173 protein-coding genes, 5 tRNA genes and 5 pseudogenes are annotated in these 211,224 nt (G+C 47.8%); 85 read left to right on the top strand and 98 right to left on the bottom strand.

Going from position 1 to position 211,224, the window contains the following annotated elements:
* On the top strand, nucleotides 1-352 hold a 352-nt coding region (locus M3089_RS04165), incomplete at its 5' end, for a hypothetical protein (protein ID WP_249081885.1).
* Nucleotides 353-429: 77 nt separating this feature from the next.
* Here M3089_RS04165 and M3089_RS04160 read toward each other — a convergent pair.
* The 11 genes from M3089_RS04160 to M3089_RS04110 form a co-directional block, all read right to left on the bottom strand.
* On the bottom strand, nucleotides 430-1,200 hold the full coding sequence (locus tag M3089_RS04160; RefSeq protein ID WP_249081884.1) for an agmatine deiminase family protein: 771 nt from the start codon (nucleotides 1,198-1,200) through the stop codon (nucleotides 430-432).
* Nucleotides 1,201-1,314: 114 nt separating this feature from the next.
* The gene (locus M3089_RS04155; protein ID WP_249081882.1) at nucleotides 1,315-1,704 is read right to left on the bottom strand and encodes a hypothetical protein; all 390 of its coding nucleotides are present in this window, start codon (nucleotides 1,702-1,704) and stop codon (nucleotides 1,315-1,317) included.
* A 174-nt stretch (nucleotides 1,705-1,878) separates the two neighbouring features.
* The gene (locus M3089_RS04150) at nucleotides 1,879-2,430 is read right to left on the bottom strand and encodes a hypothetical protein (protein WP_249081880.1); all 552 of its coding nucleotides are present in this window, start codon (nucleotides 2,428-2,430) and stop codon (nucleotides 1,879-1,881) included.
* Nucleotides 2,431-2,435: 5 nt separating this feature from the next.
* The gene (locus M3089_RS04145) at nucleotides 2,436-3,068 is read right to left on the bottom strand and encodes a hypothetical protein (protein ID WP_122103760.1); all 633 of its coding nucleotides are present in this window, start codon (nucleotides 3,066-3,068) and stop codon (nucleotides 2,436-2,438) included.
* Nucleotides 3,065-3,727, bottom strand: a complete 663-nt coding sequence (locus M3089_RS04140) for a PP2C family protein-serine/threonine phosphatase (RefSeq protein WP_249081878.1) — start codon at nucleotides 3,725-3,727, stop codon at nucleotides 3,065-3,067. The genes M3089_RS04145 and M3089_RS04140 overlap by 4 nt, the downstream gene beginning before the upstream one ends.
* A complete protein-coding gene (mads8, locus tag M3089_RS04135; RefSeq protein ID WP_249081877.1) occupies nucleotides 3,727-9,174 on the bottom strand; it encodes a methylation-associated defense system ATP-binding protein MAD8 in 5,448 nt (1,815 codons plus the stop codon). The genes M3089_RS04140 and mads8 overlap by 1 nt, the downstream gene beginning before the upstream one ends.
* Nucleotides 9,175-9,185: 11 nt before the next feature.
* Nucleotides 9,186-10,757, bottom strand: a complete 1,572-nt coding sequence (gene mads7 / locus M3089_RS04130) for a methylation-associated defense system protein MAD7 (RefSeq protein ID WP_244055635.1) — start codon at nucleotides 10,755-10,757, stop codon at nucleotides 9,186-9,188.
* A 9-nt stretch (nucleotides 10,758-10,766) separates the two neighbouring features.
* Entirely contained in the window at nucleotides 10,767-14,918 is a 4,152-nt protein-coding gene (gene mads6 / locus M3089_RS04125; protein ID WP_249081875.1) for a methylation-associated defense system protein kinase MAD6, read from the bottom strand.
* A 26-nt stretch (nucleotides 14,919-14,944) separates the two neighbouring features.
* A complete protein-coding gene (gene mads5, locus M3089_RS04120) occupies nucleotides 14,945-16,309 on the bottom strand; it encodes a methylation-associated defense system restriction endonuclease subunit S MAD5 (protein WP_249081874.1) in 1,365 nt (454 codons plus the stop codon).
* Nucleotides 16,306-18,318 carry a methylation-associated defense system DNA methyltransferase MAD2 gene (gene mads2 / locus M3089_RS04115; RefSeq protein ID WP_249081873.1) on the bottom strand — a complete coding sequence of 671 codons (2,013 nt, stop codon included), beginning with the start codon at nucleotides 18,316-18,318 and terminating at the stop codon, nucleotides 16,306-16,308. Before mads2 ends, mads5 begins: the two co-directional genes overlap by 4 nt.
* Before the next feature lie 64 nt (nucleotides 18,319-18,382).
* Nucleotides 18,383-18,595: a helix-turn-helix transcriptional regulator gene (locus M3089_RS04110; protein WP_249081872.1), complete on the bottom strand. Its 213-nt coding sequence runs from the start codon at nucleotides 18,593-18,595 to the stop codon at nucleotides 18,383-18,385.
* Nucleotides 18,596-18,801: 206 nt separating this feature from the next.
* On the opposite strand from M3089_RS04110, the gene M3089_RS04105 reads away from it, so the two are divergent.
* Entirely contained in the window at nucleotides 18,802-19,308 is a 507-nt protein-coding gene (locus M3089_RS04105; RefSeq protein WP_249081871.1) for a hypothetical protein, read from the top strand.
* A 74-nt stretch (nucleotides 19,309-19,382) separates the two neighbouring features.
* Here M3089_RS04105 and M3089_RS04100 read toward each other — a convergent pair whose 3' ends face one another.
* The 29 genes from M3089_RS04100 to kdsB form a co-directional block, all read right to left on the bottom strand.
* Nucleotides 19,383-19,913 carry a glycoside hydrolase family protein gene (locus M3089_RS04100; RefSeq protein ID WP_249081870.1) on the bottom strand — a complete coding sequence of 177 codons (531 nt, stop codon included), beginning with the start codon at nucleotides 19,911-19,913 and terminating at the stop codon, nucleotides 19,383-19,385.
* Entirely contained in the window at nucleotides 19,910-22,096 is a 2,187-nt protein-coding gene (locus M3089_RS04095; RefSeq protein WP_249081869.1) for a type IV secretory system conjugative DNA transfer family protein, read from the bottom strand. Before M3089_RS04095 ends, M3089_RS04100 begins: the two co-directional genes overlap by 4 nt.
* 16 nt (nucleotides 22,097-22,112) lie before the next feature.
* Entirely contained in the window at nucleotides 22,113-22,760 is a 648-nt protein-coding gene (locus M3089_RS04090) for a DUF1566 domain-containing protein (protein ID WP_149944515.1), read from the bottom strand.
* Between the two features lie 5 nt (nucleotides 22,761-22,765).
* Nucleotides 22,766-23,281 (bottom strand): hypothetical protein, encoded by a 516-nt coding sequence (locus tag M3089_RS04085; RefSeq protein ID WP_009275704.1) that lies wholly within the window; start codon nucleotides 23,279-23,281, stop codon nucleotides 22,766-22,768.
* Between the two features lie 3 nt (nucleotides 23,282-23,284).
* Nucleotides 23,285-24,142: a conjugative transposon protein TraN gene (traN, locus tag M3089_RS04080; RefSeq protein WP_009275705.1), complete on the bottom strand. Its 858-nt coding sequence runs from the start codon at nucleotides 24,140-24,142 to the stop codon at nucleotides 23,285-23,287.
* An 18-nt stretch (nucleotides 24,143-24,160) separates the two neighbouring features.
* A complete protein-coding gene (gene traM / locus M3089_RS04075) occupies nucleotides 24,161-25,354 on the bottom strand; it encodes a conjugative transposon protein TraM (RefSeq protein WP_018667730.1) in 1,194 nt (397 codons plus the stop codon).
* Nucleotides 25,332-25,751: a hypothetical protein gene (locus tag M3089_RS04070; protein WP_009275707.1), complete on the bottom strand. Its 420-nt coding sequence runs from the start codon at nucleotides 25,749-25,751 to the stop codon at nucleotides 25,332-25,334. Before M3089_RS04070 ends, traM (M3089_RS04075) begins: the two co-directional genes overlap by 23 nt.
* A 1-nt stretch (nucleotide 25,752) precedes the next feature.
* Nucleotides 25,753-26,367: a conjugative transposon protein TraK gene (traK, locus tag M3089_RS04065; protein WP_008781805.1), complete on the bottom strand. Its 615-nt coding sequence runs from the start codon at nucleotides 26,365-26,367 to the stop codon at nucleotides 25,753-25,755.
* Nucleotides 26,368-26,390: 23 nt separating this feature from the next.
* Nucleotides 26,391-27,521, bottom strand: a complete 1,131-nt coding sequence (locus M3089_RS04060) for a membrane protein (RefSeq protein ID WP_009275709.1) — start codon at nucleotides 27,519-27,521, stop codon at nucleotides 26,391-26,393.
* Between the two features lie 33 nt (nucleotides 27,522-27,554).
* Nucleotides 27,555-28,286: a DUF5045 domain-containing protein gene (locus tag M3089_RS04055; RefSeq protein WP_062695345.1), complete on the bottom strand. Its 732-nt coding sequence runs from the start codon at nucleotides 28,284-28,286 to the stop codon at nucleotides 27,555-27,557.
* A 24-nt stretch (nucleotides 28,287-28,310) separates the two neighbouring features.
* Entirely contained in the window at nucleotides 28,311-29,054 is a 744-nt protein-coding gene (locus M3089_RS04050; RefSeq protein ID WP_249081868.1) for a hypothetical protein, read from the bottom strand.
* On the bottom strand, nucleotides 29,029-31,587 hold the full coding sequence (locus tag M3089_RS04045; protein ID WP_249081867.1) for a hypothetical protein: 2,559 nt from the start codon (nucleotides 31,585-31,587) through the stop codon (nucleotides 29,029-29,031). The genes M3089_RS04050 and M3089_RS04045 overlap by 26 nt, the downstream gene beginning before the upstream one ends.
* A gap of 9 nt (nucleotides 31,588-31,596) precedes the next feature.
* A complete protein-coding gene (locus M3089_RS04040) occupies nucleotides 31,597-34,155 on the bottom strand; it encodes a TraG family conjugative transposon ATPase (RefSeq protein WP_249081865.1) in 2,559 nt (852 codons plus the stop codon).
* 154 nt (nucleotides 34,156-34,309) lie between these two features.
* A complete protein-coding gene (locus M3089_RS04035; protein ID WP_062695337.1) occupies nucleotides 34,310-34,612 on the bottom strand; it encodes a DUF4133 domain-containing protein in 303 nt (100 codons plus the stop codon).
* A 27-nt stretch (nucleotides 34,613-34,639) separates the two neighbouring features.
* Complete coding sequence (locus M3089_RS04030) at nucleotides 34,640-34,996, bottom strand: DUF4134 domain-containing protein (RefSeq protein ID WP_018667712.1); 357 nt, start codon at nucleotides 34,994-34,996, stop codon at nucleotides 34,640-34,642.
* A 70-nt stretch (nucleotides 34,997-35,066) separates the two neighbouring features.
* Nucleotides 35,067-35,363, bottom strand: coding sequence for a DUF4134 domain-containing protein (locus M3089_RS04025; RefSeq protein WP_050541679.1), 297 nt, complete (start codon nucleotides 35,361-35,363; stop codon nucleotides 35,067-35,069).
* 37 nt (nucleotides 35,364-35,400) lie between these two features.
* On the bottom strand, nucleotides 35,401-35,874 hold the full coding sequence (locus tag M3089_RS04020) for a hypothetical protein (RefSeq protein WP_018667710.1): 474 nt from the start codon (nucleotides 35,872-35,874) through the stop codon (nucleotides 35,401-35,403).
* Nucleotides 35,875-36,152: 278 nt separating this feature from the next.
* Nucleotides 36,153-37,091, bottom strand: coding sequence for a toprim domain-containing protein (locus M3089_RS04015; RefSeq protein ID WP_018667709.1), 939 nt, complete (start codon nucleotides 37,089-37,091; stop codon nucleotides 36,153-36,155).
* A gap of 75 nt (nucleotides 37,092-37,166) precedes the next feature.
* Nucleotides 37,167-38,282 (bottom strand): AAA family ATPase, encoded by a 1,116-nt coding sequence (locus M3089_RS04010; RefSeq protein ID WP_009275718.1) that lies wholly within the window; start codon nucleotides 38,280-38,282, stop codon nucleotides 37,167-37,169.
* Complete coding sequence (locus tag M3089_RS04005) at nucleotides 38,260-38,403, bottom strand: hypothetical protein (RefSeq protein WP_009275719.1); 144 nt, start codon at nucleotides 38,401-38,403, stop codon at nucleotides 38,260-38,262. Before M3089_RS04005 ends, M3089_RS04010 begins: the two co-directional genes overlap by 23 nt.
* A gap of 16 nt (nucleotides 38,404-38,419) precedes the next feature.
* The gene (locus tag M3089_RS04000) at nucleotides 38,420-38,749 is read right to left on the bottom strand and encodes a helix-turn-helix domain-containing protein (protein WP_018667707.1); all 330 of its coding nucleotides are present in this window, start codon (nucleotides 38,747-38,749) and stop codon (nucleotides 38,420-38,422) included.
* A 168-nt stretch (nucleotides 38,750-38,917) separates the two neighbouring features.
* Nucleotides 38,918-39,643, bottom strand: a complete 726-nt coding sequence (locus M3089_RS03995) for a hypothetical protein (RefSeq protein WP_004309761.1) — start codon at nucleotides 39,641-39,643, stop codon at nucleotides 38,918-38,920.
* 213 nt (nucleotides 39,644-39,856) lie between these two features.
* Nucleotides 39,857-40,237, bottom strand: a complete 381-nt coding sequence (locus M3089_RS03990; protein WP_008781816.1) for a helix-turn-helix domain-containing protein — start codon at nucleotides 40,235-40,237, stop codon at nucleotides 39,857-39,859.
* Between the two features lie 11 nt (nucleotides 40,238-40,248).
* On the bottom strand, nucleotides 40,249-40,941 hold the full coding sequence (locus M3089_RS03985) for a hypothetical protein (RefSeq protein WP_249081863.1): 693 nt from the start codon (nucleotides 40,939-40,941) through the stop codon (nucleotides 40,249-40,251).
* A 140-nt stretch (nucleotides 40,942-41,081) separates the two neighbouring features.
* The gene (locus tag M3089_RS03980) at nucleotides 41,082-42,257 is read right to left on the bottom strand and encodes a site-specific integrase (protein WP_227198602.1); all 1,176 of its coding nucleotides are present in this window, start codon (nucleotides 42,255-42,257) and stop codon (nucleotides 41,082-41,084) included.
* A 110-nt stretch (nucleotides 42,258-42,367) separates the two neighbouring features.
* Nucleotides 42,368-43,876, bottom strand: a complete 1,509-nt coding sequence (locus M3089_RS03975; protein ID WP_004309764.1) for a helix-turn-helix domain-containing protein — start codon at nucleotides 43,874-43,876, stop codon at nucleotides 42,368-42,370.
* A 314-nt stretch (nucleotides 43,877-44,190) separates the two neighbouring features.
* Nucleotides 44,191-45,615, bottom strand: a complete 1,425-nt coding sequence (mnmE, locus tag M3089_RS03970) for a tRNA uridine-5-carboxymethylaminomethyl(34) synthesis GTPase MnmE (RefSeq protein WP_249081861.1) — start codon at nucleotides 45,613-45,615, stop codon at nucleotides 44,191-44,193.
* A 366-nt stretch (nucleotides 45,616-45,981) separates the two neighbouring features.
* Nucleotides 45,982-46,677: a tRNA1(Val) (adenine(37)-N6)-methyltransferase gene (locus M3089_RS03965; protein ID WP_249081858.1), complete on the bottom strand. Its 696-nt coding sequence runs from the start codon at nucleotides 46,675-46,677 to the stop codon at nucleotides 45,982-45,984.
* A 2-nt stretch (nucleotides 46,678-46,679) separates the two neighbouring features.
* The gene (gene kdsB / locus M3089_RS03960) at nucleotides 46,680-47,441 is read right to left on the bottom strand and encodes a 3-deoxy-manno-octulosonate cytidylyltransferase (protein ID WP_249081857.1); all 762 of its coding nucleotides are present in this window, start codon (nucleotides 47,439-47,441) and stop codon (nucleotides 46,680-46,682) included.
* Between the two features lie 165 nt (nucleotides 47,442-47,606).
* Here kdsB and M3089_RS03955 point away from each other — a divergent pair, with 165 nt between their 5' ends.
* The 4 genes from M3089_RS03955 (at nucleotide 47,607) to M3089_RS03940 (ending at nucleotide 52,659) form a co-directional block, all read left to right on the top strand.
* Nucleotides 47,607-48,716: a phosphatidylinositol-4-phosphate 5-kinase gene (locus M3089_RS03955; protein ID WP_205110568.1), complete on the top strand. Its 1,110-nt coding sequence runs from the start codon at nucleotides 47,607-47,609 to the stop codon at nucleotides 48,714-48,716.
* Between the two features lie 53 nt (nucleotides 48,717-48,769).
* Nucleotides 48,770-49,216 carry a YhcH/YjgK/YiaL family protein gene (locus M3089_RS03950; RefSeq protein WP_249081855.1) on the top strand — a complete coding sequence of 149 codons (447 nt, stop codon included), beginning with the start codon at nucleotides 48,770-48,772 and terminating at the stop codon, nucleotides 49,214-49,216.
* 6 nt (nucleotides 49,217-49,222) lie between these two features.
* Entirely contained in the window at nucleotides 49,223-51,298 is a 2,076-nt protein-coding gene (locus M3089_RS03945) for an alpha amylase C-terminal domain-containing protein (protein WP_205110564.1), read from the top strand.
* Between the two features lie 200 nt (nucleotides 51,299-51,498).
* Nucleotides 51,499-52,659 (top strand): DUF6057 family protein, encoded by a 1,161-nt coding sequence (locus M3089_RS03940; protein ID WP_249081854.1) that lies wholly within the window; start codon nucleotides 51,499-51,501, stop codon nucleotides 52,657-52,659.
* Nucleotides 52,660-53,033: 374 nt separating this feature from the next.
* Here the strand turns inward: M3089_RS03940 and hisC are convergent, their stop codons facing one another.
* The 3 genes from hisC to hisG are packed head-to-tail and all read right to left on the bottom strand — an operon-like array spanning nucleotide 53,034 to nucleotide 56,278.
* A complete protein-coding gene (gene hisC / locus M3089_RS03935; protein ID WP_249081853.1) occupies nucleotides 53,034-54,074 on the bottom strand; it encodes a histidinol-phosphate transaminase in 1,041 nt (346 codons plus the stop codon).
* 55 nt (nucleotides 54,075-54,129) lie between these two features.
* Nucleotides 54,130-55,419 carry a histidinol dehydrogenase gene (gene hisD, locus M3089_RS03930; RefSeq protein WP_249081852.1) on the bottom strand — a complete coding sequence of 430 codons (1,290 nt, stop codon included), beginning with the start codon at nucleotides 55,417-55,419 and terminating at the stop codon, nucleotides 54,130-54,132.
* Nucleotides 55,420-55,426: 7 nt separating this feature from the next.
* Nucleotides 55,427-56,278, bottom strand: coding sequence for an ATP phosphoribosyltransferase (gene hisG / locus M3089_RS03925; protein ID WP_249081851.1), 852 nt, complete (start codon nucleotides 56,276-56,278; stop codon nucleotides 55,427-55,429).
* Between the two features lie 185 nt (nucleotides 56,279-56,463).
* Here hisG and M3089_RS03920 point away from each other — a divergent pair, with 185 nt between their 5' ends.
* Nucleotides 56,464-57,642: an MltF family protein gene (locus tag M3089_RS03920; protein WP_249081850.1), complete on the top strand. Its 1,179-nt coding sequence runs from the start codon at nucleotides 56,464-56,466 to the stop codon at nucleotides 57,640-57,642.
* A 70-nt stretch (nucleotides 57,643-57,712) separates the two neighbouring features.
* Here M3089_RS03920 and M3089_RS03915 read toward each other — a convergent pair whose 3' ends face one another.
* A complete protein-coding gene (locus M3089_RS03915; protein WP_249081849.1) occupies nucleotides 57,713-59,371 on the bottom strand; it encodes a putative transporter in 1,659 nt (552 codons plus the stop codon).
* 655 nt (nucleotides 59,372-60,026) lie between these two features.
* Here M3089_RS03915 and M3089_RS03910 point away from each other — a divergent pair.
* Together M3089_RS03910 and M3089_RS03905 are read left to right on the top strand one after the other, a co-directional pair.
* The gene (locus tag M3089_RS03910) at nucleotides 60,027-61,088 is read left to right on the top strand and encodes a hypothetical protein (protein ID WP_249081848.1); all 1,062 of its coding nucleotides are present in this window, start codon (nucleotides 60,027-60,029) and stop codon (nucleotides 61,086-61,088) included.
* Nucleotides 61,085-62,734 (top strand): glycoside hydrolase family 43 protein, encoded by a 1,650-nt coding sequence (locus M3089_RS03905; protein ID WP_249081847.1) that lies wholly within the window; start codon nucleotides 61,085-61,087, stop codon nucleotides 62,732-62,734. The genes M3089_RS03910 and M3089_RS03905 overlap by 4 nt, the downstream gene beginning before the upstream one ends.
* A 114-nt stretch (nucleotides 62,735-62,848) precedes the next feature.
* Here the strand turns inward: M3089_RS03905 and M3089_RS03900 are convergent, their stop codons facing one another.
* Complete coding sequence (locus M3089_RS03900; protein WP_249081845.1) at nucleotides 62,849-65,467, bottom strand: glycosyl hydrolase; 2,619 nt, start codon at nucleotides 65,465-65,467, stop codon at nucleotides 62,849-62,851.
* Between the two features lie 60 nt (nucleotides 65,468-65,527).
* A complete protein-coding gene (locus M3089_RS03895) occupies nucleotides 65,528-66,769 on the bottom strand; it encodes a rhamnogalacturonan acetylesterase (protein WP_249081844.1) in 1,242 nt (413 codons plus the stop codon).
* An 826-nt stretch (nucleotides 66,770-67,595) separates the two neighbouring features.
* Between M3089_RS03895 and M3089_RS03890 the strand changes: the two genes are divergently transcribed.
* The 3 genes from M3089_RS03890 (at nucleotide 67,596) to M3089_RS03880 (ending at nucleotide 70,361) form a co-directional block, all read left to right on the top strand.
* Nucleotides 67,596-68,243, top strand: coding sequence for an HAD family hydrolase (locus M3089_RS03890; protein ID WP_205110547.1), 648 nt, complete (start codon nucleotides 67,596-67,598; stop codon nucleotides 68,241-68,243).
* Between the two features lie 104 nt (nucleotides 68,244-68,347).
* Nucleotides 68,348-69,169 (top strand): 3-methyl-2-oxobutanoate hydroxymethyltransferase, encoded by an 822-nt coding sequence (panB, locus tag M3089_RS03885; RefSeq protein WP_249081842.1) that lies wholly within the window; start codon nucleotides 68,348-68,350, stop codon nucleotides 69,167-69,169.
* 34 nt (nucleotides 69,170-69,203) lie between these two features.
* Nucleotides 69,204-70,361 carry an MFS transporter gene (locus M3089_RS03880; protein ID WP_249081841.1) on the top strand — a complete coding sequence of 386 codons (1,158 nt, stop codon included), beginning with the start codon at nucleotides 69,204-69,206 and terminating at the stop codon, nucleotides 70,359-70,361.
* An 18-nt stretch (nucleotides 70,362-70,379) separates the two neighbouring features.
* On the opposite strand, the gene M3089_RS03875 is transcribed toward M3089_RS03880, so the two are convergent.
* From M3089_RS03875 to M3089_RS03860, 4 genes are all read right to left on the bottom strand, one after another.
* Nucleotides 70,380-73,283, bottom strand: coding sequence for a PD-(D/E)XK nuclease family protein (locus M3089_RS03875; protein WP_249081840.1), 2,904 nt, complete (start codon nucleotides 73,281-73,283; stop codon nucleotides 70,380-70,382).
* A complete protein-coding gene (locus tag M3089_RS03870) occupies nucleotides 73,280-76,489 on the bottom strand; it encodes a UvrD-helicase domain-containing protein (RefSeq protein WP_249081839.1) in 3,210 nt (1,069 codons plus the stop codon). The genes M3089_RS03875 and M3089_RS03870 overlap by 4 nt, the downstream gene beginning before the upstream one ends.
* Before the next feature lie 253 nt (nucleotides 76,490-76,742).
* Entirely contained in the window at nucleotides 76,743-78,719 is a 1,977-nt protein-coding gene (locus tag M3089_RS03865; RefSeq protein ID WP_249081838.1) for a DUF5686 family protein, read from the bottom strand.
* A 102-nt stretch (nucleotides 78,720-78,821) separates the two neighbouring features.
* Nucleotides 78,822-79,694, bottom strand: a complete 873-nt coding sequence (locus M3089_RS03860; protein WP_205110535.1) for a sigma-70 family RNA polymerase sigma factor — start codon at nucleotides 79,692-79,694, stop codon at nucleotides 78,822-78,824.
* 217 nt (nucleotides 79,695-79,911) lie between these two features.
* On the opposite strand from M3089_RS03860, the gene M3089_RS03855 reads away from it, so the two are divergent.
* The 3 genes from M3089_RS03855 to nifJ all read left to right on the top strand — a co-directional run bounded on the left by M3089_RS03855 (nucleotide 79,912) and on the right by nifJ (nucleotide 85,566).
* The gene (locus tag M3089_RS03855; protein ID WP_249081836.1) at nucleotides 79,912-80,556 is read left to right on the top strand and encodes a hypothetical protein; all 645 of its coding nucleotides are present in this window, start codon (nucleotides 79,912-79,914) and stop codon (nucleotides 80,554-80,556) included.
* A gap of 195 nt (nucleotides 80,557-80,751) precedes the next feature.
* Nucleotides 80,752-81,939 (top strand): ATP-binding protein, encoded by a 1,188-nt coding sequence (locus M3089_RS03850; protein ID WP_249081835.1) that lies wholly within the window; start codon nucleotides 80,752-80,754, stop codon nucleotides 81,937-81,939.
* Between the two features lie 48 nt (nucleotides 81,940-81,987).
* The gene (gene nifJ / locus M3089_RS03845; protein WP_249081834.1) at nucleotides 81,988-85,566 is read left to right on the top strand and encodes a pyruvate:ferredoxin (flavodoxin) oxidoreductase; all 3,579 of its coding nucleotides are present in this window, start codon (nucleotides 81,988-81,990) and stop codon (nucleotides 85,564-85,566) included.
* Nucleotides 85,567-85,669: 103 nt separating this feature from the next.
* Here nifJ and M3089_RS03840 read toward each other — a convergent pair whose 3' ends face one another.
* The 5 genes from M3089_RS03840 to M3089_RS03820 all read right to left on the bottom strand — a co-directional run bounded on the left by M3089_RS03840 (nucleotide 85,670) and on the right by M3089_RS03820 (nucleotide 91,252).
* Complete coding sequence (locus M3089_RS03840) at nucleotides 85,670-86,077, bottom strand: DUF4112 domain-containing protein (protein WP_249081833.1); 408 nt, start codon at nucleotides 86,075-86,077, stop codon at nucleotides 85,670-85,672.
* Nucleotides 86,078-86,514: 437 nt separating this feature from the next.
* Complete coding sequence (locus M3089_RS03835; RefSeq protein ID WP_249081832.1) at nucleotides 86,515-88,140, bottom strand: dipeptidase; 1,626 nt, start codon at nucleotides 88,138-88,140, stop codon at nucleotides 86,515-86,517.
* A 61-nt stretch (nucleotides 88,141-88,201) separates the two neighbouring features.
* Nucleotides 88,202-89,848 (bottom strand): M23 family metallopeptidase, encoded by a 1,647-nt coding sequence (locus M3089_RS03830; protein ID WP_249081831.1) that lies wholly within the window; start codon nucleotides 89,846-89,848, stop codon nucleotides 88,202-88,204.
* Nucleotides 89,842-90,690 (bottom strand): carboxylating nicotinate-nucleotide diphosphorylase, encoded by an 849-nt coding sequence (gene nadC, locus M3089_RS03825; RefSeq protein ID WP_249081830.1) that lies wholly within the window; start codon nucleotides 90,688-90,690, stop codon nucleotides 89,842-89,844. The genes M3089_RS03830 and nadC overlap by 7 nt, the downstream gene beginning before the upstream one ends.
* A 79-nt stretch (nucleotides 90,691-90,769) precedes the next feature.
* Nucleotides 90,770-91,252, bottom strand: a complete 483-nt coding sequence (locus M3089_RS03820; protein ID WP_205110521.1) for an outer membrane beta-barrel protein — start codon at nucleotides 91,250-91,252, stop codon at nucleotides 90,770-90,772.
* Nucleotides 91,253-91,475: 223 nt separating this feature from the next.
* Here M3089_RS03820 and M3089_RS03815 point away from each other — a divergent pair, with 223 nt between their 5' ends.
* Complete coding sequence (locus M3089_RS03815; RefSeq protein ID WP_249081829.1) at nucleotides 91,476-93,254, top strand: glycoside hydrolase family 10 protein; 1,779 nt, start codon at nucleotides 91,476-91,478, stop codon at nucleotides 93,252-93,254.
* A 667-nt stretch (nucleotides 93,255-93,921) separates the two neighbouring features.
* Complete coding sequence (locus M3089_RS03810) at nucleotides 93,922-94,716, top strand: EFR1 family ferrodoxin (RefSeq protein WP_249081828.1); 795 nt, start codon at nucleotides 93,922-93,924, stop codon at nucleotides 94,714-94,716.
* Between the two features lie 386 nt (nucleotides 94,717-95,102).
* Here M3089_RS03810 and M3089_RS03805 read toward each other — a convergent pair whose 3' ends face one another.
* Complete coding sequence (locus tag M3089_RS03805) at nucleotides 95,103-95,720, bottom strand: OmpH family outer membrane protein (RefSeq protein ID WP_205110515.1); 618 nt, start codon at nucleotides 95,718-95,720, stop codon at nucleotides 95,103-95,105.
* A 252-nt stretch (nucleotides 95,721-95,972) separates the two neighbouring features.
* Here M3089_RS03805 and M3089_RS03800 point away from each other — a divergent pair, with 252 nt between their 5' ends.
* The 16 genes from M3089_RS03800 to M3089_RS03725 all read left to right on the top strand — a co-directional run bounded on the left by M3089_RS03800 (nucleotide 95,973) and on the right by M3089_RS03725 (nucleotide 110,784).
* Complete coding sequence (locus tag M3089_RS03800) at nucleotides 95,973-97,430, top strand: aminoacyl-histidine dipeptidase (protein ID WP_249081827.1); 1,458 nt, start codon at nucleotides 95,973-95,975, stop codon at nucleotides 97,428-97,430.
* A 4-nt stretch (nucleotides 97,431-97,434) separates the two neighbouring features.
* The gene (locus tag M3089_RS03795) at nucleotides 97,435-97,803 is read left to right on the top strand and encodes a hypothetical protein (RefSeq protein WP_205110511.1); all 369 of its coding nucleotides are present in this window, start codon (nucleotides 97,435-97,437) and stop codon (nucleotides 97,801-97,803) included.
* Between the two features lie 107 nt (nucleotides 97,804-97,910).
* Nucleotides 97,911-97,998 (top strand) — tRNA-Ser (locus M3089_RS03790).
* 16 nt (nucleotides 97,999-98,014) lie between these two features.
* Nucleotides 98,015-98,086, top strand: a tRNA-Glu gene (locus M3089_RS03785).
* A 52-nt stretch (nucleotides 98,087-98,138) separates the two neighbouring features.
* A tRNA-Glu gene (locus M3089_RS03780) sits at nucleotides 98,139-98,210 on the top strand.
* Nucleotides 98,211-98,261: 51 nt separating this feature from the next.
* A complete protein-coding gene (locus tag M3089_RS03775) occupies nucleotides 98,262-98,981 on the top strand; it encodes a tRNA threonylcarbamoyladenosine dehydratase (RefSeq protein WP_249081825.1) in 720 nt (239 codons plus the stop codon).
* Between the two features lie 427 nt (nucleotides 98,982-99,408).
* A complete protein-coding gene (locus M3089_RS03770) occupies nucleotides 99,409-100,152 on the top strand; it encodes a hypothetical protein (RefSeq protein ID WP_249081823.1) in 744 nt (247 codons plus the stop codon).
* Nucleotides 100,153-100,172: 20 nt separating this feature from the next.
* Nucleotides 100,173-101,006: a DUF6377 domain-containing protein gene (locus tag M3089_RS03765; RefSeq protein WP_249081821.1), complete on the top strand. Its 834-nt coding sequence runs from the start codon at nucleotides 100,173-100,175 to the stop codon at nucleotides 101,004-101,006.
* 178 nt (nucleotides 101,007-101,184) lie between these two features.
* The gene (locus M3089_RS03760) at nucleotides 101,185-101,709 is read left to right on the top strand and encodes a DUF5004 domain-containing protein (protein ID WP_249081819.1); all 525 of its coding nucleotides are present in this window, start codon (nucleotides 101,185-101,187) and stop codon (nucleotides 101,707-101,709) included.
* Between the two features lie 61 nt (nucleotides 101,710-101,770).
* Entirely contained in the window at nucleotides 101,771-102,937 is a 1,167-nt protein-coding gene (locus M3089_RS03755) for a hypothetical protein (RefSeq protein WP_249081817.1), read from the top strand.
* 21 nt (nucleotides 102,938-102,958) lie between these two features.
* Nucleotides 102,959-103,378: a carboxypeptidase-like regulatory domain-containing protein gene (locus M3089_RS03750; protein WP_249081815.1), complete on the top strand. Its 420-nt coding sequence runs from the start codon at nucleotides 102,959-102,961 to the stop codon at nucleotides 103,376-103,378.
* Nucleotides 103,272-105,935, top strand: a complete 2,664-nt coding sequence (locus M3089_RS03745) for a SusC/RagA family TonB-linked outer membrane protein (protein ID WP_317236393.1) — start codon at nucleotides 103,272-103,274, stop codon at nucleotides 105,933-105,935. Before M3089_RS03750 ends, M3089_RS03745 begins: the two co-directional genes overlap by 107 nt.
* A 45-nt stretch (nucleotides 105,936-105,980) precedes the next feature.
* Nucleotides 105,981-107,519, top strand: coding sequence for a RagB/SusD family nutrient uptake outer membrane protein (locus M3089_RS03740; RefSeq protein ID WP_249081813.1), 1,539 nt, complete (start codon nucleotides 105,981-105,983; stop codon nucleotides 107,517-107,519).
* Nucleotides 107,520-107,532: 13 nt separating this feature from the next.
* On the top strand, nucleotides 107,533-107,979 hold the full coding sequence (locus tag M3089_RS03735) for a glycoside hydrolase family 71/99 protein (protein WP_249081812.1): 447 nt from the start codon (nucleotides 107,533-107,535) through the stop codon (nucleotides 107,977-107,979).
* Nucleotides 107,967-108,749: a glycoside hydrolase family 71/99 protein gene (locus M3089_RS03730; protein WP_249081811.1), complete on the top strand. Its 783-nt coding sequence runs from the start codon at nucleotides 107,967-107,969 to the stop codon at nucleotides 108,747-108,749. The genes M3089_RS03735 and M3089_RS03730 overlap by 13 nt, the downstream gene beginning before the upstream one ends.
* Before the next feature lie 10 nt (nucleotides 108,750-108,759).
* Complete coding sequence (locus M3089_RS03725) at nucleotides 108,760-110,784, top strand: glycoside hydrolase family 97 protein (protein ID WP_249081810.1); 2,025 nt, start codon at nucleotides 108,760-108,762, stop codon at nucleotides 110,782-110,784.
* Between the two features lie 246 nt (nucleotides 110,785-111,030).
* Here the strand turns inward: M3089_RS03725 and M3089_RS03720 are convergent, their stop codons facing one another.
* Entirely contained in the window at nucleotides 111,031-113,238 is a 2,208-nt protein-coding gene (locus M3089_RS03720; protein WP_249081809.1) for a RelA/SpoT family protein, read from the bottom strand.
* 116 nt (nucleotides 113,239-113,354) lie between these two features.
* Here M3089_RS03720 and M3089_RS03715 point away from each other — a divergent pair, with 116 nt between their 5' ends.
* Entirely contained in the window at nucleotides 113,355-114,872 is a 1,518-nt protein-coding gene (locus M3089_RS03715) for a DUF4301 family protein (protein ID WP_249081807.1), read from the top strand.
* Nucleotides 114,873-114,937: 65 nt separating this feature from the next.
* On the opposite strand, the gene M3089_RS03710 is transcribed toward M3089_RS03715, so the two are convergent.
* Genes M3089_RS03710 through M3089_RS03700 form a run of 3 tightly spaced genes read right to left on the bottom strand, consistent with a single transcriptional unit; the run spans nucleotide 114,938 to nucleotide 118,450 of the window.
* Nucleotides 114,938-116,425, bottom strand: a complete 1,488-nt coding sequence (locus M3089_RS03710) for an MBOAT family O-acyltransferase (protein ID WP_249081805.1) — start codon at nucleotides 116,423-116,425, stop codon at nucleotides 114,938-114,940.
* Nucleotides 116,426-116,429: 4 nt separating this feature from the next.
* On the bottom strand, nucleotides 116,430-117,821 hold the full coding sequence (locus M3089_RS03705; RefSeq protein WP_249081802.1) for a GDSL-type esterase/lipase family protein: 1,392 nt from the start codon (nucleotides 117,819-117,821) through the stop codon (nucleotides 116,430-116,432).
* On the bottom strand, nucleotides 117,818-118,450 hold the full coding sequence (locus M3089_RS03700) for a TetR/AcrR family transcriptional regulator (protein WP_249081800.1): 633 nt from the start codon (nucleotides 118,448-118,450) through the stop codon (nucleotides 117,818-117,820). The genes M3089_RS03705 and M3089_RS03700 overlap by 4 nt, the downstream gene beginning before the upstream one ends.
* 404 nt (nucleotides 118,451-118,854) lie before the next feature.
* Here M3089_RS03700 and M3089_RS03695 point away from each other — a divergent pair, with 404 nt between their 5' ends.
* From M3089_RS03695 to M3089_RS03650, 11 genes and pseudogenes are all read left to right on the top strand, one after another.
* Nucleotides 118,855-121,152, top strand: a complete 2,298-nt coding sequence (locus M3089_RS03695; RefSeq protein ID WP_249081799.1) for an NADP-dependent malic enzyme — start codon at nucleotides 118,855-118,857, stop codon at nucleotides 121,150-121,152.
* A gap of 317 nt (nucleotides 121,153-121,469) precedes the next feature.
* Nucleotides 121,470-122,807, top strand: a complete 1,338-nt coding sequence (locus M3089_RS03690; RefSeq protein ID WP_249081796.1) for an NADP-specific glutamate dehydrogenase — start codon at nucleotides 121,470-121,472, stop codon at nucleotides 122,805-122,807.
* Nucleotides 122,808-123,133: 326 nt separating this feature from the next.
* A pseudogene (locus M3089_RS15960) lies at nucleotides 123,134-123,673 on the top strand (ATP-binding cassette domain-containing protein); the annotation flags it as partial.
* 33 nt (nucleotides 123,674-123,706) lie between these two features.
* Nucleotides 123,707-124,753 (top strand): ABC-F family ATP-binding cassette domain-containing protein, encoded by a 1,047-nt coding sequence (locus M3089_RS15955; RefSeq protein ID WP_421930560.1) that lies wholly within the window; start codon nucleotides 123,707-123,709, stop codon nucleotides 124,751-124,753.
* A gap of 52 nt (nucleotides 124,754-124,805) precedes the next feature.
* Nucleotides 124,806-125,396 (top strand): nucleotide exchange factor GrpE, encoded by a 591-nt coding sequence (locus tag M3089_RS03680; protein ID WP_249081794.1) that lies wholly within the window; start codon nucleotides 124,806-124,808, stop codon nucleotides 125,394-125,396.
* 24 nt (nucleotides 125,397-125,420) lie between these two features.
* Nucleotides 125,421-126,572: a molecular chaperone DnaJ gene (gene dnaJ / locus M3089_RS03675; protein WP_205110483.1), complete on the top strand. Its 1,152-nt coding sequence runs from the start codon at nucleotides 125,421-125,423 to the stop codon at nucleotides 126,570-126,572.
* A gap of 53 nt (nucleotides 126,573-126,625) precedes the next feature.
* Nucleotides 126,626-127,942, top strand: coding sequence for a bifunctional folylpolyglutamate synthase/dihydrofolate synthase (locus M3089_RS03670; protein ID WP_249081793.1), 1,317 nt, complete (start codon nucleotides 126,626-126,628; stop codon nucleotides 127,940-127,942).
* A 105-nt stretch (nucleotides 127,943-128,047) separates the two neighbouring features.
* Nucleotides 128,048-129,139, top strand: a complete 1,092-nt coding sequence (locus M3089_RS03665; RefSeq protein WP_205110479.1) for an aldose epimerase family protein — start codon at nucleotides 128,048-128,050, stop codon at nucleotides 129,137-129,139.
* Between the two features lie 54 nt (nucleotides 129,140-129,193).
* Nucleotides 129,194-130,432, top strand: a complete 1,239-nt coding sequence (locus M3089_RS03660) for an MFS transporter (protein WP_249081792.1) — start codon at nucleotides 129,194-129,196, stop codon at nucleotides 130,430-130,432.
* A gap of 23 nt (nucleotides 130,433-130,455) precedes the next feature.
* A complete protein-coding gene (galK, locus tag M3089_RS03655; protein WP_249081791.1) occupies nucleotides 130,456-131,616 on the top strand; it encodes a galactokinase in 1,161 nt (386 codons plus the stop codon).
* Between the two features lie 201 nt (nucleotides 131,617-131,817).
* The gene (locus M3089_RS03650; protein WP_249081788.1) at nucleotides 131,818-133,089 is read left to right on the top strand and encodes a type IX secretion system plug protein; all 1,272 of its coding nucleotides are present in this window, start codon (nucleotides 131,818-131,820) and stop codon (nucleotides 133,087-133,089) included.
* A 349-nt stretch (nucleotides 133,090-133,438) separates the two neighbouring features.
* Here M3089_RS03650 and dapA read toward each other — a convergent pair whose 3' ends face one another.
* A complete protein-coding gene (gene dapA, locus M3089_RS03645) occupies nucleotides 133,439-134,326 on the bottom strand; it encodes a 4-hydroxy-tetrahydrodipicolinate synthase (RefSeq protein WP_249081786.1) in 888 nt (295 codons plus the stop codon).
* A gap of 698 nt (nucleotides 134,327-135,024) precedes the next feature.
* On the opposite strand from dapA, the gene M3089_RS03640 reads away from it, so the two are divergent.
* The 3 genes from M3089_RS03640 (at nucleotide 135,025) to M3089_RS03630 (ending at nucleotide 138,679) form a co-directional block, all read left to right on the top strand.
* Nucleotides 135,025-135,423, top strand: a complete 399-nt coding sequence (locus tag M3089_RS03640) for a hypothetical protein (RefSeq protein ID WP_249081785.1) — start codon at nucleotides 135,025-135,027, stop codon at nucleotides 135,421-135,423.
* Nucleotides 135,424-135,876: 453 nt separating this feature from the next.
* Nucleotides 135,877-137,916, top strand: coding sequence for a histidine kinase (locus M3089_RS03635; protein ID WP_249081784.1), 2,040 nt, complete (start codon nucleotides 135,877-135,879; stop codon nucleotides 137,914-137,916).
* A gap of 10 nt (nucleotides 137,917-137,926) precedes the next feature.
* A complete protein-coding gene (locus M3089_RS03630; RefSeq protein ID WP_249081783.1) occupies nucleotides 137,927-138,679 on the top strand; it encodes a LytR/AlgR family response regulator transcription factor in 753 nt (250 codons plus the stop codon).
* Between the two features lie 86 nt (nucleotides 138,680-138,765).
* On the opposite strand, the gene M3089_RS03625 is transcribed toward M3089_RS03630, so the two are convergent.
* The 4 genes from M3089_RS03625 to truA form a co-directional block, all read right to left on the bottom strand.
* Nucleotides 138,766-139,710 carry an SPFH domain-containing protein gene (locus M3089_RS03625; RefSeq protein ID WP_205110002.1) on the bottom strand — a complete coding sequence of 315 codons (945 nt, stop codon included), beginning with the start codon at nucleotides 139,708-139,710 and terminating at the stop codon, nucleotides 138,766-138,768.
* Nucleotides 139,711-139,718: 8 nt separating this feature from the next.
* The gene (locus M3089_RS03620; RefSeq protein ID WP_249081782.1) at nucleotides 139,719-140,168 is read right to left on the bottom strand and encodes an NfeD family protein; all 450 of its coding nucleotides are present in this window, start codon (nucleotides 140,166-140,168) and stop codon (nucleotides 139,719-139,721) included.
* Between the two features lie 177 nt (nucleotides 140,169-140,345).
* Nucleotides 140,346-141,263, bottom strand: coding sequence for a DMT family transporter (locus M3089_RS03615; protein WP_205110006.1), 918 nt, complete (start codon nucleotides 141,261-141,263; stop codon nucleotides 140,346-140,348).
* 8 nt (nucleotides 141,264-141,271) lie between these two features.
* On the bottom strand, nucleotides 141,272-142,000 hold the full coding sequence (truA, locus tag M3089_RS03610; protein ID WP_249081781.1) for a tRNA pseudouridine(38-40) synthase TruA: 729 nt from the start codon (nucleotides 141,998-142,000) through the stop codon (nucleotides 141,272-141,274).
* A 563-nt stretch (nucleotides 142,001-142,563) separates the two neighbouring features.
* Here truA and M3089_RS03605 point away from each other — a divergent pair.
* The 6 genes and pseudogenes from M3089_RS03605 to M3089_RS03580 all read left to right on the top strand — a co-directional run.
* A tRNA-Lys gene (locus M3089_RS03605) sits at nucleotides 142,564-142,636 on the top strand.
* Between the two features lie 28 nt (nucleotides 142,637-142,664).
* A tRNA-Lys gene (locus M3089_RS03600) sits at nucleotides 142,665-142,737 on the top strand.
* Between the two features lie 135 nt (nucleotides 142,738-142,872).
* On the top strand, nucleotides 142,873-145,320 hold the full coding sequence (gene lon, locus M3089_RS03595; protein ID WP_205110012.1) for an endopeptidase La: 2,448 nt from the start codon (nucleotides 142,873-142,875) through the stop codon (nucleotides 145,318-145,320).
* A complete protein-coding gene (tgt, locus tag M3089_RS03590) occupies nucleotides 145,320-146,447 on the top strand; it encodes a tRNA guanosine(34) transglycosylase Tgt (RefSeq protein WP_205110014.1) in 1,128 nt (375 codons plus the stop codon). Before lon ends, tgt begins: the two co-directional genes overlap by 1 nt.
* A 36-nt stretch (nucleotides 146,448-146,483) precedes the next feature.
* A complete protein-coding gene (locus M3089_RS03585; RefSeq protein ID WP_249081780.1) occupies nucleotides 146,484-147,704 on the top strand; it encodes an LptF/LptG family permease in 1,221 nt (406 codons plus the stop codon).
* A pseudogene (locus tag M3089_RS03580) lies at nucleotides 147,704-148,853 on the top strand (DEAD/DEAH box helicase); the annotation flags it as partial. The gene M3089_RS03585 and the pseudogene M3089_RS03580, both read left to right, overlap by 1 nt.
* A 208-nt stretch (nucleotides 148,854-149,061) precedes the next feature.
* On the opposite strand, the gene M3089_RS03575 reads toward M3089_RS03580, so the two are convergent.
* From M3089_RS03575 to M3089_RS03565, 3 genes are read right to left on the bottom strand one after another with little or no spacing between them, the layout of a single operon-like run.
* On the bottom strand, nucleotides 149,062-149,715 hold the full coding sequence (locus M3089_RS03575) for a trimeric intracellular cation channel family protein (protein WP_205110020.1): 654 nt from the start codon (nucleotides 149,713-149,715) through the stop codon (nucleotides 149,062-149,064).
* Nucleotides 149,715-150,668, bottom strand: coding sequence for a D-2-hydroxyacid dehydrogenase (locus M3089_RS03570; RefSeq protein WP_249081779.1), 954 nt, complete (start codon nucleotides 150,666-150,668; stop codon nucleotides 149,715-149,717). Before M3089_RS03570 ends, M3089_RS03575 begins: the two co-directional genes overlap by 1 nt.
* Before the next feature lie 20 nt (nucleotides 150,669-150,688).
* Nucleotides 150,689-151,963 carry a replication-associated recombination protein A gene (locus M3089_RS03565; RefSeq protein WP_205110024.1) on the bottom strand — a complete coding sequence of 425 codons (1,275 nt, stop codon included), beginning with the start codon at nucleotides 151,961-151,963 and terminating at the stop codon, nucleotides 150,689-150,691.
* A 495-nt stretch (nucleotides 151,964-152,458) separates the two neighbouring features.
* Between M3089_RS03565 and M3089_RS03560 the strand changes: the two genes are divergently transcribed.
* Both M3089_RS03560 and M3089_RS03555 read left to right on the top strand, forming a co-directional pair.
* Nucleotides 152,459-153,253 (top strand): hypothetical protein, encoded by a 795-nt coding sequence (locus tag M3089_RS03560; RefSeq protein ID WP_249081778.1) that lies wholly within the window; start codon nucleotides 152,459-152,461, stop codon nucleotides 153,251-153,253.
* Nucleotides 153,254-153,351: 98 nt separating this feature from the next.
* Nucleotides 153,352-155,553: a sodium-translocating pyrophosphatase gene (locus tag M3089_RS03555; RefSeq protein ID WP_249081776.1), complete on the top strand. Its 2,202-nt coding sequence runs from the start codon at nucleotides 153,352-153,354 to the stop codon at nucleotides 155,551-155,553.
* A 184-nt stretch (nucleotides 155,554-155,737) separates the two neighbouring features.
* On the opposite strand, the gene M3089_RS03550 is transcribed toward M3089_RS03555, so the two are convergent.
* Nucleotides 155,738-156,496: a DUF5715 family protein gene (locus M3089_RS03550; protein WP_394802240.1), complete on the bottom strand. Its 759-nt coding sequence runs from the start codon at nucleotides 156,494-156,496 to the stop codon at nucleotides 155,738-155,740.
* A gap of 263 nt (nucleotides 156,497-156,759) precedes the next feature.
* Between M3089_RS03550 and M3089_RS03545 the strand changes: the two genes are divergently transcribed.
* From M3089_RS03545 to M3089_RS03480, 14 genes are all read left to right on the top strand, one after another.
* Complete coding sequence (locus tag M3089_RS03545) at nucleotides 156,760-157,755, top strand: PhoH family protein (RefSeq protein ID WP_205110030.1); 996 nt, start codon at nucleotides 156,760-156,762, stop codon at nucleotides 157,753-157,755.
* On the top strand, nucleotides 157,733-158,680 hold the full coding sequence (locus tag M3089_RS03540; protein ID WP_249081775.1) for a phosphoribosylaminoimidazolesuccinocarboxamide synthase: 948 nt from the start codon (nucleotides 157,733-157,735) through the stop codon (nucleotides 158,678-158,680). The genes M3089_RS03545 and M3089_RS03540 overlap by 23 nt, the downstream gene beginning before the upstream one ends.
* 41 nt (nucleotides 158,681-158,721) lie before the next feature.
* Nucleotides 158,722-159,456, top strand: coding sequence for a bifunctional demethylmenaquinone methyltransferase/2-methoxy-6-polyprenyl-1,4-benzoquinol methylase UbiE (gene ubiE, locus M3089_RS03535; protein WP_205110034.1), 735 nt, complete (start codon nucleotides 158,722-158,724; stop codon nucleotides 159,454-159,456).
* A gap of 11 nt (nucleotides 159,457-159,467) precedes the next feature.
* The gene (locus M3089_RS03530) at nucleotides 159,468-160,220 is read left to right on the top strand and encodes a shikimate dehydrogenase family protein (protein WP_205110036.1); all 753 of its coding nucleotides are present in this window, start codon (nucleotides 159,468-159,470) and stop codon (nucleotides 160,218-160,220) included.
* A gap of 47 nt (nucleotides 160,221-160,267) precedes the next feature.
* Nucleotides 160,268-161,440: an AIR synthase-related protein gene (locus M3089_RS03525; protein WP_249081774.1), complete on the top strand. Its 1,173-nt coding sequence runs from the start codon at nucleotides 160,268-160,270 to the stop codon at nucleotides 161,438-161,440.
* Between the two features lie 5 nt (nucleotides 161,441-161,445).
* Nucleotides 161,446-162,558: a peptide chain release factor 1 gene (prfA, locus tag M3089_RS03520; RefSeq protein ID WP_249081773.1), complete on the top strand. Its 1,113-nt coding sequence runs from the start codon at nucleotides 161,446-161,448 to the stop codon at nucleotides 162,556-162,558.
* A gap of 22 nt (nucleotides 162,559-162,580) precedes the next feature.
* The gene (pyrF, locus tag M3089_RS03515; RefSeq protein WP_249081772.1) at nucleotides 162,581-163,402 is read left to right on the top strand and encodes an orotidine-5'-phosphate decarboxylase; all 822 of its coding nucleotides are present in this window, start codon (nucleotides 162,581-162,583) and stop codon (nucleotides 163,400-163,402) included.
* 387 nt (nucleotides 163,403-163,789) lie between these two features.
* Entirely contained in the window at nucleotides 163,790-165,010 is a 1,221-nt protein-coding gene (locus M3089_RS03510; RefSeq protein ID WP_249081771.1) for an HD domain-containing protein, read from the top strand.
* A 50-nt stretch (nucleotides 165,011-165,060) separates the two neighbouring features.
* A complete protein-coding gene (gene lpxD / locus M3089_RS03505; protein WP_249081770.1) occupies nucleotides 165,061-166,092 on the top strand; it encodes a UDP-3-O-(3-hydroxymyristoyl)glucosamine N-acyltransferase in 1,032 nt (343 codons plus the stop codon).
* Nucleotides 166,093-166,101: 9 nt separating this feature from the next.
* On the top strand, nucleotides 166,102-167,487 hold the full coding sequence (locus tag M3089_RS03500) for a bifunctional UDP-3-O-[3-hydroxymyristoyl] N-acetylglucosamine deacetylase/3-hydroxyacyl-ACP dehydratase (protein ID WP_205110049.1): 1,386 nt from the start codon (nucleotides 166,102-166,104) through the stop codon (nucleotides 167,485-167,487).
* 11 nt (nucleotides 167,488-167,498) lie between these two features.
* On the top strand, nucleotides 167,499-168,269 hold the full coding sequence (lpxA, locus tag M3089_RS03495) for an acyl-ACP--UDP-N-acetylglucosamine O-acyltransferase (RefSeq protein WP_205110051.1): 771 nt from the start codon (nucleotides 167,499-167,501) through the stop codon (nucleotides 168,267-168,269).
* Nucleotides 168,269-169,189, top strand: a complete 921-nt coding sequence (miaA, locus tag M3089_RS03490; protein ID WP_249081769.1) for a tRNA (adenosine(37)-N6)-dimethylallyltransferase MiaA — start codon at nucleotides 168,269-168,271, stop codon at nucleotides 169,187-169,189. The genes lpxA and miaA overlap by 1 nt, the downstream gene beginning before the upstream one ends.
* Entirely contained in the window at nucleotides 169,186-171,729 is a 2,544-nt protein-coding gene (locus M3089_RS03485; RefSeq protein ID WP_249081768.1) for a transglycosylase domain-containing protein, read from the top strand. Before miaA ends, M3089_RS03485 begins: the two co-directional genes overlap by 4 nt.
* A gap of 17 nt (nucleotides 171,730-171,746) precedes the next feature.
* Nucleotides 171,747-173,465 (top strand): AAA family ATPase, encoded by a 1,719-nt coding sequence (locus M3089_RS03480; protein ID WP_249081766.1) that lies wholly within the window; start codon nucleotides 171,747-171,749, stop codon nucleotides 173,463-173,465.
* A gap of 329 nt (nucleotides 173,466-173,794) precedes the next feature.
* Here the strand turns inward: M3089_RS03480 and M3089_RS03475 are convergent, their stop codons facing one another.
* The 3 genes from M3089_RS03475 to M3089_RS03465 form a co-directional block, all read right to left on the bottom strand.
* Nucleotides 173,795-174,829 carry a YeiH family protein gene (locus M3089_RS03475; protein ID WP_249081764.1) on the bottom strand — a complete coding sequence of 345 codons (1,035 nt, stop codon included), beginning with the start codon at nucleotides 174,827-174,829 and terminating at the stop codon, nucleotides 173,795-173,797.
* A 349-nt stretch (nucleotides 174,830-175,178) separates the two neighbouring features.
* Nucleotides 175,179-175,757, bottom strand: coding sequence for a manganese efflux pump MntP (locus tag M3089_RS03470; RefSeq protein ID WP_249081762.1), 579 nt, complete (start codon nucleotides 175,755-175,757; stop codon nucleotides 175,179-175,181).
* Between the two features lie 1,011 nt (nucleotides 175,758-176,768).
* The gene (locus M3089_RS03465; RefSeq protein WP_057099064.1) at nucleotides 176,769-176,963 is read right to left on the bottom strand and encodes a hypothetical protein; all 195 of its coding nucleotides are present in this window, start codon (nucleotides 176,961-176,963) and stop codon (nucleotides 176,769-176,771) included.
* Between the two features lie 301 nt (nucleotides 176,964-177,264).
* On the opposite strand from M3089_RS03465, the gene M3089_RS03460 reads away from it, so the two are divergent.
* The 10 genes from M3089_RS03460 to M3089_RS03410 all read left to right on the top strand — a co-directional run bounded on the left by M3089_RS03460 (nucleotide 177,265) and on the right by M3089_RS03410 (nucleotide 181,422).
* Nucleotides 177,265-177,612, top strand: a complete 348-nt coding sequence (locus tag M3089_RS03460; RefSeq protein WP_249081889.1) for a molybdenum ABC transporter ATP-binding protein — start codon at nucleotides 177,265-177,267, stop codon at nucleotides 177,610-177,612.
* A 236-nt stretch (nucleotides 177,613-177,848) separates the two neighbouring features.
* Nucleotides 177,849-178,067: a hypothetical protein gene (locus tag M3089_RS03450; protein ID WP_013619456.1), complete on the top strand. Its 219-nt coding sequence runs from the start codon at nucleotides 177,849-177,851 to the stop codon at nucleotides 178,065-178,067.
* A gap of 18 nt (nucleotides 178,068-178,085) precedes the next feature.
* Entirely contained in the window at nucleotides 178,086-178,343 is a 258-nt protein-coding gene (locus M3089_RS03445; RefSeq protein ID WP_005650248.1) for a DUF6926 domain-containing protein, read from the top strand.
* Nucleotides 178,344-178,350: 7 nt separating this feature from the next.
* Complete coding sequence (locus M3089_RS03440; protein ID WP_022217992.1) at nucleotides 178,351-178,761, top strand: PcfK-like family protein; 411 nt, start codon at nucleotides 178,351-178,353, stop codon at nucleotides 178,759-178,761.
* A gap of 1 nt (nucleotide 178,762) precedes the next feature.
* Nucleotides 178,763-180,043 carry a PcfJ domain-containing protein gene (locus tag M3089_RS03435; protein WP_249081761.1) on the top strand — a complete coding sequence of 427 codons (1,281 nt, stop codon included), beginning with the start codon at nucleotides 178,763-178,765 and terminating at the stop codon, nucleotides 180,041-180,043.
* A 26-nt stretch (nucleotides 180,044-180,069) separates the two neighbouring features.
* The gene (locus M3089_RS03430; protein WP_005650240.1) at nucleotides 180,070-180,327 is read left to right on the top strand and encodes a hypothetical protein; all 258 of its coding nucleotides are present in this window, start codon (nucleotides 180,070-180,072) and stop codon (nucleotides 180,325-180,327) included.
* 12 nt (nucleotides 180,328-180,339) lie between these two features.
* Nucleotides 180,340-180,561, top strand: a complete 222-nt coding sequence (locus tag M3089_RS03425; protein ID WP_249081760.1) for a DUF3873 domain-containing protein — start codon at nucleotides 180,340-180,342, stop codon at nucleotides 180,559-180,561.
* A complete protein-coding gene (locus tag M3089_RS03420) occupies nucleotides 180,531-180,797 on the top strand; it encodes a DUF6956 domain-containing protein (RefSeq protein WP_239484174.1) in 267 nt (88 codons plus the stop codon). The genes M3089_RS03425 and M3089_RS03420 overlap by 31 nt, the downstream gene beginning before the upstream one ends.
* Before the next feature lie 62 nt (nucleotides 180,798-180,859).
* Nucleotides 180,860-181,063 (top strand): hypothetical protein, encoded by a 204-nt coding sequence (locus tag M3089_RS03415; protein WP_204482179.1) that lies wholly within the window; start codon nucleotides 180,860-180,862, stop codon nucleotides 181,061-181,063.
* A gap of 53 nt (nucleotides 181,064-181,116) precedes the next feature.
* Nucleotides 181,117-181,422 carry a hypothetical protein gene (locus M3089_RS03410; protein WP_005650230.1) on the top strand — a complete coding sequence of 102 codons (306 nt, stop codon included), beginning with the start codon at nucleotides 181,117-181,119 and terminating at the stop codon, nucleotides 181,420-181,422.
* Nucleotides 181,423-181,540: 118 nt separating this feature from the next.
* Here the strand turns inward: M3089_RS03410 and M3089_RS03405 are convergent, their stop codons facing one another.
* From M3089_RS03405 to M3089_RS03310, 20 genes and pseudogenes are all read right to left on the bottom strand, one after another.
* Nucleotides 181,541-181,885 (bottom strand): hypothetical protein, encoded by a 345-nt coding sequence (locus M3089_RS03405; protein ID WP_022232581.1) that lies wholly within the window; start codon nucleotides 181,883-181,885, stop codon nucleotides 181,541-181,543.
* Between the two features lie 121 nt (nucleotides 181,886-182,006).
* Entirely contained in the window at nucleotides 182,007-182,531 is a 525-nt protein-coding gene (locus M3089_RS03400; RefSeq protein WP_249081759.1) for a lysozyme, read from the bottom strand.
* A complete protein-coding gene (locus M3089_RS03395; RefSeq protein ID WP_204482231.1) occupies nucleotides 182,528-183,043 on the bottom strand; it encodes a DUF3872 domain-containing protein in 516 nt (171 codons plus the stop codon). Before M3089_RS03395 ends, M3089_RS03400 begins: the two co-directional genes overlap by 4 nt.
* Before the next feature lie 4 nt (nucleotides 183,044-183,047).
* Nucleotides 183,048-183,935, bottom strand: coding sequence for a toprim domain-containing protein (locus M3089_RS03390; protein ID WP_249081758.1), 888 nt, complete (start codon nucleotides 183,933-183,935; stop codon nucleotides 183,048-183,050).
* Between the two features lie 7 nt (nucleotides 183,936-183,942).
* Nucleotides 183,943-184,518 carry a conjugal transfer protein TraO gene (locus M3089_RS03385; protein WP_204482233.1) on the bottom strand — a complete coding sequence of 192 codons (576 nt, stop codon included), beginning with the start codon at nucleotides 184,516-184,518 and terminating at the stop codon, nucleotides 183,943-183,945.
* Nucleotides 184,519-184,520: 2 nt separating this feature from the next.
* Complete coding sequence (traN, locus tag M3089_RS03380) at nucleotides 184,521-185,540, bottom strand: conjugative transposon protein TraN (RefSeq protein WP_235302268.1); 1,020 nt, start codon at nucleotides 185,538-185,540, stop codon at nucleotides 184,521-184,523.
* 46 nt (nucleotides 185,541-185,586) lie between these two features.
* Entirely contained in the window at nucleotides 185,587-186,918 is a 1,332-nt protein-coding gene (gene traM, locus M3089_RS03375; RefSeq protein ID WP_249081757.1) for a conjugative transposon protein TraM, read from the bottom strand.
* Nucleotides 186,908-187,219: a TraL conjugative transposon family protein gene (locus M3089_RS03370; protein WP_449566840.1), complete on the bottom strand. Its 312-nt coding sequence runs from the start codon at nucleotides 187,217-187,219 to the stop codon at nucleotides 186,908-186,910. Before M3089_RS03370 ends, traM (M3089_RS03375) begins: the two co-directional genes overlap by 11 nt.
* A 4-nt stretch (nucleotides 187,220-187,223) precedes the next feature.
* Entirely contained in the window at nucleotides 187,224-187,847 is a 624-nt protein-coding gene (gene traK, locus M3089_RS03365; RefSeq protein ID WP_204482185.1) for a conjugative transposon protein TraK, read from the bottom strand.
* Between the two features lie 33 nt (nucleotides 187,848-187,880).
* Nucleotides 187,881-188,885: a conjugative transposon protein TraJ gene (traJ, locus tag M3089_RS03360; RefSeq protein ID WP_204482186.1), complete on the bottom strand. Its 1,005-nt coding sequence runs from the start codon at nucleotides 188,883-188,885 to the stop codon at nucleotides 187,881-187,883.
* Nucleotides 188,886-188,888: 3 nt separating this feature from the next.
* Nucleotides 188,889-189,518, bottom strand: a complete 630-nt coding sequence (locus tag M3089_RS03355) for a DUF4141 domain-containing protein (protein ID WP_249081756.1) — start codon at nucleotides 189,516-189,518, stop codon at nucleotides 188,889-188,891.
* A 35-nt stretch (nucleotides 189,519-189,553) separates the two neighbouring features.
* Nucleotides 189,554-189,952: a DUF3876 domain-containing protein gene (locus M3089_RS03350; RefSeq protein WP_204482190.1), complete on the bottom strand. Its 399-nt coding sequence runs from the start codon at nucleotides 189,950-189,952 to the stop codon at nucleotides 189,554-189,556.
* A gap of 51 nt (nucleotides 189,953-190,003) precedes the next feature.
* The gene (locus tag M3089_RS03345; protein ID WP_249081755.1) at nucleotides 190,004-190,633 is read right to left on the bottom strand and encodes a hypothetical protein; all 630 of its coding nucleotides are present in this window, start codon (nucleotides 190,631-190,633) and stop codon (nucleotides 190,004-190,006) included.
* Between the two features lie 37 nt (nucleotides 190,634-190,670).
* Nucleotides 190,671-193,181 carry a TraG family conjugative transposon ATPase gene (locus tag M3089_RS03340; RefSeq protein WP_217770915.1) on the bottom strand — a complete coding sequence of 837 codons (2,511 nt, stop codon included), beginning with the start codon at nucleotides 193,179-193,181 and terminating at the stop codon, nucleotides 190,671-190,673.
* The gene (locus M3089_RS03335; RefSeq protein WP_217770921.1) at nucleotides 193,178-193,510 is read right to left on the bottom strand and encodes a DUF4133 domain-containing protein; all 333 of its coding nucleotides are present in this window, start codon (nucleotides 193,508-193,510) and stop codon (nucleotides 193,178-193,180) included. The genes M3089_RS03340 and M3089_RS03335 overlap by 4 nt, the downstream gene beginning before the upstream one ends.
* An 8-nt stretch (nucleotides 193,511-193,518) precedes the next feature.
* A complete protein-coding gene (locus M3089_RS03330) occupies nucleotides 193,519-193,836 on the bottom strand; it encodes a DUF4134 domain-containing protein (protein WP_205096150.1) in 318 nt (105 codons plus the stop codon).
* A 174-nt stretch (nucleotides 193,837-194,010) separates the two neighbouring features.
* The gene (locus tag M3089_RS03325) at nucleotides 194,011-194,739 is read right to left on the bottom strand and encodes a conjugal transfer protein TraD (protein WP_249081753.1); all 729 of its coding nucleotides are present in this window, start codon (nucleotides 194,737-194,739) and stop codon (nucleotides 194,011-194,013) included.
* Between the two features lie 84 nt (nucleotides 194,740-194,823).
* Nucleotides 194,824-195,132, bottom strand: a complete 309-nt coding sequence (locus M3089_RS03320) for a DUF3408 domain-containing protein (protein WP_235302281.1) — start codon at nucleotides 195,130-195,132, stop codon at nucleotides 194,824-194,826.
* A gap of 60 nt (nucleotides 195,133-195,192) precedes the next feature.
* Nucleotides 195,193-195,615: a DUF3408 domain-containing protein gene (locus M3089_RS03315; RefSeq protein WP_235325988.1), complete on the bottom strand. Its 423-nt coding sequence runs from the start codon at nucleotides 195,613-195,615 to the stop codon at nucleotides 195,193-195,195.
* 2 nt (nucleotides 195,616-195,617) lie between these two features.
* Nucleotides 195,618-196,667: pseudogene (locus M3089_RS03310) on the bottom strand (ParA family protein).
* Between the two features lie 420 nt (nucleotides 196,668-197,087).
* Between M3089_RS03310 and mobA the strand changes: the two are divergent.
* The 5 genes and pseudogenes from mobA (at nucleotide 197,088) to mobC (ending at nucleotide 203,417) form a co-directional block, all read left to right on the top strand.
* Nucleotides 197,088-197,573 (top strand): conjugal transfer protein MobA, encoded by a 486-nt coding sequence (gene mobA / locus M3089_RS03300; RefSeq protein WP_249081749.1) that lies wholly within the window; start codon nucleotides 197,088-197,090, stop codon nucleotides 197,571-197,573.
* Nucleotides 197,573-197,896 (top strand): annotated as a pseudogene (locus tag M3089_RS03295) (relaxase/mobilization nuclease domain-containing protein); the annotation flags it as partial. The gene mobA and the pseudogene M3089_RS03295, both read left to right, overlap by 1 nt.
* Before the next feature lie 638 nt (nucleotides 197,897-198,534).
* Nucleotides 198,535-200,340 carry a reverse transcriptase/maturase family protein gene (locus M3089_RS03290; RefSeq protein WP_249081748.1) on the top strand — a complete coding sequence of 602 codons (1,806 nt, stop codon included), beginning with the start codon at nucleotides 198,535-198,537 and terminating at the stop codon, nucleotides 200,338-200,340.
* 113 nt (nucleotides 200,341-200,453) lie between these two features.
* Nucleotides 200,454-201,377 (top strand): annotated as a pseudogene (locus M3089_RS03285) (relaxase/mobilization nuclease domain-containing protein); the annotation flags it as partial.
* 33 nt (nucleotides 201,378-201,410) lie between these two features.
* A complete protein-coding gene (gene mobC / locus M3089_RS03280) occupies nucleotides 201,411-203,417 on the top strand; it encodes a conjugal transfer protein MobC (protein WP_249081746.1) in 2,007 nt (668 codons plus the stop codon).
* Nucleotides 203,418-203,496: 79 nt separating this feature from the next.
* On the opposite strand, the gene M3089_RS03275 is transcribed toward mobC, so the two are convergent.
* From M3089_RS03275 to M3089_RS03250, 6 genes are all read right to left on the bottom strand, one after another.
* On the bottom strand, nucleotides 203,497-204,114 hold the full coding sequence (locus tag M3089_RS03275) for an RteC domain-containing protein (protein ID WP_249081744.1): 618 nt from the start codon (nucleotides 204,112-204,114) through the stop codon (nucleotides 203,497-203,499).
* A 219-nt stretch (nucleotides 204,115-204,333) separates the two neighbouring features.
* Complete coding sequence (locus M3089_RS03270) at nucleotides 204,334-204,777, bottom strand: dihydrofolate reductase family protein (RefSeq protein WP_025893092.1); 444 nt, start codon at nucleotides 204,775-204,777, stop codon at nucleotides 204,334-204,336.
* A gap of 293 nt (nucleotides 204,778-205,070) precedes the next feature.
* Nucleotides 205,071-206,381: a sigma-54-dependent transcriptional regulator gene (locus tag M3089_RS03265; protein WP_249081742.1), complete on the bottom strand. Its 1,311-nt coding sequence runs from the start codon at nucleotides 206,379-206,381 to the stop codon at nucleotides 205,071-205,073.
* Nucleotides 206,369-208,777, bottom strand: coding sequence for a hybrid sensor histidine kinase/response regulator (locus M3089_RS03260; RefSeq protein ID WP_249081740.1), 2,409 nt, complete (start codon nucleotides 208,775-208,777; stop codon nucleotides 206,369-206,371). The genes M3089_RS03265 and M3089_RS03260 overlap by 13 nt, the downstream gene beginning before the upstream one ends.
* An 88-nt stretch (nucleotides 208,778-208,865) precedes the next feature.
* Nucleotides 208,866-209,732 (bottom strand): helix-turn-helix domain-containing protein, encoded by an 867-nt coding sequence (locus tag M3089_RS03255; protein WP_249081739.1) that lies wholly within the window; start codon nucleotides 209,730-209,732, stop codon nucleotides 208,866-208,868.
* A gap of 177 nt (nucleotides 209,733-209,909) precedes the next feature.
* Nucleotides 209,910-210,305: a sodium transporter gene (locus tag M3089_RS03250; protein ID WP_249081737.1), complete on the bottom strand. Its 396-nt coding sequence runs from the start codon at nucleotides 210,303-210,305 to the stop codon at nucleotides 209,910-209,912.
* Nucleotides 210,306-211,224 lie beyond the last annotated feature (919 nt).

The following is a 211,224-nucleotide window of genomic DNA, read 5'->3' as shown; positions in this document are numbered from 1 at the left end:
TGATGTCAGCTATGTTGATGTAAAAGGGCAGGTTGGACGAGTAATGCATTCTGGAGTAAAGTATATTGACAGAAATTCTTCTCAGCCTTCCACTACAATACCTAAAGGAGCAAGTATAAGTGATATTCTATTACCTACAGATAATGTATATTATATCTCGGGTCAATATGGAGGATGGAGAGAAAGTTATCTGGTTCCTTGTGTCTATAAAACGCCTGAAGCATTTAATTCTGAGGCGCCTGCATTAGTTGGCAAGAAACTGACAATCATGATGCCGATTATGATTGAGAATGTACAGAATGATTATACATTTACATTCAATATTGATGAACTAACAAATGAAGCAAAATGATAAAATGGCTGCCGCAGGGATAGTTCTCCCGCCCGGTAGCCATTACCATATAATTTTGTTACTTCATAGGAGTAGAATCAGGGGTTGAAGATATTCCATGTTATGCAATGTAATGCTCCTCCATCTTTCGCAATTGCATTACAGTCTATTTGTCGTACTCGACAATAGGGAAACGCTGTTTGTATAAAACGTTTTGCCTGTTCATCTTCATTGATGCCAAACTTCGGTAATATAATGTTGTTACCGACTTGAAGGAAATTGATATATGCCCAATTTAAGTCGTATCTGGGCTCTTGTACTGTAAATAACATCTCAGTTACTACATAACCGTTTTCTTCAAGTACTTGGCGAATCATAATAGCTTCTTCTTCATCAGAATCACGATGATTGCCCATGAGAATACGATTCCCTCCACAGTATTTTATAAAACCATCTGCATGTCCATAAACATCAGCTTTTTCATCATCTAATGCTCCAGTAGCGTGCCATGGTATAATAATTACCTTATGCCCGAAAGTGTTTTCTAATTGTTTGAGAAAGTCTACATCATTTTTATCCCTGTTGTTTTCTGCAAAAACTTTATCGGTCATAATAACATTATCACCACATAGTACAACATTACCTCCATCAATTACTATGTCAGTCTCTCGATATTGTATGCCTAATTTTCGACACGCTTCCGTACAATCTGTTATGTATGACTTTCTCTTTTCAATTTTGACTAGGTAATCCGGTGCATATTGGTATTTTAAGAAAACATTTTCTTCTATCTGAATAGGCATGAAATCTCTTGCCCAAATATCTTTTGCATCATAGATTTTTCCATAAGGAATTTTCAATTCATCCATGACTGACATCAATTCATTGCAAAACGTACTATAGTTTTTCCAAAGACTCAACTTGTTCGATATGTAAACGAAATTAGTATCTTTATCTTGTATCATATTATACATGTAATTGGTTTACAATATATTAATGCTATTTTTGAAGCATATATCATTGTAATGCGCTTCTAATGATTCTTGGAGCATGGCAGCTAATTGGGTTTCTGAAAATTCGTCTAATCCATGGAATCCAGTAGAATATGGATCTTCACCTCTAAGGTACAAGAAATAGTATGCTAATGTATCCTTTAAGGATGTTATGGTGACAGGTGAACGATTTTCTATATATTTTTCAATTTCAGAAACAAGATCCAGACCATTAATAACTAATTCTGATAGAATTTCTAATTTCTCATCTACAGTCTTTTCGGTATATTCAAAACACAAATTGTCAAAGAACACTTTAGGCCGATAAACGAATACACTTCCGTCAGAGTTTTTAAAATTATCTAAATTGATTTTAACCATAATTTTAAGTGTGAAAGATGAAACATTTTATAAGTCTTTCATAATTTTTGCATCTTCCTTTAAGAAACAGCAAAAGATGATGCTTCCTTTATATTTGTCCACTACTTGTTTTTTTCAACGCATCTGTCATAACTCGTTATTTTTTTCTTTTCCTCACTTGACAAGAAATAATACCTACTCATTAATAACTTCCATCTCCAAAATTTCACCATTAGTACGATAGTTACCTATTTTGTCTCCTCTGTAGACAACTTTTGATTCGAGAATTTCTCCTCTTCTTAAATGTTCTACAAATAGAATGTCATCTGCTTTCAAACTACTGTTGGTTGCTTCTATTACTTTAAGAGCCTGAATCCCTTTAAATGTGATAACTTGAAATATAATCGTGCGATTCAAGTACTTAATCTTAATAGTAGAGCCTAAATGTAAATCTTGAACATATACTGTATCATCAGAATAATTCCACTCACTATCTAAACGAAAGGCTCCATACATGTCATTCCAACACTGAAACCCCATATACATTGCTACAGTATTCAATGTATATTCATTCGTTTTTCGGTCATCTACTATATATCCCATTAGCCGCTTAATAGTATTAACGCCTATTGTTCTATTTGTTGATGAAAATATTTTATCACATAAGATATCATAGTCCTTTGCCTTGTCAAAACATAGTCCTGACTTTTTCTTTATTGCATCAATTATCAGACTGTTTAGAATCATAATATCTACTTGATTTTAACTAATTTCTTTGTAAAATCTATCCGTTTCATATCTACTTCCATACTTGAACCGTAAACAAGATAAACGTTTTCTTCATCGATATCTTGTTTGATTAAATAGGCGTTTCTTACAAGATTACATGCAGGGAATTTATCAATGCTTGATAGTCCATATGAGCAGTCACCTTTTTTTATAAGCACTGCACCATTATGTATAGATTCTATACTTTCCCACATTGGCCATGTGTATCGTTCATCAATAGGCATCAAATTGCTTGTGTCGATTATTGTCAATCCAATAACTTGTTTGTGAAGATCGACATTCCTATAGCTGCGTTTTACGACTGCGAAAATCCTATCTTTGTCTTGAAATAAGTATGGTGCTGCATCGACATAACAATCTGACTCAAAACCGTCTTGGGTTGAGATATAACATTCTGGTAAGACTCCATCATACTTAAAACCAATCATAATTCCAGTGCTTTCGAACAAATATATTGTGTCAAAATAGCGAGAATGTATACCTGGCTGACTAACTTTTATGTATTCTCCCATGACGGTCAATGTTCGGCCCTGCCACATAGAATATTTCTCATCAAAATCATCTGTGGTTATGACTTTGTCACATTCAATTCTCATAACAATATGTATATAAATGAGTGATTATCCGTAAAACTATCATTTTTTTTCTCTATGTCAAGTTTATCCATGCGGATTGATTCTATTAAATAATCAATAGGATATTCATTATACATACCATCCGTACATATTAGAATTTCGTCCCCAAAGCATAATTCGAAGTTATCATGATCAACCTTGTCGTCAGCATTGCCCATGATAGAGCGTGTTATTATATGCTTGTACCGTTTTTTTTCGTCAAAAGTGAGTTCTCTTACACGGCTTAATTCATTCAATAATGAGTGATCTTCTGTTTGATATAAAAGATGTTTATCCCTAAAGACATATACTCTTGAATCTCCAGCCCAAAAAATTGAAGCTTGTAAACCATTCAGGAATACAGCAGCAACAGTGCTCCCCATCTTGGAGACGCCTAAGTTCCTGCATTCTGTTTGAATATTTCTTGAAACCTCCTTAGTCACTTCATCTATAGACAGATTATTGACTAATCCATGAATATAACTTTCACATACTATCTTTGAGGCTATCTCTCCACAGTCATATCCACCTATACCATCTGCTACAATATGAATACTTTTATCATGATCGAACGACAGTGATGCGAGACAGTCTTGATTTATTTCACGACATCCTATATTACTATATTTAATTATTTCCATTATACAGCTTTAATTGTATCACCTCCATGTTTGGTCACTCTTGGTCTTGTACTTATTTTCATAGGACGGCTCGTTACTCCTTTGTCGGTAGATTTAGTTGCCCATAAATAAGCTTCTCCAGGCATTAATGTAGCCATATCTGAAGATGATAATGTTTGTAGTTGGGTTATAGATTTTTGTACATGTTTAACCCATTGAGGGCTATTGAACTTGTGCATCAGCATTATCGACGAAAGTTCAATTATCTCTGTTGGTAGGCTCATTGGATCCTGACTTGCTATCATCATTGACACTCCTTTATGTCTCATTTCTCGTATAGCAGTGACAATAGTACTTGTCAACTCCTTGTTGTCCATGTATTTATGAGCTTCATCAAAAACAATGAATTTATTGAATCTTATTCCTTGATATTCCTTAACACCAGCGAATATATTCAACATTATTACGAAAAGGCCAAGGGCATCATCTTTGTCAATAAACTCATCTCTCAAATCCACAATAATCAAGCGACCTGGACGGAGTAAAGAACCCAGTTTTCGACTATCATCAATATATTCTTCAGCAAAAGATAAACGTTGTTGTGCTAATGCTTTTTGTGAAGCAGAAAGTAATGGAGACGCATCAACACTCTGCTTTAAGCTATTAAGGTTGAGATTTTTTCGGTTCGCTCTCATTATAGCACGAAGCTGATTTATATAAGTGGACTCATTTCCAACAGCTTTCAGTAGGAACATCCAATCTTGAACATTTAAGTCTGTAGAGTGGAATGCAATAGGATGAATTTCTATTGAAGGATACTCTTCCTGCCTTTCCTCCAATTTGTCAATAGGACAAAGCATAATGACATCATTAATATTATCAGGCTCTGCTCCATAAATATCCTTAAGCTTCTTCAACTGACCAGCTTCGTCATTCGGATAAATCATCGAGGTAAATTCAGGTGCATAATCCATGCTTTCGCTGTAGTGGAAGATGACACTGGCCATAGGTGCCGGCAAGAGGTTTATATTGGGGAACTGCTTTAGGGTCATCTCCGTGATAGTTCCGATTGTATAGCTTTTACCTCCACCTTGAACACCAAAAAGACTTATCGTATTCGTCTCACTCAGATCAATAGCAATTTTCTTGTGACCATTAATACTTTCACCAAGAATACCATATTGTTCACTTCCGCTAGTCTTACCGATGAGAATATCGTAGACTGGTGCCTTATAATCAGCTATCTCTTCTTGTTTTGAAGTTGTTTTTGCATTATTGCATTGTTCTTTTTCGTTACTATCAGAATCTATTTTTTCTGAGTCTGAAGTATTTACATTAACTATATTTTCTCCGAAGTTAGACTCATCCTTTACTTCCTCATGTTCTGAAGAATCAATAATATCTCCTTGTGATTTTTCAGAAGGCCCTACATTATCTGTCTCTTCAGATGGTAATTCTTCTTCGTGATGGCTCAATTTAAAGGATTCTTCGCGTATCAATCGATCAGATGTCTCAAAAGCTGTGCGGAAATCCTCATCAGCATTCATCATTTCCAAATCAATTGTCTTGACGGACATGTCTTTGTCGAGAATACGCTCAATCATAGGCTTTCCCATGATATAGTATAATATCTCGTTCATGTCATCTTTCCGTTGATATTCAGTACTGCCAAATTGATATATTAATCCGAGCCTCTTGAATCTGATTGTGTAATTACCTTGAATCAAAGAAAGGATAAACTTCTCATATTCATCTGCTGTTTCTTCATTGAGATATTGATACCTTGCTGCACGTTTTGAATAAAATATGAGCAGAGACTGCAATTCAAGTGTCATCAGCTCCCGGTCCAGTCGATCTGGAGCTTGAAAATCAATGTCAAAACGTTTTCTTAGAGCTAAAATAGTGTTATCTATTTGGTGACGCATTTTTTCCTGTAATGCTGAAAGTTCATCATCAGATAAGTTTTGACGACATTTGATTTCAATTACAGTGAAAACAATCTCTCTTTTATTTGTATGAAAATCAACCAACAGGTTATCTGCACGCTCGTGTGATTCTGCATCCATATCTCGGAATAACTCCTGGTGAAGATCTATAGGAATTATGAATGAATCAGAAAGAAGGTCTTTTTTCCGTAACATTCGTTTCATCAAGGTTGTACCCAAGACTTCAAAAGCCTTGTTTCTGGTGCTTCCTAGTTGCATTATCATACTACTTGAAACAGAACGAATATCAGCTAAAAGTTCAAAAAAAGACTCTTTATCACTCAGGTTTATACCAAAGTTCTTAAAATAAGGCACTAATAATCCTTCTATTTCTGATGTCGGTCTGCAAGTCAGGAATGATGATATACCATTTAACTCCACACTCGGAAGATAATCTAAAAGATACGGAGTTTCACCTTCTTTGCATGGAATATCATAGAATTCCGGTCCCATGTTTTTATCAAAAGTTATTACCCAGTCACTAATATCATGCACATATGACAGTAGGATGGAGTTTTTATCTTTGATGCTTAGCGTAAGCGATGGTACAGATACTTCATGATCTGTAGTCATAGAGTTTGCAACTATCCACTGAAGAGTTGAAAAAAGTTCCTGAGTTTCATTAGAAAAATTTGATACAGGATTTGCTAATGGTGCTTCAGAGATATATCTATGCCACATGTAACCCTTTTCCGCTTTTTCTACTTGAATTATCGGACGGGTGATAACGCCATTTAAGAAAAATGACTGTTGCCGTGTGTTTGAGCGTTTAAGCGATGCTTTTGTTGGAAATGGATTTACCAAGAAAGACAGATGAGCCGGATATTTATTAGGGTCATTGGTAAATTCATCCACGCTATTGACCGAAAAACGCAATTTTGGGAATAGCCTGTTATCATCTGGCTGAGAAAAATTCTCTGCTTCTTCTGATACTTGGGTATCCGGATTTAATAAGTCTCTTAATGCTTCTCCTTGCGGAAAGCGCTTATCATCGCAAAACATCCTGATTTCGTAATGAATATCAAAAGGTGTATTTGCGGTATCACGTTCAAGCATAACAAGGTTGTCAGCGAAAACAGCTGCATCTCCGGCATTGAATATATTGATAATAAGCTTGTTTGTATAAGGATGCTGTGTTATATACTTCCAAATCAGACGGTAAACCATCTGCTTGTTCACATCAGAATCTATACGATACTGAACACCAATATTAAGTAATTGGGACACATATGCTTTTAGCTGGCGAAATCCTGTCGAGAAGGTGTCATCACCAGACTGCTGAGGATTAACGTAGAATCCCCAACCAAAACATAGTTCACCAACATATTGGAGATAGTCCTCATTATGAATGTCGCGCATAACTAATGGAGCAACATCCTGAAGTAAATCTCCATAGAACAAGTTGTCCAGCTTCTTATACCAAACATCAGGCTTTCTGTAGCGAGGATCTTCTGCAGTTTTGGCTTCCCATTCTTCATATTGCTCATATATATTGACTAACCATCCCAGTCTTATAGGATGTAGAGGTGTCAGCAGTTTTGTATGAGCAATTCTGCCATCTGGCATCTCTATTTGAAGAGAAACAGTATCAATACTTTGTATGAGAACGGCTAATGACTGACTTATATTCTTTTCATCAAGAGATTTTAGCCATGCATGATATTCATGAATATACTCCTTTATGTCGCTGATGTGGTTGAATACTTCGTAAGTCTCAATTACTCCAGTTCTGTCTGGTGCTGAATTAAGAATGCTTTCAAATAAAGACACTCTTTTCTCAATAAGAGATTCAGGTATTTGTAAATCATCTATTTCTCTCAGAATTATTGATTTGAGGGTCTCATCTGTATAGTTATCTGATATTATAGCATCAATATAACCCAGCTTTTTGCTGTTTTTTAGAATCGTCTCTTCCAATTCAAGAAGCTTGATTGAGAGTGGAATCTGATAGTTGTTGTTTGTATCATATCGTAATTGAAATGTTTTTATATGCGTTGCAAACTGCCAACTCTTATATTCATCGTCAGATGTTTTCCCTGATTTGTCATTTATTGCTTGTCTTTGAGGGGTTGTGAGTTCCTGGCCTTTTCGATTGAGTTCGATACGATAGCGGAAATAAGCTTGAAGTACATTATTTATTTTCATACGAGTACCTGTTTCTTCAGGCTCATCCGTAACGTTTACGACTTGCAAGAAGAACGTATCACTGTCAGAGGTCAGCAGTCGTCTGGTCTGCTGTTGAAACTCTTCCTTACTTATATTACCGCTTGTTTTAACCTTTTCCCATTCATGTTGAATAGCTTCATCCCTAAACGCGTCTGATACATTCAGCTCAGTACCGTCATTGTTTTCTGCATATACATGGAAAAAATATGTTCCGTTCTCAAAGGCGTTATTCAGTGAAAATGTTATGTCACGATAATCCTTGTTGTTTTCTGATATTTTTTTAGTTACAACATCAGTCTCTTTATAGAAGCCATCGCCATTCATGATGGCAATCTTTACTTTCTTTAATTCGGTATAAGCACTGGGTTTGGGGGAGAAGTAGATTCGTAGTTTGACTTTGGCTCCTTTACTTGGTTCCATTTTAAGTTTTATGTCTTCACCGTCAAGATGAAAGACTTTACCACCTAATTCTACTTTTGTTACATGTAGTACACCTAATTCTGTAATGTTCTTTAGATAGCTATACCAATTAGAAAAATTCAACTGAGGATAGTTCTCCAAAACTTGTGCGCATAAGTCCTTTCTGTTAATTAGTGAGTTGTTCTCACGCAAAAATTTTGCTACATCTTGTTGAATTGTTCCTGGTTTTACAGGAATTGAACTAATCCTATCTGCAATAGCCATTGAATAATCAGCCATTACAGATATACATTCATCGTTTTTGACAAGAAACTGAGGAATATACTCTTTTTTTGAAACTAAAGAGGAGTCAGGAAGCAAGTTTAGCAAATATAACCCGTTTCCAATTGCTTCGTCTGTTTCCCCATTTAAGATAACATACAGTAGGTATTTGATCTTATCCTGGAGTGTACAGTCAAGATCTTTTCCTGCATAATTTAATGCCTCTTTTATGGCTTGTTTGCCAGATAATTGTGTTTGAAGTTTCTTATATAGTATTTCATCAAAGTCTGAAATGCTTAACTCCCTAAAAGTAGCATTACCATAAGAGTCCTCAGCCGATGTTGAGCTATTAACAGGTATGAGCACTAAAATGGATTTTGTTAAATCATTCCGGAGTTCAATCAACTTTGTAGGTGTTATATACTCTGCTCCCGTCATATCGGGATCTTCTGTTAGTATATAGAATAGAGTTTCGGTGTTAAGCAGAGACAAACGAGCATACAAGTCACGTAATATGTCTAAAGACAGACTTGTGACTTTCATGCAATTACCTGGTTGTGCAGACTCTATGCTTTTGCCATATACCTCCATGAATATGTCAAGGATATGGTCGTAGTATGCTTTTATTATATTCATTGTTTCTTTTATTAATGGTTGAACTTATACCTCGGACGAATCTTCTGTAAAGAAGAAGCATCACTTAAATCCGTGTAGAAACCAATTTGTCGCAATTTGTTTTTGAGTGCGTTCATGTTTTCTTTAAATGCCAGATGTGTCTTAATGTCGGCGTCCTTAAATCGAGGTTCATCTGTGCCATCAATTATTAAACCATATCTGTCCCGTATTTCTTTTGCAAGTTGGCGAATACTGAGAGGTTTTGACCCTATTTCTCCAGAAGGTGTTTGTTCGAGAACCAATAGTTGCACTAGTACTTCTAATAATTTTGATCCAATTGCTCCACGTCTTGGATGCTTGCGGCTTCTTCCATCAATAATCAAAGCAGATGCTTCATTCTTCATTGAAGCTTTATCAATAAAGTCACGAGAGAATTTTAATTGGTATGCGGCACCTACTTTCATTAAACACTGTACATATTGATCAAGAGGGGTTACCTCATATCTAAGATAATCTTGTAAATCCTTAACATTTTGTTCAGCATCCTGTTGTTCCTCATTCGTTTTTGCATTTTCGCCATACCTATTGAAAATACTAAGCAACTTCACCTTTATTACAGCATTAATTTCAACAGTTGGGTTCTTTATCATTGAAAGAGCTTTTGCAACAGTTGCATTTGGAGTCTCAAGTCGGCGCATTACTCTTATAGAGTAGGATGCACGGATATAATCAATCAATCCATTTAAAGTCTTATTCATATCCGCACAAGCAATAGGGGCTACGCTACTTTCAAGTTTATCCGTCAAATCTACTACTTGATTCCAATCGTCCACTACTTCAACCGTACCTTCTTCAACCATTTTGGGCAAAAGATATATGAGTTTCTGAAAATATAGAGACAGGTGGAATCCAACTAATATGCGCAAATATTCAATAAATACAGAGCGTGGAATACTATTCTGATATGCTAAGAGACGCATTATATCATCACAGAAAAGATTTGCCTGCTTTTCCAACAATGGTTTAATAACTATTTGCGATGATGACGCTTTAGTGTCTATTTCAACCAGTTTAATCAAATGAAGAATACCAGCGGTATCCACATCCAACGTTGAGCTATCAACTAATTTCCGGCTTACATTGTCCCAGCCGATTGAAAGATAATCTTTGAGAGCCTTCATTACTTCTGGACGCAGACTTAGCATGATGAATAACTGGTCTGCAGAGTTATAGTCACGAGTATGCCGTTGATTGCGTATTCTATAGCTTTCCAAATGAAGAGGACGCATAGAAGCGACATTCTCTTTTGCCTTGCCTCGAAATACCATATTTACAAGGCTACTTCTTAGCCAGCTTTCTATTGCTTCAGGATTTTCTGAATAACCGGAAACATCATGTTTCTCCTCTAAAATCTGGAAATACTTCTTTAGAGATTTAATATCATGAAATATTCCTGACTTTAACATGAGCTTGATACGTGCTCCATTATTACGCATGAGCATAAATAGATTCACTAAAACATTGTCGAGCGTAATAGCTTTTACATCTGATGCAAAGATATATGGGTCGCGGAAAGCTTTTTCTTCTTTGTCTATTATAGGCATCTGCATGGTTTATTCCTCCTCAGTATTCAATGGTTCAACTATCAGTTGCATATTTTTTCTTTCAAGAGAAATCTTATAATAAGACTTCTCATTATTGGTCACGATGACCTCTGTATAGGTTTCGCTTGCAAGTAAGTTCTTAAATACCTGCAACTCGATAAAACGACCTCTAAGATCGCTTATTGAAGGGCTAAATCCGTTCTTGATGTAGTATAACATTTCATACAAATCTAGCGATACAGTAAGTTGAACAGAATGGTTCTTTTTGTATCTGAAAACAAAATTGTCATGTTCATGTTCAAGGAACTCTGTAAGACGCTCATTTGTATCTACCATCAAGTCAAAGTCTTCTAGTGGAAATCTTCGATAGCTCTTTCCACTCGGGTCATTCACTCTTGATGAAGAAAGAAGCAGATGTCGAGATGAAATTCTTGGATTCCAGCAACCTTCACTACATGAGATGGCATAAGCCAAACGTTTTTTTTCAGCTAACCAGTTTGTATCATTACTGTTAAGAATCCCATAGAAATCTTTGATAGATTGATATGGCATTCGTTGCATGAAATCGACTTTTCCCTCAAAGTACTGATGTCTGATAAAGGTTTGATGACGTATCTTTAAGAACTCTATCTCCTTAGGTGACATATCATAACTTGGCTTAATTGTTAGCAATGAATTGAATTCATCTAACAATGATGTCGTAGAACGAGAGGCAAAAGCCAAATAATCAAGTTCGTTTTTGTCACGATAATACAAATCTCTATCCTTATCTGGAATTGCAACATTTGCAATATCTGTTTCTCGCAACAATTTAATGATTCTATCCTCTGATCGTAAATGAGGGAAATAAGCACTTTCTGGTGCTGTTACATTAAAATATAACCTAAGCCACTCTTCAAGGCGTATCTGTTCGTATTCTTGCTGTAATACAGCCTTTGTATAAGTATCTGAAGCTTCTTCAAGTTTAGATTTTATGTCTTCTTCTCTTTGAATGAGGGCTGGTATTTGGTCACAAGTATAATCGCGAGTCAGCATCCACGCTATCATGGAGCGCAAGTCTCGCATAGTAATGTGAACTTCTCGTTTATAAACTATGGTTCTTACAATCCATTCGAGACGAGTGATAATTTCGTTTCCTACGGCAGAATCATTAAAAGAGCTAACGTTAAAGTTAATAAAACATTTGCTCGCTAATGGGCAAGCTCTACATTTGCTCCACAGATGAGGAGACGTCAAAGCCTTGATTTGTTTACGTAGTAATGAGTTGCCATTATCGTCCTTTGCTGTTACTGAACGTAGATTCAAATTGATAATCATTACGCCATCAGGAAGTTTGGCGATTCCACCTTTATAAAAGTATTCATCAATAGCATCATAGAGGAATTTATGTTCAGGAGATCCTTCAAGAAAGTCCATTAATCTACCTTCATTGATGGCAATAATACGGCCTTCTGGTGCTTGACTGAAATCGGCATTTAATCCTTCAAATGGTTTGAAAAAATCGGTTAGAACATCACCGTTCTTCATATTTTTTTCATCCTGAGAACCATCATAATTAGTCTGATATACAATCCCATTCAAGAGAATACGGGCTCCATTATGAGTGTCGTCAAAATACTTAATTTCATCGCTACATTGTTCTACCTGACGTATAAATGCCGTTTTACCATCACCGGCATTTCCTGTAATGATCAGAAGACGATATTTTCCTTCCTTAATTGCAGAAAGCAGGTCGGTATCTAACTTTGTCTTTGTATATGTCTCTTTATCCAATATGTTATTGCCTTTCCATCCTGCACGTGTTCCAGCATTTCCTCCTTGGCTTTGGCTATAAAGGCTATTGATATAATCGACTATTTGCAGCTCTTGTCCGTTATAGTCAAGGACAGCGACTTCTGTTTTCTTAGCTATTCCAGATTCTCCAATAGCCTCTAGAGACTCCAACATCTCTTTTGCTGTCTTGAATCGATTCTCATGTCGTGTATTGATTGCCTTCATGACGAATGTTCCAAAGTCTGGGCTTATTAAAGAATTTAACGACATAATATCTGTTGGCACCTTATCTAAAATAGGTATTCTTTTGCCGGGCCAAGGATAGCTGTGTGTCAATAACTCATATAATGTTATGCCCAACGCAAATGTGTCTGCACTATCTTCCCATTGCATGGTCTGCCCATTCATTAAATCAGGTGCTAAATACGGCCATGTTCCAACTTTGTCAAGATCATGAACATTACTTGTAGCGATATTGAAGTCTATCAGAACAAACTTTCCACTTTTCTCAAAGATAATGTTCTCAGGCTTGATGTCACGATGCCTGAGTTTCCTGGCATGAAGATACACGAGAGCTGAAGCCATCTCATGAATGAACTTATATATTATAGGAAGAGTAAAATACTTATCTCCAAGGCAGTATTCTCTTATATCCTTACCGTTGATGAACTCCATTAAGGTATAGAATAATCCACCGTAGGTTGTACCATTGAATTTAAAACGGACAATATTCGGATGATTAACATCCTTTAGTGCGTTAAATTCATCTATTGTAGATTGTGGACTAACTCCTTCCTTGAATATTTTGACAGCAAACATTGCTCCGGGCTGAAGAGTATGGATAGCTTGAAAGACTTTTGAGAATCCACCTTCACCCAACTCCTTGTATAGTGATATTTCAGGAGTTATCATATCCCCATTTTTCAATTCACTCCAGTCTTTGGCTTCAGGATGTTTTTCCTGTTGACCGTATTTCTTCTCAATAGCCTCTTCAAAAATATAGTCACAGATTTCCTCAATATTAGACCATCGATGGCTAGCATCTTCTACTATAATTCTACTACATACAATGTCAACCCAAGGATCTACATTAGGGTTTCGTTTGCTCGGCATCATGTCTTCAGTTAATGAGCCTCCCTTTGCTTTAAGTTGCAAGTAATTTGAGAACGGTAATTCGCCAACCATAAGCTCATAGACAATAACTCCAAAAGAGTAAACATCTGAAGATGGCGAATAATCTCCAATGAGTACATCCTCTGATGTATATGGATCACGATCGAACGCATCCATACTTAAAGATATATTTTGTTTGTCAGGCTCATGCAGCACATTATATGATAGGCCAAAATTGGCTAAAGCAGCATGTCTATCAACTTGAATATAAATATTCTCAGGACACACATTACGATGAATGATACCATTTTCATGAGCCAAAACAAGAGCTTTACCCAAGTCGAGGATAATCATAACTTTATCTTTATCTGTAAAAGTATTCCTTTGCATGGCACTGCGCAATGAATGTTCTTCCAAATAATCGGTAATAACATAGTAATGATTCCCGTCTTCACTAGTTTGGCAACGGCTTTTGATGATAAGAGGAGAGGCCGGTAATAACTCTTCACTCATCTCAGCGTTATGCACCAACTTATTGTGCCTATCGAGTTGCATCGGTGACAAGCCCTCTTTATCAAGAGCATAATCACGAACTTTATGCTTTTTATCCTGTAAAAACTTGCTATGACACAAATACTCTACATAGTCATCATTTGCTTCTAATATTTCATCAATAATATAATTGCAGACCTCTGTCTTTTTCTTCTTTTTGGACTCGCTGCTACCGACAAGATATTCCATAATTGACAATTGAAGATGGCTGATAGCATTTGCAGACTTATGAAGGCGGTCATAATCCATAAGATAATCAACAAGTTCTTCATTCAAGAGGAATGTTTTGTTATCGCAATACGAACCGCTTTCAAAACCAGATTTGTTTTGTCCAAAAGAACTAAGAGTTACAATAGCATCAACCCAGGCCAAACCAAAGCGATGATCTTTCTTTTTTAGATAGCTGGCTAATAATTTGCTTTTGAATGTAGCTGATTTTATCGGATTTGGCTTCTCTGTATCATTTATAAACCACGAGGTATCATTTGCTTCTATTCGTCCTTTATAATCTTTATTCTCTATGGCGTAGATAGCATGAGGAGCTATGACTATACAGTCATATTCCCAATATTGAACTGCACCCTGTGCATTCATACTCGGATATTCTCCATTTGGAACCAGATAGTAATTATCAGGTAGCTTTAGCTCCAAGAACTTAAGGAGTCTTTCTTCTCCTGCATTAACAGGGCCTCCGGAAAATTTGGGTACATATATTTTTGCCATATTTATCTATACTTTAAGTTCTTCTTTTATTTTTTATTCCAGCTTTCTATTTCTTGTTCAATAAGGGCTATTGCTTGCGATTCTTTCTTGATGGCTTCACCCATATTTTTACTATATGTTATCACATTGTCATGAGCACGTGAAATAATTTTATCATCTAAAACAGGTATTGGTATTAAGCTTAGATGAGGTGCTTCAATATGCTGAATAACCGATCCGAAAATATACTTTTGAATCAAAGAACGTCCTATTGATGTCGATAAAAAAGCGAAGAGGTACCCACCTCTGAGGATGTCATTCGGTTTTAACCGAATGACATCCTCAGAAGCCAGCTTCTGAGCATGTCCGGCGTGTACCCATGCCACATTGCCTATAGTGCCGGACCGAGGAAGTAAAATTGTCCCCTCTTCGATTAACAAATCATTTATATTCTCAGTTTTCTTTTTTGATAACTGCTTATCGCTATTGGGTGTAGCCAAAAATATGTCCGCTCCACCTAAAAAGGTAATACCATGATTTACATAATATCTTTTGAAAATGTTTGGTCTTGATATGCTTGTGCACAGATTTCCCAAAGGCTTACATTTATAATGTGACCATAGGTATCTTTCTATATCTGCACCTTCAGATATATGGAAATTAGCATCAAATCGACTATTATGAGACTGTATTATGCTAGAAATAGAGACTTTTCCAAAATTTCGTTTTGATATATTAACACATAGTTCATGTAGGATTAGATTCTGGGCCTCTTTTAATTTATCTGAAGCTTCTTCTCTTAACTTTGATGATTCTTGAATTAAATCGTTGATTTTTATTTGTAGATCTTTAGGAAATAATGGAATTGTAATGTCATATACATGTTCGGCGTTTATATGCTTCACAACACCGCCAAATCTTGATTGTGTCAATTGGCAGTATCCAAATTTTGAAGCTAAGTAAGCATAAAGAACCCCTTTTAACATTTTACTATCATCTGGAATGACCCGAATTAGGTCATGAGTTGCTATTCTATCTTCAAATTCCGAATTTGTGAATATTACATTCCCTATTGTCCCAGAACAAGTAATAAGTATCCAACCTTTATGCAGTTTCAAGTAACTTAATTCCTGGGATTGTTTTTTAGATAAGTATCTATTTGTATCTAAATTTGCAAGAACTGTATCAGAAGCTGCAAGATAAGGTACTCCATACTCTTTGTCTTTAACAAAGATTCTCGAAAATATGTTTCCTAAAAATACTCTTTCTACAACATTTCTGATAGGTACCTTTTCATAAGGTAATTTTTGCTGTAAATACCTAAAACTTATAGCATCACTTAAATGATATGACGGATCAAATCTATAGGATGCTGATAATGCGTTATGGATATTTATATTATTACATTTCATAATTCCCCCTCCAAAAACTTTTTATAAGCTGCACTTATCTTGGGTAGATCGTCATCAACATGTTTTATGCGTTCTATGCGCTGGCGTTTGATAAGATCTCCATTACGATTGTAGCTGGCCCATTCTTTCTTTTCAACAAAAAGAATTTCTGCGCCATCATCGTCTTTTTCGTAAATTACATTGCCTCTACGATCCTTCCCAACCTTTTCTGCAATAGCCATAAATACATCATACATTTCACTGTTAGTGTCAATTAAGCGTTCCAAAGCAGTCTTTTTCTGAAGGAACAACAATGACGCTTGAACTCCTACTTGTGGAAGGAATGTCTCTACCGGCAAGTCAATGCTTGCTAATAGTTTGAAGTGCTCCAATATCCACTTACGGACAGGCTCAGTATTCGGATTGCCAAGTATTCCGTCCGGCAATACTATTCCCATTTTTCCTCCTGGTTTCAAGAAATTGTGGCACTGTTCAATGAATAGAACTTCAGGTGCAGTAAAAGCTTTCAGTTCATAATTCTCTGATATAGTAGAAGCAACCTCGACTTTAGAGCCAAATGGAGGATTTGTGAAAATACAATCAAATTTGCCCATTGCATTTTCTAATGAGTAAGCGCTATCACAATCTTTTATATCGCCTTTGTGTTTTACACTATTAGCGACAGATACGCTGACTCTATCTACATCAGGAAGAGTGCCATTAGGATATTCAAGTGAATTAATATTATATATATTTGAATGACCGTCACCAGCCATTACCATATTCATTTTAGCTGCTTTCTTTAAGTCTGGGTCAAAATCAAATCCAAAAATCATATTCTCAGCATACTCCTTGACTTTTTCATTAACTGTATCAGAATTAGCCTTTGCTTCAAGTAATGGACCATCTAATTCTGGAAACATATTCTTGGTTATCTGTTTGCGGACATGATCAAGTACCATAACAATGAAACCTCCAGACCCACATGCTGGATCAAGTACACGAGAATTAATTGTAGGATTAATAATCTCCACCATACATTTTATTACGTTTCGAGGAGTAAAAAACTGACCAGCCTCTTGTTTTAACGTGTTGCTAACAATAGTCTCATATGCAGTACCCTTGACATCAACTGTAGCATCCAAAAAGGAGTATTTTGCGATTTCAGACGCAACATAAGCTACTCCATAATCAGATAATGAAATCTGTTCATTTCCAGCAAATACCTCCTTAAATATTGCATCGGTTTTCAACTGTTCAAAGATAGATTTTATACGCTTTGCCACAGCCTTTTGACCTTCAATGGTATTCCTTTCCTTTACACCGACCCAAAATTGACGATGATACGATTCATTGCGTTCTGCACAGAGGTATCTGCGCTTCTCATCATAAATCTTACAGAAGATGAGATTTAGAAGCTCCCAAAAGGCATCTTTCTTTCTTCCTTCATTTCCGTAGATATAATCATGACAACGCTTGAATGTTCTGATTAACGAATCGTTTGCAGGTTTACGAGGCTGAGAACGGTCTCCTCTACGTTCCATATCTTCAATGGATTCATCGACTCCTGGAAAATCTGCAATATCGACAATCTTCTCATTGCCGACAGCATCTTCTATTCTTTGACTGAAATGAAGTTCATCACCATTAGTCCATAATCCGAAATCACAGGAAGATGCACGTAGGGCATAATTCAATGTACTTTCAACACCTTTCTTGGAATCGGCAGCTTTCACTTTAGTGTCGCAAACAATACAAATGCGTTCAAGATTTTCAGGTTCTTTGGTAGCACCTGCACGGAATATAGCAAGATCGACTGTGACACGTTTACGTTTATCTTCATCGTCTTGGAAAGAAAACGTAAAATCTCGTTTCATGTCAGACATTTCAAATCCATATTCTTCATTCATTTGAAGGATTACTGATTGAAGCATCAGTTCCTTAGCATTTGCCTTTTTCTTGTTCCCAGTTAGGACGCAGATCAGTTCATCATCGTTCAGAACTATCTCATCTTTTATCTCTTCAGCCATATTGGTTATTTCTTTTCAAATTAGTAAAAGTACTATGTTCTTTTAAATTCGGATGAATTATTGATCATCCATGTTGGTCCATTCTTAGAAGTTCATTAACATCTACTTCTAAACATTTTGCAATCTCCATGAGATTCTCCAAGTTGGGCTGTGCTGAGTTTGTACACCATTTTGAAACAGTAGCTGGGTCTTTCCCGAGTTGTTCTGCAAGCCACTTATTCGTTCGTTTCTTCTCCGCAAGCACCACTTTTAAACGATTCAGATCTTTATTCTCCATAATGCTATGATTATAATATACAAAACTAATGTTTTTCTCGCAAATACATTTCTGATTTAGAAAAAATATCGCTTTTGAGACAAGAAAATGGCTTTTTTATCAATTTAGAGCATAACTAAGGTTTGAAAATACTTGAATTATTGTGACTGATATAATTCATTTAAGCTAATTCTTTGTTAATTTGTAGATTAAATTAAGGAATTTATATGAGTAGGTATTTAATCATATCAGTATTGGCAATGTTTGTGGCCATCCCTCGAATTTGTGCTCAGTCACAAGTTCGAATGGCTTTACCTAAAACACAGACGATGGTTCACAATTCTCTATCCAAAAGCAGGGCAAACAAAAGCAAAAAGGCAAATGTTCAATTTACTATCCCCAAAGACTTGCTTGCTAAGATGTTTGGATTTTGTGGAGTGTCAGTATCAAATGACACTACCGGTTTGGCTTTATCCGTTGATACCTGTGCGACGAAAAGAGAGGTGAAGAAGTCGTTGTCAGAAGCAACTGATAATGAACTTACAGCTTTGGATGTTTTGAATATGTTAGTGCCAGGAGCATTCTCTGATAAGGAAAAAGAACAATGGAAGTCTTTGCCGAAAGAAACCAGAAAGGCAATAATAGGAATGGTATTAACTCCTGGGGGAACACAATGGGATGCCTTGAATGAGGCTCAGAAAGCTGTTATACATGAATATAGTAATGGGAAATAAACCTAACTGTCATGTGTACTAAATATAAATTCCACTGGAAAGATACTGAGGCATTTTCCAGTGGTATTATATATTCATGAATCGAATAACAATAAAAATTCAGCATATCGCCGTCGCTCTATGGAAGCAATCTTCTTTCCACGCCAGTGGCAATACTGCACATAGTCATTTTTTATATTTCTGTCTCCTGAATCAAGTTTTTTAAGGATTATACTCTTTGGGTATTTACCGTCTAATCCTAAAAGCTTGAAAGCTCCAATATTATAAGCTAACGCTGCGAGCAAAAGTGAATCTTTACCATAGGGACGAAACAAGGAACATAGCTCTTTGAGGTCTTTACGGAGAAGAGCTTCTGCTTCAGAGGCAGTCATCTCGGATGAATACCTTTCTCCGGGTCGTAGCCGATGTCCATATCCAACGTAAGGATAATCTTTTTTTCGATGTAGTCCCTCATAGAACCTGATGCAACAGACTGCTCTTTCAAAAGGTGGAAGGTCGAAAATTGTTAGGGTTTTAGAGAGTGGCTCAGACGGCGTTACCGTCTGGCCATTAACTCTCATACCAAATATGAATATGACAAAAGCTGCTATTATCCTGAAACTCATTTTACTTTAAATTTTGTTATCTCGTCAATCATGTTCTTGACATCAAGATTGACACTCACGAAGTTCTGGTACAGAATACGTTCCTTGGCATCCTTTGAAGGGAAGGTGTAGAATTTCGGTATCTGATAATTTTTGTAGTTCGCTTCCTCTTCGGCAATCTTCTTCATGTCGAAATCAGTTTTGCAATAGAACTTGGAGGTTTGGAACTCGGCTGACTCCTGAATATTCATGCTATCACCACGTCCTGTCTTGGTCTTGATAAAATCACGAGCAGACTGGCCACAAATCCATCCAGTGGGCATATCAGAAATTTTACTTGCCGGAACAAGGCTGTCCATATTCTCGTTGAGATTGATGGAGGTCTTGTCACGGTCAATGGTTACACCTTTTTTTAGCTGGACAATCTTACCGAAGATGTCGTTAGAAAGCCACTCCAAAGTTTCTTTTGCTCTTGCTGAGCCACTGACTACGTTACCCACTGTTGTGATAACTTTCTGCATTCCAACCTTTCCGTAATCGGATTCGAGCTGCGGCAATTCCTGGAAACCTAATGTGACACTGACCTTGTTACTTCGGGCGGTACCAATCAGTCGGTCTATCTTGTGAAAATAGAGAGTAGGCAACTCATCCACAATGATGCTCACAGGGATATTCTTGCCCTGACCGGTATTCACACGAGTTACAAGACGGTTTAGAATCAGAGCATTCAAGGCACCGATGATGCTTTCCATTTCTGGGTCATTCGCTATAAGCAGATAGCTCGGATTCTTCGGATCAGACACCTTCAGGTCAAAATCATCGCCATCCTTATGGAATATCCAATAGGATTCTTTGGTGGCCAGACGGGATGTATAGACACGCAGTGTACCAATCATACCTTCCAACTGTTCCATCGCCTTGTTCTTCATGGCTGTCTGGAACGGTCCTAACAAGGGGGCAACCTCTGGGTCTGTCTCCAGTACCTCAAAGATTGTCTGGTAATCCTGATTCAAGAAGGACAGGATATGGGGCATGTCGCTATATTTACCCAACCAATATTCAGGCTCCACTTCCTTGCCTGTCTGGTCAAATACTCGGCCTGTAGGCTTTGGTCGGTGCGTCTTCGGCTCAGTGGTCATCTCTGCAATGAGAACATGGCCGTCTTTGTCGTAAGGCACTTTTTTATAGTTGACAAAGAAGTAGATGCAGGCAGCGAGGAAGTTCACAGCAGAAGTCTGGAAGAACTGGTCGCTACCGCCACCACCTTCTTTCTTACCTTTCTGCAGTGATTCCAACAGAGTTTCAGCAGTTTCGCTGGCAGCAGCAAGGTTTCCGATGTACTTCTGTTGGATAGGATTGACACGTCTGGAATACTCTACATCTACAAAGTTGATGATATTGAACTTACAGTCCTTAGGAACTTTCCCGGCCTTCTGATTAATCTTATAATGATAGTATAATTTCTGGGCAAGTGTCGGAAATTTATAATCGTACACGACCATGGCAAAGCCCTTTGCGCTGTGCTGACGGATAAATGGTTCGATAATGGAGAAAGTCTTACCTGAACCCGGTGTACCGACAACCCACGTGCCACGGAATGGATTGACAATGTTCACCCATCCTTTACGGAATTTTCCCTTATAATAATAGCGCATAGGGATGTTGACACTGTACTTGTTTTCCTGCAACTCCTGGCATTGTTCAAAAGACTCATTCTCGAAATTAAAACGGTCTTTAAGAAGCCCTTCCTTTAAGAACTTGGATATATTGTCAAGGGCTACATGTATACATATGGTGCCAATGATTGACGCAACCATATACAACCAGTAGCTCAAACTGATCGTATAGAATTTCATACCCATACTCTGGCCGTAAAGCCAAATAGACAATATTATTATAACGAGTCCACCAAACAGCGGATAGAATACCTGATGACGAGCATCAAATTCCAGATGCTTCTTATTACGTGTTCCTATACAGGTGATGCAGATAAGTATAAAGGTGGCTATTTTACTCCATATAAGGTTGCCGTCCTGATAAATATACCACCGTTTTATACGGCCATGAATATCGCACAGAATGCCACCCCAATAATCCAGTAGTTCAGGATTAATGGCATATTCGAAAAATTCCACTATCAGTGACAGATAAATCAAGTAGCGGAATATTTTATACGTGGTCTGTAGTTCTTTAGTTTCTTCCATTCAAGCGGTTCTTTAATCAATTGTATAATGTGATGATTGGTCTGATTTTATGTGCTTGTGTTTTCGGCGTTTCCTGAATGGCTCCAGAGGCAAGTGAGAACAACCATGCTTTATCGGTTTCCTGCTCCTTTACTTCTGTTGATGTCCAGTACCAGCATTCATCAGGATTGTCCTGTATCTCATCTCCACCACATTTACGGATATATTCATTAATCTTATTTCTTACTTCATACAACAGGTATAACTGAGCAACGGAAGGGATGTAGGCGCTCTGTCCATATTGCCACATGTCAAAAACAGCTTCGGCTGCAGGCGAAGTATAGGTAGAATACATGGCATGGGTATTGCTGTTCCCATCGAAGGCTGCCAGGTCTGCGGAAGTATCATGCTTTATTCCAATACTATCAGAGTAGGCGCAAGGCTCTATATCTTTCAGATAGACTGCATATCCAGTACCTTCAATATCCTCTTTTTGATTGACATAGAAAACCACGGCTATGGGTGTCTTTTCCTGTGCTTTCATTTTTTCATATCTGACGACTTTTCCATCGGTACACAGGATGTCTCCAATCTTCATTGAGGTATCCGGAAAGTCCTGATGTGCATCACATGATGCTATGGTTGCCGCCATGAAAGCGGCACAAATGGTGTGAAATATCTTCATCTTCTTTATCTTTTTGATGTGGGTATTTTAAATCCTATTACTATACCAGTTCGGAACAAATCCTTACGGTCAGGGACGATAAGGTCGCATTTGGCCTGAATATACAGTCCCCAGCCATGACGGAGTGATAAATTATGCTCGTAACCGGCATGAATACCGGCAATGAATTTATCTGTGTCACTGCCTCCAGAAGCTCCTATGCGCAGATTCCCGTAATGGTTACGTCCTCTGACTAAACAAGGTTTGTATGCGACTCCAATTCCCCATGTCCGATAGTTGTTCCAAAATGAATCAGGACAGATATGACCACATGAAGCACATTCGTCCCATTTAATATAGCCGTTGATGAAATACTCCCAAGCGTTATGGTGACGTGTTTCATGTTCCCATGCGATGGTAGCATCCAGCCCACGTTCATAAAGTGCACCAACTCCCAAGGATAAACGGTCACTGTGACTTTGTGCAAATGAAGAAATGGTACAACTGAGTACCATTATCAATGATAAGATGATTTTCTTCATGGCTTATTCCTCCATCATTAGACATGAGTTGAAAGAGTCCGCATACAGCACATCTTCATAATCGATGTCAAGGCTGATGGTTCGGCCACTGATTTGTTTCTCAGAAAGTTCAATAGTTAGGACTTTGTCATTGGGGAAGGTCATCTTCTTCAGAACTATGACATTTCTGTATCCATGCTTGAAACTTTGGGCCTTTTCGAGTGCCAAGACCGGAGTCAGCTCTATCATCTGTGCGTTGGTTGCCTTGGATATTTTCTTGTCGTTTAGCTTGATGCGCAACTCATCGATGTCAAACCGTATGTTGGTGCGGTTCTCTATGCTGAAATCCAAAAAGAAATATTCACCAACTGAGTAGATGTTATTCAACCGCATAGTCATACGATGCTGTCTGGTACTCACATTACGTATTCTCGCAGGGGAGTTCCATATCGTTCTGGCATATCTGGTCATCTCTTCTGTACTCATTGAGACTGCCGGGTTGTGGTATGGAATTTTCTCTTCCGGCTGGATTTGTTTGTCAGACACTGCCTCCTGCATACGTGTGGTATAGATGAGCGCATATTGTGTACGATAGCGTTCTGTTACAATCGTCACAATGGCAAGAATATCTCCATCGGCATGTATGTCAGCTCCTTCTTTAGGTTTAAGACGGATGGTATTGTTGATGGGCTGGTCTCCAACAACGGCATCAGTGGAGATGTCGACAAAGCGTACTGGTTCTGTGGCTGTGATAACAGTTGTCACATTCTCATTAACGGTGAGCTGTTCGATTTCCTGATACGTCTGCTGAGCCATAGAGGGGAGGGGTGCCAAAACACATACCGCCAATGCGCCGATTCTTTTAAAAGTCTTCAGTTTCATAATATCTACGTGCTTAAATTATTTTTCTTTGTTGTTTGAATGAGAATTAATTAGGTAAACAAAAGTGCCATATTTGAGCTTGGCTTTATTTTTTTTGATTGCCTTGCTGACGGCATTACTGCTTTTCTGGACTGCATTGGAAATAGCTTGCGCTCCCCATGATGCCAGACTGTTTCCAGATGTGGTTGTATTGGTGAGTGTAGATGTATTGCTTAGCGCACCGCTACCCACGTCTTTTGTCGTTTCACGGAACTGGCTGCTTGGAACATACAGTCCTTCTAATCCGTCTGTATCATAGAGGGCAAGGTTTACTTTGATAATCTCACCATCTACCATGATGCTTGTAACATTGCCTTTAACACGCTGTGAGCCAAAACCGCTCATAGTTGCATAAAGGTATGATCCTTTGGGAACAACAACTTCATTGATTTCCACATCATCTATTAATCGGAGACGGACTCTTGAGCCGTCAACTGCCTTGATGTTTTCATCTATGATGGCTTTAATTAACTTCTGCTCTTTTTCATTCTCACAGATAGTATTGAAATAGTCGGACGTTACTCTGACTTTCTTGACCACTTCCAGGGGTTCATCGTTATTTTCTTTTTCATCAGACACTTCCAGATTCTTTTCATTCCTCTTTGTAAGTGTATCCGTATCAGTCGGCAAATTTGTAGCTTGCAGACCTTGTAATCTGGCTTGGGCAATAGCCCGGTTCAGCTCCTCCATGGCTTCTTGCTCACGTTGTTTACTGAGGGCTAAGCGGTCTTCTTCAGAAGTACCGTCGCCTTGTGCGACTTCCTGACCTTTCTGTGCGCTCTCCTGTAGTTGTCTTTGCATCTCAGCGAGTTTCTCGGCTTCCTGTTTCTGAGATTCCAATTGTTTAAGCTCTTCTTCTGAATATTTTGAATCATACTCTTCTTTGTTGTCTTCTTCATTACGGTCAATGTTTCCTAAAGCAGTATAGTCATCTATTTTCCCATATGATTTAAGCATATTGTCATACTTATTGCCAATTCCATCGCCTTTCATGTTGGCATCAGGCAATTCTGGGTTCAGATAATCAGTCGTAGTGAGTCCGTTAGGAGTCTCTGCCTTCTCCGTATGAAACAGATCTATGACAAAGTAACCGACAAACAACAGGGGAAAGTAGATGATTATTGGAATCATATACTTTGGCTGCTTCCAGTTAATTTTCTTCAGTGCGTCCATCGTTCTTTATGTTTACGTTGTTATTATTAGATTCGTCATAGGCGGTAGAAGGTACTTCGTGAACACGGTTGGATGTTTCATTGCCCTTGTTATAATGTTTACGCCATATCAACTCCTGCCTTTCTGTGGCACTTTGGACGGATTGCTGCCTGTTAAACACAAATGCCATTCTGTAGATATTCAGACATAGACAGAGTATGATAAGTCCGAAAACAATGACAAGAAACAGTTTCCTGTGGTTGTTGGCAAAGTTCTGAACCATTCCGGCAAGCACATCAAGTTTCATCATACGTGCGAACTTGCGACCGGCATTGACTTCACTTTCGTATCTTTGCTTATATTTCGGATCATTCTTATCTGGCATCTTCTCTCCGACAAATAATTTTTTCCATCCCATATTAGTAGTTCATTTTGTTCTTTTGTTCAATATCCTTATTCATAAGTGTCCTCCAGTTTGTGATGAGCAATCCGTGAGGGTTATTGTCAGTCCTCGGTACACGTTTGAGCTGACCTGCAGTGACCAGTTCTCTGGTAAGAATGCTTGTCCGTCGTTCTATACGCTGTTTGCCATAATACATGAACTCCATCTTTTCCTTATCGAATTTTATACTGTCGCAGAATATGCTGAACACAGCACTCGTACCCATAATATTCGAGTAGAATCCTTTTTCTTTCAATGTATTATACTGGGCAAGACCTGTCTCGTCCACTAAATACATCGCTTTATCCATTGTGTACTTGATATATTTGTCATCTGGAGCCAGAGTGAAAAACAGATGATGGAACATCTCGATGTGAGACTTAGCTTCTACGTCAAGCGTTTCGTCCATTGTGCTCCGATGAACAAGAATAGGCACATTGCCGTCCAAAACATAGACTTTCTTATGGGCATCCGAGACCATTGTCCTGGCTGTCCAAATGCTGGAGATGCAGATGATGATGCAGCCTGCAAGGAAAAGGGAACATATAATCAGCACCAGTTTGATTTTGTTTTCAAGATTCTTAATTACCATAATATTCCATATTGATTTATTGCTTACATTACTTTGCTAATCATGCCTTGGGTTGATACTTTGGCTTGCTGTGCGACTCCTTCACCGAAGTTTCGAGTTGAGAATGCTGTATCGCCTTCCGGTATCATCCATGCGGCCAAATCAGGTACAAGGTTGAGACATTTCAGTGCCACAATACTTGCGGCCATGAGATAGCCGGCTGAGAAGAACGAGTTCTGCAGATAGGCCGCCATGGTCTGTTCGCTTTCGGTAATGGCAGTCAGATTCTCTACCTGTATGCACAGGACAATGTCAAATAGGAGCAGTACATAGAATCCAACGAAGTACAGCATAGCTCCGTAGAAGTGTACAGTCAGATAACGTATGAGCCACTTTGCCCAGGCACCTTCCCATTTGGGCAGAAGACTGAATGCCCACTGTATCGGTCCGAAGATGGTCAACATCCCCAACAGGATTTGCTGGCAGTAGATGGTTGCCCACCAACCGATGCGATAAACTATCAGAGCGATGAGCATAATGATTTTATCTAGTCCGACCACTGCACCAGCTGTGAGTGAAGTAAACCATAGTCTGGATGCGTCCTTTTCCATGTTGGTCACTTCTTCAACACCGGTCTGTTCCATCGTGGACTCAATAAGATTCGGATCGGACGTTCCTGAATGTGCTACGTCAGCCTGAGCTTGCAAGGATGTATAGAGAGTGTCCCTGACATAAATGAGTTCCTGGACTTCCTCAAATTTATCTTCTATCTGTAAGGATTCTGCCTGATAAAGGTCATGAGTATATGAACCGATACAGTTAGGAATGTAAGAAAGAAAGTCAAGGAAGCACCAACTGCTTCCGCTGTTAGTTATACCCGTATCTGCAGGTGGATACCACCAGCATAGAATAACGGATATAGCTAATGGCCGGAACAGTTTCATAACGTCCAGAGGCTCGTGCTTCACCATCATCTTATAGGCTATATTTCCTGCCACTACAATAGAGAACAGAGCAGCGAGAGCCATGCACATTTGGAGAATCCACCAGAATGGTCCTTGTGAACCTGTGAATGTGGCATCTGTAAGGAACTCGTTTGTCTGGAAAATCACGTCATCAATCTCTTCTTCAAGAATATTGATACCGAAATCTGAGAGTATATTTGAATCTGCCATGATTTTAGTTTCCTTTTATGTTATAATTCTCTGTTAATTGTGCCCTTCTGAATTTAGTTGCCCGGCTTCTCGCCAACGGCTAAATGCTTCGGTTGCATGAGAAGCAACATCAGTTCGTCTGTTCAAGCGGGCGGCCAACAAGGAAGCTGTCTTGTTCCTGTTGCTTAACTGAATCAGATACGCTATGAGAATTTCATTCTGATGCTCTATATCAGCATATATCGCAAGGTATTGTCTTTTCCTTTGGGCGTTTGGCATATAAGCGTCCTGGGTTTCTTTAATGGCTGTCCTGAACATATTGTAGTATTCGTTCCATCGCGTTTTATCATTTACCGTACCTCCAGAACTGATGATGCGGTTGATATTCTTTTCAAAGTCTGATAGCTTGTTATTCACTTTGCTGCCTTCTGCAAGCCAGGCAATATCAATCTGTCTATCGGCAATATTGAGAGCTTCAATTTCTGCCCGCTGAGTCAGTGACGCTTGAATGCTGTCAGCTAAATCTACCTGTTGGTATGATTCTACACCAGCCAGTGTCCTAAAGCTCAGCTTGTTTTTACTTGCTGCCGATTTCTGGTAGCTGTTATGAAAGAGGGTGTAGTAGAAAGCAGGGGTTAGTCCGCCAACACCTATTTCCTGAACTGTAATCTGATTCATCTTTGTAGCATCGTGGTTGTATGTCACATAAGACTGGGCAGCTGCTTTGAAACAAAGCAGCATTGCACATAAACATAATGTTGTCCGATAACTGATAGAATGTACCATATCTGTTGAGTTTTAAATTGTTATTTAATAGCCTAAATAGCCCGCAACTTTCCACCGGCCAAAAGCATCATTAATAATCTCTTCCTTGGTCTTTGCACGATAAACCTGTCTTTTCCAATATCCGATGCGTACCTGAATGTATCTCCAGGTCTCAAAGTATGCCCTGTTCAGATGCGTCCTGATATTGTCAAGTGAGTTGTTTATGTTCATCAGAATGAGATAGAGATCCGCTGTAGAACAGGCTGCCGCACCGGTAGCATACAGGATTAAATCACTGACCGAACGATACAGATTGTCTCCTTCTTCGGCAATCTTTGCCAAGGCCCCGGCATTGACTGTGATTATCAAGGTATCTGTACTTACAATGTTTCCTCTGTCCAGACACTTCTTTCTGAAGTCTTCAAGCATGTTTTTATAATCACCCACACGGTCACTGATGTTTTCGTAGGTGTTGTAGATATTGAGACTAGTTCTAAGAGACTGATACAGAATGTCAATAACGTCAAACGCACGTGTGTATCTGTCAAGTTCCTTATTGATGTCCCTGAAGCCGATATTGGCATCACTGCTGTACTCATGCAGAAGTTTGTTGCTCGCTTCCAGTGTGGATCGAACAAGCAGCAGACTTTGTTGTTGTTTATGGTCGTTGATATAGGCTTCTATGGAAGCTACATCAAAACCATATTGAGCCTTGGCAGTGAACGGGAACAATACCAAAAGGCAAACAATAATCGGCAATATTTTATTCCTGGTCGCTTTCATCTTCATCGTATTTACCATTATATGTATCTGAGTGGGCACTGGAGGCTGCCTGACGCAACCATCGTTTTCTACATTGTTCAATGAGTGTCAATCTTCTGCCACTGTCATCGTTGATATACGGGACTACGCTTTTCAGCATATCTATGATGGAATGTTTGTAGTGCATCATCTTTTCCAATGACACAAGGTCGGCATAGATATTGGTTAGTCTCGTGTCAATCTGACGGGCTATTTCAAGTCTGTCACTTGACCAGAGCAGATGATAGGTATCACCGGTATCATCTGTTTCTATAGGACTGCTTTTGGCATATTCCACAGAAGGAGTGCAATCCGGAAATTCTCTGGCCACTTCTGATAATTTTGAATTGACCTCGTTGGCTTTTTCCGCATCCGATTTGGACGGATCGAGATTGATAACTTCAACAACCTGTGTGTCACTGTACTCAGTAGTAAGCGTCCATGAAATTTGTACGATAGCACGGTGTATCTTAATCCAAAGGAAATACTTTGGTTTCCGGGCTATGGATGTGGTTGCCTTAAAGGTTATGGTACCGTTGATGTTGGGCATGGAGGCTGTACGAACGAATGTATTGCCTTCCCATGCACCTGAACCGTTCCACGACAGATTATAGGCTGTTTTACAATCCTGCATGATAGCCGGTATGCGGTAGTAGTCATCCGTGGCAGCATTCTCACCGTCGATAGCTTCCTGCTTTGCCTGTTCATACTGTGACAGTTCTGTCTCATACGAGCTCATCTCAGCTTTTAGGCTTGATATTCTGTCCTTGTTCTCATTGTAGGACTGTCTGTATATTGCAGCATCCTCAACGCTTGCTGTCTGGATTTTTTTCAGGAGCTCTGCGTTTTCTGCCTCCAGTGCTGTTATTTCTGATTGTACTGAGACAATATTTCGTTTCAACTCCGTTATTTTGGAGTCTATTTCAGATATATTGATACTTCCTTCGGAAACACTTGTTGCCATAGAACATTGCTTGGTATGGTTGTTTACACTGCTTCCACAATCAGAACATTTGTATTGTGTTGAACCTTCTCCTAATTTGGCGCCACCATGACAGGTTACGCTGATGGTTGCTGTCTCACATCCTGAAATTTTCTGGGCATTGGTAGTCTGGTAGTATTTCTTTGGGTCACTTCCCAGATAATAGGTATAGCCTTCTTCATTATCGTTAAGTTCAGACAGACGTGCGTTCATCCCGGCCTTAAAGGTATTCAGGTCCATAGTGTATGAATCAAATATGTCTTCATAGGCTACTTCCTTACGATTCCAGCTTTTGGTAGCATAAATCTCGTAAGCGTATGCTTTTGCATATAATCCTTTTTTTGAAGAAGTAATCTTATATGCGAGCATGTAGTATGAGATGCTGTAGGTATAACCATCATTGGCTTTGTTCAGATTGGCTATCTGTGAACGGCTGTATCCTGCATGATTCTCGGAGTTCTGCAGTGCAGCTTCTCGTTGGGTAGATGATGGATAAAAGTTTTCATCTGTAGTGCTGATTCTGTACCAGTGATCACCATTGATAATTGAGTTATTGTCTTCGGGAGGATAATAGTCGCAAAGTTTAATGGTGCCAGCATCTACACGGTAGATATACCACCTTTGTGTGTAGTACTGGCCGAATGCTTCATTGGCATAGTCTGTAATCCATGCCGTTGTGTTGTAATTCGACAAAGAGAAGAGATTGGCGATGCCTTCCTCACCACCGATAAACTGTAATAAGGTATTTCCGGCATTCTTGGAAAGATTGCCGTATAAGTCGTACACATTCTCGGCTATCTCAATGACACTGCTTGTCTTCTCCATGATGGTACCGTTAAAGGAACTGTTCCCAAGAATGGAACTTACAGCATTGCCGGCTCCAGCTGAAGCAAGGCTAACGCCCATCGCATAGAGGTTATCTATGTCTTGCTTCAGGTTTTCCTTTGTGAAGTTTGTCCCGATATTTGAGAAGCTTTCAAGCAGAACATTCCAATCCACATTGCCCAGTTCTGACAATTTCAGAATTGCTGCAAGTTCCTGGTTGATTTCAAGAAATACGATGTCCTTGAATGACAAAGTACTATTGGTAACAATAGACTCAAACTGATAACACAAAGTCTTTACCTCATCACAGATCTTATAGAGATAGCTACCCCAATAGAGGGCGTTATGAGGACTTTTAAGCATCATGCCGGCAACAGTCCATATTTTGGGCATAATTTTGGCAGACACCATGTTGTATATACGGCGGTAATAGTAGTTCTCTGTTGCACTGGTCCAAAGTCCCAGATTTGTGAGAGCTCTGCGATCGAGGAACTTGGAACTGAAGATTCCTGCAGCAGCCACTTCCGCTGCCTGATAATGTTCCCTGATCTTGGCTATCTGTTGAGCATAATACGCCTCAGTAGCAGCTTCTGTACCGAAAGCCGCCGACATTTCCGCTACAGTGCGAGTATCATAATTTACACTGTAATACTGTGCCATAGCAGGCACTATAGCACAGAGAAATAGAAGTTGTATTATCAGATAGCGTTTCATTTTCAAATCTTACATTTCTGTTTTTGTTTTGAGATTAAGAACATGTTGAGCCTGGTTCACCTTTTGTGCAAAGGCCAAAGACTTGGTTATTCCTGAAAGACTCCAATCCCGGCAATAGGCTTCTATGGCATGCTGATGGTCACACTTCAACTCTCTTTTATAGAGTTTCAAGGCTTCCTTTTCAGCTCGCTCTGTAGTGTAAGTCATGTAGCATTCACGTGGCTCTTCAACTCCAAATACGGCCCCGACACTTCCACGTCGGATAAAGACCTCACGGAAGAAACTTCGTCCTTCCTTATTCTCCAGACGGTTGATAGTGAAAATCTTCTTACAATCAACGTCCGTCAAACCGAGCGTGGCTTTAATCTCATCAAATCGCTCACGGAATTTGCTCTGGTCGAGCAGCATTACCACGTCTGAGTTATTGATGATAGCTTCCTTGACAATAGGACTTCCTACAATATCCTGTATTTCCTGCGTTACAACACCGACAGAAGCCCAGAACTTTCGGGCAGTCTTGTAGAGATACTTGATATATTCGGCCATCATGGGAGAGGCGATAGCCTTCCATGCCTCTTCGATAACCAGTACCTTACGGTTCTTCTTGATTCTCATCTTCTGGATGAATACATCCATGATGATAAGCGTAACAAGAGGGAATAGAAGAGGGTCATCCTTAATGGAGTCGATTTCAAACACGATGAAGGTCTCATCAAACAGTTTGGTGTCCAGGTTCTCATTCAGCGTCACCTCATGGCTTCCACCCTTGTAGAAGTCCTTCAATAGATAGTTGTAGGCTGCCAAGTCAATGCCGGAAAGTTTATTTTCTTCAATGATTTGTGGAATGCGGACAATACTGTATTCATAGAAGGTGTTAAACGAGAGATTCTCAATACGACGGTTCACAAAATACTCGTCAAAGTATTCTTTGATGACTTGCTCAATAAGCCGGTCTTCCGTCTTGGTAACTACTCCCTGGGTGCCTTTCCAGATAAGCATAATCAGATTCTTCAAGAAACCGATTTTCTCGATGTTCAGCTCTTCATGTTTGATAGCAAAAGGGTTCATCGCGATAGGATGCTCCTCGGTATAGCTGATATACTTGCCACCTACATACTCGCAAAGTCCCTCGTATGAATTACCTGTATCAACCATTACAACATCAGTGTTCTGCTCCCACATCTGACGTACCACGCTGTTCATGTGGAAACTTTTGCCACTGCCCGAAGGACCAAGACAGAAGAAGTTGGAGTTATCTGTAATCTTGTTCTTACCTTCCTTACCACTGATGTCTATGGCAACAGGCACTCCCTGTCTGTCGGTGTAGTATATTTTCAGCGGTGTTTCTTCGCTATGCTGAATCCTTTCCTTGTACATAAGGCAAGTTGCTGCATCACTAAGGGTCAGGAAGCGGTCGTATTCGGGATTGGTAGAATAGCAATTGCCGGGGAATGAATTGACAAAAAGCTCCAACTGATTGTACGATTGCTTGCTGATGTGGATTCCCAACTTGCTGAAGAGATTCTCCAGATGATTGGTACATCGCTGAATATCCGTATCGATGGGTACTCCAACGATAAGATTGAAATGGGTATATACCAACTGTTTGTTTTCTCTTGCGATAACATCCTGTACATTTTTAATGTCCTCCACGGCAATCTGGTTGCTTGGATTGGGCATACTTGCATGGCGGTTTTTTTTCTTTTCAAGCAGAGAAAGCTCTTTTTTCTGGTTGGGAATGAAGAGCATCTGGTTATACACGACCATCTCAGCTGACGGTATGCTGTCTAACAATGATACCATGTCTACTGGCATGGAAACATTGTTCACCTCAATGTTTGTAAACGGACGTACCAGAGAGGGGATGTTGATGCAGTCCACATCCACGAGACTATATATCTTGCATCTTCTATCACCCATGGTAATAGCTTCGTCATCTACCTTGAAATTGTTCATCGACAAATTTTTGTCCGTGAAGTTCATTGAGAAATAGCGGTCTACGTAATCACGGGCTTTATTGCCATCAAGAAATTGGGCATCCACACCGGAGTCTCTCAACTGGTCTTTGACCTTGCGTATCTTTACCATGAAATCACGCCATTTCTTGCTGTCAAATGAAAAAAGATTGCTCTTCTTGTTTTCCTGAGTAATAATCATGTAGCTCTGACAGTCGGTATAGGTACGACCTGTGAAATAGTTGAAATATGATTCCGACAGAAATTCATGATTATCATTACTATCGTCATGAAACTTCTTGCGGATGAATACATCTTGTTTGTGGATGGCATATCCATCACCTAAAGTCTGTGCAAGGGCAGTGAAGAGATGATTGAACTCGTAGTAACTGTCAATGTCTGCCGAATATTTCTGTACCGGGTTTTCCATCTTCAGAATGGCCGAGTATTCACCGGTCTTGGTGTAAAGCACCCCGATACCGTTGACCTCTTCCAAAGAGAAGTAGATATTCTGGAAGATTTTCTTGCGTTTCCCTCCAGTACCGAAAGCCATGACTGAGATAGCCATACCAATAAGGATTGCCACAAATGTTAAGATGACGTATAGAATCATTGTTCTTTGAATTTATTATTCGATTACTTATCAGTTACGTTCACAATCTGAGAGTTGTCGTATAAACTATGTTAGGCTCATCCTAACGGGAGGGTGAGCCTAACCACACACTATTCAAAATCCAACTCTCTTGCTCATTTATCATGTTGTCCGATTACATCTTATGTGCATTGGCATAGATGAATACGCCATGTTCCTCTTTCTTGGTGTGTAATCCTTTCCTTTGTTTGAAAAAGATAAGTGCAGCACCGGTGCATAGAGTTGCAGCAAGGACGATGAGTCCGGCAATAAATCCGAGGATGCAATACACTATGATAAAGCTGAGAATACCTCCACCTACAGTTGCTGCAGCCCAGGTGATATACCTGCCTTGGAATCCCATAAATTCAAGGGGTTTTTGAAGCCCCTTAAACATGGGATAGCTGACGTATTGATGATTGCCCGATTCCTTTGTCATGATGAATCCATATTACTTGGATAATAGTTAGATACCAAAAAACAAAGGCAGAGCCTGTGCAGCAGCTACAAGGAAGATACATGCACCAACAACCATCATGATCTTCTTCTTGACGTCTTGCTCCTCATTGTTCATTGCAATGTAAACGCTTATGGCACCCACAACGGCAACGACACCGGCTATGGCATAACAAAGCTTCACAACGTATGGAACATACTTTGCAATTTCTTCCGTAACTGTAGTCAGTGCATTTGTTCCGGCAGTGTAGTCTCCTGCAGCATTCTGAGCATAAGTGGCAGCTACTCCGCAAAAGAGCAACATGGCCAGTGTTCCAATACGTTTAGCATTGAAAATCCTTTTGGTTAAATTCTTGATTTTCTTCATTTTTTTGTTGTTTTACAGTTAAAAAATTAGACACGTTATCCTTACTTGCTTGGTTATTTATTTTTTACTTTTATACAATATTATAGCCAAAGAATGCAGGGAAAATGATAGTTGCTCCAATCATAAACAGGCAAGCTCCAACCAGCATCATTATTGATTTGGTCACATCTCCTTCACCGGTATTCATTTTGATATAGATTTGTAAAGCTCCTATAATTGCTACTATGGATGCAATAGCATAAAGAAGATATACGACATAGAGCATCATTGTGACCGTAAAATCATGGGCATTACTCAATGCGTCAGCACCCCAGCTGTAGTCAACACCACCGCATTTAGCAAATGCCGACTGAGGCTGGAGGAACATGAAGCCGAAACAGGCAATAAAAAACAGTTGTTTGATTTTACAGTTTATCGATTGCATTCCTTTTCTCTATTTTTCTTTTGTTGTGTTTGTCGTTGAGATTTTGCATGAACTCATCAGGATAGAAACTGTATTGAGGAACTGCCTCTATCTCTTCCATGTTTTCTTCGTTTTCTTTATTGAGTTCTGCACTTGTAGTAGTCTGTTGAGTGGATTTAGACTCTTCCTCTTCAGGAGGGGAACTGTTGCTCTGCTTATTGCCTGTTGGAATAACTACCCGAAGGCCGTCGTCTGTTACTTGCTCTGTGTATGTCATGTCACTACCTTCAGGACCATCATTATGTTCTTCCACGGAAACCGGCACTTCTTCATTATCCATGCTGCTGACATCAATGGTCTCTTCATCCGTTTTCTTTTCGTCTTTCTTACTATGAAGGTCAAGGGTAATCATTACTGAAAAGTAAACCACATAAACAAAGGTGAGGACCAATACGAATATTACAAATCCTGGCATTCTCAATCTGATTTTAATGTGTTATTATAAATATATTTTATACTCAGAAGATAAAATTGAAAACCAATTTGCTCCTGTAACATGACAAAGGAAATGAGTTTTATGGTATTCCGATAAAAATATGCCGATTTGCATTTCAGTATTAACATACATTTGTTTAGAAGTATGATATTCTGGTAAAAATCATACTATTAGAATAAAAACATCACAAAAAAAGGAGGCTCTCTTGTGGGGAACCTCCTTAAACTAATAGAACAGACTTATTATTTTTGTTACTCCTATACTATTCCATTGATGACATCGTTTAGATCTTTGAAATTTGGGTATCTGACAGATTCATCAATTACCTTGTTTGAATATTCGTCTTTGATTTTCTTTGTTGTAGCTATACCGGCAGCATCGTTGTCAAGATAACAGTGTACTACATCATATACCTGGAGATATGGAAGTGCAGTTTTAATATTACTGATTGAATTAAGAACAATATAATCACAGTCGTTTTCAACACAAAGTTGTATATCCATCATCCATTTTCTGATACTTGCATACGTGAGCATATCAAAGAAACCTTCAAATATGCAGCATTCTGAATGTGATTCACCGTTGGGCTTTATTACGGATATTGTTTTCTTTCCGATACTGCGTTTGCAGTATTTGTTTCTGATTTCCATACCACCATCTACATTTTCAAAGGCTATGGCATAATAATGTTTATCATTGATATGATAATGTATTTCCTTACAGAACTCCTGAGCAACCTCGAAGTCAACACGTCTTTGTAAAATATATCTTTTCAAATTGGGATGACTGAGCTTGCTAATACGATCAATGAAAGTAATACTTTTTCTTTCATTACCCTTTTCTGCTATATGGCTCTCATTCCACGCATTTCTTCTTTGTTGTTCTTTGGTCATCGCTTCATAATCTTCAGCATATTTGAGATTATGGTTCTTAATCTGTTGTTCAAGATAAGTAAGTACTTGATGATTATTCCATGAAGGGTGCATCTTCTGAACAAGATTTATAATGTTTCCTCCTGAGCTGGCCCCAAAGTCATTCCAAAGATTTTTTGTAGGACTGACATTGAAAGATGGAGACGATTCTGCTCTAAAAGGAGATAGATACCAGTAATTACCTCGATGGATATAGGCATACTGATAACCTTCCGTTTCAAGGAACTGTACAATACTGACTGATTTTATTTCATCTATGGTCATGGCATATCAATAATGTCTAATTGGGCTTATATAAGTTTAGTATATATATACCCTGTTAAACTTAAACTCATAAACTTACTTTAACGGCAGGAGTGCAGGATGATAATGATAACCGTCTTTGTCTTTGGTAATCAGTTTGCGCTCACAGAAGATTTTAAGCATATCCTTAACTGCATTGTCCCCACGCTTGTAGCCTTCTTGTGCGTAAGCCTGACTGATTGCTTTCACCAGTTCAAGATACCTCTGTGGACTCTCACCTTCAAAAACAGTGCGAAGTACTTTGGCATGTAAGTCATCTGGCAGAGATGTCAAGGGCTTATCTTTGGGTTTGACTACTGTAATATGATAGCCGTCATCCAAGACGGGGAGAGAATTGTCGTCAATGTGAAATGCCCATGAAGAAAACTCCTTGTCTCGCATGTGCATAGGCCTGACTTCACTGATGTTGGAATCCTGTTTGTTCTTGCTGATTATCAGAACTGTTTCAGCCTTGTTTTCAAGTTCGGTACCAATATGACCTCTGGTGTTATTGTCATTCTTGTTAAGATGCAGCACGCAATGGATGTGAAGATTGTACTTGCTTGTCCAGGCCATGAGCATAGTCATCACATCGGTTGATTCTTTGGCATTGTTAATGTCATACATGAGATCTCGTAAGCCGTCGATAATGACCAATCCTACACCCTCAAATGTTCTTAGGGCATAATCTATGAGGGCAATACGGAGAGTAGGAGTGAACTCCCTTAGCCCATAGAACTTGATGCGTTTATCTTCCTTTGTCAGACTCAATCCTGCAAGGCGGTAGATGCGTTCTATCACATTGTGGCAGTGAAACCTACTTTGTTCTGTATCGAAATAGAGGATTTTGCGTTTACCATCAGGAAGACTGGCCCGGTATTTAAGAACCGTTGAATTGTTTACCGCTGCTGCAACCATTGCTGTAATATTAAAAGTTTTCTTGCTCTTTGCTTTACCGGTGGATGCGCTGAAATTACCAAAGGTTGCTATGGTACAATCTCCAACCCATAAAATCTGTGGTGGAACAGGAGGCTTTTCACATGCCTTTATTTCTCCTTGTCTCAGGTAGTTGTCTAATTCCTGGTCGTTGAATGTACTCTTGCTTAGCATTCCGACTTCAAGAGAGCTTTCCACTGAACATTCCTTATCATTACTGTTTTTCCTTCTTATCATGACATAGTTCTTTTTTATTATCATTTTTTGAGGAACTTATGACAACTTCTGACTTTTTCAGTAAAGCAGTCAGTTGAGCATCTGTATAAACCTCCTTTTTATTATGTTTCTTCTTTTTCATTGTAATATTCTATTTATCATTTTTTTTGTTTTGCTGGCACTACATGATTCTTACGCATCCATCTCAGGAGTTCTTGTCTATTGAAATAGATGGTTTTCCCTTTGGGCTTAAAATGTGGAATCTGCATATTCATAGTGAGTTTATATATCTGGGATTGTGATATTCCCAAATACTTTGAAGCTTCTTCAGTGGTCAACATTTCTTTAACCACATATAATCTTTCCTCAATCTTTGCAAGACGTTCATTGAGTATTTCTGGATTAATACTATTAAGTTCTCCAATTTTCATTTCCAAGAGTTCTAATCTCTTTTTTAAGATGCTGATTTCAATGTTACTGGTTCCCATTTTCTAATGATTTAATGTTATACAATAGGGAGTACCCCAAAAGCTGAATCGATTCTGGGGTAAATATACTCCTATTGTTATTTTCGCAATTTGAATGTCTCCTGTCAGTTTAAGATGTCAGGGAGAGTGTCAGGGATTTTTCTTTCAATTGCTTTACATTGTTTCACTTCAATACATTTCTTTCAGTTGTTTTACTATATTCACATATTCTTCTTCAGGAAATGTAGCAGTAGTATTCTTTAGTTCTGTAAGACGTGAACTGATTGCTCCACGAGTTGATGGTATCATACTTTTCTGTGGGGCTAACATTTTATTTCTTACTACAAGTGATACCCAATTATATGGAATCATTTTTTGTTGGGAAAGAGAATATAACAGCTGAAGTATATAGCGCAAGTTTGTGGCTATAAGAGTCTTTTTTAATGTACAGTTAAAGAACTTTTCAATAGTATTCTCGTCAACAGGGGTAGTGAAGAAATTCTTTCTATTGGCAAAATCTGTGATAAGTTTAATTTGCTTTCTGTTAAAGGATGCAAGTCCATTGGAGTCCTTTAATATAACTTCCACATGGTTAAACTCATTAAGCATTTTAGAGAAGTCTGTCTTTTCGAATGTAGATTTAGTGAAGTACTTCTCAACAAGATCTTTTCTGTCGGTCAGTAATTCATAAACACAGAAAAGATTTTGGAAATGTTTTCGTATTGCTTCCTCATCAGATGTGAAAACAGGAAGATGATAACTGATTAGGTCATTTACATAGCGATTGTAAATTTTTCTATCATTAATTACTTCAGTTTGATAATGCTTGTAACTGACTTTAAATAAGTCCCAAAGCTCATCTTTGGACAGCTCAATCTCTTGGTTTGTGAAATGATTGTTACATTGTAAATACAAAAAGAGAGAGCAAAGAGTGTTGATTCTTTTTACTCATAAATTAATTTTTTTTGTGTATAAATATTTAATTCTATTTCTATGATCATTTGTTTATATACTATATTGTAATTATCACTGATCACTTTGCTAAGTGCTTTTAAGTGATATATGCAAAAAAATAGCCTACATTAGATAATCCTTAATGCGGGCTATTTATGAATTCGCATTTCTCTACTATTTCCTTCGACTTGATCTTTTGCTGAGTATTTGATTGATTTCTGCTGTACTGATTGGCTTTTCAGTTTTACAACCAGACTCAACCCATTTGATGAGATCATCCCTGAAAAATGTGTATTTCTTACCTTTCTTGTTGACTGGAATTTGTCCGTTCTGTATATAACAGTACATTGTCGATTTTTTTATTTTGAGAAATTCACAGGCTTCTTTTACATCCATTGGAATGTGTTCAGATGGAGACTTTTGATTAGATTGACGAATCTCTTCATGAAGTATTTCTATGGACTGTTCAAGTAGATCACATTTTTTAAGTATATCTGACATAACTCTTGGTATGTCATTAAAGGTTATCGGATTATCTTCTACGTATTCTTGCATATATAATTCTTTTAATAATGAAACTCGTAACTATCTTTATCAGGAATGTCAATTTCTATTTTACATTTCCCTTTTTGTCTGAGTGTACGCCTGATGCTTTCAATTTCAACGTCATTAAGTTCTTTAGGAAAACAGAGCTTGATGAAGGTAGCTCTGGTTTGTCCACTCCAACCAAGCCGTTCTCCTATATTCCAGGCATAATGTCTGATGTCGAGTGTGTTTAACTGACCATTTGTTAATACAGAATTGATACACGATTCTGGAATCTCGTAAAGTTTAATGTTCTGGCATAGGGTTTCCAGACAATCATCTGTCATGTATGGTGAAAAAACAGTATATGTATACTCCTTGATTGCCTCATATCTGTTAACCTCCAAATGGTCCTGTTTATTTTTATAAATCTCACGCATAATCTCTGCTTTATTCTTTTCTGAAGTAGCAGGTTGTAGAGAAGTGATGCTATTATTAATGATTATGCGCTTCTCAGTATGTAACCTGTACAGGACAGTTATTATACAAACTAATAAAGATAATAAAATGAGGTATAACAAAATCGGCAATGGGGATAACATTAGGTTATTATTTTCTGTTACATTAGTGCTTGTGACCACCCTGATAATATATGGAGCGGTCACAAACAGAATAATGGTAATAATGTTTGAAATGAGAAGTATCAGTAAATTCTCTCTTATCTTTTTTGTCATTGCAATTGGTTTTTATCGTATTACTTTATTGCAAATTTATAGATAAACTTACTAATTGATACTAGTTGTTACTAATAAAATCTCTCTAGAAAACATTATTTATGTTTCAGTGTTTCAATGATTTACGCTACTATTTATTGTCACTTTTTTGATTTTCCTTTCTCTTTCTTTCTCTTGGTTTCTGCATTAACATTTATGTTTTCATTTTCTTGCATTTCCATTTTTACATTTGTTAACCTAATTCTATCAGCTGCTTCTCGTGTTTTCGGATCAGCATGTGAAGCATAGATTTGAGTGGTACTTACATTCTTGTGATTAAGGAGATGTTGTACTGTGTAAATATCAGTTCCAAGTTCAAGCTGTAAGGATGCGTAAGTATGTCTGAAACAGTGAAAGGTAATATGTTTTTTTATTCCACATTCCTTAATCCAATCTTGCATGACTCTATATGTCATAGTACGATTAAATCCTGAAAAAATATATTTATCTGTTGTTTGTGGCTGAATTAGTTCATAAGCATCATCACCGATTGGAACCTGTGTCTGACGCTGAGTCTTTACACATTTAAAATCAAGATAATGTCCGCCATCTGCATATGTTTGGATATTTTCCCATTTTAAATTGAGTATATCACTTATACGTAATCCACTCAAACAGGAAAATATAGCGGCTTTTCTTACTACTGGAACTGAACATTCTGAGTTGTATAGTTTTCTGACTTCCTCCAGTGAAAGGCTTTGCTTGACTGGTATTGTGCATGGAATATTATCCAAAAGGGATGCTATGTTATCTACAAGTCTTCTTTCCCTATAGGCTTTAGTTAAAACTTGTTTGAAGATATTCCAATATGCTGAAGCTGTATTTCGTGATATAGGCTTGTTAACCATGACTTTGCCTCTTGCTGATACTTTCGTGTCTAAGAGATATTCTTTATACTTGTTACAGAATACGGTATCAAGCATTTCAAATGTACATTTGTTGTGGCAGAACCTGCTGAAATGTTTATAGGCTGCATCACACTTCGCAAAGTTTCTGTTGACAATATTCTTGAAGTATGCAAGAAAGTCCTCCTTTAGACGGTCCTGGTTAAAGAAGTCATATTTCTCATTAATTACCTCTATGAATACCTTACACCGAATAGCTTCAGCTTTTGCCAGAATAGCTTCATTATACTTTTTCTGTTGTGTAGAAATGGGGTTGGCATATATATACATGCCAAGCGAACGACGACGAATCAGTTCCATTGTTTCAGGATTTCTATAGCCTGGCCAAAAGTCCAGAAATAATGATTTAGTACCATTTCGTCTATCTCGCATACGGAGAGTTACTGATTTACAATACTGCATATTATTTGTTTTTATAGTTTTATGTCTCAAAATTCTCGAATGATATATTGCTGACATCGGTAAATTGAAAGTAAATATCACTATATATCAATATTTGCTATAAAATCATCTTCTGAGAACCGTTTTTCCATTAACCGGTCAAATTCTTCTTTTCTAAAAAAGATGAATTTCTGCTTCTTTACTCTGGTGAGCTTATAGTGATTGACGTAATAGAAGACAAGTGAATTTGTAAGATTATATTTCTTTGTAGCTTCTTCTACGGAATAATACCTGTCTCTACCAACAAAATATCCATTCTTTATTTCCTCTATGTGTTGTTTGGAATAATAGGTACTACCATACTCAACCTTTGCTGGAATCTTATGTCTATGAATAAAAGAGCGTACACCATCTGCTGTCATTTTAAATGTTGTACGCATTTCCTCTGGCGTTATCCAGTCTGTGATTTCTGCATACTTATTCTTTTTGTTGTATAACAGGTCAATGGATCCCTTCTCATAGAAATTAAATCCTTTCAGTGCTATCTTAGGTATGTTGTTCTCTCTTGTTATAACTCCAGCATGCTTTATTGATATTTTAAACATCTCTGCTACCTCATCAGTAGAATAGTATCCTTCAGGAGTTGCTGGACAGATTTTTTCCTGTTGCTTTGCCGTGAAAACAACCTTTTCTTCACCATTTGACTTTATTAGTGGAGTTGAATTTTGAAGACGTTGATGCATGATATTATCAAAATCCGTCCGATAAATCATGGTGAATTTTCCACGCTTTTCAGTCTTAATGCTATAGGTCTTTAGAGTATAACTTACCTGATCTTTAGTTATGCCATACTTTTGCATAGCTTCTTCATAAGAGTACCAGTCAGGATCAATTTCATCGGTCTTGTGTTTTATACAATCTATATGAACCTTAGAATAATAAGACCTGCCATTTCTCTTTACCCTGGGAACCGCATGGTATTTTACAAAACAAAGAGCCGCACCCTGAGTCATATTGTACATTTCCATGATTTGACTCAATGTGTAATAGTTATCAATGTCTATGACATCAAGAAGCTCAGAGAAATTTGCGTCAATAAGCTTTTTACTGTAGAAAGTATTACGCCCTTCGTAAACTTTAGGGATGCCTAATCTGTCACAACGTCCCCATACAGCTTTACGTCCAATTTTATACTTATCCATAATCTCTTGTAGGGTATAGTATTCTTGTTCTTGCTTACGCTTGTAACTTCTTTTTCTATAAGGTCCTGCATCCTCAAAGTATTTGTCAAGATCCTCACGACGGACAAGGGTTTTTCTACGTATTCTCACTGCCTTGATGATTCCGGAATAGAAACATCTATAAACAGTGCTAACACTCATATCAAGTAATAAGGCAACATCTGAGGGTGTCAAAAATGGTCGTGAAGCAACTGCATCTCTTTCTTTATCAAGAGCTGCTTCTTTTTCACTTTCCCGGACACTTTTTTTACGTTTTGCTTCACGTTTGCGAGATGCGTCACGTTCGCACTCTCTACAGCAGTATTTATTTGACATCTTGGATGCAATAAACTCTGCTCCACATGTTAAACATTTCTTTAATATCTTCATCTTTTTGGCATGTTAAAATCGTCCATTTCCTTTGCAGCAATTTTCAGGTATTTGCAGGAATTTTCACGAGGTGTCCAACATGTCAACGGGCGCACATTTATCACTTTTGCAGTTTTTGCATAAGGTGCCATATATGTCATTTTCCCATTGCCATTTGGTCGCAAAATTTAGGGATAGGAACGATATTTGAGCCAAATTTACCCTTAAAAACTGGTTGTAACAAGTTTCAAATGGAAAGTGTTAAAATGAAAAAAGCCACCAAAACGGTGGCTTTCAGACAGTTAGCGATATATTGTAATATTGTTGATAATCAGCTACTTACCGATGCAAAAGTGGCTAAAGATGTTTTTTAGTACCTCGTCTGACGAGAATTCGCCAAGGATTTCGTTGAGGTGGTAGATACATTCGCGCAGGTCTTGTGACAGAAGGTCGGCCGGAAGGTTGGTGTTAAGGCCTTCTATCACCCTGGTGATTGCTTCGAGCGATTTTGTAAGGGCTTCATAGTGTCGGAGGTTGGTGACGATGGTGTCGTTGGCAGACATATCGGGAACGTCGGCCAGTTTGACAAGAAGAGATTTTAGCGTGTCGATGTTCGTGTTGTGTTTTGCAGATATCGTGACCGTATGGAATTGGGCACTATCTTGATCGTGCACAATCTCGTTCAAGAGCGGCGGAATGTCTGCTGTAATGTCACATTTGTTCACGGCCAAAATTACCTGTTTGCCGCTTAGCCGGCCTGCCACCTGACTGTAGAATTGGCTGAAGTCGCCTGCCGGCCTTTGCAGGTCGTACATCATTATTACAATCAGCGCCTTGTCCATGGCCATGAAACTGCGCTCAATGCCCATTGCCTCAATTTTGTCATTGGTGTCGCGTATGCCCGCTGTGTCGATGAATCTGAAAGTCAGCCCCTCTATGCAAACAGTGTCTTCAATCACATCACGCGTAGTGCCATGCACATCGCTAACGATAGCCTTGTCGTCGTTGAGCAATACGTTTAGCAGCGTCGATTTTCCGGCGTTAGTCTCACCGATGATGGCAACGGGTATTCCGTTTTTCAGCGTATTTCCGGTTCCGAATGAGTTGGCCAGCTTTGTAATGGTGTGCTCGATAGTCTCGGCGAGTTGCCTGAGTTCATCCCTGTCGGCAAATTCAAGCTCCTCGTGGTCGCTGAAGTCAATTTCCAGTTCAACGAGCGATGTGAGGTGTAGCAGGTGGTCGCGCAGTTCCTTTAGTTTCCGGCTGAATCCGCCTCTCATTTGGTTCATGGCCACCCTGTGCGCGGCCTCAGATGACGAAGCGATCAGGTCGGCCACAGCCTCAGCCTGGCTCAGGTCCATCTTGCCGTTCAGAAACGCTCGCAGAGTGTATTCGCCCGGCCCAGCGGCCCGACATCCGTTGTCGATGAGCAATTGCATGGTTTTTTGCAATATGTAGGAAGAGCCATGGCATGATATCTCGACAGAGTCTTCGCCAGTGTAAGAGTGGGGAGCACGGAAAATGCTTACCAGCACATCGTCCACCACCTGTCCGTCAGAACCGCATATATGTCCATAAGTAACAGTCCCCGCATGGCGTTGGGCCAGAGATACGTGTGGCTTTGACGAAGGTGTGAATATTTTGTCGGCTATCGTAATGGCATCTTTGCCTGAAATGCGTATTATGCCCAAGGCACCGCCTGTTGCAGTGGCAACGGCGCATATTGTATCGTTGGTGTTTGATATGTTGGATGGAGTCATCTTGTTGCGTATAATGTCTTAACTTTTTCGGTTGTATCCGTGTAGCCCTACGCCCCACCTTGAAGCGCCCGTAACGGGCTGAGTTTGAGAGAGAACCATCATCCCTGTCGCCTTTTCGTATTGTTATTTTACTTGTTAAATCATTGCTGCATAACCCATTGACATTTAGACGATTATCAATATAGGGCGTTTCATGCCGCAATATGTGCCGTTTCGCGTTGCAAAACATGCCGTTCTACATCCTTAGATCGGCCATATCGCTCGACGAGGTGACAGCGGGTGGGGGATTGAACGCCATTTTGTAATGAAACATTCAATTTGCAATATTCTGTGGGCATGGCGTTTCCGGCTCGTTTGCCGGATAGTTTAAATATAGAAGTCGGCCATCAGCGTTGCGTGCTTCGGGTCGTTGAGAGTCAACTCTTCGCATTGCGCTTCCGGCTGTGGCCGCTTGGCATAAGCCAGCATAACCCTCTTTGGCGGCTTTGTCTCTTTTGTCCTGACATAACACCTGCGCTTCTCAAACAGTCCGGCAATGGCGGCTGCAGCCTCCATGTGGTGGAGGTGGTCGGCCGGTAGAATCATTGAAAACTCGCCCTCACCTGCAAGCAGCCTGAACACGTGGCTTGCCAACTCGTCGTATGTCAGTGATGTGTTGTGCCTGCTCAGTGTCCGCTTGCTGTCGGGGCACTCGAGCGAACCTTGAAAATAAGGCGGGTTGCACGTTATTGCATCGTAAGGTACGCCGCAGAATTGCTGCACCGGTTGGCAAACCACCTTCATGCGGCTTGAAAACGGCGACGCAACCATATTTGCTGCAGCCTGCGCAGCTGCGTCCGGGTCGATGTCGATGCCGGTCACGCATGCGTCGGCGCAGCGTTGGGCAAGCATAAGTGCAATTATGCCTGTGCCTGTGCCGATGTCAAGCACGTCAAGCCTCTCACCTCCGTTTGGCGGCAATCCTGCCCACGCGCCAAGCAGTGTGGCGTCTGTTCCCACTTTCATGGCACATCTATCCTGCCAGACAGTAAACCTCTTGAATCTGAAATAGTCGTTAGACATCGCTACTCACGGTTGCATTCAGTTTGTGATGCAAGGTATGCTTCGGCTTTTTCCAGGTCTTCGGGTGTGTCTATGCCAATGGTCTCGATGTCGGTAATGCCCACCTTTATCCTGTATCCGTTTTGCAGCCACCGCAGCTGCTCCAGGTTCTCCGCCATCTCCAGCGAACTTGGCGGCAGGCATGTTATTTCCTCCAACACTTTGCGCCGGTAGCCGTAAAGCCCGATGTGTTTGAGGAAAGGGTAGCGGCCGGCCCATTCATTGGCCTCTGCACCCCTGACAAACGGTATCACGCTCCGGCTGAAATACATCGCATAGCCGTTGTTGTCTACCACTATCTTAGGTGAGTTTGGATTTGATATTGCCACCATGTCATGTTTGAAGGCAATGCCGAGGGTGGCTATCTGGGTGGCCTCATCGTCGAAGCAGTCGCAAAGGGCCTTGATTTGCACCGGACTGACAAAGGGTTCGTCTCCCTGTATGTTTATGATGACGTCACAACCAGAGCCTATCTTTTCCATTGCCTCACGTATCCTGTCGGTTCCGCTGCGGTGGTTGGCCGAGGTCATGACCACATTTCCGCCGAATGCCTTTACCGCGGAGCTAATCCGCTCGTCGTCTGTTGCCACATATACAGCGTCGAGCACCTTTGCCGCACGCTCGTAAACATGCTGTATGACAGGCTTGCCGCCCAGCGGCGCAAGTGGTTTGCCCGGGAAGCGGGTAGAAGCGAACCTTGCCGGAATTATACCAATAATGTCCATAACTATCTGTTTTGATTGGCTTGAAAGAGGCCTCAGCCTCTCTTTCTGGATTATCTGAATGCAAAGTTATAAAATAATGGATTGATAATCAGTTAAAAAAACTAATCTTTTTGGGCACGTGCGGTTTTTTTATTACTTTTGGCAATAATTTTAAGAAGAAACATTTTGAGACATATTATATTATCATTGTTCTTTATCCTACCGTCATTTGTGTGCGCCCAGAAAATAACATTGGGCACTTGCACGACGAAAGACGGCGGGGAGTATAGTGGCGAGATGGTGGGGGGCAAGCCCCAAGGCAAAGGCAAAGCCACTTACAAGAATGGCAACCGCTATGAGGGTTCCTATGTGAAAGGCAAGCGCCAGGGCTATGGCGTATATACATTCTTCGATGGCGAGAAGTATGAAGGCCAGTGGTTTCAGGACCAGCAGCACGGGCGAGGCACATACTACTTTGCCAACAACAACAAGTATGTAGGCCTTTGGTTTCGCGATTACCAGCAAGGCCATGGCGTAATGTATTACTACAATGGCGACAAGTATGACGGAGAGTGGAAGCAAGACCACCGGAACGGCAAGGGCACGTATACATTTGCCAACGGAGCTTATTACAAAGGCGAATGGTTGAACGACAAAAAGAACGGCAAGGGCTTCTTCGACTGGGGCGATGGCTCTACATACGACGGGCAATGGGTTGACAACCAGCGCTCGGGCCGCGGCACATTTAAGTATGCCGATGGCGACGAATACACCGGGCAGTGGAAAAACGACATCCAAAACGGGAAGGGAATATACAAGTTTAAGAACGGTGACGTTTACGAAGGAGATTACGTTCAGGGCGAGCGCACCGGCGTAGGTATATTCAAATATGCCAACGGAGATAAATATACGGGCCAGTTTTTCGAGGGAGACAAGCAGGGACAAGGCACTCTTGTTTGGAAAAACGGCAATGTGTATGTCGGCGAATGGAAAGCCGACAAGCCCAACGGGGCAGGGAAGCTGACCACAAAGGCTGGCGATGTGTTTGAAGGACAGTTCAAAGACGGAAAGATAAACGGCCAAGGCATCGTTAGGTATGCCGACGGATGGAAGTTCAAGGGCACATTCAAAGACGGCAAGCGCAACGGCCCGGCCATAGAAGAAGACAAAGACGGCAACCGCTTTGAGGGCTCATATCTTGATGATGTGCGCGACGGGCGTTTTGTAGAGAAAGACCGCAACGGCAACGTCACGGCCAAAGGAGTATACATACGCGGCCATAAGAAGTTGGATTGAACCTGATGATGGATTGATATATGAATTTAAGTCTAATTTAATATTTAACAGTTATGGTAGTAGATACACTTGATAATCTGGAATTTTACAAGGGTTTGAATCCTTTGTTTGAAGATGTTGTTGAGTTCGTAAAGACGCATGACTTAAACAAACTCGAAGCAGGTAAGTATCAAATAAAAGGCGACGACCTTTTTGTCAACATAACGACAGCCAAGGGCAAGACCCCCGACAAAGCCGTGCTTGAGACACACAAGAAGATGATTGACATACAGATTCCGCTGTCTTGCGCCGAGACCTACGGATATACTCCGTTGTGCAACCTGCCCGACGCAGAGTACAACGCAGATAAGGACATCACCAAGATGCCCGGTTTGGCTGCCGACAGCTATGTGACTTGCCAGCCGGGAATGTTTGCAATATTCTTCCCCCAAGACGGACATGCCCCATGTATTTCAGCTGAAGCAGAGATAAAGAAGGCCATTTTTAAAATTTTAGCTTGACGCAATATGGTTGATAAGAAAGCAACAGGCCGCAAAAGAAAGGCAGAAGGTAAGCAGCCAGCCAAAGCGGCAGACAAGCATATCGGATTGGTGAAGAACGACCCGTGGCTTGAACCGTATGAGGACGCAATACGGGGCAGGCATGACCATGCTCTGTGGAAACTGGGGCAGATCACTGCCAACGGCAAGAAGGCGTTGGCGGACTTTGCCAGCGGGCACCTCTATTTCGGCCTTCACAAGTTGGCCAAGGGCTGGGTGTTCCGTGAGTGGGCACCGAACGCCACTGAGATATACCTCATAGGCGATTTCAACGATTGGAAAGAAACACCTCGATACAAGCTTAAGCGCATAGAGGGAACCGGCAACTGGGAATTGCGACTTAGCGAAAAAGCCCTTAAGCACGGCGACCTTTACAAGATGAAGGTGAAGTGGCCCGGGGGCGAGGGTGAGCGCATACCTGCATGGTGCCAGCGCGTTGTGCAGGACGACAATACTAAAATATTCTCAGCCCAGGTGTGGAACCCGGAGAAACCATATGTGTTTAAGAAGAAGAAATTCAAGGCCGACAAGTCTCCTTTGCTTATTTATGAGTGCCACGTAGGCATGTCGCAGGACGCCGAGAAGGTTGGTTCATACCGTGAGTTCCAAGACAATGTACTCCCGCGCGTCATTGCCGACGGTTATAACTGCATCCAGATAATGGCCATACAGGAGCATCCTTACTATGGTTCATTCGGATATCATGTCAGCTCTTTCTTCGCTCCTTCAAGCAGGTTTGGCACCCCCGATGAACTTAAGGAACTAATTGACACCGCACATCGCAACGGCATAGCCGTCATCATGGACATCGTTCATTCGCATGCCGTGAAAAACGAGGTTGAAGGGCTGGGCAACCTGGCCGGCGACCCCAACCAGTTCTTCTATCCGGGCGATCGTCACGAACATCCGGCATGGGACAGCTTGTGCTTTGACTACGGCAAGGACGAGGTGCTGCACTTCCTTCTCTCAAACTGCAGATATTGGCTTGAAGAGTTCCATTTCGACGGTTTCAGGTTCGACGGGGTCACTTCGATGCTGTATTATAGCCACGGCCTTGGCGAGGCTTTCTGCAATTATGGCGACTACTTCAATGGCCATGAAGACGACAACGCCATCTGCTACCTGACTTTGGCAAACAAGCTGATACATGAGGTCAACCCCAACGCCATCACAATAGCAGAAGAAGTGAGCGGAATGCCAGGCCTTGCGGCCAAGTTCGAAGACGGAGGCTATGGCTTTGACTATAGGATGGCGATGAACATACCAGACTTCTGGATAAAGATAATCAAGGAGAAGAAAGACGAAGACTGGAAGCCCAGCTCCATATTCTGGGAGGTAAAGAACCGCCGTCCGGACGAAAAGACCATCAGCTATTGCGAGAGCCACGACCAGGCTTTGGTAGGAGACAAGACCATAATATTCCGGTTGATAGACGCAGACATGTATTGGCATTTCAAGATAGGCGACGAAAACGAGACCGTTCACCGGGGTATTGCATTGCACAAAATGATACGCTTGGTGACGGCAGCGGCCATCAATGGAGGCTACCTCAATTTTATGGGCAACGAGTTTGGGCATCCCGAATGGATAGACTTCCCACGCGAAGGCAACGGTTGGAGCTATAAGTATGCCCGCCGGCAATGGAATCTTGTTGACAACAAGGAGTTGGACTATCACTACCTGGGCGATTTCGACAAGGATATGCTCAAGGTTATAAAGAGCGTAAAGAACTTCCAGTCGCTGCCCTTGCAGGAAGTGTGGCACAACGACGGCGACCAAGTGCTCGCATTCAGCCGCGGCGACCTTGTGTTTGTTTTCAACTTCAGTCCCACACGGTCGTTTACGGATTATGGGTTCCTTGTGCCGACAGGCGCTTATGACGTGGTTCTGAACACAGACTCAAAACTCTACGGAGGCAACGGGCTGGCAGATGACACCATGACCCACGTTACGAATTTCGACCCCTTGTATGTCCAGGACCACAAAGAGTGGCTGAAACTGTACATACCGGCCCGCTCTGCAGTGGTGCTGCGCAAGAACTGAGTGGCGATGAGTTATAACTGAATATACTTTTGTCACATGGTCAATGGCAGGAATTGCCATCTAAATCCTTTCATGGGGTGCGCCCCGTTCAATCAGAAGAACAGGGTGCGCCCCATAAATTATGCAAGGCTCAGCATTGTCAAGCCTCAGACACATAGGTCATGTGTACGTTTAAACGAAACAAGTGCATTAATTTATAAATGAGTTATACCAATCATAGAAGTGCAGACGGGCGCGTCAACTTGATGAAAGCTTTGTGCGCTGTTCTATTCTGTGGCTTTTCATTTGTCTATCTGCTGTTTTATCAGGCAGACATGCTTGCCGTGGCACAGCATATACTGAGTGGTGGCGTCACGACATACAACGGACTTATCGGTGCCATCATCATCACTGTGGTGTTAATGCTGCTGCAAGTTGGCGTGTCATCATTGGCGCGTCTCGGTGCAAAGTCGTACGCACTGACTTACTTCCCCTCTGCATTGGTTCTCGCTTTATTGTCCAGCATGAGCCCGGACGAGGCTGGCAAGATTGCCTTGGGCTTCGCTTGGTGGCTGGCCGTGGTGTTCTTGTTGCTGTGGGCAGGCTTGTGTGTCGTGCTGCGCCGCGTTCCCTCAGGAACCTCGAAGGGGGAGGACAGCTTTGTACAAGTGACAGACGTGCTGTGGAGGAACGTCATGCAGATGTCGGCAATCTTCCTTTTTGTGGGCTTTGCCGGCAACAACGACTCTGTCATGCATTACCGCATGAAAGCCGAGGGCATGCTTGTCAAGCGTGATTATGCCGGGGTGCTTGCCGTTGGTGAGAAGTCTGACGAAGCCGATGCTGCCCTGACACAACTTCGGGTGTATGCTCTGGCTCACGAGGGTCGGCTGGCCGACGAACTGTTCAAATATCCAGTGAAGGGGACTTCAAGCGACATGATACCAATGGACGGTGCTACCAGGTGCCTTCTTTACCCCAACGACAGCATCTATAGGTTTCTTGGTGCCAAGCCAGCCAAGCCAATGGACGCCAAGCTATACCTGTCTGCATTGCAGCATTCAGGCCACGCGTCCGAGGCGGTACGTGACTATGTGCTGTGCGGATATCTCATAGACCGCGACCTGGACGGATTTGCCAATGCCTTGCCGAGGTATTATGAAATCAACGACAGCCTGCCGCAGCATTACCGCGAAGCCCTGACATTATACACACATTTGCGCGCCAATCCTGTGCTTGTGTATCACAATGATGTCATGGACACCGATTATGAAGACTTGCAAGAACTTGAAAAGACATTCGCGTCTGACGAAGAGCGTAAAAACGCCGTTCGTCCACAATACTCAAGTACATACTGGTGGTATTTCGAATATGGGCATTGACAGTGGAAACGCATGTGATTTTCATGGCAAAATGATTAATTCAATATCCGGCCAAAGGTGTTTTGGCCGGATATTGAATTATGTAGCCACAAGCAAGATGCGCAAACGAAGTATACTATCATGGCATTTTCATGCAACAAGACGCCAACAGGTTTGCACTGATTTTGCCCTCCATGAACAGTAAAAAGCCATTGGGGCACCGGCGAAGGTGGCAATTTGGCGGATGGGGCAAGGCTGTTGCCATTGCAGCTTTGCCAAGAACGTAATAAAGAAAAAAGCATATCAACATGTGACAAAGGGATATGTAGGGCTCAACAAAAGCCAAACATATCCCCTTTGCACATAAAACTATATACGGCCGTCACGCCTCAAGGCTAACCAATTCGCTGCCTCAAGGCTGCCAACAGTTCGTTGTTTTCAGTTTTGGTGCCTATCGTTATCCTCAGGCAATTGGCACACAGGGCAACCTTGTTGCGGTTTCTTACAATTATTCCTTTCCTTACAAGATAATCGTATGTTGCCTGTGCATCGTCCATCTCGGCAAGGAAGAAGTTGGCATTGGTAGGATACACTTTCTTGCAAGATGGCAACATGCCAAAGGCATCAATCATTCGTGTGCGTTCAAGCAGTATTATCTTAATCCACTTGTCCACCTTATACGGGTCTTTGAATGCCTCGATAGCCTGTTCCTGCGTCAGCGAGCTTATGTTGTATGGATATTTCACCTTGTTGAACAGGCTGATAATCTCCTTTGAGGCAAAAGCCATGCCAAGTCGGATGGCGGCGCATCCCCATGCCTTGCTCATGGTGTTGAGCACGATGAGATTGGGAAATTTGTCCAAGTCGAGCCTGAAAGGCCTTTCGGTAGAGAAGTCGCTGTACGCCTCGTCGACTATCACAAGTCCATGGAAACGTCTCAGCACTTCTTCAATCTCATTGCGTTTCAGGTTGTTGCCTGTCGGGTTGTTGGGGCTGCAAAGCCAAATCAGCCTTGTGTCAGCATCGCATGCCGACAGCAAACTGTCTGCATTCATCTGGAACCCATTGTCAAGCAACACCGGCCTGTACTCTATATCGTTGATGTCTGCGCATACTTTGTACATGCCATAGGTCGGCTCTATGGCAACAACGTTGTTCACCCCGGGCTGCGTAAAGCATCGGTAAGCCAGGTCAATGGCCTCGTCGCTGCCGTTGCCGAGGAAGATGCACTCTGCCGGAACCCCCTTGACTCTTGCCACAAGCGCTTTGAGTTCGCTTTGCAAAGGGTCGGGATATCTGTTCAGAGGACTGTTGTAAGGGTTCTCGTTTGCGTCGAGAAACACATTCGCCGTGTGCCCACTGTATTCATTGCGTGCACTGCTGTACGGAGAAAGGTTCCATATGTTGGGTCTTGTCAATTCTTTTAAATCCATCATTGCTTATATTTGGTATGCACATTCATATAATGGCCACATGAGGCATCTGCCGCGATCAGTTGCCAGAGAGGCTTTTCATTCTCAGCGTCATGGCATTTTTGTGGCCATCAAGCGACTCTGCGGCAGCCATTTCCGCTACAGCCGGCCCAATGTTTGCTATGCCCCGGCTGCTGATGTGCTGGAAAGTTATCTTGCGGAAATAGCTGTCCAGGTTCACCCCGCTGTACGATGTGGCATATCCGTTGGTGGGAAGCGTGTGGTTTGTGCCGCTCGCATAGTCGCCGGCACTCTCGCATGCATACCTGCCAAGGAACACACTGCCGGCGTTTACCACTCTTTCAGCCAGTTCGGCATAGTTGTCCGTTTGAATAATCAAGTGTTCGGGCGCATACAGGTTGGCCATATCCATGGCCTCGTCATCGTCATGCACCAATACCAGCTTGCTGTTATCGAGTGCTTGTGAGGCTATCGACTTGCGCGGGAGCGATTCAAGTTGGGCGATTACTTCCTGCTGTACGCCGGTCAATGCCTTTTCGCTTGTCGTTATAAGTACAACCTGCGAGTCTGGGCCGTGCTCAGCCTGCGAAAGCAAATCGGCTGCAATAAACGCGCAATCGGCGTTTTCGTCGGCAATCACGCAAACCTCCGAGGGGCCAGCGGGCATGTCTATAGCCACACCATGCAGGCTCACCTGCTGCTTGGCTTCCATGACATACTGGTTGCCCGGGCCGAATATCTTGTACACAGAAGGTATGCTTTCCGTGCCATAAGCCATTGCGCCAATGGCCTGGACGCCTCCTGCCTTGAATATGTCGCTGACGCCGGCAACCTTTGCCGCAAACAGTACGGCAGGGTGAACCTTGCCGTCTTTACCCGGCGGCGTGCACAGCACAATGCGCTCGCAGCCCGCAATCTTGGCCGGGGTGGCCAGCATTAGCACCGTGCTGAACAAAGGGGCGGAGCCTCCCGGGATGTAAAGGCCTACGCGTTGAATGGCCACCGGCTTTTGCCAGCATGTGACTCCCGGTTGCGTTTCAATCTTCGAGGGCGAAGTGAGTTGCGATTCGTGAAACACCTTGATGTTGTGGTAAGCAAGGCGTATGGCGTCTTTCAGCTTGTCTGACACGAGCTGTTCTGCCTCGTCCATTTCTTCTTTTGAAACAGACAGCGACTGCAAGCAGACGTGATCGAATTGCTCTTCGTATTTCTTTACGGCGTCGTCGCCATCGCGTTTCACGTCTTCAAGTATGCTTGAGACCGTCGAGCCCAACCTGGCAGCGTCGATGTGAGGGCGCTCCAAAATGCTTTTCCACAGGCTCTTTTCCGGGTACCTGACTATTTTCATGCGCTTATTACAATATCATTTTTTCTATCGGGGTCACTAATATGCCCTGCGCCCCAAGTTCCTTCAGCTTTCCTATTATCTCCCAAAAGCATTTCTGGTTGAGCACCGTGTGCACAGAGCACCATTCATCGTCTGCGAGTGGTATCACCGTGGGGCTCTTCAGCCCCGGCAGAACGCTTATTATCTCGTTGAGCTTATCCTTCGGGGCATTCATTCGGATATACTTTTTGTCTTCGGCGCTCCTCACGGCTTCGAACCTGAAAACCATCTGATTGAGCAACGCCCTCTTCTCGTCGGTCATGTTTCGGTTGGCTATCAGCACTGCCTCGCTGTGCATCACTACCTCAACCTCGCGCAGGTTGTTGCTCACAAGCGTAGAGCCGCTGCTGACGATGTCGAATATTCCGTCGGCAATGCCAATGCTCGTAGATATCTCGACGCTTCCGGTGATGACGTGTATCTCGGCGTCGATGCCTTGCTCTTTCAAGTATTTTGACAGTATGCCCGGATACGACGTTGCAATCTTTTTGCCATTGAACCATTCTTTCCCCGGATATTCAATGTCCTTAGGTATGGCTAACGACAGGCGGCACTTGCTGAACCCCAGTCGGCATATCACATCGGCTGCTTCCGAGCGCTCTTGAAATTCATTCTCGCCCACAATGCCCAAGTCGGCCACTCCGCTGGCTACGCTTTGCGGAATGTCGTCGTCGCGCAGGTAAAGCACTTCGAGTGGGAAGTTTACCGCTTGGGCAAGCAAAGTGCGTTTGCCCGCGCTTACTTTTATGTCTGCCTCAGACAAGAGGTTAATGGAGTCTTCAAACAACCTTCCTTTGGATTGAACTGCAATACGTAACATAATAATTCCGAGTTATATTAAAACGTGGCAAATTTACTCAAAAATACATGATTGTGCAAGATTTTGTGTAATTTTGCAGTCAAATTGTTAAGGTTTTGAGAGTAAATAGAATATTAGCTGCATATAAACATATAATATGCCACGGTGTTGGCCTGTTTGCTTTGTGCGTCAGCCCTGCCGTTGTTATGGCTTTGTCGGCCTGTTCCAATGGCAACAAGGGCGACGAGCAGGTTGTTGCACCGTGGGGTGTGGTCAACGACACGGTGGCATCCAATGCCACATTCGACCTTGATGAGATTGTCGGCAATGGTGAGATGATAATGGCAACGCTTAGCGGCCCCGAGTCGTATTACGATTACCACGGCAAGCATCTCGGCCTTCACTTCCTGCTTTGCCAGCGGTTTGCCGACAAGATCGGGGTCAGTTTGCGTGTTGAGGTGTGCCGTGACACCATGGAGCTAATGCGCAAGCTGATTGACGGCGACGCCGATGTCGCGGCATACTGGGTGTCGCCTTCCGACACGGCTGCGCTCGCCGACAGCAGTGGTGCCGTTGTGATGTGCGGGCCGCGCAACAATTCCGACGGTGCAAGGTGGGTGGCAAAGGCAAGCAGCGACATGCTGGTCAAAGCCATTGACGAATGGTTCAAGCCCTCGATGCTGGCCGATGTCGAGCGCGAAGAAGACTTTTTGCTTAGCTCCAAAAGTGTAAGCCGCCGTGTATATGCACCGATGCAAGACCGCCAGAAAGGCATAATTTCGCGCTATGACGCATTGTTTGTGAAGCACAGCCAGCGCATAAGGTGGGATTGGCGGCTGCTTGCGGCCCAATGCTACCAGGAGTCTACGTTCGACCCGAACGCAAAGTCGTGGGCTGGGGCATGCGGACTGATGCAGATAATGCCGTCGACGGCGGCGCATCTGGGGTTGGCCCTTTCAGACATATTCACCCCCGAGACCAACATCGAAGCGGCTACAAGATACTTGGGTGAGCTGGAAAGCAAGTTCAGCGACATTGCCAACCGCAACGAGCGCACCAACTTTGTGCTGGCAAGCTATAACGGCGGCTATCACCATATTAGGGATGCGATGAGCCTTGCGGCCAAAAACGGCTCCGACCCGAAGTCGTGGAGCGAGGTGTCGCGTTATGTGCTGTTGCTCAGCGAGCCCCGCTACTACCGCGACCCGGTGGTAAAGCACGGGTATATGCGTGGCTTCGAGACGGTTGGCTATGTGTCAAAGATACGCCAGCGGTGGCAACAGTATGGTGGGGTGAGGAGCCCCCACGGCAGCGCCTCTGGCCTTACGCCGCGCAAGGCCAGGCACAGCAAGAAAAAGTTTAAGCTGAATCCCGACGGGCAATAGCCTTGCGGGCCGTTGCCTTGCCATGCCTCCGGCTTGCCTGTAACCGCGGCAAGCCGGAGGCATGGCTGCGCTATAGGAATAGCAAAAGCACTATCTGGGCCACTATAACCCTCATGAACATGCACAGCGGGTATACCGTGGCATAGCTTATCGATGCCGCGTCGCCTTTTATAGTGTCGTTGGCGTAGGTAAGGGCCATCGGATTGGCCATGCTGCCACACAAAATGCCGCATATCGTGCCGTAGTCGTATTTCTTGCTGTGAAGGGCTATGAGGCCTACTACGAGCACCGGCACCACCGTCAGCACAAAGCCCAGGCCCACCCATAGCAGTCCTTCCGGGCGCATGATGGTGTCGAAAAATTGGCCGCCCGACTCAAGTCCAAGGCACGCAAGGTACATAGACAGGCCCAGCTTGCGCAACATCAGGTTGGCGCTTTGCGTGGTGTATGTCACGAGGTGGAAGCGCGGGCCGAATGCTCCGACAAGTATGCCCACCACAATGGGCCCACCTGCAATGCCCATGCTCACAGGTATGCTTATGCCGGGTATGCTCAGTGGGACGGCGCCGAGCACAAGACCGAGCACAAGACCGAGATAGATGGCGCCCAGGTTGGGCTCGTCGAGGCTGCGGGCAGCGTTGCCCAAGAACGGCTCAACGTTGTCGAGGGCCTTGGCCTCGCCTACAATGGTCAGTCGGTCGCCGTATTGCAGCCTCAGGTTGTTTGTGGCCAGTATGCTCATGTCACCGCGAATCACGCGGCTCACGTTGACTCCGTAGGCACTGCGAAGCTGCAGGTGGCCCAGCATCTTGCCGTTTAGTTTGGGCCGGGTTATCACTATCACGCGCGATTCCACCTTTGAGTCGATGGCGTTCCAGTCTATTTCTTTGTTGTTCCAGTCTTCTTCTGCCTTTTTGCCAAAAAGTATTTCCAGGGCGGGCGCCTCTTGCTCGGTTGTCACCACCATCACGCTGTCGTTCAGCTTCAGCTCTGTTGTTGACCGCGGCACGATGACGTCATTGCCGCGCCAGATGCGCGAAACGATGAAGTGGCGGTGGCTCATCTCGTTGATGCGCGCCAGCGTGCGCCCGTCGATGGCCGGGTTGACCACCACAAACCTGGCGATGTATGTGTTGTGCTCGGTGGAGTGGTGCTCTTCCAGATCGGATGCCCTGACGAAAAACTTGCGCATGATAAGCATTGCCAATATCACCCCGACAACGCCGAGGGGGTAGGTCACGGCGCAACCCAGTGCTGCCCCGTCGGCATTGAGCCCGAACAGCCGCAGCGTCTGTTGTGCGGCACCAAGGGCGGGGGTGTTGGTTGTTGCGCCGCACAGCACGCCCATCATGTCTGACAACTGCACCGGCAGAAACCAGCAGAAGGCAAGGGCCATCATCGTTCCGGCAGCAACGACGGCAAGCCCCCACAGGTTTAGGCTGAAACCTTCGTGGAAAAGTGAATTGAAAAAGCCGGGGCCGACGTGCAGCCCGAGCGCATAGACAAACAATACCAGGCCGAATGTTTCGGCATAGCTAAGCATGCTGTGGTCGACAGTGATTCCGTAATGACCGGCAACGATGCCTATGAAGAATACAAACGCAACTCCTAATGAGATGCCTGCCACACGTAACTTGCCGAAAGCCAGTCCGACAGAGCATATTAGTGACAGAATTATTATTGTCTGCAGTGCCGACGGCGTAGCGAAAAGACTTTCAAGCCAATTCATAATATGGTTGTTGTTTCTTTATTCGGCCGCGAAAGTACAAAATATTATTCATATTTGGCGCATTACGATGCAGAATCTTTGGTATTGCGGGCCACTTTAGGCCTTTATGGACACGCCGCTTGATGATAAGGGCAAATGGCGGTGCTGCAGGGCCCAAGGTTTTTTCCATGTTTGACAAAATGTCAACAATAAGGTTGCATGCCTTGTTTCACACTGTGGCACGGGCCGTTTTGCATGTCGGAAAGGGCTGTTTCACAGCCTCATACGGGCCGTTTCATGATGCAGAACGGCCACCGTGCTGAAGCAGCTGTGCCACAGGCAGTTAACGGCATGGCCTCTGGCTTGAAATATTTTTACCCTTTCCTGTTTCATTAATTTCACTGCCGGATGGCTGATATTGGTTATTTTTAGGTAATTTTGCGCAGAAATGACAATAAGTAGGTGTTCAAAATTAATTGCCATCAAATTGTGCGCTATTTCTGAGATGCATGCCACAGTCCGAAGAGAGAGCGTAGCGGGCTACGCGACCGATGAGACTTTGGCATGCGGCCTGAAAGAGCACACAAGATGGTGGCAAAGATATAGAGGACACCTGCAAGGTCTATTGTATCGGTTAATTTTGAACAGCTACTTACATAATTATATATAGGCAACAATGACCCTACATGTTTTCAACCCTGAGCACGACCTGGCTATGGGGGCAAACCTGGCAAACTTTACACCGCCGCTGGCAGCAAGGCGCCTGCGCATGGGCCTTGGCTTCATTCCGGCCTTGTGGGCTGCCGACGGCGACGCGGTGCTTGTAGACGACGTTGAGCTGGCCCGCAGCAATTTGAATGAGGTGCTTACGGCCCTGTCGAGGCCCGCCCAGCGAGTGCACTTCGTAACCACTGCCGACCTGTGCGGCATGTCACCACAGTCCGTAAGCCCATGGGGGTGGGACAGGGCCGTCTGTCACAGGCTGCTACGCCACGGGGTTCGGCCCTCGTCATGCCCTACGGAAGACTACATCGATGCCGTGCGCTCATTGTCACACAGGCGTACGGCAGCCATGCTCCTGCCCGCATTGCAGCAGGAAGGCACCGTCGGCATGGCCCGCGAGTGCACTTCGGCCGCCCAGATATCAGCCATGGCAGAGGCCCTTGGCCACGTGGTGGTCAAGGCGCCATGGAGCAGCAGCGGCAGGGGAGTGCGCATAATGCACGCCGGCGAGGAAGGGGGCAGCCTGATGGGATGGATAAAAAACATGTTAAATCAGCAGGGGTGTTTGATGGTTGAGCCGTATTATAAAAAGGTAAAAGACTTCGGCATGGAGTTCTTCAGCGACGGACGGGGAGGAATAACCTATCTCGGACTGTCGCTGTTTGAGGCAGAAGGCAGTGCATATACAGGCAACATGCTTGCTTCAGAGAGCGTAAAGAGTGCAGCCATAACGGCCTGCCTGCCCGGCGGCTTGCTCGATAGCGTCAGGGCACGGATACAGCAGAGCCTTGCAGTGGGCATCGGGGAGGCCTACACCGGGCCCTTCGGCATCGACATGATGGTGGTGGAGGGCAATGCCGGCACGGGCTTCCTTTTGCATCCCTGCGTCGAGATAAACCTGAGGCGCACCATGGGCCATGTGGCGCTATCGCTCACCCCTGCCGACGAAAATGCCGTAATGACGATGAGAATAGCAGCTGGAAATAATTGCAAACTAAAAATACAAGCTTTATGAAATTACCTTTGTTGTTGCTCATGGCAGCACTGCCAATGGCATCCATGGCTCAGTATCGTTCGCAAGTGTGGTGTCCCGACAATGGCGACGGCACTTACACCAACCCTATCATCAATGCCGACTACAGCGATCCAGACGTTTGTGTGGGGCCGTCTGGAACAGATTTCTACCTTACCGCAAGTTCGTTCAACTGCGTACCCGGCCTGCCCATCCTGCATTCCAACGACCTCGTCAACTGGAAAATAGTAGGCCACGCCATCAAGAAGATGGTGCCCGAAGAGGTGTTTGACAAGGCTGCCCACGGCATGGGGGTGTGGGCTCCGAGCATCAGGTATCACAACGGTGAATACTATATATACTGGGGCGACCCCGACCATGGCGTATTTATGGTCAAGACCAAAGACCCGGCCGGCGAATGGGAGGAGCCTGTGCTGGTGATGAAGAGCAAGGGCATCATCGACACCACGCCATTGTGGGACGACGACGGCCGTTGTTACCTCGTGTTTGGCTGGGCCGGCAGCAGGGCGGGCTTCAAGAGCGTGCTCTCGGTGTGCGAACTGTCGGCCGACGGCACCAAGGCCATCGGCAACCCGGTGATTGTCTTCGATGGAAACAACACCAACCGCACCGTAGAAGGGCCGAAGTTCTACAAGATTGACGGCTGGTATTGGATATTGGCTCCCGCCGGCGGCGTGCCTACGGGATGGCAGCTGGCCATGCGTTCAAAGAGCCCCTTCGGCCCATACGAGAGCAAGATGGTGCTCGCGCAAGGCAAGTCAGAGGTGAACGGCCCTCATCAGGGTGGCCTTGTACGCACGTCGCAAGGCGAAGACTGGTTCCTTCATTTTCAAGACAAGGGCCCCTATGGGCGCGTGGTGCACCTCCAACCGGTCAATTGGGTTAAGGGTTGGCCGGTGATGGGCGTCGACAAGGACGGCGATTTGTGCGGCGACCCGGTCACAAGATACAAAAAGCCAAACGTTGGCAAGACTTACCCGATACAGAACCCGGTTGAGAGCGACGAATTCAACGAGCCCGTGCTTGGCAAGCAATGGCAGTGGCACGCCAATTACAACCCCAAGTTCGGCCAGCCAACTCCTTACGGTTTCTACCGGTTATACACCAACAAGCTCAGCGAAAACTTCGTGAACCTGTGGGAAGCGCCCAACCTTTTGCTGCAAAAGACGCCGGCCGACTCTTTCACGGCTACGGCGAAGATAAAGTTTGCGGCCAAGAAAGAGGGCCAGTATGCCGGCATCATCATGATGGGACTTGACTACAGCGCCCTCGTTGTGAAGAGAGTGGGCGACAAGTTCCAGCTTCAGCAAGTGACATGCCATAAGGCTGACAAGGGCAAACCCGAGGAAGTGAAAGTCATTGCCGAGCTCGACGCTACCGACAAAGACAAAATCGACTACGAACCGGCTATATACGAGGAAATCTATTTGCGCCTGACGGTGAAGGATGGAGCCAAGCTGACGTTTGCATACAGCAAGAACGGCAAGAAGTTTGAGACTGCAGGAGACGAGTTCCAGATGCGTGAAGGCAAATGGATCGGAGCCAAATTCGGCTTCGTGGCAGAGGAACCTGCAGGCAAAGCCCCGTCCGGCTTCCTCGACGTCGATTGGATCAGAGTAACAAAGTAAGTGCCACCATGGCATGTCAGGCTTAGTCTTGCCGCATGGTTAAGCCTGTATGAACATAAAAGCCCGCCATCAATCATGGCGGGCTTTTATGTTAGAATGTGTCTGTCTGATGCCTTACTTCAACTTATACAGTGTGACCGGCGAATTCAAGCCGCTCTTCACAGGCTTCCAGTCGGCGTATGTGCCCTTCTTATAATTAAGGCCCACCATGTTGATTTCTTTGAACTTACGCCATTTTACACCCCGTCTGTCGAGGTCGGCAATCCTGTTTGCAGGCAGGTTTGTTACTTCGATGCATATCTTGTTGCTGCCCGCCTTCAGCTGGTTCTTGCAGTCCAGCACGAAAGGAACCGACCATGCGCAGCCAATAAGGCTGTCGTTGACATACACTCTGGCGCTCTCACGCACGTCGCCGAGGTCGATTGCCCAATTGCTCTTGGCCTCGTCCTTGGTCAGGTTGACGTAGGTTGTATAAGCACCGGTGCCCATCGTAACCTTCACTGAGTCGTCGTCGAGTGCTTCCCATGTAGTCAGTGTGGGCAGGTCGAATGTCTTTGCCACCTTGGGAGCGCTCTCAACGAAGCTCAAAGTCCACTTCCCGTTGAGCTGCTTGGCCTCGCCGAGCGACGTCTTGCGCTCAACCCTGTTGTCGGTAAGGGCATGGTCGTAAGTCTGCAATATCATCGACTCACCGCTGCGCAGGTTCATCTTCACACCTTCGGCAGTCACGTCAGCCTTGTATATCTCGCCATTCAAGGGGTTGAACCAACGTGCATCCTTCATGCCTACGGCCAGAGGTATGCGCGCATCCACGTCGTTGGGCGACAGGTTTGCTATGAAATAGTGGTGGCCGGAGTCGTTCTTGCGCCTTATCGCGCGCAGCCCGAACTGATACTTCATGGGCTCCGGCTTGGCTGCCGAGGCCATTTGCTGCTTGTCGATGCCGTAAATTATCTTCGCGCCCTGGCTTTTCAGCTCTTCTATGTGTGCCTTGACGTTTTCCGGCATGTTGCCGCTTCCGGGAATAATAAGCGCATGGTAGCGTGTGCCGGCAGCCGTCTCAAGCATGCCTTCGTTGAACTTGGTAGTCAGGATGAAGTTTTCGCTGATGTAATCGCAGTCGAATCCCTCCATGTCAATCTCCAGAATGCTCTTTATGAAGTCCGGTGCTTTCTTGTCCATGCTGTGGATGTCGAACATCATCAGCAGTGATTTGGGGCCTGTTCCGCTGCGTTCGGCCCACATGTCGCGCACAGGCAGCAAAACAAGGAAGTCGTTATCGGGCTGCCCCATCTGCAGGAAGCTCTGGCATCTCTCAATGTATTTCATCAGATAAGGGGCGTCACGCCAGATGCTGTTGGTCGGGCTCATGTCGATGGAAGCATAGAACTTCCATCCCGGCCATGCGTCGTTGCGTGGCGAATAAGTCGTTCCATGGAAATACATGTTATTGACTCCGCATGTGAACATGAGGTCGATGTCGGGCTTGCACTGCGACAATGATGTGCGGAAGTGCTCTGTCAGCCATGTGAAAGTCTCGCTGCTGGCGAATGTCTTGCCGGTGATGTGAGCTGCGGATGCCGCATATTTCAGCATTGATATGTCGCTGTCGTTCTTGCGCGTAAACCCGCTGTCGGTCCGAAGGCCCTTGATGCCGAATTCAGAGAGGCCGAACCCCTCGATCTCCGGTATGTCTACGGCCGAATAAATGTCTATCAGGTTGGCTGGAGAGCCATGGGCCTGATTGCGGGTCTTGGCCCCGTGCTTGTGGGCCCAGGCCGTCCACTGGTTGACGTAGTTTTCCAGAAGCAGCTCTCCCAGGGTCTCCCTGTAGTCTACGAGCACTTTGTTGCCGGCGTCTTCCTTGTAGCCAAGCAGCTCGAGCAGGTGTTCCTCGAGCTTGTATCCCCTGCGTTTCTCAAACTCCTCGAACAGCTTTGGCGTCCAGTTGGCCTGGTAAACCTCATACGAGTCGTTGAAGAACGTGTGCGGATATGGCGTGCCGCTCTTGTCGAAAGCATCTTCAAACCGTTGCAGGTAGTGGGCAACAGCATCGTGGTCGAAGTGGTCTATCACGTAACCTTCGCCACCGGGTGCAGCCCGTTTCACCTTCTGGCGTGTGCGTGAGCAGTAAACAGAGATGATGCGGTACTGTCCCTTCTTTGGTGCTTTCTTCCATGTCACCATGCCGTTGGCATCTGTGAATTCGGTCAGGTTGGCCACTGTGCCGTCTGCAGCGTATGCCATCACCCTGCTGAGCTTGGCATATTGCTTTTCCTTCTCGTCCTTGACACTTATGTCTACGCCCTTGCGCAGCTCCTTGCCAGTGGCATTCACGTCGGTGCAAACCAGTTTTGCGGCAGCTTCTTCAATAGGCACGTACGGTCCGCCGAAGGGCCATCCCGTACCGTTATTCATGTCGATGAGGATTCCGTCCTTAGCTCCTTCGGACTCAACAAACTTAAGTGCGTTCATCCAGGGAGTCGACAGAAACTCCAGTTCGTTGTTGTCGTTGCCCTGGACGCCGTAGATAGGCGTTATCTCCAGGGCGCCAATGCCCGCCTTGGAATATTCCCGCATATTCCATCTCAAGTCTTCCTGGTTGACGGCAGAGCCCATCCACCACCATCGCGCTCCCGGTTTGGCTTCGGGCTTGGCTACGGGCCACGATTGTGCCCACATGCCGCCGGCCACCATCAGTGCGCCGGCAAAAGCCATGAATCTGTAGTTCATATAATCTGTTGTATAATGTTTTGTTGTAAATCAGTTTACCGCAGTATGTCGGATGCACCGTCAATTGCCGTCGGGCTTAGCCAGCTCGACGTTGCGTGCGGGCGCCCATTTGAATGTTTTCCAGTCGTCCGGCTGGCTCGGGTCAAAGTCCTTGAAGTCGGGCCTTATGTCTTTCACGAGCGGAAGGTTTAGTTTCTTCATGCCCATGACCACGATTTTAGCCACCTCATAAGCCCCGTAGGTGTTGAAGTGAGTGTTGTCTGCCAGGGCCTTGTCTTGTCCGGCAAATGTGTTTGCCGGGTAATGAACCAGGGCCCGCTTGCTGTCTTCATATCCCAGGGCCTCAAAGAACGTCGTCGTCTGCTGGTGCAAGTCAATCAGAGGCACATTCTCGCGTTCAGCCACAGCCTTCATTGCAGCGGGGAAGTCGCCGTGTGTGTTGATGATTGTTTTCTTGTCGTCGGCAAACCTGCGTCGTTGCGTGGGTGTGCAGAATATTATTGTGGCACCCTTTGAGCGCACGTTGTCGATGAAAATCTTCAGGTTTCGGGTGTAGTGGTACCATGCTCCCGTGCCCGGGCCCTTTTCTTTCTCGTCGTTGTGGCCAAATTCGCAGACCACATAGTCGCCCGGTTTAAGTGTAGTCATAATCTTTTCAAGGCGCTTTGAAGAAAGGAACGAACCGGCGGTGAGCCCGCTTTCCGCGTGGTTGGATATGGCGATGCCCGAGTCAAACCACCTTGGTATCATCTGGCCCCAGCTTGCCCACGGCTCGTTGTTTTGGTCTACCACTGTAGAGTTGCCGCAAAGGTACACCGTGGGGCAGCTGTCGTCACGCTCGATGTGTATCGACTTTACGGCCGGGGCGTCGCCGTTGAACTCAAGCGTGAGCTTGTTGTCCCAGTTGAGATATCCCTTTTCGCGCTCTTTAATCCTCACACGCTCTTTCTCATTGATTTGAGGGTTGCGCTTGTTTACCACAAATTCGTAGCTCGTGTACTGCCCTTTCTTGGTGTCAACATTCTCAACCATCAGCCGGCGGCCTTCAGCCCGTACTGTTGTGTTGCCTGCTTTCTTCTTAGAGCCAAGCTCAACCTTGACTTTATAGTTCCCGTCGGGCACTTTGACAGAGAAGTAAAAAGGGTCGTTGCTTTTCTTTTCCGGCTCTCCGAGTATGTCATACCCATAGCCGGCAGCATCCGTGTAGACTGGTTGTTTCTTTGTCATGTCGAAGTCGAACGTCTGTGCCTGCGACATGAAAGGAACAAAGGCCAACATGGCCAAAAACATTTTGTTTACCATCAGTTTGGTTTTTAAGTTATTATTTATTGATTGTTTAATAGCGTTTCTTTAGTTGTATTGGCACGTTAAAGCAATGCAAAGGTAATAAAAAAATATGTTTCAGCAGGCAGCGTGTCATGCTTTCATGGTTAAAAGTCATTAACTGATGGATAGATATTTCTTATGCAGCCAATTAATCATGTCTTTCCCAACATGCCTGGCATGTGGTAATAATGATTTACAAACATCCCGTTGCCGCATGAGCAGAGCCGTTTTGCATCGCAATATGGGCCGTTTAGCAGTGTAAAACGTGCCGTATGGCGTTGTAAAACGGCACGTTTTAAATCGCTTTATGCCCAATGTGGCAACACACTTTCTGTCAGGTAGTTACGCAACAAGTGATTTGGTTGACATTAAGTTTACATTCACCCATACGGTACATCCGTTTGCCAAGCCGCTGGCATTGAGCGTTTACCATGCTTCAATGCATAATCCGCAATAACTGTCTCCCCAATTCCCGATGCCAAGTCTCTGTCCGGCCGTCAGTGACTTTAAATAAGCCGTAAGCCGACATGCCCGGCAATGTGATGAAACCGACTCGTGCCCAACGCCCTGTTACAGGTAGATGGGGGCGGAAAAGCAAGTCTGCCCGGTAAGCAGCGGTTGCCGTAGGCATTCTGCCCAGTGCCCATCGTGCATCGGCCAATGGCAGTGTTTCAGCATGCAAACAAATTGCCAGCAATCTGTCAATGGAATTGGCAAACGGCTGTGGCGTAACCATTATTTCACACACTAATGCTTGGTTGTTGGTTTTTTATGTGTAATTTTGCAGCCAAAAACGCGAGATATGGAAAAGACATTCAAGGCCGCATTGTTTGATTTAGATGGAGTTGTTTTCGATACCGAACCACAGTACACCGAGTTTTGGGGAGCGCAATGCAGGGAATTTCACCCAGAGAAACCACATTTGGAAAGAGACATCAAAGGCCAGACACTGGTACAGATATACGACCGCTATTTTGCCGGAGAGCTTGAGGCCGTAAGGCCAATCATAACGAAGCGGCTGAATGAGTTTGAACAGCAGATGGAGTTTGTCTACGTGGCCGGATTCGAATCGTTTATGGCCGACCTCAAGGCTTCAGGCGTATATACCGCCGTCGTGACGAGTTCGAACAACCGTAAGATGGAGGCCGTCTACGGCAAGCACCCCGAGTTTAAGCAGATGTTCGACGCCATACTTACGGCCGAAGACTTTGAGCGCAGCAAGCCCGACCCGGATTGTTACCTGAAAGCGGCCTTGCGGTTTGGTGCGGCGAGCAGCGAGTGCATCGTATTCGAAGACAGCTTCAACGGACTGAAATCGGGCAGGGCGGCAAAAATGAAAGTCATAGGACTGGCCACCACCAACCCGGCTGAAGCCATCGGGCCTTACTGTGACATGGTGGTAGACGACTATACGGTACTGGACTGTTCGAAGTGTAAGGCTCTGCTGTAAAAAACGGCTTGCGGAGCCACCGGGGAAAAGTTGTTTTATAAAAGTTTTGCTTTTTTGATGAATTGGTGTAACTTTGCACCCCGAAATTTAAATTGAACGAATTTATGGCTGGATATTTGGTAAGCGACACACGTAAGGTTACTACGCATCGCTTCATGGAGATGAAGCAGAAGGGAGAGAAAATCTCAATGCTCACATCCTACGATTTTACGACGGCAGGCATCGTGGACGCTGCCGGGGTAGACGGAATTCTCATTGGCGACTCGGCGTCGAACGTGATGGCCGGCAACACCACCACACTTCCTATAACCATAGAGCAGATGATATATCATGCCCGTTCGGTGACAAATGCAGTAAAGAGGGCTCTCGTTGTGTGCGACATGCCGTTTGGAAGCTATCAGGCCGATTGCAGCGATGGAGTGAGAAACGCCATAAGGATAATGAAAGAGAGCGGCTGCGACGCCCTGAAGCTTGAGGGCGGCGTTGAGATATTGGACACTGTGAGGCGCATTCTCGACGCCGGCATACCCGTGATGGGCCATCTGGGACTGACGCCACAGAGCATCAACAAGTTTGGCACGTATGCCGTGCGCGCCAAGGAAGAACAGGAAGCCGACAAACTGATGTCCGACGCCAAGGCGCTTGCCGAAGCCGGTTGCTTTGCCATCGTGCTCGAGAAAGTGCCTGCCAAGCTGGCTGCCATGGTCACGGCAGAGGTGCCCGTGCCCACCATTGGCATCGGGGCGGGCGGAGCCACCGACGGACAGATACTTGTTGTGGCCGACATGCTTGGCATGACAAAGGGTTTCAGCCCCCGCTTCTTGCGCAGGTATGCCGACCTCAACTCAATCATGACCGACGCCATAGGCAACTATGTGAGCGACGTAAAGAGTAGCGATTTCCCCAACGAGTCGGAGTCTTACTAAGTCTGGGTTAAACGATATGCACACGCAAAACACTGTGGTTCACATAGATGTATGGCATAAGGACTTCTGGCTGATGGTCATGTCGACGTTTTTGTTGTCGGCATCGGTTTACATCCAGATACCGGCCCTGTCAGAGTGGTTGCCCACTGTAGGGCTTAGCCATGTCGAGACGGGGGCTGCCTTGGGGGCGCTGGGCATCGGAATGTTTCTTTTCGGGCCTCTATGTTCGTTTCTTGTACAGCGTTTCCGGCGTAACATGGTCTGCGTGTGGGCCGTCGCAGGCATGATGGCAACAGAGCTTGGGCAGATGTATGCCGACCGTTTTGAGGGCTCGCCAGAGTTTGCCTTGCTCGTCATCGCGGTGCGTTTTGTCCAGGGTGCATGTTTCGGGTTGGCCCAGATGGTTCTGTGCAGCACGCTCATCATCGACACCACCGAGTCGTTCCAGCGCACTGAGGCCAACCACATAGCGTCGTGGTTTGCGCGTTTCTCACTGCCATTGGGCCCACTTGCCGGATATTATTCGTATGAGTTGACCGGCTTCGATGGCTCGGTCATAGCTTCGCTGGCCTGCGCATTCTTGGCGATTGTCTTCATAAGTATGGTCAAATTCCCGTTCAAGGCGCCCGGAGAAGACACTCGCCTGTTTCGGCTCGACCGTTTCTTCCTGCCTCAGGGTACGCTGTTGTTTGCCAACCTTGCAGTCGTCACGACCGTTGCGGGACTGTTGCTGTCGATGCCACCTCAGCCATTGTTTTTTGCAATGCTGTTTGCTGGCTTGTGCCTGGCCGTGATCTCCGGCCGATTTGTGTTCCGCAATGCCGAGTTGAAGAGCGAAGTGATAACCGGGCTCATCATCATGGCAGCGTCGGTGCTGGCCATGCTCACCCGGACGCAGGCCATAGTGTCGTACATGTCGCCGCTGCTGCTTGGATGCGGAATAGGCATCATCGGGGCGCGATTCCTGCTTTTCTTCATCAAGCTGAGCCGCCACTGCCAGCGGGGCACTTCGCAGAGCACATTCATACTGGGGTGGGAGTCGGGCATAGCCATAGGCCTGTTTGTAGGCCACGCAGCCTTTGAGGGCTCGGTACACGGGCTGCTGTCGCTGGCATTGTGCATACTGGCCTTTGCCTTCGTGCTGTATAATTTCATAACCCACAAATGGTTTATGGCCAACAAGAACCGGTGATTGCCCGGTTCTTGTTGGTTACAGGCCGCAGATGGCGGCGTAAGGGCATGTCTTGCAGATGTTGTCGTCGGCCGTTGGAACAAACGGTATGTCGGGGTTGAACATGTCGTTTACCTTTTCCTTTATTTGTTCTGAAAACCTGTCGCGGTGTTCCATGACATCTGTTATGGGGGCCTTGCCGAAGCACAGCGTCGGGTCGTAATCGTCGCCGGCAGTGTGCTGTATGAAGAGCAATGCCGGGCTGACAGGCAACTTGGCCGGATTGAGTTGCGCAGACTCTCCGGCAATCAGGCTGTAGAGCATGGCCTGCAGGTAGTAGTCGCTGTGGTCTTTGAGCCTCGACGGGTCGAACACTGCCTCTATGTCTGGCAATGGCTTTATCTTTTTGCCGCCGGTCTTGTAGTCTACGACACGAAGACGCTCGCCGGCCCCGTCGCTTATACGGTCGATACGGTCGACCCTGCCGCCAATGGTTGTAGAAATGGTGCTGCCGCCTGCTTGAATCACGAAGTCGCGACGCACATCTTCCTCAAGACCGACAATGCTGAAAGGCGCCTGCTTCAAGTCTATCTCGATGAGACGGCGCAGGTACATTATTATGACGGCCCTGTTTATCAGTTGCAGTCCGTTATATTCAGTGGCCCTCACTCGGCCCGACTTTATCTTGAACAGTTCGCTGTTGAAAGCCGAGTCGACAGCCCGCTCAATTGCCGCCGGTTGGCTGAGCAACGACTTCAGGGCACTTGGTGTTATCACGTCTTGCCGGCTTGACAGCTGCTCGTATATGTATTGGGCCGCCAAGTGGAATATGTTGCCAAACACCCGGTTGTCTATACCTTCGTCATCGTCTTGAAGTTCCTTGATATTGCAAACGTAATTGTAATAGAATTGCAACTGGCATCTCATGTACCTGTTGATGGCCGATGGGGTGAGCAGCGCCTGTGGGTTGCGCGACAAATCAAACCTGGCCAGCAGGTTGTCCATTATGTGGCCCGACTTCTTTACCTCCCTGGGATTGCACACGGCCGGCGTCTGCCCCGACTGAAGGGCTTTTTTGGCAATGGCATGGTTGCTCTCAACCATTATCTGCAACATGAACCGGCTCATCTCGCCGGCATTGCCGTTGCTCACGGCGTTGTTATATAATATGGTGATGTCGGTGGCGCGTTGTAGCAAGCGGTGGAAATAATAAGAGTAGACGGCCACCTTGTTGTCGACCGTCGTCAGTTCGTGGGCTTTCCTTATGCTGTATGGTATGAAAGATGTGTCGTTGACGCCCTTGGGCATGTTGCCTTCGTTGCAAGAAAGGATGAGCAAGTGGTCGAAATCAAGGTTTCTTGTCTCCAACACCCCCATCACCTGCACACCCACAGCCGGCTCCCCGTGGAAGGGGATGCTTGTCGACTGTATTACCTGGTTGAGCAGCCGTTGCAGCGTTATGACGTCTATTGTCAAGTCGCCCGAGGCAATCAGCCCGTCGAGACGGTTGACCAGCGTGTACATTTTAAACAACGACTCCTTGAAGAGCGGATCTTTTTCGTCGGCAGAATTGTCGGCTATGCGCTTTAAGAGCTTGATGACCCATGAGGTGATTTGCCCCGCCCGCGTCGCATCTGCCGCGCCGTTGGCTGCGTCTTCAAACAGCAGTGAAAGCCCGTCGTCAATGCACAAGGTGGCTCTGTCGGGGTAGTAGACTTTGGCGTCGGTGTTTATTGCCTTGTGCAACTCTTTGCTTCCGGCAGAGATGTAGCACGCATAAGGGTGATTAAGCACAGCGTTCACATAGTGCAGCCGGTATCTGTCGTGGTTGGCATCGTATCCTGAGGTCTGCAAGGCTATCAGGGCATAGAGCAAGGAGCTTAGCGGTGACTGCGAAAGCGGGTAGCCTGTTGTTATGTTAACGCTCCCGATGTCGTCAGGCAGGCTGTGTATCACTGCATTCAGCAGGCTTTCGTTGCACAAGACTACAGCCGTGGAACGGCCTGCCGCCATGCGTCCATTGTCGTGAAGCCATTTGCTAACATAACGCGCCTGTATGTTTTCTGTCGGTGCAGAGATGTATGTAATCTGCTTGTTGGCGGCAAAGTTGTCGTATATATCGGTTGCGTGGCTGTCCAGTTCGTTGGGGAAGTCGCTAAGGTACGACGAGATGTAATGGCCGGCCTCATGCTGCACAGGGCCGTCGGCAGCCATGTAGTACTTGTCCAAGTCCCAATAGAAGCGGGCCTTGCCTTCGCTCTTGAGATGCTTGAAAAGCTGCCTTTCAACTTTTTGCAGCAGGTTGAAGCCTACGAAGATGTAGCGGCTATGACTGAACTCCACGGCCGTGTCGGTTACAACCCTACGGTATAGGGCACCTTCGTATGCCATCCCCTGGGCCGTGAGGCGCTCGTTATAGTCTGAATAGATGTCGCCGAACTTGCTCCACAGCCTTAGGAAGCGTCTTTTCAGTTCCGAGTCGTGGTCTTCTGTGAAATTGCTGAAAAACGTCTTTATTGCCTCTATCTGCTCTGGGCTGAGGTAAGCAACGCCATCCAGCTCGTGTATGTCTTTTAGGTTGGCAAACACTTTGCCGGCATCGGCCATGTTCTTGTCAATGTCGTCGAAGTCGGAAAGCAGCAGCTGGCCCCATCCGTAGAAATGGTCGAGGGGCTCGTCGATTCCGGTGCAGGCAACGAAACTCTTGTGAAGATCGCAAACCAACTTGATGTTGTCGCCGACTATGAGGTCGGAGTGCTCCCTGAACAAGTCGCTGATGGTTGTGTACACAGGGCTCCACACGGGCTTTCCCGCTGCACGCACCAAATATTCGTTGAGAAAGAGAGACGCACGCTTGTTGGGGAACACAATCACTGTGTCAGCAAGGTTGGTGCCGTGTTTCGACACTATATCCCGTGCGACGTATTCTAAAAATGTTTTCATACTTCTTCTATCCTGTTGTTGTAAACATACCAAAGGTAACCTTTAACGTCTGCATATCCCATAGACGAGATAAGCTCCATGTATTCGCCCACTTGGCGATGGTGCTCTTCGCGCGGCGTACCAAACTTGAAATCGACCACTATGACCCGTTTGCCGTCTGTCATCACCCTGTCGGGCCTGCGCTCCATCAGTTGCCCGTTGCCATCCATAGACAGGATGGAGCATTCATTGAACAGAGTCCATTTGCCAGAGAACCAGTCTTTCACCCTGCTGTCGGTCAGTCGCTTGTGCAACATATCTATTATAGTCTGGCTCTTGTTGCTGTCGGTGGGCAATATTCCGTCGGCCCGAAGTTGAGCAAGCACCTGCCCTATGTCTGCAGTGGTGGCTATCGAGGAAAACACCTTGTGCAGAATGCAGCCCATCTTGATATAGTTGTCTTTCTCGTTTTCTGCATTTGTGGTTTCGGTAAACTCCTTGCTCTTGTTGCTCTGCCTGAATTCGGTGGTGTTCCTGTACGTTTCTATGACAATGCCCTCGGTTTCGGGCTCTTCCAAGAACATGTTGTCTGTGTGCCCCGACTTTTTCTTTACGCCAAGGCTTAGTGTGCCATATTCAAACGTCATCGGCTCATCTGGGGAGTCTGGCTGGCACAGGCGTGCGTCGCCAAGGACATCGGCAACTTGAGGCAGGCACTCTTGTATCAATTCCGAACGTGAATTGGTGGCGTTGTATTTGCCAATCACGAACAGGTTGCGGCTGGCACGCGTGAATGCAACATACAGCAGATTCAGATTGTCGACGCAATTTTGCAAGCGCTCCCTGACATATTCTTTTTCGTATACGGTGCCCATCAGTCCAGTGCCATAATCGACCGGAATCAGTGGAATCATGTTGAAAGGCGCCGTCTCGGGCCTGCACCATATTATGTTACCTGTGGTTTTTTCCATCTGCCAGTCACAGAAAGGCAGTATTACGTTGTTGAACTCAAGCCCCTTGCTCTTGTGAATGGATATGAGCCGTATGCCGTTGAGCTTGTTGCTTTGTATGGTTGTGCTGCCAATGCTTTCGTCCCATTTGCTCACAAAAGTGTCGATGTCGGCCGCCATGTCTGATGTGAAGTTGCAAAGCTGGTCGAAAAAGGCACATACATAAGCGCTCTGGTCGTCAAGGCGCTTCAGCTGGAATATGTAGTATATCCGTTCGGCCAAGTCGTATAGCGGGGTGCGGCGAAGCGATTCCATTGAGTCTACATAGGCTTTTGGAAGGAGCGACTCAGGGCCACCATATCCTGTAATCTCGTCGTCTGTGATATTGTTGCCGCAAACTGCATTCTGGTATGCCTTGGCCAGGAACACCTTTGCTATTGAATCGTCAGGATGGTTAAGCAGGTGCAACGCATTGACAATCACCCTGACAGCTATTGAGGCGTCGAGGCGGAAGGCCTCGTCGGACACTATGCTTACCGAAGGCTCGTGTTCGGCAAAGTATCCGGCGATGAGCGGTATGTACTTGTTGTTGCGCACTAAGATGGCTATCTCGTTCTGTGGTATGCCCATGGCCGTCAGTTGTCTCACTCTTTCGGCTATTCCCTCCAGAGTCTGTTGCTGGTATTCGGCAGTCGGCAGCAACTCTATGCTCACATAGCCCTCGGCGCGCCTGTGTTCGGGTATGCCCTGGCATACGTCGCTGTAAGCACTACGCAACTGTTCGGCTGCAGCGGTGTCTCCCTCGGCCTGCGCGGCATATTCCTTCTCGGCGGCGGCTGAGAAAAATGCGTTGTTGAACTCAATGATATTGCGCTCCGACCTGTAGTTGGTTCCAAGATTCCTGATGTCGAGCTGGCGGTCAGGGTGGGGGAACTCGTGTTCTATATCGTTGAGAAGCCGCCAGTCACTGTCGCGCCATCTGTAGATGCTTTGCTTGACATCGCCCACAATAATATTGTTGGCTGCCTCGCGGCTCATGCAGTCGGCAAGCAGCACCTTGAAGTTTCGCCACTGTATGGTGCTCGTGTCCTGAAACTCGTCTATCATGATGAACTTCAGCAGGGCACCTATTTTTTCATAGATAAATGGCGAGTCGCTGTCGTTGATGAGCGACATCAGCAAATACTGTGTGTCACTTAGCAGGAACCTGTTGGATGTCTCATTCAGTTCGCGAACCTTCTGTTCTATGCTTCCAAGGAGGCGCAGCTGGCTCAGGTGGCGCAGCGTCAGCTCTGCCGACTTATACCTGCACCATTGCACAGGCCTGTCGTCGACTGCCTTTTTCAGCAGGCCGATGAGCTTCTCTTCTGCCAGTGCACTGATTAACTTGCGATTGGGATGGGTCTTGCTGACCCATTTGTCGGACTGCTCCATGCATTCGGTTATGCGCTTGCCCACAATCTTTTCGTCAAGCGTGCCTTTCTGAATCTTCAGGAAAAAACCGCATACGCCGCGGTCTTTGGACGCGAAGTCGTCGACAACAAGGCCGTTGTCAGAGATGATGTCGAAAAAAGTGTCGGCATAGCCTTTCATGCGTGCTGCAGCCGATGCCTTTTCTGCATACAACACCGACTTGTACTCATCGAACAAGGCGCCGTTGCCGATGGTACCAGCCAGCTGGCCTCTTGCTTCCTTATAGAATTCTCTGAAAATGGTAGTGCCAAAGGCCTTGATCGAACCTATTACATTCCAGCTCTTGTCTTCCGAAATGTTGTCGGTGATAAACCGCATTATCCATTGCAACAGTTCGTCGTGAGGCCCCAGGCCCTCGATAAGGGCGTCGACGGCCTGCTCTTCTATCTGCTTGTCGTTGAGCTCTATGCGCAGATTGGCCGTGAGGTCGAGCTCCCTTGAAAGGTTTCTGAGTATGCTCTGGAAGAAAGAGTCAATGGTCTCAATCCTAAATCCATTGTAATTGTGGAGCAACAACCTCAGCGCCAGTCCCGCCTGCCGGCTGACAAAGGCTGGCGAGGCGTCGAGACCAGCGCAAATGGCTTCGGTATAAGAGCGTGAGTCGTCGAGTTGCTTCCATATCCCGTACAACTGGCTGAGTATTCTGGTTTTCATTTCTTCGGTGGCCTTGTTCGTGAATGTCACGGCAAGTATGGAGCGAAAGTCGTATGGGTTGTGTATAAGCAATTTGATATATTCTATTGCCAAGGTGAATGTCTTTCCACTTCCGGCACTGGCTTTATATACAATTAGGGGTTTGTTCATAATTATAAATATGTGTGAGGGTAGGGTGTTGCACGTGGATGTTCCATGTCATCTCAATGCGGTTTATTATTGCTGTTGAAACTACTGCGGACGCCATGCAAGTGTTCAGGCAATACAGTAACATTGTTGCAACAAGATATTGAAATACAGTAATTTATCAAAAGTCTTGCGCATAACGAAAAACTTTTGCATGGCCAATCAACCATATTGCAAGGCGCAGACCGCCGGCTTATTGCGTTTAGGGCACTTTTTACTACCATCTTCTGAATAATTCGAATGAGAATTTGCTGCCGAACTCATTGAAACTGCCATTGAGGAAACTTGCAAACAGACCTATAGAGAAATATCTGTTGGTGAGTCCGTAGCCTATTTCCGTGTATGGGCGCGTGTGTTCTATCTGTAGGAAATTTGCATATATACGTTCTGTCTCAATGTATTTACCGATGAGGGGTATCCAAGTGACAAGCAGCAGTGGCGACTCGTAGGATACATTAGTGCGGAAGTAATACTTTGATGCATTATACCATTGGCTGTTGAGGAGCTGGAAATCGCCTGTCCAGTCATCGTCCCAGCCACCGGGGATGTAATTGTCGTGGAAGTTGGCGAAGTCAACAAAGTAGTCGGTCGACTTGTTGGTGTAGAATCCGCCGCCGGCTCTTAGGTTGTATTTACGCAGGCTGTGCAACACCTTCTTGAACGAGGCGTCAAACTCCCAACGCTCGTATTTTATGTTTGATTGCAAGATATTGGTAAGTCCTCGCTCATAGTTTGCCGTGAACGTGGGCCCTTCCGAGTGGGGACGGAAAGTCAGCGTGACCATTGGCGCAAAGCTTCTGTATTCTGATGGCTTGCCCAATTGCTCCATCTCATGCCTGTTAACGGCAGAACGCCGGTGGTAGACGAAGCCCAAAGCCATCTCAAGATGCTTGGTAATCTGCATGCTACCCGACAGGCTCACCATCTCATCGTCGAAATAGTCGAGGTTGAGCGACGAGAAGTCGATTGTGTCGCGGTTTTCTTCCTGAATTATTTCCAGTACGCTCGAGTTGGTTATCCTGTTGCCGTTGGCCCATGTCAATTCCACCCATCCGTTGCGTTTCGCATCGAAGGTATAGCGGAGTGGGGCGTTGAAGTAAAACTTCTTAATCTTGAAATTGTATCCCAGCCTTGGCGTGAAGGTTATGTATCTGTCCGGCGCAAATATGTATCTGGCACCAATGTCCATCTTGTATGCAAGTCCGTGGCTGTGGCTATAGCTCAAGTATAGGGGGTTGAACAGCGGCGATAATGTCACCGATGCGTTATCGTTGCTTGCATCTTGGCCGCTAAGGATATAGTCGTCGACGATGTCCCATGTTTTTTTCAGCATCTTGTTCTTGCGCTTCACAACCGTTGCCTGGGCGGAGTCTTTAGCGATGTTTTCTTGGATGTGCTCTCGATAGATGGATTCCTCTATACGTTCCAACGGGTCGGGCCTAACGCTGTCTATTATGCTTTCTGCTTTTTTGTCGTCGATTGAGTCTATGTCTGGCACTTTGCATTCAAAATTTGCATAAAACCTTACCCTGAGCTCGTTGCCCATGAGTTTGAACACGGCCTTTGAGTCACAACGTGTAGGCAGCAGGGCATAGGGGGTGTCGTCATCACCCATGTATGCATTTACCTCAAAGGTAACCATGTCGTATTCTCCGCTAAAGCGTGTGTGGATTATCTTGCCTGTATATCTGTCAATTATTGCAAAGCCTTTGACCAACTGTGTGTTGTTCAACTTCGGGGTAAAGTTGACGCAAGCCCTGCCTTCATCGCTAATGCTTATCCTGTATCTATAGAAAATCCTGTTGTTGTAATTGAACGGCGACAGCATGTATTTGTCAAACAGTGATATGCCATAGAGGTTGGGAATGATGAAGCGCATCATTACGTCCATTGCCTTCCTGTTGTGAGGAATGGTGCTTTTCAGCGTTTTTTGGTCGATGCGGTAATCGTCAATGGCCTTGAATGATATCCTACCGATGTTCTCACCGATGTAATTCCTGTTACCTCTTGCTATCGAATACATCGTGGGCACAAATATAAGGGTGGGGTTGCGTCTCACTGTCCTGAAGCTGTACTTGAGGTAAAAGTCGTCGGTGAAACCGCTGATGCTCGGCGCAAGGTTCCTTTTATATGAAAACAGCCTGTCCATCACCAACGAGTCTGCTGTGACTTTGGCAAAAATAAAACTGGGCATATATAGAAATATGCCCAGTAATATTATTCTTACAAACGGCTTATATTTCACGACTTCAAAAATAATAATAATTATTGAGGCCGCAAAATAATATAACTCTTTTTAGCCTAAATATTTCATCAATATTTTGGCATTGCCGCTATCACGCAATTTGGCTATGCTCTTTTCACGTATCTGGCGAACACGCTCACGTGTCAGACCCAGCTGGTCGCCAATCTCCTCGAGGCCCTTTTCATGGCAACCGATGCCAAAACACTCACGAATGATGGTTATCTCGCGATCTTTCAGAACCTTGTTGAGTACAGAATTGAGCTCTTGTGCCATTGACTCGTGGTCTACATGCCTGTCGGTACGGCTGTCCTCGCCACTGGCCATTACGTCGAGCATGCAATTGTCTTCGCCGTCCTGGAATGGGGCGTCTATCGATACGTGGTGGCCGTCGGCCATCAGGCTTTGGCCAATCTTGTCCTCGTCAAGGTTTGTCGCGGCACTCAATTCTGATACAGAAGGATGGCGCTGGTTCTCTTGCTCGAACTTATTGATTTCGTGATTGATTTTGTTGAGAGACCCTACTTGGTTGAGCGGCAGGCGCACAATGCGGCTTTGCTCTGCAATAGCTTGCAGGATGCTCTGCCTTATCCACCACACTGCGTATGAAATGAATTTAAAGCCTCGTGTCTCGTCAAACTTCTGTGCGGCCTTAATTAACCCAATATTTCCCTCATCTATCAAGTCAGTGAGCGTAAGCCCCTGATGCTGATATTGTTTGGCAACAGATACAACAAATCGAAGATTGGCCGTCACCAGCTTGTCCTTGGCTCTTTCGCCTTCAATACCACCTTTGCGGATTTTTTGAGCCAACTCAATTTCCTCATCGATGGAAATCAGCGGGGCGCGGCCAATTTCTACCAGGTACTTATCCAAAGCTTCGCTTGAACGATTAGTAATGCTCTTTTGAATTTTTAATTGCCTCATATCTATTAATTAATGCCTAAATAGTCCGTAACTGTCTGATAATCAATTGTATATCATATATACTGCTCTTAAGCGGTGCAAAATTACAAAAAAAACAGATACGTTGCTCTCTTTTTTGCAAATATTTAACGTTAAAAAAGATAAACGACGTTTTTTCTCTTGCAAAATTTCCGCGATTCGGTAATAATTATTATTTTTGCTGGAAAAACGAAGAAACGTGAAAAAGATAGCTTTATTTATAATATGTGCGTCCATGGTAGCTATTGGCATGGGGCAGACTATGCCGGGCAGGATTACTCGGACAACCGTATTTGAAACATTCAGGCCAGCAATAATTACATTGAACGATGGCAAGCTCCTCAAGCAAAATGAAGCGAATATCTTCCTTAAGAATAGTTCCTTGGTATATAAGCATGGGCGCTTGAATATGGAGGCTGACATGGATCAGGTGGAGTCTGTAAATTTTGGAGACTGCGAATATGTGCGTGTCGATTCTGTTTTAGCCCGTGTGGTTGATACTCTCAACAATGATAAACTTCTATGCGTATCGCTGATAGATGTGGATGCATACCGCACACAATTGCTCAACAACAGGCAGATAACGAATCTTGAGCTTCGAGAATTTGTAAACGTGAACGGTTCGGACGCTTCGCCGGAGGTACAAAGCAATTATCCGTTGCGCAATACATTTTATTATGATATCGATGGCAAGATAATCAAGGTTCATGAGCGAAATCTCAAAAAGTATATTAACGACAAAAATAGACGATTGTACAAAACCTTACTGCAGTCACCAGACTTCAGTTGGGAAGACCCTACATCGCTCATTAAGTTACTTAAACTAATCACAGCAACCGCCTGACATACAGACATTTATCATAATGCCGATTATCTGAAATTTAACACGGTTGTCGGAGAGGCGATATTGAGAGGTCGTTTTCAGTATTGTCCATTGAGAAACTATTTTTGGTGCAAATTGCTATATATACTTTGCAAATTGCAAATTATTTGCTAACTTTGCAGTTAAGTAGCGAGATGTGTTTAAAATTAAAGTGATATGGAAGCTTTCTTTAGAACCCATGCCTATTTGGTCGAGCATACCAATGCACCGGTACGTCGCATGCTGATGGATGAGATAGACTGGAATGACCGCATGATTGGCATTAAGGGAACTAGAGGTATAGGTAAGACGACTTTTCTTTTGCAGTATGCCAAAGAAAACTTTGATGTGAATGATAGGCGTTGTTTATATATAAATATGAATAACTTCTATTTTCAGGGTCGTGGCATATTTGATTTTGCAGGAGACTTCTATAAAAATGGAGGCCGTGTCTTGTTGATAGACCAGGTCTTCAAGGAGCCGAATTGGAGTAAACAGCTTCGTGATTGTTATGATAAATACGACAAGTTGAAGATTGTTTTTACCGGTTCAAGCGTCATGAGGCTCAAAGAAGAGAACCCTGAACTCAATGGCATTGTAAAAAGCTACAATTTGCGGGGATTTTCTTTCAGGGAGTTTTTGAACCTTCAGACAGGCAATAACTTCCGGCCTTATACTATGAAGGAAATTATAAACGACCACGAACATCTAATCAAGCACATCTTGCCCAAGGTGTCACCCAACAAATATTTCAAGGAATATATACACCATGGCTTCTACCCTTTCTTCCAAGAGCATCGCAATTATTCCGAGAATTTGCTGAAGACCATGAATATGGTGACTGAAGTTGACATCTTGTTCATAAAACAAATCGAGCTGAAATATTTAACAAAGATAAAGAAATTATTCTATCTACTGGCGGTTAACGGTTCTAAGGCCCCCAATATCAGCCAGTTGGCCCATGATATTAAGACAAGCAGGGCAACAGTAATGAATTACATCAAGTATCTGGCTGATGCAAGGTTGATAAATATGATTTATCCTATTGACCATAGTTTTCCCAAAAAGCCGACTAAGGTGATGATGCATAATTCGAATCTCATTTACGCAATATACCCGATAAGGGTTGAGACACAGGATGTTATGGAGACATTTTTGGTTAATTCCCTTTGGAAAGACCATTTGGTTAATCAGAGTGGCCGCGACAATTTCTATACGATAGACGGCGACATGAAATTCAGGGTGTGTGACGCCAACGATTTCAGCCGGATAAAACCGTCATCCGATACGATATATGCGAGATATAATACCGAAGTGGGTAAAGGTAACGAAATACCCCTTTGGTTGTTTGGTTTCTTATATTAGACATAAAGGAACTTTTGTTTATTCATTAATATTTTATCTATTCAAAAAATGGCTAAAGAAAAAAAATTTATCACTTGTGATGGTAATGAGGCCGCTGCTCACGTGAGCTACATGTTCTCGGAAGTGGCTGCCATCTACCCTATCACTCCGTCATCTCCGATGGCAGAGCATGTTGATGAGTGGGCCGCCCGTGGTCGCAAGAACCTGTGGGGCCAGGAAGTCACCGTGCAGGAGATGCAGTCTGAGGCAGGAGCAGCAGGAGCCGTACACGGTTCACTGCAGGCCGGAGCCCTTACGACAACATTCACTGCATCGCAGGGACTTCTGCTCATGATTCCAAACATGTATAAGATTGCTGGTGAGCTGATTCCTTGTGTTTTTGATGTTTCAGCACGTACACTGGCATCTCACTCACTCTGCATCTTTGGCGACCATCAGGATGTCATGGCTTGCCGCCAGACAGGCTTTGCCATGCTTTGCGAGGGTTCTGTACAGGAGGTTATGGACCTTACCGCTGTTGCCCACTTGGCATCACTTAAGACATGCGTTCCGTTCGTAAACTTCTTCGACGGATTCCGCACATCGCACGAGTACCACAAGATTGAACTCATGGAGGAAGACGACATCCGTCCGCTTGTAGACGAAGCAGACATCAAGCGTTTCCGCGACCGTGCATTGTCTCCCGAGCGCCCTGTTACCCGTGGTACAGCAGAGAACCCCGAAACATTCTTCACTCACCGTGAGGCTTGCAATGAGTATTACGACAAAGTGCCTGAGGTCGTTGAGATGTACCTTGGCAAAATCAGCGAAATCACTGGTCGTGAGTACCACCTCTTCTCATACTATGGAGCAGAAGATGCAGACCGCATAATCATTCTTATGGGTAGTGCAACCGAGGCTGCACGTGAGGCCATTGACTATCTGAATGCAAACGGCCAGAAGGTCGGCATGGTATCAGTTCACTTGTACCGTCCGTTCTCTGTCAAGCACCTGCTTGCTGCAGTTCCCAAGACCGTTAAGCGCATAGCAGTGCTCGACCGCACAAAGGAGCCCGGCGCAGAGGGTGAGCCGCTGTACCTTGATGTAAAGAGCGCATTCTACGATGTTGAGAACAAGCCTCTCATTGTAGGTGGTCGTTATGGCCTTGGTTCAAGCGACACCACACCTGCCAAGATCATTTCTGTATTCAACAATCTGGCATTGCCAGAGCCCAAAAACCATTTCACTGTTGGTATCGTTGACGATGTTACATTCACATCGCTGCCACAGGTTGAAGAGATGGCATTGGGCGGAGAAGGCATGTTCGAGGCCAAGTTCTACGGACTGGGTGCTGACGGTACTGTTGGTGCAAACAAGAACTCCGTCAAGATTATCGGCGACAACACCAACAAGCACTGCCAGGCATACTTCTCTTACGACTCAAAGAAGTCTGGTGGTTTCACCTGCTCACACTTGCGCTTTGGTGACTCCCCCATACGTTCTACTTATCTGGTGAACACACCTAACTTCGTTGCATGCCACGTTCAGGCATATCTCCACATGTACGACGTTACCCGTGGTCTGCAGAAGAACGGCACATTCCTGTTGAATACAATCTTCGACGGTGAAGAGCTTGTGAACTTCATACCTAACAAGGTAAAGCGCTATTTCGCCCAGAACAACATCACGGTATATTACATCAATGCAACAAAGATTGCACAAGAGATTGGCCTTGGCAACCGTACCAACACAATCCTTCAGAGCGCATTCTTCCGCATCACCGGCGTTATACCTGTTGACCTGGCTGTAGAGCAGATGAAGAAGTTCATCGTTAAGTCATACGGCAAGAAAGGTCAGGACGTTGTAGACAAGAACTATGCCGCTGTCGACCGTGGTGGTGAATACAAGCAACTCGCCATCGACCCGTCATGGGCAAATCTGGCTGACGATGCTGTCAAGGAAGACAATGCTCCCGCATTCGTTAAAGAGCTCGTTCGTCCTATCAACGCCCAGGCCGGTGACCTCCTCAAGGTTTCTGATTTCGTTAACCACGGCACAGCCGACGGTTCTTGGCAGGTAGGCACGGCTGCATACGAGAAGCGCGGTGTTGAAGCATTCGTTCCTGTATGGAATTCAGAGAACTGTATACAGTGCAACAAGTGTGCTTATGTTTGTCCTCACGCATCAATCCGTCCGTTCGTGCTTACTGACGACGAGTTGAAAGGCTACGCCTCTCCCACCCTTGAAATGAAGGCTCCTGCAGCAATGAAGGGCATGCACTTCGTGATAGGTGTTTCTGTAATGGACTGCCTCGGCTGCGGCAACTGCGCCGACGTATGTCCCGGCAACCCGAAGAAGGGTAAGGCTCTTACTATGGTTCCGTTTGCTGGAGACGAGAAGAGGGCTTCCGAGTGGGATTACCTTGTAAAGGATGTTACAAGCAAGCAAAACCTTGTCGACATCAAGAGCAATGTGAAGAACTCTCAGTTTGCAAAGCCTCTGTTTGAGTTCTCTGGTGCTTGCGCCGGTTGCGGTGAGACACCTTATGTGAAGCTCATCTCGCAGTTGTTCGGCGACCGTGAGATGATTGCCAACGCAACAGGTTGCTCATCTATCTATTCTGCGTCTATTCCTTCAACACCTTACTGCACAAACGAAGAGGGTCACGGCCCTGCCTTCAACAACTCGTTGTTCGAAGACTTCTGCGAGTTCGGTATGGGTATGGCCCTTGGAAACAAGAAGATGAGGGAGCGCATTGAGTTGCTGTTCAACGAAGCCATAGCCAAGGAAGGCACACCGGCCGAGTTCAAGGCAGCTGCCGAGGAGTGGATAGCCGGCAAGAATGACGCCGATGCATCTAAGGCTGCCGCGGCAAAGCTGAAGCCGCTTATCGCTGCCGGTGCCGAAGCCGGATGCGAGCTGTGCAAGGAGCTTAAGACTCTCGACCACTATCTGGTTAAGCGCAGCCAGTGGATTATCGGTGGTGACGGTGCTTCTTACGATATCGGTTACGGCGGACTTGACCACGTTATTGCAAGTGGTGAGGATGTTAACATCCTGGTGCTCGACACCGAGGTTTACTCTAACACCGGTGGCCAGGCATCCAAGGCTACTCCGCTCGGTGCCATCGCCCAGTTTGCTGCCCAGGGCAAGCGCATCCGCAAGAAGGATCTCGGCATGATAGCAACAACTTATGGTTACGTTTATGTTGCTCAGATTGCCATGGGAGCCGACCAGGCTCAGTGCCTCAAGGCCATACGTGAGGCCGAGGCTTATCCCGGACCGTCACTCATCATCGCCTACGCTCCTTGTATCAACCACGGTCTGAAGGCCAAGGGCGGCATGGGCAAGAGCCAGGCCGAAGAGGCAAAGGCTGTTGAGTGTGGCTACTGGCATCTGTGGCGTTACAATCCTACGCTTGCCGACGAGGGTAAGAATCCGTTCTCACTCGACTCAAAGGCACCGGATTGGAGCAAGTTCCACGACTTCCTCATGGGCGAGGTTCGCTACCTCTCTGTAAAGAAGGCATATCCTAACGAGGCAGAAGAGCTCTTCGCCGAGGCAGAGCGCATGGCACAGCTCCGTTACAAGAGCTATGTGCGCCAGACCTTGATGGACTGGAGCAATGAAAACCAGCCTGAAGCATAACAAGGCATTACCTGCATTATAACTTGAAGCCTCCTGCCCGAAAGGGCGGGAGGCTTTTGTTTGTTGGCCATACTGTCCGCGAGGCAGATTGCAGAGCGGGCAATCAAAGCAGCCCGGCGAGCACGTCCCAAACATACCCCATCAAAGCGATGGTCAGCTTGACGAGTATGTATATTACAACAACCATGAGCACAATAAGCACCACAGTGATGGCAGCCTTTTTGTTAACGGCACTTATCGTGGCCCTGTCACCATGTATAAAACCATCTATTAGTTTGAAATTCTGCATGTACGACCGTTTGAAAATATCCATCAGGTCGCCTATTCCCAATGGAATCATGCCTATGGCAAGGTCACATAGAGAATTATATATGATGGCAAGAGTAAGTGGCAGCGACTTTATTTTGAATATGCTGATATACAGATACGGCAATGTCAATAGTTGAGTAATAAAGTCGCCTACCCCTTCAAGCAACAGACCAATTACGGCATCGAGATAGTATCTGTCCATCCATTTGGCAATTTGCCCAATGCATCTGTACGCCACTGATTCTTTTATGCCGGCATATTTTAAATGATTGTATTCTCCCATGTCTACTTGTTTGGCATTATTGAAAGCAACATTATTTCGCTGCAAATTTAGCATAAATATTTCCAAACCCTATCATCCGTGCCATTTAATGTCGCCCAAGGATATCATGTATAGTTAAAAACGTAGCTGATGTAATGGCAGATAGCATACGGTTGGCAACCATTTCTGCCAATGGGCCGTGCCATGGTGGTTTATCGCGCTGCAACACCACATGTCGGCAAATAACAAATCATGCCGTTTTGCAGTGCAAAACGGCATGATAAATAAATGTAAGTGGCTTTCCGCCGATTGTCAATGCCACGCAAGTGCAGCACGAAATCCAGCCCGTGTTGCTCAGGCGCCAACACCATTGGCTGTCACTTATTTCCGCGCTTCAGCATCTCCCTTGCGTACTTTGTCGGATAGCCTGGCCTTTGAGGACGCTCAGCCAATCCGGTGGCAGTGCGCAAGAACCTGCCCGACTTCTCGGGTTTAACCACCATGTCGTTGTACTTTACAATGATGTGCACTGCCAGTTGCTGCCATCGTGCGAGCATTTGCTGGGCTTTTTCGGTTGAGTATCTTGTAAGATAAGCGGCCGCTTCAGCCGGAGATTGCTTGTATAAGCTCTGGGCGTGACTTTCAACCGACTGCTGGGCTGCAAAGTATGAAGCATCGAGCGAGTCGCGCACGGCCTTCAAACTTGGGAACATCTGCTCATATCGCGGATATACCATGTTGCTAACCCAGTTCTGCATCCAGAACGCGTTGTCCTTAGAGAATGTCACAGCGTCGGCCCCGGGGGTATTGTAGCAGTTGGGAGCCTTGTCCACACAACAGTAAACAGGAGTAAAGGGAGCCATGTTGGCATCATCGTTGGCGAACCAAAGCACACCGCCAATCTCACGCGGCAGCCATGAGCGCATCTGGCTGACAAACACAAAGCCCGACTGTTGGGTTGATATGGGGCGCTCATTGAAGCATTTTTTGCCGTCCACCTCGTATTCGAGCGGTGTAAGCCGATAAGGCATCTGCCATATTCCTCCGCCTATGTCACCCTCTTTGTCGAGCGCGAAAGGTGTTCCCTCGTAGTGGTCGCGCATGGCGTTTTCAATGTCGGCTACCGTAAGTTTCTTGTTTGGGATAATCCACAAGGGCATGGGTTCTGCATCGGTTGCGGTGCCCTCGGCGTATGGAACATACTTGTCCATGCCATTTCCAAACATGTTGAAGAAGCTCCAAACCCTGGCCTCGCACCAGCGGCGACCGCCAAAGTCGGGGGCTGCATAGGTCATGCAGAAATTAAAATCGGCGTCTTTCCCATCATACCAGCCTTTCTCGCGTGCAAACTTTACAACATTCTTTGAGAACATAACGTTCTTCTTGTCTTTCTGGTCGAATGTCCTAATCCGGCTTTGGTTGGCATGTGCGCAAATGGCATCGTCGGGTATGCGTATGGCTACCCAAACAACGCTTTTGCTTCCGGGGCCGCATCCCATCATCTCCATTATCCACGCCTCATTGGGATCGCATATAGTGAATGTCTCGCCCTCGCTGTTATAGCCGTATTCCTCGGCCAGCTCGGTCATTACAGATATGGCCTCCCTTGCCGTGCGCGAACGCTGCAAGCCTACGTAGATCAGCGAACCGTAATCCAAAATTCCGGTAGAGTCAACCATCTCGGGGCGACCTCCGAATGTGGTTTCTGCAATGGTGACCTGAAACTCGTTGATGTTGCCAATCACATTGTATGTCACAGGTGCCTCTGGTATCTGCCCGTGATACTCGTTGGTATCCCAGTCATATATGTCGCGCATCTCTCCTTTGGCGTGCTTGCCGGCAGGATAATGGCAAAGGTTCTGGAACATGCCGTAGTCATCGGCACTGTACGAACACATCACAGACCCGTCCGCGCTCGCTTTCTTACCTACTATCAGGTTTGTGCATGGCAGTGCATAAACAGCTACTGCAAGCATGCTTAAAACTAATGATATCTTCTTCATTGATTGTTTTGTTTATGTTAATTACAGGTTATGGTGAATCATCAAGTACCAGACGCAAAGTTTAATACACCAGTGCGTCTCTGACTACAGTCTTGTTGTTTCTGTTGTCGGTGACAACAAACGTCAATGTGCGCAAACGCCCAGTCTTTTTCACTGGAGTATCTGTCAGCGAACATACGTATCGGCTGCTCTTGTCGACATGCTCAAACAGAATGAACTCATTGTCGATGTAGCCTTTCACGGATTTCACTCCGCTTTCTCCGTCGGTTACGTTAAACTGCAGCCTGTCGTTGTTGCCCCAGCCATTGCGCCCAACCTTGACCACCGTAGGCGGGCGGTCGTCATAAGCAAGTCCGTAGGCAACCCCGAGCTCGCGTATGCGTGCGGTCACCCAGCCATTCTTGTAGGTGCCTCCGAAATACCGGCCGTCGCCGCTCCTGACATACAGCTTGCTTGGGTCTATGCCTCTCGCCTGCACGGCCAGCCCCAACTCAGCCCACGACGCAAGCGGGCAAGCACTGTCATAAAAAGAATACATAGACATGTTGGGGTCTTCCCTCTTTATCTCTATCGGACGGAGCATTATGTTGCCATCGAGTATCCCTTTAGGTATTACGAGCCAAACGCCGGGATATGAGTATGTTGAAATTTCATTATGTTTCATTTTCTTTCCGTTGGCAGGCTCTTTCTTGTGGCCTAACTGCGCCTTGACGCCGCTCACCACAAAGCTGTAGACAGAGGTGTTGCCATAATAGTCGGTAAGAGAATACTCTACCGTATAGTCTCGCTCTTCGTTGAAATCGACGATGCCGCCGTTGCTGTCGGTAGTGATAAAAGGCAATGTATTGCCCGGTGTACGGAACGATTTCATATACCAAACTCCGTAGCGCAGGTAATGCTCATAGTCGCCCCAATAGTTTATGCGGCGGTTTGCAAATGGCGGTATACCGTCAACGCAACTCCTGAACACCTCCCTGCCGTCTACCCTCAGCACAGTTTCCCTCACTCCGTACCTGTTGTATGTGGCCTCCGTGTAATCGTTGGCCCATATTCCAAAGCCCACCTTGCCCCATGCAGTAAACCTTCGGGCCAGCTTGTGTGAACCGAAGCCAAACGAACGCTTGGCCGACCCTCCCTCAAAGATGCCTTCGCCCGCCACGGGATACGCCATGAATGCATGGGCCATTGGCGCCATGCCGTCGGCCACGCAGTTGCCCAGAACGTCAAGCGGGTCACGCAGCCGGCCCGTGCGTGTGTCGTGCATCTCAAGATGCAGGTGTGGTGCTTCGCTTGCTCCCGTGTTTCCGCTCACTGCCACAAACTGGCCGCGGGCCACCGGACATGCCAACGGCTCCAGGCGCACGTCGGCCACATAAGACTTATGCGCATACTGCCATTTGCGAAGCAATCTGGTAATTGCGGGGGTGAAAGATTTCAGATGGCAATACACACTGGTATTGCCATCTGGGTGGGTGATGTACAATGCATTTCCAAAACCTGACAGACCAACAGTTATCCTGCTGACATATCCGTCTGCCACAGCCATGAGCCGTTTGCCTTCCACCCCATCGGTCTTTACGTCGATGCCGCAATGGAAGTGGTTGAGCCGTGGTTCGCCGAAGTTGCCAGCCAGGGTGACGTCATAGCCTACAGGCGAAGCATAGGTGACGCGTATCGCCAATAACAATCCTGCTATTGCGCTCAGCATGCCTTGAAGCTCATGTCGAGCCCTTTCACAGAGTGGGTCAATGCACCTACCGACACAAAGTCGACGCCACACTCGGCATATTGGCGTATGGTGTCGAATGTTATGCCGCCGCTTGACTCTGTTTCATATTTACCGCCAATCATGTCGACGGCTTTCTTCGTGTCTTCAACAGTGAAGTTGTCGAGCATTATGCGGTCTACCCCGCCGTGCGAAAGCACCCTTGAAAGCTCATCGAAGTTTCTCACTTCAATCTCTATTTTCAAGTCGAGCCCTTTCTCCTTCAGGTATTTGTGGCATCGGTCGATGGCGTTTTCAATGCCGCCTGCAAAGTCAACATGGTTGTCTTTGAGCAATATCATATCGAACAGGCCAATGCGGTGGTTGCATCCTCCGCCTATTTTCACGGCCTGCTTTTCAAGCATCCTCATGCCCGGAGTGGTCTTACGCGTATCAAGCACACGCGTGTGCGTGCCTTCCAGTTTCTCTACATACTTGTGGGTCATCGTGGCTATGCCGCTCATGCGCTGCATGATGTTGAGCATCAGGCGCTCGGTTTGCAACAATGAGCGCACCCTGCCGCTTACCACCATGGCCACGTCACCTGTGTGTACCGTAGAGCCGTCGCCCATGAGCACCTCGACCTTCATGTCGGGGTCGAACCGCCTGAACACCTCTTTTGCCACCTCTACACCGGCCAGTATGCCGTCTTCCTTGATAAGGAGCTTTGAACGGCCCATTGCCTCTTCGGGTATGCAACACAGTGTTGTATGGTCACCATCGCCAATGTCCTCGGCAAAGGCCAGGTCTATCAGCCTGTCTTCTAATTCGTTAACGCTTAGCATATTTCTATTCTTTATACTCTAAAACCCAATTGAGGGTGTTTTCTTGTCATTGATAAGCACCGCCAGATGGCCTTTTACGTCATAAGTATATTCCGAAGCCAACCCTCAGGCCTATAGTGCTGTAGTCGCTGTGGTTTTTGAACGACTGGTTGTAGTAAATCTCCGGTTCGATGGTGACGGTACGGCTGAGGAAGAAAGCATAGCCGAGCTGCACTCCCGGCAGGAAGTCGTCGTAAGAGTCGCCGGCGTGCATGTAGCTCATCGAGGCCCCGAGATACAGCCCGTTTTGCACTATATAGTACCTTGCACCTACTGCCGCGGTGAATGTCGATGGTATTTCATGCTTCTTGGAATATCCAATCTGTGCCGTTGCCATCCAGTTGTCTTCAAACATGTATCCGCCCTTTGCCTCTACGCCGAAGCTGCCTTTGTTCATACCGTTGTAACTCAGGTCAAGGCTTGACAGCGAAGCACCTATATATTTCTTGCCCGACTCAAACTGAGCCTTGCCGGCAAGTGACACCATCATGGCCATGAGCAATAGGAAAGTTTTCTTTCTCATAAGTTTATGCATTATTGGTTTGTTCACTATTTTATAGCCACCGGCCTGCCGTGACGTGACAAGCAGTTGCTGAAATGTATGCCGCAGACCCTCCGATTTTGGGTGATTCCGGCGTCGCTGTTGTCACTATTCGCCTAACTGTGCCGAATGATAGTGCAAAAATAACCATTTAATTTGAGAAATGAAAAAATAATCATAACTTTGCAACTAAATAATCATAATTATGCGACTTTTCAAACTAACAATGCCCTGCATCGCGGCGGTAGCGTTTCTGCTGACAGTGTGCCAGGCTACCGGTTCAACCATGAACTCGCGTTCACCCAAACATGAGGTCAGAGCCGTTTGGCTGACAACAATCGGAGGGCTCGACTGGCCGCACACCTACGCCCGCACGGCAGCGGCTGCCGCCTTGCAAAAGCGCGAATTATGCGAAATACTCGACCGTCTGAAAGAAGCCAATGTCAACACGGTGCTGTTTCAGACCCGAATCCGCGGCACCATGATCTATCCGTCGGCCATGGAACCGTGGGACGGATGCCTGTCGGGCCAACCCGGACTGTCGCCCGGATACGACGCTTTGCAGTTTGCCATAGACGAATGCCACAAGCGGGGCATGGAGCTCCATGCCTGGGTGGTTACCATACCCATAGGCAAGTGGAACGGGATGGGCTGCCAGAAAATCAGAAGGCGGCACCCCGGGCTTGTGCATAAGATTGGCGACGAGGGCTATCTTGACCCGGGCAAGCCGGCCACTGCCGAATACTTGGCACAGATATGCCGCGAGATTACGACAAACTATGATGTCGACGGCATACACCTCGACTACATACGCTACCCGGAAAACTGGAAACCTAGGCCAGAAGGCTACATCGGCCGTAGCAACATCACCCGCATTGTAAGACAGGTATACAACACAGTGAAAACCGAAAAGCCTTGGGTGAAGGTGAGTTGTTCGCCCATAGGCAAGTACAGCGACCTGGCGCTATATGACAGCTATGGGTGGAATGCCTACGCGAAGGTGTATCAAGACGCACAAAGCTGGCTTCGCGAGGGCATCATGGACGCTCTCTTTCCTATGCTTTATTTCCGGGGAAATCAGTTCTATCCTTTTGCACTCGACTGGAAAGAAAATAGCAACGGACGAATAATCTCCGCAGGGTTAGGCATTTACTTCCTTTCGGATAAAGAAAAAGATTGGGACATAGAAGTGATTAAGAGAGAGATGAACGTGCTCCGCAGCAATGGACTTGGGCACGCATATTTCCGCAGCAAGTTTTTCACCGACAACACGAAGGGGGTGTTCGACTTTGCCAAAGACGACATAGACCGCTACCCTGCCCTCGTGCCGCCGATGACATGGCTGTCGGACGCGCTCCCAAAAGGCCCCACCCGTCTGTCGGTAAAGAGAATGGCCGATTCCGACCGGCTCTCGTGGGGCGGGGCAAAAGACATGTCGACAGGGCCGTATCTCACCTATAACATATATGCGTCGGAGACTTACCCGGTAGACATTGCCGACGCCAGAAACATCCTGGCGGCAAACCTCAGAGACAGCAACGCCACGATTCCGCTGGCAGCCGAAGGCGCATTTGTGAATTATGCTGTGACGGCAGTCGACCGCTTCGGCAACGAAAGCCTTCCGCTATGCACCAAGCCAAACGTGCCGGCCATGGTTCGGTCTACCTATCTGGGCAACGATGGCAATTGGTTGGCACTGCCCGACAAGGGCAAAACGCTCGACGCAGAGTTTGTGGCAATAGAGACTCCACAGGGAGGACTTCTCTGTACACGCCCATACGACGGCCCAAAGGCCGACATTTCGTCGTTGCCTGAAGGTGTATATGTGCTTAAGTCACTTAATTCAAAAGGCATTACGCACCGCCTGGGTCACTTCATCATACGCAGGCAAAGGGGAATGACCACGGACAACAAGCTGACAAGCGGGCGTGAAGACTGCCGCTGGCCGCATTTTGGAAGAGATGGCAAGCCATCGGGGCTCTGACGGATGGCAAAACTAAAGTGGGCACAGGCCTTTTTGCCCATTGGCATGACTCCACAATGTGGCCGGCCTTCATGCCAGGATATTGCAGAGGGCACGCCGGGCGGCAACGAAACCGTTGCCACAGAGCGGTATGGGCAGGCAATCAACCACACCTTATGGCTAACGAAATGCCGGCACCATGGACATGGCCCTATCGGTATTCAATGTCACTGTGGGGTGACGGTCGTGCCTTGTCATTATTGCCCCGGCCTTTGCAAACGGCAATTCGGGCTGAGCTCTGGCATTGCTGCTGCCCGGTTGGGGCAAGGCCGGATAAACGCCTGGCGGTAATAATATTTGCATTGGAACATAATTGTGGTGGCTTGCCTTTAGGTTGAGATTTAAATTAAGTATATATGCATAACATATTGTTATCAAGCTGTTTATAATGGAACACCATTTCTTGTAGAGATATCGGCCGTTTTGCGATGCCAAAAGGGCCGTTTCATATTGTCACGGAGCCTGTTTCGCAATCCCGAATGGCACATTCCGTGATACCGGGCACGAAAGTCGCCTATGGTGACAGGGCATGGTGGCTGTTTTCTGTTTTGCCTGAATATTAACCATTGATATAATAAAATGCTGTCGGCAGTTTTGCCGTCTCAGCCATTTGAGTTACCTTTGTAACATGATATTTTATTTTTCAGGAACCGGCAACACCCGTTGGGCCGCACGGCAAATAGCCGAAATAACGGGCGAAAGACTGCTGTCAATAGCCGGCGAGGCTAATGGCAACTGCAGGTATGCACTTGCCGAAGGAGAGCGCATTGGCTTCTGCTTTCCCGTACACGGTTGGCAGCCACCGGCCATAGTGCGCAATTTTATTTCAAAGTGCAAGTTTGACAATGCCAAGGGGCACTTTTGCTTCGCGTTGTGTACGTGCGGCGACAATATAGGCCGCACGATGGAGATGCTGGCAACAGACTTGCATAAGGTTGGCATACAGGCTGACAGTGTGTTTTCGCTGGCCATGCCAAACACTTATGTGTGCCTGCCGTTTATGAACACCGACCGTCCCGACTTGGAACGGAAGAAAATAGCCGACGCCGGCAGGGCCATTGTGGAAATAGCCCAGGCAATAAAGGAGCGCCACAAGGGAGTGTGTTCGACAGTGAAAGGTCCTGTGCCATATCTGCTGTCAAATGTCATCGGGCGGTATTTCAACAGCAGGATGATAACCGACAGGCCTTTCCGGGTGGACAGCTCAGCCTGCATCAGGTGTGGACGCTGCGCCGCGGCCTGCCCTATAGGCAACATATCTGGTGGCGCCGGAAATCTGCCTGTATGGCATGACGACGGACACTGCACTTGCTGCATGGCCTGCTACCATCACTGCCCTGCCCACGCCATAAGCTACGGGCGCTCCACAAGGCACAAGGGACAATATTATTTTGGAAGGAAAAACAACAATGGAAACGCATGAGCGGTGTTCCGGCGGATTTCCATGGCGGCGACATTTTGGGCATTAAAACGGCTCTGCCTTCAAGATATGTGGGCGCGCTTGCATTGCCTTGTGCTTCCCGACGACAGTCGGATGCCATGAGGCTGGACTGATGGAGTGAATAAAACAGGACATTGGCTATACTGCGCTGACAGATGTTGGCGAATGCACCAAGTGGATGGACCGCCCCCGGGGAAGCGCCCGTCGCTACGCGGTCGAACATGGCATTGGGCAAGCCGGCGGGCGCCATGGCATGGCACATGCCTCGGAAAAAATAATAATCCGTTTGGGCAATATGGCAAAAGCCCAAACGGATTATTGATAAAGTATCAAAAACACAACTGTCTTTAAAGACACTGCGCCCCCTTTTACTTTTTCTTGCTCTTGTCGTTGAGCGTCGATTTATACCTCTTGTTCAGTCCGTTTATGACGTCGTTGGTGATGTCATGGCGCTTGTCGGCAAGCAGTATGTTGTCGCCGGCCTTCGAGATGATAAGGTCATACTTCTTGGTCTTGTTGTAGTCCTTCAGGAAGTTCTGCAATGAGTCGCGCAGCGCATTGTTGTACTTGGCAGTCTCAGCGTCGAGCTCGGCTCCGAGGCGGCTCTGCAACTCCTGCAGGTCTTGGTCCTGGCGCTGTATTGCAGCTTGCACACTGGCAGCCTGCTCCCTGCTGGCAAATCCGTTGTTCTGCAGCTTCTGCTGGAAATTGGCAGCGGCAGCCTGCAGCTGTTTTCCCTTCTGGGTGATAGTGTTACGGGCGTTGTTGCTCTTTTTCTGCAGCACGGCGGTGTACTCCTTGCAGAACTTGTATTGCGACATCAGCGAATCGACCTCGACATAGGCAATCCTCATGCCTGTTGTTGCCGCGGGTGAGTCCTGAACTGGCTTCTCGTCCATCTTGGGGCTGGAGTTGTTGCATGATGTCAGCATGAACGATGCAACTGCCAATGCCAACGAAATACGAATACTAATGTTTCTTTTCATCTTCTTTATATTTGTTCTTTTAAATTATCTTAACAATCACTGGGCTCCGCTGCAACAGCCTTACACTGGCGAATGCCATAGCTTTTCAGCATGAAGCACGCATATTTTACCATCATACGAAAGAAAAATGCTAATAGCAATTATTAACGTGCTAAATAACATATTTTCAAACATAATTCTGTAATTTTGCGGCTACAAAGATAATACAAATAAATCAATTTACAGGCATGAATGCCTCAAAAAAGAATTAACATGGATAAAAGAGACTTGAAACCAAGTTGCGTCTTCGAGCAATTTGCTCGGGTGTGCGAGATACCACGCCCCTCGAAGCGTGAAGAGAAGATGATTGAGTATCTGCGTAACTGGGGCTTAAGCCACAATCTTGAGACAAAGGTTGACAGCGTAGGCAACGTGCTCATAAAGAAACCCGCCACTCCGGGATATGAGGACAGGCAGACCGTGATACTGCAAAGCCACATGGATATGGTTTGCGACAAGCTGGTTGACAAAGAGTTTGACTTTGACAACGACTCCATACAGACTCACATTGAAGGCGAGTGGCTTACCGCCGACGGCACGACACTTGGCGCCGACGACGGTATCGGAGTGGCTATAGAATTGGCCATACTCGATTCTGACGACATAAAGCACGGGCCGTTGGAGTGTGTATTCACTCGCGACGAGGAAACCCAGCTCACCGGGGCAAGTGGCATGGAGGCTGGTTTCATGAACGGGGACATGCTGATAAACCTTGACAGTGAGGATGAAGGCCAGATATTCGTTTCGTGCGCAGGCGGACGTACAACAATAGCAACGTTTGATTTCAAAGCCGAGAAGGCACCGGCCGGCTATTTCTTCATCAAAGGATGGATAAAAGGGCTCAAGGGCGGACATTCGGGTGACGACATAGAGAAAAAGCGCGCCAATGCAATCAAGATTCTGGGCCGCTTCCTTTACAAGGAAATGCAGAGCCATGACATAAGGTTGGCAGCCTTCAATTCAGGCAAGATGCACAACGCCATCCCGCGTGACGGTTCGTTCGTGATAGCTGTTCCCAACGATGCCAAGGAAAGCATACGCGCAGACTGGAACATCTTTGCGCACGACGTGCAAGAGGAATATCACGTGACGGACACCGACATGGAGTTTGGCATGGAAAGCACCGATGCCGCAGACGTAATGCCGCAGGAAGTTTCGGGCAAGTTCATCAGGGCAATACAGGCCGTAGACAATGGTGTGTTTGCAATATGCCAGGACAAGGCGCTCAACGGAATGGTTGAGACATCAAGCAACATAGCCAGCATAATTACCGACAATGGGAGCATCAAGATTGTTGCCTCGCAGCGCAGCAATGTGATGAGCAACCTTGAAAACCAGTGCAATACCATCAAGGCCCTGTTTGAATTGGCTGGCGCAAAGGTGGAGCAGACTGACGGTTACCCTGCATGGAAGATGAACCCAGACAGCAAACTGACCGACATTGCCGTTGATTCGTACAAGAAACTGTTTGGCAAGGAGCCCATCGTCCGCGGAATCCACGCAGGACTCGAGTGCGGCCTTTTCTCCGAAAGGTATCCCAATCTCGACATGGTGTCGTTTGGCCCGACATTGCGCGGAGTGCATACGCCGGATGAGAGACTGCACATACCCACGGTCGAGATGGTGTGGAACCACCTTCTGGACATTCTTGACAACATACCCACAAAATAGGAATATGAAAATAAGACACATTTTGTTGTCATCTGCAATGCTGTTGCTCGCTTCGTGCGGGCAACAGCATAAAGCCGAATCTGTTGTAGAAGACTTTATGGAAAACAACCTGAAAGATGCCTCAGCTCTGCAAATAGTTGAGTACAGTGATATTGATTCAACGAGGTATCTTAATGACTCTATAATAAATAAGCTGCGGAATACTGCCAAAAACTCGTCGATGTATGCCGGACGCACAGAGTTTGCCCAGAGGAACAAAGACGAAAAGCTCATTATCATAAGGGTGAGATACAAGATTAACGGGCAGGATTTCCATGACACCTTTTATTTAAATAAGGAGATGACCGGCGTCATAGCGCTGAAAAACAATTAATCTACCGTTGTTTGTAAAATTAATTAGAAAAAATTTGGTAGTGTGAAATAAAAGCAGTACCTTTGCATCGCATTTGAGAGAAGATGCCTAAAGAAAAGAAAATCTGAGGAAGTTTGGGTGAGTGGCTGAAACCAGCAGTTTGCTAAACTGCCGTGCGAGTTTATCGTACCGGGGGTTCGAATCCCCCAGCTTCCGCGGAACAAGGTATTGCGGTGGATTCATCTAATGGTTAGGATACAAGATTCTCAATCTTGGCATAGGGGTTCGATTCCCCTATCCACTACACGAAAGAGTTCATCGACTGAGCTCTTTTTCTTTTCTATATACAGATGTATGGTGGATTCATCTAATGGTTAGGATACAAGATTCTCAATCTTGGCATAGGGGTTCGATTCCCCTATCCACTACAAAGAAGGCCCGGAGTTTCTTCGGGCTTTTTTATTTCACTATGTCCATATATGCAGAACGAAACAATTTCAAGAACAAAACAACTATTAGGCGATGCGGCCATAAAGACATTGGAACACTGCCGTGTGGCTGTGTTCGGTGTAGGTGGTGTGGGCGGCTATGCCGTTGAGGTGCTTGCCCGTAGCGGTGTCGGCCAACTTGACTTGTTTGACAATGACCGCGTAAGCCTGTCTAACATAAACAGGCAAATCATAGCTTTGCATAGCACCGTTGGGAAACTAAAGGTTGATGTTGCCAAGGAGAGAGTTATGGACATAAACCCTGAATGCTCAGTTTTTGCCCATGCCGTATTTTATCTGCCTGACAACGCAGACAACTTTGACCTGACAAGATATGATTATGTGCTCGACTGCATAGACACGATAGCTGCCAAAGTAGAGCTGGTGAAACGCTGTAAGTCGCAAGGCATACCTGTTATCAGTTCTATGGGCGCTGCAAACAAAATGGATCCTACCGCATTTTGCGTGACCGACATATTCAAGACAAAGATGGATCCAATAGCAAAGGTAATGCGAAAGAAACTGAAAGAGCTTGGCATAAGAAAACTGAAGGTTGTTTGCAGCTATGAGCAGCCAATAAAGATTGTATGTGACGATGGTGACAATCCGTCGAGGCATGTTCCGGCAAGCAATGCTTTCGTCCCTGCCGCAGCAGGGTTGGTGATGGGCAGCGAGGCTGTCAAGGATCTAATTGGCTACAATATGAAATAATGATTTGTGGAACAATCAATCACGAGCGCCATTGCAACTATGTAATGGCGCTCGTGATCAATATGTCAAGGATGGCTGTTTTGCAGCAACAAATAGTAAATGACAAATATCCTGAAACGCCGTGATATCTTATTAACCTGAACACAAGACAGAAAAACACAATCTGTTCCATCCCCCTTGCATCCGGGAAGAACATTCAGAATCATTTATATCATTATGGTTGCTAATTCTCTGAATTTACATTATTCCATGCCATAATTGGACAATTCCAGCATGTCCTTCATACAGATTTTTGCTTACCGAATGCCACAATATATTGAAGCAAATGGTTTGGGGCATTTATTTTGCGGTTTTGTTGTGCGTTTACAAAAATTAATTTACCTTTGCAAGGTAAACATATAATACCTAAAAGCTAAATCATTATGTAATGAATACATTAGAATACCTTAAAGTGTTTTTTGTATGCACTGTTCTCATGTTTGTCTTTCCGATGGCAGGCATTGCGACAGACAATGTCCTCACGCGACTCGACCGCTGTCTCGACAGCAGCAGCTTGTATGACGAGGCCAAGGCTAATGAGATTGCCGAGCTAAATAGAAAGGCAATGTCAGCCACTAACGACAGAGAGCGATTCATGATGTACTTGCGGCTTTACAAGGCATATGAGTCTTATAAATACGACTCCGCCTCTGTATATGCAGACAAGGCATATAGCCTTGCATGTAAGATTAACTCCTACGATTTTATTGTAGAATCCGTTTGTGCCAAAGTGTTCTGCCTATTGTCTGCCGGCATGTATAAAGAAGCATTCGACGAACTTAATGTGGTGGACATTGCCAAGGCCTCGCTCCCTTGCCGCTACAAGTACTATTTCGTAAAGTGGCGCCTTCTTGCCGATGCTGCTGACTACTGCCATACCGAACCCTATTATTCCAAATACATCCGCGAGGCCCACAGTCTTGCAGACTCCTTGCTAAGCGTTAACGGCAACACACTGATGGTGCCATATATAAAAGGTATGCAACTTATGAAGGAGGGAAAGTATGACAAAAGCATAGACTTTTTCTTGCAAACACTTAAGGACAAACGCCTCGGCATGCATGATCGTGCCATCTGCGCCTCGTGCGTGGGCTGGATGTACAGAAATCTTGTGATAAGAAAAGAGGGCTAGACTATCTTGCTGAATCTGCCATGTGCGACATAAAGTCGTCGACAAAGGAGACAACAGCGTTGAGGCAGGTCGGAGAACTATTGTATGCCGACGGCGATTACAACCATGCAATAACTTACGTACAGAAAGCACTTGATGACGCCAACTTCTACAATGCGAGGCAACGGAAACTTGAAATAGGTAGCATACTGCCAATAATACAAGAAGTGAGATATAAAGATATGGCATGGCAGAGAAATATCATGCTCCTGTGTGCAATATTAGCGTGCGCGCTGCTTGTTGTACTTGCTGCGGGTACTGTAATAATTCGCAAGCAGATGAAGAAGTTGCAGCAGGCAAAGGATACTATCGAAGAACACAATCGCCAACTTGCAGTAGCGAATGGACAGCTATCGGAGGCAAACAAGATAAAGATAGAGTATATTGGTAAGCTGTTCTATGTAAGTTCTGAGCACTTCTGCAGCATGGAGAAACTATACCGTACCATCGACCGAAAGATTGCCGCAAGGCAATATGATGACTTGCGACGTTCTTTGTCTGAGAAAACAATTGTGGAGTCCAGGAAGAATATGTACGAGGATTTCGATGAAGTGTTCCTGCAGCTTTTCCCCGACTTCGTGGAGAAATATAACAGACTCTTTAATGATCCGGAAAAGAAAGATGACAATGACGGAAAAACTCTTACCAACGAGATGCGAATATTTGCACTCATCCGCCTAGGCATCACCGATTCAGAGAGAATTGCAAAGTTTCTTAATAACTCAGTAAACACAATTAACACGTATAAGTCGAGAGTAAAAAACAAGTCGAATGTGAACAATGACATCTTTGAGCAAAAGATAATGGAGATATAAACATTTATATTACGATTATACAATCAAAGGAGCTTGATTTTGTAACACCTTAGCATTAAGGATGTTACAAAAGCCGAGCTCTTTTTTTGCTTATACATTCCTTTTCTATTTTTGAGCATATGGCATTTTAAATTATTTTTGCAGCGTAAACATTAACAACCTAAAATTAGTAACAACAATGAGAAAACATCTGTTAACAAAATTGCTCGTACCTTTGTTATTGGTAGCGACAAACATTCTCCTCATTTCGTGCAATACCGTTGAGGACGGAGGATATGTGGCTCCAATCACATTGTATGAGAAAGTTGCCGGTCACTGGATGGTGAATTCCGTCACCCAGACTGATGAACTTGAGTCTACAAAGATGCCGATTACAGACTTGTTCGACTTCGACACGTTTGGCATAAATCTATCAGTTGACGAGAACAACAACCCTGCAAACTTTATGGTGGAAGGCAACGCACCGGCCATCATCCCCGTCTCAGGAACATGGAAGATGGCCAATCCGTTCATAAACTCAGACGGCTCTTCGGCCGATATAGTGCTCAACGACGGTGTACACCTTACGTTGACATCAGTACCGGGGACTAATCCAGTGCTAGAGTTCAAACTTACTCGTTCACAGAACGGCAAACCTTTTGTGTCGTACACTTACAACCTCACCCCTACGGCAATGTCTGCAACATCATCAAATAACGAATAAAACAAGAGGACATATCTATGAGAAAAGGCGCATCTTACTTATAGCATTTGTGTTCGCGGCATTGGTAACAGCCATAGGAGCCAAGGCCAGCACCAAGGTAGGAACTCCCGTTTGCTGGACAGTTCCGGCAATCTATACACCCGATCAAGAGGTGACGTTCTATTATGATGTGACAGACGTTGGTTTCCCCGAGGGAGTAGACCTCTATCTATGGGCATGGCAGCCAACAGAGCCAGACGCAGGCAACGGCAACAACTCGTCCGACTTTGCGAAGCTAACGTATCTTGGCGACAATATCTATTGCAAGACGATGGTGCCTACGGAATATTTCCATTCTGAAGTGACTACAATGAACGGCGACAACTTCCCAGGCTTCTGGCAGCAGCTCAAGACCAAGCAAGATGATCTATGGAGCACAGAGTTCGCCGCCCCCGACAGCCGCACAGAATGGGCTGAGATAATGAAGAAAACCAATCAGGGCGTGTTTGTTTATTCGGGGAGGAAATCTACTGGCTTTACTGAGAAATGGACTATCAACCAACCACTCACGTTAATATTCAATCCAGGCGTGTTCCAGGTGAACGGCATATCTATGTCTGAATTTGAAAATACCACTGGCTTTCATGGATTCAACTTCCACTCAGGAATTGACGACTGGACATATCTGCAGGGCGTGAAAGTGTGGATTCCTGACTGCATGGCCAAGACAAGGCTCACAAAACTGTCAAATGGCTACTGGTCAATAAGCATGTCGTCACCTTACGACTACTACAGCTACAACTATGCCGACGACGGATCCCGAGTCAGCACCGGCCTTGAGAGCGACTACGAGCCTACCAACATCGCTTGGCTTTTGGTCGGGATTGTCAATGGTGACTGGGGCGGTACGTGCCCCGACCAATCAACGCAGGCTGGACAGGCTGTACCTTATCCAGATCCAGTATTTTCTTATTTCCCGTCGAGGCTGTCTTCGCTTGACATACTGACATTGACACGTCAGTACAATGGCAAACTTGATGGTGAGCTGGCGTACACCATTACTGTCGGCGGCAAGACTATCACCGGAGTGATGGACGGTAAACGAGACAAACGACAGACTTCCATAAACCTGCTCGACGAGCTCAAAGGCATTAAAGCTTTAGAGATGAATCTCAGCATAAGGAACGCAAGCGGGAAAGAAGTGGTTAACACAATGATTCCTCTTGTGCCGCTGTCTGAAGTAGAATAAACAAATACTGACCAACTATTAATGAAGAAAACAATGGACTACAAGCATTTCCAAATATTCAAGGCAACATTTCTTTTATTCATGATGTTGCTGTCCGGCCAAAGTTCCTTGGCCCAGAAAATAATTGCATCGGGCACTGTTTCCGATCCAAACGGCATTCCACTTACAGGAGCGTCCGTGCGTGAGGCAGGCACACAGAATGGAGCTGTCACTGACCTTGATGGCAAATTCTCGTTATCTTGCGACAAGTCGGGCACTTTAGAGATATCTTATCTCGGCTACATCACCAAGAATGTCAAGGCCGGCAAGGGTCTTATAGTCACCCTTGAGGAGAATGCCACCATGCTCGCAGAGATGGAAGTTGGTTGGCGTTGGCTATGGCACTATGCGCAAGAACGATCTGACCGGTTCGATTGCCAGCGTCAATGCCAAAGATCTTAATCATGGCGTCATTACCAGCACTGAGCAGATGCTCCAAGGAAAAGTGGCCGGTCTTTCTATTGTTCAGAGTTCTGGTTCGCCGGAAAATGGTGCGTCCATACGACTGCGTGGTGGTACATCGCTTTCAGCAAGCAACAGTCCTCTCATCGTTGTCGACGGCATTCCAGGGGTTGACATGAACACTGTACAGCCATCGGAGATACAGAGCATCGACGTACTCAAAGATGCCTCGGCAGCGGCTATATACGGTAGCCGTGGTGCCAACGGCGTCATCATAGTGACGACAAATCGCCATGCAGGTGACAGTGAGAAACTCAGTGTGCAGTATAACGGCTATGTGGCTTTCTCCACTCAAGCAAAATACCTTGATGTATTGTCTGGAAATCAATGGCGCGGCTACGTACGTGAAAATAAAGTGTTAGACGCACAAGACTATGGTGCTAACACCGACTGGCAGAAAGAGCTGACACGCACTGCTATTTCACACTCACACAACATACTGTTCAGCAGCTCGAAGAAAAATTCTGGCTACAGCGGTTCGCTCACCTACCAGAACAATCAGGGCGTCGTGAAGCGAAACAATTTCACGCGCCTTGCCGCAAGCCTCAGTGCCTATCAGAAGACTCTCGGCGGCAGGATTACACTTAAGGAAGCCATTCATGCCAACTTTGACACATGGCACCCAACCGATTCACGCATCTTTGAACGTGCATTCAACCTAAACCCCACATTCCCCGTATACAATCCAGATGGCTCTTACGCACAACTCAATGGAACAAATACAGAGAATCCTGTGGAGATACTGAACAACCGAACCGACGACCAAAAGCGCCATAGGCTCCTGGGGTACTTCAAGGTTGACTATGAGTTCATTTCAGGGCTCACCGCCACCGCCAACATCAGCTACGAGTACAACCGGGCCACAAGCGGACTCTACAAGCCCACTTACGCCCGTATGGAAGGACAGAGCGAAAAAGGATGGGGTCAGCGAACGGAGGCTGAATTCACTAATCGCCAGATAGAAACTTACCTCACATACGACAAAAAGTTGACCGACATACATCATATCAACTTCATGGCCGGTTACTCCTATCTTGACAACACTGCCGAGGGATTTGGCGCAACACGCAGCGGCTTTGATACAAACGCCTTTAGCTACAACAATCTCGGGGCTGGCACCGACTTCCGTCAAGGCGATGTTTACTCTTACAAGAATTCCTCTAAACTCCTCTCTTTCTACGGCCGCGCCAACTACAGTCTAATGGACAAGTATATGGTTACCGTAACTTTACGGCGTGACGGCAGCTCGCGCTTTGGCAAAGACCACAAGTGGGGAACATTCCCGTCGGTTTCGGCGGCATGGCGCATAGGTAGCGAAAAGTTCATGGAGTCTGTATCAAATTGGCTCGACAACCTAAAGCTCCGCTTGGGTTATGGTGTCACCGGCAATCAGAACGGCGTAGCACCGTACAAGAGCCGTGCGGTGCTCTCAGCTGCCGGCGCGGCTTATTATGATGCTTCGACAGGCACATGGAAGAATGCTTATGTGCAGTCGCAGAACACCAATCCCGACCTTAAGTGGGAGTCGACGGCACAGTGGAACGTCGGTTTTGACTTCGGCTTCCTCAATCGCATCGACGGTACTCTTGAATTCTATCGCAAGAAGACCAGTGACCTGCTATGGACATATCCCGTTCCACAGCCGCCTTACCTCGTGGGCACGATGCTCGCCAACGTAGGCGACATGGTCAACAAGGGTGTTGAACTTACCATCGGAGCAACCATCCTGCGCTCCAAGGACTTCTCGGTGAGTGCCAACGCTTCTATAGCCTACAACAGCCAGAAGATAACTAAGCTCTCTAACGATAACTACCAGGCTACAGGCCTCCAGGCCGGTTCATTGCACAACATTCGCGGTTTGAGTGGCATCTACTCCCAGGTTATTGAGGAAGGTTATCCCGCCGGTGAGTTCTATGGCAACGTATGCCAAGGCATCGACGCGGAAGGCAATTATATCCTTAAGGCCGATGAGAATGGCGAGGCCGTGAAGGAGCACCTCGGTTCGGCCATACCAAAGTGGAACCTTGGTATTTCTATAAACGCAGCTTATAAGGACTTTGACTTTAGCATGTCCGGCTACGGTATGTTTGGCCATAAGATACTCAACGCCACGAAGATGGAACTTTACGACGCCACGCGTCTGCCATCACAGAACACTCTTGATGAATTCCTCGGCAGCGGCATCAAGTCTGGGGCTGTATATTCCGACTACTTCATCGAGAAAGGCAATTTCTTCCGCATGCAGAACATCACCATCGGCTATAGTATACCGGGCGTAAAGAAGGCTGGCCTTGAGCGTGTGCGCTTCTACTTCACCGCCGAGAACCTGTTCGTGCTCACCGGATATTCAGGAATGGATCCTGAGGTCTACATCCCCGACAATGTGCTCAGTGGCCCCGGTATAGACAGGCTTATAACAGACAGTTCCACAAGTGAGGGCTCAACATTCTCGCCGCGTCCGCGCACGTTCTCATTCGGGGTCAACGTGGCGTTCTAAATACTCAACTGACGTATTATAACTTTAAACCCAAAGATAATAATCATGAAGATAAAGACATTATACTGCGCAATGCTAAGCAGCGCCCTTGTATTTTCGAGCTGTACAAATCTCGATGAGGAGCTGTACAATCTGGTCTCTGCCGACGACTACGGGAAGACAGAGAGTGAGATTAACACAATCGTTGGTGGTGCTTATGCCTCACTGCGAGGCTACGGCTCATCTACAGATGAGGGCAATGGCGTCAACTGCTACCCTGCCAGCGAATACGTGTTCTTCCTCAACGAGTGCAGCAGTGACGAGGCTTGCATACCAACCCGAGGCACCGATTGGTACGATGGCGGACGCTATCAGCAGTTGCAGCGCCACAACTGGACGGCAGACAACACTTGTGTGCTGGCAGGATGGAGATACGCCTTCGTGGGGGTGTCGAAGGTGAACGCAATCGTCTATCAGGTTGAACAGAGCGGACTCACTGATGAAGCTAAGCAAAAGGTGAATGCAGAGCTTCGCGGCCTGCGTGCATACTATTACTACCTGCTTCTTGATGGGTTTGGCAATGTGCCTATTACCACCGACTTCACCCAGACCGAACTGCCGGTCAACTCCACACGAAAGGAAGTGTATGACTTCGTTGAGAAAGAGCTCACCGAGGTCATCGACCTGCTGCCATCCGGAGTACAGTATGGTCGCTTCACCAAGAACGTGGCCAACACCCTCCTGGCACGTCTCTACCTAAACGCCGAGGTATATACCGGTACTCCGCAGTGGCAGAAATGCCTGGATGCCTGCGACAAGGTGTCGGGCTATTCGCTCACACCCGATTACAAGGCAAACTTCCTCATAAAGAACGAGACATCAACTGAGATTATCTTCGCCATACCTTACGATCACAAGCAGGGCACCACAGGCAATTACCTTGCCTCTATGACCTATCATTACAACCAAAAATGGGCGTTCTCAGCTGACGGCTCATATCAATGGTGCGGCAACGGCATCTGCGCCCAGCCCGGTTTGTACTCTTCTTATGAGGAGGGCGACAACCGTCGCGACAAAACTCTCCTGATAGGCCAGCAGTATCGTGCCGACAATGGTTCTGAAGTGCTTATGGACAATGGTGAGCCCCTGTGCTATACTGAGGAGATAAATAGCAACGACGATGCCACTCAGCCACAGGGAGCGCGTCTTGCCAAGTACGAGTGGAGTGCCACGGACTCTTGGGAGCGCGACAACGATTGGGTGCTCATGCGCTACGCCGAGGTGCTGATGATGCAGGCTGAGGCTAACTACCGTCTCGGATACACATCGACGGCTCTCAATTATATCAACAAGATTCGCGAGCGTGCCGGACTGCCCGGCCTCACCGACCTTGACGAGCAGAAGCTTGACGACGAATGGAAGCATGAGTTTGCCTTCGAGGGACTGCGTCGCACAACCAACATACGCTTCGGCACCTACTTCAAGTCTTGGTGGGAGAAAGATGATGACGCTGATGACCACCATACCGGCATATTTCCCATACCAGCAGAGGAACTGAAGAAGAATCCCAACCTGCGTCAGAACCCCGGCTATTCAGATAACTGATCACCAGGAAAAGATGAAAAGGTTATTGCTTTACACAATGCTTTTCACTGTTTGCGCCGTCATGCTGCCGTCATGCAGCGACAGCAATGACGGCGACAGTGGAAACGGTGATAAGGATTACACAGAAACGGTGAAGTCCGTATTGCCCACCAAGACAAACAACATGAACGTGTATGTCCATTTCATGCCTTGGTTCGAGACATCCTCGTCAAGCCTCGACGGAAAATGGGGTTGGCACTGGATCATGAACACCTCGATTGATCATTCTACAGGAGATGTCGCCTCGCACTATCATCCCCTAACAGGCCCTTACGCATCTGGCGACGAAACCATTCTCAAATACCAATGCTTGCTGATGAAGTATTCAGGCGTTGACGGTGTTATGGTTGATTGGTACGGTTCAGATGCCGACAATACCACTGCGCGACATACAAGCAACACGGGGCCTTGTTCAGCATAATCGAGAAGACCGGCCTCAAGATGGCCATTGTCTATGAGGACCAGACGCTGTCTAAAGTTTCTGACCCTGTTGCAAAAGGTCGTGAGGACATGAGATACCTCGCCACGCATTTTTTCCAATCCGACAACTATGCCAAAGTGAGAGGCAAACCTCTGCTCCTCGTATTCGGGCCACAAGCTGTCAAGACGCCCAAGCTGTGGTTTCGCATTTTCCAAGCACTAACGGACAGACCGGCCTTTGTGGTGCTCAACGGCCACTCCTCACTTGTCAACGATGAGTCATATTCCAACAGCATGGGCGAATATCTTTGGGGCAATGCGGCTTCCGACAGCTGGTACAGATGGGCGAAAGGCAATTTCGACTTTGTCATTGGCGGCGCCATGCCCGGCTTCAAGGACTATTATAAGGAGGGCAACGCCGGAGACGGCTATGCTTCCTATGATGACGAGGGTGGGTCGCTCTTCGACAGACAGCTGAGGGCGGCCGGCGACGCCGGACTACAGTGGCTGCAAGTCTCGACATGGAATGACTATGGCGAGGGCACAATCATAGAACCTACCGCCGAATTTGGTTACCGCTATCTATCAAAGCTGCAGGCCTTCACCGGAGTAGGCTACAAAGAGTCAGACCTACAGCTTATATATAGGTGGTACACTCTCATGGTGAAACATGCGTCAGAAAGTTCCGCGCTCAAGACTCTCGATGAGTGTTTCAACCTCTTGAACACTCTTCAGCCTGACAAGGCATCCCAACTGATGGACAATCTTTAATGTATCAACAATGTTTAAGAAACAAAACCATTTATGCCGTTGCCTGGCCGCCGCGCTACTGTTCGTGGCGGCCCCGACGGCGGGCTTTGCGGCCGATGTGGTGACTTCGCCCGATGGAAGCATCAAGGTGACGATAGGTGTCAAGGACGGCAGGCCGTATTACACTGTCAATCACAACGACAAAGTTGTGGTCAACACGTCCTATCTTGGTTTTCGGCTCAGCGACGCACCGTTCGACAACGATTTCAGGATAACGTCAAAGTCAAGGAACACGAAGCATGGGACGTGGACACAGCCGTGGGGGGAGGATCGCGTTGTAGACTGCCACTACAATGAGCTCCGTGTCAATCTGCAGCAGAAGGACAGGCTGAGACGGCAGCTCTCTTTGGTGTTCCGAGTATTCAACGACGGGCTGGGCTTCCGCTATGAGTTTCCGCGCCAAAAGAACCTTGGTGACTTCCAGATAATGGAAGAGAAAACACAGATTACCATGCCGGTTGATGCCGAGGCATGGACCGAACCCACCAATCGAACCCGATACTATGAGGCTCTTTGGACGAAAGCTCCGCTCAGCACTAAGGATACCGTATCTACGCCAATCACCATAGAGGTAGGCGACTCACTGTTTATGGTGCTCCACGAAGCCAACCTCACCGACTATGCGAGTCTCAATTATACTCCGCGCCATCTCCCCGGAGCGGCTGTGACACTCGTCGCGGCACTCACACCTTGGAGCAACGGCGTTAAGGTGTATGCCACAGCTCCGTTCGTATCGCCATGGCGTACAATAACCATCACTAAGACTCCCGGTGAGCTCATAACGTCGAAACTGATGCTCAATCTCAATGAACCTTGCAAGATAGCTGACACTTCGTGGATTACAACAGGAAAATATGTCGGCATTTGGTGGGAAATGCATATGAGGGATTATACTTGGAGTCAAGGGCCGAACCACGGAGCGACTACATATAATGCCAAAAGATACATCGACTTTGCCGCTCGCCATCACATGAAAGGGGTGCTAGTGGAAGGTTGGAACTATGGTTGGGACGGCGACTGGACAAAGGATGGCGACAAGTTCAGCTTCACCAATGCTTACCCAGACTACGACCTCGAGGGCCTTCAGCGCTATGCTCTCGACAGAGGCGTAAGCCTTGTGGCACACAACGAGACAGGCGGCGCGGCAAGTAACTATGAGAACCAGCTCGACAGCGCGTTTTCTCTTTACCGGCGGCTTGGCATAAAGGTCATAAAGACGGGTTACGTCAATCCCCTCATGGATGACAAGGAAGACCAGCACTCGCAGTACGGCATACGCCACTACCGGAAGGTCTTGGAGACGGCGGCAAAATATCACATCATGGTCATCAACCACGAACCGGCCATGCCATCAGGTCTCTGCCGCACGTGGCCAAACCTGATGTCGGGTGAGGGCATGCGCGGACAGGAGTACAACGCGTGGAGCTCAGATGGGGGCAACCCGCCGTATCATGTTTGTGTATTACCGTTCACGCGCGGCCTTGCAGGAGCAATGGACTTCACTCCTGGCATTTTTGACTTTACAAATAAGGCACAGCCAGGCACTCGCCCGCAAACCACCGTCACGAAGCAACTTGCAGAGTACATACTGCTATATTCACCGTGGCAGATGGCTGCGGACAAGATAGAGAACTATGAAGGTCATCCCGCCTTCAGTTTCATAGAGACCGTGCCCACAAATTTCGAGAAGACGGTGGTGCTTGACGCGAAGATTGGCTCATTTCTGACTATCGCCCGAAAAGACCGATACAGCGACGATTGGTATGTGGGGAGTGCGACGGATGAAAACCCGCGTGACATCACAGTCAACTTCTCCTTCCTCGACAAAGACAACCAGTATGTCGCTGAGGTGTTTTCCGACGGGCCTGGAGCCGACTATCGTACAAATCCCTATCCGATAAGCTATGAAAGGATATTGGTGAAAAGCAACGACTCCCTTAAAATACATCTCGCACCAAGCGGTGGCGCAGTGATAAGAATTAAATATGCAAGATAACATAAGGAATATCGACGCACGCAATTGACTTTCATTGGATGAAAGCAAATACCAATCGATTATGACATGGCATGAGCTTAGTCTGAGAATTTATCCTGCACACTGTCCTATGACCATACATTGACAGGCATTGTACCCCAAATATGCAGCAGATATGAATTAACTCTATGTGCATCAAATAGAATGCCCGAGGAGAGAATCCTCGGGCATTCTATTCTTATTCTCCCAAAATATGGCGGCAGTTTTTTATATTCTCTCAACCTGTTTCACCCCCTTTACAGTGCGCAACCTCTTTATTAGAGACTCAAGGCGCGAGGTGTCTTCAAGCATAACCACCAGGTTGCCCCTAAACAAGCCATCGTTGCTGTCGATGCTTATAGAGCGCAATGTCAGTCGTTCGTCTTTGCTTATTATGCTTGTAAGGTTGTTTACGATGCCTATGTCGTCATTTCCAATAACTCTGAGTGTGATTGAATACTTCGACGAACCTTTGCCGCTCCATCGGGCTTTGACAATACGGTAGCCGAAACGCTTTCTCAACTCTGCCGCATTAGGACAGTCGGTTCGGTGTATCTTTATTCCTCCGTTGACTGTGACGAACCCGAAGACGTCGTCACCATAAATCGGTTGACAGCAACGGGCAAGTTGATAGTCGATGCCCTTAAGGTTTCTGTCTATAACCAAAACATCGTCATTGGGCACAGACATCTCATTGGCAGCATTGAAATTGAATTCCTCCGCACTTCGGGCAGGCTGGTCCCCTGCCCCACTCTTTTCCTTTGACTGAAGCTCAACGTACTTGTCGATTACCTCATTGGTGTCCAATTCGCCATCTGCAATCTGCCTATAGAAATCGCTAACCTCTTTGAAGCCCATCTTTTTGATAAGCCGGGCCATGGTTGACTCATCGAATTCAATCTTGCGGTTCTTGAATTTCCTCTCTATGACTTCTTTCGCATACTGCCCTTCCTTCACCTGCGTTTCTTTCAAGGCCAGCCTTACCTTAGCCTTGGCGCGCGATGTCTTCACGATGTTGAGCCATGCCTGCTTGGGTTTCTGGGTGCTTGAGGTCAGTATCTCAACCTGGTCGCCACTGTGCAGTTCTTCGCGCAAGGTTACAATCTTGTTGTTTATCTTGGCCCCTGTGCAGCTACTGCCTATCTTTGAATGTATGTGGTAGGCAAAATCCAATACTGTTGCGCCTTTTGGAAACTTAAACAAATCTCCTTTTGGGGTGAAAACGAATACCTCGTCCTCATACAAATCCATTTTAAACTGGTCCATGACCTGCAGGTCATCGCTCGTTTCGAGGATGTTGCGTATGTTTGTAAGCCATTCATCGAGCCCAATTTCACCTTTTATGCCCTTGTATCTCCAGTGTGCCGCCACTCCCCGCTCGGCTATCTCGTCCATCCTCTCGGTCCTTATTTGCACCTCAACCCATTTCTGTTCAGGCCCGAGCACCGTGATATGCAGGCTTTCATATCCATTTGACTTCGGCACAGACAACCAATCGCGCAAGCGCTTCGGATTCGGCTGATACATGTCAGTGACAATGGAATAAGCCTGCCAACACTGCATTTTCTCCTTGTCTTGCGGCGAATCGAGAATGATACGTATGGCAAACAAGTCGTATATGCCTTCAAAGGCACACTTCTGTTTCTTCATCTTTTGCCATATCGAATGAATGCTTTTTGTCCTGCCTTTCATGTGGAAGCGCAGTCCCGCATCCATAAGCCGTTTCTGTATCGGTTCGATGAACCTGCTGATATAGGCATCACGGGCCTGCTTGGTGGCATTCAGCTTGTCCTTTATCATGTAATAGGCATCGTGCTCCAAGTATTTCAACGACAGATCCTCAAGTTCGCTTTTCAGCTTATACAGGCCAAGCTTGTGGGCCAGCGGGGCGTAAAGATAGGCAGCCTCTTCAGACACCCTCATCTTGGCCTCTGTGTTCTCCGTGTCGCGTATTTGCCTCATGAGGTTAACCCTGTCTGCTATCATTATTAGAATCACCCGCATGTCTTCGGCGAAAGACAGCAACAGGTTGCGGAAATTCTCACTCTCAATGACAGGATTCTTGGCATACAGGTCGGCTATCCTTTCCAGCCCGTGGAGTATGCGGGCCACGGAATCGCCGAACTGCTCACGCACTTCGTCTATTGAAACATAACCGTTAGACACGCTTGGGTGCAGCAGTATCGCCAGCACGGCATCTCTTTTGAGCCCAATCTCGTCAACAACAATCATGGCTGTTTGGAAACCGAACAATACCGGGTTAAGCCCAAACACATCACGCTTGATGAGATTCTGCTTTACAGAATCAGCAAGGTGGCCACGTATCTTCTTCTCGTCATCGGGAAGAAGTGACGGCCCAATCTTTTCCTTCAGCGTGGAGTATAATAGCAAAGATGCTGCTTTTTCCTGATGTGTAAACTCAAATCTATCGGCCATAATTACTCTCTGTGTGTTAATATATCATTGCAAAGGTACAACTTTTATCTCATTATTTCAATTTTTCGGCGGAAAGTTAGTATATTTGTGACGAAATTACTTTAAATTCAATATATATGTTATCACAAGACGACTTGAAACAGATTGCCTCCAAGGGCATTTCAGAAGAGCAAATCAAGAATCAGCTTGATGAGTTTAAAACAGGCTTCCCATTTTTGAGATTAGAAGCAGCTGCCGGCATCGGCCATGGAATCATGGCTTTGACCGACGACGAATGCAAACAGTATGAGGCTGCATGGGAGAATTACAAGGAACAAGGCAAGCAGATAGTGAAGTTTGTTCCTGCCTCTGGTGCCGCAAGCCGTATGTTCAAAGACTTGTTTGCTTTCCTTGACGCTGATTACGATGTTCCGACGACAGATTTTGAAAAGCATTTTTTCGACGGCTTGAAGCGGTTTGCTTTCTATGATGCGCTTGACAAGGCTTGCTTAAACAACGAAGGCAAGTCTGTCTGCGACTTGATAGCCGACGGCAACTATAAGGCGATTGTGGCCAACCTACTGGAGAGCAAGGGGCTGAACTATGGGCAGCTGCCTAAAGGCTTGTTGCTTTTCCACAAATATGATGACGGTGTTCGCACTCCCGTGGAAGAGCATCTGGTTGAGGGCGCCCTCTATGCTTCAAGCAAGGGTAAGTCTCGCATCCACTTTACAGTAAGCCACGAGCACCTGCATTTGTTCAAGTCGATGGTCGAGGCCAAGCTTGGATATTACAGTGAAAAATTCAACGTAGACTATGACATCTCGTTCTCTGAGCAAAAGCCCTCAACAGATACGATTGCCGCCAACCCAGACAACACCCCCTTCAGGACTGAAGACGGCAAGCTGTTGTTCCGCCCGGGAGGCCACGGCGCGCTCATCGAGAATCTTAACGAGATAGAGGCCGACATAGTATTCATAAAGAACATCGACAATGTAGTGCCCGACAGGCTCAAAGGCGACACAGTGCTATACAAGCAAGTGATTGCTGGCGTGCTCGTAACGATACAGGAAAAAGTGTTTGAATACCTCAACCTTCTTGAGACAGGAAATTACTCACACGAGCAGCTCGAGAGCATCATACGTTTCGTGCAGAACGACCTATGCTGCCGAAAGCAGGACATCAAGCACTTGGAGGATGCCGAACTGGTGATATACCTCAAAAACAAGCTGAACCGACCGATACGCGTTTGCGGTGTGGTCAAGAACGTGGGTGAACCCGGCGGAGGCCCGTTCCTTACATACAACCATGACGGCACTGTGAGCCTGCAGATACTTGAGAGCAGCCAGATAGACAAGTCTAACAAGGAGTATGTCGAGATGTTCACCAAAGGCACACACTTCAATCCCGTCGACTTGGTCTGCGCCGTAAAGGATTACAAGGGCAACGCGTTTGACCTGCCTAAATACGTAGACAAGACCACTGGCTTCATCAGCAGCAAGAGCAAGAACGGCAAAGAGCTCAAGGCCCTCGAACTGCCCGGCTTGTGGAACGGGGCCATGAGTGACTGGAACACCGTTTTCGTAGAAGTTCCGCTGACAACGTTCAATCCTGTGAAGACTGTCAACGACCTGCTCCGCGAGCAACACCAGTAACAACCAACCTGAATAAAGCGAAGTGGCAAGCCCGACAACCGGCTTGCCACTTCGCTTTGCCATTCTTAAAACTGGAAATAGATGAACGGTTGGATGGTGCTGCTCTTTATCTGGATAACTATATAGATGACAGCTGTTATAAGCAATGCGTCGACAACTATATTGCCCCGCTTCAGGCAATATATCATGCGCTCCTGCCACGAGTCTGGAATGAAGTGGGTCAGATAGCCCAAGGCAATCAGCATGAACACATATTTGTAGTTGACGACAACCTGCCAGAACAGTTCGGGGTGGAAGTCGGTGAATATTTGCTTCAGCATTACACCACTTGCCTCGAACGTTCCGTTTCTGAAAAATATCCACGTGAAGCATACGAAATGGAAAGTGATTATGCACGCCAATGCCTTGCGCAAGCCGTGTGAACGGTAATTCCTGTCGTGGTGAAGCACATCGGTGCGGAAATACTTATGAGCAGCCAGCGCCAAACCGTGCATGCCGCCCCAAGCCACGAAATTTAGGCTTGCGCCATGCCACAATCCGCCAAGAAGCATGGTAACCACCAGGTTTACATACGTGCGCAGCTTTCCCTTGCGGTTGCCTCCCATCGATATGTATATATAGTCGCGTATCCACGTAGAGAGCGAAATATGCCAGCGCCTCCAAAACTCCGATATGCTGCTGCTGACGTATGGTGCGTTGAAGTTCATTGGAAAATGGAATCCCAGAAGCAGCGCCAAGCCAATGGCCATGTCGCTGTATCCGCTGAAGTCGCAATATATCTGCAGGGCATAGCCATACAATCCGAGCAGATTCTCTATCCCGCTGTACAATCCGGGATTGTCGAATATACGGTCAACAAAGTTGAGGCTGATGTAATCGCTTATCACTGCTTTCTTGAAGAGGCCTATGGAAATAAGGAACACGCCCTTGGCAAACATGTCGCTTGTAACGACCAACGGATGCCGTATCTGGGGGGCGAAGTCGCGCGCCCTGACTATGGGGCCGGCAACGAGTTGGGGGAAAAACGACACAAAGAACGCATAGTCAAGCAACGAGGGCAGAGGTTTGAGCTGCCCGCGATACACATCTATCGTATAGCTGAGGCTTTGAAACGTGAAGAAGCTTATGCCAACGGGCAGGAAGATGTCCCACGGCTGAAAGTTGAAGTCAACCATGCGGGCAATGAGACCTGCAAAGAAATTGGTATACTTGAAATAGCCCAGCATGCCCAATCCGATGCAAAGGCTCAGCGCAACCAGCACCTTTGGCAACAGTCTGCGCTCGGGGTGGCGCTGCCTGTAGTTCCATATTCCGGCTGCAATGAAATAATCGCTCACGGTGACAATGGCCAGAAGCACAAAGTAAACACCGCTGCTCTTATAATAGAAGTAGTATGAAAAGGCCGTGACAAACAGCAATCGCAGAACTCGCTGCCTCTGCAGGAGCATGTAGACGAACGAAAAGCCCAGGAAGAGAAACAGGAAAAGGCCGCTGCTGAATATCAGAGGCTCGTCTGGATTGTATGCCAACAAATGTGAAATACTGTCAAGCATTGTTCTATTTAATGTTGTTTCGACGTTTATAGTTTTCAAATCCGGCCATGAATGATTCAAAGATGTAGTTGGCCACATGCTTCCCACCGGCAAAGCTCAGGTGGGTGTAGTCTTTGTTGGCCCATCCTTTGTCCACCATGGCTTTCATGCTCTCGCGCCCTCCCATGGCCTCGAACAGGTTGAAATAAGCCACACGGCACTCCGAGGCCATCAGCTGTTGGTAAGCGGCGAGCGACTCAACCCCGTTCATGGTACGTATGCCGGCAGCCGTGCGCTGGTCACGGTCGGGCACGCTCACTATGAGTATCGATGCCTCGGGGAATGCCTTGCGCAGGTTGTCGACAGCCTTCTGCATACGCTTTGTGTATGCCTTGTAATTGGCAATCTGGCTTTTTTCATTCAGCACGTTGAGTCCGAAATGCAGCACGATAAGGTCGTATGGGCGAAGCCTGGCAAAATCTCGCAATGTTTGCTGCGGTATGCTTGCCAGAGTATATCCTGCCGACCCCCTCATGCTGAAATTGTCGAGCACCACCCCTCCGGCCGATTCGAGCGCCATGCCGTAGACATAGGTGTCGCGGCCAACGCCGGTGAAGCTGTATGATATACTGTTGGTGGTGTCGGCCATGGTAAGCATCTGTACCGACGGCGACGACTTCACGTTGTACGTGTGCCGCCTGCCGTTGTCCGTCTGTGCCGTCACTGTAAGCGTGGTGTCGGTACGCAAGAAGAGGCGGGCCACTTGCCACGAAGCCGAGTGCGGCTTGTATGTCGTGCCTTTAGTTGTGACAAAAGCCCCTTCAGACGGTATGAAGTATCGCTGGTTTATGCCCTCCACCTTGTGTGAGTAGGGTTTCTTTACCACCTCATACTCTGCAAAGCCTCCGAAATTTTGTGTTATCGTGCGCCGGAAACCGTTTATTTTGCTTCCGCAGTCAACCCACCCAACTCCGTTTCCGCCAAACGCCTGTTGCAGTTTTTCGCGCAAGTCGCACGTAAGTATGTCGCCCTCGATGAACGAATCGCCAAAGTAGGCAATACGCACCGGACGCCCAGCCGCCCCCGCACCGGCAAGCATGTGGTAAAAATGATCCATTCCACCGGCCTCGCCTGCAGAATAGTCGGCAATCATGGTAACACCATCAGGGTGTACCTCCTCCACCCTTGCTGCCGTACTGTCACTGTCGGCAACGGCAACGGGCGCAGGTGGAGCTGGTGGCGCAACTACTTCGGCTGTGGCGCCGTCGGTTCCATAAGGTTCGGGCAGCACGTCGCTCAGTATGTTTACGTGGCGCAATTCAATGTCATTGACATATAATGTGGGCAACATGTGCATGGCCAGCAGTATTGCCACAACAAGGCCAGTCAGCACAAATGCCCGGGAGCATTGGTTCATGATTTGATGTTTATGAGGAAACTGTCCAAGACTTCTATGCCCTTGTTGGTACAGATGCCGCGCAGAGAGATAAATATAAGGTTGTAGAATATTTCTTCCATAGAGTACATGTTATAGAGTTGCGACATCATTATATATCGTTCTTGCGCGCTTAGTATATATATAATAAGGTCGTAATTGACGTCTTCACGAAAATATCCCTCACCAATGCCCCGGTGGAGGAATTCGCGGAATTGCTTTTGCGACTTTTTCTTGTCTTCCTCGAAATACCTCATTATCCTGGGATATTTCATCAGGTCGGAATAGAATACTGGGTTGGTAAACTTGAATTGCTCTATTGTGAGCCTGAAAGAGTGAAGTACGATATCCATAACGTTGTCGGCCCCTTCGGCAAATTCGCGCAGTGCTTCCTGCTGGGCACTCTTGCGCTTCTTGACGCCTTCAAACAGCAAGTCTTCCTTGTTCTCGCATATCTCGTAGATGGTGCGCTTCGAAATCGACAGCGAATTTGCAATGTCATCCATCTTCACCGCCTTGATTCCTTTCTCTGCAAACAGGGCCATCGCAGCAGACAGTATTTTCTCCTTGAGCGATTCTTTATATGTTGTTATATTTTTATTTTCAACCATAATCGATAATTTAATTTGCAAAGTTACTAAAATAATAAAAAAAGCCGATAGTTTTCAATTAGTTTTTCTTACCTTTGCATAGAAGTTAATATGCATCAAGCACCATTCTGCATGCTCACCGGGCCAGCCCGGATGGGAATCGCGGCCGAGCGTTTTCTTTACAGAAACGGGGGCGAGGGATGCCGGGCAAGGGCCCAGTGGCCCATACGGCCCATACGGGCATGCCGGACAGGCCGTTTGGACATCCCGTACAGGGCGTTTCGGGGCGGCAAATGGCGCATGTTGCAACATGTTGAACCATAGTTTGTTACATACAAATGGCAGGACAGGTAATTTTAACGTACGAAACGGGGCTGCTCAGCCAGCCATGCAACAACATAAAAACGAATTAAGGAGTAACTATCATGGTGAAAATTTCAAAGGAGGCCGCATTGCAGTATCATGCCAATGGCAGGCCGGGAAAAATCGAGGTCAAACCCACAAAACCCTATCGGACGCAGACAGACTTGAGCTTGGCGTATTCTCCGGGCGTGGCATATCCGTGCCTGGAAATACAGCAGAACAATGAAGATGCCTACAAATATACCGACAAGGGCAACCTTGTGGCCGTGATAAGCAACGGCACCGCCGTGTTGGGTCTCGGCGACATAGGGGCAATAAGCGGAAAGCCGGTGATGGAGGGCAAGGGCCTGCTGTTCAAGATATACGGCGGCATCGACGTGTTCGACATAGAGGTGGCCGAGAAAGACCCGGAGAAATTCTGCGAGGCCGTAGAGCGCATAGCGCCCACTTTCGGAGGCATCAACCTTGAAGACATCAAGGCACCCGAATGCTTTTACATTGAGGAACGGCTGAAGAAGAGCCTTGACATACCTGTGATGCACGACGACCAGCACGGCACGGCCATAATATCTGCCGCAGGCCTGAGGAATGCCCTTGAAGTGAACGGCAAAGACATCAAGGACGTCAAGATTGTGGTCAACGGAGCCGGCGCGGCTGCCATATCGTGCACCAAGCTGTACATGGCGCTCGGCGCACGCCGCGAAAACATAGTGATGCTCGACTCAAAGGGAGTGATAACCAGCGACAGGGCTAACCTCACAGAGCAGAAAAAGATGTTTGCCACAGACCGGCGCGACATCCACACTCTCGAAGAAGCCATCAAGGGAGCCGACGTTTTTGTCGGGCTGTCGAAAGGCAACGTGCTCACGCAAGACATGATAAGGTCGATGGCCGACCAGCCCATCGTGTTCGCGCTGGCCAACCCTGTGCCGGAGATTAGCTACGAAGAGGCCATGGAGAGCAGGCCCGACGTGCTCATGGCCACGGGCCGCTCTGACTATCCAAACCAGATAAACAATGTGATTGGGTTCCCTTACATATTCCGCGGAGCGCTCGACGTGCATGCATCGGCCATCAACGAGGAAATGAAGATGGCCGCCGTCAACGCCATTGCCGACCTGGCCAAGCAGCCGGTGCCCGACGTGGTGAACGACGTTTATCACGTCAACAACCTCACTTTCGGCCCGTCGTACTTCATACCGAAGCCCGTCGACCCGAGGCTCATCACCGAAGTGTCGGCGGCTGTGGCAAAGGCCGCCATGGACAGCGGAGTGGCTCGCACGTCGATAACCGACTGGGCTGCCTACAAGAACCAGCTCAGGGAGATGCTCGGACAGGAGACAAAGCTCACGCAAAAGCTCTATGACACCGCGCGCAACAACCCACAGAGGGTAGTTTTTGCCGAGGGCATTCATCCCACCATGTTAAAGGCTGCGGTGCAGGCCAAGGCCGAAGGTATATGCCAGCCCATAATCCTGGGCAACGATGAGCGCATTGCCAAATTGGCAAAGGAACTCGACCTGAACCTCGACGGCATAGAAATTGTCAACCTAAGGCACGACAACCAGGCCGAACGGCGCGAGCGCTACGCAATGATTCTGGCCGAGAAACGCCAGCGCCAGGGCTATACTATCGAAGAAGCCAACGACAAGATGTTTGAACGCAACTATTTCGGCATGATGATGGTGGAGACCGGCGAGGCCGATGCGTTCATCACAGGCCTCTATACAAAATACTCGAACACCATAAAGGTGGCCAAGGAGGTCATAGGCATACGCAAGGAGTACAAGCACTTTGGCACGATGCATATCCTGAACTCCAAGAAGGGCACGTTCTACATTGCCGACACGCTCATCAACCGCCACCCCGACAAGGAGGTGCTCGTCGACATAGCAAAGCTCAGCGCCATGACAGTGAGGTTCTTCAACGACACACCGGTGATGGCAATGTTGAGCTACAGCAACTTCGGAACCGACGAGGCCGGAAGCCCGCTGCAGGTTCACCAGGCTGTTGAAGAGCTGCACAGGCAATGCCCCGACCTCGCTGTCGACGGTGAGATGCAAGTAAACTTTGCCCTCAACAAAGACTTGCGCGACAGCAAGTACCCCTTCTCGCGGCTCAAGGGCCTCGACGTCAACACGCTCGTGTTCCCCAATCTGAGCAGCGCCAACAGTGCCTACAAACTGCTGCAGACGCTCGACCCTGACACAGAAATAATAGGCCCGATACAGATGGGGCTCAACAAGCCTATACATTTCACCGATTTCGAATGCAGCGTACGCGACATTGTAAACATCACAGCCGTGGCAGTGATAGACGCGTATGTAGACAAGCTGAAAAACAAATGCTGCATGGACTGATGCCGGCATAGCCACATCGCAGCCAAATAAATCCAGCCGCTCACTAAGACTGACACTCCGTCGGGCTGCAGTGAGCGGCTTATTTATGTTGTCAATCGTGCAAAAGAACTGTGGGCACGATTGTTGTTTACGCACACATTTTACAGTACAATTTTGTCATTTTTCCTCAAATTAATCATAAATTAATGGCAAAAAGATAATATTTTCGCAAATATTTTGATAAAACGCTTGCAATTTCAAGAAAATGCTTTATCTTTGCAAGCGATTTTCGGATACGCAAACACAATTAGAACAACCAACTAATAAAACAGAAGATTATGAATGCAGCACAAGTCGTAGAGAATCTTAAATGCAGATTCCCCAATGAGCCTGAATACATCCAGGCCGTAAGCCAGGTACTCCCGACCATAGAAGAGGAGTACAACAAACACCCTGAATTTGAGAAAGCCAACCTCATCGAACGACTTTGCATTCCTGACAGAGTTATCGAGTTCCGCGTTACATGGGTTGACGACAAAGGCCAAGTGCAGACCAACATGGGCTACCGCATCCAGCACAACAACGTGATAGGCCCTTACAAAGGCGGCATTCGCTTCCACAAGTCAGTAAACCTGGGCATATTGAAATTCCTTGCCTTCGAGCAGACTTTCAAGAACTCGCTTACAACATTGCCAATGGGAGGCGCAAAGGGCGGCTCCGACTTCTCTCCGCGTGGCAAGAGCGATGCAGAGGTGATGAGGTTCTGCCAGGCATTCATGAACGAATTGTACAGGCACATAGGCCCGGACATCGACGTGCCGGCCGGCGACATAGGCGTTGGCGGACGCGAAATAGGCTATCTCTTCGGTCAATACAAAAAGCTTACCCACGAGTGGAGCGGTGTGCTGACAGGCAAGGGCCGCGAGTTTGGCGGTTCGCTCATCCGCCCGGAGGCAACAGGCTATGGCACTGTTTATTTCTTGCTGTCAATGCTCAGCACCAGAAACATCGAGCTGGCCGGCAAGAGCGTGCTCATCTCCGGGTCGGGCAACGTTGCACAGTATGCTGCAGAAAAGTGCATACAGCTCGGCGCCAAGGTTCTCACCCTGTCAGACTCTGACGGCTATATCTACGACCCGGATGGAATAGACCGCGAAAAGCTTGACTATGTCATGGAGCTCAAGAATATAGAGCGCGGGCGTATCAAGGAATATGCCGATGAATATCCCAACGCCGTTTATCACGCCGGCGAAAGGCCTTGGGGCGAAAAGGCAGACATTGCGCTGCCATGCGCCACACAGAACGAAATCAACGGCGACGAGGCTCAGACGCTTGTGGCAAACGGTGTAATAGCTGTTGCCGAGGGCGCCAACATGCCTTCGACTCCCGAAGCCATCGAGGCATTCCAGAGTGCCAAGATTCTTTATGCACCGGGCAAGGCTTCAAACGCCGGCGGCGTGTCGGTGTCGGGCCTCGAGATGAGCCAGAACTCGGAAAGGCTCAGCTGGACAGCCGAAGACGTTGACAACCGACTGAAAGTCATAATGAAGGACATTCACGACAACTGCGTGAAATACGGAACCGAAAGCGATGGCTACATCAACTACGAGAAGGGAGCAAACGTTGCCGGATTCATGAAGGTGGCCAAGGCCATGATGGCACAGGGCATCGTATGATGAGACCACTACAAGACAACACAAAAGCTTGACATTTCCAAGAAACGGGGGCGCACCTGCAAGGGGGGCGCCCCCATTGTTTTTTCACGGCCCACGATGCCTGCCCCCAGGGGACACCGGCACCATCACCGCCCAAGCCAGCCTGGCGGCGGCCGCAACCGAATAATGCGTCGTAAGCCAGCAAAATTGGTTGCTGTTGCCCAAAAGCCTGCGATAAATGCTCACAGAAGCCCCTCCCATTTGGCCATCTCGGAAAATTATATTAATTTTGCGCTAAATTTACAGACAGTGTTGTTTTTACAGTAAAATAATAAGGCAAAGAGATTATGATCACAGTCACAAACTTGGCTATTCAATTTGGGAAGAAAGTACTTTACAAGGATGTGAACATCAAGTTCACCAATGGAAACATATATGGCGTCATCGGTGCGAATGGCGCGGGCAAGTCGACATTGCTGCGGGCCATCAGCGGCGAACTCGAACCCAACAAAGGCTCGGTGGAACTCGGGCCGGGCGAGCGCATGTCGGTATTGGAGCAGGACCACTTCAAATACGACGGCTACAGCGTGCGCGACACCGTCCTCATGGGCCATGCGCCTCTGTGGGAGAACATGAAGGAGCGCGAAGCTCTCTATATGAAGCCTGACTTCAGCGAGGAGGATGGCATCAGGGTAGCCGAACTTGAGGATAAGTTTGCACAAATGGACGGTTGGAACGCCGAGAGCGACGCCGACCAGTTGCTTACCAACCTGGGCATCAAAGACGACCTGCACGACAAGATGATGAGCGACCTGTCAAACAACGAGAAGGTGCGTGTCATGCTGGCCAAGGCTTTGTTCGGCCACCCCGACAACCTTTTGCTTGACGAGCCTACCAACGACCTCGACCTGGACACGGTGATGTGGCTTGAGGAATATTTGAGCAACATTGAGCAGACCGTACTGGTGGTGAGCCACGACCGCCACTTCCTCGATGCCGTGAGCACACAGACCGTAGACATAGACTTCGGCAAGGTAACTGTGTTTGCCGGCAACTATTCGTTCTGGTATGAAAGTTCGCAGCTGGCCCTGCGCCAAGCCCAGAACCAAAGGCAAAAGGCAGAAGAGAAACGCAAGGAACTCGAAGAGTTCATCCGCCGTTTCTCTGCCAATGTGGCAAAGAGCAAGCAGACGACAAGCCGCAAGAAGATGCTTGAAAAGCTTAATGTTGAAGAAATACGCCCCTCATCAAGGAAGTATCCCGGCATCATATTCCAAATGGAGCGCGAACCTGGCACACAGATTCTCGAAGTCAACGACCTCAAGGCAGTAGACACTGACGGCACCGTTCTGTTTGACCACGTTAATTTCACAATTGAAAAAGGGCAAAAAACGGTATTCCTCAGCCGCACGCCAAAGGCCATGACGGCCTTGTTCGAGATTATCAACGGCAACCGTAAGGCAGATGCCGGAGATTTCAAGTGGGGCGTGACGATAACAACAGCATATCTGCCACTCGACAACTCGGAGTTTTTCGACAGCGACCTTAACCTCGTCGACTGGCTCAGCCAGTTTGGCAAAGGCAACGAGGTGCAGATGAAGAGCTTCCTGGGCAGGATGTTGTTCAAAGACGAGGATGTGCTCAAGAAGGTTAACGTGCTGAGCGGAGGCGAGAAAATGCGTTGCATGATAGCAAGGATGCAGCTGAAAAACGCCAACTGCCTGATACTTGACACGCCGACAAACCACCTTGACTTGGAGAGCATACAGGCATTCAACAACAATCTCATAAACTTCAAGGGCAACATTCTGTTTGCCAGCCACGACCACGAGTTCATACAGACTGTGGCCGACCGTATCATAGAGCTCACTCCGAACGGCACTATAGACAAACTGATGGAATACGACCAGTATATATACGATGAGAGCATAAAGGAGTTGAAGGCCAAGATGTACGGCAACAATTAGGCATGGTTTTTGCAGTACTGTTTTGTAATACAACAAAAGACAGACAACTATTATGGAAGAGAAGGAAAAGGAAATAGAAATAGAGAACGGCGACGAGAAGGTCTGCGAAGAGCAGGCCGGCGTTAACGGCGACGAGACTGCAGCAAGCCAGACGAAAAATGAAACCACTGCCGATGAAAAAGAAGCAGAGAAGAGTCCGCTTGATGTTGCCAATGAGCAGATTGCCGAACTTAAAGACAAGTATTTGCGCTCTGTTGCCGAATTTGACAATTACCGCAAACGCACATTGAAAGAAAAGGCTGAGCTGATATTGAACGGTGGCGAAAAAGCCATATCTGCCATTCTGCCAGTCCTCGATGACATGGAACGTGCCATTGCAAACGGAGAAAAAACAGAAGACCCAAAGGTTCTCAGGGAAGGCATGGAATTGATTTATGCAAAATTCCAAAAGGTTCTCGAGGGCTTGGGAGTGAAGAAGATTGACACGGAAGATGCAGATTTCGACACTGATGTGCATGAAGCTGTCGCCATGGTTCCTGGCATGGGCGATGACAAGAAAGGCAAGGTGCTCGACTGCATTCAGACGGGATATATGTTAAATGAAAAGGTAATACGCCACGCCAAGGTGGCCGTAGGACAGTAACCATCAACGACTCTGGCAAAGCAAATGGCAAAGAGAGACTATTATGAAGTGCTGGGCGTAGGCAAAGACGCATCTGAGGATGAAATAAAAAAAGCCTACAGGAAAATAGCAATAAAATATCATCCCGACCGAAACCCAGGCAACAAAGAGGCTGAAGAAAAGTTCAAGGAGGCTGCCGAGGCGTATGACGTTCTCCATGACCCGCAAAAGCGCCAGCAATATGACCAGTTCGGATTCAATGGACCGGCAGGCGGAGGCTTTGGTGGATTCAATGGCGGCAGCATGAACATGGACGATATCTTCTCTATGTTTGGCGACATATTCGGAGGACGTGCCGGATTTGGCGGCTTTGGTGGCGGACAGCGCCGCCCACAGCAGTATCGCGGTAGTGACCTCAGGCTTAAGGTTAGGTTGTCGCTGAACGATGTCGCCAACGGTGTGACAAAGAAATTCAAAGTCCGTAAAGACGTAGTCTGCTCACATTGCCATGGAAGCGGTGCTGAGAGCGGTAGCGCTGCCGAGACCTGCCCCACCTGTCATGGGTCGGGAGTGGTAATGCATACTACGCAAAGCTTTTTCGGAATGGTGCAGACGCAAGGCGTATGCCCGACCTGCGATGGCGAGGGAAAGGTAATAAAGAACAAGTGCCACAACTGTGGTGGCAGCGGTATTGTCAAAGGAGAAGAAGTTGTTGAAATCAACATCCCAGCCGGTGTGGCCGAGGGAATGGTCGTCAACATTCCAGGAAAGGGCAACGCCGGTAAGCACAACGGGATTAACGGCGATATTCAAGTTTATATCGAAGAAGAACCGAACGACACATTCGTGCGCGACGGTAACAATCTGATATACAACCTTTTGCTTGATTTCCCTACAGCAGCACTTGGCGGTGAGGTCGAGATACCAACCATTGAAGGTACCAAGTTGAAGGTTAAGATTGAGAATGGAACGCAACCCGGTAAGACACTGCGACTTAAGGGAAAGGGACTGCCGGCCGTGCAAGGCTACGGACGCGGCATTGGCGATTTGGTCGTCAACATCAGTGTATATGTGCCGAAGACGCTGTCCAAGGATGAGAAAGAGGCCTTGTTGAAGTTGCGTAATAGCGACAACTTTAAGGGAGATTCTGAAACCAAGCAATCAATCTTCCAGCGATTTAAGAATTATTTCAATTAAATATCAACGATGGGGTGCTGATATCGAGGCACCTCATTTATTTTAGCAGACCTATGACTTATAAAGAAACGACAGAGTACTTGTTTAACCAGATGCCCATGTTTGAGAGGCAGGGCGCGTCAGGATACAAGGAAGGATTGTATAACACATTGATGCTGGATGCCCATTTCAACCATCCCCACAGACATTACAAGACAATCCATGTTGCAGGAACAAACGGCAAAGGGTCGTGTTCACATACAATGGCTGCATTTTTTCAAGCCTGCGGATACAAGGTCGGACTATATACTTCACCACACTTGAAAGACTTCCGCGAACGTATAAGGATTAACGGCATGCCAATTAGTGAAGAGTATGTTGTTAAGTTCGTAGAAGACGAGCGCAACTTTTTTGAACCTCTACACCCATCCTTCTTTGAAGTTACGACTGCTATGGCGTTCAAGTATTTCCGTGATGAGCAAGTTGACATTGCAATAATAGAAGTGGGGCTCGGCGGTAGACTTGATTGCACGAATATTATAACGCCTGAATTGTCGATAATAACCAACATCAGCTTTGACCATACCCAGTTTCTTGGCAATACACTCGCGCAAATTGCACGTGAAAAAGCCGGCATTATAAAAGATGGGGTACCAGTTGTAGTCGGTGAATATAACGCAGAGACTCGTCCTGTTTTCGAAGAAGTTGCCAAGAGCCACGGCTCTGCAATCATCTTTGCAGCAGACGAACAAGAGGTCATGGCTGCCCAACCACTGAACAACGGTGGAATGATGTATCAAACAAAGCATTTTGGCGAATTGGTCGGCGACTTGAGCGGACTGTATCAAATTAAAAATGCGAACACTGTATTAACAGCCATCCGCGTATTGAGCGAATCAGGTCAATATCCACAACTTGATGCCAATACAAATCCAAACATGATTGTGGCACATGCAAGGGAGGCATTTAAGCAAGTTGCAGCATCGACAGGACTGATGGGAAGGTGGCAAACAGTGAGCACCAACCCGCTTGTGATATGCGACACCGGGCATAATGTAGGAGGCTGGAAATATCTGAGCGAACAGCTCAAACGTGTGGACTGCCATTCCAAGCGGATAGTTTTCGGCATGGTTAATGACAAGGACATTGATGGAGTGTTGGAATTATTGCCCAAAGACGCAGTTTATTATTTCACAAAAGCCAACACTAAGCGGGCCTTATCCGAAATTGAGTTACAGAAGATGGCAATCCGTCATGGGCTGGTCGGAAATACATATCCGACAGTGAAACAAGCTTATGAAGAAGCGAAACAGTCTGCATCACAAGCAGATTTGATTTTTGTTGGTGGCAGCAGCTACGTAGTGGCAGATTTCCTATGCGCATTCGTTTAGTTGTTTTTAACACTGATGTAAACGTTTTTTTCCGCGTTTAATTTGTCGATTCCGTTTTTTTTCGGTTACTTTGCAATTAATACGATAACTAAAAACAATGGAATTATGACGAACACAGCAGAAAACGTGAATCTGTGTGGTCTGAATCGGAAAGATTTCCAGACCACGATTAACGGGAAGAAAACCGACTTATACATACTTCGAAACAGGAAAGGCTATGAAGTTGCCATAACCAACTATGGTGGTGCTATTGTTGCTATTATGGTTCCCGACAAGGATGGCAACGTGGCAAACGTCATTCAAGGCCACGACAATATTCAAGATGTAATAAACAGTCCGGAACCGTTCTTGTCGACATTGATAGGCCGTTATGGCAACCGCATCTGCAAAGGCCAATTCACACTCAACAAGAAAGAGTATCAGTTGGCGATAAACAATGGGCCAAATGCACTGCATGGCGGTCCGACTGGATTCCATGCGCGTGTTTGGGAAGCTCGCCAGATGGGTCCCCGCTCCCTTGCACTGCACTATGTTTCAGCCTACGGTGAAGAAGGCTTTACTGGGGAATTCAGGGTTACAGTTGAATTCACATTCACTGATGACAATGAGCTAATTCTGGAATACCTCGCCTGTACAAACAAGAAGACCATCATGAACCTTACGCACCATGGCTTTTTCAGTTTAGCTGGCATCGCAAACCCAACTCCGACGATTGATAATCTTGTTTGCGAAATTAATGCAGATTATTACATTCCAATCGACGTCAATTCAATTCCTACCGGCGAGATTCGCTTTGTCAAGGACACCCCGTTTGATTTCCGTACTCCGAAGGAAGTGGGCCGTGATATCGACGCAGACGACGAGCAAATCAAGAACGGCGAAGGGTACGATCACTGTTTCGTGCTCAACAAGAAGGAAGAAGGCGAACTGAGTTTTGCAGCGAAGATAAAGGAGCCGGTAAGCGGGCGCACCATGGAGGTTTATACGACAGAGCCTGGTGTGCAGGTTTACACCGACAATTGGGCCGACGGATATTCCGGGCAACACGGGGCAACATTCCCACGCCGCAGTGCAATATGCTTTGAGTGCCAGCACTTCCCCGATACGCCAAACCATCCGTATTTCCCGTCGGTGGTTTTGGAGCCAGGCGAGCAGTACAAGCAAAAAACGATATATAAATTTGGAGTGGAAAAATAAATGCACTAACAACAATAGTATTTACAAACCAACCACATTATATTCTAAAAAGAAATGAACCCAAGTCAAAGACCGAACTACACGTTCGCACTTATCGTCGTGTTCATTGTATGTTTCCTCATCGGATTCATAACAACAATGAACAACTCTATGATTGCTTTCTGTTCAGAAGCCTTCAAACTCACTGCACAGCAAGGCCAGTATGTTAACACCGCTTTCTACGGTGCTTATCTATTGTCCATCCCATTCGCGTTTTTAATGAGTAAAATCGGCTATAAAAACACGCTCATACTGGGTCTGGCAATATCAGGTATTGGCTTTATTGTCAATTCTATCGGCATAAGGTCTGCAATATCAGCAGGCATCAATGTCTACGCCATCTTCCTGGCGTCGATGTGCCTCGTAGCAATGGGTGTGGTGATGCTTCAGAATGTTGCCAATCCTTACGTCATGGTATTAGGCTCACCCGAGAAGGGAGCTTTCCGAATGACACTTAGCCAGGCTCTCAACTCTGTTGCCACAACGGTTGCCCCGTTGTTTATCACCTACGTGATAATCAATGGCAAGGCTCCCGCTCCTGAGCACGTTCCCGGGCCGTTCATGGGTCTTGGCATCTTTGCAATCATCATTTGCGTTATACTTGTTTTCCTCAAGTTGCCGCAAATAGACGAAGGGAAACAGGCTGAAGAAGCCGGCGAACACCATGAGTATAAGAGCAGTGTATTCAAGTATACTCACGTTTGGTTGGGTGCCCTTGGAATATTTATGTATATGGGTGTCGAGATTGGTGTGCCCTCAATGCTCCCCTACCGTTTCCAGATGCTGTATCCAGACATGGACAGTGCCGCATTGGCAGCATTGGCAACGCAGTACCTGGCATTCTATTGGGGCGGCATGATGGTGGGCCGTTTCATCGGCGCCGGCATCTTGACAAAGTTTGAGCCCCGCAAGCTCCTGTCTGCATGCCTCTGCCTTGGTGCTGCTTGCATTGCGCTGTCGTTGATAACAGCCAGCAGCATGGTCGGCATTTGGTTCATGCTTGCAGCCGGACTGTTCCACTCTGTGATGTGGCCACTGATATTCAACCTTGGACTGCAGGGCCTTGGCCCGCACACCAAAGCTGCGACAGGCATTATCAATACCGGTGTCATCGGGGCTGCGTTGTTGACCCCAATAATGGGTATCGTCGTCGACGCCACAAGCGTCATCGTGGCCCTTTGCCTTATGTTTGTTTACTATGCATATATCATCTGGTTCTGCAACTTCGGTAGCAAGATTGGAATCAGCAAATAATAACCAACAAAATTAGAAGACTTATGGATATAGAATTTGTTAGAAGTAGATTCATCAAACATTTTGATGGTAAGGAAGGCAACATATATGCTTCTCCGGGTCGTATCAACTTGATCGGTGAACACACTGACTATAATGGCGGCTTCGTTTTTCCCGGTGCTGTCGATAAAGGTATAATGTGTGAAATAAGGCCAAATGGCACCAATACGATAATGGCGTATGCCATCGACATGAAGGATCGCGTAGAGTTCAAGGTTGACGACCCGCAGGGCCCGCGTGCAAGTTGGGCACGCTACATCTACGGCATCGTTCAAGAAATGCGTAAGCTCGGCGTCGATGTGAAAGGATTCAATACAGCCTTTGCCGGTGATGTGCCTCTCGGAGCAGGCATGTCGTCTTCTGCAGCCCTCGAGAGCTGCTACGCTTTTGCCCTCAACGACCTCTTTGGCGACAACAAGGTGAGCAAATGGGACATGGTGCTGGCAGGCCAGGCCACAGAGCACAACTACTGTGGTGTTAACTGCGGCATAATGGACCAGTTCGCCAGCGTGTTCGGCAAGGCAGGATGCCTCATGCGCCTTGATTGCCGCAGCCGCGAATTTGAATACTTCCCGTTCAACCCTGTAGGCTACAAACTGGTATTGCTCGACTCTGTTGTAAAGCACGAGTTGGCCGGATCGCCCTACAACGACCGTCGCAACAGCTGCGAGAATGTAGTAAAGCACATTGCAGCCAAGCATCCGGAAGGTAAATTTGAGACACTGCGCGACTGTACATGGGAGCAACTTGAAGAGGTCAAGGCCGAGGTTGGCGACGAAGATTACCGCCGTGCCAAGTTCGTGCTTGGTGAGAAAGACCGCGTGCTTGCCGTTTGCGATGCATTGAACGCCGGCGACTACGAAACAGTGGGCAAGAAGATGTACGAGACCCACTACGGCCTTTCAAAAGAGTACGAAGTTTCTTGCGAGGAGCTCGACTACCTCAACGACATTGCCAAAGAGAATGGCGTTACAGGCAGCAGGATAATGGGTGGCGGCTTTGGCGGTTGCACCATTAACCTCGTGAAAGAAGATTTGTATGACAAATTCATTGCTGATGCGAAGGCTAAGTACACCGCCAAGTTCGGCCATGCACCCAAGGTGTATGACGTTGTCATCAGCGACGGGGCACGTAAAATCTGCTAATCTCTGAATTGACAGTTTAAATTAAGATTCCAATCCCCAAAGTTCGGATGGCAATCATTCGGGTTATCAGTTTGCCCGGTGCCTTTGCCGGCTGAGCTTTGGGGATTTCCGTCTAATATGTGCATCAGGAAGTGCGGCTCTCCATTTACGGCTCTAAAGGCAGCCGTAGAAAGCAACTGACTACAACATTATATTAAAACGATGAAAACGATATTTACTTTGATCCTTACTCTTTGTGCAGCATTATGCCAGGCTAACGGCCGGAACACCATATACGACACCAATGTCAAGACCCTGCAGGTGGTCGTAAATAAAGACTGGCTGTCGCCTGCCGTGATGGAATTGAAAAGCAGCGACGTGCTCCACATCAGTTTCGACGAGATGTCACACGACTATCACCGCTTTGTTTATAAGATAGAGCATTGCGAGGCAGACTGGTCTGTATCGGATGGGCTGTTTGAAAGCGATTACATTGAAGGATTCAACAACAACCCAATAGAAGACTACCAGAACTCCATAAACACCACAGTATTGTATACGCATTACAAATTGGACATTCCCAACGACAAGTGCAGGCTGAAAATCAGCGGCAACTACAGGCTTACTGTATACGATGAAGACAACGACAACCGAAAGGTGCTTACCGTTGAGTTCATGGTGGTCGAGTCGGACATGAACGTAGGCTTGGCCGTCACTTCTAATACTGACATTGACCTGAACGAAAGCCACCAGCAACTGTCAATGACTTTAAATTACGGAGAATTCAGCATAACCAATCCCACCGAGCAGATACATACCGTAATCACGCAGAACAACAGGCCTGAAAGCGCCAGGGTAAACGTCAAGCCAAACATCGTGAACAACAAGGGACTGCAATGGAGCCATAACAAGCAACTCATTTTCGACGCCGGCAACGAATACCACAAGTTTGAGGTGCTGGCCCTGAGCCATCCGACGATGGGCATCGACCGCATTTCGTGGGACGGACACAACTACAACGCCTACCCTTTCGTGGCCGAACCGCGCAAGAACTACCTGTATGACGAAGACGCAAACGGGGCTTTCTACATACGCAACAGCGACAACATAGAAAACGATTATACCTGCGATTACGTTTATGTACACTACCGGCTCAGGTCGCCGGAACTGACAGGATGCAACATTGCCGTCAACGGACAGTGGGCAACCGACGAAGACCAATCGGCCTATGTCATGCAGTACGACCAGGCAAATGCCGAATACCAGGCCACAATATTGCAGAAACAAGGCTATTACTCCTATCGTTTCATAACTGTCGACAACAATGGCATGACAGGCATTCCGCCCACAGAAGGCAACTTCTATCAGACCGAGAACCGCTATCAAGCATACGTTTACTACAAGGGAACAGGTGAAAGGACATGGCGCCTTGTGGGCTACAGGCAAGTTGAGTTCAGGAGCGACAACCCGTCGGCCGTCTCTGTCGGGCTGTAGGCTTGGGGTAGGCCGGCAAATCGTAGATTGCTCCAACACCATGCACAGCAATGCCAATTCCACCAAAGGCGAAGGCGCCACCGGCAGCCATCAGCACACCAAATGCACAGCAGTGCCATGGCAAACGTGTTGCACCGCAATACTTTGGCAGTCTTATCAAGACAAAAGGCGCAACCACACATATTAGTTATGGTTGCGCCTTTTGCGCTTATTCATACACTTAGCCAACCGCCAGCCGCCAAGCTCTGCCAATCAGCCGACTGCCTGCGCGGCACATCTGCCTACGGGGCGCATTCGGCAGACAAGCCGGTAAGACTAAAACTTTTGCCTCTCGCTGTGAGGCAAAAGCTCAAATCTTAAGTTCTTTCATTATCTCGCTTAATTTCTGAAGCGTAGATATGCGAGTAGGCACGAGCGGCAGTCGCAAAACGTTTTTTATCATGCCCATCTCGTGCAGCATAGCCTTGACGCCAGCCGGGTTGCCATCTACAAACAGCAAACCGAAAAGGTCGGTAAACCGATGGTGTATCTCGCGCGCAGCTGCATACTCCCCTTTAAACTCGAGCCTAATCATCCGCGAGAACTCCTTGGGAAGCGCATTGCCAATGACGCTGATCACTCCCACCGCCCCGCATGAAATCATGGGGAACGTCAGGGCATCATCACCACTTATCACGTCAAAGTCGGCCGGCTTGTTCTTTATTATCTCATCCACCTGCTCCAGATTGCCACTGGCCTCCTTTATCGCCACAATATTCTTGCAGTCGCGCGCCAGCCTGACCGTTGTGGCAGCTGTCATGTTGACCCCAGTGCGGCCCGGAACATTGTATAATACCACAGGCAACTTCGTTGCACCTGCAATAGCCTTGAAGTGCAGGTAGAGACCTTCCTGCGATGGCTTGTTGTAGTAAGGGCAAACGCTAAGTATTCCCGATATTCCATTAAGGTCTGCCGACTTCAGCTCTTCAACAACAGCCATTGTGTTGTTGCCGCCAAATCCCATCAATATAGGAACGCGCCCGCCTACTTTCTCAACAACTAAATCCTTTATGCGACTCTTTTCGTCGGAAGTAAGACATGGGGTCTCGCCTGTCGTGGCCAATATGCAAAAGAAATCGGCACCATTCCGCAGCTGGTAGTCAATCAGCCTCGACAAAGAGGCATAGTCAACCGAACCGTCTTCGTTGAATGGGGTTATCAATGCTATTCCTAAGCCTTTAAAGATATTGTGAACCATAAAAACGTTGGTTATTCTGTTTCTACGCGCAAAATTACACAAATTAATTGTAATTTGTCACTTCGTTGAGCTTTTTTTCACTTCTTTGCTCTGATTTAATTCATTATTGATGCCATTCTATCATTGAAACAGGTCAATCTGACAGCACCGCCAGATGGGTTTGCCTGCATCCCGGACGGATGATGTGCCGGGCAGGAAAAGGCAAGCCCGTGATGTTAAAAACCAACATCGCCAGATGCTTATAAAATATATTTCGTATTTTTGCAAACCACACAAAGACATTGTTGTAGCAGAACTTTGCAACTGTTGGCCATCAGTGTCGCCATTCTACCGCATTTAAGCAACTCGTCATGTGGTGCCCATGTCCTAAAGCATCATAGCCCCCGTTGAATGGCTTAGTGGCCCTCAATGCGAAATTATGCATGTAGCCAACAGCGGCAATGGTATGGCCTCATGGCTGTTTTGCTTGACTTGTTGCAGTTTTGCACTGCACTGTAACCGCGTTATGTCGGTTTTTGGCTCGAAAAATGTGCATGAAGGCTTCATAGCCATTGCTCCATTGCAAATTGCAGACTGCAAGTTTGCTCAAGCAACATGCTGTGATGTCCGCGCCACCCCACCCAATCAGCAGTCATAGATGGGCCTACGCTTAATTCAAAGACAATCAAAAGAGAATAATAATAAATGCTCGATGAACCATGAACATATTAAAATCAATTGCCGTTTGGGCTTGCTTCATCCCGTTGGCAATACTCAACGGTGGATTGCGCGAACACGTGCTGACCGAAATCATGGGAGACCTTCGTAGCCTGGCGGCCAGCGGTGTCAGCTTGAGCGGGCTCATATTGTTGGCCACTTGGCTGTTGTTGCCAAGGCTCGTCGAACTTACCCCCAAACTGTCCATGGCCATTGGGGGTGCATGGACTTTGCTTACGGTGTTGTTTGAATTTGCTTTCGGGCTGGCGTCGGGCATCCCCGTCTCTCAATTGGTCGCGTCTTATAATCCGTCTACAGGCAACTTATGGCTTTTGGTTCTGACCACAACAGCGCTGTCGCCCGCCATCGTATGCTTTGCAAAAAAGAAAAAACAGCCATAGTGGCCGCGTGTGATTATGGCCACGAAATATTGCAACGCCAAACAGATTTCGCAACGCTTTCCCACCCATGACGCCAGAAGCCCGCAACCCACAGTCATTCAACACATTACGAAACGGCCCATATCACAGTGCAAGATAGCCCGTATTGCATTGCAAAACGACCCGTTCCGCCTGGCAAAACAGGCCGTATTTATTCACCATTATTCATATTCTGCCCTCAAAACGGCATATTCGTCAAATAATATTCTTGCAATTTCGGCAACGGACGTGCAGGTAACAATATTGCAATAACGATTGCACCCAAAAACTTCAACCATTTAAACACAAAATCATACCGTTTAATCAGCATATTCATTTCTTTATGCTTAAAATGCCATAATAAAGGAAACACGTAGCGTTCAGAATGACAAAATTTTTAGTATATTTGCATCTGGAAAATTCGCTTTATACATTATGTATCATAATAAATGCTCAGTAGTTGCCAAACAGACATTCCACACACTCATAATATGCGTTGCATCGGTGTGCGCAATGTCGTGCGGCGGCCACAAAAGCGGAGATGCAAGGACGGAATATGAGCAGGCTCAATTTATTCGTACAAACGACTCGATACTCAGACTCGACTCTCTGTCATTGCGACTCTGCGACAGCATCATGGCTGCAACAGACGACAGCCTGACATATTATGACTACTACATACTGAAAGGCCGCTATTATCTGCTCTCGGCCACACCCGATTCGGCCCTGCATTACGCCAGGCGCACGAGAGACTTTATGGAAAAGCAGCCTTCCACATCGCGCACGAGAGGAATCAAGGCAATAGCCAACAGCACCGAAGCGTCGTTCTACCACCTACTGAGACACAACCCTCAGGAAGCCATAAGGCTGAACACACTGGCCTATCGGCAAATAATAGACAGCGACCTGAAATACTATGCCCCCGAGATAGCCGCCAACCTGGCCGACGCATACATATCTGTCGACAATCTGCCAGAAGGGGCAAAATGGTACAGACGCGCATTGCTGCTGGTCGACTCGCTCGACTTGCCCAAGACAAAGAACATTACTCTGTATATGGGCCTGGGCCAGATATACACAAGCATGAACGACTTTTCATCGGCAAGGTATTATTACGAAATGTCAGAACGACAGTTTGACATGATGAAACCAAACATGCAGTCGTATTTCCTCAACAATTATGGCAACTATTTCTATTTCAAGCACGACTATGCCAATGCGCTGTCCACGTTCAGAAGGCTTCAAAAGCACATCAAAGACTCAGGCGCCGGAGATACGTATGACATGTATCTGTGCAAGGTTAACCTGGCCGACATATTCCTGAACATCGGCCAGGTGGACAGCGCCGAGGCCTATGTGAACCAGGCCGCCGACTATTTTGAGCGCAACGGCGTAAGGATTGGTGTGTATTATGCCAACACCATACGCATAGGCATAGCCTTGAAACGGCAGGATTACGCAAAGGTGGCAGGCATACTTGCATCAGAAGGCAAGGTGGGAGAATACAACCAGAGCATTAAGAACATACGCAGCAGGTACATGAGGTGGTATTATGAGAAGACAGGCAACTACAAAATGGCTTATGAAGACCTGCTGAAGAACATTGCGCAAAACGACAGCCTGGAGCACAACCGCACGCACATGAAGGCTGCCGAAATAATGATGAGGTATACGGAAGACACCCTCAAGCTGCACCACCAACTGGAAATAAACGAGAAAAACGCCGAGGTGAACAAAAGCAAGGCCACGCTCTGGCTCTTCGTAAGCATTGCCCTGGCTCTCGCATCATTCATAGTGTGCGGCATCATAACCCTGCGCAAGCGCAAGTTGCAAACCCGCATGGAGATTCTGACGCTGAGACTGAACAATGCGCGCCAACGCATTTCGCCGCACTTTGTGTTCAATGTGCTCAACACGCGCATCGGCCCCACAGCCAACGAGGAGACGGATGTGCTGTTGCGGCTTACCAAACTGATACGAAGCAGTCTGGACATGACAGGAAAGTCGTGGGTGACGCTGCGCGAGGAATTGCATTTCATTCGCGATTACATTGCCCTTGAGCGCACGCTGGTGGGCGAGGATTTCGGCCTAACCATAGTTGCTCCTGATGAAAAGACGCAGGAAGAAGTAAAGTTGCCGGCAATGTTCATTCAGATTCTCGTCGAAAACGCGATAAAGCACGGACTGAAGTGCATCGCAGGTCACAAGCAGTTGGACATAAGCATCAGTTGTTCCGACGCAATGACGTATATAGAGGTAGATGACAACGGCCCCGGATTTGACATCCGCCGGACAGACAACAAGCGCACAAAAAACGGCCTTGACATAATAAGGCAGACAATATCGATAGTAAACCAGGAAAACCACGGAACGGCCAAGATGCACTTCAGCATCAGCAACAGGGAAGATGACAACGGCAACATCTGTGGTTGCAGGGCAACACTGAGAATACCAAGGAATATAAAATATATATAAACAAACTATAATGAAAACTATTATAATCGATGACAACGGGCCGGCTATCGACGTACTGGCCGAAAAACTGAAGAAATACGACGACATTCAAATTGTCGGTACGGCAACCAACGGCACCATTGGGCTCAATCTGGCCAAGGAGGTGTGCCCAGACCTTGTTTTCCTCGATGTCGAACTGCCCGACATGTCGGGTGTCGAGTTTCTCGAACAGCTCAACATCATTCTGCCCGAACATTGCAACGCAGTCATGTATACGGGCCATCCGCAATACATGTTGCCGGCGTTCCGCAACAATGCATTCGACTATCTGCTGAAGCCAATAGACGACAGCGAACTGGAAAAAATAATCCATCGCATACATTCGGCAAAGAACAAGCAGGCCGAACAGCCATACTCTGACGGCATAATAAAGCAGAAGAACGACAACAAACTGCTTTTCTACACCAACTCGGTAGACTTCAGGCTGGTTCACATCAGAGACATCGGCCTGTTCCAATACAACCATGAAATAAGGGTGTGGGAGGTTGTGATTGCCGGAAGGAAGACCCCGATAAGGCTGAAGCGCAGCGTCAACAACGAAACGCTGCTCGGCATAGACGAGAGGTTTATCCAGGTGAGCCAACGGTATGTGATAAACATCAATTACCTTTTGGAAGTAAACGACAACAAATGCCAGTTTTATCCACCGTTCGACAAGATAGATTATGTCAAGGTGGGGCGTTTTTTCCGCAAGAAGCTGATTGAGCGCTTCTGCTCGCTTTAGCCTTGCCGACAGGCTATTGCAAAGAACCGTGGCATCGGCTTGCAGCGCAAGCCGATGCCACGGTTGTCTTTTCTGTCGCTGTCTTGCTACTCAGACTTGAACAGGTCTTTTATTCCTCCGATGCTGCCCATAAGGTTTGTGGCCTCGTAAGGCAGGTAGACAGTCTTTGTCTTGTCGCCTTGCGCCACCTCTTGCAGCATCTGTATGTATTTCTGGGCAAGCAGATAGTTTGCCGGGTTGGTGCTCTTGCCAACAGCCTCGGTTATCTTCTGTATGGCAATGGCTTCGGCCTCGGCTTTCCTTATGCGCGCTTGTGCCTCGCCTTCTGCATTCAATATGGCCTCCTGCTTGGCTGCCTCGGCGCGGTTGATGATGGCCGTCTTCTCGCCTTCCGACTGCAATATGTCGGCAGCTTTCTGGCCTTCGCTGGTCAATATGGTGGCACGCTTGTTTCTCTCGGCCTGCATCTGCTTCTCCATTGCGCTGAGCACGCTTGCAGGCGGCGTAATATCCTGCAGCTCAACGCGGTTGACCTTGATGCCCCATTTGTTGGTTGCATCGTCCAGCACCGACCTTAGCTTGGTGTTTATCGTGTCGCGACTGGTCAGCGTCTGGTCGAGTTCCAACTCTCCTATGATGTTTCGCAGCGTTGTCTGCGTCAGCTTTTCTATGGCGTTGGGCAAGTTGTTGATTTCATACACAGCCTTGAACGGGTCGACAATCTGGAAATAAAGCAGCGCGTTTATTTCCGTTTGTACATTGTCTTTGGTTATGACGTTCTGCTTAGGAAAGTCATATACCTGCTCACGGAGGTCAATCGACGTCGTGTAAGAATACCTTCCACGCTGCAATACGACAATCTCTTTGGCCCTGTCAATAAACGGGATGATGAAGTTTATGCCAGGTTGCAGCGTTGCATAATACTTGCCAAGACGCTCTATTATCTTCGTCTCGGATTGAGGGATGATTACCAACGCCATCTTGGCGAAGAGAAGGATGCACACTACGCACCCGATTAATACATAAATCATAGGCTAAATTATTTTAATTTGGTTACTTTCACAATCACGCTTTCCCTGTCTATTATCTTGACCATGGTGCCTGCAGGCAGCTCTTCCGTGTCGGAAGAACAGGCCTTCCAGTCGTCTCCGTCGAGGGCCACGCGCCCGTAGCCGCCCACCGGGATGGCTTGGCTGACCGTCCCCGTACGACCTATTATTGCGTCGGCGTTGCTTACACGCACGTCGTCATGCCTGTGGAGATACTTGAGCGCCAATGGACGCACCATGACTACGCTCAATGCCGATATCAATATGAAAACGCCCAGCTGCACGTATATGCCCGCAAATGGTGCCACTATTGCCGAACATACAGCACCGACAGAAAAACACATGATAAAGAAACCACCTGAGCACAACTCTACAATGAGCAGAACGACGGACAGAGCCAGCCACATTGCCCACAAATTGGCAGCTAAATAATCTATCATAAATCAAAAAGTTAAATGTTATTTCTTTCTGTTTGTAAAATTAAGAAAAAACATTTAAACCACCAAATATATAGATGTGAAATATATAGCCGGCCATAAAAACAGCCCATGCCGCCCCGGCAGATGCCGTGGGATGCATGGGCTGCATGTCCGCCGGAACGCCTCCGGCATGTAATGTCAGCGCGACCCGATGTATAGGAATACCATGCCGAGCAGCACCAAGGCCAGGTCGACAACCTTGGCCTTGAGGTTTTTCTCGTGGAAAGCCACCGCGCCGAAGAGGAAACTAACCACCACGCTGCCACGGCGTATCATCGACACGATGCTTATCATGGCCCCTGGTATTGTCAGGGCATAGAAGTAGACAAAGTCTGCTGCGCTTAGAAAAATGCTCACGCACACTATGCTCCAGTGCCAATGGAATGGTGTGGTGCGCTTGCGTGTGGGCCACCATATCAGAAGCAGCATGGCCCCCATCATGAAAAACTGGTAGATGTTATACCAGCTCTGCACAATCATCTGGTTGAGCCCTACCCCGCCGGCACCCACCGGGGCCATCAGGTACTTGTCATACAGCCCGCTTACTGCCCCCAAGGCGGCCGCGGCAACTATCATCCATATCCAGCTGTTGGTCTTGAAGTCGATGCCTTCCTTCTTGCCGCTGCGGCTTAGCATGAAAAACGAGGCCACGGCAAGCAACACACCTATCCATTGCCAAACATTGAGCCGCTCGCCAAAAAACAGGAACGCGCCAACAAGCACCATCACCGGGCGCGTGGCATTGATTGGCCCGACAATGGTCAGCGGCAGGTTCTTCATGCCGAAATATCCAAACACCCAACTGCTGAGCACTATGCAGCTCTTCAGCAGTATGTACTTGTGAACCTCCCACCCGGCTGTTGGCACGTAGAACACCGACCCGTCGAGCAAGTCGGTATAGGCACTGGCCAGTATCAGCGGCAAGAAAATAACGGAACAGAACATCGTGTTCAGAAACAATACAGGAAGGACGGCATTGCCCGACAACGCTTCTTTCTTGAAAGCGTCATAAAACCCCAGCAATGCTGCCGACAAAAATGCAAAAACTAACCACATGATAATAATTAATATTTAATGTCTTCCAAGAACAATGCGTGTCCGGGCATCGACTCGCCGGCTTCCGTGCGGGCCTTGCCTTCAACCACCTTACGGAATTCGGGCAGCGTCATACGGTGGCGGCCCACCTCTATAAGCGTGCCCACCACGGCCCTCACCATGTTGCGCAGAAAACGGTTGGCACTTATTTCAAAATACCATGAGCATGGCGACACCTGGTGCCAGGCAGCCGACCTGACGTCGCAAAGCGTGGTCTTGACGTCAGAGTTGCTTTTGCAGAAAGCGCCGAAGTCGCTGTATTCCGTCAGCATGGCGGCAGCACGGTTCATCAACTCAAAGTCAAGGTCGTAATGGATTGCGCAGGAATATGCCCTCACAAACGGGTCTTTACGCAGGTGAATGTAATAATGGTAGGTGCGGAGCGTGGCGCTAAAGCGCGCGTGCATGTCGTCGGGCACATGCTCGACGCTGCATACAGATATGTCGTAAGGCAAAAACCTGTTCAGCTTGTATACAAGATTACCGCAGTCTATCTCGGAGTCGAAATCGAAATGTGCCACCATCTTCCGAGCGTGCACGCCTGCGTCGGTACGCCCGGCCCCCACTATGGATACGGGCTTGCGCAAGAGTACCGTCAGAGCCTTTTCCATTTCGGCCTGCACCGAATTGCCGTTGGGTTGCACTTGCCAGCCATGATAGCGGCCGCCGTCATAACTCAATGTGATGAAATAGCGCATAGTGTATTGATTTTTGGGTGCAAAATTAACAAAATGCCTGCAAACAAGAGACGTTTGAAGCGGAAAAATCAGGTGTCGGCTTGAGCCGGATGCCAGAAGTCACGCTAATGCATTGCCACAAAACCCCTGCCGAAGCACGCCCTGCACAGGGCAGGCCCCACACATGCCGACTGTGATGGCATGACGCAATCATTGTACAACAATTTCGGAAAATCAAGCGCCTTGCACGACCCTCTGTTACAGAGCATGTTACGAAATGCACGGTTTGGCTTTGCAAAACGGCCCGAATAGCACGCCCAAACGGCCTGTATCATACTATAATATAGGCCATACTGCAACATGAAACCGCCGAAGGCCACCGGCATGACAGGCGCTTGTAAACCATATTTACCTATGCACGCCAACCTGTCCGCTTCGGTCTTATCAGGCATAAACACTGCCGCCAGGCTGCAAAAAACAGGGCGAAACAAAGAAAAATGATGGTCAAAGTAAAAAAAATCGGCAAAAAGTTTGGTGGAATAAAATAAACTGCGTACCTTTGCACCCGCAAAACAACAAACGATGCGCTTGTAGCTCAGTTGGTAGAGCACCTGACTCTTAATCAGGGTGTCCAGGGTTCGACCCCCTGCAGGCGTACAAAAGGAAGGAAGGAAACAACAAGGATGCGCTTGTAGCTCAGTTGGTAGAGCACCTGACTCTTAATCAGGGTGTCCAGGGTTCGACCCCCTGCAGGCGTACAGAAGATGAGAGGACGGCCACAAACGGTTGTCCTCTCATTTTTATGTCAGGCATTTGCAAATTCCATTCCGCCAATTTCCACAATTCAATTTTAATGCTTAACTTTGCAACTCGAAAAAATATAACGATTCTAAATGGACAACAAACAAAATAAGTCTTTCTCAATGATTGCAGACATCGAAGGCGATTACAGCGAATTGTCCAAGTCGTCTGACATGCCTACCTCCCTGCCTATACTTGCCGTAAGGAACCTTGTGCTGTTCCCGGGGGTGGTATCTCCTATCCTCATTGGGCGAGAAACAAGCATGAGCTTGGTGAAGAGGGCTGAAAAAGCCAACATCATGATAGGCATTGTGTGCCAGAGAGACCCCGAGGTTGACGAGCCCGGCAAGACCGACCTGTACGAATACGGCGTATATGCCCGCGTGGTGAAGATACTGTCGCTGCCAAACGGCAACATCACCGCCATAGTGCAGGGCTTCGGAAGGCTCAAGCTGAACGAGATAACACGCAAGAAGCCGTATCTCTACGGCAAGGTGGAGCCTGCGGTAGAGATAGTGCCGGAGAAGGAAGACAGCGAGTTTGTGGCCGCAATGGACGACCTGCGCCACATTACCAACGAATACATCAAGCTCAACGACGACATACCCGAAGAGGCATCTTTTGCAATAAAGAATGTCAACAACAACATTATGGCGCTCAACTTCATCTGCTCCAACATGGCTTTCACCATCAAGGAGAAGATGGACCTGCTGCAAAAGGACTCCATCAAGGAACGGCTGTTCAGCACAATGCGCATAATCAACAGGGAGCTCTCGCTGCTGAGCCTCAAGCAGGACATAAGGAACAAGACCCGCGACGACATTGACGAGCAGCAACGCAACTACTTCCTGCAGCAGCAAATAAAGAACCTGCAGGCTGAAATGAGCAACGGCGAAAGCTCGCCGGAAAAGAGCGAGCTGCTCGAAAAGGCCGAGAAGAAGAAGTGGCCGCAGGATGTGGCCAAGACATTCTATAAGGAAGCCGACAAGCTTGACCAGTTGAACCCTCAAAGCCCGGAGTATAACGTGCAGCTTACTTACCTGCAGACACTTGTGTCGCTGCCATGGGGTGACTACACCAAGGACGACCTGAACCTGAACAGGGCACAGAAGATGCTCGACAAAGACCATTATGGCATGGAAAAGGTGAAGGAAAGGATACTGGAATATATCGCCGTGCTGAGCCTCAGGGGCGACTTGAAGTCGCCTATACTCTGCCTCTACGGCCCTCCGGGCGTAGGAAAGACGAGCCTCGGCAAGAGTATCGCAGCAGCCATGAGCAGGAAATATGTCAGGGTGTCGCTCGGCGGACTGCACGACGAGGCTGAGATACGCGGCCATCGACGTACGTATATAGGTGCCATGCCGGGCCGGATAATAAAGAGCATACAGAAGGCAGGCGCGTCAAACCCCGTCTTTGTGCTCGACGAAATAGACAAGGTGACGCAAAACACCGTCAACGGCGACCCGGCGTCGGCACTGCTCGAAGTGCTTGACCCCGAGCAGAACTCGGCGTTCCACGACAATTACCTCGACGTTGACTACGACCTATCGAAGGTGTTGTTCATAGCTACTGCAAACGACCTTAACACCATTCCAAGGCCCCTGCTCGACCGTATGGAGATAATAGAGGTAAGCGGATATATCACCGAAGAGAAAATAGAGATTGCCCGCCGTCACCTCATTCCCAAAGAAAAAGAAAACACCGGCCTCGACAAAGAAAAGAAGCTGACTTTCAACAAGGCTGCCATCGAGAAGATAATCGAACAGTACACTCGCGAGAGCGGCGTAAGGCAACTGGAGAAGCAAATAAACAAGGCACTAAGGAAACTGGCCTTCATGAAGGCCAAGAACCAGGAACTGCCTTACACTAAAATCACTCCAGACGAGATAGAAGGCCTGCTTGGCAAGCCACCTTTCTACCGCGACATCTACCAGGGCAACGACTACGCAGGCGTGGTCACCGGTTTGGCATGGACAAGTGTGGGCGGCGAGATTCTGTTCATAGAAACGAGCCTGAGCAAAGGCAAGGGTTCCAAGCTAACACTCACCGGCAACCTGGGCGATGTCATGAAGGAATCGGCCATCCTCGCCCTCGAATATGTAAAGGCACACGCCAACACGCTCAACATAGACTACCGCATATTCGACAATTGGAACATACACATCCATGTGCCGGAAGGTGCAACGCCCAAGGACGGGCCGTCGGCCGGGATAACCATCGCCACCTCCATAGCTTCTGCACTGACCCAACGCAAGGTGCGTAAGAACACTGCCATGACGGGCGAAATAACGCTTCGTGGCAAAGTGTTGCCTGTAGGCGGGATCAAGGAAAAGATTCTCGCTGCCAAGCGTGCCGGCATCACGGACATACTGATGTGCAAGGACAACAGGAAGGACATTGACGAAATACCAGACATTTACCTGCAGGGAGTCAACTTCCATTACGTAGAGAACGTGCAGGATGTGTGGGATTTTGCCTTGACAAACGAACTTGTGGCCAACCCGTTGAAGTTTGAAATTGAAGAAGAAAAGAAGTAATGACATTTGAACTTACACACACCGACCCCATGTCCGACGCAAGGGCTGGCACCATTACCACGGCCCACGGCCAGATACAAACGCCGATATTCATGCCCGTGGGTACTTGCGGCAGTGTCAAGGGGGTGCATTTTTCTGAACTGAAAGAACAGGTGAAGGCCCAGATTATACTGGGAAATACCTATCACCTTTACTTGCGCCCGGGCCTCGACATACTGAAGTCTGCCGGCGGACTGCACCGTTTTGGTGGCTGGGACCGCCCGATACTGACCGACTCAGGTGGCTTTCAGGTGTTCTCACTCACCGGTATCAGGAAACTGCGCGAAGAAGGGTGCGAGTTCAGGTCGCACATAGACGGCTCTAAGCATATATTTACCCCGGAGAACGTAATGGACACCGAGCGCGTCATCGGGGCCGACATCATGATGGCTTTCGACGAGTGCCCGCCCGGACAAAGCGACTATTCGTATGCCAAGAAGAGCCTCGCCATGACGCAACGATGGCTTGACCGATGCATCAAACGGTTTAATGAGACAGAGCCGTTGTATGGATATGAGCAGAGCCTTTTCCCCATTGTGCAGGGATGTACGTACAAAGACCTGAGGTCGGAAGCTGCAAAATTCGTGGCCGACAAGGGAGCCGACGGCAACGCCATAGGCGGATTGGCCGTGGGCGAACCAACAGAGACGATGTACGAAATGATTGAAGTGGTCAACGGCATACTTCCCAAGGATAAGCCTCGCTACCTAATGGGGGTTGGCACACCGCAGAACATACTCGAAGCAATAGAGCGCGGAGTGGACATGTTCGATTGCGTAATGCCCACAAGAAACGGGCGCAACGCCATGCTTTTCACCTATAACGGCACGATGAACATGAGGAACAAGAAGTGGGAAAAAGACTTCTCACCAATTGACCCTGATGGTTGCGAGGTCGATTTGGTATACACCAAGGCCTATCTTCACCACTTGTTCAAGGCTGGTGAGCTTCTCGCCATGCAGATAGCAAGCATACACAACCTTGCATTCTACTTGCGCCTGGTGTCTGATGCTCGCCGGCATATCATGCAGGGTGATTTCACCAAGTGGAAGCAAGGGGTGATAGATAACCTCGGGCGCAGAGTTTAAGCAGTGAAAAAGAATTAGGTCAGCCACCTGTAATATATGAAATACAGCACTTTAAGAAAACGTCACAGGGCCTTGAAGCGGTTGCGTTCGATTAGGAATCGGACGGCAGGCGCATCCCGTTTCTTTCAAAAAGTGGGACGGGTGCTCAACTTTGCAAACCCGCTGCGGTACATAAAGAAGATTGATGCCTACATCATAAAGAAGTTTATCGGCACATATATATATTCGATAGCATTGATAATATCAATCTCTATCGTTTTCGACATAAACGAAAACTTGGCAAAGTTCAGCACCAACAACGCCCCGCTGCGAGCCATAGTCTTTGACTATTATGCCAATTTTGTGCCATACTTCGCCAACCTTTTCAGTCCGCTGTTTGTCTTTATCGCTGTAATCTTTTTCACATCGAAGCTGGCCGGCAATTCAGAAATCATAGCCATGATGGCCTGCGGCATGAGTTTCAAACGGCTGTTGCGGCCATACATGATATCAGCGGCCCTCATATCGGCTCTGAACTTCTACCTCGGCGCCTACGTAATCCCCCAAGGCACGGTGGTAAGACACAATTTTGAATCGCTTTACAAGAACAACACGAAGAACACTTCGGCAAGCAACGTGCAGTTGCAAGTGGGCCCCGGGGTCATTGCATACATAGCCCAATATGACAATGTGCACAAAACGGGGTACGGATTTTCGCTCGACAAGTTTGAGAACAAGAAACTCGTAAGCCACATGACGGCAAACATCATACAATACGACACCATTTCTGACAGCAGGTATCATTGGAAAGCAATCAACTACAAGATACGAACGTTGAAGGGAATGCGCGAACAAATCACCACAGGAATGGAGATGGACACCACCGTTATGATGGAGCCTATGGACTTGGTATTCAGCAAAGGCCAGCAGGAAACGTTCACGAGCCCAGAGCTAAAGCGCTACATATCGAAGCAGAAAGACCGCGGTTCGGGCAACGTCGTACAGTATGAGGTAGAATATCACAAGCGCATTGCAACATGCTTTGCGTCGTTCATCCTTACAATCATCGGCGCAAGCCTGAGCTCCCGCAAGCGCAAGGGCGGCATGGGATTGTACCTCGGCATCGGGCTGGCGCTCAGTTTCTCTTACATACTGCTGCAAACCATAAGTTCAACATTTGCAATCAATGCCAACACTCCGCCGATATTGGCGGCATGGATACCCAATATACTATATTTCTTTATTGCATATTTCTGTTACAAAAAAGCACCAAACTAATGAGATTTGAAGAAACTTATCTGAACGATAACATACTGGATGCGCTTTACGACATGCATTTTGACGAATGTACACCAATACAAGAAAAGTGCATACCGGAAATTCTTGACAAGCACGACATCATAGGAGTGGCACAGACTGGCACCGGCAAGACAGCCGCCTACCTTCTCCCAATACTCAGCATGCTTGATGACGGGGGCTATCCGCAGAACTCCATCAATTGCATTGTGATGTCGCCAACGCGCGAGCTCGCCCAGCAGATAGACCAGGCCATGCAAGGTTTCGGTTATTACCTAGACGGGGTGAGCAGCGTTGCTGTGTATGGCGGCAATGACGGAAACAGATATGACCAGGAGATGAAGAGCCTGAAGCTGGGTGCCGACGTGGTCATAGCCACTCCCGGCCGACTGCTGAGCCACATCAGGATGGGCAATGTAGACTTGAGCAAGGTCAGCTTCTTTGTCCTTGACGAGGCAGACAGGATGCTCGACATGGGGTTCAGCGACGACATAATGCAGATTGCGAGCAAGCTGCCCGCCACAGTCCAGACAATCATGTTTTCGGCGACGATGCCCGAAAAGATACAGCAACTGGCCCGTACACTGCTGAAGAACCCGGTTGAAGTGAAGATAGCAGTCAGCAAACCCGCAGAAAAGATAAAGCAATCGGCATATGTTTGCTATGAGTCACAGAAGATTGGAATCATCAAATACCTATTCAGTACCGACCAGCTGAAGCGCGTTATAATCTTCTCGGGCAAGAAAGACAAGGTAAAGGAAATAGCCCGTGAGCTCAAGCACCTGAAGATAAACTGCTGCCAAATGCACAGCGACCTGACCCAGCAGGAACGTGACGAGGTGATGTATGAGTTTAAGTCGGGCCAGAAAGACGTGCTTGTGGCCACCGACATTGTTGCTCGAGGCATCGACATTGACGACATCCTAATGGTGATAAACTACGACGTTCCGCACGACGCCGAGGATTATGTGCATCGCATAGGGCGCACTGCCCGTGCCGACCGCGACGGTGTTGCAATCACGTTTGTGAGCGACAAAGACATGTATGCGTTTGGCCTGATAGAGAAATTCCTTGAGAAGGAAGTGGAAAAGACCCCATTGCCCGATGGCTTGGGTAGCGGGCCGCAATACGTAACGACCAAGAAGAGCGGCGGCAACGGTAAGGGCAACAGGCATGGCGACAGGAAAAAGAAAGGCAAAAAGAGCAGGCCCAAACCAACAGAAGACAAGGGCGCACAGGAGAAACAGGAGCCCAAAAAGAAACACAGGAGGAAAAAGAAGCCGCAAACAGCCGAAAGCAAGAAAGCAGAACAACAATGACAACAGAGTTGGCAATGGCACTAACCATTGTCAACTCTGTTGATTTCGTCGTCGGTCTTGAGCTGTGGCAACGACACATGATACCTTACGGCAAGAAACCTGATGGCACATGTGATGACGAAACTGAGCAGGGCTGTCAGCTGTATGGCCACATCCAGCTCCGACAGCCCCCAATACACAAAGCCGCCGGCGACGCTTGCCATGGCGTAAATCTCTTTTCGAAGTATCACGGGTTCGTTGTTGAGCAAGATATCGCGTATCACCCCACCGGCAGAACCCGTGATGCACCCCATTATTATCGCAACCCAAAACGGCTGCCCATAGTCGAGGCTTTTCTGTATGCCGGCTATGGTGAACAGCGCCAGGCCCAAGGTGTCGAACACAAACCAAGCATTCTGGAGCCGCTCCATGCGCTTGGAGCACAGTATCACCATGCACAATGCCAAAGCCGTACATATAATATATATGGGATTTGTCATCCAGAACGGCGTTGCCCCGAGCATAACGTCGCGTATCGTACCGCCGCCAATGGCCACGGCAATGCCACACACGTAGCCGCCAAACCAATCGAAGTGCTTGGCCGCCGCATGCCTTATGCCGGAGATGGCAAAGGCAAAAGTACCCAGAAACTCGATGAGTTGCTGGGCAGTGGCTATGGTAACGTCGTCGTTCATCACCCTACCACATTGATGGGATCACCGTTGGCGAACGCCTTTATGTTTTCGACGGCCGTCTTCATCAATCGCCCACGGGCCTCGAGAGTGGCCCATGCCACGTGAGGAGTGATGAAAGCGTTAGGCGCATCAAACAGCGGGTTGTCGGCTGCCGGCGGTTCCTGGCACATCACATCGGCGCCATAACCGCCCAGTTGGCCGCTTTTCAGGGCGCAGGCCACATCATATTCGTTGACAAGCGGCCCCCTGCCGGTGTTGATAAGTATAGCCCCGTGCTTCATCCTCTTTATGGTCTCGGAGTTTATCATCTCCCTTGTGTCGTCGTTGAGCGGGCAGTGCAAGGTAAGTATGTCGCTGACACCGAGAAGCCCTTCCAGCGTAGTCTTCTGTATGCCGTCGGGCAACGAGGCCGAATGCTTGCTTGTGTAAGCAAACACATCCATGCCGAAGTCGCGGGCTATGCGCGCCACTTTCTTGCCGATATGCCCAAGCCCGACTATTCCAATCGTCTTGCCAGCCAGCTCCGTCAGCTGGGTGTCCCAATAGCAAAAGTCGGCATTGCTGCTCCAGCGCCCCTTGCGGTTGGCCTCGGCATAGTGGGCCACACTGTTGGTTATGTTCAGAATGTGGGCAAACACCATCTGTGCCACACTGTCAGTACTGTATGCAGGGATATTAGTGACGCACACACCGTGCTCCTTGGCAGCCTTAATGTCAACCACATTGTATCCTGTGGCCAACACCCCGATATACTTCAGGTTTGGCAACTTGCCCATTGCATCGGCGTCGATTACCACCTTGTTGGTAAGCAGGGCGTCGGCATCCTTGCTCCGTTCCAGCAACTCATCGGCAGAGGTGCGCGGATATACCACCACCTCGCCCATCATTTCAAGCTCACCCCAAGACAAATCGCCGGGGTTGACCGTGTGTCCATCCAAAACAACAATCTTCATCTTCAAAAATAAAATTAGCGTTATTCCATAAATCGTTCTCCCCAGCAATCAATCATCCTCTTGATTAGCTTGTCCTCGTGAGGATTGTGCTGGCCATGCCACAAGCGTTCACGGCCGAGAGCGTCGGGCAGATACTGCTGCCGGGTGAAGTTGCCGGGATAGTCGTGGGGATATTTGTATCCGTCATGATAGCCCAGGTCTTTCATCAGCTTTGTCGGTGCGTTGCGCAAGTGCAGCGGCACGGGCTGGTTGCCTGTGCGCCTTACCACCTCCAAGGCCTTGTCTATGCCAAGGTATGCAGAGTTGCTCTTTGCGCTCGTAGCCAGGTAGACGGTGGCTTCCGCCAGCGGTATCCTTCCCTCGGGCCACCCTATCTTCATCACAGCGTCGAAGGTGGCGTTAGCCAAAAGCAGCGCGTTGGGATTTGCCAGGCCTATGTCTTCGGCGGCACTTATCACCAGGCGGCGCGCGATGAACTTGGGGTCTTCGCCCCCTTCGATCATCCTCGCCAGCCAATACAGGGCCGCATCGGGGTCGCTTCCGCGTATGCTCTTGATGAACGCAGAGATGATGTCGTAGTGCATCTCTCCGTCCTTGTCGTAAGCCAGCGGGTTTTGCTGCAAGCGATTGACCACAATGTCGTCGGTGATGACCACCTCGTCGGTTGGCGAGGCTTCAACCACAAGCTCAAGTATGTTGAGCAGCTTGCGCGCATCGCCGCCGCTGTATCGAAACATGGCCCCCGTCTCTTTCAGTTCTATCTTCCGTTGCTTCAGCTCCACGTCCTTGGTTATGGCTCGGTTGACAAGCTCCATCAGGTCTGACTCGTCGAGCGGCTTGAGCACATATAGCTGGCAGCGCGACAGCAATGGCCTTATTACTTCAAAAGACGGGTTCTCGGTAGTTGCGCCGATGAGCGTTACCACCCCCTTCTCCACTGCCCCGAGCAGCGAGTCTTGCTGCGACTTGCTGAACCTGTGAATCTCGTCGATGAACAATATTGGCGAGGCCGAGTCGAAGAAACGGCTGCGGCCGGCCTTGTCGATGACCTCACGCACATCCTTAACGCCGCTGGTGACGGCGCTGAGCGTGAAGAAGGGCGTGTCGAGCCGGTTGGCTATTATCTGGGCGAGCGTGGTTTTCCCGACGCCCGGCGGGCCCCATAAAATGAACGACGGCACCCGCCCTGCGTCAATCATCTTGCGCAGCACGGCACCTTCTCCTACAAGATGCTTTTGCCCTATGTATTCATCGAGGGTGCGAGGCCTTAATCTCTCAGCTAATGGTTGTGACATAATCTGTCTACAAAGGTAATAATTTATATCGAATTATAAGCAGCATGAGAATATAAAAAAACGCTAAAAACATGTGACAACTTGCCATCGGCAAGCTTGCTCAAACCATGTGGCAGAACAGCAGCCACTGATGAGTAAAGTAATAAAAAGCGATTGGCGCCCTACTTTCTGGCCACTTGCATAACGCGCTGTGCCACAATGTATTGCCACATGCACGATTAAGCCTCACGGCGAGGGCCGTTTCGACGGCCCAAACAGCACGTATGGGGGTGCCGAACAGGCCGTTTTGGCCGGTGGCGACGGCCTTGCGGATGGCGGCCGCGGTCAGTGTAAAGTTATGTTACCGCCCTGACCCGCCCCGCTCACGTGCAGACGCCACCGGCAAAGCTCTGCGACGGGGTAGCGGGAGAACAAAAAAATTTCAAGCAAAAACTTGTACATGACAAATAAAGTATTTACATTTGCAGCATCAAAAACCATACAGTAACACAGACAATGAAACAACCAGGAGCTAAAAAGGCACTCACTCTAAAGACATTGACCAAAAACAACGTTTGGGATTTGCAGGAAAACGACATTTTCCGAATGCTTGATGGCATCGACAAAGATGTCGACATGAAAGACAATCTGCGGCATTACACAGACTTGATGCGCGGAGCTTTCACCATAGAGGAAATAAAAGACGACTCGGCCCCTATAAAGAATAAATATGAAAAAATGGGCTATAAGGTCGGGCAAATCAGACTCGACGACAACTCAACTACTGTTTGGGCTGTGAAAAAGCGCCCGATAATGCGCGTGACCGACCTGACCTACGAGAACATACACCATATCTCCGCCGCCAAACTGATGGAGGTGCTCGACAGAAACTTCGGCGGCGGATGGGAATCATTGTCGCAGAGCATCAAAGACATCATCGAGAGCGGATTCGACATCTCTACGACCACGCTCCCCAAAGACAGGCTACATAAGCCCGGCGGCATGTTCGACAAGAAGGTGGCCGACGGCTACGAGGTGCTTGAGATAGCCAAAGGCACATGGGTAGAGGCCATTTTCGCGAAGGCCAAGCCCGAGATGGAGAAACCGCGCCTGCAATTCCAAAGCAAGGACGAAGACGAGATACCGGAAGACGACTACGACGACATGGACGAAGATGACGATGAGCCCGATGACCCGGACATGTTTGACGAAGACGACATCAACGAAGACAACTATCGGACGACGTTCGACATTGAGGCCGACCCCGACGAAGAAGCCGGCGACCTGTCGGATTTTGACCCCGAAGACTAAGCCTAACCATACGCCAACACGGGCCGGCAATAGTCCGGCCCGTGTGATATACTACCTTTAGACAGAACATACCCAATAACTTAAAACATTCACTTATTATGAACATTCCATCGGTATTTTGGATTATCCCGCTGGCATCAATATGTGCACTCGGGATGGCGTGGGTCTTCTTCCGCCAGATGATGAAAGAAGAAGAAGGAACGGCAAGGATGAAAGAGATTGCCGGTCATGTGAGACGCGGTGCCATGGCTTACCTGAAGCAGCAGTACAAAGTTGTGACGCTCGTATTCATCGTGCTCGCTCTCATCTTCGCATTTATGGCTTACGTGCTCCACGTTCAAAATCCATGGGTGCCTTTTGCATTCCTCACTGGCGGATTCTTCTCCGGCCTTGCCGGTTTCTTCGGCATGAAAACAGCCACTTACGCATCGGCACGCACTGCCAACGCCGCACGCTCTGGGCTCGACCGAGGCCTTAAGATTGCCTTCAGGAGCGGAGCTGTCATGGGACTTGTCGTGGTGGGACTGGGCCTGCTCGACATTGCCTTGTGGTTCATAGTGCTCAGCTATTTCTATAGCGGCGACCACATGGCCCTTGTCACTATAACGACCACAATGCTTACATTCGGCATGGGAGCGTCGACCCAGGCGCTGTTCGCCCGTGTGGGTGGCGGAATATATACCAAGGCAGCCGATGTAGGCGCCGACCTTGTGGGTAAGGTTGAGGCCAACATACCCGAGGACGACCCGCGAAACCCGGCCACCATTGCCGACAACGTGGGCGACAACGTGGGCGATGTGGCCGGCATGGGAGCCGACCTGTACGAAAGCTACTGCGGAAGCATACTGAGTACGGCTGCCATCGGCGCCACGGCCTTTGCCATCAATGCCGACATGCAGCTCAAGGCCGTCATTGCACCGATGATCATTGCCGCCGTGGGCATATTCCTGTCGCTGCTCGGAATATATCTTGTGCGCACAAAAGAAGGCGCGACGATGAAGGAACTGCTCCACTCGCTGAGCCTCGGAACCAACGTGGCGGCAGTGCTCATAGCCATAGCTACGTTCTGCATACTTTACCTCATGCAGATTGAAAACTGGGTTGGCGTTTCGTTCTCGGTGCTGAGCGGACTTGCCGCCGGCGTGGTGATAGGCCAGGCTACAGAGTATTATACAAGCCATAGCTATAAGCCTACGCAGAAGATAGCCGAGGCTTCGCAGACCGGCCCTGCAACGGTAATCATCAAGGGCATAGGCACGGGCATGATATCAACCATGATTCCTGTGGTAACTATATCTGTGGCAATAATGCTGAGCTATCTTTTCGCCAACAACTTCGACCTCTCCATGAGTGCAGAAAGCATTTCGAAAGGCCTCTACGGCATTGGCATCGCCGCCGTGGGCATGCTCTCAACGCTTGGCATAACGCTGGCTACCGATGCTTATGGGCCCATTGCCGACAACGCCGGCGGCAACGCCGAGATGAGCGAACTGGGCGAAGAGGTAAGGCAACGCACCGACGCGCTCGACGCTCTGGGCAATACCACCGCCGCAACCGGCAAGGGCTTTGCCATTGGCAGTGCTGCGCTCACCGCTCTCGCCCTGCTCGCCTCTTATGTCGAGGAGATAAAAATAGCCATGCAGCGCGCTGTAAACGAAGGCCAGACCTTCATCGACAATGCCGGCAACATGTTCAACCCGTCTACTGCCAACATGATAGACTTCATGGATTTCTTCCAGGTCAACCTCATGAACCCCAAGGTGCTGGTGGGAGCCTTCATCGGTGGCATGGCGGCATTCCTGTTCTGTGGCCTGACAATGGGCGCCGTTGGCAGGGCCGCCCAGACTATGGTCAACGAAGTGCGCAGACAATTCAGCGAAATAAAAGGCATACTTGAAGGCAAGGCCACGCCCGACTACGGCCGCTGCGTGGAGATAAGCACACGCTCGGCGCAGCGCGAAATGGTTTTCCCGAGCCTCCTGGCCATCATCATCCCAATTGTCGTAGGCGTGCTGCTCGGCGTTGGCGGTGTAATGGGCCTGCTTGTTGGCGGTCTGACCACAGGCTTCACGCTGGCTGTATTCATGGCCAACTCGGGCGGAGCTTGGGACAATGCCAAGAAGATGGTGGAGGAAGGGCATTTCGGCGGTAAGGGAACCGAATGCCATAAGGCCACGATTGTGGGCGACACCGTGGGCGATCCGTTCAAAGACACATCCGGTCCGTCGCTGAACATCCTCATCAAACTGATGTCGATGGTGAGCATCGTAATGGCCGGCCTTACGGTTGCATGCATCTGACGAGCGCCCCAAGCAATAACAAAAGACAATCCCCCTCGCACCATACATGTTGTTTCTGGCGACGAGGGGGATTGCCATTTCTTGATGTAACAAGCCTATTGACAGCCAATGCGGATATGACGTGGCATCCTGAATGGCGCAATCCACGCTGCCTCCCAAGGCATGGCAGACAGAAGCGGCTGTGTCATTTGTTTACCGTCAGGTGGAAGCAGCCCTGCTTCACTTCATACTTGATGTAGCAACGGCCCCTCTCCCTGAAGTCGCGCAACACCTCGCTGAGCACCCACTTCAGCGTGTCGTTACGCACCTGCCGGCGCTCAGGGCCATCAGGGTCTTCTATTGTCTTGTATCGATTGTAGCAGATGTCGAAAGTGGTTCCATACAAATGGCAACTGTTTTCGGTTGCATTGCCGTTCCTTGTCCTCAGTTTCCTTACGTCTTCCTTGGTTCGGAGAACGCTCGTCACTATTATCTGGTGCAACGGTATCCCCTTGATGTAAAGGCTGTCGAAATACGCCCTGCCTATATCCTGCAACAGAATAGCCGCCTTGGGCACAAGGTAAGGTATGCTGCTGTTCAACTTGTCTACATAAAAATAGGGATTGCTGCCCACATACACAAGCTCTTCCATCCTGTGCTCCGCTTCAGCGCGGTTGGTAACCGGCGGCACACCATTGTGCCTTGCCGCCACAAGCTGCACGTCGTTGTTGTCAGGAAATGTCTCGCGGAACGAAGGAACGCTGTAAATCCTGTTTTTCACCGTGGTGCCGTCCGGCCTCAAATACCGCCTGGCTACGGCTACATTTGTCATTGTGTCGGCCCGTACCACTGCGCCCACGCTGTCGGCCGGTTCGTCCACCTGGCCATAGGCATCGCCCGCCTTAGGCTTGGCGACATCCGGAAAAACACAACGGACAACAGCCAGCACGGCCACAACACTCATAAACCCAAGTAGATATCTGTTTTTAGAAACCTTCATCAGTTGCTCAAACCATTGTTTACCGTGCAAAGATAACATTTTTATTCCAATTGAAATTATGGTTGGGGCAAAAATAGCATACACCATATTAATGCACCGGACAAAACTTGCCGGCTGGATTCATTTTAACGGCAATGACACCGTTGCGCATTAAAAAGAGAATAAAAAATAGCAAGATATTAAAAAGTTTCTGTAATTTTGCAGATGGAAATAAAGGAAGCATAAAATTGATAGAGAAACATATCGTACTTGAGGACATTGACCCGGTGATATTCTACGGCGTGAACAACGTTCACCTGCAGATGATCAAGGCGCTTTTCCCTAAGCTTAGGATAGTAGGACGCGACAATGTCATACGCGTACTGGGCGACGAAGAACAGATGTGTGCCTTTGAAGATAACATCGAGGCAATGCGCAAGCACATCATAAAATTCAACTCTCTGCGGTCGGAAGACATCCTTGACATAGTCAATGGCCACAAGACCCAAGACGAGATACCCGAAGGGGTGTTAGTATATAGCGTAAGTGGCAGACCGGTGAAAGCGCGCAGCGAAAACCAGCAGAGGCTGATAGATGCCTACAACAAAAACGATATGGTGTTTGCCGTAGGGCCGGCCGGTACGGGAAAGACCTATCTCAGCATAGCCTTGGCAGTAAAGGCGCTGAAGGAGAAGGCCATCAAGAAGATTGTGCTAAGCCGACCTGCCGTCGAAGCCGGCGAGAAACTGGGGTTCTTGCCCGGCGACATGAAAGACAAGATTGACCCTTACCTGCAACCACTATACGATGCACTGGAAGACATGATACCGGCGGCGCGCCTGCAGGACATGATGGAGAAGCACATAATCCAAATCGCCCCGCTTGCGTTCATGCGCGGAAGGACACTCAGCGACGCCGTGGTCATATTGGATGAAGCGCAGAACACCACACCGGCACAGATACGTATGTTCCTGACGCGAATGGGATGGAACACCAAGATGATAATCACCGGCGACTTGACACAGATAGATTTGCCACGCGAACAGTCTTGCGGACTGAAAGAGGCGCTCAACATACTGTCGAACATCGAAGGCATCGGGGTCGTGACACTCAACAAGAAAGACATCGTTCGCCACAAGCTCGTAACGCGGATAGTGAACGCTTACGAGGCGTTTGACAAGGCTAAAGAGAACAAAGAAACGAAACTTAAAAATAGCAACAATGAAAGCATTAACAAAAACTGATTTCCATTTTGAAGGCCAAAAGAGTGTTTATCACGGCAAAGTACGCGACGTGTACAATATAAACGATGACTTGATGGTCATGGTGGCTACGGACAGAATTTCAGCTTTCGATGTAGTACTCCCCAAAGGCATACCATTCAAGGGGCAAGTTCTTAACCAAATAGCAGCCAAGTTCCTTGACGCTACAAGCGACATCTGCCCAAACTGGAAACTTGCAACGCCAGACCCTATGGTGACTGTTGGGCTAAAGTGCGAAGGGTTTCGTGTCGAAATGATTATCCGCTCCATACTGACAGGGTCGGCATGGCGCGAATACAAGAAAGGCTGCAGGGAGATTTGTGGCGTCAAGTTGCCTGAGGGCATGAAAGAGAACCAGAGGTTCCCCGAACCGATAATAACCCCGACAACAAAGGCCGACGAAGGCCATGACCTCAACATATCAAAGGAAGAGATCATTGCACAGGGCATTATGAGAGCCGAAGACTATGCCGTTGTGGAAGACTATACAAGGAAACTCTTTAACAGAGGCCAGGAAATAGCTGCCAGGCAAGGGCTTATATTGGTTGACACTAAGTATGAGTTCGGCAAGAGAGACGGCAAAATATACCTCATCGACGAGATACACACACCCGACTCAAGCCGCTATTTCTACGCCGACGGGTACGAGGAGAAATTTGAGAAAGGCGAACCACAGCGCCAACTGTCAAAGGAGTTTGTACGCCAATGGCTCATAGAGCACAACTTCATGAACGAGCCCGGACAGCAAATGCCTGAGATTACCGACGAATACGCAGCAAGCGTGAGCGACAGGTACATTGAGCTTTACGAGCATATCACCGGCGAGAAGTTTGACAAAGCTGCCGAAGAAGGTGATATTGCCGCACGCATCGAAAAGAACGTGAGCGCTTACCTCAAGACCAGATAAGCAGGCTCAGCACCCCTTTCCAAACATTCCCGTATATAATAATGTACAGACAAGAGGAGATAAAGCCGTATAGCGGACGTGAGAGCAAGGGCAAACAGGTCGAACAGATGTTCGACCAGATTGCCCACTCTTACGACGCCCTCAACCACCGCCTGTCATGGGACATTGACAAATGTTGGCGACGCAAGGCCATATCGCAACTGAAGCCTTACGCCCCCGGCACAATACTCGACGTCGCCACAGGCACGGGGGACTTCGCTATACTCTCCGCAAAGATGCTTAACCCGTCGAAACTTGTCGGGATAGACCTGAGCGAAGGCATGATGGAGATAGGCCGCAACAAGGTGAAACAACAAGGCTTGGACGGCACAATATCATTCACAAAGGGCGACTGCATGCATTTGCCGTTTGGCGATGAAAGTTTCGATGCCGTCACGGCAGCCTTTGGCATCAGGAATTTTGAGGACTTGGAACAGGGACTGAGAGAGATGCAACGTGTGCTGAAGAAAGGCGGCGTGTTGTGCATCATCGAACTCACCACCCCGGTGAGCTTCCCAATGAAGCAACTATTCCGCGTCTATTCGCACACAATCCTCCCGATGTACGGAAGGATGATTTCTAAGGACGACAAAGCATACAGCTACCTGACGGCCACGATAGAGGCATTCCCACAGGGGGAGACTATGATTGGCATACTCAAGGGCGCCGGCTTTACGTCTGCGTCGTTCAAGCGACTGACTTTTGGTATATGCACCATGTACATGGCTAAGAAATAAACAACAACGTTATGGATAAATATGGCCTCATAGGGTATCCGCTCGTACATTCGTTCTCAATAAGTTATTTCAACCAGAAATTCATCGACGAGAAGATAGATGCTGTTTATGAGAACTTCGAGATACCCACAATCGACTTGCTCCCGGAAGTCATTGATTCTAACCCTGACTTGCGCGGGCTCAACGTGACAATCCCATACAAGCAGAAAGTCATGCCTTTCCTCGACGCCATAAGCCAGGAGGCTATGGCTATCGGGGCTGTCAATGTAATCAAGGTGACAAGGGAAGGCGGCAAAAGCAGATTGAAAGGCTATAACTCCGATGTGATTGGATTTACCAAGAGCATAGAGTCAATGCTTGAGAAATTCCATAAGAAGGCATTGATACTCGGAACTGGGGGCGCCTCAAAAGCCGTGGACTACGGGTTGAAATCCCTCGGCCTGGAAACAGTGTTTGTCAGCAGATACCAACGTCCGGGCACCATTCAGTATGAGGACATAACACCCGACATAATAAAGGAGTACAACGTAATAGTCAACTGTACTCCGTGCGGCATGTATCCCCACACGGAAGAGTGCCCCAAACTGCCCTACGAAGCCATGGACAACCGCACAATCCTATATGACTTGATATACAATCCCGACACCACTTTGTTCATGAAGAAAGGTGCCGAGCATGGCGCAAACACAAAGAACGGGCTCGAGATGCTGCTGCTGCAGGCCTTTGCCAGCTGGGACTTCTGGCATGGCAAGGAACAGGACTGACCATAAGCCGGCCCGGCCGACAAATAACAATACACAAATTAAGGTATATGGAGAATAGCAACCGATACATGATGCGCGGTGTCAGCGCCGCAAAGGAAGATGTTCACAACGCGATAAAGAATATAGACAAGGGCATCTTCCCACAAGCATTTTGCAAGATAATACCCGACATACTGGGTGGCGACCCTGAATATTGCAACATAATGCATGCCGACGGGGCTGGAACAAAATCGTCGTTGGCCTACGCATATTGGAAAGAGACTGGCGACCTCGGAGTTTGGAAGGGCATTGCGCAAGACTCACTCATTATGAACACCGACGACCTGCTGTGTGTCGGTGCCGTCGACAACATATTAGTGTCAAGCACAATCGGCCGCAACAAGATGCTCGTGCCGGGCGAAGTAATCTCGGCAATCATCAACGGCACCGACGAACTGCTCAAGCAGATGAGGGAGATGGGAATCGGAATATACGCAACCGGAGGCGAAACGGCCGACGTTGGCGACCTTGTGCGCACCATCGTCGTAGACACCACGGTGACATGCAGAATGAAGCGGAGCGACGTGATAAACAATGCCAACATCCGTCCGGGCGACGTCATTGTCGGACTGGCTTCTTTCGGCAAGGCCACATACGAAGACAGGTATAACGGCGGCATGGGAAGCAACGGACTGACAAGCGCCCGCCACGACGTATTTGCGAAATACCTGGCAGAGAAATACCCCGAGACCTACGACCATGCGGTGCCGTCCGACCTGGTGTACAGCGGCCACTACCACCTGGACCAAAGGATAGACGGCCTGGATGTCGACGCCGGGCAGCTTGTGCTGTCGCCAACGCGCACCTACGCCCCCGTCATTAAGAGGATACTCGACAAGCACCGCCACGACATCCACGGCATGGTGCATTGCACCGGAGGGGCCCAAACCAAGGTCCTGCACTTTGTCGGCGACAACTGCCATGTGGTGAAAGACAACATGTTTGCCGTACCACCATTGTTCAGCATCATTAGAGAAGAAAGCGGAACCGACTGGAAGGAGATGTACAAGGTGTTCAACATGGGGCACAGGATGGAAATATATGTAAGCAAAGAGCTTGCAGACGACATCATCTCAATAAGCCGGCAGTTCGGCATAGAGGCACAGGTAGTGGGCCATATCGAAGAGGGAAAGAAGTGCCTTACGATAAAGAGCGAGTTTGGAACATTTGAATACGACTGACATATATGCCAGAAAACAATAGCATACTTGAGAAACTTGACGGATTGGTGAGCAGGTACGAGGAGGTGGCAACGCTCATCACCGACCCTGCCGTCATTGCCGACCAGGAACGATACGTCAAGCTCACACGCGAATACAAGGAACTGGGCGACATCATGGATGCCCGAAGGCGTTACGTGGCGTGCCTTAACTCCATAGCCGAAGCAAAAGACATACTGGCCAACGAGAGCGACCCTGAAATGAAAGAGATGGCCAGGGAGGAGCTCTCGGCAAACGAAGCGCTGCAGCCGAAAATTGAAGATGAGATTAAGATGGCCCTTGTCCCAAAAGACCCGGAGGACGCAAAGAACGTGCAAATGGAAATAAGGGCCGGTACTGGAGGCGACGAGGCCGCCTTGTTTGCAGGCGACTTGTTCCAGATGTACAAGAAGTTTTGCGACTCAAAAGGTTGGTCGTTGGCCATAACAAGTGTCAGTGAAGGGGCTGTCGGCGGATTCAAGGAAATAGACTTTGCCGTCAGCGGCGACAACGTTTACGGCACATTGAAATATGAGTCGGGCGTGCACCGCGTGCAGCGCGTGCCGGCCACCGAGACCCAGGGACGCATGCACACCAGCGCAGCCACTGTGGCCGTGCTCCCTGAAGCCGACCGGTTTGAAGTGAACATAAACGAAGGTGACATCAAGTGGGACACGTTCAGGAGCTCGGGCGCAGGAGGACAGAATGTCAACAAGGTGGAATCGGGTGTCAGGCTGCGTTATCCGTGGAAGAACCCGAATACCGGCGAGACGGAGGAAATACTGATAGAATGCACCGAGACGCGCGACCAACCCAAGAACAAGGAGCGCGCCCTGTCGAGATTGCGCACATTCATATATGACCGTGAGCACCAGAAATACATAGACGACATAGCCAACCGCCGCAAGACGCTTGTGTCGACAGGCGACAGAAGCGCCAAGATACGTACTTACAACTTTCCGCAAGGCCGTGTCACCGACCACAGGATTGGATATACCACCCACGACTTGCAGGGATTTTTGGGCGGCGACATACAGGCACTCATCGATGCACTGACTGTTGCCGAAAACGCTGAGCGAATGAAAGACAACGAACTATAAACATCAATATCCGACAAACGCCATGAACAGAAAAGAACTGACAGAGCAGATTTTCAAGAAAAAGACATTCTTGTGTGTCGGCCTTGACACTGACATAAGCAAGATTCCAAGCCATCTGCTGGCAGACGACGACCCTATATTTGCATTCAACAAAGCCATTGTCGACGCTACCGCACCTTACTGTGTGGCATACAAGCCCAACCTTGCATTCTACGAATCGGCAGGGCTGAAAGGCATGGCTTCATTCGAGAAGACGGTGGGCTACATCAAGGAATCATACCCCAACCACTTCATCATTGCCGACGCCAAGCGCGGAGACATAGGAAACACATCGGCCATGTATGCCAGGACATTCTTTGGCGAGTATGATGTCGACGCCCTGACCGTGGCGCCATACATGGGTGAAGACAGTGTCACGCCGTTCCTCACCTACGAAGGCAAGTGGGTGATACTGCTTGCACTGACAAGCAACAAGGGCTCGCACGACTTCCAGATGACACCCTTTGCCAACGGAGAGCGTCTGTTTGAGAGCGTGCTGAAGACCTCGCAAAAATGGGGCAACGACCAGAACATGATGTATGTGGTAGGCGCAACACAAGGCAGGATGTTTGAAGACATACGCAAGGTGGCCCCCACCCACTTCCTGCTCGTTCCCGGCGTTGGCGCCCAGGGAGGCAGTCTGCAGGAAGTGTGCAAATACGGCATGACCAAAGACTGTGGCCTGCTGGTGAATTCATCGAGGGGAATAATATATGCGGGCAGCGGCGAGGACTTTGCAGCCACGGCTGCCGAAAAGGCACGCGAGCTGCAGGCAGAGATGGAAACGGAGCTGGCCCGGCTGTGAGCGGCAGCATTAGCCTACCCCAACATTGATTAGACATGCGACAAAAGAAGGAGTCGGCAGGCTCCTTCTTTTGTAATGCAATAGGAAAGAATGGCACAAGCGCGATAACGATATCATTTACAACTACTTACAAACGGGCCATCGTTAAGTGCCGAAATGGCCCTTGCGGCCACCTCATACAGCCCGTTTCACGATTCAATATGGCCTGTTTCGGCTTGCCATACAACCGCCGGGGGCCCATGCCCCACCCTTTTGTAACGAAAAATGCGCCCCACATGCCTGCATGGAGCGGTAGCGGCAGCCGCAGGCAAGCATGGCCCAAGTGGTGGCATACGGCAATCCTGCCGACGGTGCAGGCACAATGAAGGATTTCAACATATAACCCACATGAACGACTACAAGATAATCAACGACCCTGTTTTCGGGTTCATAAAGATTCCGCGCGGACTGCTTCTCAACATAGTGCAGCATCCGCTCATGCAGAGGCTGACGCGGATAAACCAACTCGGCTTGGCTTCTGTGGTCTATCCGGGGGCAAGGCATTCACGTTTCCAACACTCGATAGGGGCGTTCCACTTGATGAGCGAGGCCATTGCCACACTGAGGCAAAAGGGCAACTTCATTTTCGACAGCGAGGCAGAGGCCGTCGAGGCGGCAATACTGATGCACGACATAGGGCACGGCCCGTTCAGCCATGTGCTTGAACACACACTGTTCAAGGGCATATCCCACGAAGAGATATCGCTGATGATGATGGGAAAGATAAACCATGAGCTGGGCGACCAGCTTAACCTGGCCATCAAGATATTCAAGAACGAATACCCCAAGAACTACCTGCACCAACTCATCAGCAGCCAGCTCGACATGGACAGGCTCGACTACCTGCGGCGCGACAGTTTCTTTACAGGTGTCAACGAGGGCAACATCGGCAGTGCGCGTATAATAAAGATGCTGAACGTGCATGACGACAACCTCGTGGTGGAGCACAAAGGCATATTTTCAATAGAAAACTACCTCACCTCGCGCAGGCTGATGTACTGGCAAGTCTATCTCCACAAGACAGCCGTCGGCTACGAGAGCGTGCTCATCAGCGCCCTCAACAGGGCCAAGGCCCTGGCACGCAGCGGTTGCACTGTGTTTGCGCCGCCGTCATTGAAGTTCTTTCTCGACAATGACGTTGATGCCAAATGGTTCGACGAACACCCGGAAACGATTGATGTCTATCGCGAACTCGACGACAATGACATATGGTGCGCACTGAAGGTGTGGATGCACCATGACGACAAGATTCTGTCGACACTTGCCGACAACATGGTCAACCGGCACATCTTCAAGGTCGAGGTAAGCGACACCCCGTTCAGTGAAGAATATGTTGAAGAAATATCACAACATGTAAGCGGCCACCTTGGCATCGACAAGAATGACTCCAAATACTTTGTCGTGGTCAACACAATACAGAAAGACATGTACGACATGGACGACGACAACATAACCATAATGTATGACGACGGAACAACCAAAGACATTTCAAAGGCTTCCGAACTGCTCAATGTCGAGCTGCTTTCTAAAAAAATAAGAAAATATTACCTCTGTTATCAACGTATCTAAATAAATATTGCTATATTTGCAGAATTAATTAGGCCAATATAACTATTAAGATGGAATTTACAGCGAAACAAATTGCAAGTTACATCGGCGGAAAAGTGGAGGGCGACGACAATGCCACCGTCAATACTTTTGCCAAGATTGAAGAGGGCAAGGCGGGAGCGATATCGTTTCTTTCCAACCCCAAATACATTCACTATATTTATGACACAGAATCAAGCATAGTGCTGATAGACAACAGCATGGTGCTTGACAAGCCCGTAAAGGCCACACTCATCAGGGTAGACAATGCCTACGAGTGCGTTGCCAAGCTGTTGCAACTGTACGAGTCGGCCAAGCCAAAGAAGAAAGGCATCGACCCGCTGGCATCAATCTCGCCGTCGGCAACAGTCGGTAACGACGTTTACATTGGTGCCTTTGCTTGCATAGGCGACGGCGCCACCATAGGCGACGGCACCCAAATCTACCCCCATGCCGTGGTTGGCGACGGGGTCACGGTGGGCAGCGGATGCATAATATATCCCAATGTCACGATATACCAGGGATGCCAGCTTGGCAACAATGTAGTGGTGCATGCCGGCGCAGTGATAGGTGCCGACGGATTCGGCTTCGCCCCCAACACCGAGTGCTATGACAAGATACCCCAAATAGGCATTGTCACGATTGAAGACAATGTAGAGATAGGCGCCAACACCTGCATAGACCGCTCTACCATGGGCAGCACGGTGATACGCAAGGGCGTTAAGCTCGACAACTTGATACAAGTGGCTCACAATGTCGAGATTGGCGAGAATACGGTGATGTCTGCACAAGTGGGCATAGCCGGCAGCACAAAAGTTGGAGCTTGGTGCATGTTCGGCGGCCAGGTGGGCTTAGCCGGGCACATTCATATTGGCGACAAAACATTCCTTGGCGCCCAGTCGGGAGTTCCCGGCAACATCAAAGGCGACCAGACGCTCATCGGTACGCCGCCGATGGAACCCAAGGCTTACTTCAAGTCGCAGGCCATCTTCCGCAAATTGCCTGAACTTTACAAAGAGATAAATGAACTGAAGAAACAAGTAGATGAACTAAAAAACAAATAAAATCAACGTATGATGAAACAGATGACGCTGAAGGGCAGTTTCTCGCTCTGTGGCAAAGGGCTGCATACAGGACTCAGTCTGACGGTTACATTCAACCCGGCTCCCGAAAATACAGGTTATAAAATACAACGCATCGACCTTGAGGGCATGCCAACCATCGACGCTGTGGCTGAAAACGTGGTCGATACGCAACGTGGCACCGTGCTTGGCAAAGGCGATGTGAGGGTGTCTACAGTTGAACACGGACTTGCAGCGCTCTATGCACTGGGCATAGACAACTGCCTCATACAGGTTAACGGGCCGGAATTCCCCATCCTCGACGGCAGCGCCGCAATGTACATTGACAAAATCAACGAGGTCGGCATAGAGGAGCTGAACGCCCCGAAAGACTGGTACGTGATCAGAAAAAAGATTGAAGTAAAAGACGAAGAGAGCGGTTCGTGCATAACAATCTTGCCCGACGACGAATTCAGCCTTACGGCAATGTGCTCCTTCAACTCAAAGTTCATTAACAGCCAGTTTGCAACTCTCGACAAGGTTGAGGATTTCTCGAAGGAGATTGCCCCTGCGCGCACATTCGTGTTCGTACGCGACATTGAGCCGCTGCTTAAGGCAAGTCTCATCAAGGGTGGCGACCTTGACAACGCCATCGTCATATACGAAAAGCAGATTTCACAAGAGCAACTTGACAAATTGGCCGACATGCTCCATGTCGAGCACCGCGACGCCACCGAGCTTGGCTACATACAGCACAAGCCCCTGGTGTGGGAAAACGAATGCACACGCCACAAGCTGCTTGACATTATAGGCGACATGGCCCTGATAGGTAAGCCCATCAAAGGACGCATAATAGCCACGAGGCCCGGCCACACCATCAACAATAAGTTTGCACGCCAGATGCGTCGCGACATACGCAAGCACGAGATACAGGCACCTATTTACAATCCGAACGAGGAGCCTATAATGGACATCAACAGGATAAGGGAGCTACTGCCCCACCGCTATCCCATGCAGCTTGTCGACAAAGTCATCTATCTCGGCGCAACAAGCATCGTTGGCGTCAAGAACATCACCAGCAACGAGCCGTTCTTCCAGGGCCACTTCCCTCAGGAACCTGTCATGCCGGGTGTCCTTCAGATTGAAGCAATGGCGCAATGTGGCGGACTGTTGGTACTCAACACGGTTGATGAGCCGGAGCGTTGGTCGACATATTTCATGAAGATTGACGACGTCAAGTTCCGCCAGAAAGTCGTTCCGGGCGACACATTGCTGTTTAAAGTCGACTTGCTCGCCCCTGTGCGCCATGGCGTATCGTCAATGAAGGGCTACGGCTTCGTGGGAGAGCGCGTTGTCGTTGAAGCCACTTTCACGGCCCAAATAGTTAAGAACAAATAAGCACCAAGCACATGAACATAATAAGCCCAATGGCTTTCGTTGACCCGGAAGCTAAATTAGGAGACAACAATGTCATCGGACCGTTCTGCTTTATCGACAAGAATGTGGTTATAGGCAACAACAACAAGCTCTATAACAGCGTTACCATACACACAGGGGCACGCATTGGCGACAACAATGAGTTCTTCCCGGGGGCGAGTATAAGCACAAAGCCGCAAGACCTGAAATACAAAGGTGAAGACACTCTCTGTGAGATTGGCAACAACAACAGCATCAGGGAGACCGTCACCATAAGCCGCGGCACTGCCAGCAAGGGCAAGACAACCATTGGCTCAGGCTGCCTGCTCATGGAAAACGTGCACATCGCCCACGACTGTGTCATAGGCAACGGCTTGATAATGGGCAACTCCACCAAGATGGCCGGCGAGGTGGTCATTGACGACAATGCCATTATCAGCGCAACAGTGCTGTGCCATCAGTTCTGCCGGATAGGAGGTTATGTCATGATTCAGGGCGGTTGCCGCTTCAGCCAAGACATCCCTCCATTCATAATTGCAGGTAAAGAGCCCACAAGATACTGCGGAATAAACATCATAGGGCTACGTCGTAGAGGGTTTAGCAATGAGGCTATAGAAACAATACACGACACCTACCGCATAATTTATGCCAACGGCATAATCAAAGATGGCATTCAGGAAGCACGCGCAAAGTATCCAGGAGTAAAAGAAGTAGAATATATCTGCACGTTCATAGAGAATTCCAAACGCGGAATAATCAGGTAATGGACACGCTAATAGTAGTCACAGGCCCAACAGCTGTTGGTAAGACAGAGTTATGCTTGGAGATTGCCAGCAAGTACAACATACCGATCATAAGCGCCGACTCACGGCAAATGTATGATGGTATGCGCATCGGCACAGCTGCCCCGACCGCTGAGCAACTGCAGGCGGTGAGGCATTACTTCATCGGTAACCTGAAACTCGCCGACTACTATAATGCCGCCATGTACGAGCAAGACGTAATCAGTTTGTTAGGCAGGCTCTTCAGGCAAGGACACGAAGCCCTTTGTGCCAAACACGGAGCCAAAGCCCTGATGACAGGAGGAAGCATGATGTACATCGATGCCGTTTGCAACGGCATCGATGACATCCCCACCATCGAAGCCGGCATACGCTCAATGATGAAAGAACGCCTTGAAAAAGAAGGCTTGGATGCCTTGTGCAAAGAGTTAGAAAAGCTTGACCCACAATACTATGAAATAGTAGACAAAAGAAATGTCCGCCGTGTTTTGCATGGCTTGGAGATATGCATACAAACCGGAAAACCTTATTCTTCATTCAGAACAAGCGTGACAAAGAAGCGCAATTTCAACGTGGTAAAGATTGTGTTGAACCGCCCACGTGAAGAATTATACACGAGAATAAATGGCCGAGTAGACAAAATGATGGATGCGGGATTGCTCGATGAAGCCAAGGCCCTCTATCCTTTCAAGGATTCAAACGCATTAAACACTGTCGGATACAAGGAACTCTTCGCTTACATCGAAGGCAAATACACGCTCGACGAGGCTGTCGAGCGCATAAAGGGCAACACAAGGCGGTATGCACGGAAACAACTGACATGGTTTAAAAAGTACGACGATGCCCATTGGTATAACCCTGACGACAAAGACGCTATAATGCAATACATTTCTCAAATATGAACAGGACAAAGAATAAAAGTAATGCAGTAAGACGCTGTTTTGACTTTTGCAAAGATGCAAAGGGCAAGGCTTGGCGTTGGTACAAGAGCCTATACAAAGGAAGACCGTGGTATATCAAGACCATATCGGCATTGATGTCTTTCATTGTGGCATTCATCTTGTATTTAGTTGCGGTTGACATTAACTTCCTGTGGCTCTTCGGCAAGTCGCCAGACATGGCCACAATAAAGAATCCTATCACCAACCAAGCAACAGAAATATATAGTGCCGACAGCGTGATGATAGGCAAATTCTTCAGCGAGAACAGGACTCCTGTAGAATACGAAGACGTAAACCCGGTGTTCTGGAAGGCGTTGGTAGACACAGAAGACGAACGCTTTTACAAACATTTCGGCATAGACTTCCAGGGTGTCTTCGCAGCAATCAAGGACTTTGCCCTGCACAACGACGCCAGGGGAGCGTCGACCATTACGCAGCAATTGGCCAAGAACATGTTCAGGGTGCGCACGCAATACTCCACGGGATTGCTCGGAAAGATACCCGGACTGAAGATTCTCATCATGAAAAGCAAGGAGTGGATTACGGCCGTAAAGATAGAACAGCTATTCACCAAAAAAGAAATTCTAACCATGTATGCCAATACCGTCGACTTCGGTTCGAACGCTTTTGGCATCAAGACGGCTTGCAAGACATATTTCGGCAACACTCCCGCCGAGCTTACCACAGAGCAAGCGGCCGTCCTTGTGGGCATGCTGAAGGCAACAACTTATTACAATCCACGCCTAAACCCGGACAACAGCCTCAGAAGACGCAACACCGTGATGAACAACATGGTGGTTCACGGCGACCTGACAAGTGCCCAGTACGACTCCTTGAAGAATTTGCCCATCACGCTGAACTACAGCGTTGAGAGCACATACGACGGCCAGGCGACCTACTTCCGCGAGGCTATTGCAAACTACTTGCGTGACTGGTGCAAGGAGAACGGGTATGACCTATACAACAGCGGACTGAAAATCTATACGACAATAGATACAAAAATGCAGAAATATGCGGAGGAAGCAGCCCGCAAGCAAATGAAAGTCGTACAGCGGAACTTCGACAACCACTGGGGCAACACAAACCCCTGGCAGGATGAAAACCACAATGAGATTCCCAATTTCATAGAAGACATTGCAAAGAAACTGCCTGTATACAAGTATCTGTCAGAGAAATATGCCGACGAGCCGGACTCCATATCATACTGGCTCAACAAGCCGCACACAGTGAAACTGTTTGATTACGACAAAGGCACGATAGAGAAAGAGATGAGCACTCTCGACTCCATTCGCTACATGGAGCGGTTCATGCATTGCGGCTTTGTGGCAATGGAGCCCAACACCGGCTACGTTAAGGCATGGGTTGGCGACATTGATTTCGACACATGGAAGTATGACAAGGTAACAGCCATGCGCCAGCCAGGCTCGACGTTCAAGCTCTTTGTATATGCGGAAGCCATGAACCAGGGCCTCACGCCATGCGACAAGCGTCGTGACGAATACTTCAGCATGCGCGTGTATGACAAGTTCAAGAAGAAAGAAGTTACGTGGGCGCCTACCAACGCCAATGGTTATTTCACCGGCGACTCTATGCCGCTGAAGGCAGCCTTTGCCCAAAGCATCAACTCTGTGGCAGTGAAGCTCGGGCAAGAAGTCGGCATTGACAACATTGTAAACACAGCGCACGCCATGGGAATAAAAAGCCCGCTGGACAATACGCCATCGCTGGCATTGGGCTCAAGCGACGTCAACCTGCTGGAACTGGTAAATGCATACAGCACCGTGGTTAACGACGGCAAGGCCCACGACCCTGTGCTGGTGACAAGGATACTCGACCGCGACGGCAATGAAATATACGTTGCGCCGTCAGAACAGCGCCAAGCCATACCCTACAAGAGCGCATTCCTCATGCAGCAGTTGCTTCTCGGAGGCCTGCGTGAGCCAGGTGGCACGAGCATGAGCCTGTGGCGGTATGTCAGGGCATACAACGATACTGAATTCGGAGGCAAGACCGGCACATCAAACAACCACTCCGACGCATGGTTTGTCGGTGTCAGTCCAAAGATTGTAGTTGGAGCATGGGTCGGTGGCGAGTACCGTAGCATACACTTCCGCACCGGCGCCTTGGGCCAGGGCAGCCGCACGGCACTGCCCATCTGCGGCAATTTCCTTGAGTCGCTATTGGGCGACCCGGCCTTCAAACGGTATCACGGCAAGTTTGCCAAGCCCACCGACGAGATTGAATACGATATGTATAACTGTAGCAGCTACTACAGGAAGAAAGAAAATCCCGACTCCAGTCTCATCGACAGCATAGGCGCTGCCATCAGCGGAGTGTCCATATCACTCGACCCAGAAATCAACCCGGTGAACCGTGACACAAGCCGCAACCACGGTGGCACGCACCCAACGGCGCCCCACAACGACAAGCAGCGCAACAAAACCGGCCACAACAATGAAGCTGGCAAGAGAAAGCCATCATACGAGGACGTCTACTTTTGATTGGTAACGGCAAACCAATGGAATTAGACTTGAACAATCGCGAATGGCAGTCGGCACTGCACATCATCAACACAACCCGTCGCTCGCTTTTCCTGACAGGCAAAGCGGGCACGGGTAAATCTACATTTTTACGCTATGTTGCCCAGAACACCCAAAAGAAACATGTGATACTTGCCCCAACGGGCATTGCGGCCATCAATGCAGGTGGCAGCACTCTCCACAGTTTCTTCCGTCTGCCGTTCCATCCCCTCATCCCGACGGACAACAGATACAACACCCGCAACATAAGGAAGACACTAAAATACAGCAGCGACCATTGCAAACTGTTGCGCGAAATCGACCTCATTATCATTGACGAGATAAGCATGGTGCGCGCAGACATCATCGATTTCATAGACAAGGTGCTACGGATATATTGCCGCAACATGCGCGAACCGTTCGGGGGCAAGCAGCTCTTGCTTGTCGGCGACATCTACCAGCTGGAACCCGTAGTAACCGAAGACGACCGCAGGCTGCTGCAACCGTTTTACGAATCGTTCTATTTCTTCTCGGCCAAGGTCTTCAGGGAGATGCAGCTGATTAGCATTGAACTGAAAAAGGTGTACAGGCAGACCGACAGGACATTCATTGACATACTCGACCACATACGCAACAACACTGCCGGGGAAAGGGAACTGAGGATACTCAACGGGCAGGTGGGCCGCAAGTTGCAATCCGACGGCAATGCGCTGACCATCACCCTGGCCTCGCGTCGCGACACCGTAGACTATATAAACGAGCAACAGCTCAGCAAGCTCGAAGGCGCGGCTACAGTATTCCATGGCGAGGTGAGCGGCGAGTTTCCGATAACATCGCTACCCACCCCAATCGAATTGCACTTGAAGCCAGGTGCCCAGATAATATTCATCAAGAACGACAAAGACAAGAGATGGGTCAACGGCACGCTCGGTGTGATAGATGCCATAGACGAGACACAGGGAATAATAAGCGTGATAACTGAAGATGGCAACGAGCACGACGTTGAACGTGACATATGGGAAAACATACGCTACACATTCAACGAGAAGGAGCAGAAGATAGAAGAGCAGCAACTTGGCGTCTACCGACAGTTCCCCATGCGACTGGCGTGGGCCATTACCGTACACAAAAGCCAGGGACTGACATTCAGGCAGGTCAGCATCGACTTCACCGGAGGGGTGTTTGCCGGAGGCCAAGCCTATGTAGCCCTGAGCCGTTGCACGTCGCTTGAAGGCATCAGCCTTACCGAACCGCTCAAGCCAAAAGACGTTTTCGTAAGGCCGGAAGTGGTGCGCTTTGCCCGACAGTACAACAACAACAGCATATTTGCTAAAGCACTGAGCGAGAGCAAGGCCGACATTGAGTACCGAGAGGCAGTGAAGGCCTTCGACGACCACGACTTCGATGGTTTCATAACAAACTTTTTCAAGGCCATCCACAGCCGTTACGACATAGAGAAACCGGCAGCCAAACGACTCATACGGCGCAAGTTAAGTATAATAACATCGCTCATGGCCGAAAACGGCAGTCTCAGGGATGAGTTGCTCCGCAAGGAAGAACAAATGAAGAAGCTTGCCGTGGAATACACCATGCTCGGCAAGGAGTGCGAGAACGAGCACATGACCGACGCCGCCATAGCCAACTACCGAAAAGCGCTTGAGCTCTATCCCGATGCTTACGAAGCACGGCGCAGGATAAAAGCATTGAGCAAGCAATAGAATGCGTGCCTCAGCGACCGACTGACGGCACACAACCACCGAGCCCCCTACTGGCAACCAAGATGCCAGAAGGGGGCTCAATGCGTATTGACCTGTAAGCCATGCCCACTTGGGGGCGAGCAGACGGCGACTCGCAGTGCTACAGTAGCGCCTGCACCATGCGTTGCCAAAGACAACGGCTGGCTGTCGCGGCACTGTCACGCCGCCCTTCCACCACCATCTCACCTCCGGTGCAGGTCACGGCGCCGCCCGACGTAATGCCCCAAACAGCACCGGCCGGGCTCATTGCAGACGCCGGAACATGCCCGTCTGCGGGAAAGGGGCAAGGGTCAGACAATTGCCGGCACAAGATATTTCACCATGCCATATCCGGCAAAAATAAGCCAGACATACAATACGAGGGCAAGAACAAAAGGCTTGGCACCGGCTTTGCGGAATTTGTCGATGCTCGTCTCGGCTCCCAAAGCCGTCATTGCCATTGTAAGCAGGAATGTGTCGAGAGTGTTGATGAAGCCGACAACGGCTTCGGGAAGCAAGTCGAACGAGTTGAAACCGATGACCACAAGGAAGAGCACCGCAAACCATGGTATAGCTATCTTTGCCCTGCTCGAGTCGCCAGTGCCATTCACGGCAGCGCGCGCAACGAAATAACCTATGATAAACAAAACCGGCACCAGCATCATCACCCTTATCATCTTTACGATGATGGCCGGGTCTGCCACAGCCTTGCCCATGGCGTTTCCGGCCCCGACCACATGGGCAACCTCGTGGACAGTGGCCCCGGTGAATATGCCCATTGCTTCCGGCGACAGGTCGATGAGCCCGCTACGGTAAGCTATCGGGTAAAGAAACATCGACAATGTGCCGAATATCACGACTGTTGCCACGGCCACGGCCGTCTTATACGGCTTTATCCTTATAGTAGATTCTGTGCCCAGCACGGCCGCAGCGCCACAGATGGAGCTGCCAACGGATGTGAGCAGGGTTATGCCCCTGTCCATCTTGAGGAGCCGCCCCACAGCCATGCCCACGCCAATGGTCGTGGCCACGATGATGGCGTCGACCAATATTGCCGGCAGGCCTACCGCCGTTACATCCTGGAACGTAAGCCTGAAGCCGTAGAATATGATGCCTATGCGCAACACGCGCTTTGAACAGAACTGTATGCCGGGCACCCATGTATCCGGAAGGTTGTTTCTCAAGCTGTTGGCATAGAGCATTCCGAGGATGATTCCGACAATCATCGGACTAAGCGACAGGGCCTTGACAAAGTCCATGTCACCGATATAAAAAGCTGCACAAGAAAAAAGCGCAATCAACAAAACGCCATGCAGCATACTGCTTCTCTGTTCTGATAACTTCATAATGATAAGAATTTAGTTAAGAAAATTAATGATTTACAGATGACCAATGCCACTGTTTGTAATAATCAATTACCATCGGCATTCGCATCATGCCGTTATCCCAATTACATTGACAGACAACACATTAGCCGGCCTGCGCCCATTGGCATTCAAAACGGCCGCCATCACGCCGCCAAACAGGCCATATCGCTTTTAGAAACGGGCCGTTTTGCCATGCAAAATGGCAGAGGCAGCCCCACATTACATACTTTTGTCATGATTTAATCCCACTCCCATGGCGTGCCGCAGTCTACATCGAGCAATGTGCCCGCGGCAAGAGTGCTCTGCCCCACTCGCTCTGGCCACACGCTCATTCGGCCAGATGGCTTACCAATATCTTTATTCCTATGAGCATCAATATTACTCCTCCCACCAACTCGGGCTTCAGCTTCTTTGCTATTGCCTTGCCAAACTTCACCCCGAGCGCATTGCCTGTGATGGCCATGACAAACGAGACAAGGCCTATAACGAGCAACGGAACACCCAACTGTCCGGCGTTTTTGTATCCAAGGCAGGCAAACGAGATGCCCACAGCCAGCGCATCAATGCTGGTGGCGACCGAGAGCACAATCTGAGTGCGTAGCTTGCGCGGGTTGAAATGGTGGCATTCTTCTTCCTCCACAAATGCGTCTCTAATCATTTTTCCGCCAAGAAAGGCAAGCAGGCCGAATGCTATCCAATGGTCGACAGACTGCAGGTAGTCGCTGAAATAATTCGTGCCGAGCCATCCCAGGAAAGGCATGAATGCCTGAAACGCCCCGAAGAAAACAGCCATGCGTATCGTAACACAAAAAATGAAACGCCGCATGATAACCCCGCTGACCATAGACACAGCAAAGCAATCCATAGCCAAGGCCAGTGACAGAAGGCAAATGTCAAACAGACTCATAATCATTGATTCATAAAGCGAATGCAAAGTTACTCAAAAATTCTTTATAATTGCCGTTTCGGCATATACATTTTAGCTATCCACATGAGTTGGACACCTTTGCCGCAATGAATTTACAGCCACAAAAGCATGCACTAACCCGTGCCGTCAAACCGCACATCTGCCTGACACTATGGAAGTTATACGCCCGAAGTTAAACATTAATTCTGCATTATATCCACCGGCACTTGCATGCCACCGCGATACTGATTGGCCGGAGTATCATGCCGAGGAGCGGCTTGCAGCCTATGTACAAAGCGCGAAACAGCATGCCGGCATGTGACGGTGGGAGTTCTGAAAGTACATATCAGATGCAAAATACGACACTAAGCGGCTTGCCAACCTATTTGTGCCAAAGTGCCACAGCAGTAACATACCGACCGGACAGAACCATGGTCTACTATCCATTTGGGGTGAACCGCGACCTCTTCGACCAACGCAATGCAAGATTCCCGGCGCTAAATTGCATTTTCTCGCCCATTTTTAGTAAATTTGTATAAGGAAATTACGAAAAAGGTCTAAGTGATTGAAAATGAGTTGCAGTTACCAACTCATAGTAGTAATAGGTTACGAATTAGTTAGTTATCTGCTGTTTTATTCTTCTGCGCATTGCGTAACCTTCAAAGAACTCTTCGTATGCAAAAGTAGCACTTTAATGGCATATATTGAAATAAAAATCCAGCTTTTTAAGCTCCACAGACAAGTTTTTCCGTAAAAGCGAATTTATTCGTAGGAACATCATCATCAATAAGTTGACGACCATGTTCCTACTATTGCATAAGCATAGAAAAGGGCTTTGCGTCACGCCTGAACCATGTTCAGACTGATGATGCAAGGCCCCTTTCTTTTTTTGCTTATGCCACAAGCGGTGCTTTTACGGCTGTTACCTGTTGATTTTCTTTTTTTTGTCGGTTCCTCTAATCGAAAACGGAAGTCATGGGTAACCACACCTTCCATAAATGAAAAGTGCCATTACCCATGACGGCAAACCGGAAAGAAAATTGCAACCGCATAACTAAACAGGTTTAGCCACACGGTTGCAACATACTTTCTTGGAATGTTTGCCGGTTTCACGTTTTCGCCGTATCCCTTCTTTTTGAGATTTCCTTTCTTTCTTTTCCCGGAACATTTCATATCCAATATGCCTCCACATCCGTTTACCTCCATTTTGATGGTCTTTCAGACAGTCGCATCAGGTGGATCGTTCCCGTTCTGGGTGCAAAGGTAAATCCGGGATTGGGATGCTCAATGGTTTTTAGAAAAAATCTCCAGCCCTGCGGGTAGTATTTTTTCTTTGAAAACCCTTGCTCTACCCACTCCCTACCTTTTTTGAAGCACCCGAAACGAAAACGACCGAAGCGACAGAAAGACGCATTAAAAAAAATGTCGGATAAACGGGAGGCATATAAGGTTGGAAACTCAACTCCCTCAGCTCTCGAATCCGCATTAAAAATAAAAACAAATGGATATGGAAGCAGCAGTAGCAACAAAATTCGTGAAGTGGGAAGTTCCGACATTGGAAAGCCTACATGAGTGCAAGGTTTACAGACTTCGTATGAAAGTGAACAATGGCGAGGTGCTGAACAGAGAGGAAAAGAATTGGATAACCGAAAAGGTAAACGGCAATACCTATTTCAAAAGTGCGATACCATTGCAAGGATGGCGGTTTGACTTCTCCGACATACTGAGGACATTCCTTGTAAGCCAGTACGGACAATGGAGAGAATACAAGGCTATGGACAAGACGGCACTCCGCAAGATATTGTACGGAAGAATTGACAGAATAGTAGAACTTGGCAAACGACACCCAAAATGACAGCAGCAATGAACATAAGACAGACAGCGCAATCCGTTGGACTTGCAGTATTCGCATTTCTGTTGCGCTGTTTCCTTTGGATAGTCAATATCCTTTGGTACATCATCAGAGAAATAGTCTGTGGAGTATTCCGAATGGTTATCAATGTAATGGTATTCATCATATTCCTCATTGCCATTTTCGGCTTTTTCCTATGGCTACTGACACTTTGAATTAACTCCCAAAAGCATAACATTATGAAACGATACAGCAAGACAGCAGCGCAGCAATGCAGATTTTACGAGGTGGACAACATCTTTGAGTATATGGTGGAAACCTACATCAACGGCAACCATTCAACCCTAAGAAGGCTATACCACGAACTCAACAAGGAAGCGAGAAAGGACTTTATCGGTTTTCTTTTGGTGGAATGCCCCCCACAATACCACACAGAGATTTTACAAGAGATTGTCTGACCACATAAAGGAACGGATATGAACAGGACAACGGAAAAGATACCCACATGGAGTTTAGCCTATATCATCAATGGCGATGCAACCGCACTCACAGACGATGAAGTTCAGACAATAGACAGATGGATGAAGCAATGGCAAGTACAAGATGTTTCACCCCTCACAGATGAAGAAGGGAACGCACAGCCTTATTTCACCCATTACCCCCTTTTCGGACTTCCCACAGAAGTGGAAGATTGCGAGATACTTTATTTGAACGACAACCCGACTAAAATTTGAGATTATGATGAAAGGAACAGACCATTTCAAACGAACCATACAGATGTTTTTGGAGCAGAGAGCAGCGGAAGATGAACTATTCGCCAAAAGCTACCGCAACCCAGCCAAGAACATAGACGATTGTGTCACATACATTCTGAACTATGTGCAGAAAAGCGGTTGCAACGGCTTTTCAGACGGAGAGATTTACGGACAAGCCATTCACTATTACGATGAAAACGAGATTGAAGTAGGCAAGCCTATACAATGTCAAGTAGTTGTAAACCATGTGGTGGAACTGACAGAAGAGGAAAAGCAGGAAGCAAGAAGAAAGGCTGTTGCCCAATATCAGCAGATGGAACTCCAAAAGCTACAGAACCGCAACAAGCCGACAGCGAAAAAAGAAACACAAGTCCAACCCTCATTATTTGATTTTTGATATGAAACCGAGAACACGCATACAGAAAGAGGTAGTCCGTTTGTCAAGCGGACTGCCCGAACTGACAGACAAGCAGAAAGCACACGCTTTTGAACATTGCTTCAAGCATCATGCCTACCGCACAAAAGGCGGAACTATCACTTGTTCGGAATGTGGACACCGCTGGAAAGGCGGACACACTCTTGCGGAAACTATATGTGGCTGTAGCTGTCCCCATTGCGGAAAGGAACTTGAAATACTTGATACCCGAAAGAGAGTTTTCAGGGACAGCGCATATTATGAAATCATTACGACCCGAAAAGGCTATCAAGTGTTGCGCTACTTTATGGTAGGAGCAACATACAAGGTGGGACAGAAGGCAGAGTATTCCATTCGGGAGGTGGTGCAATGGTGGATTGCCCCAAACGGAAAGACCGAAGTTATTGCCCGACTGAGAGCCATGCACACGATGTACTACGACCTTTGGACTGAATGGAGCGATATGGATTTACGCAGCAACAAGATGCTGAAAGCATACAACATAGACGCATACAAGAGTTATCCGGCAATGCGCATCATTCCCGAATTAAGGCGGAACGGCTTCAAGGGAGCATTCCACGAACTGACCCCATACGAATTTTTTACCGCCATTCTGACCGACAGCAAAAAGGAAACATTGCTTAAAGCGGGACAGACAGAAATGTTCAGATATGCCGTCATTTCAAATGTCAATTTGCATGAATATTGGAACTCCATAAAAATCTGTATCCGAAACGGCTATCATATTGCAGATGCCTCCATGTGGTGTGACCTTGTAAGACTGCTCCGACATTTTGGGAAAGACACCCACTGCCCAAAATATGTTTGTCCGACAGACTTGAAAAAGACACATGACCGACTTGTCAGAAAACGCGAAGAACAGATTGAAAGGGAAAGAGCGGAGCAACGCAGGGAGCAGTTGGTCAAGGACGAAAAGAATTATCTGAAGTCCAAAGGCAAGTTCTTCGGACTTGTGTTTACCGACAACCTTATTCTTGTAAAGGTCATTGAGAGTGTGGCAGAAATGCAACTTGAAGGAAAACTGATGCACCATTGTGTGGGAAGCTATCACAAGAGGACAGACTCCCTTATCCTATCCGCAACCATTGACGGCAAACGCATTGAAACGGTGGAGGTTTCACTGACAACATTCAAGGTGGTACAGAGCAGAGGTGTATGCAATTCCAATACCGAATACCACGACCGCATCATCAGCCTTGTAGAGAGCAATGCCGAACTTATCCGCAAGCGGATGAGTGCTTGATTTATAGACTTCAAAATATACATGATATGGAAATAAAGATAGAAAACATACTGATATTATGGGACGAGAAAGTAACCGACATCTTTGTCAGTCTGATAAACACCTTGTCCTTGAGTTTCAGCGAAACGGAAATCCGCAATTCAATGGCGAAACTTTCAGAAAACGAGAACTTCGGAAGGCTGTTCGCCTACGGCTTCGGAGCGCATCACCTTTGGGTAGCCCAAAGGATGATAACCGACCCCGAAAAGGTAATGGAGAACCGACTACTGATTGTTGAATTTTAATAAATGACTACCATGACAACAAGAATGACCATCAACGGAGTGAGTACCTGCCAGACGGCAGGTACTGAGAAGTACGAAAAGTACCAAACGACTATCAGACGGAAAAGAACAACCCTTTTCCAATATGATTACCGACACACGGACGGAGAACTTTTCTCCTGCGTGAGACCGACATTGGAGGAGTGCAGACAACTGCGTGACGAATGGATAAAAGGAAAGGAGGACAGATTATGACAGCATACTATGATACTTTGATTGTGACATTCAGCGACCCTATCGGAATTTTGGATATGATGTGTACCGATACTTGTGATGTGGCAACACTAAAGGAGTGGATAGAGAGCTACGAAAGTACAAGAATGACCCCGATAAGCGAACATACGGCAGTCATCACTTCAGAATACAACATGGTGCATGTGGTGGAATGGCTCAGAAAATATACCCCCATTGCCGAAATGAAAGAATACTAAAGGTGTGGCGGTACACAATACCGCCCACACCCGAAACAGACAACCCATAAAAAAGAAAGAGCATGAAATACTATTTTATACTGACAGACAGCAGGGACGCATGGATGCAGTTCGTTTACCTCCCTACGGGAGATTATGTGTCCGGCTATATCCGTGACTTGCGGAGTGTGGGAATATCCGTACATGACTATGACCTTTGGACGGAGGAAACACGACCCATTGCCGAGCGGACATTGGAACATATAAGGCAGAGCATGAACGTATAAAAAAATCGGGTGGCAAAAGCCACCCATTGACAATAACTTAAATTCATATACAGATGATAGCGAATACAATCTTACAGCAGTTGGGCGGTCATGGATTTACCGTCATGACGGGAAGCCGTAACTATATCAATTTGGGCAACGGACTACAAATGAGCCTTGCAAGGAACAAGACGTCAGCCAACAGACTGAAAATCATATTGGATGAAGACACGGATACATACACCATGTATTTCTATCGTCAGACACTGACGAAGTATGCGGACATCAAGGTCAAGGAGATAGCCAAATACGAGGGAGTGTACTTTGATATGCTCCAGCAGATTTTCACGGATGTAACGGGACTTTACACCCGACTTTAGGCAGAGGCGGCGAGAGCCGCCCTACTTTCTTTCGGTGAGCAGAAGGCGGACAAAGAAAGTAGCAAAGAAACCGCTGTTCCAAAGACTTCCACTAACGGAAGTCTTTTTTGTTTCCATCTTACAGATTTCTATTCAGAATAAGTGAAAGCGGATAGATATATTTGTTGTATGCTTTCAGTTTCTTCATATCCACACGGTTGTCCGAATACGGGTTGCTCTTCTCGTCATAGAAGAAGATGTCCGTTATGTTTTCCTTTCGGACAATACGCTCCCCGCACAGCGGAATATCCTCCACGTCAAAATCCTCCAGCGGAAGCGTTTCCAGTCTGCCGGGAAGATGGTTGCCAAGCTCGTTCATGTTGTAGTTGAAAAGAGCGAAACCCTTGTGTTTGAAGTCAAGACGTATGCCATACGGACGCCCTGTCAGAAAGGCATCCGCCGCTTTTGCCATATAATTTTCCATGATTGTTTTTCTGTTTCAAAAAAAGTGATACAAAATTAGGTCTTTTCCCGGAGCAAAGCAAAACCTTTCCAGAAAATGACAAGGGAGAACCCCACCATTTGGGTGAAGCTCTCCCTTACTGCTACCTCTTGAACAGCAGCAGAAATTCCATTTTCCGTCGCCGTTCTATCGAGCGGATTTTCCGTCCCTTGTAGTGGCAGTAGGATATATACTCCTCATAGATGTCCCTGTCACCGGCTTCCAGTTTTCGGATCAGCTTGCTTTTGGGTATCTTTCCGCTGCCCAAGAGCCGGAACGGTCCCACATTATAAGCTAATGTACCCAGGAGCAGCGAATCCTTTCCCAGATGCCGGAACATGGCGCAGAACTTCCGAAGGTCTTTTCGCAGCAGTTCGTCAGCCTGCTGTCTTGTCATGGTGCGTGCCGAGTATATCTCGCCCGGCTGGAGGCAATGCCCCCAGCCGACATAAGGATGGTTCTTTTCCGAGTGCCAGCCCTCAAAATAGCGTACACACAAAAATGCCCTCTCAAATTCCGGCAACCTGAAAATCCTTGCTTCCTTGGCTGTTTCCCTTTCAGGTTCCTGTGCCGACAAAGTGCAGCCCAACGAAAGGAAACAGAGCACTAACAACATCCTGTACCTCATTCACGGATTTGTTTGGAAGTGGACGGACTGACGGCTGGCACACTGTCGCTTTCCGTTTCTGAAGTGTTGGAGTTGTTGAAATCAAACTCCATTTCATGGGAGTTGCCGAAGTTATCCTCCACGACCACGATGAAATTCTGTGTTTCATCGCATTGCGAGGTGTAGTACAGACGGAACTTCTCGTTCTCCAGCAGGTAACGGTCGTTCGGCAGGAATACCGTACCGTTGTCCATCTTCAGTGTCCCTTTACCTTCATACTGGAAGTAACGTATCGTATAGAGTGTATTGGCAAAATTGCCCTCCTTCTTCATCTCACAGCGGATTTCCACGGTCTGCCCCTTTGCCACATCGTGAGGGACAGGCATGGTTTCCACCGTAAACGGGTAGCTCTGCTGTATGTCCATATCGTCATCGCAGGACGCAAAAAGTCCCGCAGCCAGGACAGCCATGCAGACTGCCACTGCCTTGAAAATTGATTTGCCTCTGTTGCTGTTATTATTCATAATCTTCATCATCTTATCTGATTTTAAGTTTGTTGTTATTCTGTTTGTTTATCCGTTGCTGCAAATACTCGTTCAGGTCCTTGCAGCCTTTGTATAACCCACGGCAGTCCGACACCTTCTCACCGTACCGCATCCGCAGTTTTTCCACCGTCCGGTGTCCGGCTTCATCGTTGTCGAGGTAGCACCGTATCCTTTCGTAACCGTCCAGATAACGGAAACTCCTGTCCACATTGGCGACCGAGTTCAGGACAAGGCTGTCGCCGTCCTCCGCCATGCCGAGCGTCACGGCGGACAGGAAGTCCATGAAGCCCTCATAAAGGCTGCAACTTTCAGCCTGCCCGTCCTTCCGCTTTATCAGGGATACGTCTTTGGGCGGTATGCACCCTTTGAAAAGCCGGTTCCGGAGTTCATAACCGCCGGACACATTGGAGAAGCCGACGGCGAAATATTTCTTCTTGTGGACGTAGTAGTTCAACTGGCAGCAGTAAAAGGACGCTGTATCGGGAGATATGCCACGTTCCACCAGATATTTCTTCAAAGCCTGATACCGCAGGGGCAAGACCTCCACGTCCTCAAAGGACGGTTCGGGAGTCTTTTTCCTGAAGGTGGAAGCATCCGGCTGCACCATAGGCACACCGGCACTTTCCGATATGAACCTTACCTGGGCGAGAAAATCACGGCTGTGGATAAACTCTCCGGCAAGATTGAAGATGTCACCGCCTATGCCCAGCCCGAAATCGTACCAGACATTCTTTTCCACATTCACACGGAAGGACGGTGTCCTTTCGCTCCTGTAAGGTGCCGAATACCACAATTCGTTTCCGCTTCTTCTTGTCGGTTCATGTCCCAGCCTTCGGAGAAAGTCCGCAATCGGTATCTGCCTCATTTCAGCTATATCCATACCCGTCCTAATTTATGATGAACTTGATACCTATTCCAAACTGCGTGTGGAGCTTTCTCGTGTCACCTCCCCAAAGACAACGCTCGCGCAGGCTGGCAAGCAGAGCCAGACGGTCAGCCACATACACCTCCATGTCGAGCGTCACCGCACCGCCATAGACAAAAGCGTCACTGTCGTGGAGCCTCGCCCCGTCATACAGCACCTTGTCGCCCCAGTTCACCGTTTCATATCCGGCAAGAGCGGAAACGCCGGCATAGAGAAACACGATTTTGCGGGCATCGGAAAGCACCTTGAAGTGGTAGCCGCCTTCGGCGGTAAACTGTGCCACCGGTATCTTCACATCATTGTACGGACTGTTTTTCAACAGGTATTCACCGCCCAGCGACCATTTGTTGCCGTTTTTCGTATAGGTCGAAAGAAGCGCCCCGAAACTGTGCCCTCCGTCATTGCCGCCCATCCTGAAACCGTCCGTCATTGCCGCCTTCACTTCGATGCCCTGCATTCCCGGCAGGCATCGCTGGGCGTTCGCCCGCCCCGTGAACAGGGCAAGCGACGCTGCCAGTGCTATCATGTACTTTCTCATGTTCATCGTACCTGAAGTTCGTTAATCGTTGTGGCTCGTACCAGATCCTCGTTCTCTACGGTAAAGGACTGGTGACGTCCTCCGTTCTTCTCATGCAGTTCCACCACGAGGCATTTGTCGTCCGGAATGGTGAACTTGGACATCGTGAACACGGTACGTTCCTTTTTCTTTCCCGGCACGCAGGTCACATAGTTCTGCGCACGGAGCGGAAGAATGACCTGTTCCTGCACGGCTGTACGCTTTGCCACCTTCTTGTCCACGATTTTCCATGTGATATAGTCCACGTCAAACGGGACGTTGCTCTGGTTCTTGATTTCCGTATGGAAATACAGAAGTCCGTTATGCGTATAGATGCCTTTGAGGATATACTGGATACCGAAACGCTTGCAGCCGATATGCTTCACCTCACGCTTGTTCTGTCTGTGGATGGACTTCATGATAAGACGCACCAGCATCGGACTTTCATTCCCCAGTTCCTTCAGGTAAATCTCCATCGCGTTGTTCGGACGGTTCACCGCTTCACCGTCGTGGATGAAGTCGCACATCTCCACATTGAGGAGCAGCGGCTCTTCCGCATATTTGACGTTGAAGGTGTAAAAGCCGCCGTCCTCCGTGATGACGCTCATGTTCGTCTCGTTCTGGAAATTTCTTACCGTAGCTTTCACTCTTATCACATTCTCAGCCCCGTCCGCTTTTCCGGCAATAAGGTTCGGTGAGCCCAGGTCCACGTAGCGCACCTCTGACGGAAAGATTATATGCACGGTTTTGTTGTAGGTCACTTCCAGTCCGTGCGGCGGTATCATGCGGTCAAAGGTCAGCTTGCGGGTCAGACCGTGATACAGGTCGCCGTCCGCCTCTTTCTGCGGATAGATTTCTTTGCTCAGAGAGAGTTTCTGAACCTCTTCCTGCTTCACTTCCTGAGCCGGTCTGTCACTTCCGTTTTCTTCGGCGGTCTTGTTTTCCTGCGCTTGGGCAGATACGATGCCCATAAACAGGGCGAACATCATAATTACTTTTTTCATTTTACTTTGGATTTAGTGGTAATAATAAATTGATAATTTTTTGTTGTTAATTTCTGTCCTGATACAGCATGACCTTGTATCCGGCTTTCAGATGTACCTTGACGGTACGCATCTTCTTGGCTATATACTGGCTTGTGCCCTGTATCAGCCCCTTGCCCAGGTCGGAGGCGAGCTGTGCCTTCGCATCGGTGGAGATGTTGATGCTGCTGCCGAGCGATCCGCCCATGTTGGCGGCTACCTCACGGACTGCGTTCATTTCCATCGAGTTCGGGATGAAGATTCCTTCCTGTCCGTCCGTGTCGTAAACGGAAAGCTCGACCGGAATGATCGTCCCCTCATGTTCCAGCGAAGTGACTGCTATGCCGAGACGTTCACCCTGAATCCTTGCCGCTCCGACAAGGACGGCATTGCGTGGGATGATTTTCTCCGCAACCGCCATCGGCTCCAGAAGCCGCAGCCGGACAGCCTGCCCGTCCGTCACGCTCTGTGCCCCATAGACACATGCCGATATGGTGTTCTTGTCCGATACCGTACGGCTTCCCACTGCCGTGTGGAAACCCATGTTGCGCTCCTGTGCATACATGGCGGCAAATTTCGCATTGCTCATAGGCTGTGCAAGGGAGGAAACCACCTGTCTGGTAACCTGCTTGACCGGCATTGCCGTATGCTCTTCCGCCTTCCGTACCGGCGATGCCTGTGCTGTCTGTTGTCCGTTCTGACCACCCATGTATTTGGATGCCAGTTCATACGACTTTTCCATAAGCACCACCTGCTCGTCCATTGAGGAACCTTTTTCCTTCTCCCTTTCAAGTTCCGTTTCCAGCGAGGATATGCGCTCCATCAGCTCCTCCATTTCAGCACTGTTTCCCGAAGGCTGCTCATAGAAGTTGCCGAGCGTGGCGTTCAGGTCACGGTAGGCGGTGGCCGATGACCTGATTGTCTGCGAAGCCGGCGATGATGCCGTATCCGTATCACTTCCGCCACCGGGACTGGCAAGGTCGAAGTCCGGATTGTCCCCGGTCACGGAAACTTCCCGGTCGAACATGCTGCCGAGTTCCTGCATGGCATGGTTGCGGCTTGCCCTGCGTTCCTCCATTTCTCCCTGCTCGTAGGCTTTGACCTTGTCACCGATAATCTTCCTGTTGTCCTTGTCCGCATCCGGTATCTCCGTGTTGTAGCCCGTCGCACCCGGCTGTTCCTCCTTGTCGGAAGAGGGAGCGAATATCAGCCACATGGCACCGATGAAGACCAGAACCATTGCAGGCAGGACTATCATCTTCTGACGTTTCAGCCTTTGCGCCTCCGTCAGTGGTGTACGTTCCCTGTTCTTCTTTTCGGGGCTGTCCCCGTTCTCTTTTCTTGTTTCCTTATTTTCCATCCTTATACTGTTTTATAAAATTGTGATGAATCTTGCCGCCGCATTCTCCCTTTACGGGGAGCTGTCCGGCGTGTCCGATATTCAGTTTCCGTCCGTCATCACGTCCTATATCGTACAGCGACTTTCCGAACGTGTAAAGGGCAAGCGTGGCAAATACGGCCAGCATAGCCAGTACGATTCTTTTCCTTGTCTTTTGCGGAAGTCCGTCCAGATAGTCCTTCAGTCCGGAAACTATCCGCTCTCTTGTACCGCGGATTTTCTCATATGCCATCCGCAGCGGTTTCATTGCTTTTTCTTTCATTCCATTATCTTTTGACGGTTTGCAGGTCCTTGTTCTCTATGATGGTGAACCCCTCTATCGTGAATCCGTTGGGATTGTCGTCAGACCGCGAGGCGTTCAGCAGGCGGCAGGTCGTCACGAGGCTGCGCTCCGTGACGTTGCTCTGACGGATTATCTGCTGGGTGGCATAGGTGGTCGCACGGTAGGGATAATGCTCGAAATCGCACACCACGCTGTCCACTTTCAGCACCTGCGTGATATTGCCGGCAATGATGCGGTTGTAGTAGCCCTTTTCCGCAAAGTCCGAGTAATAGTTATACACGCTGCGGTCTGCCAGCAGCAGGGCACGTCTCACATTGTGCTCGATGGCGCTCTTCTCCGGTGACAGGGTAAAGAACAGTTCGTGAAAGCGACGTACATGCTCGCGGGCTTCCGCAGGACGGTTCTGTGAAAGGTCCTGCGAGAGAGCCAGCATCAGGCTCTTGCCGTTGTCCAGCACATAAATCTTTTCCCTCTGCTTTTCCGCAAAGCGGTAGGAACTCCATACGCTCCACACCGTTATCACGGTACACAGTGACAGGAAGACGATACCGAACAGGCGTATCTGCCTGAATGATGTTTCAATATTCTTCAATGACTTGAATTCCATATTACTTTATCTGTTTTTAGTTGTTCTGTTGGTTTATTTCAGCAGCTTGCCCACACGTCCCGTCACGTTTCCGGCGGTGGCACCGGCAACACTGCCTGTGAATCCGGCGGATTTTCCGGCTACCTGATTGACGTTGCGTCCGTAGTTGCCCATGCCTCCGGCCTGAATGATCCAGCCCGATACGGTCGGAATGGTAAAGTATCCGATAATCCCGATTATCATGAATACGATATACACGCCGTCGCTCGAATCAAGTGAGAAGTTCGGGTCCGCCTGCATACGTTCGATGTCGCTTTGCAACATCAGTACCTGTATCTTTGCCAGCACCGTACTGAACATGTCCGATACGGGAAGCCACAGGTAAACCTGTATATAGCGGCAAATCCACTGCGTCAGCGTGCTCTGGAAACCGTCCCATACCGATATGGCGAAGGCTATCGGACCAAGTATCGCCAGCACCACGAGAAAGAACGTGCGTATGGTATCTATGACAAGACCGGCAGCCTGGAACATCAGTTCGAGTATCTCGCGGAAGAAGTCACGCACGGACTTTTTCATGTTGTACATGCCACGTTCGATATACATTCCCGTCATGGTCACCACGTCCTCCGGCGACCAGCCCAGTTCGTCCAGCTGCCTGTCAAATTCCTCGTTGCTGACAAGATAGGCGGTTTCCGGGTTGCGCATCATCGCCTCATGTTCAAGCTCGTCTTTCTGCTTGCGGTATTCGTTCATGTCCAGCGTTTCCGCCTCCAGTATCTTTGCCGTTCCCTGAACGATGGGCGACATGACCCCGTTGAGCGTTCCCAGAACAAGCGACGGGAAAAGCATGATACAGAATCCTATCGCAAAGGGGCGCAGCATGGGGAACACCTCTATCGGTTCCGCCCTGGCAAGTGACTGCCACACACGGTAGGCGACATAGAACAGCGCACCCAGACCGGCAATCCCTTTCGCGACACCGGCCATGTCCTCGCACAGGGGCATCATCTCCTCGTAAAGCGAGCGGAGTATCTGATGAAGGTTTTCAAAGTCCATAGGCTACCAGTATCTTTCGTTTGCATTTCCGTAAAGACCCAGCACGCGGTCAAGGTCGTTTTTCTTTTTCGCACGCAGATAGCTTACCGAAATGTTCTTGTTGGTATAATAGCCGACAAGGTTCCGGTATCTTCTCATTTTCGAGTAGCAGCGTTCCACCACGTCCATGCGTTCCTTGTCCGTCATCGAGAGTGTGGTGATGTTCACCACGTTCTTCAGCTCCGTCAGCACGTCATTGCTTTCCTCAAGCAGTTTGGTATATCCGAACGCGATGGCTCCGAGTTCCTCCACGGTGAAGTTCTCGTCACGCATCATCTTCTGGAAACTGTTCACATAGATGTCCGTGATGTCGCCCACCATCAGGATGGTCTGCTGCACCTTTCTGGCGTCTTTTACAAGATTGTTCACCGATTTCAGCGCGTCATAATACTTCTTTCCCTGCTCGTAGATCTTGACGGTCTCCTGAAAGTTTTTGACCATATTCGTTGCGGTGGTCGAGGTATGCGCCACATTCTTCGAGGTGTTTATGATGCTTTGTGCAATGTTGGACGGGTCTATGACCGCCCATTGTGCGCTTGCCCTGCCTGCGTAAAGCAGGCACAGGCAGAAGATTGTCAGAATTTTTATTTTCATTTTCTTTCTTTGGATTTAGTGGTCATTATCGGTTGTCATTGTCTGTCTTCCGCGTTGTCTGCTGCGGGAGTGGCCCTTATATAGTCCCCGTTCGGCGAGAAGGTCAGGATGTCCGTTTCCTCATTGTACGCCACATCTATGCGGAATCCGGTATTCATAAACAGGTTTCCGTTGTCTTCCATCTGCAGCAGATAGGTTTCCGGCTTCAGCTTGCGGCTTATGCCGCTGCGTTTGAATACGGTCACCTTGTACGCATTTCCTTCCTTGTAGATGAGCAGGTCGGGTTTGCTTTCCACGCTTTCCCAGTTACCGCAGATGCTTTCGCGCACGTCCTTGTCCTGTTCCATGTCACATGCCTGCATCACCAGTGATGCAAGTCCTATCAGACCGCCGCAAAGCAGTCTGAGCTGGGATTTTGTAATCTGAATGTCCATACTTTTTCTTTTTTTGATGTTACTGTTGTTTTCTTTGTTATTTGCTCCGGTTCAGAAGCCCATTCTCCTGCCTTTCGGCCTGCAAGGGCGGATACCCGGTGCGGGGCGGTCCGGATTTTCCTTCCTTGGCTGTACCGCCTGTTTCTCCTTCGGCTTGCCGAACAGCTCGTCCGCGTCCGACCTTCTGCCCGTCATTCTCGAAAAGCGGCTGTCCAGTTCCCTGTATGCCTGTTCCACCTGCCTGAGAATGGTTTCGCGGGGAGCCTTGCGGTCGATTCCGTATTTGTCAAAGAAGCCGGGGTTGTAATGTACCGGGTCGTCATAATCTTTCCTTACGGTCATGCCTCCGAGCAGCAGAAGTTCCTTGTAAAGTCCTTCGATATACACTCTCGAAGGACTGCCGCAGATGCTTTCGTATGCCTTTTCCACTGCACGGGTAAGTCTTCCGCCGACTTTTCCGGCATCCGGGACTTCCCCTTGCTGTCTTTTCTCGCTGTACTGCCTGCCGTCCATTTCTTCAAGTTCCTTATACAGCCGGTAGTCTTCCGAAAAGCCGTACTGTTTCTGGATGTCTTCCGGTATGTCGGCACCGTATATGAGGAACTCCTTGAGCCGGGTGGCATGTCTTTCCGTTTCCTGCCTTTTCTGTTCGGCTCTCATGTATGCGTTGTCCATATCCATATTGTCAGTTTTTTTATTCATGAATCTTTTTCATTTTTCAGCCTTTCCGTTCTTCTCGCCTTCTTTCCGCAAGCTGCCGGATGGCTCCCTCTATGTCACCGCCCAGTTTTTCCGCCAGGCGGTAAACCTCCGTCTTTTCCGATTCTTCCGTCGTATAAGCCAGATATTCCTCCGGACTCACTTCCGTGGCATAGACTGCCGACTGCGTACCGCCAAGCCCTATCCATACCTCCTTGTAGAGCCGCGACGGGTTGTTCGCCATGTTGATGGAAAGAATCTGCGACTTCTCCTTTTCCGTCAGTCCGAGCAGGGTCTGTATCTGGTCGAACTTGTTCATGTACTTCCTCTGGTCAAGCAGTATCTTGCAGTCGGAATTGTTGATGATGCTCTCCTTGACCACGGGCGAGGAAATGATGTCGTCCACTTCCTGCGTGACGACAATCGCCTCGCCGAAATACTTTCTCACCGTCTTGTACATGTAGCGGAGATATTCCGCCATGTTCGCCGACGAGAGTGCTTTCCAGGCTTCTTCCACAATCAGCTGTTTTCTCACTCCCTTCAGGCGGCGCATCTTGTTGATGAACGCCTCCATGATGATGATGGTCACCACCGGAAACAGTTCGCGGTTTTCCTTTATGGAATCAATCTCGAACACGATGAACCGCTTGTTCAGCAGGTCGATGTTTTCCTCCGAGTTCAGCAGAAAGTCATAGCGTCCGCCCCTGTAATATTGCCTCATGGTGGTCAGCATGTTGTCAATGTTGAAGTCCGACTTCTCTACCTTGATTTCACGTCCGGCCAGTTCACGGCGGTAGTCATCGCGCATGTATTCGTAAAAGGTGTTGAACGAGGGGACGATGCTCCGGTCTGCCTTGATACGCTCTATGTAGGCGTTCACGGCGCTGCCCAGCTCTCCGCTTTCGGTCTTTGATACCTTGTCGTCCTCCGATTTCCAGATGGTCAGCAGCAGGGTCTTGATGCTGTCCTTCTTCTCCACGTCAAACACATAGTCGTCCGTATAGAACGGATTGAACGAAATGGGCTTTTCCTCTGTGTAGGTATAATACACGCCGTCTTCGCCGTGTGTCTTGCGCCGGATCATTTCGCACAATCCCTGATACGAGTTTCCGGTATCCACAAGGACAACGTGCGTTCCCTGTTCATAATACTGCCGGACAAGATGGTTCATGAAGAACGACTTGCCGCTGCCGCTCGGTCCCAGCACGAACTTGTTGCGGTTGGTCGTGATGCCGCGTTTCATCGGAAGGTCGGAAATGTCGATGTGCAGCGGCTTTCCCGTCAGACGGTCCACCATCTTTATGCCGAAAGGCGAAAGCGAGCTGCGGTAGTTGGTCTCTTCCGTAAAGAAGCATACCGCCTGTTCGGTGAAGGTGTAGAAGCTCTCTTCGGCAGGGAAATCGGCGGCATTGCCGGGTATGGCCGCCCAGAACAGGGTCGGACAGTCAACGGTGTTGTGCCGGGGCATACACTCCATGCTTGCCAGCTGGCTGCCCACGTCATTTTTGATGTGCCGGAGTTCCTCCGCATCATCGCTCCACGCCATGACATTGAAATGTGCGCGTACCGAGGTCAGCCCGTAGGAATGGGCTTCGTTCAGGTACTGGTCTATCCATTCACGGTTGATGCTGTTGCTCCTTGAATAGCGGGACAGGGATTGCATGTTGCGGGCGGACTTCTCGAACTTACGCAGGTTCTCCTCGCTGTTGTCCAGTATCACATACTGGTTATAGACATGGTTGCAGGGAAGCAGCAGTCCCACGGGACTGGCAAACGAAAGACGGCAGTCCGAGCGGTCGGTGGAAAGACGCTCATAGCGGCTGTCGGTAGCCACCTTGCCGGGCAGGTCCTCCGTGTCGGAAAGCGTGTGCAGGCACAGGTAATTGTCACCGATACGCATCCCCTTTGCCGAAAGGTCGATGTCCTGCAGGGCGACGTCGTTTTCAGACATCAGCGAAAAATAGCGTTCCAACAGTCCCTTCCTGTCGTCTGTGCCGACTATCTCATCCGTACCGAGCCGGCGCAGTCGGACAAAGCCGCTGTCGTTCATGATACGGGCGAACTGTTCCGTTGCCTCCAGAAACTTTTCCGATGTCTCCCTGTCCAGTTCCTTCGGGATGATGTGTCCCCTGCACAGCGTGCTGAAGTTGCTCTGCATCCGGTTGCGTTCCCTGGTCGTTTTCGTCAGGTACAGGTAGCAGGTATGGCGCAGATAGGGTCGCTCGTTGAAATGACGCTCGAAGCTGCGCGAGAGGAAGCTCATGTCCTCCTTTTGCAGTTCCGGTCTGTACGTCTCACGGATGAACCAGTCCTGCTTGTGGACGATGGAGAAGTCCGGCAGCACCTTGATGGCCTTGCACCAGCACCCGTGTATCGCCTCGTACTCCGCACCCGTGACCGTGTAAAGCTCCGGCAGTTCGACTTCGTAGGCGACCGTCAGGTCGGCATCCTTAGATACGATGCAGCCGTGTTCCACTGCAAGCAGGGGGAACTTGTTTTCCAGTGTAGTTATTCTTGATACGTTTCTCATATTTTATCTTCCTTTCTTTTTCGTTTAAGCAGCCGGGCAATGCGCCGACGGTTGGTCAGGTAACGGGGATGGCTTCTTGCGGCACCCAGCTTCATCAGCCCGTGTTCGCCGTACCGGGCATTCAGCGCGAAGGTCTGCCATACAAGGACGGAGGCGCCTGCCGCACCGATGCCGATACATATCCATTGGTCGGTTCCGACCATATAGAGGATGACGAACAGGACAAAGAGGGCCAGAAGCCCGCCCACGAAGATGAACAGGTATTGTGCCTTTAGTCCCTTGAACTCAACCGAACGGCCGATACCCTTGTTGATCGGATATTCAGCCATACCGTATATTAAAGGAAGAATGAACGGAGGATTGTCGCCGCCACAATCAGGAAGATACACGCACCGAACCACGAAGCGGCGGTCTTGCTGGTGTCAGGATCACCGGACGAGAATTTGCCATAGACCTTTACGCCGCCTATCAGACCGACAACGGCGCCGATGGCGTATATCAGCTTCGTTCCGGGGTCAAAATAGGAAGTGACCATTGAAGTGGCCTCGTTGATGCCTGCCAGTCCGTTGTCCTGTGCGAAAGCGGATGATGCGGCAGCGATGAGAAGTGCTGCCGAAAGGATGATTTTCTTGCTGTTCTTGATGTTTCTGTTCATAAATACTTTTTGTTTGTGCCGTCAAAGGGTGGATAGTCCTTCTTCCGGCGGTTCATACTGATTTTGTTTTTGGTTTAGTGGTCTCCCTTTTGGTTCCACGGACTTGGGATTGTCCGTTCCGGCAGGCGGTTACCTTGTATCCGCTTTCCGGGGGTCGGTACTACTGTTCTTTCTTCATTCCTTTTTGGTTGTCGTTGCATATTTGCGGATGTCAAACTCGTCGATGTTGTCGGGTACCAGAAACTCGACTTCCTGCTCTTTCAACCGGATTTCAATCAGTCCCTTGATACGGACGCTCATTTCGGTGGAGCCTTCCATAAGCATGTCATACAGCTCCGTACCCTCCATTTCGACAAATACCTTTGCAGCCTGTTCACGTTCCGTCCGTGTCGCATCTGGATTTCGGGCGGTCTTGACGGCCTTTTCAATCTCGTCAAAGCTGCTGCCGGAAGCCTGACGTCTGTCCGGGGTTTCCTCTTCCGGTTCACCTTCGCCGTACTCTACCTCTTCAGGAGGTATGTTGCTGAATACTTCGTCGAACTTCTCTTCCGGTACCCGTGCCGTCTTCCTTTCGGCTTCGTCGGCAAAGGTAACATCATCACTCTGCACTTCCTCGCCTTTATCCGAAGTGGCAGCTTGTGGCTTCGGTACGGTAGTCATTGTCCGGGTTACCGTCATTCTGAAACGGCTCTTGCCGATGATTTCCGGTGCCGTGGCGGTGGCGGACGCATCCGCTTCCGGGCTGCTGTCCTTTTCTTCCGCATGGAGTGACTTCCAGATGCCTGCCAGTTTCCCGAAGAAGCGGAACAGCTTCGTTTCCATGATCCGGTCATACATGAGCAGGAACACGAACCATACGTTGCAGGCGACCGATACGGTCAATAGGATTGTGGTCAGGCTCATGGGCGTTTTCCGTTGTTTATGTTGGACTTATGTTTCTCACTCGCGCATTTTCTGTTTTCCTGTCTTCTTTTCATCGTTTCATTCTTATGGTTGATATTCCTTTTCATAATTCTTCTCGTACAGGCTTTTTATTGCCTCGTCGGACTGCCCGAAATGCAGGGTCAGCACATGGTCGATGTAGGCCGACATCGAGAGCCGGTCATGTCCGATGACCCGTATGATACGCCTGATACGGTTATGGTAATCACGGCGTATATATGTCATTTTCCCGTCGCGTGCCCGCATCCCGGACTCCCGGATGAACAGCCGTTCATACTCCTTTTCGCTGTATTTGCCCCTTGCCGGTGAGGACGACACGATTTCCACGTTCGTCTGTATCCCGACGGTAATCATTTCCTTGCCGCTGTCATGCGGTCTTGCTTTTCTTTTTTTATGTTCCATTGTCGTTAATTTTTAGATTAAATCATCTCTTTGTTTCTTGTACAGTTCGTTGATCTGTTCCTTGTGCTGTTCCAGATGTTGCCGCAGTACGGTGTCCACGTAGCCGCCGACAGTTATCTCACGTCCGGCAATGTCATTCACGATTTTCAGAATCTTGCTGTGTACGTCGCGGCTGATATAGACACACTGGCGGGTTTTCAGCTCATTGCGGCGCAGAAACATCATATAGTCTTCCTCCTGCCGTTTCCGTCGGCTGCTTTCCCTTGACGTTTTCTCCTTTGCCGCCGGCGGTTCCGTTCCGCCTGTACTTTCTTCGGCCGGAACGGCAGGAGGTTCCTGTGCAGGCCGTGTGTTGCCGTCCTGCGTGCGTCTGCCGATAGAGGCGATCAACAGTTCCTCGTCAATGTCCTCCGTATTCACTTTCCTGCTGCCCATGCTCAACGCCCGGTAATGATTTTACATATCTCTTCCGAAAACTCGCGGATGCCGCTCCCTTTCAGGAGTGACGCCTCAGTGGGGAATATGGTCGAGCGGAACACGCTTTTGCGTTCTTCCGAAAGGTCGCGTCGGAATTTCTTGCTGTCCGGCAGACGGGTCGAGAGTATCGAAAGCCCCATGTCCGCTATGACGTCCTCATAAACATCATACAGCCCGTTCTTCTCCCTGCCGTCCACCATCGTCCAGAACAGGTACAGTCCTTTGGTTTTCGACCGCCCCGTCGTCATGAGGTTGTTACGGAACATAGCGGCGAATTGCAGCGTACTTTCCACGACAAAGCGGTCGGCGCTCATGGGGGCGAAGATATAGTCCATTTGCGACAGGGTTTTCACCACGCCGTTGCTTTTGAGCGTTCCCGGCATGTCAAAAAACACGATGTCCGGCTTGACCGCTTCCCCGCTTATCAGCTTTTCCGCGTCATCAAGGGCGTTTACCGCATCGCTGGCAATGACCGGATAGGCATTCCTTTTCAGCTTGCGGAAATGCTCGCAGGCGAGTGCCTTGAAGTACCGGCTCTCGTCAATCAGTTTTGTTTCGCGCTCACGGAGTCCGTAGATGCTGTGCTGTGGGGCATCGCAGTCTATCACGGCTACATTGTAACCTTTCACGTTGTGGAGATAGTTGGCGGCAAGCGCCGTAATGGTGGATTTTCCGATACCGCCTTTCTGTGTTGCGAATGCAACGAAGATTTCATTACTCATTGTCATAGATATTTAAGTTATTGATAAAATGATTTGTTGTTTCCATACAGAACCGGTGATTTCCGTTTCCGCTTCAATGAATCTGCAAACAGGCGGTTCATCACGTATCCGGTTCATTGGTGAAACAATGTTTCGGATAATTGCTGACTGACGACAGTACGTCATGAAATCATTGAATCTGTAAGTCACCGAGTCATTGAATATGCAGTTATCCGCTGAACCGGATAACCGTTTCGGCAAATGTTTGCCGGTTTGAATTTTCGGGTATTGGATGATGTCATTTCTCATATCTTCAAATCACTGTTTTTTTGAATCACGATGCAAATAAACATGGAAATAATGGAAGTTGTATCACTTCCCGGACAACTGGCAGCATGTTGCGCCGATAGGCAGCGATTGGCTTACTTAACATACTATTCCACAACCGTTTATCACCGTAACTTTGCCCCCGAACGGCAGGGTTTCCCGCTACGGGCGAAGCCGTGGGTCTGAAGGTTTCCTTTCCAATCCGTCCCCGACGGATTTTTGTTGGCTCCAGCCAACAGCAAGATGTCTTTTCAGCGGCTCAAAATGATTTGAGCATCCCTGAAAAGCACTTGCCCTTGCAGGGGGCGGGCTTCCTCTCCGAAGTCGGGAAGCCTGAAAAACCTGCGGTGGAATGTCCCCAAGGCGGGGCTTGTGCCGTGTAACCGCTAAATCCTAAGTAATATGATTGAGAAAAAGAAGAACAGTCCGCCGAAAAAGGGCGGAAAGACCGGGAGAAATCCCAAAATCGACCCGGCGGTGTACCGCTACACCGTCCGTTTCAACGAGGTGGAGCACAACCGTTTCCTCGCCATGTTCGAGAAATCGGGTGTCTATGCCAGATCCGTGTTCCTCAAGGAACACTTTTTCGGAAGACCGTTCAAGGTGCTGAAAGTGGACAAGACACTGGTGGAATATTGCACCAGACTGTCCGATTTTCATGCCCAGTTCCGGGCAGTGGGAACCAATTACAATCAGGTGGTCAAGGAACTGAGGATGCACTTTTCCGAGAAGAAGGCGATGGCTCTGCTCTTCCGGCTGGAACAGGACACCATCGAACTTGTGAAGCTGAGCCGTCAGATTGTAGGGCTTTCTGAGGAACTGAAAGAATGGGCGGCGAAGAATGCCGTCATGGAAACGGGATTGGAGAACGAGAAGAATCAGGGGTGATGGTAGCAAAAATCAGCATGGGAAGCTCGTTGTACGGCGCACTTGCCTACAACGGGGAGAAAATCAACGAGGCAAGGGGAAAGCTCCTTGCCACCAACAAAATCTATAACGACGGTACGGGCACGGTGGACATCGGACGTGCGTTGAACGACTTTCTGCTTTACATGCCCTCACAGACAAGGGTGGAGAAACCGGTGGTGCATATATCGCTCAATCCGCACCCGGAGGACAGGCTCACGGATACGGACCTGCAGAACATCGCAAGGGAATATCTGGAGAAGCTCGGTTTCGGGGAGCAGCCTTATATGATATATAAGCACGAGGGTGCGTCCGTAAAGGTCGCATGATAAATATCTCTTTGGCAAGAGATTAGGTTAGTGTTCCGAATAACACAATAAGTTTAACCCCTATAAAGACGCAAAAGCGGATTTATAGACATAAAAAAACGAGTATGTTATACAACCTATTCCCATCCGACTTACCCTGCGGAGAAATCTTTAGGGGGAACATAGCACTTCGGAAAAGCGATAAGTCAGCTAACTGTCATGCTGCTACTGAATTGCAAGGGAAAAAGACAGACATGAGGATGAAGCCTGATTGGTTGAACGATAATCCAATGGTCGAACTTGTGACTATGGCGGAAGACAGCTATTTACGCCATACCATGACACCAAGCCCAGTTCTTCGTATGGGCATGGCAGGAACTTGTCATGGCATAACCGCAATAAGCGGAGATAAGGATGAAAGTCGCATCCGACAGTCTGTTGCGCCAATAGTTATCATGTGTGCTAAACGGAGATTGCCTAAATCGAAATGCCGTAACACGGCTATGAGCAACGGCTCTGAATATTCGACAAGGCAACGGAGTGTCCATAGTAGTCTGAGCAAGGGAAAGCCTTGTACATGGCAAAGGGACACAGTTGGTATCTTCAATATGACTAAAGGATAACGTGAGAGACGTATGAGAAATCCAGAAGTCATATTGAACACTCTATGCTCACACAGTAAGGACAAGGACTACAAGTATGAGCGTATCTACCGTATCCTGTTCAATGAAGAACTGTTTATGCTTGCCTATGAGAAAATGAAGTCCAAACCGGGAAACATGACCGCAGGAACGGACGGAAAAACCATAGACGGCACAACACTCCAACGGATAGGTAAACTGATTGACAGTCTCAAAAATGAGAGCTATCACCCCAAACCTGCAAGGAGGGTATATATACCCAAAAAGAACGGGAAGAAACGTCCTTTGGGCATCCCCTCTTTCGAGGATAAGTTAGTACAGGAAGCCGTAAGAATGATTCTTGAAGCAATCTATGAAGGTCACTTTGAGGATTCATCACACGGCTTCCGACCACGCAGAAGTTGTCATACAGCACTGACAAGCATACAACTGACATTTACGGGCGTAAAATGGTTTATCGAAGGAGACATTAAAGGATTTTTCGACAACATAGACCATCAGACACTCATAGAAGTCTTGCGTAAGCGAATTGCAGATGAACGTTTTCTGCGTCTTATATGGAAATTCCTAAAGGCAGGTTATGTTGAAAATTGGAAATACAATCGTACTTATTCAGGAACTCCGCAAGGTGGCATTGTCAGTCCTATACTGGCAAACATATACCTTGACCAGTTCGATAAGTATATGAAAGAGTATGCACAGGCTTTTGACAAGGGAGAAAAACGGAGAACGAGAAAGGAGTACAATAGTCTGAACGCCAGGACTGTAAGTCTGCGCAAAAAATGGAGGGAAGAAATGGACAAATCCGTAAAATCCCAATTGCTGGACAAATTAAAGAGAATGCAGGAAGAAAAGTTAGCGATGCCATGCAGTGACGAAATGGATGAGAATTTTCGTCGTCTCAAATACATTAGGTATGCTGACGACTTCCTTGTAGGGGTAATTGGCTCAAAATCAGAAAGTGAAAGAATTAAAGCGGACATTGCCGCATTCATGCGTGAACGCCTAAAACTTGAACTTTCAACCGAAAAGACATTGATTACCCATGCACAGGAAGAGGCTAAATTCCTCGGATTTCATATTACCGTCCGCTCATTGAATGTACGCAAGCGTAACCGAAAAGGTGCGCTGAAGAGAGACTTCAAAGGAAAGGTAATGCTGAATTTATCATCCGAAACGGTTAAAGAAAAACTTCAAAATCTTGGAACTATTCGTTTTACACAAAAGGATGGTAAAGTTATTTGGAGACCTAAGATAAGAACGGCACTGACAGGAATGGATGCCGACAAAATGGTAGCCAAATACAACCTTGAAATCAGAGGATTCTATAATTACTACTGCATAGCCAATAATGTCTCGGCAACATGCGCAGACTTTGGTTACATCATGAAGTATAGCCTTTATAAGACTTTGGCGCGAAAGTACAACAGTTCGCTCCGAAAGATAATAAGGAAATACACTAAGGACAAAGTGTTCTCTATTCCCTATAAAGACTCTAAAGGGAACGAGAAGCAAAGAATCCTTTACCATGATGGCTTTAAACGCAAAACAGTAGGATTCCATGAAACCTGCGATAACATTCTATTCACACATTATCCCAAACGCTCTCTCGCAGAACGCTTGAGAAATAATGTATGTGAAGTGTGTGGAGGAAAAGGTCCTTTGGTAATGCACCATATCAGAACACTCAAATCCGCCAATAAGAATACACCGTGGGGAAAACAGATGCTACTTATGAATCGTAAAACCATTGCTGTATGCGAAGAATGTTTTGCAAAAATCAAAGAAGCAGAGCAATAGAGTGCTTACTAACGGAGAGCCATATACATGGGAACATGTACGTATGGTTCGGGGGCAGACATGGGGAAACCAGCCATAGGAATATGGTATGGCGCCCTGTGTCGAGCCTACATATAGACCGCCACCATGTGCATATCGTGACGGTCAATGTGGATGAGAACGGCAGACGGCTCAACTGCGATTTCCTTTTTCGCCGCAGTGACCGCATACGCCGGGAGCTGGAGGAAAAATACGGGCTTCGTCCGGCAGAACGCCGGAGCGAGCGTCTTGAAAATCCGCTGCGCGGGGTGGACGTTTCCGCCGGTGATGTCAAGAGGCAGGTCGGCAACACCGTGAAGGCGGTATGCAGGCAATACCGTTTCCAGACGATGGGCGAATACCGTGCCCTTCTTTCCCTTTATAATGTGACCGTCGAGGAAACTCAGGGAAACGTGCGCGGACGTGAGTACCGCGGACTGGTCTATTCCGCCACGGACGGCGACGGGAACAAGGTCGGCAATCCGTTCAAGTCCTCGCTCTTCGGAAAGACGGTCGGCTATGATGCCGTGCAGAAGAAGTTCGCCCGTTCCGGACAGGACATCAGGGACAGGAAGCTGGCGGACGTGACAAAACGCACCGTACTTGCCGTACTGGGAGAAACGTATGACAAGGAGAAGTTCATTTCCCGGCTCAAAGAGAAGGGCATCGACACCGTGCTGCGCCACACGGAGGAAGGACGCATCTATGGAGCCACCTTCATCGACCACCGCACCGGCTGTGTGCTCAACGGCTCACGTATGGGCAAGGAACTTTCCGCAAACGCCTTGCAGGAACATTTTACCCTGCCGTATGCAGGACTCCCGCCGATCAGGCTTTCCGTTCCGGCGGAAGAACGCGGGGCGGCTTATACGCACGACACTTCCGATGGTGTAGATTATCCGGGCGGCATGGGGCTGTTCACTCCAGAAGGTCCGGCGGTCAATGCCGAGGAGGAAGCCTTTATCCGGGCCATGCAGCGTAAGAAGAAAAAGAAGAAGCGCAGGGGCTTGGGTATGTAATCAGATTTTTAACCGTTAAACAATTTCAATCAAATGTCACAACAGGAAGATGATTTGAGGGCACTTGCGAAAATCATGGATTTTCTCCGTGCCGTGAGTATTATTTTAGTGGTCATGAACGTGTATTGGTTCTGTTATGAGGCCATACGCCTCTGGGGGATTGACATCCACGTGGCGGACAGGATACTGGTGAATTTCAACCGTACCGCCGGACTGTTCCGTTCCGTCCTCTACACGAAGCTGTTCGCAGTCCTTCTGCTGGCACTCTCATGTTTGGGAACCAAAGGCGTGAAAGGTGAGAAAATCACCTGGCGCAGGATATGGACGGCTCTTGCCGCAGGCTTTGTGCTGTTTTTCCTGAACTGGTGGATACTGGAGCTTCCGTTTCATGTCGCGACGGTCGCCCTTCTGTATATCCTTACCCTTTCGGCAGGATATATCTGTCTGCTGATGGGCGGACTGTGGATGTCACGCCTGCTGAAGCACAATCTCATGGACGATGTGTTCAACAACGAGAACGAGAGTTTCATGCAGGAAACCCGCCTGCTGGAGAACGACTATTCCGTGAATCTGCCCACCCGTTTTTATTACAGGAAGAAGTGGCATCAGGGATGGATCAATGTGGTCAATCCCTTCCGTGCAACCATCGTGCTGGGTACTCCGGGTTCCGGAAAATCCTATGCCGTGGTAAACAGCTTCATCAAGCAGCAGATTGAGAAGGGGTATAGTCAATATATCTATGATTTCAAATACCCTGACCTTTCAACGATTGCCTACAACCACCTGCTCAACCACCTTGACGCATACAGGGTAAAGCCGAAGTTCTATGTGATAAACTTTGACGACCCGCGAAGGAGCCACCGCTGCAATCCCATTCACCCGGATTTCATGACGGACATTGCGGATGCTTATGAATCGGCATATACCATCATGCTCAACCTCAATAAAAGTTGGGTGCAGAAGCAGGGGGACTTCTTTGTGGAGTCACCAATCATCCTTTTTGCGGCGATTATATGGTACCTCAAAATCTATCAGAACGGTAGATACTGTACCTTTCCCCATGCCATCGAGTTCCTGAACCGCAGGTACGAGGACATTTTCCCCATCCTTACTTCATATCCGGAGCTGGAGAACTACCTCAGTCCCTTTATGGATGCATGGCTGGGAGGGGCTGCCGAGCAGCTGATGGGTCAGATTGCATCGGCGAAAATCCCGCTTTCACGCATGATTTCACCGCAACTGTACTGGGTGATGAGCGACAGCGAGTTTACGCTCGACATCAACAATCCTGAAGAGCCGAAAGTCCTGTGTGTCGGGAACAATCCCGACCGCCAGAACATCTACGGTGCGGCACTGGGTTTGTATAACTCACGTATCGTCAAGCTGATAAACAAGAAGGGTATGCTCAAGTCTTCGGTGATTATTGACGAGCTACCCACCATCTATTTCAAGGGGCTGGACAACCTGATTGCCACGGCACGAAGCAACAAGGTCGCCGTATGTCTGGGATTTCAGGATTTCTCACAGCTTGTACGTGACTACGGGGACAAGGAAGCGAAGGTGGTGATGAACACTGTCGGCAACATCTTCTCCGGTCAGGTGGTGGGCGAAACCGCCAAGACGCTTTCGGAGAGGTTCGGAAAGGTCTTGCAGAAGCGTCAGTCCATATCCATCAACCGGCAGGACGTCTCCACCTCCATTAACACGCAGATGGACAGCCTTATCCCGCCGAGCAAGATTTCCGGCCTGACGCAGGGTATGTTTGTCGGTTCGGTGTCCGACAATTTCAACGAACGTATCGAACAGAAGATTTTCCATGCGGAGATTGTCGTGGACAATGCGAAGGTGGCGGCTGAAACGAAGGCTTACAGGCCTATTCCCGTCATTACGGATTTTACCGACGAGAACGGCAATGACTGTATGCAGGAAAAGGTGCAGGAAAACTACAACCGCATCAAGGAAGAGGTGAAAAAGATTGTCGCCGACGAGCTGGAGCGTATTGCGGGTGACGAGAACCTGAGCCACCTTTTGCAGAAATGATATTGTATAATGTATAAAAAGACAGACGGGGCAGATTGTTTGCCTGTCCCGTCTGTCTTATATTATTATTTGGTGTATCTTATCTTCTTTTCAGTTCCGCTTCCTCGTCCCGCCTTATCCTTTCATTGAGGCGTTCCTGCATCTGCTCCAGAAAATGCGTGTGACTGATGGTCTTTCTCCGTTTGATGTCGGTATAGAATCTGTAACAGTCCTTCGTTTCAACTCCGAAGAAGGAATAGAGTATGGGAGCAAGCTGTTTCAGCGGGATTTCCCCATTGTTGATGCATCCCATTTCATGGATGCCATATATGATTTCAACAAGGTCTATGGCATTGCCTGTCCATTGCAGGGGCTGGCTGTTCTTTTTCTCTTTTCTGCGTTCCGCCTGTGGCGTATGCACCTGTCCGCTGCGGATCTGACCGATATATTCCAGCATCTTGCGTACAAAGGATAATGCCTTGCGTACATAGATGCTCCTGTTGTTCCCGGTATTTTCAGTCTGCAGCGTATCATGGAACTGAAGTTCTGTTTCTGCAAAGCTCAGGGCAAAGAATGTGTTTTCCGGGTTCGACATGTTACTGCAGAGTGATACCACTTCCGATATGAATCCGTTGTAGGACTCCTGTATTTCATCATTGCAGGCACTGCCGCCTATCAGTCTGAAAAAACTTGTTTCTGTCAATATGAGGTGTTCCATTTTCTTTCAGTTTTATGTTATTACACTTGGTTTGAAGTGTGCGCACATAAAACTATGGGACAAATAGCGGTCCTGCGGGAGTGTTTTTCTTTTCACATGGATATATCTTACTGATATTCAGTGGGATATTTACTAAAAATATTTTTTGGAGCTTTTCCCGACGCCTCATTTTTTGTTCAGAATCTGAACGTACGTTCACTTTTTGAACGTACCGGGCGTTCATTTTCCGAACGTCACCACCCGTTGGCGGGGTGTTTTCCGTCCGTAGGCTATCCTTACCATACCATCCTTCCATTGTCTGCTTCCCGTGCATGTCCATTCGCTTTCGGGCAGCGACGACTGGAACAGCCTGCTGCCGTTTCCCGCAATGACGGGAACCATGTAGAGGATGATTTCATCCACAAGCCGCATCCGTATCATGCCGTTGATGATGCCTGCCGTCTTTTCGGTTGCTTCTATCAGATAGTTCAGGGAATCGCCGGTGTTTTCCATCCGGTTGGAGAGGAGTGTAAGCGACGTGTCTTCTGTCAGGACGCAGGTGGCAGCTTCTTTCAGCGCACCTATCCCGTACTGGTCGGAACCAAGCCATCGCCCGGACAGACCGGTTGTTTCTGCCGGACAGCCGTCCATTGTCAGGACGGCGAGTAATCGGACTTTTGCCATAGCGGTCATTCTGTTGCGACCGGAAGCCGTAAAATAAAAAATAGCGTGCAAATTACGCTACTTCTGGTGATGGCTCTGGAAAGCCTGACAGGAATTACGTAAATGCACGCTATGCCCAGGCATAGCATAAGCATCACGCAATCGTATCCTGTCTTCAAATTTTCCAGATTTTCACCAGAAACGCCTTGCGGTCTTATTCTATACTATATCTTAGTCGGTACGGGAAACCGTGTTTCTCCGTACCGTATTTATCCTATGTTCATGCAAAGATAGGATTTTCAGTCGAAATTTTCTCATTTTTCGCTCTTTTTCTGCATGATACCGTATTCTTTCATCTTGTTGTACAGGGTCGTGCGGCTGATACCCAGCAGTCCGGCAGTCACTTCGCGGTTCCCGTCCGCCTGTGCCAGTGCCCGCACGATGCGTTCCCTTTCCTCATTTCCGTCTTTCAGCAGCAGGGAGCTGCCTGCCTGTGCCATACTTTCCGCTTCCAGCCTGTCGGCTCCTATCAGCCTTCCTTCCGTCAGCAGGACGGCGGAACGCACCGTCTGTTTCAGTTCCCTCACATTTCCTGCCCACATCCGCCTCATGAGTTCCTTTTCCGCCTCCTTGTCGAATCCTTCCGTATGCCGTCCCAGTTCCTCGTTGGCAAGCTCCCGGAAAAACTCCGCAAGGGGCAGTATGTCCTCCCGGCACTCCCGCAGCGGCGGTATCTTGATGACAAACTCCTTCAGGCGGTGATACAGGTCCTGCCGGAAACGTCCTTCCTCCACTGCCTTCTCCAGATTCTCGTTGGTCGCCGCCACAATGCGCACATCCGCTTTCCGCTCGCGGGTGCAGCCCGTCGGACGGTAGCATTTGGTCTGCAGCGCACGCAGCAGTTTCTGCTGTACCTCAGCGGGCAGGTTGCCCACCTCGTCCAGAAACAGCGTGCCGCCGTCAGCCTCTGCCATGCAGCCCTTCTTTCCGGTTATGGCTCCCGTAAATGCGCCTTTCTCGTATCCGAACAGTTCGGATGCCGCCAGCTCCCGTGTCAGCATACCGCAGTCTATCGCGACAAACGGTCCTTTCTGCCGGGTACTCTGCGCATGTATCTTTTCTGCTACGTGTTCCTTGCCCGTGCCGTTCTCTCCAAGTATCAGCACACCTATGTCCGTCGGGGCTACCAGTGAGATACGCCGGTCGATGGTCCGGAATGCGGCACTTCTGCGCTCCAGTATGGGCATGGTATGCCTTCTTTCCGATTTGCGTACCAGCTCACTTATCCTCGGAAGCAGCTTTTCCTGCAGCAGGGTCTTGGGGATATAGTCCTCAGCTCCCAGCCTCATGGAACTGACCGCCGACGCGACCTGCGCATAGTCGGTCATGATGACAAACGGGTTTCTGATACCCGTTTCCCGCATCCGCTCCAGTACTTCCGTACATTCCCCGTCGGGCAGACGCAGGTCCGACACGATGATGTCCCCATCGTCCAGTTCCTCCAGCAGCCTCCGTGCCCCGGCACAGTCGTATGCCGTGCGGGTCTTGTAGCCTGCCTTCTCCAGCATTCCGCAGACATGGTCGCGGAATACCGGGTTGTCTTCTATTACTATTATTCTTCCCATACCGTTCTCTCCATTTCCTTTCGGGCGAGCCGGATGATCGTTTCGCCCTGACTGGTTACCTTGCTGGCATACTCCCTGATTTCTTCTGCCGTCCCGTTTCCGTGGAGTACGTCATACAGCTCCTGCAGCGGCCCTTCGGCATGTATCAGCATCCACGAGCTGCGGATATGGTGTATCCAGTAGTCCAGCCTGTCCCTGTCACACCTTTCCGCTTCCTCCCGTATGGCGGCCATTTCCTTCTCCGTTTCCCTGACCAGACATTCCAGCCTCTGCCGCTTGTCGCCGTATGCGAACAGCGGGCCGAGGTCTATGCGTGGGGTACTGTCCTCACCGATGCATTCTTCCGCGGCTGCCAGCAGTTCGTCGATGGAGAACGGCTTGTACAGCACCGAGCCGAAGCCCGCACCTGCCAGTTCCTCTTTCGTGATGCTTTTCGAGCCGGTCACCACCATCACGGGGATGGTACGTGAGTTGCCTATGTCCGACGTGCGGAGCAGTTCCAGCACCTCGTAGCCGCTTGCGTCCTGCATCTTCAGGTCCGTGGTCAGCAGGTCATAGTGTCCCTCGCGCAGCTTCTCCGCCATTTCCCCCGTGCTCGTGCAGGTGTCGCAGTGCACTCCGTTCTGCACAAATATGTCGTGTATCATCCCCAGTATGATGCTGTCGTTGTCCAGCGACAACACCGAACATCCGCCCAGTCTTGTCCGCCTCGCTGCTGCCTTGCGGTCTGTCTCTCCGGCTTTCTCCGCCTGGGGCAGCGGCAGCACCACGCTGAAGCGGCTGCCCGTGTTCCGTATGTTCTCCACCGATATGCTGCCCTCCATCAGTTCCGCAAGGCTTTTCACTATCGACAGTCCCAGTCCGAAGCCGTCCTGCGTGGCGGCATTGCTCAGCCGCTCGAACGGCTTGAATATCTGTTCCCGTTTGTCCTTGTCTATTCCTCCTCCGGTATCTTCCACCGCAAGCGTGAATTTCCCTCCGGCATACAGGGCGGTCAGTGTCACGCCCCCGCGTTCCGTAAACTTCAGTGCGTTCGACAGCAGGTTGCTGCCGATACGCAGTATCAGGCTCCTGTCGCCCATGACCACCTCGTCAGCGGCGTTGTTCACTTTGAACTCCAGCCGTTTCTCTTCCATCCGTGCGGCAAACTCCGTTTCCAGCGTTTCCGCCACTCCCGCCAGTCTGAACGGCTTCACCCTGACGGTCTCCTTTCCGTTGTCTATGCGGTAGTAGTCCAGCAGGTTCTCCATCAGTGTCCCCATACGCTCTGCCGACTGCCGTATATGCTCCGCGTGCAGCGCTGTTGTCTCCCGGTTTCCGTCCTTCAGTATCAGTTCCGCATTGCCGCGTATGGCGGTCAGCGGTGAGCGCAGGTCGTGCGTCACCGTCTGCATGATGTTCTGTCTGCTTTTTATCAGCTCTTCATTCTCCCGGACCGACCGGCGCAGGGTCTCTATCAGTTCCTCCCGCTGTTTCCTGTCTCTGGTGCGGCGGCGGATGTCCCTCCGGACTACTGCATACAGCAGCACCGCACACAGGACACCTGCCGCCGATATGCCGCATATCAGTACGAATGCCGTTTCTCTCAGTTCCGCCACCCGCATGTGCCTTTCTTCCATGCGTTCCGTCTCGTCCTGTCCGATTTCCCGTATCAGCCTCGAAAGGTTCCGGTTCAGTATGCTGTTGCGTATTTTCAGTGAGTCCGACAGATGGGAGAATGCCTGTTCCTGCTCTGCCAGTGCCGTACGCATCTCTTCCTCAAACCGCCGCATCTCCGCAATGTGCCGGGTGTTGGGCGTCGTGCTCACCCGTGTGGTCGTGCGTGCCGGTTCTTCTTTCTTTTTCTTGCGGAACAGGCCGAACAGTCCGCCCCGTTTCTTTTCCTCTTCCGGTTCGGTGCGTTCCGTCACTGTCGTTGTCCGTACCGATGCCGTCTGCTCCAGTCCGGGCAGGTGGCGTTCCAGCAGGCTGTCCATGCGGTACGCCGTGGTCGGCATATCCACCATCCGCTCGATCAGCCTGCGTTTCTCGTGCAGCAGTCTTACTACCGTGTCTATCCTTGCCGTCTGCGCCGGTTCTCCGTAGTATCCTTTCAGCCGGTCTATCACCTCCATCGTGTGCGATTCCCGCCGGTCGTATGTATCCATGTCCGAGTCGTCCCACAGCATTGCGCGGTCATTGTCCAGAAACAGTGTGATCAGTCCCCGGTATGCTTCGCTGGCGGCAGCACGCTGCATGAGCAGGCTGCGTTCCTCTGCCTCCGCCTGCTCGAATACCTGCTTTTCGTACCATACAGCCGTGATGATGCCCAGTACGAGCAGTCCCAGTATGAGATAGCCCGACAGGATTTTCAGGTGGAGGGATTCCTTCCATCTTGAAAATGTATTGTTGTTCATGTATTTTCGGATTGTTTTTTAGGCGGTAAGTTAGTGGAACCTTCCCGAAGGGATGTTCCAGATTCTGATAAAAATCAGTGCGCGTTTTTTATTGGTTCCAGAAATCCATCCTGCGCTTCTCCCATTTCTCATATCCTATGGCTTTCAGTTCGCACGGACTCATTCCGGTCTGCTTCTGGCAGAAGTCCGCAAAATTGCTTGCCGAGCCGAAGGCGTTGCGCTCGGCCACTTCCTTCAGCGGCAGTTCCACCCGGTATTCCATATCCTCCTCTATGCGCCTTATCCGCTCCCGGCGCAGCCACTCCGATGGCCCCGTGCCGTAGTATTTCCTGAACTTGCGCCGCATCAGCGAATAGCCCATGCCGCACAGTCCGGCAAGTTCTTCCGCCACAAATGTGCGGTGGCTGTAATGGTTCACTGTCATGCGGAATACCGCCTTGTCCAGTTCCGGCAGCCTGCTCTCGGCGTATGCCATATCCTTTTCCTCTATGCGGAAAGTCTTGCCATACAGCTTGTTGCGTCTTTCCCTGAAGAAATAGTCGCATACCCTGTTTGTCATCTCGTTCGTACGTGCATGGCCTTTCAGTGTATGCAGCACGTCGCATAGCACCAGCATTTCCCGTGTCCGGTATTTCCGTTCCCATGCATCCGTCAGTTCATTGCACATGTAGCAGATCACTTCATACTCGCGTGAGCGGCACAGCATGAGCATCCATGCCCTGAAATCCCTGTCCCTTGCCGACGGTGCTTCCTTATCCTTCCGCAGTGCGCTCACTGCCGCCAGCATCAGCTCCGTGTCATTGCCGTACTCCGCCAGCCGTATTCTCATCTTCGGCAGCGAGTACCGTTCCTTCACCGACTTCCGTATGCTCTCCGCCAGTTCTTCCATCCGTTCCCTGCACACTTTTGCCCTGTATGCCTCCGCAAGCACCGCTTCTGTAATTCTCAGCTTCATCTTTCTCTGTTTTAATGGTTTATAATGGTTTTCCGGCAAAAGTAGCGTGGAGTCGCTGGACTATTGTTCCAAATCCTGACAAAAATCAATGCACGGTTTCTATTCGGAATACATATATCATATTGTCTTATGGGCAAGACTGAATATCGGATATTTAATTTGCCCCGTAATCCGCAGTTATCTGAACTGATAAAGTAACAGCATCAGAATAAGCCCTACTGTTGGTACTATATAACTGAGGCTTAACACCGCCTTGTCAGAATATTTGGTATTGTATCTGTTGTTTTGATATTTTTCCAATAAAACGTTTATTCTTTTTTTGTTGTAATGTAGATATATGACAGGCCAGGGCAGAAAACAGCCGATTATCCCTATTATAATTCTTGTTCTACCGGATGTATAGGGTAAAAAGAAATCTCCCGTTAAGAGAAACGACAATATCAGCACAGCAAACAAATAAACCATTGTCACAACTTCTGCCAATACGCATGTTGCCCCAAAACGTGGGGATTCTTCCTTCTTGATGGAAATCAGATAATACCTGTAAAACAGGTAGTCAATAATCTTTTTCATAAGCTGTTGTTTCAAAATTTTGATTTATTTTTGTCAGTAATAATTTGGTGAGCAACAGTGTTCTGCTGTTGGTTTTACCATGTTAGCGGACTATTATCTCTGCATATATCTTGTCAGTTAAAAATCAATTTGCCTATTCCAACTCCAAGCAAGAGCAATAGTAGAGGAGAAATACATATTATCCATGTTGGGAGTATCTTGTTCCACTTGTTGCTTTTGTACTTCACAAGAATGGCAGCAGTCCTTTTACGGGTATATCGTAAAAACAACATGATAAAGCACATTCCCCCTAATCCAAGACTTATATACTGCCCTTGAGAGACAGTGAAGTTTTTCAATGAAAACCAGTGATCTGTCAGTACGCAGTTGAAAATTATACTGAAAAAGAGAAATATTACAAGTAAATTCATAGTCAGTAAAATACAGGCACTGAAACGTGGCGTCTCATTATGTTTTTTATAAATTAAATATAGCCTATAATACAAGTAATCAAAGAAATAGTATCTGTATTTCTTATCATCTCGTACCCAATTACTCCGTTCGGTATTACTTATCGTCTCTTTTCTTTTTTTCATTTTCAATATATTCTAAAATCACCCTTATATCTAATATATTAATATGAAATATTCTGTATAATTGAATAATACATAAAAATATGTCGCAAAAACAACTATTGTCAGTATTATGAATAATAAGTTTTTTTGCTGTTTACTTATCTCTCTATAAATGCTTCTTTCAGATCTAGCCTTTTTTTCTGACCAAAAAAGGAAGCCATTCAAACAATAAATAACTAATGATAATAATAAATGGGAATAGATATGACACAAGCCTTTTGTTATATTACAATCAAAAATAGAATATAAAACACTATTTATTATTGCAATTACCATATATACAGTCACGCTAAATAATCCAACTG

Source organism: Marseilla massiliensis (assembly GCF_023336985.1).
Classification (GTDB): domain Bacteria; phylum Bacteroidota; class Bacteroidia; order Bacteroidales; family Bacteroidaceae; genus Prevotella; species Prevotella intestinigallinarum.
This window is presented reverse-complemented; position numbering and strand designations above follow the sequence as displayed.

Coding starts and splice junctions, on each gene's coding strand:
- M3089_RS03660 (WP_249081792.1), top strand. CDS start 129,194: ATGAACCCAAGTCAAAGACCGAACTACACGTTCGCACTTATCGTCGTG.
- M3089_RS03430 (WP_005650240.1), top strand. CDS start 180,070: ATGGAAATAAAGATAGAAAACATACTGATATTATGGGACGAGAAAGTA.
- M3089_RS03340 (WP_217770915.1), bottom strand. CDS start 193,181: ATGAGAAACGTATCAAGAATAACTACACTGGAAAACAAGTTCCCCCTG.
- M3089_RS03725 (WP_249081810.1), top strand. CDS start 108,760: ATGTTTAAGAAACAAAACCATTTATGCCGTTGCCTGGCCGCCGCGCTA.
- nadC (WP_249081830.1), bottom strand. CDS start 90,690: ATGCTAAGCGTTAACGAATTAGAAGACAGGCTGATAGACCTGGCCTTT.
- M3089_RS03460 (WP_249081889.1), top strand. CDS start 177,265: ATGGAAGCAGCAGTAGCAACAAAATTCGTGAAGTGGGAAGTTCCGACA.
- mads6 (WP_249081875.1), bottom strand. CDS start 14,918: ATGGCAAAAATATATGTACCCAAATTTTCCGGAGGCCCTGTTAATGCA.
- M3089_RS03345 (WP_249081755.1), bottom strand. CDS start 190,633: ATGGATATGGACAACGCATACATGAGAGCCGAACAGAAAAGGCAGGAA.
- traM (WP_249081757.1), bottom strand. CDS start 186,918: ATGGAAAATAAGGAAACAAGAAAAGAGAACGGGGACAGCCCCGAAAAG.
- traJ (WP_204482186.1), bottom strand. CDS start 188,885: ATGGACTTTGAAAACCTTCATCAGATACTCCGCTCGCTTTACGAGGAG.
- hisD (WP_249081852.1), bottom strand. CDS start 55,419: ATGAAAATAGTCAGGTACCCGGAAAAGAGCCTGTGGAAAAGCATTTTG.
- traK (WP_204482185.1), bottom strand. CDS start 187,847: ATGGAATTCAAGTCATTGAAGAATATTGAAACATCATTCAGGCAGATA.
- M3089_RS03620 (WP_249081782.1), bottom strand. CDS start 140,168: ATGATAGATTATTTAGCTGCCAATTTGTGGGCAATGTGGCTGGCTCTG.
- M3089_RS03290 (WP_249081748.1), top strand. CDS start 198,535: ATGAGAAATCCAGAAGTCATATTGAACACTCTATGCTCACACAGTAAG.
- M3089_RS03415 (WP_204482179.1), top strand. CDS start 180,860: ATGAAATACTATTTTATACTGACAGACAGCAGGGACGCATGGATGCAG.
- M3089_RS03420 (WP_239484174.1), top strand. CDS start 180,531: ATGGATAAAAGGAAAGGAGGACAGATTATGACAGCATACTATGATACT.
- M3089_RS03445 (WP_005650248.1), top strand. CDS start 178,086: ATGAACAGGACAACGGAAAAGATACCCACATGGAGTTTAGCCTATATC.
- M3089_RS03985 (WP_249081863.1), bottom strand. CDS start 40,941: ATGACAAAAAAGATAAGAGAGAATTTACTGATACTTCTCATTTCAAAC.
- M3089_RS03465 (WP_057099064.1), bottom strand. CDS start 176,963: ATGGAGGTAAACGGATGTGGAGGCATATTGGATATGAAATGTTCCGGG.
- M3089_RS03940 (WP_249081854.1), top strand. CDS start 51,499: ATGAGTTATACCAATCATAGAAGTGCAGACGGGCGCGTCAACTTGATG.
- M3089_RS03630 (WP_249081783.1), top strand. CDS start 137,927: ATGAAAACTATTATAATCGATGACAACGGGCCGGCTATCGACGTACTG.
- M3089_RS03540 (WP_249081775.1), top strand. CDS start 157,733: ATGAAAGCATTAACAAAAACTGATTTCCATTTTGAAGGCCAAAAGAGT.
- M3089_RS03905 (WP_249081847.1), top strand. CDS start 61,085: ATGAAATTACCTTTGTTGTTGCTCATGGCAGCACTGCCAATGGCATCC.
- M3089_RS03695 (WP_249081799.1), top strand. CDS start 118,855: ATGGTGAAAATTTCAAAGGAGGCCGCATTGCAGTATCATGCCAATGGC.
- M3089_RS04145 (WP_122103760.1), bottom strand. CDS start 3,068: ATGAGAATTGAATGTGACAAAGTCATAACCACAGATGATTTTGATGAG.
- M3089_RS03705 (WP_249081802.1), bottom strand. CDS start 117,821: ATGAACCAATGCTCCCGGGCATTTGTGCTGACTGGCCTTGTTGTGGCA.
- M3089_RS03720 (WP_249081809.1), bottom strand. CDS start 113,238: ATGGCCGATAGATTTGAGTTTACACATCAGGAAAAAGCAGCATCTTTG.
- M3089_RS04020 (WP_018667710.1), bottom strand. CDS start 35,874: ATGCCAGGATTTGTAATATTCGTATTGGTCCTCACCTTTGTTTATGTG.
- M3089_RS04110 (WP_249081872.1), bottom strand. CDS start 18,595: ATGGAGAATAAAGATCTGAATCGTTTAAAAGTGGTGCTTGCGGAGAAG.
- M3089_RS03760 (WP_249081819.1), top strand. CDS start 101,185: ATGAGAAAACATCTGTTAACAAAATTGCTCGTACCTTTGTTATTGGTA.
- ubiE (WP_205110034.1), top strand. CDS start 158,722: ATGTACAGACAAGAGGAGATAAAGCCGTATAGCGGACGTGAGAGCAAG.
- M3089_RS03750 (WP_249081815.1), top strand. CDS start 102,959: ATGAAGAAAACAATGGACTACAAGCATTTCCAAATATTCAAGGCAACA.
- M3089_RS03370 (WP_449566840.1), bottom strand. CDS start 187,219: ATGAAAGAAAAAGCAATGAAACCGCTGCGGATGGCATATGAGAAAATC.
- M3089_RS03615 (WP_205110006.1), bottom strand. CDS start 141,263: ATGTGGTTAGTTTTTGCATTTTTGTCGGCAGCATTGCTGGGGTTTTAT.
- M3089_RS03775 (WP_249081825.1), top strand. CDS start 98,262: ATGCAGAACGAAACAATTTCAAGAACAAAACAACTATTAGGCGATGCG.
- dapA (WP_249081786.1), bottom strand. CDS start 134,326: ATGGTTCACAATATCTTTAAAGGCTTAGGAATAGCATTGATAACCCCA.
- M3089_RS03950 (WP_249081855.1), top strand. CDS start 48,770: ATGGTAGTAGATACACTTGATAATCTGGAATTTTACAAGGGTTTGAAT.
- M3089_RS03625 (WP_205110002.1), bottom strand. CDS start 139,710: ATGATTTATGTATTAATCGGGTGCGTAGTGTGCATCCTTCTCTTCGCC.
- tgt (WP_205110014.1), top strand. CDS start 145,320: ATGACATTTGAACTTACACACACCGACCCCATGTCCGACGCAAGGGCT.
- traK (WP_008781805.1), bottom strand. CDS start 26,367: ATGGTAATTAAGAATCTTGAAAACAAAATCAAACTGGTGCTGATTATA.
- M3089_RS03485 (WP_249081768.1), top strand. CDS start 169,186: ATGAACAGGACAAAGAATAAAAGTAATGCAGTAAGACGCTGTTTTGAC.
- M3089_RS04015 (WP_018667709.1), bottom strand. CDS start 37,091: ATGACCATAGATGAAATAAAATCAGTCAGTATTGTACAGTTCCTTGAA.
- M3089_RS03325 (WP_249081753.1), bottom strand. CDS start 194,739: ATGAGCCTGACCACAATCCTATTGACCGTATCGGTCGCCTGCAACGTA.
- M3089_RS03765 (WP_249081821.1), top strand. CDS start 100,173: ATGTGCGACATAAAGTCGTCGACAAAGGAGACAACAGCGTTGAGGCAG.
- hisG (WP_249081851.1), bottom strand. CDS start 56,278: ATGTTACGTATTGCAGTTCAATCCAAAGGAAGGTTGTTTGAAGACTCC.
- dnaJ (WP_205110483.1), top strand. CDS start 125,421: ATGGCAAAGAGAGACTATTATGAAGTGCTGGGCGTAGGCAAAGACGCA.
- lpxA (WP_205110051.1), top strand. CDS start 167,499: ATGAACATAATAAGCCCAATGGCTTTCGTTGACCCGGAAGCTAAATTA.
- M3089_RS03900 (WP_249081845.1), bottom strand. CDS start 65,467: ATGAACTACAGATTCATGGCTTTTGCCGGCGCACTGATGGTGGCCGGC.
- M3089_RS04035 (WP_062695337.1), bottom strand. CDS start 34,612: ATGACAAAGGAATCGGGCAATCATCAATACGTCAGCTATCCCATGTTT.
- lpxD (WP_249081770.1), top strand. CDS start 165,061: ATGGAATTTACAGCGAAACAAATTGCAAGTTACATCGGCGGAAAAGTG.
- M3089_RS03945 (WP_205110564.1), top strand. CDS start 49,223: ATGGTTGATAAGAAAGCAACAGGCCGCAAAAGAAAGGCAGAAGGTAAG.
- M3089_RS03690 (WP_249081796.1), top strand. CDS start 121,470: ATGAATGCAGCACAAGTCGTAGAGAATCTTAAATGCAGATTCCCCAAT.
- M3089_RS03585 (WP_249081780.1), top strand. CDS start 146,484: ATGAAATACAGCACTTTAAGAAAACGTCACAGGGCCTTGAAGCGGTTG.
- M3089_RS03350 (WP_204482190.1), bottom strand. CDS start 189,952: ATGGACATTCAGATTACAAAATCCCAGCTCAGACTGCTTTGCGGCGGT.
- M3089_RS04150 (WP_249081880.1), bottom strand. CDS start 2,430: ATGATTCTAAACAGTCTGATAATTGATGCAATAAAGAAAAAGTCAGGA.
- M3089_RS03870 (WP_249081839.1), bottom strand. CDS start 76,489: ATGAACAAACCCCTAATTGTATATAAAGCCAGTGCCGGAAGTGGAAAG.
- traN (WP_235302268.1), bottom strand. CDS start 185,540: ATGAAAAAAGTAATTATGATGTTCGCCCTGTTTATGGGCATCGTATCT.
- M3089_RS03640 (WP_249081785.1), top strand. CDS start 135,025: ATGAACATATTAAAATCAATTGCCGTTTGGGCTTGCTTCATCCCGTTG.
- mobA (WP_249081749.1), top strand. CDS start 197,088: ATGATTGAGAAAAAGAAGAACAGTCCGCCGAAAAAGGGCGGAAAGACC.
- M3089_RS03965 (WP_249081858.1), bottom strand. CDS start 46,677: ATGTCTAACGACTATTTCAGATTCAAGAGGTTTACTGTCTGGCAGGAT.
- M3089_RS03795 (WP_205110511.1), top strand. CDS start 97,435: ATGAAAATAAGACACATTTTGTTGTCATCTGCAATGCTGTTGCTCGCT.
- M3089_RS03315 (WP_235325988.1), bottom strand. CDS start 195,615: ATGGGCAGCAGGAAAGTGAATACGGAGGACATTGACGAGGAACTGTTG.
- M3089_RS03975 (WP_004309764.1), bottom strand. CDS start 43,876: ATGAAGATATTAAAGAAATGTTTAACATGTGGAGCAGAGTTTATTGCA.
- M3089_RS03680 (WP_249081794.1), top strand. CDS start 124,806: ATGGAAGAGAAGGAAAAGGAAATAGAAATAGAGAACGGCGACGAGAAG.
- prfA (WP_249081773.1), top strand. CDS start 161,446: ATGCCAGAAAACAATAGCATACTTGAGAAACTTGACGGATTGGTGAGC.
- traM (WP_018667730.1), bottom strand. CDS start 25,354: ATGGACGCACTGAAGAAAATTAACTGGAAGCAGCCAAAGTATATGATT.
- truA (WP_249081781.1), bottom strand. CDS start 142,000: ATGCGCTATTTCATCACATTGAGTTATGACGGCGGCCGCTATCATGGC.
- M3089_RS03650 (WP_249081788.1), top strand. CDS start 131,818: ATGAAAACGATATTTACTTTGATCCTTACTCTTTGTGCAGCATTATGC.
- M3089_RS03265 (WP_249081742.1), bottom strand. CDS start 206,381: ATGGGAAGAATAATAGTAATAGAAGACAACCCGGTATTCCGCGACCAT.
- M3089_RS03800 (WP_249081827.1), top strand. CDS start 95,973: ATGGATAAAAGAGACTTGAAACCAAGTTGCGTCTTCGAGCAATTTGCT.
- mads7 (WP_244055635.1), bottom strand. CDS start 10,757: ATGCCTATAATAGACAAAGAAGAAAAAGCTTTCCGCGACCCATATATC.
- M3089_RS04030 (WP_018667712.1), bottom strand. CDS start 34,996: ATGAAGAAAATCAAGAATTTAACCAAAAGGATTTTCAATGCTAAACGT.
- M3089_RS03425 (WP_249081760.1), top strand. CDS start 180,340: ATGACAACAAGAATGACCATCAACGGAGTGAGTACCTGCCAGACGGCA.
- M3089_RS03875 (WP_249081840.1), bottom strand. CDS start 73,283: ATGAAAACATTTTTAGAATACGTCGCACGGGATATAGTGTCGAAACAC.
- M3089_RS03260 (WP_249081740.1), bottom strand. CDS start 208,777: ATGAACAACAATACATTTTCAAGATGGAAGGAATCCCTCCACCTGAAA.
- M3089_RS03405 (WP_022232581.1), bottom strand. CDS start 181,885: ATGGAAAATTATATGGCAAAAGCGGCGGATGCCTTTCTGACAGGGCGT.
- miaA (WP_249081769.1), top strand. CDS start 168,269: ATGGACACGCTAATAGTAGTCACAGGCCCAACAGCTGTTGGTAAGACA.
- M3089_RS03670 (WP_249081793.1), top strand. CDS start 126,626: ATGACTTATAAAGAAACGACAGAGTACTTGTTTAACCAGATGCCCATG.
- M3089_RS03475 (WP_249081764.1), bottom strand. CDS start 174,829: ATGAAGTTATCAGAACAGAGAAGCAGTATGCTGCATGGCGTTTTGTTG.
- mobC (WP_249081746.1), top strand. CDS start 201,411: ATGTCACAACAGGAAGATGATTTGAGGGCACTTGCGAAAATCATGGAT.
- M3089_RS03255 (WP_249081739.1), bottom strand. CDS start 209,732: ATGAAGCTGAGAATTACAGAAGCGGTGCTTGCGGAGGCATACAGGGCA.
- M3089_RS03555 (WP_249081776.1), top strand. CDS start 153,352: ATGAACATTCCATCGGTATTTTGGATTATCCCGCTGGCATCAATATGT.
- mnmE (WP_249081861.1), bottom strand. CDS start 45,615: ATGACTCCATCCAACATATCAAACACCAACGATACAATATGCGCCGTT.
- M3089_RS03700 (WP_249081800.1), bottom strand. CDS start 118,450: ATGGTTGAAAATAAAAATATAACAACATATAAAGAATCGCTCAAGGAG.
- M3089_RS03910 (WP_249081848.1), top strand. CDS start 60,027: ATGACCCTACATGTTTTCAACCCTGAGCACGACCTGGCTATGGGGGCA.
- M3089_RS03890 (WP_205110547.1), top strand. CDS start 67,596: ATGGAAAAGACATTCAAGGCCGCATTGTTTGATTTAGATGGAGTTGTT.
- M3089_RS03385 (WP_204482233.1), bottom strand. CDS start 184,518: ATGAGAAAGTACATGATAGCACTGGCAGCGTCGCTTGCCCTGTTCACG.
- M3089_RS03275 (WP_249081744.1), bottom strand. CDS start 204,114: ATGGAACACCTCATATTGACAGAAACAAGTTTTTTCAGACTGATAGGC.
- M3089_RS03815 (WP_249081829.1), top strand. CDS start 91,476: ATGCGACTTTTCAAACTAACAATGCCCTGCATCGCGGCGGTAGCGTTT.
- mads5 (WP_249081874.1), bottom strand. CDS start 16,309: ATGAAATGTAATAATATAAATATCCATAACGCATTATCAGCATCCTAT.
- kdsB (WP_249081857.1), bottom strand. CDS start 47,441: ATGGACATTATTGGTATAATTCCGGCAAGGTTCGCTTCTACCCGCTTC.
- M3089_RS03435 (WP_249081761.1), top strand. CDS start 178,763: ATGAAACCGAGAACACGCATACAGAAAGAGGTAGTCCGTTTGTCAAGC.
- M3089_RS03990 (WP_008781816.1), bottom strand. CDS start 40,237: ATGCAAGAATACGTAGAAGATAATCCGATAACCTTTAATGACATACCA.
- M3089_RS03710 (WP_249081805.1), bottom strand. CDS start 116,425: ATGCTTGACAGTATTTCACATTTGTTGGCATACAATCCAGACGAGCCT.
- M3089_RS03565 (WP_205110024.1), bottom strand. CDS start 151,963: ATGTCACAACCATTAGCTGAGAGATTAAGGCCTCGCACCCTCGATGAA.
- M3089_RS03745 (WP_317236393.1), top strand. CDS start 103,272: ATGCCACCATGCTCGCAGAGATGGAAGTTGGTTGGCGTTGGCTATGGC.
- M3089_RS03570 (WP_249081779.1), bottom strand. CDS start 150,668: ATGAAGATTGTTGTTTTGGATGGACACACGGTCAACCCCGGCGATTTG.
- M3089_RS04005 (WP_009275719.1), bottom strand. CDS start 38,403: ATGAAAAAGAAGAAACATAATAAAAAGGAGGTTTATACAGATGCTCAA.
- M3089_RS03805 (WP_205110515.1), bottom strand. CDS start 95,720: ATGAAAAGAAACATTAGTATTCGTATTTCGTTGGCATTGGCAGTTGCA.
- M3089_RS03840 (WP_249081833.1), bottom strand. CDS start 86,077: ATGGACAGATACTATCTCGATGCCGTAATTGGTCTGTTGCTTGAAGGG.
- M3089_RS03390 (WP_249081758.1), bottom strand. CDS start 183,935: ATGGATATAGCTGAAATGAGGCAGATACCGATTGCGGACTTTCTCCGA.
- M3089_RS04140 (WP_249081878.1), bottom strand. CDS start 3,727: ATGGAAATAATTAAATATAGTAATATAGGATGTCGTGAAATAAATCAA.
- M3089_RS04085 (WP_009275704.1), bottom strand. CDS start 23,281: ATGAAGAAAATCATCTTATCATTGATAATGGTACTCAGTTGTACCATT.
- M3089_RS03525 (WP_249081774.1), top strand. CDS start 160,268: ATGGAGAATAGCAACCGATACATGATGCGCGGTGTCAGCGCCGCAAAG.
- M3089_RS03330 (WP_205096150.1), bottom strand. CDS start 193,836: ATGAACAGAAACATCAAGAACAGCAAGAAAATCATCCTTTCGGCAGCA.
- M3089_RS03850 (WP_249081835.1), top strand. CDS start 80,752: ATGGAAGCTTTCTTTAGAACCCATGCCTATTTGGTCGAGCATACCAAT.
- M3089_RS03665 (WP_205110479.1), top strand. CDS start 128,048: ATGACGAACACAGCAGAAAACGTGAATCTGTGTGGTCTGAATCGGAAA.
- M3089_RS03510 (WP_249081771.1), top strand. CDS start 163,790: ATGAACGACTACAAGATAATCAACGACCCTGTTTTCGGGTTCATAAAG.
- M3089_RS03500 (WP_205110049.1), top strand. CDS start 166,102: ATGATGAAACAGATGACGCTGAAGGGCAGTTTCTCGCTCTGTGGCAAA.
- M3089_RS03865 (WP_249081838.1), bottom strand. CDS start 78,719: ATGCCCAGTTTTATTTTTGCCAAAGTCACAGCAGACTCGTTGGTGATG.
- M3089_RS04100 (WP_249081870.1), bottom strand. CDS start 19,913: ATGAGTTTCAGGATAATAGCAGCTTTTGTCATATTCATATTTGGTATG.
- M3089_RS03560 (WP_249081778.1), top strand. CDS start 152,459: ATGAAACAACCAGGAGCTAAAAAGGCACTCACTCTAAAGACATTGACC.
- M3089_RS04155 (WP_249081882.1), bottom strand. CDS start 1,704: ATGGTTAAAATCAATTTAGATAATTTTAAAAACTCTGACGGAAGTGTA.
- M3089_RS03250 (WP_249081737.1), bottom strand. CDS start 210,305: ATGAAAAAGATTATTGACTACCTGTTTTACAGGTATTATCTGATTTCC.
- nifJ (WP_249081834.1), top strand. CDS start 81,988: ATGGCTAAAGAAAAAAAATTTATCACTTGTGATGGTAATGAGGCCGCT.
- M3089_RS03980 (WP_227198602.1), bottom strand. CDS start 42,257: ATGCGAGATAGACGAAATGGTACTAAATCATTATTTCTGGACTTTTGG.
- M3089_RS03860 (WP_205110535.1), bottom strand. CDS start 79,694: ATGAGGCAATTAAAAATTCAAAAGAGCATTACTAATCGTTCAAGCGAA.
- M3089_RS03410 (WP_005650230.1), top strand. CDS start 181,117: ATGATAGCGAATACAATCTTACAGCAGTTGGGCGGTCATGGATTTACC.
- M3089_RS03735 (WP_249081812.1), top strand. CDS start 107,533: ATGAAAAGGTTATTGCTTTACACAATGCTTTTCACTGTTTGCGCCGTC.
- M3089_RS03470 (WP_249081762.1), bottom strand. CDS start 175,757: ATGAGTCTGTTTGACATTTGCCTTCTGTCACTGGCCTTGGCTATGGAT.
- M3089_RS03830 (WP_249081831.1), bottom strand. CDS start 89,848: ATGCTGAGCGCAATAGCAGGATTGTTATTGGCGATACGCGTCACCTAT.
- M3089_RS03820 (WP_205110521.1), bottom strand. CDS start 91,252: ATGAGAAAGAAAACTTTCCTATTGCTCATGGCCATGATGGTGTCACTT.
- M3089_RS03635 (WP_249081784.1), top strand. CDS start 135,877: ATGTATCATAATAAATGCTCAGTAGTTGCCAAACAGACATTCCACACA.
- M3089_RS03895 (WP_249081844.1), bottom strand. CDS start 66,769: ATGGTAAACAAAATGTTTTTGGCCATGTTGGCCTTTGTTCCTTTCATG.
- M3089_RS03530 (WP_205110036.1), top strand. CDS start 159,468: ATGGATAAATATGGCCTCATAGGGTATCCGCTCGTACATTCGTTCTCA.
- M3089_RS04060 (WP_009275709.1), bottom strand. CDS start 27,521: ATGGCAGATTCAAATATACTCTCAGATTTCGGTATCAATATTCTTGAA.
- M3089_RS04070 (WP_009275707.1), bottom strand. CDS start 25,751: ATGGGATGGAAAAAATTATTTGTCGGAGAGAAGATGCCAGATAAGAAT.
- M3089_RS04095 (WP_249081869.1), bottom strand. CDS start 22,096: ATGGAAGAAACTAAAGAACTACAGACCACGTATAAAATATTCCGCTAC.
- M3089_RS04055 (WP_062695345.1), bottom strand. CDS start 28,286: ATGGTACATTCTATCAGTTATCGGACAACATTATGTTTATGTGCAATG.
- traN (WP_009275705.1), bottom strand. CDS start 24,142: ATGAAACTGAAGACTTTTAAAAGAATCGGCGCATTGGCGGTATGTGTT.
- M3089_RS03550 (WP_394802240.1), bottom strand. CDS start 156,496: ATGAGTGTTGTGGCCGTGCTGGCTGTTGTCCGTTGTGTTTTTCCGGAT.
- M3089_RS03395 (WP_204482231.1), bottom strand. CDS start 183,043: ATGAAGATTATGAATAATAACAGCAACAGAGGCAAATCAATTTTCAAG.
- M3089_RS03770 (WP_249081823.1), top strand. CDS start 99,409: ATGAATACATTAGAATACCTTAAAGTGTTTTTTGTATGCACTGTTCTC.
- M3089_RS15955 (WP_421930560.1), top strand. CDS start 123,707: ATGTGGCTTGAGGAATATTTGAGCAACATTGAGCAGACCGTACTGGTG.
- M3089_RS03740 (WP_249081813.1), top strand. CDS start 105,981: ATGAAGATAAAGACATTATACTGCGCAATGCTAAGCAGCGCCCTTGTA.
- M3089_RS03450 (WP_013619456.1), top strand. CDS start 177,849: ATGAAACGATACAGCAAGACAGCAGCGCAGCAATGCAGATTTTACGAG.
- M3089_RS04090 (WP_149944515.1), bottom strand. CDS start 22,760: ATGAAGATATTTCACACCATTTGTGCCGCTTTCATGGCGGCAACCATA.
- mads8 (WP_249081877.1), bottom strand. CDS start 9,174: ATGAATATAATAAAAGCATACTACGACCATATCCTTGACATATTCATG.
- M3089_RS03920 (WP_249081850.1), top strand. CDS start 56,464: ATGGCTTTGTCGGCCTGTTCCAATGGCAACAAGGGCGACGAGCAGGTT.
- M3089_RS03335 (WP_217770921.1), bottom strand. CDS start 193,510: ATGGCTGAATATCCGATCAACAAGGGTATCGGCCGTTCGGTTGAGTTC.
- M3089_RS04040 (WP_249081865.1), bottom strand. CDS start 34,155: ATGATTCTATACGTCATCTTAACATTTGTGGCAATCCTTATTGGTATG.
- M3089_RS03355 (WP_249081756.1), bottom strand. CDS start 189,518: ATGAAAATAAAAATTCTGACAATCTTCTGCCTGTGCCTGCTTTACGCA.
- M3089_RS04160 (WP_249081884.1), bottom strand. CDS start 1,200: ATGGATGAATTGAAAATTCCTTATGGAAAAATCTATGATGCAAAAGAT.
- M3089_RS03575 (WP_205110020.1), bottom strand. CDS start 149,715: ATGAACGACGACGTTACCATAGCCACTGCCCAGCAACTCATCGAGTTT.
- M3089_RS03715 (WP_249081807.1), top strand. CDS start 113,355: ATGTTATCACAAGACGACTTGAAACAGATTGCCTCCAAGGGCATTTCA.
- panB (WP_249081842.1), top strand. CDS start 68,348: ATGGCTGGATATTTGGTAAGCGACACACGTAAGGTTACTACGCATCGC.
- pyrF (WP_249081772.1), top strand. CDS start 162,581: ATGAACAGAAAAGAACTGACAGAGCAGATTTTCAAGAAAAAGACATTC.
- M3089_RS03400 (WP_249081759.1), bottom strand. CDS start 182,531: ATGAGGTACAGGATGTTGTTAGTGCTCTGTTTCCTTTCGTTGGGCTGC.
- M3089_RS04105 (WP_249081871.1), top strand. CDS start 18,802: ATGAGTAGGTATTTAATCATATCAGTATTGGCAATGTTTGTGGCCATC.
- M3089_RS03440 (WP_022217992.1), top strand. CDS start 178,351: ATGAAAGGAACAGACCATTTCAAACGAACCATACAGATGTTTTTGGAG.
- mads2 (WP_249081873.1), bottom strand. CDS start 18,318: ATGGCTGAAGAGATAAAAGATGAGATAGTTCTGAACGATGATGAACTG.
- M3089_RS03915 (WP_249081849.1), bottom strand. CDS start 59,371: ATGAATTGGCTTGAAAGTCTTTTCGCTACGCCGTCGGCACTGCAGACA.
- M3089_RS04000 (WP_018667707.1), bottom strand. CDS start 38,749: ATGGGAACCAGTAACATTGAAATCAGCATCTTAAAAAAGAGATTAGAA.
- galK (WP_249081791.1), top strand. CDS start 130,456: ATGGATATAGAATTTGTTAGAAGTAGATTCATCAAACATTTTGATGGT.
- M3089_RS04010 (WP_009275718.1), bottom strand. CDS start 38,282: ATGATAAGAAGGAAAAACAGTAATGATAAGGAATGTTCAGTGGAAAGC.
- M3089_RS03810 (WP_249081828.1), top strand. CDS start 93,922: ATGATATTTTATTTTTCAGGAACCGGCAACACCCGTTGGGCCGCACGG.
- hisC (WP_249081853.1), bottom strand. CDS start 54,074: ATGATGGATTTAAAAGAATTGACAAGACCCAACATATGGAACCTTTCT.
- M3089_RS03480 (WP_249081766.1), top strand. CDS start 171,747: ATGGAATTAGACTTGAACAATCGCGAATGGCAGTCGGCACTGCACATC.
- M3089_RS03270 (WP_025893092.1), bottom strand. CDS start 204,777: ATGGCAAAAGTCCGATTACTCGCCGTCCTGACAATGGACGGCTGTCCG.
- M3089_RS04050 (WP_249081868.1), bottom strand. CDS start 29,054: ATGAAGATGAAAGCGACCAGGAATAAAATATTGCCGATTATTGTTTGC.
- M3089_RS03320 (WP_235302281.1), bottom strand. CDS start 195,132: ATGATTACCGTCGGGATACAGACGAACGTGGAAATCGTGTCGTCCTCA.
- M3089_RS04025 (WP_050541679.1), bottom strand. CDS start 35,363: ATGTTCCTCCAGCCTCAGTCGGCATTTGCTAAATGCGGTGGTGTTGAC.
- M3089_RS04045 (WP_249081867.1), bottom strand. CDS start 31,587: ATGAAACGCTATCTGATAATACAACTTCTATTTCTCTGTGCTATAGTG.
- lon (WP_205110012.1), top strand. CDS start 142,873: ATGGACAACAAACAAAATAAGTCTTTCTCAATGATTGCAGACATCGAA.
- M3089_RS03835 (WP_249081832.1), bottom strand. CDS start 88,140: ATGAAGAAGATATCATTAGTTTTAAGCATGCTTGCAGTAGCTGTTTAT.